Here is a 165,307-nt window from a genome sequence, read left to right on the forward strand (position 1 = left end):
ATTCTGAGAAATGTCTAGAAAAAGAATATCGTTCTGAAATAATAATAGATTTTAATGATGTTACTGTTGAAGATGATGAATATGCAGATTTCATACAGTTGTGGTATTACTATGGTGGTTATTTTAAAGGTACTGGGACTTTATATGATACATCAAGAAATAATTTAGAAACAGACATTGAAACAGCTTTACAAACATTAATTGAATAATTAATGTATACTAGTCTCTCGTTTAATTAACGAGTTATGTAGTTGAACAAGAAATACAAATAATAATTAATCCTTTGTTAAAACGCTCTTTCTTTTTGTTCATTTATTAAGTTTATCTATATTAATTTATCAAACTTTATGTTCCCGTTACAAAATACGCTATTCATTCTGTAAAATCACAGGAAAGGATGGCGTTTTTGTATGTCTATTTCTGTATCCAATGAATTACAATTATTTGCTTGAGAAATTCAAAGCTTTTTATTTCCAAATATCTTACGAGAGATGTTGGTTTCGTGCAACGAACCAGCAAATACTAAACAAAAGGTTTAGTCGATCTATGTGTATGGATAAGTGAAATAAAATGGGGGTTACATTTTGATTTGAAAAAATTTTTCTTCTTGTAACTTGATTTATGAAAAAATATTTTATATACTAATTCATGTAAACGGTTTACTAGATCGTATTTTGCTAGAAACGAAGGGAAGATTCGCATGGAAACAAGGGGGAGAGTAATCGGGGTTGACATCGGTACCACAAGTACGAAAACGGTTGTATTCACTGAGAAAGGAAAAGTCGTTGCTTCACATGCAATTGATTATCCAATTATTCAACCGAACGTCGGATGGGCTGAGCAAGATCCTGATGTAATATGTGCTGCTGTATATAAAACTGTAAGCGTTGCCATTGAAAAGGGTAATGTGTCACCGGAAGATATTTCTTCAATCGGGATTAGTACAGCGATGCATGCCTTAATTGCTGTAGATGAAAACGGTGCGCCGTTAACGCGCTCTATTATTTGGGCAGATAATAGAAGCACAAAGCAATCAGAAAAACTATTACAACAAATGAATGGTCATGACATTTATAGAAGAACTGGTACACCGATTCATCCGATGTCACCACTTTCTAAATTATTGTGGATGAAAGAAGAAGAAACGGAGTTATTCAGAACTGCTCATAAATTTATTTCCATTAAAGAGTATGTCATTTATCAATTATTTTCACGCTATGTAGTTGATTATTCTATTGCATCTGCTACAGGGTTATTTAATTTAAAAACATTAAACTGGGATGAAGATGTTTTAACTATGTTAAATATGTCACCAGAACAATTATCAACACCTGTACCAACTACATATATTTTATCGGGAATGAAGCCGGAATTAGCACAAAAGATGGGTATTAGTGAGGATACTCCGGTTGTTATTGGTGCAAGTGATGGTGTTCTTGCAAATGTAGGTGTCGGTGCAATATCACCTGGCTCAGCTGCAATTACGATCGGGACAAGTGGTGCGGTTCGAACAATTTCATCGAGTGTTAATACAGATGAAAAAGGAAGAACTTTTTGTTACGCATTAACAGATGAGCACTGGGTGATCGGCGGACCAACGAATAACGGTGGAATATTACTTAGATGGTTACGTGATGAATTTGGTAGCCCAGAGCAAGAGGTAGCAAGAAAGCTTGGAATTGATCCTTATGATTTATTAATTAAGTATGCAGAAAGTGTACCAGCTGGAGCAGATGGATTACTATTTTTACCGTTTCTATCTGGAGAACGTGCACCCTACTGGAATGCAAATGCTCGAGGTACATTCTTCGGGATAAACCTTCAGCATAAACGTAAACATTTCATACGAGCAGTTATGGAAGGTGTTTGTATGAGTGTGTATTCAGTAGCACTTGCCATTCGAGATTGTACAGGGCCACTTACTGAAATACGTGTTTCAGGAGGCTTTGCGAAATCTGCATTTTGGAGACAAATGTTATCTGACATGATGGGGAAAGAATTGCTTGTTCCAGAAAGTCATGAAGCATCTGCGCTTGGGGCAGCAGCACTTGCTTTGTATGCAATTGGGAAAATTGATTCTCTTGAAGAGGTGAAGGATTGGATTGATATTGTCCATCACCATGTACCGAATAAAGAAAATACGGCTTTATATTTAGAGATGTTTTATATGTATGAACGACTTTACAATCGTTTGAAAGAAGAATTTGATTGTATAGCTGCTTTCCAACGTAAACAATAGGGGGATTGGGAGAAATGGTAGTTGGGATCGTACTAGCGGCTGTTGTTATATTACTTTTACTAATTACGGTAGTAAAATGGCATCCATTTGTCGCGTTAATTTTAACAGCAATCGGAGTTGGGCTAGCAATGGGGATGCCCTTAATTGGAATTTCACCACAACATCCGGGGATTATCGATTCTATTAAATTAGGTCTCGGTAATACGTTAGGGTTTTTAGCGATTGTTTTAGCTTTAGGAACAATGCTTGGAAAAATGATGGCTGAGTCTGGCGGTGCTGAACGAATTGCTAACACATTAATTGGACGTTTTGGGAAAAAGCGTGTTCACTGGGCAATGATGTTCGTTGCATTTATAGTAGGGATTCCGGTATTTTTCCAAGTTGGATTTGTACTATTAATTCCGTTAGTATTTACAATTGCGTTAGAAACAGGGGTATCACTTATTACAATCGGTATTCCGCTAGTAGCGGGTCTTTCGGTTGTACACGGACTTGTTCCACCGCATCCAGCAGCAATGGCAGCGGTAGGTATATTTAAAGCAGATGTAGGGAAGACAATTTTATATGCATTAATTGTCGGACTTCCAACTGCAATAATTGCAGGTCCGCTTTACGGGAAATGGATTGGTGCTCGTATACATAAAGAAGTACCGTTAGATATAGCGGAGCAATTTATTGAAAGAGATAAGAAGAAGGAACTTCCTAGCTTCGGAAATACATTGTTTACTATTTTACTTCCAGTATTTCTTATGCTAGGTGCATCGATAGCGGAAGTAGCATTAAATAAAACAAGCCAACTTGCACAAGTATTGCATTTTATTGGAGATCCAATAGTCGCATTATTAATTGCAACGATATATTCTTTCTTTAGTCTTGGCTATGCAAAAGGGTTTTCTAAAGACAAAGTCTTACAAGTTACAAATGATTGTTTAGGCCCAATTGCAAACATACTGTTAGTTATCGGTGCAGGTGGTGCATTTAATAAAGTGTTATTAGATTCTGGGATCGGAACTACAATTGCGGAGATGGCGAAAGAATCACATATTTCACCGATATTATTAGGTTGGGGAATTGCTGCACTTATCCGAGTTGCAACGGGATCGGCTACTGTTTCTATGATGACAGCAGCTGGAATTGTAGCACCGATTGCAGCAAGTACACCAGGAGTAAATGTAGAGTTACTGGCACTTGCAACAGGAGCAGGGTCATTAATATTATCGCATGTAAATGATTCTGGATTTTGGATGATTAAAGAGTATTTCGGAATGACTGTGAAAGAAACATTATTAACATGGACCGCAATGGAGACAATATTATCTGTTGTAGCACTTGGATTAATTTCGTTATTAAATATATTTGTATAGAATGGGAGATTGATTAATATGAAACTAGGTTTAATTGGATTAGGAAAAATGGGATTCCCATTAGCTGAACACTTACATGAAGACAAGCATGAAGTAGTTGTATACGATGTAAATAATGAGCTTGTTGAAAAGGCAGGGGAATTAGGGATTACTGCTCGTCATACATTAAAAGAAATGATCTCTGAATTAGAAGCACCTCGTACACTTTGGGTAATGGTACCTGCAGGAGAAGTTGTTGAGTCAGTACTAAAAGATGTATATCCATTATTAGAGGAAGGCGATATCGTTATTGAAGGTGGAAATTCATTCTATAAGGATACGTTACGCCGTGCTGAAGAAGCGAAAAGCTTTGGCTTACATTATGTAGATATCGGTACATCAGGCGGTGTAGAAGGAGCTAGATACGGCGCTTGCTTAATGGTTGGTGGAGAAAAAGAAATTTATGATCAACTAGAACCTTTATTTAAAGATTTAGCAGTAGAAAATGGTTATTCATATGCAGGCCGTGTTGGTAGTGGGCATTTCTTAAAAATGGTTCACAACGGTATTGAATACGGAATGATGCAAGCAATCGCTGAAGGATTTGAAGTACTAGATAAAAGTGATTTTGATTTCAATTATGAAGATGTTGCAAAAGTATGGGCAAACGGATCGGTTATCCGTGGTTGGTTAATGGACTTAACTGAAAAAGCATTTGCAGAAGATCCGAAACTTGATGGCATTAAAGGTGTTATGAACTCTTCAGGAGAAGGGAAATGGACTGTTGAAACAGCGCTTGAATTACAAGCAGCGGCACCAGTTATCGCTATGTCATTATTTATGCGCTACCGTTCACAAGAAGATGATACATTCCATGGGAAAGTTGTCTCAGCTCTTCGTAATCAATTCGGTGGACATGAGGTTGTGAAAAATTAGTTTTGTGAAACTCATACGAAAGTATGAGTTTTTTTATTTCTCATACTATTTAATGAAAGTTTTTCCCTCTTTTTACTGTGTTTTGTATAGAAATTTCTGATAATATATAAATATAACTTGAAAACAAAGGGGAGAAATAATTATGAAACTAGTCGTTATTAACGGTACACCAAGAAAATTCGGTAGAACTCGCGTTGTGGCAAAATATATTGCAGAGCAATTTGAAGGGGAGTTATACGATTTAGCAGTAGCGGAATTGCCTTTATATAATGGAGAAGAATCACAACGTGAATTAGAGGCAGTAAAAAAATTAAAAGCTTTAGTGAAAGCTGCGGATGGAGTAGTACTATGTACACCAGAATATCATAATGCGATGAGCGGAGCGTTGAAAAATTCGTTAGATTACTTAAGTAGCAGTGAATTCATCCATAAGCCTGTCGCATTACTAGCAGTTGCTGGAGGAGGTAAAGGGGGAATAAACGCATTAAATAGTATGCGCACTGTCGCTAGAGGCGTTTACGCAAATGCAATTCCAAAACAAGTCGTGCTTGATGGATTACATGTGCAAGATAGTGAACTTGGAGAAGATGCAAAACCATTAATTCATGATTTAGTTAAAGAATTAAAAGCATATATGAGCGTATATAAAGAGGTGAAAAAACAATTAGGAGTTGAGTGATATGTCCTCTCTTTATCATGATTCTCGCTTGTATTACATTCTAGGAGCCAATAGTTTATCCGCTATTGGTTCCGGGATTGTTATGATAACGATTCCGTGGTTGTTAATTAAGGAAAGTGGAGGAGAGACAACATTTGGTTATGTTTCTATCGTTGCAACTCTCATCATGTTTTTACTAACACCATTCATTGGGCAAAGCATAGATCGTTTTTCAAGAAAATCTTTATTGTTATGTAACGAAGGTATCGGGATAGCCATTATAGGAATGATGGCCATTTGGGGATTTGCTGGGCAATCATACAATTCTATTCATTACATTATTATTTATATAGCAGGTTCTTTCTATTATCTATTATTCTATCCCACAATATTTGCATTTAACCAAGAAATATTTCAATCAGAGCATTATAAAAGTTTAAGTGGCACAATGGAAATACAAGGACAATTAACGCAAGTTATTTCAGGCGCAGCTGCTAGCTTTTTAATTGAGATTATTTCTTTGAAATGGATCTTGTTAGTGGATATGTTAACTTTTGCAGGAGCATTTTTTCTTTTCTTATGTATACCGTATGTAAAGAAAAAAGAAGTAAAACGGAAAGCAACATTTAAGAAGCAATTGTTCGAAGGAATTCACTTTATGAAAAAGCGCCCTAAGTTATTTTGGTTTTTACTAGCGACTTATATGCCGTTTATCGGTGTCATGATGGCAAATTATTTAATCCCAGTATATATTTCAGATATACTCACAGCTAGTGCCTCTGTATACGCAATTGAAGGTATGATGTACGGTGTCGGAGCGGTTCTTGCAGGAATAAGTATTCCAATCATGATGAAATATGTCAAAATAGAAATTTCAATCGTTATGACGATGGTTATTTATGTAATTTCAATTACCGCAATGATTATTGAGCCTTCCATTATGTTATTATATGGACTAGCGATTTTCCATGCGATTGGAAATGCTGGAACACGAGTGGCGAGAAATGTATTGATGATGGAAGAAATCCCAAACGAAGTAATGGGACGTGTGGACAGCTTATTTCGATTAATTGGCACAGGAATTCGAATTGTATTATTAATGTTGTTTACGGCAGGCGTATCTAAAGCAGGGGTAATGATCCCGTTTTACGTACTGAGCTGTATATTGATCCTATCATTAGGGATTGCTTTTTATTATGTAATTTCAAAACGTAAAACGGAAGCGAATGTGTCTAATAAATCAATTGTTTAAAAAATACTTCTGCCTCCTTTTCTTTTTCTATATAATAAAAAGAAAGGGAGTGTTAACTTATTTATGAACAAATGGATATTGCTTATAATCTTATTACTACCTCCGCTATACATCATTTATATGACGTTTCGAATGAATAAAGTTGCTCGTGAAACATTGAGTAATCACTCTCCATACGTTCTTATATTAGGTGCAAAGTTATTTGGAGATAGACCGTCTTTATCTCTTCAAAATCGTTTGGATATAGCGTTGGAATATTTACATGCTCACCCTGAGGTGAAAGTAATTGTTTCAGGTGGTCAAGGGGAAGATGAAGATATACCGGAAGCTCACAGTATGAGAAACTATTTAATGGTACATGGTATAGATGAGAATCGTATTTTAATTGAAGACTGCTCTACAAATACGTATGAAAATTTAAAGTTTAGTATGGATTTATATGATGTAAAGCATGCGGTAGTTGTAAGTAATACGTATCATTTATATCGAACGAAAATAATTGCAAAGCGTTTAGGGATAAAGATGGAAGCTTTGGCTGCTGAAACACCGAGACGCTCTAAGAAAAAAGCGTATGTGCGTGAATATGCTGCAATTATGAAAACAATATTGTTCGACCGTTAGAGCTCAAATGAGAGCTCTTTTTTTGTATAATAAAGCGTATCATTTGAAATGAATGCTATATTCCATCAAAATAAAGGAAACAACATGAAAGGAGTTGTGTCTGTGATTCAATTTAATCATGTGTCAAAAGCGTATGAAGATGGCACAAAAGCAGTGGATTCACTACATTTAGAAATTAAAAAAGGAGAATTTTTTGTTCTCATTGGTCCGAGTGGTTGCGGGAAAACAACGACAATGAAGATGATTAACCGTTTAATTGAAACGACGGAAGGATCAATTTTAATCGATGGAAAAGATATTCAACAATATAACATAAACGAACTACGTTGGAATATAGGGTACGTGTTGCAGCAGATTGCGCTGTTTCCACATATGACAATTGCTGAAAATATTGCAGTTGTCCCTGAAATGAGAAAATGGACCAAAAAGGAAATAAAAGCACGTGTCGATGACTTGCTACAGATGGTTGGGCTCGATCCAGATGTATATCGTGATCGTATGCCAGATGAATTGTCGGGAGGGCAGAAACAACGTGTTGGTGTCGTACGGGCATTAGCCGCAAACCCGAAAATTGTACTTATGGACGAACCATTTAGTGCGTTAGATCCGTTAAGTAGGGAGCAGCTCCAGAAGGATATCGTACAACTGCAAAAAAAGATTCAAAAAACAATCGTGTTCGTAACGCACGATATGCAAGAGGCTTTATCACTTGGTGATCGTATTTGTGTAATGAAAGAAGGAAAAGTTGTTCAATTAGATACACCAGAAGGAATTATACATAACCCGAAAAATGAGTTTGTAGAGGAGTTCATTGGAAATCGTGGACGACCTTGGTATGAGGGGAAGAGTATAGAAGAGGTATTGCCGCTAGACGAGGGTATACGAATTGAAGGGAATGCTTTATCTTTACATTCGTCATTACAAGAAGCACTAGTCCGCTTACAAACTGAAGAGTCAGTGCCGGTTGAAGAGCATGGTCAATATGTTGGAGCGTTAACAAGTCGTCATATTGTCAATTACATTGTTGAACAAATGAAGGAAAGAGGCTAAACAGTGACTGATTTTATTCAAACGTTCCAAGAACGAAAAGTAGAATTGCTAAGTGCATTAAGTGAGCATTTACAAATATCGCTTATTTCACTATTTTTTGCAGTAATTATTGCAGTGCCGCTCGGCATTATATTAACGAGAAAAGAACGAATGGCTGAATTTATTATAGGGACTTCTGCTGTTATGCAGACAGTGCCCTCACTTGCTTTACTTGGACTATTAATTCCGTTAGTAGGAATTGGAAAACTGCCAGCTATAATCGCATTAGTTGTGTATGCACTATTACCTATTTTACGAAATACATATACAGGAATACGGGAATTAGATGAATCACTTATAGAAGCGGCGAGAGCTATGGGGATGAATAGCTGGAAAAGATTATGGAAGGTAGAGCTTCCACTCGCATTGCCAATTATTATGGCTGGTATTCGTACAGCGATGGTATTAATTGTTGGAACGGCTACATTAGCTGCTTTAATAGGCGCTGGTGGGCTCGGTAAGCTCATATTATTAGGCATAGATCGAAATGACCATGCGCTTATCATTTTAGGGGCCGTACCAGCTGCGTTACTCGCTTTATTCTTTGATATAGTACTTCGCATACTTGAGAGCCCGAAACGCTCTTCTAAGCGCGTTATATTGACGATATGTATAGTTGTAGTAATGATAGCTGCTCCATTTCTTTGGAATAACGAAAAGAAAGACATAGTTATTGCTGGTAAACTTGGATCTGAACCAGAAATATTAATTCAAATGTACAAGCAACTTATTGAACAGGATACAGATTTACAAGTGGAATTAAAGCCAGGCCTTGGAAAAACAGCATTTGTATTCGAAGCGTTAAAATCAGGTGAAGTAGATATATACCCAGAATTTTCAGGTACAGCTTTATCTACTTTCGTGAAAGAAGAACCGAAAAGTACAAATCGTGATGAAGTATATGAACAAGCTCGTATTGGAATGGAAAAGAAATATAATATGGTTATGTTAAAGCCAATGGAGTATAACAATACATACGCACTAGCCATGCCGAAAAAAATAGCAGATCAAAATAACATAAATACAATTTCTGATTTAGGAAAAATTGCACAGGAAGCTAAAGTAGGATTTACATTAGAATTTGCTGATCGTGAAGATGGTTATAAAGGAATGCGAAAATTATATAACTATAAGTTTTCAAATGTTAAAACGATGGAACCGAAACTGCGCTATAGTGCAATACAATCGGGAGATGTTAACGTAATCGATGCATATTCAACAGATAGTGAATTGGAGCAATATGGGCTTAAAGTGCTAAAAGATGATAAAGGACTATTCCCGCCTTATCAAGGAGCACCATTATTAAGAAAAGAGACGTTACAGAAATATCCTGAACTCGAAAAAGTATTAAATAAATTATCTGGAAAGATTACAGATGAAGAAATGAGAAAAATGAATTATGAAGTAAATGTGAATGGGAAAAGTAGCGAAGAAGTCGCAAAACAATTTTTACAAAAGAGAAGTTACTTCGTTAATTTTACAATAAATATACAATTTTATATGTATGAAATGACCGTTCATTACAAAATGAACGGTTTTTTTGTGCATACTTATACATTTTTTCAAAAAAGTATTCCATTTTTCTTCATTTTCTTTTAGAATAAGTAATGTTTTCCTGAAAAAATATAAGAGAAACGTCTATTAGAGAAAAAGGTGACTTTAATAGTTGAACGAACATAACACCTAGAATGACAGATGGGGTGGTACAAATAGAAAAGAAGTTAGGGTTTTTTCCGTTAATCGCATTAGTAGTTGGAACAATGGTTGGTGGCGGTGTTTTTAGTTTACCGCATGATTTAGCAGTAGGAGCAAATAGTGGTGCAACGATAATTGGTTGGTGTATTACAGCAATGGGAATGATTCCACTTGCGCTCGTATATCAAACGTTAGCAAGACAAAAACCGGAGCTTGAGGGCGGAATCTATAGTTATGCACGAGCTGGATTCGGTGAATATATTGGTTTTAACAGTGCTTGGGGATACTGGCTAGCAGGGATTTTAGGAAATGTTGCAACAATTATGTTACTGTTTAGTACATTAGGTTACTTCTTCCCAATTTTTAAAGGCGGAAATAATGTTGCGTCAATCGTAGGTGCATCACTTTTATTATGGACATTGCATTTTCTAATTTTATTTGGAATTCGTGAAGCCTCCATTATGAATGTTATCGCAACGATTGGGAAATTAGTTCCGATCTTATTATTTATTGTCGTGATGGTAACAGCGTTTCGCTGGGATACATTTACACATGACTTTTGGGGCGAAGGAACTATCTCAGTTTCCTCTGTACTAGGTCAAGTGAAAAATACAATGCTCGTAACCCTTTGGGTGTTCATTGGGGTTGAAGGAGCAGTTGTATTATCAGGAAGAGCTAAAAATAGTAGAGACGTTGGAAAAGCGACAGTACTTGGACTTATTTTAGTAATGTCTATTTATATTTTAATTTCTGTTCTGTCAATGGGAGCCATGACAAGAAAAGAACTTTCAGTATTAGAGACTCCTTCAATGGGACATGTATTAGAACATGTTGTTGGGCCATGGGGTGCAATGGCAATTAATATTGGATTAGTTGCGTCACTTGTAGGTACATTAATTGGCTGGTTTTTACTTGTTTCTGAAATTTCTCACGTAGCAGGAAAAGACGGCGTGTTTCCGAAAGTCTTTACGAAAACAAATAAGAAACAAACGCCGCATATGGCATTGTGGATTTCAAATATCGTTGCCCAAACTATATTTATAATCGTTTTGTTTTCACAATCGACATATCAAATTATGTATTTTATTGCGTCAACATCTATATTACTGCCGTACTTATTATCAGCGCTATTTCAATTGAAATTAGTCATCACGAAAGAGCTGAAAGTTGCGAGAGTAAAAAATGGATTGTTAGCATTAATTGCTTCCCTATACTCTGTATGGTTAATTTATGCAGCTGGTTTAAAGAATTTATTGCTTGTTTCAATCGTATATGGTATTGGGATTCTCGTGTATATGTTTGCAAGAAAAGAAAAAGGGAATCGTTGTTTTGCAGGCAAAGAGCGATATGTGATGTTGGCAATTGTTATTGCAGCTATTACATCACTTTATATGTTACTGACAGGAACTATAAAAATGTAAAAGTCCTTTTAATTTAAAGGGCTTTTTTCCTTGTCTAGAGAATATTTAATACATAAGATATTCAGGAGGGATGAAAATGGAAGAAAAAGAACAGTTGTCTAGAATTATGGATTTAGCTAGTGATTTAAGGAAAGTATTAGTACAAGAATCTTTTTTTAATCATCATCCTGAACTTCGAGGCGTGATTGAAAATTTAGCGAGTTCTGTAGAGAATTTGGCGAGTTTGCAGCAAAATAAAGATGAAAATGCCGAAGATCGATTACGGTACGTACTTGCTAAAATGAAAATCGCTCATAATGCCATTTTACAAGAAAAAAAGCATTTCCTTCTCATTAATATACGTTTTAATTTTGAACCTGACGGATGACGTCAGGTTTTTTATTTCTAGTTTTAGATTGTAGTTCATACAATAAGGATAGTATGAAAAAAAGAAGGTGACTACGTTGAAATTACATAAAGCTCTTCATCCAAGTTTTATAAAGCGAATGTATTATATGAGGTTTATTGGGAAGTTTGCAAAAGCTGAGGGAGAGAAGAATGGAGAAAATTTCTTTGTACAATGTCTTTCTTCAATACCTTTAACTTTACAAGAGTTATTTCCGACTGGAAAATATTTGTTTGAAGGATTATGCAGTAATAAAAAGAATGAAAAAATCTTTACTGATTTAAAGAAGCATAAATTAGAAAAGCAACTGGTTATGTTTCGTCTTTATTATGATCGTGGAAATTTATTTCTGGAATTAATATGCACAGAAGAGCCTCGGGAAATAGCATCTTCATATAAAGTGATTCCTTCACCAAAGGTCTCAAATTATAAAAAGAGAGCGTCATTGGAACGGAAGTTAAGCAACGGTTATTTATCATTTCTTATGCCTAAATTACCAAAAGACTTTGAGCCTCCAGAATTATTGTGGCATGAGGGAAGGCTATATGGAAATTTATCGTTAAAATCATCAATAAGTTCAATTTCATATTTTGAGCAAAGAAAAGAATGCAAATATATTGAAATAAACGATTGGATGAAACATGTAGAAATAGCAGTAGATGATCATTTATATTTTGTAAGTGAAAATGTGTATGACCAACTAAATAAACGAATTGCTGAAGAAGGTAAGTTAGTTGAAGTAGAAGATATTAAAATGCAAAAGGATGACTGGGAATGGGATGAGCGTGAATCCTCTTTTTTGCAGTATGTACAAAGTATGGTTCGTAATAAAGGGTTATATTTGGATGATACAGATATATATAATTTTCACATTAGTATTAAAACCAATATGTTAACAATTGTTGGTGGTATACCAGGTGTTGGGAAATCACGCTTTGTGCAAGCTTATGCAGAATCACTTGGGTTACGTTATGGGGAAGAATTAATTTGGATTCCGATTTCACCATCGTATCAAGAACCACATGATATTCTCGGTTACCTTCATCCGAATGGTAATTTTATTGAAAGTGAAACGAAGTTAGTTCGGACATTGTTAAAGGCTAAAGAAAATCCAAATCAATTGTACATAATTGTGTTCGATGAAATGAACATGTCACATATTGAGCATTGGTTTACTCCGTTTCTATCCGTTCTTCAACTTGAAAAGAAAAATCGTATTTTGAGTTTGTATGAGAAAGTACAAGAAATAGAAAATCAAATTCCACCTTCAGTGGAAATTGGTGAGAATATTATTTTCGTAGGCACTGTAAATTTTGATGAAACGACGAAAGAGCTTTCCGATCGATTATTAGATCGAACAAATTTGATTACATTACAAAAAATTCCGTTTTGCGAGATGAGTATAGAACATGAGAAAGTTGTTCAGCAACCCCCGCTGAAAGTAACAACGGGAGAATTTCGACTCAATTGGTTTAGGAATAAAGAGATGATCGAAGTGTATACTGAAGAGGAATTAGAGTTATTGGATAAGTTACATGATGTATTATCATCACACGATATATCAAAAGGAATTTCTTTCCGATGTGCAAGCGCAATCGCTACGTATTTGCAAAATATACCGTTCCAAAATAATCAGTCCTATATGATTAGCAGGGAAGAAGGTTTTGATTTGCAAATAAAGCAGCGTGTATTAACGAAATTAAGGGGGACAGAAATGACAGTGGGCCCTCTACTTTCTGAAGAAGCAAAAAGGGGAGCGACATTGATACCACTTTTACAGTCTCCGCTTGCAAATCGTGTATCTACATTTGAACATTCTTTAGCTTATATAAGACAAAAGCGTAGAGAACTGGAGCTGTATGGCTATGCAAAATGAGGAGCGTTATGAAACAGCAATCGTCGATACGAAAGAAACGCTCCCGTTTGTATTGAAGCTAATTATTGGTACTGAGGGGAAAGGCGATTTTATCCTTTTAAACCGGCTTTGTACGTCTACTACAGCATTAGTTCAATGTATTTATAAAGTACAGGAATTAAAACCACTGAAATTACATTTCCATTATCAAAATCCAATGGATATTACATTCATATGGAATAAAGTATATGAGGGACAAAAGAATATAAAAGAGTCACAATATGAATTAAATGAAAAAAAACAAAGAGTATTAGTGTATGAACATGGAAAAACTGAATTTTTTTATCCGTGGCGCTGTGGCTTATACCATTTTGAAGTGCGTATAGAAGATAAAACTTATTATGGTGCGTTTCAAGTTGTTCCTAAAAACTTTTTTGATGACCAATTTGAAATGATTCAAGATTATGTGAAGTCAATTTTAAACGAGTTAATTTTAGATAGAGGTTATTACAAGAAAACTTTCTCAGCACTTAGCGATATTGAAGATTCTTCTTATTTGGTATTGTTAAGAAAGTTGCCACAAAAAATGAAAAGAATAAAACAAATTTTTAAGAAAGTAGAATCGAATGCGGAATTTGTACACGAATATGAATGGGAAACGAAAGCGCGGAAGGCAACGAGAAAAACTGCCATTATGACAGAAAGAAAGCTTTATGCGAAATATTACAACCGTAAATTTAAGGAGCAAAAAAATAGTATTGAAAATGCATTTCTTAAATTTAAAACGATGCAATTCTATTATTATTTACTTGAAGCAGAAATTTTTGTACGTAAAACTATTGAAATACTAGAAGGAGAAAAGAAGAAAAAGTCAGATGAATTTCAAGCTGTTAAAACAATTATGAAAACGATTGAACGAAATGGATCCGTGACGGATAGGGAAAAACAAAAATATAGAAATCTACATTTACTGAAAGAAGCAGATTTACGGAAAAGTTCTGTGAAAATACAAGAATATAAAATATTAGCTCATATCGTATATGAAAGTGTGCAATACTTTCGAAATTTATTGTATTCTCCATTTTGGAGGGAAGTTTCTGAAACAGCTACCATTAATTCGAACATTTTATCTATACCGCATCAACAATTAATCCACCATTTAGAATTGTTACCGCAACATACGGAGCAACCCCCATCTTTATTATTCGTATATAAACCAACGTTTTTAGTGTATGAGTATTACGCTTTTTTATCGTTATTTCTATATTAGAACAAATCGGATTTGAAGATAAGAATCCTATTCGTGAACAAATACAAGAACATTTTTATTTAGACGGATTACAAGATGGAACGACAGTGATTTTACATCGAGATGATATAAAAGTGCACGTCGCGTTTAATGATTTAATTGAAACACACCCTCTTATTGCACTAAGCAAAGGAAGTAATTTTTATAACGGAGAGGACACAAAGAAGCCGGATATTCGTTTAGATTGTTATGTAAAGGAAGAAGAGAAGTATGTATATAAATCTTCTATTATTATCGAAGTGAAATACAGCCCTATGTACAATATTTTTCAGCCTGTCGGTAATACGAAAGCAACGGAGCAAATGTATAAATACTGGTCTATTAAGTATGTAGAAGAACAGGATGGTAAACGAATTTTTAAGCGAAGAGCGATTTATGAAGTGATTTGTGTATATCCAGGTAGCCATATGCATAGTAAAAAAATTGAATCTGGATGTGGAGTGTTTTTACAACTATATCCATATAAAACGAAACAAGGAGAAGAGAAGTTGGCTGGGAAGCATGGGATGATTCAAATTTTTGAGAAATGGTTAAAAAGTAATAAAATGTAAAAGAAATCCTTTTTAATGAAGGATTTCTTTAGGTTAAGAAGAATTATATGCAGTACGGAAAGACACATTATACGGTTCGAACTTGATAGTGATTATTATTTTTTATTAGAGTAATTGAATCTTTTTATGTTTGTAATAGTATGGGGAATTAAGGGTTTTTACATGTGCATGAATGACTAATAAGTAGGAATTTAATTCATTTTGCAGAATATAATAAGACATAAATATTTTTAGTTGCATACGAAGATTTGTTCTTATATGATAGTAAGTGAAAGCGTTATCAAAAACAGAGCGGCGATGGGAAAGGCGGTTAAATATGTTCCAGCGTGTTCAAACAAAGGAAGAGCATTTTTGGTTCGAGCAACTGTGGGGAGACTTTTGTGAAGAAAGAAACTTAATGTTTGTAGAACGTAATTTAAATCCATCACGATTTTTATTAATAGAAGATGAACATCATATTGGTACAGTAGAATGTATTAAGTTTACAGTACCTGAACAATCAAATTCTGAGTTTTTCTATCCGTTTTCTAAAAATGATTTAGTGAAAGATTTGAAAAATGTGTATGAAATAGGAAAGTTAAGTATTGCGAAAACGTCTCGGGGGAGAGGACATTTCAAAAGGCTGGCAGCTATTTTATTTATGCATGCGTTAGAGACGAAAGCGGAATGGTATATTGCAGCAGTTACAAAAAGAATGTATATGTATTTACTTACACTCGGTTTTCCAATCGAACCGATAGATAGTCCATTCCAGTTTCATGATACTTTACAAGGTGTACCAGTGCGAATTCATGCTCGAAAAGGGGCTACACATCTGTATTCTTTGAAAGAATTCCGTGATATTATTCAAGGGAATGCTCATGCGCAGGCACTTATTGCAGAATACAGTAAAAATATTATGTTAACAAAATGAAAATATATGAATATGTATAGTATGAAGAAGAGTTACTTATTAAAGGCATCTGTTTTCATACAAAAAGTAGACCCTTATTCTCAGAATAAGGGTCTAAAATATTATAGTCCAAATATACTAAAAATCATTTTACGACGCTTCGGTTTCTTTTCTCTTTCATATGTTGGTTTTGCATCAGGAGTAATGTATATTGGTTCTTCTTTTTTTAGGGCAGCTTCTAGTTTTTGAATTCGTTCTAACATTTCCTCTATTTCGCGGCGATGTTGTAAAAGTTGGTATGTAACGACATCATTTGCTTTATCTTGCATTTGTTCTTCCATTCGATCTAGTCTTCTCGTAATTGTGGTAAATTGAGCTGTTAATTGCTCAAAATCATTCGATGATGTGTTTTGAACAATTGTGTTTACTTGAGTTTTTAATTTTTCTACATCATTTGAAGATGGTTTTTGAGTAGTTTGAGAGTTTTGAGGCTGGTCCATTTGAGAGCGATGGTATTCTAACATTAGATCTAAATCACCTTGTGTGAAAATAAAATGACCATATTTATTTTTTTTAATCGTAAGATTTAATTGTTGTGCAATCCGGACAACAGCCTTTGGGCTAACACCTAATTTCTTTGCGATAAATGGTGTTTTATATTCCAAAATAATCCCTCCTATATATATCCTGTTGAATGATTTCTAGTTATGTAGCAAGTTCCCTTCAGGTGTGACAAAAGAAGTGTGGAATCGGCAAAGAAAGTGTTTTTTCACGAAGTTCAGCTGTTTAGCACATACTATTTATATAAATCATTTTTAGTTATCGGAAAATTGGGCTTATTATAGTTTGACGATAATAAGCTAATTAGATTATCATAATTATAAATATCTTTTTTATGTATGCATATAATATATAAAAAGGTGGTTACTAATGTAGAATTTTATTAGAGTATAAGAATGCTTACTTCACTTGAATAAATTTAAGTAGGAGGTGGCTTCCTTGCTTACACTGTAAGTAAGGAAAAGTATTTGGACATATATAGTATAAGTATAGTGATTGTTTTAATTGCCTTAACGGCATTTTTCGTTGCAGCAGAATTTGCAATTGTTAAAGTGAGGAGTTCACGAATTGACTATTTAATTGCAAAAGGAAATAATCGTGCAATATCTGTCAAAACAATCATTACAAACTTAGACGAATATTTATCAGCTTGTCAATTAGGAATAACTGTTACAGCTCTTGGGATTGGGTGGTCTGGTAAACCTGCGCTAAAGCACATGTTTGATGTGTTGTTTGCAAATTGGAACGTCCCTACTCAACTCGCAGACATTTTAGCTATAATTTTAGTATTTTTGTTTATCACATTTTTCCATGTGGTAGTAGGAGAGTTAGCTCCAAAAACATTTGCGATTCAAAAAGCAGAACAAGTGAGTTTCTTTGTTGCTAAGCCACTCATTTTGTTTTATCGTATTGCATTCCCATTCATTTGGATTTTAAATGGATCAGCTCGGTTAATTACAAAGTTTCTTGGGTTGAAACCACCAAAAGGGCATGATGAAGTGCATTCAGAAGAAGAATTGCGGTTGTTAGTTTCAGAAAGTTATAAAAATGGTGAGATTAATCAATCTGAATATAAGTATGTGAATAAAATATTTGAATTTGATGATCGTATTGCGAAAGAAATAATGGTACCACGAACAGAGATGAATATTTTAAATAAAGAAATGCCTGCTGAAGAGGCTTTACAAAAAATGTCTCATGAAAAATATACGAGGTATCCGGTTGTTGATGGTGATAAGGACCATGTAATAGGCTTTGTGAATTTTAAAGATATATTTACAGATTTTGTGAAGCACCGAGTTGTTAGTGAAAAGACAGTGGAGCAATATATTAGGCCAATTATTTTAGTTATTGAATCTATCCCAATTCATGATCTATTTTTAAAAATGCAAAGAGAAAGAACACATATCGCTATATTAATTGATGAATATGGTGGTACATCAGGTCTTGTAACCGTTGAAGATATTTTAGAAGAAATTGTAGGGGATATTCAAGATGAGTTCGATACTGATGAACAACCGGAAATCCAACAAGTTAGTGAGACGAAAACGATTTTAGAGGGAAAAGTACTTGTTAGTGAAGTGAACGCATTATTAGGTTTGACTATTGACGACGATGATGTCGATACGATTGGCGGTTGGATCCTAACAAAAAATATTGAGATTTCCGAGGGTGATACCATTGAGATTGAAAATTATAAATTTTGCGTGAAAAAATTAGATGGACACTATATTAAGAGATTAGAAGTAACGAAACCTTCAGAATCGATTGTTATTGTAGGAGATGAAAAAAAGATTTCGCTCCAAGAACAAATTAGTTCGTAAACTCTGCTTTGTAGCAGAGTTTTTTTGAGCAAAATGTTTTTTTGATGTATTAGGGCTATGATACAATTACACAAGTCAGACCTTTCACTAGGTGAAATAAATGAAATGTATTATTGTATACATATATTCGGAAGGAGAACCACTATGAAAAAACATTTATATATAAATGGGGTATGGAAATCAGTGGAGACGTATAAACCATTGTATGCACCATATTCTGAAGAAACATTAGCGGAGATTGCGCAAGGTACAGAAGATGACGTTAAGGAAGCAATAGTTTCGGCCAAAAATGCAATGAAAGAAATGAAAAAATTATCCGCATACGACCGTGCAACTATTTTAGAAAAGGTTGCACAAAAAATGGATGAGAGAAGAGAAGAGTTTGCAGAGATTATCGCAAAAGAAGCTGCAAAACCAATTCGTGCTGCACGTGGAGAAGTAGATCGCACTGTTCAAACATATAAGTTTGCAGCTGAAGAAGCGAAGCGAATATATGGTGAGACGTTACCATTAGATGCTGCACCAGGAGCAGGTGGCCGTATAGCGTATACAATTCGACAACCAATCGGGGTTATTGGTGCTATTACACCATTTAATTTTCCACTTAATTTAGTAGCACATAAGGTAGGCCCAGCAATTGCGGCTGGAAATACTATTGTGCTAAAGCCTGCCGACCAAACGCCACTTTCTTCGTATGCATTGGTAGAATTATTTGAAGAAGCTGGTTTACCAAAGGGAGCTTTCAATATAATTTCTGGACCTGGATCTGTTGTAGGTGAGGCATTAGTAAAAGATGAGAACGTTGCTAGTATTACTTTTACAGGAAGTCCGAAAGTAGGTATTGGAATTAAGGCAAAAGCCGGGTTGAAACGAGTGACGTTAGAATTAGGATCGAACGCTGCAGTAATTATTGATGAAGATGTTGAATTGACAGACGAAATAATTGAACGTGTAAAATGGGGCGCGTTTGTGAATAATGGACAAGTTTGTATTTCAGTACAACGTGTTTTTGTGCATGAACGCAAAATGGAAGAGTTTATTACAAAATTAACGAAAGCAATGGAAAACGTTGTAGTAGGAGATCCGCTTCATGAAGAAACAGATGTATCAGCACTTATTTCAAAAAAAGATGTAGAACGTATAAATTCATGGGTGGAAGAGGCTGTTAAGGAAGGAGCTAATGTTGTATACGGTGGTAACAAACGTGATGCAAGGATTTTTGAACCAACTGTATTAACAAATGTTCCAGATTATGTATCTGTTCAGTGCCAAGAAGTATTTGGTCCACTTATGACTGTAAATACATTTAAAGAATTTGATGAGGCTTTAGAACAAGTAAATAATTCACGCTATGGATTACAAGCAGGTGTATTTACAAACAATCTATGTAAGGCAATGCGTGCAATTGATGAATTAGAAGTCGGTGGTGTCATGATTAATGATATTCCAACGTTCAGAGTAGATCATATGCCTTATGGCGGTGTGAAAGAGAGTGGAACAGGCCGTGAAGGGATTAAATATGCAATAGAAGAAATGACAGAAATGAAATTAGTGTGTATTAAAAAATAAAGTAGATCGAGCTTAAACACCGCAATAAAAAACGAGCAGGAAATGTTTACGATTCCATACTCGTTTTTTATTGTTTGTTTTACGTTTCTCGGAACGATTACATTTAATCAAGTGTACCTTTTACTTCATTTCTTGTTTGAAAATATCATCTTCGACATAAATATGTTCTTTATCTACAGCAGTGCTATGAGAGAGTACTAAACCTATTGGTGTTTCAGTACCTTTATTTTGAACAATTGTAAAATGAATATTTTTTTCAGTTGCTAATTTAATGTATTTTGATAAATGTGGGTAAGCAATGCTTCCATTTAGGAATAGTTGTAATGATTGAGAAGAACGTATGTTACCCGTTACTTCTGTATACACATTACTTTGCATTACTTGACCGATTGTTAAAGCGATTTCTACACGCTCACGTAATGTAGTTAAGTACATATTACGTTCTTCTGGTTTGTTTTGCTTTTGGCCATATATGCCTTCTTGGAGATAGTCTTCCACATTTTTATTTACCATATTTTTCACACCTTTCACTTCTTATTGTACGCAAGAATTAAAAAGGATGCAAAAAAAAAAGTAGTTTTGAACAGGAAAATAATTTAAAAAATGAGAAGGGAATGGGATATAGGAATACAACTTATTTAAATAAGAAAGGAAAAATAAATTTTATCAACAGAAATTAACAAAATGTGACAAAAATCTATTAACGAAATGTATTTTTTGTGTTAATATTCAAAATATAAAGGGTATTCGTCGTATGGAAATGGAGGAATGGAGGTTTTTCCAATCGATAAGGATATTAAAGAAGTATTTTGTTCGCACTTGAAAAACAACAGGCACCAATTCGTAGAGAACTGGAAAAACAAAATGATAATTTCCGAAAAAGATCCATTTAAACAAGAGGTAGTTCAAAATGGAGCGAATTTATTAGAGTTAATTATCGAACTTATTATGGAAGATAAAGACATTAATTATCTTCAGCCATTATGTGAGAAAATTGCCATTGAGCGTGCAGGGGCAGATGCGAATATTGGAGATTTTGTTTACAATGCAAATGTGGGAAGAAATGAACTTTTTGAAGCGATGTGCGAATTGGATGTAAGCGCTCGAGAACTGAAACCGATTATGGCCAAAATACATACTTGTTTTGACAAATTAATTTATTATACCGTTTTAAAATACTCAGAAATTATATCGAGGAATTTAGAAGAAAAACAGCAATATATAAATGAAACACATAAAGAAAGGCTTACGATTCTAGGGCAAATGTCGGCTAGTTTTGTACATGAATTTCGTAATCCGCTAACTTCGATTATGGGATTTGTAAAGTTATTGAAGACAGATCACCCTAATCTATCGTATTTAGATATTATTTCACATGAATTAGATCAATTAAATTTTAGGATTTCGCAATTTTTACTTGTATCGAAAAAAGAAATGTGGAATGAATCTGAACGTTTTTTGGTAAATGACTTATTTCAAGATATTATACAATTCTTATATCCAAGTTTAGTTAATGCAAATGTTTTGATTGAAAAGAATTTGCCGTATCCTATTCCACTCGTTGGTTACCGGAGTGAAGTGAAGCAAGTAGTTTTAAATATTTTAATGAATTCGATTGATGCTCTTGAATCGGTGAAAGAAGAGCGGAAAATTATCATTGATGTATTTGAAGAGGATCAAGCTGTTCGCATTGTTATAAAAAATAATGGACCTATGATTCCAGCAGACAATGTAGAGACTATTTTTGAGCCATTTGTAACTACTAAAAAGCTAGGAACTGGTATTGGACTATTTGTATGTAAACAAATTGTAGAAAAACATAAAGGATCCATATTGTGTCGTTCGGATAACGATTGGACAGAATTTCAAATTACGTTTCAAAAGTAAACAGTCTACACCATGCGAATGGTGTAGACTGTTTTAATTTGTAAGTATAACGGTTTCTAATTTTGGATCCTCAGTTGAATAACCAACTATTGAAATTGTGTAAATTGTATTTGGTTCAACGTTGAATTTTGGAATGGTTAATAGAACTTTTTTTGTATCAGCAAGTGAAACTTCAATATCTGCTGTACCAGGGCTAACTTGTAAAAAATCTGTTATTTGCTTAAAGAGTACATTTTCAAATAAATGATCCCCATCTTTTAAATTTACATTTACAACTGGAGTGTCTGGTGAAAAATGTGCAAATCGTATTTTTGCTTGACCAGATGGTAAATGAGTATTATCAAGAATGGGTTGTAATTGGAGATGATTATCGCTATTGACCGCTGCAAGGGTATAAGTGTGATTCCCCATTATTGGTACTAATGCTGAAAATATTGGAGTTTCGTTTCCGACAGGGACAATATCAATACGGTATTTACCTTGCACTAATGATAAATACGGACTGAATTGTTTAAAAGAAATATTTTTAATAACCTTTTGTCCGTTTATTATAATATCAACTGCTGGTGTATGGGGAGCTGTGTGGAAGATTCTCATATGTGACGGTAAAGTCGCTTCTTGTGAATCTCTCTTTTCATATGCTTGTACAAGTTTTGTAATTGCATCATAGTATTTCATATAGAGTTCTACATATCTTTTAGGATTGCTATATTGATAGTAACGAGCGAGCTGTTCGTAACGTGCAGCTTCTTGGCCGTATTTTTCAATTTCGGATTGAGTCATGAACATTCCTCCTTTATCATCATTACAAATATATGCGAAGCTAGAAAGAGGTTATGCAAAAAACTTGCCTTTCTAGAAGGAAAAGTTTAAATGGGGATTTTTTTATTTATAGGCAAACACACATACAAATCGATAATTGTCCTACATAAATTATAAAGGAAAGGTAGTTTGACTTTGATGGAAGGAGTGGAACCATTGGGATGGGGAAATCCCCATAGTTATTGGGAATGAAGTTATGGAGGATTTGGTGCTATAGGCTGTGGGACGAATTATGGATTTGTATTATGAGTATTTCTATTAATTTTAGTGATGCGTTGGATAAGGTAATACCGATAAAAGAGCGTCGTGCCGAACTGATTAATGTGGTTAATCGGTTCTTTTTTTATTGTTCTAAACAGGTGGTACTATTTGTTAAGAAATAGTTATGATAAATGAGGCGAAGTAAAATGTCGAATTTTGTTTGAAAATATGCAATATAAAGTAGGATAATAGGAAGGAGAATAACGGGAGTTTCGTCGAAGTTTACACAATGTCAGCAATTGAGGAAAGTTGATATTATATTAAAAAAATATTCAATTTGCTGTTATCTTAAATCAGGAAGGGGTATTTAAGCGTACAGGTAAGGTTGGTCTTCATTTTCAGTTCTGAATTTTCTGTTTTTAAAATAATATTTAGCAGTCATTTGTATATTTTATAATAGTTTTTTGATAAATTCACTGCTTTTGCAGAGGATTCTTTTTTATGAAAGAAACGTCAATTTTCTTCATATACATATACAAATTGGAGAAATGGGGGAGCGCTATGCGCGATTACTTAATTAAACCACTTGTTGGTCAGCCGTATCCGATGATTTCACATGGAAAAGGTGTGTATTTGTATGATCAAAACGGAAATAAATATTTTGATGGTTCGTCTGGAGCGATTACGGCAGGTATTGGACATGGCGTAGCAGAGATAGCAGAAGTTATAAAAAAACAGGCAGAGGAGATCGCTTTCGTTTATAGATCACAGTTTACGAGTGAACCAGCTGAAAAATTAGCGAAGAAGTTAAGTGATTTATGTGTAGGAGATTTGAACTGGAGCTTTTTTGTGAATAGTGGTACGGAAGCAAATGAAACAGCTATGAAAATCGCAATTCAGCATTTTCAGGAGCGTGGCATTCAAGGGAAACATAAAATTTTGTCACGGTGGATGAGCTATCACGGGATTACAATGGGAGCTTTATCTATGTCTGGGCATCCACTGCGCAGACAACGTTTCGTTTCTATTTTGGAAGATTATCCGACTATTCCAGCTCCATACTGTTTTAGATGTCCTGTACAAAAGGTATATCCAACATGTCAACTTTCTTGTGCGACTGAACTAGAAAGAGCGATTGATCGAATTGGTGCAGAACATATTGCAGCTTTTATTGCTGAACCGATTATCGGAGCTGCTGGAGGAGCGGTTGTCCCACCGAAAGAATACTATAAAGTAATTAAAGATATTTGTAGTCATTACGATATATTATTTATTGCGGATGAAGTAATGACTGGACTTGGTCGTACTGGTGCATGGTTTGCGATGGAGCACTGGGGTGTAGAACCGGATATTATGACCCTTGGTAAGGGGCTAGGAGCAGGTTATACACCAATGGCAGCAACAGTTGTAAGTGACCGTGTTATGGAGCCGATTTTACGTGGATCACGTTCTGTAATGAGCGGGCATACGCTTAGTGCAAATCCATTGTCTGCAGCAACGGCTTTAGCTGTTATTGAATATATGGAGAAACATAATTTACCTGAAAAAACAGCAGAAAAGGGAGAGTATTTATTAAAAGGCTTGCAGAAAGTTCAGCAACAATCGACAATCATTGCCGATGTGCGTGGAAAAGGATTGCTAATTGGAATAGAATTGCAACCGTTTACAAAAGCGTCGGAGCTTATTTCAGTTGCTGCTAAAAATGGACTGCTCTTATACCAAGCTGTTTCAGGGCAAGCAGGAAAAGAGGATAGTGCACTGCTTGTTGCACCACCAATGACAACTACATATTCCGAGTTAGATGAATTACTTTCAATTTTTGTAAAGAGCGTGGAAGAGATGATGCAAAAAGGAGGGCATAGTATCGCATGACAACTATTACAAATACATTCGGTAAATTAAAAGAAATAGAGGAAGTAATTTCTTTGTTCCATGATGATATGACATTAATGTTTGGGGGATTTGGAGGAATCGGATCCCCTCCATCTTTAATTCAAGCTGTTTTAGATAAAGGCATTACAAATTTAAATTTAATAGGAAATGATACTGGATTTCCTGATGTAGGAATCGGTCGTCTTGTTACGAATGAAAGGGTTAAATCTTTAGTTACTTCTCATATTGGGTCAAATCCAAATGCGGGAAGACAATTAAATGAAGGAAGATTGCAAATTGAATTCTCTCCGCAAGGAACACTCGCAGAGCGTATTCGCGCTGGTGGTGTAGGGCTTGGTGGTATTTTAGTTGACGTTGGTGTTGATACGATTGTAGAAGAAGGAAAGCGTACAGTTGAAATGAATGGAAAGACATATTTAGTTGAAACAGCTTTAACGGCTGAAGTCGCAATTGTATATGCGAAAAAAGCGGATCCGTTTGGCAATCTTGTATTTGATAAAAGTGCTCGTAATATGAATCCACACGTAGCTATGGCTGGTGACATAACGATAGTAGAAGCAGAAGAAATTGTTCCACTTGGAAGTTTAGATCCAGAAGAAATTGTCGTCCCAGGTGTATTTGTAAATTATATCGTGCCATCGGAAGGAGTGAATTGGAAATGGGTATGGGCGTAGAAGTAAGAGATAAGATTGCAAGACGTGCAGCGAAAGAAATTCAGAATGGTATGCTTGTAAATTTAGGTATTGGAATTCCATCGCTTGTACCGAATCATTTGCCAGAAGATATGAATGTTATGTTTCATGCGGAAAACGGTATTGTTGGTATGGGACCAACGCCAAGTAAAGGGAATGAAGATGAGAATTTATGTAACGCAGCTGGTTTACCAACATCTCTTATTACAGGAGCAAGTTATTTTGATAGTTGCATGGCGTTTGGCATGATTCGAAAAGGATTACTTGATGTTACGATACTTGGTTCGTTACAAGTAAGTGAAAATGGTGATTTAGCGAACTGGATTGTACCAGGAAAACGCGTTCCAGGTATTGGAGGAGCGATGGATTTAGCGCAAAAAGCGAAGCGGGTCGTTGTTGTGATGAATCATGTTGATAAATACGGAAATGCAAAGATTGTTTCGGAATGTACATTGCCATTAACTTCGAAAAAATGTGTAGATTTAATTATTACAGACATGGCTGTCATGGAAGTGACCCAAAGAGGACTTGTCTTACAAGAATTAATGAGTCCATATACTGTAGAAGATGTAAAACGACATACGACAGCTGATTTTCATATAAGCTCAAATTTACTAGTAATTGAATGAGGGGAGTTGTAATATATGGAGCAATTAAAAAAACAAGTTTGTGATTATATTGAGGGTCATGAAGAAGAGAGTGTAAAATTTTTAACACGATTAATTCAAGAAAAGAGCGTATCTGGTGATGAAAGTGGTGCGCAGGCAATTGTTATTGAAAAGTTGCGTGAGTTAGGTCTAGATCTTGATATTTGGGAGCCTGCTTTTAATGAAATGAAAGATCACCCTTATTTCGTATCACCTCGTACAAGTTTTACAGATAGCCCGAATATTGTAGCGACTTTAAAAGGAAGTGGCGAAGGGAAATCTATGATTTTAAACGGGCATATTGATGTCGTGCCAGAAGGGGATGTAAATCAGTGGGACCATCATCCATATAGTGGAGAGAAAATAGGAAACCGCATATATGGACGTGGAACAACAGATATGAAAGGCGGCAATGTTTCACTTATGCTTGCGATGGAAGCGATTATTGAATCTGGTATTGAACTAAAAGGTGATATACATTTTCAAAGTGTAATAGAAGAAGAGAGCGGTGGGGCAGGAACATTAGCTGCTATTTTACGAGGATATAAGGCAGATGGCGTTATTATTCCTGAGCCGACGAATATGAAGTTTTTTCCGAAACAACAAGGATCAATGTGGTTTCGTCTACATATAAAAGGAAAAGCAGCACATGGTGGTACACGTTATGAAGGAGTAAGTGCAATTGAAAAAAGTATGTTTGTTGTAGAGCATTTGAGAAAATTAGAAGAGAAGAGAAATGGTCGAATTACAGATCCGTTATTTAAGGGGATTCCGATTCCAATTCCAATTAACGTTGGGAAAATTGAAGGGGGAAGCTGGCCAAGTTCTGTTCCCGATTCATTAATTTTAGAAGGAAGATGTGGTATTGCGCCGAATGAGACTATAGAGGCAGCAAAAGAAGAGTTTGAGGGCTGGATTGGTGAATTAAAAGATGTGGATAGTTGGTTTGTAAAAAATCCTGTAGAAGTAGAATGGTTTGGGGCTAGATGGGTTCCTGGTGAACTAGAAGAAAATCATCCACTTATTACAACGCTTCAACATAACTTTGTTGAAATCGAAGGGAACGAGCCGATTATAGAAGCTTCGCCATGGGGAACAGATGGAGGTTTGTTCACACAAATAGCTAACGTACCCACGATAGTATTTGGTCCAGGAGAGACGAAAGTAGCACACTATCCAAACGAATATATAGAAGTTGATAAAATGATTGCTGCCGCAAAAATAATTGCATGTACATTACTAGATTGGTGTGAGGTGAAAAAATGAAATACTATGAATCTTTTAGTGAACAGACAAAGCATTATACAGTAGAAGGGGTTTTAGATTATTTTAATAAACGTATTAGAGTTGATCACTATACAGGAAATGTTGAAAGCATCATACAAACAATCGATGAATTAGCAAAGAAACATTCTTTCACTAAATGTATTATTAAAGGAAAGGGAGAGCATGTTTCAACATGGCTCTCTTTCGGTTTCTTACTGGAAGCAACGATACCTCATTATTTTCAAGGGCACGATGCGCACTTCTTCGTGAAATATCATAATGATGAAAGACGAAATAGTATTCATTGGACTGAGGAAGATACTATTTTAAGTGGTGTAAAAGAAAAAGAAGTGAAAGAAAAAATAGTCCCAGAGGAATTTGTGTTAAGAAAAGCGACAGAAGAGGATGCGGAAGAATTAGCAATTGTCTTTGGAAAAGTATTTGAAGTTTATCCGACACCTTTAAATGATGGGAATTATGTAAAGCAGACGATGAAGGAAGACGATACAATTTACTATGTTTATGAATTCGAGGGAAAAATTATTAGTACAGCATCTGCTGAAATGAACGTGAAAGAAGGTAATGCAGAATTAACGAATTGTGCTACATTACCTGAATATCGAAAACATGGTTTCATGAAAAGTCTGTTAATTAAATTGGAGGAAGAGCTCCAAGAAAAATCTATTTTTTGTTCTTATACAATTGCTCGCTCGCTATCTTTCGGTATGAATGCAGCCTTTCATCAATTAGGCTATACATATACGGGAAGGCTTGCGAATAATTGCTACATTTTTGATAAGTTGGAAGATATGAATATATGGGTGAAAGATTTATCAAGCTATTCGAAAGCAGTAAGACTCCCGCCTCAAAATTCGGCTGTAAAGCAAAGAAGTTAAGTGGGAGTCGGGTTAATAATAAAGCCCCACTGATTAAAGTTTCACTTAACCATAAATAAGCAATAAAAATATATATACATTTCATCAAAATAATAGAACGGAATCGTCATGCTTATAATCGCACAGAGGGTGCCGGAAATTCGGCGTTGAATTTGCTGGATTTTCGGCAAAAGGGAGGATGACATTGCTAGCAGTTTCGACACAGGAAGTCATTGAAGCGATTTTGGGCAGTATAGATGAGGCCATACATGCAGTAGATGAAAATGGGATTACAATATTTTATAATACAGTTGCTGCAAAACATGATGGATCTAAAATTGAAAATGTGCTAGGAAAGCATTTATTAGAAGCATTCCCGTCATTATCCAGAGAAACAAGTACGTTGATGAAAGTATTAGATACAAAAAAACCAATCGTACACCAAGTTCAACATTACCAAAATTTAAATGGGGAAGACGTTTGTACGGTCAATACAACGTTACCTATTTTAATAGATGGAAATATTGCTGGTGCTGTAGAAATTGCGAAAGATTATTCTACTATTCAAAAGCTTACTGATACGATTGTAGATCTACAATCGAAAATAAAACGATCGACTAGCAAAAAAACGGTGAAAAAGCATGTTGCATTCGAGACAATTGTAACTGATGATTCCCGCTTTAAACAGACGAAAGAGTTAGCACAAAAAGTAGCGCCAACCGATGCGAATGTTTTAATATATGGTGAAACCGGAACGGGGAAAGAGCTATTTGTGCAAGCGATTCATGAAGCTTCTAAACGAAAAAACAAGCCGTTTATTGCACAAAACTGTGCAGCTTTGCCAGAGTCGCTATTAGAAAGTTTGCTGTTTGGCACGACAAAAGGTAGTTATACAGGGGCAATCGAACGAGCAGGATTATTTGAACTTGTAGATGGAGGGACATTATTTTTAGATGAACTGAATTCAATGCCGCTTGATTTACAAGCAAAAATGCTACGTGTATTAGAAGATGGAGTTATTCGTCGCATTGGTGATAATAAGACGAGAAAAGTAGATGTTCGCGTTATTACTGCAATGAATCAGCCTCCAGAAGTATGTTTAAGAGAAAATAAAATTCGCACTGATTTATACTATCGATTAAATGTGTTTTCATTATATATCCCGCCGCTTCGCGAAAGAACTGAGGATGTACTGTTATTAGCGTCTTACTTTTTGAAAGAATATAATAAAAGTTATAAAAAAGGTGTACTTCAAATTGATAAGGAAGCGAAAGAAAGATTACAAGCTTATCAATGGCCTGGAAATGTTCGTGAGTTAAAGCATACGATTGAACATGCTGTCATTATTACAGAAGGGAATTCGTTAACAGCAAATTGCTTGCCACGAACATTTCGGAAAGAGAAACTTCCGAAGAAGAAAAGTATATTACCGCTTAGGGAAGCTCTTCATCAAATGGAAAAGGAATTAATAGATCAAGCGTTAATTGAAACGGAAGGGAATATTTTGCAAGCAGCAAAAATGTTAGGTATTCCGCGTCAAACGCTTCAATATAAACTGAGCAAGTATGACAAAACCGCCGAATAACCGGCGGTTTTTGTGTGTTTGCACCAATAAAAGAGCGTTTACATATATAACAAGTAATGAATATGATAGTAAATATCGTTTTAGTACAGCACTTAAAAATATTTATTCTCTTATATAATAGGGTATTTCTCGCATTTACTTATCAAGAATATGAAGTTGGCATAATTATTGCTTATATAAAGGATGAGCGTATAAAAAGGGGGAATAGCAATGTTACATGATGTATACAAACCAAATCGTCACTGGAAGGATATTGAATTATGGAAAGATGTTACAGAAGAACAATGGAATGATTGGGTTTGGCAATTAACGAATACGATCAAAACTTTAGATGATTTAAAGAAAGTAATTAACTTAACACCTGACGAAGAAGAAGGCGTTAAAATTTCAACGAAAACGATCCCGTTAAACATTACACCGTACTATGCTTGGCTAATGAATCCTGATGACCCACGCTGTCCGATTCGGATGCAATCAGTACCGATTTCGGAAGAGTTATATAAAACAAAATATGATTTAGAAGATCCTCTTCATGAAGATGAAGATTCACCAGTTCCAGGATTAACTCATCGTTATCCAGACCGTGTACTATTTTTAGTAACGAATCAATGTTCTATGTATTGTCGTTACTGTACACGTCGTCGTTTTAGTGGACAAATTGGAATGGGCGTACCGAAAAAGCAATTAGATGATGCGATTGCTTATATTAGTGAAACACCACAAGTACGTGACGTTTTAATTTCTGGCGGTGATGGACTTCTAATTAATGATAAAATTTTAGAATATGTATTAAAGAATTTACGAGCAATCCCGCATGTTGAGATTATTCGTATCGGAACGAGAGCACCAGTTGTATTCCCACAGCGTATTACAGAAAACCTGTGTAACATAATTAAAAAATACCATCCAGTATGGTTAAATACTCATTTTAACACTTCTATTGAGATTACAGAAGAATCGAAACTAGCATGTGAAATGCTTGCAAATGCAGGTGTTCCAATTGGAAACCAAGCTGTAATTTTAGCTGGAATTAATGACAGCGTTCCAATTATGAAAAAACTTATGCATGATTTAGTGAAAATTCGTGTTCGTCCATATTACATTTATCAATGTGATTTATCAGAAGGTATCGGTCATTTCCGTGCACCAGTTTCGAAAGGTCTTGAAATTATTGAAGGCTTACGTGGACATACGTCTGGTTATGCAGTACCAACTTTCGTTGTCGATGCACCGGGTGGAGGCGGAAAAATTGCGCTTCAGCCAAACTATTTAATTTCACAAAGTGCGGATAAAGTTGTTCTTCGTAACTTTGAAGGGGTTATTACAACGTATCCAGAACCAGAAAACTATATCCCAGGAAGAGCAGAAGGCTACTTTAAAGAAATTTATCCGACTTATGAAGAGAAACGTTCTGATATCGGCGTTGCAGGATTGATGAGTGATAAGAAATTTAATCTTGTTCCAGATGATTTACAACGTATGAATCGCCGCAAAGATTATGAAGTCAATGAAACGCATGCTTCTTTAAAAGATAAACGTGATAAGCGTGATCAATTAAAAGATAAAAAATATCAAGCACAAATAGCAAAGTTAGATGATGACAAAAAAAATGAGGGTGACGTAGTATGAATTGTATGTGGTGTGACAGTACAGAAGCGAAAGAAAGCTTGAATACTGTATATTGGGAATTACCAGATGGTACGAAAGCCATTGAAATCCAAGAGACACCATGTATTACTTGTTCCTCATGTGGAATGGACTATCAAGCAGACCATACTGTAAAAGAAATTGAAGATCAGTTGTTTTTAATTTATACGAAAGATTTGCCAAAACAACTAACATACGAAGAGTTGATGGGAAGACCACGTTTATTAAAAAGGAATTATTTCGACTTCTAACCAGCTTTTATGCTGGTTTTTTTCTTTTTTGCCTTGTATAATGTACCCAAGTTAGAAAGGTAGGGAATATTTTTGAAAAAGACATTTTACCATTATATGATGAAGCACCGTGCAGCTTTATTTAAAAATGAAATATCAGATTTAGCAGAGGCGATGTATGATGATTTAAGTTTTCCGAAGCAATCTGAAGACTATGATGTAATTAGTTCATACTTAGAGTTAAGTGGAATGCTAGAAAGTATGTCTATATTTGATGATGCATGGGATTTATATATACAAGAGAGATAACGATATGGAGTTTTAGGGAAATGAAAGCATAATGAATACATTACTTTGAAAGAAGTGAAGTATTCATTATGCTTTTTTATTTACAATACGTCTTGCTGTTAGAACATAAATGAAAAGTGAAAGCTAGTTTAAATACTAGCTTTTTTAAGTTATATACAAATTCTACTTTTTTATTGAAAAAATTTATGAATATAAGCTTATGTGATAAGCGTTTTTATGTAGGTTGCATATACTGTTATCAAAATCACGACGTTTAAAAAAGGAGAGATATTGATGGCAAGGAAAAAACAACCTAAATATAACGTAGGAGACATAGTCGTGATTACGCTATATGGAACCGTTGGGAAAGTTACAAATATGAAAGTTTTAGATGGAGTTTACGTATACGAAGTAAATAATCACGATGGATTTTATGTAGAACAAACTTTGCAGCATGTTACAGAGCAAGAAATGAAAAAGGGCGACACAGAGTGGATTGAATTAAATTATAACTTTACGTTTGGTGATCTCGTGCAAGTAACTGGATATGATAAAGATGTTTTTCGTATTGTTGGTTTTCGTACAGAAGTATGGAGATATAAAAATGATGCATGGGAAGATACTATATATGAATTGTCACGAATTACTGATGGTGAATGGTTAGAAGCTGATGAATCGGATTTAACATTACTTGCCAATGCACAAACGGCAAATGCAATTTTGAAGAAAATGAAACAAGATAAAGCTGGTATGAATAAATTGGATTTAGGAAAATTGAAGTCGATTAACAATTCGAAAAAGTAAGTGTAAAGACGAATCGCCAAGAAATTATTGATGGGTTATTAGATATTTATAATGATTATCATTTATTATTCGATACATTTAAAGATGAAGAATATAAAATTGTTATGGATGTTGTTCAAAATTATTTAGTTAAATTGACAGAGAAAAAATAGTTAACTAGAAAGAGAGAATAAATTGAACAACAACATATGCAGTATAAGGTATGCCTACAATTATTAAAAAATAAAAAGCCATTTAATAAGAGAGTCTGCCCATTGATCTTCATGCATGAACTCTTCTTTTGTTTGCCCTACTTCTTGATCTACTTCATATTGGTATTCCATTATTATTTCCCCCTTTGGATAGCTTGTACTAACATCGTATGCCCTTTACCTACATGATATGACTTATAAAAAAGAAAAACTATTTTTCTAATCTCATATACATAATTTTGAGATTTTTTTCATAAAACAGAAATAAAGGAGTGATGCTCATGAAGGAAATTGAAGTCGTAATTGACACGGAAGAGATTGCGGAGTTTTTTTATGAGCGACTAATTGAAAGAGGGTACGTTCCAAAAAGAGAAGAAATTGAGGACCTGGCAGATATTACATTTGAGTATTTATTAGAGAAATGCATGATTGATGAAGTTTTTGATGAAGAGGAAGATTGAAAGTAACGGCGGGCTTAACTCGTCGTTTTTTACTCTTTACAAACTTGTCACAAATATAGACAAGAATTGTTGGTATAATTAAAAGAAAATTTTATACAAGAGGTGAAGGGATGTTCAAAAAAATTATTGATTCTTTATTAGGAAAGAAAAAACATCGTTCGTATTCAAGTAGTGATTATCGTCATAGAGGGCGCTCATATTCAAGTAGCGATAATAAACGACGTTCATCTGGTTATGGGCATCAGCATTATAAAAGAAAACGTAAAAGCCGTAGTTTCTTTTCAAGTAGCTGATGAAATGGCGTCGTATACTAGCTTTATTTGATAGACCACTGCGAAAAAATACAATCGTTGCAGAGCGTTATAAGATTGAATCAGTAATTGGAATGGGCAGTTATGGGGTTACATATGTCGTTAATGATTTACAAATAAATAAATATAAAGTCTTAAAACAATTAAGGCAAAGTAAACAAAGATATGAGTCTGGTAGAAAATCATTTGAGCAAGAGAAAGTGATTTTACAAACATTAAATCATGCGTCAATTCCTAAGCTACATGACCATTTCATATGGGAGAAAAAGAACTTTTTTGTGATGGAGTATATGCCGGGGGAAAATTTCGAAGATCATATTTTCTTAGATGGGCAAGTATATGATGAACGTGAAGTTTTTGAAATTTTATATGAAGTACTAGGAATTGTTTCGTATTTTCATAGTAAAGGTATCATTCACCGAGATTTACGTATTCCAAACATATTAATGAAAGAAAATCAGATTAGTATTATTGATTTTGGATTGGCTAAATTGAAAGGTGAGGGTGATGAGCGAGCTATAACTTATGAAGGTGAACAAGCTTTGATGCGAGAAGTTCACTTTCGTAGCGACTTTTATGCGCTCGGTCATTTCGTATTATTTTTATTGTATGCTAGTTATCAATCGACTGAAAAAAAGGAAAAACCTTGGTATGAAGAGTTAGTGCTGGAAGAATATAATCGCGACATGCTGATGCGAATGTTACAAATGAAAGCACCATACTATGAAAATGTACAAGATTTGAAAAAAGATGTAGCTTACGCTTTAGAAAGGATGGAGACCCCATGTTTCAAAAGTTTTTAGCAAGCGTTGGAATTGGAAGTGCAAAAGTAGATACTGTTCTTGAAAGAGATGAGTATACAGTTGGAGAAGAGATAGTAGGGAAGGTTCATATAACTGGAGGTTCAGTTAGCCAAGAAATTGAAAGCATTTACTTAACGTTGTCGACGTCATATGTAAGAGAAGTGGATGATAAAAAAGTAACTGCATCGTATGATTTAGAGCGAGTTCGTTTAACAGATCCATTTTCTGTAGAGCCAAATGAAAAAGTGGAAATTCCATTTTCGTTTTTAATGCCAATTGAAGCACCACTAACACTTGGAATGAAAACGGTTTGGGTTCATACAGGTCTTGATATTAAACGTAGTATTGATCCAAGTGACCGTGATTATATTCAAGTATTGCCGAATGCGCTATTGAACAGTGTATTAAATAGTGTAAATCAATTAGGTTTTAAAGCGCGTCATGTAGAATGCGAAGAATTACCGTATCGATTACGTAAGCAAGTTCCATTCGCGCAAGAATTTGAGTTTATTCCAGTTTCCGGAGAGTATTATGGGAAATTAGATGAATTAGAATTATTAATTTTGCCAAGTGCCCACGACCGATTAGAAATTATTATGGAAGTAGATAGAAAATCACGTGGATTGGCTGGTTTATTCGCAGAAGCACTTGATCTTGATGAGAAGGTTATTCGCTTTACAGTAACAAACGAAGATATTCCAACGATGCAGCAAAAAATTAACAATAATATTTTTTAATAAACTATGCATAAAAAAGAAATGGAGAGGAAAACTAAAACAACCGCTCCATTTTTTTGCATAGTGAGGTTATGTATGTGAAACGATACCGACATTTATACTTTTTAAGTTGTACACTACTCATTTGTTTTGTCGCACTATCACTTTCGTATCATACCGCTTGTATTGAAAAATTTGATAATGTAGTCGCACACTTTATTCAAAGTTTCCGAAACGAGTATTTGACAACCTATTTTACTTGGGTGTCCTTTATCGGTTCAAAAAGAATATATTTCCCGTTACTCATTATACTTGTAATGTATTTTCTTCTTAGAAAAAAATATTAAGTGCATTACTTCTAACAATTAATTATTACGGATCACGTTATTTGAACAGTATGCTCAAACTATGGTATGAACGAGCACGACCTGATGTGACGCAGCTTGTTACAGCAACTGGATATAGCTTTCCGAGCGGTCATACGATGAATGCTACTGCTTTTTTAGGATTTATTGCATACGTCACAATTACAGAAGATCGTATTTCATTGCATAAAAAGTTGCTGATTATTTTTATAGCAAGCTTCGTTGTATTATCTATTTCAGTTAGCCGAATTTATCTTGGCGTGCACTATCCATCTGACATATTAGCCGGATGGGCAGCGGGCGGTAGCTGGCTCGTTTTATGTATTATATTTCATAAGGCGTTCATTAAAAAAGAACCTATGTCATAATAGGTTCTTTTTGCATGGGCTCCACATGAATATGAGCATGGTAAATTCCGAATTTTTTTCGAAGCATATCTTCAATATTGTCAGTAATACAATGGCTTTCGCTAACATCCATTCGAGCATCTACTTCAATTGTAATATCCACATACGTTTGGTTCCCATACATACGAGCACGAATATCTACAATATGTTCTACACCTGAAATATGCCCTATAGCATCAGCGTATTCATCCATTTTTTCAGGATCAATTCCATCCGTTAGCATATGAGAAGCTTCTACGAAAATTTCCCACGCGGTCTTACAAATAATAAGACCGACAAGTAAAGCTGCAATAGGGTCTAAAATAGGCATTTGGAACTGTGCTCCGACTATACCTACTACTGTACCAATACTTACAAGAGCATCTGATAAATTATCTTTTGCAGCAGCCTCTAATGATTTACTTTTTGTTCGCATTGCAATCTTTTTCGTATACTTGTATACACCGTACATAACGACAGCAGAAAATAAAGCTACCCATGCAGCAAGTACATTAGGTGCTGCTTGTTTCGGATTGAAAAACGATTGAATTGCACTAATAACAACTTCTAATCCGACCGTTGCCATAATAAAGGAAGCAACAAGTGATGCGATTTGTTCTGCACGCGAATGCCCATATGGATGATCTGGGTCACGAGGCTTACGAGAAATTTTCAGGCCAATTAATATTGCTAAAGAAGCACCAATATCCGTTAAGTTATTCAAACCGTCAGCACGTAATGCGCTAGAGAGGGTAATATAACTGATGATGATTTTCATAGAGGATAAAAATATGTAGGCTATAATGCTGACAATAGCACCTTTATCAGCTTCTTTATGAGAAAGAGAATCCATTTTAATCACTCGCCTTTCTACAAGGAATTTCTTTCTATACATAGAGTATCAAACGAAACTCGTGTGGGTCTATACAAACATTGTTGACGTTTTATAGCTTTTTAAGAAGGGGATAACAAAGTTTCGTTAAGGAAAAAAATGTTGAAAAGTACAAAGCGGAAAATTGTTTAAACCATTAACGATGATTATGGTATAGGAGAAGGTGGCGTGAATAATGATTCGCATAATTCCATTCATATATATATTTCACAAAATAACTCTTCGTAATTCCTCGTGGGAGTAATATATAAGAAATGATAAAAAATTAGTGGATAAGAAGAGGAGAATAATATAAAAATGTTCATTTTCTATAAAGAGAAAAATACAAATAGCATACTAAGAAACGAAAAAACCTCTGAAAATATTTTCAGAGGTTTTTCGTTTCTTAGTATGCTTCTAAAAACTCAGTAACTTGCTCTTCAGTTTTTGCGTTAGCACTATGTAAGTGGCCAAGCTTCTCGCCATTTTGATAAACAAGCAGGCTTGGAATACCCATTACTTGATACTCTTCCGCGATACTTGGGAATTCATCTTTATTAATAGAATACCATTCAAACTTATTGAATTCTTCCATTACATCTCCGATAAAGTTGTCCATACGCACGCAATCCGGGCACCATGTTGTAAAGAACTTAACAACTACTGGCTCCTCGCTTGCGATGATGTCTTTGAATTCTTGTTCAGATTTGATTTCTTTCATGTTTTTGACTCCTCTCAATGTCACACGGATAAGCTAGTATTTTTTATGCAAAATCCGTAACTGCAAAATCTTCGACTGCTTTTTCTTGTAGGTCTGGTATACATATGAGTAGGTGTCTAATGTGATCCCTACTCTTTTATGTCCTAATCGTTTACTTACGATTTTCGGATTTACGCCTTATATCCTGCAAACGAATATTAGGAACCTCACTTTTCTTTATAAGCTTTTTCAGGAGCTGTGTCAAACTTCTGAAATTGCACGGGTTACCATTATAGGTTGGGCAAACTAAATCATAATTATTATTTCCATCGCCATACCGTTCTTTTTCTTCATTGATTTTTTGAAGATGTCCTTGAAGAGCCAGCAGAGTAATTTCAGGTAAAACAATTAATCTCTTTCCTGAAGATGTTTTAGGCTCATGAAACTCTTTGGTAATATGCGAGAGGGAATGATTAACAGATAAGGTACGTCTGTCAAAATCAATATCCTTCCATACAAGAACGTTGGGGAGCTTGGTTACAAAGGTTTGCAGAATGGGAAAAGGGGAGCAGCGTGAGCAATGTTGTTCGAGGCTACCCAAAAGGAAAGTACGCAGTATAAGTAAAAAAGGACAAGCAGTCGTACCTGCTGTCCTTTATAGGAGAAAAATTATTCTGGATTAAAACTACGAATAACCAGAAAACGCGCTTTTAACCAGTGTTTTCAAAGATGTAATAATCTATGCAATAAAAAAGCTTAGTCGGAATTCAAAATACCAAAATGGCTTGCATTGGTAAACAGGCCCAAGAGTAGTATATGTATAATGAAAAATCTCATACAAAAAGCAGACAACAATTTTGGTTGTCTGCCAGCGAGTCGAATGAGCTAGTCAATTGTGATAAATTGCTTTCCCATTACAAGAAGAGTGAAGCTGCTAGTTCAAACAGCTTGTAGGTAGTCTTTTAGATATTTAAAAAAATATACAGAGAAAGCAGATAAGTGACGAATCTACCTGCTTCTGTTGTAACAAAAGAAAGAAGTATTAGCCGTGAATATGACGGCTTGAAAATAGTATGTATTGATTTGGAAAAATTATTCAAGGGGTGAAGAGAAGAATGGCATCGATAGTGAATAGTGTATGTGAAATAATTCAGTTAATGAGTAAAACGAAAGTAGAACGCATCCAAATCACATACGAAATTGGCGATATTATTGAGGAGAAATGCAGAAGGTGTTATTACAATCGTTCGGAAAAAGAGTGTTTCAGTATTAGTGTCTGTCAAAATTGCCCGACTGGCCAAGAATTACGTCAGTTGGGTAGATATTTTGATACACAACCGATAGAGCACGGTGGAAAACGAAAAGACAAACCCATCGGACTTACTCCGGAGCGTGTGCGCGAATTGAATCAACAAGGCATTCCAGATAAAGATATTAGCATTATGTATGATCGTAGTCCTTCTTATGTCGGGAAAATGAAAAAGGAATGGAAGCAAGCTGGTATATGGAGAGGACCAACAATAATGCGGGAAATCAACCGGTGTCGCCAGTAGGTCCAGTAATACCAGTAGGTCCGGTGTTCCCTGTCAATCCCGTATTCCCAGTTGGCCCGATTGATCCGGTCGGTCCAGTAGTACCTGTTGAACCAGTGGGACCTGTAGGGAATTGAAAGGGTTGCATAGGTGGAAGTGTCGGCCCAATCGAACACGGATTTAATGCAGTAGAAGATAAAAACTCGTCCAATATAATTCACCTCTAAAAGTTCGTATTACTAATAGTAAATGCAATGATAGAGCAAAGTGTAATGAACAAGCGGTTGTATTTAGGAAATTTAATAAAAACGCTATTTTAATAGCAAGAAGGGAGGGGTGGCTTTGATTAAAATACTTGAATTATTCGGAGGAATCGGAGCGCCAAGAAAGGCACTTGTTAATTTAGGGATAGATCATAAAGCAATTGATTATGTAGAATGGCAAACGTGAAATATGACTTTGTATGGATTCCGCGTTATGGTGGAAATAAACCAGCGTATCCATGCGATATTTGGCAATACACGGAAACAGGAAATGTACCTGGTGTCGGTAAATGTGATTTGAATTATCTTGTGGGTAGCAAGTCATTAGCTTGGTTTACGAACCAATCACAAACTACTGAAAAGGTAAAAGAACAACCGCAACAAGATAATGAGAAAGTTGGAGGGATCGGAATCGCAACTTCAAAATACGCAGATGGTTATGGCGTGAATTTATATGAGAATCCTGCTGATCCGCAATACACAGGAAATATCACGAAAAAAATCCCGTATCTTATTTTTAAGGGATATTGGGGTGGCGGTGATAAGGATATGATTTGTTTAGGTAGCGAGAAGCAGTGGGCGAAATTAGAGCATTTTGATGTGCAATGGTTCTGCGCATACTCTAAATATCCTCCAGGATACGGAATTGCGGTTCATAGCGAACCTGAGTGTACGAATCATATTGATAACATCGATGGTACGGTTCCTTATCGTGTTTGGGGTAAACACTTAGATGCTATTGATATAGGTGGTAATCGATGGATTAAAGCGGAGCATGTAACGATTAAGTAATGTAAAAAAAGCCGTCCTGTTGGGCGGCTTTTTTCTTATTTATTCTCCAAATGTTTCTTTATTCATATTTAATTCACCGTTTTTTATCATTTCTTCTCCATAGATATTTTCCATTAGCTTTTGATGATCTTCTTGCTTCTTACGTTCTCCATCTTCTGGAGTCTCCTTAGTTTTCTCTATGGCGTTTTGTTCCGCCTGTTTTCTATAGTACTCATTTATTTCATCATATTTCATCGGTAAACCTTTTTCAAAAAGTGTACGGTGCACTTTTTATAATTTTATCGAATCATACTTTGCGGTCTATGACAACAACTCTGTCACTACCCCCATACACTGGAATCTAAAACATTTGTAAAAAATAGCATAGTTGTTACAAAACCTATATCGTTACCAATAAAAAACCTTGAAAGGCAAGCCAATCAAGGTCTCTAAATTTTTTAAATGTCTAATAAAGTATTCACACCTACATTATTTTCTAATAATTCGGTTAGCGATGTTGCAATTTTCACTGCCTCCTCAATATCCAAATCTGCGAATCTGTTATAGTATATTCCAAAACCATCTTTACCCTGTAGATAGATTAATGCACCGCCTCTTTCATCATCACCAATTGCGAGTGAATTCGGGAGATATTTCTGCACTTCATAAGCTTCATTCATTTCAATGCACCCCGAAGCTCCCCAAATTCGAATATAAATTTGGTCGTTAACATTAAGTTCAATGTCTGAAGTTAGCTGAATTATTTCTATATATTCTGTAGGTACATCTATTGTTGAAAAATCCTGAAGCGCTTTAATTTCTTCTTCTTTCGAAGGAGATTTTTTGGCATCAATTCTATACACACTACTGATATTATCTAATCTGTTCATTAATAATCAATCCTTTCATATTTAACTCCTAGTTTATCTAGCATCTTGTATTGTTGTTCAAGAACTTGGCTAGTAGTATCACGTGAAAAACCAGCTTTAGTTAAATCACCCACCATGAATTGCATTTCTTCTTGTAAAGTAGTACTCCATTTCCCTACCCCTGAAGCCACCCGTTCATTTCGTCTCGCAGTTTGAGCATTAGTAATGATTGTATGTGGTAGTCCTTTTCCAGTCTCGACAGTTATTGTTGGAGCAAGTTTCGAATCATACCCATACTGACTGAAATTATTTTTTGCCCATTCTTGTTGTAATCCATGATGAGATTGTAATCGCCCACCATTTGGCCCATCTCCTTTTGGCTTAGGTAAGGAATCTTTATGTGTTTTATTAAAATGAACATAATTAATTTCACCTTTACGCATTCCACATGTAATAGCAAGAAGATAAGCGATATAATAACGTTTTTTTTTGCATGTTCTAAAAAACGAAGAACTTCTTCATCAATTAAAAATCAGGGGGATAACGCTGATTTAGTGGAGAGAGCTCATTATATCACTCTTTCGGAGGAGGTGAGTTAGGATGCGGAAATGGTGAAAGAAACTATTTTCGAAAAAACGCCCACCCTGCATTGTTCGTGAGGAACAATGCAGGGTGGGCTAAACTGATAGGATCTGTGAAAATTGTGCCCAAATTATGCATGGAAAAGGTATTGAAAGAGATGAATAGTACTCTTTACATCTTATTCCATATATAACAAAGCTGGTTAGCTTCTGATTCAAGCGCTATTAAATGATCATTATTAATAGAGTTATTCGTATACATTCTGTTCTTTTGGATGTTAAGAACCGTATAATTCACATCGTTATGTTCATTTGAAAATGTCGATTCGTTTAATAATGTCAGCGTTGAGTTGATGTTGTATTTATCAATTCGCTCTTTTTTTCCTTTGAAAAACAGTTTGATAAGATGCGGCTCATCATTAATGAGCAAACCGAGTTCAGGTGATGAGCGGACGATTAAATCATCTGATATCCAATGTGATTTACCTGGATCGAACCAAGAGACGTCTTTGTTTTTAATAAATTTTTTGTACTGTTTTATGACATCAATGTAGTTTTGCTTTTTCTTCTGATCAACCGTTTGCACTAATGTTTCGAAACATTCAAAAGGTAGTTCGTTTTGATGAAATTTAATAACAGTGTCTCGTAATTGTTTCCAGTAATCAAAAGCTGGTTGGTATTCCGGTTGAGATTTTAGATTTTTCGCAAAGTTTGTTTTAGCTGCACTACTTTTCAGTGTGAAATCTAAAAATTGTGTAAGTCCTACTTTAATTTCTGCCATATTACACCCCCTTTTCAAACATTACTAATTCGATAATGGAAAGGAAAATCCTGCATTTTTTAAGGGGGTGAGCTAGATGCTAGAAAACCCGATGTCCATGCACAATGGCTATGGTAAAGCTGATTCGCAAGAACAAGAGGGAATTATTACAACTTCTATCGATATCGAAAAGTTACAAGATGTTATAAGTCGAGCGGTAGTGATTTTGCAGGAGTGTCCAGAAGATGCTGAACTTGATGATTTAAATGGGAGCATTAATGAAGCGTTGGAATTGTTACAAAAGTATTTGGGGCAATAAAAAAGGACGAGCGGTCGTACCTGCTGTCCTTTATAGGAGGAAAATTATTCTGGACTAGAACTACGAATAACCAGAAAACGCGCTTTTAACCAGTGTTGTCAAAGATGTAATAATCTGTGCAACATAAAAGCTTAGTCGGAATTCAAAACACCAAAATGGCTTGCGTTGGTAAACAGGCTCAAAAGTAGTATATGCAAAATGAAAAATTCCATACAAAAAGCAGACAACAATTTTGGTTGTCTGCCTGTGAGTTGAATGAGTTAGCTAATTGTGATAAATTGCTTTCCCATTACAAGAAGAGTGAAGCTGCTAGTTCAAACAGCTTGTAGGTAGTGTTTTCGATATCTAAAAAAATATACAGAGAAAGCAGATAGGTGAAGAACCTGCCTGCTTACTACTGTAACAAAAGAAAGAAGTACTAGCCGTGGATACGACGACTTGAAAGTAGTATGTATTTTTATTTAAAAAATATTCAAGAGGTGAAGAAACATGGAGTGTTTGATAAATGGTGTCTATGAAATAGATAATGATTTTTTTGGTCCAATAAACTTTGCTAATGTTGTAGCTGTTTCATCCATAATTCAATTGAGTGCAGGGGATTTAGTCGAGATTTTTGCACAAAGTAGCGTAGCTGGAGTTATTAGTAATGTAGAAGATAGTACGCATTTTGAAGCTGCAAGATTCCCGTCTCCAAAAGTATAAGTGGTATGAAACCTTGTAAGTAATTTAATATCAGGACATTCCAAAATTTATACTCATCCTGTACAAGAACGGATAATTTATTTGTAGTGCATGAAGTATTTTAACGGTGTACAAGTTGTTTTGAAAGTGCTGGATAAATGAACTATGTACTGTTAAATAGTGTCTGATGATTGTAAACGAAACAGTCGAAGAAGAGTAGCGGTGTATGCAAAAAGAAATGCATGATGTTTAGGTAAAGAAAGCTTACTAGTTAGGGGATCTTACCGATTTAGTTTATGAAAAAAGGCAAAGAGTAACTCTTACCTTACTCCTTGTCCATAGAATACACAAAAATTATACGTTTGTACAGGTCGATAATTTACAATAATAATATTTGAATATAATGCTTACAGGTAATTCTAAAGGATGGAAAAGTATTTGTTATAGAGTAAGTGCTGATTTTAAAGTGTTTTAAAGAGAATGTTTACAACTCAACGATAATAAAGGAATATTGAAATAATAAAATATGAAATATTGCATATCTCACTTAACAATATAATCTATTCAATAATAATAAAATCGTACAGAGGAGTTTTTTCTGAAAATCCGAGTTGATGAAACTAGATAATTTGTATTACTGATTTAACCAGAATATTACATGAGTGCTTTGTTTTTAAAAGTTATACTTTCTCTTCGCTCTGCCTTATGGTGGAGCATTTTTATTTTTGTAATCGCAATAACCTGTCCAAACTTTTCAAGTCTAGCATACATATTATGCAGTAGTAGATTAGAAAGGAGCACTATATATGTCTTGTTATTACTACTGTAAGAATTGTGAGAGTTACCAAAAGAAAAATCATGATTGCTGTAAAAAAAGAAGTGATTATTATAATAAGTGCGGTAAAAGATGTGATGACTGTTCTTGCGATCATAAGGAGAATAACCTTGTAAGAGCATCTGCTTTTAGAGCTGTAAATACAGTTAATCAAAACCTTCCAGCTAATACTTTTGTTAAAGTATTATTTCAAAATGAACAATTTGATTTAGCGAACGAATATAACCCAGCAACATCAGATTTTACTCCGAAGACTAGAGGAGTTTATTCCGTAATTGGGACGATTGGTTTCTTTCCGAACGATACAAATTTAAATTATAGAGCGCGTGTAGAAGTTCGAGTGAATGGAAATGCGTCAATTGCTATAGATAACGACTTTTTTGGTCCGATAAATTTCGGTAATGTCGTAAGTGTTTCAACAATACTTCAATTACATGCAGGTGATATTGTCGAGATTTTTGCACAAAGTAGTATAGATGGGGTTATTAGTAGTACAGAAGACGGTTCTCATTTTGAGGCTGCAAGATTCCCATCTCCAATTGTATAAATATTAAAAAGGAAAAAAATTTATTAACTCTGCTTTTCGGTGGAGTTTTTTAATTTTATAATAGCAATAGCTCGTCCAAACTTTTTAAATTTATTTTGCATAGTATACAACAATAGATTTAGAAAGGGGATATAAATATGTCTTATTATTATTGTAAGCATTGCAATGGCTATAAAAAGACAAAGCATACTTGTTGTAAGAAGAGTACAGATTATTACGATAAGTGTTGTGATAATGAGAAAGATAAACTTGTAAGGGCATCTGCTTTTAGAGCGGTTAGTACAGTAGATCAAAATGTCACTGCAAATACTTTTGTTAAAGTATTATTCCAAAATGAACAGTTTGATTTAGCGAATGAATATAATCCAGTAACATCAGATTTTATTCCGAAGACTAGAGGGGTTTATTCTATTATTGGTACAATCAGCTTTGCACCTAATGATAGTAATACGAATTATAGAGCGCGTGTAGAAATTCGGGTAAATGATAATCCAGCTATAGCGATAGATAATGACTTTTTTGGTCCACCCAATTTTGCAAATGTCGTAGCTGTTTCAACAATACTTCAATTACATGCAGGAGATGTAGTTGAAATTTTTGCTGAGAGTGATGTAGATGGACTGATTATACAAAATGATCCAGGATTTATTAGTACGCATTTTGAAGCTGCAAGATTCCCATCTCCAATAAAATAAAAGACATGTTTGTGATTTATGGACTATTTTTTAAAAAAGGCCCTACCTTATGGTAGGGCCTTTTAGTTAAAGGTGTTAAATTGGTAATATATTAAAATAAGTTCATAAACACTTGATAAGCAACACCTAGAGTTAATATGATAGCTAACAGTTTTGCTACCCATCTCGGTGCATTTAAATTTAGTAAAAGGGAATGACATATACTAAATGTAATGCCGAGTGTTAAAAGAATTGCGATAAGATATAAAATTAATAGGAATAAAGGTTGCTCTATGGAGCCGAAGTCAATTTTGGATGGATTCATGTAATATGTACCTCGTTTTTTATTAATATATTAATGAAATAATGAAGAATATAAGGAATTGGAAGAGTAATGTAATAAATACTATAAAAGTAAATTTGAAGTTATGGATGGAGTAGATAAAATAATCTTTGAAAGACTATTCAAAGCCAACATTTGTTTAAGTTTAATATACAAGAACGAACGTTCTTGGTATACTGGAAAATAAAAAAGGTGCGTTTACATGACAAATTTTAGTAATATAATTGAAAAACTAGATGAAATGATTTACAAACCTAATAATCTATTAATTACTAAACGAAAAGAAGAAAAGCAAAATTCAGAATATGCAGGAGGGGTATTCCAGCTAAATAATAGAAGCATCCGATTTAGGGTATCAAAAATTACGCCTAATAAGATTGGACAATTTGTTTCTTTTTGGGAGAAGAATGCCTCCATGAGCAATCAGGCATTTTCTTATGATTCAGCTCCTAACCTTTTAGTTATCACTTGTATAGCGGATAATAACCTAGGACAATTTATTTTTCCAAAAGAGATTCTTCTAAAAGAAAAAATATTAAAAACTCAAAATCAAAAAGGGAAAATGGCTATGAGGGTTTACCCTATTTGGGATAAACCTATTAGTAATCAAGCTAAGAAGAGTCAATTGTGGCAACTTCATTATTTTGTCGATTTAAGTGATACTGAAAATGTAGCTACAGATAAATTATTAAACTTATATTCATAGCACATAATAAGAAAAGATTGAAATATTCAATGTTCGTTCAGATGATATTTGGAAATATTAACAGGGTAAGCCGTTAAGTAAAGAATAAAAAAGGAGCATACAAATAAAGTATGCTCAAAAAAAGATAGGTTTTATGAGTGGAGAATCTCCATACGATAATATATGCGCATTTCATTAATATGTGTAAAATATCAATAAAATATCAACAGAATATCAATTAATGAGTTATTTTAGTTTTTTAATGAAGTCATGTTTTGTGAAATGAAAAAGAGCCGTTTCTTTTGAAAGATGCGGCTCTTTTTATTATTTTGTTATCGTACTGTTCGAAATGATAAATCATAAAATTATACGATTAACAATTTGATAATGATCGGACTTCAGTTATATATTTCTTGAAGTCTGGATATTGAGATACAGTTTGGCAGGTAGTGGTGAGTAGTTGATTAATTAAAGATACATTTGTAATTACTTCGTTACAAGGACCATAGAATGTAACTTTTAGCTTTGAATCCGGGGGAACTTTGAATACGATAGGGATTTTTTTCATTAAATAAACTCCTTACATAACAGAGGTTATATGTTTATTTCCTTTTAATTAGGAAGACATATTAATATAATATGTAATTTTTATTGTAGTTGATTATTACATATACTGTATGAGTTGATGTAATTTCTATTACGTATCAAAATAGTGTTGTGAAAAATATATATCATGTTTATAAAAAGCTTAAAAACAGACTAATATGAGGGAATAAGCGTTAATTAACTTGTCTCTATATAATAAATTGTAAAAAGGCAGCTTTTTTTAGCTGCCTTTTACAGGGAGATTGAAAAATCTTGGAGGTCATTCATGAGTATAAGCAAAAATTGCTTATATGTAGTATGTACATTATTTATAGTTTTATTCCAATATTTAGTATGAAATAAACGCAAGTTTATCGTTTACAAATGCAAAAAAAGAAGGACTTATTTATTATGGATAAAAAGAAATTATTTAGTTTTAAAAAATGATGAAAATATATTTATTTGTCTTATAGAAGCTTGCTATTAGGCGTATGGGTCTAGCAATAAAACAAGCTTTGAATAAGATAATAAAAAGGAGTTGATTAGTAATGGGTTATATTGTAGATATTTCGAAATGGAATGGAAATATTAATTGGGATATTGCAGCGTCTCAGCTAGATTTAGTTATTGCTAGAGTTCAAGATGGTTCGAATACGATCGATTTTATGTATCAAGGTTATGTGAAAGAAATGAAGAAACGTAGTATCCCATTTGGGAATTATGCATTTTGCCGTTTTATATCTATTTCAGATGCAAAAAAAGAAGCACAAGATTTTTGGAATCGTGGCGATAAAAACGCTAAATTTTGGGTGGCAGATGTAGAAGTTCAAACAATGGTAGATATGCAAGGCGGGACTCAAGCATTTATTGATGAATTACGCCGATTAGGTGCAAAAAAAATTGGTTTATATGTAGGACATCACACGTATGTATCATTTGGAGCTCGCAATATTGATGCTGATTTTATTTGGATTCCTCGTTATGGAGGGAATAAACCAGCATATCCTTGTGATATTTGGCAATATACTGATTCAGGAAATGTTCCTGGTATTGGAAAATGTGATTTGAATCAATTAATTGGGAATAAAAATCTTTCTTGGTTTATAGGTTCAAATCAAACAAATCAATCTAGTATTGGAGACAGTAAGCGACCAAATGGAATTGGTATTGCAGTTTCAAAATATGATGATGGATACGGAATTAATTTATATGAAAATCCTGCGAATCCGCAATTTATAGGAAGACTTACGAAAAAAATCCCATATTTAATCTATAAAGGTTATTGGGGAGGTGGCGAAAAAGATATGATTTGTTTAGGTGGTGAACAACAGTGGGCTAAGTTAGAACATTTTAATGTACAATGGTTTTATGCATATTCAAAGTATACACCTGGATATGAAATTAGAACGTACGATGGGCCAAACGGGAATGATACAGGTGCGGTCGATGGGAGGGTTCCTTATCGTATTTGGAATCGTCAAGATGGATATATAGATATAGGTGGGAACAAATGGATCAAAGAAGAACATGTGCAGATTAAATGATGTTAAAAGTCGGATTTATGCCGGCTTTTTTATTTAATAAAGCTTGTCTCTGGCATGAAGAGAAATACTTGCAGAAAACACATTGATTTCACAATAGCGCTGTATAGTTCCTAATATACATTTATCAAAGTGAGGTATTTGAATTGAAAAAGAAAAAGCTATTTATGGGAACTATTATTGCATGTGTGGCGCTAACATTGTCTGCGTGTGGTTCCTCAGAAAATGTTGCAACATCAAAAGTAGGAAACGTGACAGAGAAAGAGTTAAGTAAAGAATTAAGGCAAACATATGGAAAAAGTACTTTATCTCAAATGATGTTAAATAAGGCATTGCTAGATAAATATAAAGTTTCAGATGAAGAAGCTAAAAAACAAGTAGAAGCAGCGAAGGAACAAATGGGTGACAAGTTTAAAGTGGCTTTAGAGCAAGTGGGATTAAAGAATGAAGATGAATTAAAAGAGAGAATGAAGCCAGAAATTGCACTTGAGAAAGCGATTAGAGCGACTGTCACAGATAAAGATGTGAAAGATAACCATAAACCTGAAATGAAGGTAAGTCACATTTTAGTGAAAGATGAAAAAACTGCGAAAGAAGTAAAAGAGAAAATAAATAATGGTGAAGATTTTACTGCTTTAGCGAAACAGTATTCGGAAGATACTGGTTCAAAGGAACAGGGCGGAGAAATAGCTGGTTTTGCTCCTGGTCAAACTGTGAAAGAGTTTGAGGAAGCTGCGTATAAATTAGATGCAGGACAAGTAAGTGAGCCAATAAAAACATCTTATGGTTATCATATAATAAAAGTGACGGATAAAAAAGAATTGAAACCATTTGATGAAGTAAAAGATACGATTCGAAAAGATTTAGAACAACAAAGACTGCAAGATGCGACAGGTAAATGGAAACAACAAGTAATCAATGATCTATTGAAAGAAGCAGATATTAAAGTAACAGATAAAGAATTTAAAGATACATTTAAATTCTTAGATGAGAAATAAGGTTTAGAAGAAAAACAGAGATTTAGCATAATGCTATATTTCTGTTTTTTTGTTTTCAATAGAAAAGGGAACTCATATAGAGTTCCCTTTTCGCGTTAGTGTGTGAGTTATAAATAGATAGTAAGACAATACAATATTACATTTAAATATTAAGAATTACAATAGGAAAATTTGGATGTAGATAAAAGGAATAAGCAATTAAATTCGCAAAATGTTGAAATGATAATGTTTTAGTTAATTAATTTTGTTAAATATAAACTAAATATATTTTCTTGGAGAGTGAATTGAGGACATAATTTAAAGAATGGTACATATCATATTTATTGGAGTATAAATTAACTTTATAGGAAGTGACATGTTGAACATTTAGTACAAAAAGATGTTCTTAATGATGATAAGAATTATTTATCCCGCTATTTGTGGGAGTCTTACTGCTCGTAAAACCCCCACTGATTATTAGCCTTCACTTTATTAAAATAGGATGAATATTTTTATATTTACTAGATTATTAAATTAATTTGGGGGAGAATATATGAAAGTTATTTTTAAGAGAGAAGGCGGAGGGAAAGTTTTTGAATCATCTAATGAAAATATAAGCGTTCTATTAGCTGTATTAAAAGAAACAAAAGGGATAAAGATTGGGATGGTTGAGTATGAAGTATTAGAATATAAACTGGAATATTATCGGAATCCGAAAAAAACAGAAACAGAGAGAGAATTACATATTATAATGCAACCCAAGCATATTCAATAAAGAAAGTGAAAAATTGATGAGTGTGAATCTTACTGCCTGCAAATAGCAGCATAAATGGTAGTAATTGTCGATATGTATGAAACTTATGAGGAATGAATTGTTTTACATCATAAGTTTCTAAAGCTTTGTGAGTTCGTTCATAATAAAAGTGTATGCTTTTGTTGAAGGATGGTTAATGAGATGTAGCTGAAATTTGTATTACAGAAAGAACGTTAGTTAGGATAGAAAAGTAAAATTAGAAATATAATTAGTTCAATAAAAGCGACTTCACATTAGGTGGAGTCGCTTTTATTGTTGCTACACGTATTCTATGATGCGATAGGAAGTGCAAAGAAATTTGATTAATAAAAGGGACTAATAAATGAGTATGAATAAACTTCATATATTAAAGTTGCATTTTGTTTGAAAAATTTACATGTTGCACTTCCGTAAGAACGTTCGTTCGTGTATAGTTAGAACGAATGTTCTTTCGAAGTGGAGATGTCTACAAATTCATAAATAGTTTTGAATTGGAAAGCTACGCTACGTATAAATAAGAGATGGATAAAGAATGAAGCGATAAGGCTTCTAACCGCAAGGGCTGCGGAGATAGCCTAATAAATTAGAGTTCGATAGAACTCTTTACTTAGGAATCCCCCACTTCTAAACGAAGTGAAAGTGGGGTAGTTCAAGAATGGATAGATATAGAAAATTGAGGAGTAAAGAAAATGAATTATGTAAAGATACAGGAAAAAGGAAGAGAGTGGGTTCCGTTTACAGTAATGTCGGAACAATTATTAAGTATGAAAAAAATTATTGGAGAGAAATTAAAAGTCCAAAGACCGCTAATAACAAATGAAGCGAAAGACAGCATTTCAGACAAATTATTAACTTCATTATTGTCTGAAGAAGAGATGTTAGTGACATATTTTGAAGAAGGATACATACTTACGAGTTATATGACAGTGGTTCATATAAATCCAATTCAACAAATTGTAAAATGTACAGATGCATTTTATAAAACATATATATTTTCTGCAATGGACATAATTGATGTAACCTAAAAGAAGCTGAATTTTGAAGTTTAGCTTCTTTAATTTATCTAGCTATTTACGGACAGGCAGATTCACACCTCAAAATTCGGCTGTGAGTCAGGCTACCTGTTAAAACCTAATTTTTTGAAGAGGTGAAGAACTAAATGAAAAAGCAGCTAGCTGCAAGCTAGCTGCTTAGTCCCAGGGAAAGGGAGAAAAAGATTGGCACTCAAAAAATCAATGATAGCTGTGTATCAGCCTGAGTATAGTATAGACAAATTTTAAAATGTTATACAAAAATGATTACAGATCTGGTTAGGCCGTACCAACTTGGTTTTGATCTGCTAGATCAGAATCAAATGTATTAGTCGCGCTAACCCCACTAAAAGTGTTCACTACGAAACCAACGTTAGATGCGCCAGAGCCGTTATAAGCTTTCGTATTCTCTTTTGGAGAAACATTGTAGAAATCACCTAAGTTGAAAGATCCGTTACTATTTTGTACAACTAAATTCCCAACAACTGAGGGCATAATTTTCACCTGCTTTATAAGTAATTGTTTGCATTACTATATGAAGGTATAGTCTAATTGGTTCATTTGACAAATATTCCGGAATAGAAAAATGTTTGAAGCTTTGTTTAATCAATCGAGCAAAAAGTATGTTAAAATTAATGAAGAGCTGAATTTTAAAAAGAATAAATTTGAATAATTAATATATATGGAATTAAAGGAGGCAAAATGTAATGGATAATGTTATAAAAACAGTCGATTTAACAGATGCAGAATCAAGTAAACTTATTGCTTATATTTATAGTAATGATGTCACATTGATCGAAAAAGCATTTTGTCCTAATGAAATAAAATTAAAGTTTAATGAAATAGCAATTTTATCGGCAATTAAAACCGCATATATTACGAAAGTATCTATAAGGAAAGAACTTGAAGCAATTTTTCACGATACAGGCGTTTTATTAGTAAAGCAAAATGTTGAAAGGAATAGTATTCAATCTATAACAATGCATTTTGAGCAATTTAAAAAGTTACAAAATGAGATTGAGAATTTAAATAAAAGTATGTTATAAGACTAGGTGGAAATTTATTGATAGAGGTGGGCTCTGTTAAGTTGAAAAAGTGGATTGAAAAGTATTTGGATAAATCGAACCGTAAACATAAATATACTTTCATTAAGGTGTAACCTATATTTATCGATGTGAGAAATGTAGGGAATAGAAGATACAATTTAAAAATAATAACGATACAAACAAAAAGAGTAACTATGATGGTTACTCTTTTTGTTTGTAATATGTAATATCAAAAATACTTCTAAAGTATGAAATGAATTGATACTTAAGTGAGAAGTTGAATAAGAATAAAAAGAGTAATATTAATGGAAAGGAGGAGATGAAGTTGGAGCGAAACGACATTGGGAAACTTGTAATTATTACTGGAGTAACGCAAGGGTTAGGACGTGCAATGGTTGATAGGTTTCATGAATTGGGGTGGAACATAGCAGGGTGTGGACGCTCAAAAAATAAAATTGAAGAACTTAATAAATATTACGGTGCTTCACATGATTTTCAAATAATTGATGTTTCAAATCATCACCAAGTTAGTAAATGGGCAAGTCGTATTCTTAATAAGTATAGGGCTCCCGATATGTTAATAAATAATGCATCGATTGTTAATCAAAATGCACCTCTATGGAAAGTTACCGCACAAGAATTTGAAAGTGTAATGAGTGTAAATGTGAACGGGGTAGTAAATGTCATTAGGGCGTTCGTCCCGGCGATGATAGCTAGGAAAGAAGGAATTATTATTAACATGAGCTCTAGTTGGGGAAGAGAAGGCGAGGCTGAACTTGCGCCATATTGTGCCTCGAAGTTTGCTGTTGAAGGTATCACGCAGTCAATGGCAATGGAACTGCCAAATGGTATGGCAGTAGTTGCTTTAGATCCAGGTGGCAGTATTAGCACTCCAATGCTTCACTTATGTGCACCTCAATATGTAAAAGAATCTCCTACACCTGAAATGTGGTCACATAAAGCAATTCATTATATATTAAATATATCAATAGATAAAAACGGTGAGTCATTGACATGTCCGGCATACATTCATTGAGAAACTCCTTGTCAAAAAGAGCGCCTGAAAGGTGCTCTTTTGTATTATTAGTACATTATGTGATGCACAAAATTACATATGAAAAATAGAATAATGAATTAAAGGTGATATTTGTTTGTTTTGAATGTACTAGAAAATTTAAATATAGGTGATGGGAAATGAACCTACGCGATTTAGAATTGACAGGTGCCTGGTTTCAAGTAGGAGGAAATCTTATAGCAGCAATTGGAACAACTAGAGGGTTTGCAGGGGAAGAAAAGATTGAGTCGGATCTCGTTATTGTAGGGAGTTCATTACAAGCTCTCGGATATATATTACAAATTATAGCAACTAATGATGCGAAAGATGAAGATAAATGTGAGAAGCAAGAGGTAACTATAGATAATAAAAATAAAGCGCTAGCGAAAACGGGGATTGAGTTATTAGCTTTAGGTAATATTTCAAATGTAATAGGAACGTATTTTAATCTCAATGAACAAATGAAAGAAAATGATTTCCTTATAATTACTGGAAATAGTTTGCAATCAATTGGCGCTTTTTTAGGAGTAGAAGTAGCATTGAATGAGATAAATGGAATACAGTGGATTATCGTATTAGGGAATTCAATGCAAAGTTTAGGTGCGGGATTACAAGCATATGAAGGTATTAAAAATATACCAAAAGAAGAAAAGGGAAAAGAAGACAGTAATATAGATAAAGAAGATCAACGTATAATAGGGCTAATAGGTATTTGGATACAGGCAATAGGTACTGTAATTTCAGCAATTGGATTAACCGAAATAGTAGAGGAACAACGATTGGAATCTAAGAAAAGGTGATGAAATACTCATTTCAATGAAGTTTGGAGTATTTCAATTTTAGAAGTAGGACAAGATGGATGTGTTAATTGTTTTTGTAGGCTTTTTCATATAGGCGTAGAATATACATATAAACGAACAGGTGAAAATAACTTGTTAACGTTAGTGAGAGGCTTCTCATTTAGTTATACTATTATATGTGATTTTTGTAATGATGAGTTCTTATATACGCTTTTAGAAATAACATGATTTCATAGGTTTGATAGTGTAGGAGATGGATGGGGAAGAAGCGAAAAATAAACATTAAGGAGTTTTTCAGACATGATGTACTTATTAGCAATTTTACTTCCGCCGGTAGCTGTTTTATTTTGCGGAAAGCCGTTTCAAGCGATTATTAATTTCATTTTAACCTTAATTTTTGGGTTCCAGGAGCGATACACGCAGTTCTTGTCGTACATGATAAAAAAGCCGACAGGCGACTTAAAAAACAAGTTCAAGCGTATGATGAAATTAATAAAAGAAATAGAAGGTAAATTGCGATTGACATACAAAAAAGAAAGGGGATTTGATTCGCCTTTCTTTTTTGTATGCCAATCAAGTTTAAATTTTAGTATAGCGGTAAGAATTTTTAATATAAGTATTATGATAATAACTTTTAGAGTGTGCGTTTAATAAACCGGTGTAAATGCTTTCTGGCACATTAAAGAAATCATACATACCATTCTTTAGTTGAATACGTAAAATCATAGAAAAAGGATTATAGCCAACAGCAACTAATTTTTTTGAAATAACGGGAGATAGCTTCATCATTACGCAACTCCTTATTTTTCATTTTAGATGGTTTCTTGTAGAGAAGGGGATTGTCGTGTTGAAATCCTAATAATTAAAGGAGTATTATACTTATATGCAATATATTAAATGTTTGTTATACGTAATTATAAGGAAGTTCACACGAAGTACATATCGTTGTGCTATTTTTATTTCACCTTTGATTTATAAATAAGAAAATATTGACCATTTGAAAAAAAGGTATATTATTTATACGAGGTATTAAAAATTCACTTCTTACATTCTATGCTTTAAGGGGCAGTATTATTAGAAAAAATAGAAGTGAAAATAGTTTGTATAAGAAGTATTCTAAAATGTATAATCTGTGAATTGGGAAAATATTGAATGCTCCAGGTCAATATACTTTCTTGATTAAATGTATTTGGGAAAGTGACCTCAATATTTTCAAGTAAATCAACGGGAGAATTGAAAGGCAGGAGAAAGTAACATGTCAGAAAATTATCGTTCTCGAGAGGAGCGACGACAAGTTCAAAAGAAAAAACAGCCAGCTTCTAAAAAAACAAAACCAAAAGGTAAAACATCGTTTTTTCGTAAATTTTTAATCAGTTGTTTACTACTGGGTATTGTAGGTTTAGTGGCAGGGGTTGCTACCTTTTTCGTAATGATTAAGGATGCACCAAAACTTGAGAAAGCAAAACTTGTTAATCCGTTATCCTCAAAAATTTATGATAAAGACGGGAATTTGGTATATGAATATGGGAAAGAAAAGCGGACGAATGTTACGTATGATCAAATCCCAAAATTAGTAGAAAATGCATTTTTAGCAACAGAAGATTCGCGTTTTTATGAGCATAGCGGAGTAGATTTTAAAGGTACTGCTCGTGCAGTTTTAGTTAGTCTTAAGGGAGATTATGGCTCTCAAGGTGGTAGTACGATAACGCAGCAAGTTATTAAAAACTACTTCTTATCGATGGAAAAAACGTCAAAACGTAAGGTTCAGGAAATATATTTAGCGTATAAGCTAGAACAACAATATTCAAAACATGAAATATTAGAGATGTATTTAAATAAAATTAATTTAGGAAACCGTTCATATGGAATCGCAACAGCAGCACAAAACTACTACGGTAAAGAATTGAAAGATTTAACATTACCAGAAGTTGCGATGCTAGCTGGCTTACCAAAAGCACCGAATAACTATGACCCAACGAAAAAAGAAAATGTTCAAAGGGCAACAGAAAGAAGAAATACTGTACTAAACTTAATGAATAGACATGGTTATATTACAAAGGCAGAAATGGAAGAAGCATCGAAAGTACCAGTGGATAAAAATATTAAGAGTGCAGCTGAACTACAAGCGATGCCATATACTGCATTTATGGATGCAGTAGTTAAAGAAGTAGAAAAGGAAATACCAGATGTTAATATTGGATCTGATGGTTTAGAAATTTATACAACATTGGATCCAAAAGCACAGAAATTAGCTGATAATATTTTGAATACAAATATTATTAATTATCCAAATGATAAATTCCAAGGTGCTTTCACATTTATGGATACGAAAACTGGAGAAGTTCGCGCTATAGGTAGTGGGCGCGGTGAAAATAAAGCAGTATTTAAAGGGCATAATATGGCGATTGAATTAGATCGTGCAGCTGGTTCAACTATGAAGCCAATCTTTGATTATGCACCGGCTATTGAATATTTAAAATGGGCTACGTATCATCAAATCGATGACTCTCCATTTAAATATTCAACTGGACAAGAACTTCGAAATGCGGACAGAAGTCATTTAGGCCCAATTACTATGCGTGAAGCGTTAAAAATGTCACGTAACGTTCCAGCAGTTAAAACAGCTAAAGAGGTAGGTATTAGTAAATCGAAAGAGTTCTCTGAGAAATTAGGTATTACATTTAATGTAGCACCGACAGAATCAACAGCGATCGGTACAAATGAAGCGTCACCAACTGAAATTGCAGGTGCTTATGCGGCATTTGGGAATGACGGTAAGTATACGAAGCCGCATTTTGTTAAGAAAGTAGTTTATCCAGACGGCAAGTCACAAAGTTTTGGACAAAAACCAAAATCAGTTATGGCGGATTCTACAGCATATATGATTACTGATATGCTTCGTTCCGTAGTTACATCAGGTACTGGTACATCGGCAAATGTGGCCTCTTTAGATGTAGCTGGTAAAACAGGTACAACTAACTATTCTTCAAAACAACTAGCACAATATGGAATTCCAGAAAGTGCAACTCGTGATAGTTGGTTTGCAGGATATACACCGCAATATACGATGGCAGTATGGACTGGATATACGAAAGATGGTAAAGACGAGTATATTAGTAGTAAAAATACGAAAATTGCACAGTTGATCTTTAAAGAAATGATGAGCGAGATGGCTACAGATAAATCACGCTTTAAAATGCCAAGTAGTGTTATTCAAGAAGGTAGTGAATTGCGTATAAAAGGTGAAAAACGTGATTCATCTCCAAATACTAGCGTACCGGATACAACGGAACAACCAAAACAAGATCAACAGCAAAAAACTGAAGAAGAGAAAAATCAAGAGGAATTAAAGAAACAGGAAGAACTTAAGAAACAAGAAGAGCAAAAGAAACAAGATGAACTTAAGAAGCAAGAAGAGCAAAAGAAGCAAGAAGAGCAAAAGAAACAAGATGAACAGAATAAGCAAAATGAACAAAACAATGGAAATGGTCAAGGAACTCCAAATCCACCAACTAATGGAGGTGACCAAGGAACTCCAAATCCACCAACCACTGGAGGTGGCCAAGGAACTCCAAATCCACCAACCACTGGAGGTGGTCAAGGAACTCCAAATCCGCCAACCACTGGAGGTGGCCAAGGAACTCCAAATCCACCAACCACTGGAGGTGGTCAAGGAACTCCAAATCCACCAACCACTGGAGGTGGCCAAGAAACTCCAACCCCACCAACTACTGGCGGGAACACAGGAGAGGCTCCTTCCAATAATGGACAATAAATAATGCATTTTAAAAGCACCGAAGGTACCGGGAAAAACGGTTTCTTTGGTGCTTTTTGTATTATAAAGAGTAATATTATTTTTAAATATTAAAAGTACCATAGAAATTTTGAAAGTAAATTGATGGGAAATGATAAAAAATTTGAGTTGGCGGTATTGGATAACTAGGGCCATAAAAAGTAGTACTACTCGGGTGTGTACCATGATGCCAAAATGAAGGGGTGACTTGGTCAGTCGATTGATATTGTTGCCAAGCGGCAGGAAGTTCGATACCAACATCAGAACTAGCTGTATGAACGACAGGAACATGTATTGAGGGAGCTGATGGGACAACGGCGGTTATTCTTGGTGATACCCACATGAAAACGATCACTCCTAAGTTTAATAATAAAATAGTATATTCTTCTAAAACCTATAAAGGTACATATATAGGTTTTTTGCTTAAAACATAGGCATAAAGTCGTAAGACCAACTTAAATTGATGGTAGACCATCTATTATGAAAAGATACGTCTATTAGCGGAGGGCAAGGGAACATGAAAAATATACAATTGATGTGTTGATTGTAATATTTTACGTGTTTATGGAGGGATTTTAATGGAACGATTATGGACGAAATCATTTATACAAATGACTATCGCGATGTTATTTTTATTTACGGGGTTTTATTTACTTGTTCCAACGCTCCCGCTCTTTATTAAAGAGATTGGTGGAAATGAATCGCAAGTTGGACTGATGATGGGAATGTTTACAATAGCGGCAGTTGTAATACGACCGATTATTGGAGGTATGTTAGATCAATATGGTAGAAGATCTTTTATTATTTTCGGACTCATATTTTTTGGGATAACGATGTATTCGTATAATTTAGCATCGACTATTGTCCTTTTAGCTGTTTTACGCGTTATTCACGGAGTGACGTGGGCTGTTTCTACAACAGCAGTTGGAACAGCGATAACTGATATTATTCCAGATTCACGTCGTGGTGAAGGGATGGGCTGGTATGACAATCGCGATGGCAATTGGCCCGATGATTGGATTATGGGTTGTACAAAATTATTCATTTCATGGTCTATTCTTGTTAGCAACTCTTTTATCCTTTATGGCAGTCGTATTATCGTTAATAACGAAAATACCATTCACGCCACAAAAACAAAAAGGGAAAATTCAGCTGTTTGAAAAATCCGTTTTATCAATAACGGTTGTTGTTTTCTTTTTATCATTTGCATATGGAGGAATAACAACATTTTTACCGTTATTCGCGTCATCAATTGATGTGAATCCTGGGACATTCTTTCTTGTATATGCAATTGCTTTAACAATTGTACGACCTATTTCAGGAAAACTATTAGATAAGTATGGAGAAGTTTTTATCATACTTCCGGCACTATGTATTACTATTTTAGCGATAGTTGTACTAACGATTTCAAATGGTTTGATAGGTGTAATGATTGCAGCGGCATTATATGGTGTTGGATTCGGTTCAGCACAGCCCGCTTTACAAGCAGCGATGCTGACAATTGTTGATCCTAGTAAAAGAGGAGTTGCTAACGCTTCATTCTTTACCGCTTTTGATTTAGGGATTGGATTAGGTGCGATTTTACTTGGAGTAGTTTCACAAATGTTTGGTTACCGTATTTTATTTGCAGGTAGTACAATTTCAGGATTAATAGCTTTAATTATATTTGTCATTTTTGTAAAACAACGATTAGGCAAAAAAGATTTTGCGTATAAAGCATGAATGAATCTATTTGATGTATTGTAAGGTACGGAGGAAATAGCTCAATTCAGCCCGGATATTCTTTAGGGATTGTTTCTGAGAAATCAGTTCGGGAAATAGTGTCAGTTGAGAAAGACGGTAGTTTATTTTTATAGATTTTGATGATCTTTCGTACTTTCAAAACTATGAATTAGTTGTAAGCTATCGTAAAGAAACGGAAGAAATTTAATTTAATTATGTAAAATAATAATTTTATTAAAAATAAATAAATTTTATATAAGAATTATATTTATGGGAATATGAAATAAATATTATAAAAAACCGAGCTGTGCATGAGTGCAGCTCGGTTTTTTATGTTTGTTGAAGAAAAAGGGATTAAAGGTATATTTAGTGGGATTATATGGATAATTGTTATATTTCGTTTTAAAACATTGTAAAAGGATGTCTGTCCTTTCTTTATAAAAGATGAAAGTTATTTTTGAAAAATTGTATTATTACATCGGTAAAAGTATAGGAAACTTATCATTATAAAATAAATTGAAATCTTCTAAAAACTCTGATACATTGAAATAGAAATGTAGTTTCATATTATTGTAAAGGCTTACAGTTATGTGCACGAAGATCTATTAGGATTGGAGGAAATAATGATGAAAGCTGAAGAAAAATTTTCCCCGGGATTAGATGGTGTAGTAGCAGCGGAAACGAAAATTTCGTTTCTTGACACAGTAAAAGGTGAAATTGTAATTCAAGGGTATGATTTAATCGAACTCTCAAAAACAAAAGAGTATTTAGACATTGTGCACCTTTTATTAGAAGAACGTTTACCGAATGAGGATGAGAAAGCAACAATTGAAAAGAAATTAAAAGAAGAATATGCAGTGCCAGAAGGTGTATTCAATGTTCTAAAGGCATTGCCTAAGGAAACGCATCCTATGGATGGGCTACGTACAGGTGTGTCTGCATTAGCTGGTTACGATAGTGATATCGAAAACCGCTCGTTAGAAGTGAATAAAAGTCGAGGATACAAGCTTTTAAGTAAAGTGCCAAATATTGTAGCGAATAGCTACCATATTTTAAATAATGAGGAACCAATTGAGCCTCTTCAAGAATTGTCATATAGTGCGAATTTCTTCTATATGTTAACTGGAAAGAAACCAACTGAACTTGAAGAGAAAATCTTTGATCGTTCCCTTGTTTTATATAGTGAACATGAAATGCCAAACTCTACTTTTACAGCACGCGTTATTGCATCAACGCAATCCGACTTATACGGCGCTTTAACAGGAGCAGTTGCATCCTTAAAAGGAAGTCTTCATGGCGGTGCGAATGAAGCGGTTATGTACATGCTTTTAGAAGCTGGTAATGTTGAGAAATTTGAAGAGTTATTACAGAAGAAACTATATAACAAAGAAAAAATTATGGGCTTTGGACACCGTGTTTATATGAAAAAGATGGATCCAAGAGCACTTATGATGAAGGAAGCATTAAAGCAGTTATGTGATGTGAAAGGCGATTATACACTATATGAAATGTGTGAAGCTGGAGAAAAAATTATGGAGAAGGAAAAAGGAATTTATCCGAATCTTGATTATTATGCTGCTCCAGTATATTGGATGCTTGGTATTCCAATTCAACTTTACACACCAATCTTCTTTAGTTCTAGAACAGTAGGGCTATGTGCACACGTAATTGAGCAACATGCGAACAATCGTTTGTTCCGTCCACGTGTAAATTATATTGGCGAGCGACATGCATTTAGTAAATAAAAACAACTGGGGAGTTGTTAGCGCCGCCCGCCAGATGGGTGTTTGACCGACACCCATCATTAATAATAACGAATTTTCGACAGAAAGGGAAGAATAGCATGATTAAAACAAATGAAATTAAACAAAAAGATGCATTATTAGAAGAAATTACAGACTATGTATTAAATAAAGAGGTTACAAGTGCAGAGGCATTCAGTACGGCTCGCTACGTATTACTTGATACACTTGGATGTGGAATTTTAGCACTACAATACCCAGAGTGTACGAAATTATTAGGACCAGTTGTACCAGGAACAATCGTGCCAAATGGTACACGTGTACCAGGAACATCTTATGTGCTAGATCCAGTAAAAGGCGCATTTAATATCGGATGTATGATCCGTTGGTTAGACTATAACGATACTTGGCTTGCAGCAGAGTGGGGACATCCATCTGATAACTTAGGCGGAATTTTAGCAGTTGCAGATTATATTAGCCGCGTTCGTATTTCAGAAGGAAAAGAACCATTAAAAGTACGTGAAGTACTAGAAATGATGATTAAAGCACATGAAATTCAAGGTGTACTTGCTTTAGAAAACAGTTTAAACCGTGTTGGTCTTGATCACGTATTATATGTAAAAGTAGCGACGACTGCAGTAGTTGCAAAAATGCTTGGCGGAACGCGTGAGGAAATCTTTAATGCATTATCACATGCGTGGATTGATAATTCTAGTCTTCGTACATATCGTCATGCTCCAAATACAGGTTCACGTAAATCATGGGCAGCAGGTGATGCGACGAGCCGCGGTGTTCATCTTGCAATGACTGCATTAAAAGGTGAAATGGGTTACCCAACGGCATTATCTGCACCAGGATGGGGATTCCAAGATGTGTTATTTAACAAGCAAGAATTAAAATTAGCAAGACCGCTAGAATCTTATGTAATGGAAAATGTATTATTCAAAGTGTCATTCCCAGCAGAATTCCATGCACAAACAGCTGCAGAATGTGCAGTGAAATTACATCCGGAACTTAAAGAAAGATTAGATGAAATTGATCGTATTACAATTACAACTCATGAGTCAGCAATTCGTATTATCGATAAAGAAGGTCCATTAAATAACCCAGCTGATCGCGATCACTGCCTACAATACATTACGGCAATAGGTTTATTAAAAGGAGATATCGTTGCGGATGATTATGAGGATGTAGTAGCGAATGATCCACGTGTAGATGAATTGCGTAATAAGATGGTTGTTGTTGAAAACAAACAGTACAGTTTAGATTACCTTGACCCGAACAAGCGCTCAATCGCCAACGCTGTTCAAGTTCATTTTAAAGATGGTACTGTAACAGAAAATGTGGAATGTGAATACCCACTTGGCCACCGTTTCCGTAGAGACGAAGCAATTCCAAAAGTTGTTCGAAAATTCACTGCAAATATGGCAGGTCATTATTCTAGTAAGCAACAAGAAAAAATCCATGAAGCTTGTCTAAATGAAGAAAAACTAGAAAATATGAATGTAAACGAATTTGTAGATCTATTCTTAATTTAATAATAGGGGGAATTTAGAATGGCTTGGGTTGTGAATAAACAGTCAACACAAGAGGAGCTTGCGAATCGCTTCCGAGCTTTAGTAGAAGCAAATGAAATTTTGCAAATTCCAGGTGCTCATGATGCAATGGCGGCTCTTGTTGCGAAAAACACAGGTTTTTCAGCTCTATATTTATCGGGAGCTGCTTACACTGCAAGTAAAGGACTACCAGATTTAGGAATCGTGACGTCTACTGAAGTAGCAGAGAGAGCAAGGGATCTAGTTAGAGCTACAGATTTACCAGTTCTTGTTGATATTGATACAGGATTTGGTGGAGTACTAAACGTAGCGAGGACAGCTGTAGAAATGGTGGAAGCGAAAGTTGCGGCTGTTCAGATTGAAGATCAACAATTACCAAAGAAATGTGGACATTTAAATGGTAAGAAACTTGTTACTACAGAAGAATTAGTTCAAAAAATTAAAGCGATTAAAGAAGTTGCGCCAAGTTTATATATTGTAGCACGCACAGATGCTCGCGGCGTGGAAGGATTAGATGCAGCGATTGAAAGAGCGAATGCATATGTAAAAGCAGGGGCAGATGCAATATTCCCAGAAGCGCTTCAATCGGAAGAAGAATTCCGTTTATTTACTAGCAAAGTGAATGCACCTTTACTAGCAAATATGACTGAGTTCGGAAAAACACCATATTATAGTGCAGAGGAATTTGCGAATATGGGCTTCCAAATGGTAATTTATCCTGTAACTTCACTTCGTGTTGCTGCAAAAGCATATGAGAATGTGTTTACGCTAATTAAGGAAACGGGTTCTCAAAAAGATGCACTTTCTAATATGCAAACGAGAAGTGAATTATATGAAACAATTTCATATCATGACTTTGAAGAGTTAGATACTGGAATTGCAAAAACAGTATTATCTGAAGATCAATAGGTAGAAGGATTTAGGCGATGAAAATACATCTTTGGCAAAACGAACTGCTTGATGTGAAAAATCATCGCCTTCTGTTTTCAATAATAAGATATTCCACTCATCGTAGACGAGCATATGCAAAAATCAACGAAGGCCGAAATGATAGGGGGATTCAGATGGAGAAAACGAAGTTACCATGGGATGAATTTTTTTCACTCAATAAAGATGTGAATAATACTTTCTTTACACCAGAAGATTTTTCAGGGGATGAAGATTTAATTGCAAAAACGACAGAACAATTCGTTAGACAAGAAATTGTCCCGCAAATTGAGAATATTGAACAACATAACTATAAAGTTTCTCGTCAATTATTTGAGAAAGCTGGGGAACTTGGATTATTAGGCATTGAGGTACCAGAAGATTATGGCGGATTCGAGTTAGGAAAGGCTGTCTCAGGTCTTGTAGCAGAGAAAATGGGTTACGCTGGTGCATTTAGCGTTTCTTTTAATATACACGCCGGTGTAGGTACGTTGCCTTACATATATTATGGAACGAAAGAACAGAAAGAAAAATATTTGCCGAAAATTGCGTCTGGAGAATGGATTGGGGCTTATGCTTTAACTGAGCCAAATGCTGGTTCTGATGCATTAAGTGCAAAAACGAGTGCAGTATTGAATGAAGATGGAACTGCTTGGAAGTTAAATGGTGAGAAGCAGTGGATTACAAATGCTCATATGGCAGATGTATACGTTGTTTTTGCGAAGACAAATAAAGGAATGACAGCGTTTATTGTCGAAAGAACATGTGAAGGTGTATCCATTGGACTAGAAGAAAAGAAAATGGGGATTAAAGGTTCTTCAACAGCGACGCTTATTTTAGAAGATGTTGTCATCCCTGCTGAAAATGTTTTAGGGGAAGTTGGGAAAGGGCATCACGTAGCTCTTAATATCCTTAACTTTGCTAGACTAAAACTGGCTTTTGGAAATATTGGAACAGCAAAACAAACAATTGGTTTATCGGTTCAATATGGAAAAGAGCGAAAACAGTTCCAAACGGAATTAGTAGATTTTACGATGATTCAAGAGAAAATTGCCAATATGATTATTTCTACATATGGAGCAGAAAGTGCAGCTTACCGTACAGCGGGTGTAATTGATGAAGCAATTCATGAGAGTGATGAAGATCTTATGAAAAAAATGTCCCAATTTGCAATTGAATGTGCACTGAATAAAGTAAACGCTTCTGAAACACTTGCTTATATCGTAGATGAAGCTGTACAAATTCATGGTGGTTACGGTTATATGCAAGAATACGAAGTAGAACGATTATATCGTGATGCTAGAATTAGTCGTATTTTTGAAGGAACGAATGAAATTAATAGATTAACAGTTGCAAAAATGTTAATGAAGCAAATCGAGCAAATAGAAGATGCTGAAGTAGAAATTGATGTGGCAAATGTAGAAAGAAACCATCGTTACATTTTATTAGCGAAAAAATTGTTGAAACAATCTTTGAAAACGCTCTCTAAAACTCCAGGTTTAAAAATTGAGCAAGAGCAAGAATATTCACGCGTATTATCAAATATGTTGACGGACGTGTACGTCATGGAATCAGCATTTTTACGTACGAGGAAAGCAGTTAGTAAAAATGGTGAGGAAAAAGAGCGTACGAAACAAATGATAACAGATGTTATTTGTGAAGAAGGATATCGTAAAGTAGAAGAATCCGCGATTTCCATTCTTTCAGCAGCTGTCACAGAAGAACAAAATAGACAAGAAATATTAGCTGAAATCCGTCAATTATTAGTGCCTTTATACTCAAACTTATTTACGAAAAAGAGAGATATTGCGAAAGTTATTATAAATCGCGGGAAATATATTGTGTAAATAGGAGGAAAGCGATATGAAAAAGATTGGTTTTATCGGTTTAGGTAACATGGGTCTTCCAATGTCTAAAAATTTAGTTAAATCTAGCTACACAGTATATGGAGTGGACTTGAATAAAGAGGCGGAAGCTTCCTTTGAAAAAGAAGGAGGAATTATCGGCCTATCAATCTCAAAACTAGCAGAGACATGCGATGTGATTTTTACAAGCTTACCATCACCTCGTGCTGTTGAAGCGGTATATTTTGGGGAAGAAGGATTATTTGAAAATAGCCACTCGAATGTAGCTTTAATTGATACAAGTACAGTATCTCCACAATTAAACAAACAATTAGAGGAATCGGCGAAGGAAAAGAAAGTAGACTTTTTAGCAGCACCTGTTAGCGGTGGGGTAATTGGTGCAGAAAACCGTACATTAACGTTTATGGTTGGTGGATCGAAAGAAGTGTATGAGAAAACTGAATCTGTCATGGAAGTGCTTGGAGCGAATGTTTTCCATGTTAGTGAGCAGATTGATAGTGGTACAACTGTTAAATTAATTAATAATCTATTAATTGGTTTTTATACAGCTGGTGTGAGTGAAGCTTTAACATTAGCGAAAAAGAACAATATGGATTTAGATAAAATGTTTGATATTTTAAATGTAAGTTACGGTCAAAGTAGAATTTATGAGCGTAATTATAAAAGTTTCATTGCATCAGAAAATTATGAGCCAGGCTTTACTGTGAATTTATTAAAGAAAGATTTAGGATTTGCGGTAGATTTAGCGAAAGAAAGCGAACTTCACTTACCAGTAAGTGAGATGCTATTAAACGTATATGAAGAAGCGAGTGAGGCAGGATATGGTGAAAACGATATGGCTGCTTTATATAAGAAAGTTAGCGAACAATTAATTTCTAATCAAAAATAGTGCACTTATAAAAACCATGATAAAAAAGGAGAGAATATAATGATTACAACTGAAATTAAACGAGTGAAAAATCATATTAATGGCGAATGGGTAGAATCTACTGGTACGGAAGTAGAAGCGGTTCCGAACCCGGCAACCGGAAAAATCATCGCTTACGTTCCACTTTCTCCAAAAGAAGATGTTGAAAAAGCTGTTGAAGCGGCAAAAGCGGCATACAAAACATGGTCTAAAGTGCCAGTTCCAAATCGTTCAAGACAACTATACAAATATCTACAACTGTTACAAGAAAATAAAGAAGAGCTTGCAAAAATCATTACGCTAGAAAACGGTAAAACGCTAACGGATGCAACTGGTGAAGTACAGCGTGGTATTGAAGCGGTAGAACTTGCAACATCAGCACCAAATTTAATGATGGGACAAGCCCTTCCGAATATTGCTAGTGGAATTGATGGATCGATTTGGCGCTACCCAATCGGAGTTGTTGCTGGTATTACACCGTTTAACTTCCCGATGATGATTCCATTATGGATGTTCCCACTTGCAATTGCTTGCGGTAATACATTCGTATTAAAAACATCTGAAAGAACGCCACTTTTAGCTGAGCGACTTGTAGAGTTATTCTATGAAGCTGGTTTTCCAAAAGGGGTATTAAATTTAGTACAAGGCGGAAAAGATGTTGTAAATAGTATTTTAGAAAATAAAGATATTCAAGCAGTTTCGTTTGTTGGCTCTGAGCCAGTGGCACGCTACGTATATGAAACTGGTACAAAAAATGGTAAACGTGTACAAGCGTTAGCAGGTGCGAAAAACCATGCGGTTGTTATGCCAGATTGCAACCTTGAGAAAACAGTACAAGGTGTAATTGGGTCTGCGTTCGCAAGTAGTGGAGAGCGCTGCATGGCATGTTCAGTAGTAGCAGTAGTTGATGAAATTGCTGATGAATTCATTGATGTATTAGTAGTGGAAACGAAGAAGTTAAAAGTAGGTGACGGTTTCAACGAAGATAATTATGTTGGACCATTAATCCGTGAATCTCATAAAGAACGTGTTTTAGGCTATATTAATAGTGGTGTAGCAGATGGAGCAACTTTACTAGTAGATGGCCGTAAAATCAATGAAGAAGTTGGAGAAGGTTACTTTGTTGGTGCAACAATCTTTGATGGTGTAAATCAAGAAATGAAAATTTGGCAAGATGAAATTTTCGCTCCGGTATTAAGTATTGTAAGAGTAAAAGATTTAGAAGAAGGTATTAAGCTGACAAATCAATCGAAATTTGCGAATGGTGCTGTTATTTATACATCAAATGGAAAACATGCACAAACATTCCGAGACAATATTGATGCTGGTATGATTGGTGTAAACGTTAATGTTCCAGCACCAATGGCATTCTTCGCATTTGCAGGAAACAAAGCTTCATTCTTTGGAGATCTTGGTACAAATGGTACGGATGGCGTTCAATTTTATACACGTAAAAAAGTTGTAACTGAGCGCTGGTTTTAATAAAGTGAAATGATAATGAGTGGGGTGCATTCCCACTCATTATAAAAATAATACAAACGAAAATACACTACTCCATTATGAGTAGTGTATTTTCGTTTGTATTGTGTTAACTATTTCTTTCAAAGGCTAATTTAATACCAAACCCAATTAAGACGATTCCTGTAATCCCTTGAATATAACGCTGTGTCTTCGGTTTTTTCATAAAAGCACTAATTTTATCAATTAAAAATATATAAAAAGCAAACCAAATGACGGTTAAAATGAGATAAGTAAGTCCCATAACGAGAAGTTGTATAAATGTATTATGATTTGGATTTAAAAACTGTGGTAAAAAAGTTAAAAAGAAGACTGCAATCTTAGGGTTTAGTAAATTTGTAAGAAACCCTTGGCGAAAGCAAGAAGTATGTTTATTGTCATTATTTATTGGAACGTCATTTGTATTTAAGTCTTCTGTGTTTCTTACTGCTAAAAGGGCTTTAATACCAATATAGACTAAATATACAGCACCAACATATTTAAAAATAGAAAATAAAAGAGCAGACTTTACAATAAGTGCTGAAAGACCAATTACAGCAGCTAAAGTGTGAATTAAAAGCGCAACACAAGTACCAAAAACAGTTTTTACGCCGCCGATTTTGCCGGCAATCAATGTGTTTTTCGTAGCCATTGCTGTATCAGGACCGGGTAGAATAATAAGACATATAGACATAATAATAAACAGAAAAAAATTTTCCATAATGTTATCCGCCTTCCTTTTTTTGTTTTTAGAAAATTCGATTAACGTTAGTTTAACATACATTTTAGTTAAATAAAATTAAATTATATTTAAAATTATTTAACTAAAAAGAAGAGGCCATATAGAGTAGCTGAGAGTGTGCTACAATATATGGCCTCTTTGTTTAAGCGTTAAGTAAGTTAAAGAATCGATTTACATCTTCTTCTGAAACATCACTTAATTGTTTATATTTATAATTTGGATTTTGGTCTTTATCAACTACAACGGAGCGTACTCCTTCAAAGAAATCTTCATGTCGCATGAAGTTTTTAGCGAGTATAAGATCTGTCGCGAAACATTCTTCAACTGACTTTTCTTGGCCATCAATAAACTGTTTTAATGTTACCTTTAATGAAACAGGGGATTTGGATAATAGCTTTTCTTTCGTTGTTTGGGCAAATGGACTTTGATCTTTCTCTAACGATTGAATGATTCCCTCAATTGTATCGAATGCAAAATGCGAATTAATTTCTTCTACTGAGGAAGAAAGATTGCCATCTAAGTTTGGAGCAGTTGCAAATGTACGAATAACTTCTTTTAAATGAGTATGTACATCTTCTTTTTTCCAATTTACCTTTTCAAGTGCGGTAAGGAAATTTGGTAATGAATCTGATGTCATAAAGTAATCAGCAGCGTTAATATATAATACATCAGGAGCTTTTAAAATAGATGCTGTTAAAGCAACATATCGACCAGTATATCCAGGCGCTTTATTTAAGAAATAAGCAGCGCCGACATCAGGGAAGAAACCGATGTTCATTTCAGGCATTGCCCACTTCGTACGCTCTGTTACAATTCGATACGTCGCTCCATTTGTCAGACCGACACCACCGCCCATTACAATTCCATCTAAACAAGCGATAATTGGTTTTTTGTATTGATAAATAAATGTATCAATTTCATATTCTTCTTCAAAAAACTGCTCTGCATGTTGTAATGCAACTTCGTTAGAACGTGCTTCGTATAGCGTTTTAATATCACCACCTGCACAAAAACCTTTCGTCCCAGCTCCTTTTAAAACGATGAGTTCAATACGCTCATCTTGCTCCCATTCTTTAAGTTTTTGCCCAATTGGTTGTAACATGTCATAGGATAAAGAATTAAGTGCTTTTGGACGGTTTAAAGTAATAGATGCAACGCCGTTTTCGCTAACAGAAAATAAAACGTGTTCAGTCATTATAAATCCTCCCTTACTTATCTTTCTATTCTTATTTCTTGATACATGCTGAAATGTCCTCTATAATTTTTGTCTAAATTAGGTGCTTAGTGTTAGTATTTATCGCATATTTTGACGAGTTATATTTGCAGGATTTCAGAGAATGAAGAGGAATATTACAACATTACTGTAAGTGCTATTATTTGAAAATGTCGTGTTGAAGGCGCTATTATATGTATAACTTATATTGAGTTAGTATACGTGGCGTAAATTAAAGAGTTGATGTAGAAAAAGTTAAAAGGCTGAATTATCTAACTTTTAAAGAGCGCGGGGTTTGTATATAATTAGAAATAGAGAAAGGAGAGATCGGAATGCCAGGACCTTTACTATTGTCGGTTATTATTTTGTCATCTCTTATGGTAGGAATTACACAGTATTTTCATCATACAGATACGACAGAAGAAGTGAAGGCTAAGGTACGTCTCGTGTTTCCGATTTTTATAATATCTATTTCCATATGCTTTTTATTAAATAAAGATGGGTATGTTGTGGCCGTATTTGCGTTTTTTGTAGCGATTGTCTTAATAACTGTATTGTACTACGTTATGAAAGAGTACTTACAAAAATAAGGATGCCTGAAAGGGCATTTTTATTTTTGTAGATTAATAATTTCACATACCGTATTTCATATAAAAAAACATAAAATATTTATAATTAAAAAAGTATGTACATCGCGGTGTATTTACTTGTCAATCTTGCATGACCACTATACTATTAAAATGTAGAGATTAGAAAAAAGGGGTTGTATCTAGCATGAAATTTGAGATGCATACAAAAATTATTTCAAATGAAAAAGAAGTAAGATTACATATAGAAGATAATTTATTTCAATTAATTTTAGATGGTTATCATCTATTTACTATTCAAGAAATATTGCCTTTATATAAATCAAACGAAGAAAGAATCGGTAGTGCAATTGTCCAAAAGTTAGAATGGGAGAACGGAAAAACTACACTAAACTATCAGCTTGTGTCACTACAATCAGTAAACTAAAAGGAGAAGGGTAATATGAAGTTTTTTCATACAGCGGATTGGCATTTAGGTAAGCTTGTTCATGGTGTATATATGACTGAAGATCAAAAAATTGTGTTAGATCAGTTTGTACAAGCTGTTGAAGAGGAAAAACCGGATGCTGTAATTATTGCAGGAGATTTATATGACCGAGCAATTCCACCTACAGAAGCAGTAGACTTATTAAATGATGTATTACAAAAGATAGTTATTGATTTACAAACACCAATAATTGCAGTTGCAGGAAACCACGATAGTCCGGACCGCATACATTTTGGTAGTAATTTAATGAAAAAACAAGGATTACATATTGTTGGACAATTCCAGTTTCCATACAATCCTGTTGTTTTAAATGATGAATACGGAGAGGTTCATTTCCATCTCGTTCCGTATGCAGATCCAAGTATTGTTAGACACATATTGAAAAATGAAGATGTTCGTTCTCATGATGATGCGATGCGTATTTTTATGAACGAACTCTCTGAAACGATGGATAAAGAAGCGAGACACATATTTGTAGGACATGCATTTGTAACTTCTTCAGGAGAGGCAGAGGAAAATACGAGTGATGCGGAACGACCACTTTCAATTGGTGGTGCTGAATATGTAAATAGCCATTATTTTGATAAGTTTCATTACACGGCGCTTGGCCATTTACATCAAGCGCATTTTGTACGTAATGAGACAATTCGTTATTCAGGTTCACCACTTGCATATTCTATTTCTGAAGAAAAGCATAAAAAAGGATATTATATTGTGGAACTGGATGAAAAAGGTGAAACAACAATTGAAAAACGTTTACTTACACCACGTCGTAAAATGCGTACAGTAGAAGCGAAAATAGACGATTTATTGCTTCATCCAGTGAGTGAAGATTATGTATTTGTGAAATTATTAGATGAAAATCCTGTCTTGCAGCCAATGGAAAAAATACGTTCTGTATACCCAAATGCAATGCATGTTGAAAGATCTATTCAAAGACGAGAGTTCACAGATGAAAATGAAGTAACTGTTTCAAGACATAAAACGGATGATTTATCTCTTTTAAAAGCATTTTATAAAGAAATGAAAGGGCTAGATTTATCAGAAGAGAAAGAACGTCTATTTTTAGATGTTTTGCAAACAGTGCAAGAACGGGAAGGTGAGCGAGGATGAGACCGATTCAGCTTATAATGACCGCGTTTGGTCCATATAAACAGAAAGAAGTAATCGATTTTAAAGATCTTGGTGAGCATCGTATTTTCGCTATTTCTGGAAATACAGGAGCTGGAAAGACAACGATTTTTGATGCGATTTGTTATGTATTATATGGAGAGGCTAGTGGAGAAGAGCGCAGTGATACAAACATGCTTCGTAGCCAATTTGCTGATGATGATGTTTATACAAGTGTGGAATTAACTTTTCAATTAAAAGGAAAAAGTTATGAAATTAAACGACAACTGGGCCATAAAAAACAAGGAAATAAAACAATTACAGGACATGCAGTCGAATTATATGAAGTAATTGATGAGGAAAAAGTTCCATGTGTCGATCGTTTTCATGTAACGGATGTAAATAAAAAAGTTGAAGATTTAATTGGATTAAGTAAACATCAATTTAGCCAAATTGTCATGTTACCGCAAGGAGAGTTCCGAAAATTATTAACATCTGAAACGGAAAATAAAGAAGAAATACTACGCCGCATTTTTAAAACAGATCGTTATAAATTAATGCGTGAGATATTAGATCAAAAGCGTAAACAATGGAAAGACGTCTTACAAGAAAAACAAAAAGAACGTGAGCTATATTTCCGTAATGTATTTAAATTACCAATACGTGATGGAGCATTATTAGAGACATTAGTGAAGCAAGAGCATGTAAATACACATCAAGTAGTAGAGGCATTAGAACAAGAAACAATTTGGTACAATGCAGAGGTTGAGCAATTACACTTAGAACAAAATGACAAAACGAAACAATTAAAAGAAGCAGAGGCACGTTTTCATGCAGCAAAAGCTGTAAATGAGAAATTCAAAGATTTAGAACAAAAGAATGAGAAGTACAGTATTTTACAAGAAAACCGTGCCGTAATCGAAATGAAAGAAAAATCTTTTAAACATGCGGAACAGGCGAAGCGATTATTACCATTTGAGCAATGGTATGAGGAAGCGATGCAATATGAACAGCAGTCTGAAAGTTTGTTAAAACAGATAATCGCAAAAAAAGAGCATATAATGAACAGTTTTGCACTTGCTCAGGAGAAATATGAAGCATTAAAGAATAAGGCATCCGAGCGAGAAAATGCTAAAAAACAAGTTCAAAGACTAGAAGAGTTACAGACAATTATTGCATCATTAGCTGAGAAAAAGTTAAATTTGCAAAATGCTGAAATTCAAATAGGAAAATTAAAAGAAGGTATGCAAAAGTTAGATGAACAACTAGAAGCGCATAAAAATGAAAAACAAAGAATGTCTGGCGAATTACAGCAATTAGAAGCAGCGCTTGAACAATATGTAGCTAAAGTAGAAGAACTAACGAATATGCGAGAAGATGCAAAAGTATTAAAGCAGGCATATGATGTATGGCAAGAAAAACAAAAATACGAGCTAGAAAAAGAAAGTGCGTTTCATAAGATGCAACAGGCAGTTAGTACATATGAAAATATGGAACGCCGCTGGTTAAGTGAACAAGCTGGTATATTAGCTCTTCATTTACATGATGGTGAATCTTGTCCAGTATGTGGTAGTATGGACCACCCGAAAAAAGCTACAGAGCAAAGTAATGCAATTGATGAAAAAGAGTTAAATGAGCTAAGAGAAAAGAAAACTATTGCGGAAAAATTACATGTTCAATTAGAAGAAAAGTGGAATTTCTATCGAGTTCAATATGAACAAGTGATAGAAGAAGTGCTAAAGCGAGGCTATCGCTCAGAAGAATTAGTAGAAACATATAGTGCGCTCGTTCAAAAAGGAAAGCAATTAGCAGCAGAAGTTAATGCGTTAAAAGCAAGTGAAGAAACGCGTAAGCAAATTGCTGTGAATATAAAAAGCGTAGAAGAAAAAGTAGAAGAACTCCAGAAACAAAAGCGTGAAGTAGAAACTGTGCAGCACCGTACTGAAATGGAGTGTATGCAGCTTCGTACGTCATATGAACATGATAAGCAAAATATTCCGGAAAGCTTGCAAACGGTACAAGCTTGGAAAGTACAGTTTGACCAAGCTCTGCAAGAACTTAGGTTAATGGAAGATGAATGGGAGAAAGTACAAGAGGCGTATCAACATTGGCAAAATGAAAATATACGTATTCAAGCAGAACATGATAATGCTTCTAATCAATTTAATAGTGCAAAAGAGAAGAAAGAAGAGACGTTCACACGCTTTATGAAAGAGCTAGAACAAAGCGGATTTACAGATCAATTAACATATAAAGAATCCAAATTAAATGATGCTGAGATGGATAAGTTACAACAAGAAATCCAAAGTTATTACTCATCTCTAGAAGTACTTACAAAACAAATTGAAGAATTAAAAGCAGACTTAAAAGATAAAGAGTATATGGACATTTCTTCATTAGATGAGCAAGTGAAAGAATTGGAAATTAGCCTTGATATTATTAAAGAAAAACGACAACGTGCTCAAAACGCCGTATCATATATTACGGATTTACATGAAAATATTAAACGAATTGATGAACAAATTCATGAGGAAGAAAAAGCATTCCAAGAACTTGTTGATTTATATGAAGTAATGAAAGGGGATAACGATAGTCGTATATCCTTTGAACGTTACATCTTAATTGAGTATTTAGAACAAATTGTTCAAATTGCGAACGAACGACTACGTAAATTATCAAATGGACAATTTTATTTAAAACGAAGCGAACGAGTTGAAAAGAGGAATCGACAAAGTGGATTAGGATTAGATGTATATGATGCATATACAGGTCAAACCCGAGATGTAAAAACATTATCTGGCGGTGAGAAATTTAACGCATCACTTTGCTTAGCACTTGGAATGGCAGATGTAATTCAAGCGTATGAGGGTGGTATTTCCATCGAAACGATGTTTATCGATGAAGGATTCGGCTCATTAGATGAAGAGTCATTAACGAAAGCAGTTGACGCCCTAATCGACTTGCAAAAATCAGGTCGCTTTATCGGTGTAATTTCACACGTTCAAGAACTGAAAAATGCAATGCCAGCTGTATTAGAAGTAACGAAGCAGAAGGATGGGTGTAGTCAGACGAGGTTTGTGGTGAAATAAGCTTGTCAAATTGAAAGTATCTATCCTTACTTTGAACATTGTACCAAATTGTTATAACGTTTTTTCAATTAAGTTCAAATGAATTTAATAATGTTTTTATATAAAGCCGTCTCTATAGTAGAGGCGGCATCTTTATTATTTAAAGGAATGAATGATGCAATTATGAATCATTTGAAGAAGGTGGCGTATTTGCCAAACGATTATAACTTTTAAAGGCTGAAATTGCAGATATAACACCACCTGTTAAAAATAAAGCTGAACCACCAACTAAAATAATACGACTGACATATGTTTCACGAGCTTCTTCAACTTGTTCTTGTGACGGTGTTGGCATATAAAGTCCCCCTCAATAAGAATGTGTTTTGCAATAGTATATACAAATGCCTAAAATATGTTAAAATCACTGGATAGTATTATGAGGAAGTATATAGTTAGATGTGAATTGTTTGAAAAATCTTCATTATAAATTTATGCTAACTTCACATAGAGCACAAATTGAAATTGTATTATGTATATGTACCAAATAGATGAAATTGTATAGTATTGCTGTTTTTAAATAATCGAAATCCTATTATTTCTATATAAGGGTCTTAATTGTATATTAGAGATAATATTTTATTTAGAAGCAGATTTTAATAAAAAGGAATTCAAATAAAAGGGGAATGTCTTATGACAACATATACGAGCGAGATAAAAAAAGTTTAGTAACTGAAGAAGATGTGGATATTTTAAAAATAATGGCACATCCAATACGATTACAAATTGTAAATGAATTAAGTGCACGCAAAACTTGTAATGTAACACAATTAACAGAAATATTAAATATTCCTCAATCGACTGTTTCGCAGCATTTATCAAAAATGAAAGGTAAAGTGCTAAGAGCTGAGAGACGAGGGTTAGAAATTTATTATTATATTAATAATTTAAAAGCAAGCAAGATTGTTAGTGTTTTAGGATATGTAAATTAATGAATTGTTATTATACAAAATAGCCTCCGCTGTTAAGCAGGGGCTATTTTGTATTGTATTGTTTTATTTATTTGCATTTAAAATTTTATAGTTTTTATGATTTACAATTGTTCGGTCAAATTCAAAAGTACCACCGCTTACATCTGTGACTTCAACTAAGACCGATTCAGTGTATAGTTTTAGTACAGATGCTGTGATCTTTAAGTTATTTCGTTGAAATAGTATAGTATCGCCTACGTTTGCTTTCATAGTACCTCCTTATAAAAGTCAGAAATGTTTGTTTATTATATATATTAAACCACGTATAGATATATTAGTGAATGTTTAGTTTTATTTATCAATAAAATATTTGTTGTTTAATAAAAATTAAAGTGCAAAATTATGTAAATGAATTATATATTTTCTGTTTTTATGTAGAAAATTGTAAAAAACGTTGTACTTTTGTATGTTTCGTTAGAAAAACAAGATATACGGAAGTGGAAATGGTGGGATTTTTGATTACAAGCATTGTAACGAGAAGCCAGATTACAAGACTATTAAATGATTTGTATTAAGAAATATAGACGCAACATGTTATAAAGCTGGGGAGTTAAAAAGAATATGGTGTTTTTTTGTTTATATAGGATAATCAAAATTTTGAAGTCCAGCCATGGTGTAACAGGGCGCATAACTTTGTATAAAAGAGGATATGAAAACACACATAAGTCGTATTGATGTAAAACATTATAAAAACTACTACGTATTTAACAAGTAGTTTTTTGTATTTCACCCTTCGTTTTCTGTAACTGATTCCATATTTTTGACGCTCCATCTTGTAAGTGCTTACATAAGCGAAAACATCCTATACAATGAAGTTGTTAAGTCGAATGAGGTGGCGAAAATAAAAATAAAAAAAGCATATTTAGCGAATAGCATTGAAATAGAAAGAGGAGGAGAGATGGTATGAAAAAATCATCGGTTAATCCATGGCTTGTTGTCCTTGGAACAGTCATAGTACAAATGGGGCTTGGTACGATATATACATGGAGTTTATTCAATCAGCCCTTAGTGAGTAAATACGGTTGGAGTCTTAACGCTGTTGCTATAACTTTCTCAATTACTAGCCTGTCTTTAGCGTTTTCAACTTTGTTTGCGAGTAAATTGCAAGAAAAATGGGGACTTCGTAAACTGATTATGATAGCTGGACTAGCATTAGGAATTGGATTAATACTTAGTTCACAAGCTTCCTCATTAATATTGCTTTATGTACTAGCAGGGGTTGTTGTAGGTTATGCAGATGGTACAGCATATATCACTTCATTATCCAATTTAATAAAGTGGTTTCCAAAGCGTAAAGGTTTAATTGCTGGTATTTCTGTCTCTGCATATGGTTCGGGTAGCTTAATTTTTAAATATATTAACGCACAGTTAATTGAATCAGTTGGTGTATCACAAGCGTTTATATACTGGGGTTTAATTGTTACAGCTATGATTGTCCTTGGCGCTTGTTTAATCCATCAAGCTGCAGATCAAGGAGCAGTTCATGAAACAAAAACTCAGGAATATACAACGAAAGAAATGTTAGGCACAAAACAAGTATACTTATTATTTATTATGTTATTTACATCATGTATGAGTGGCTTATACTTAATTGGTATGGTAAAAGACATTGGTGTTCAACTTGTAGGGCTTAGCGCAGCGACAGCAGCTAATGCGGTGGCTATGGTTGCAATCTTCAATACATTAGGTCGTATTATTTTAGGACCGTTATCAGATAAAATCGGCCGTTTAAAAATCGTTACTGGTACATTTGTTGTTATGGCAGCTTCAGTCTTGGTTTTAAGTTTCGTAGATTTAAATTATGGTATCTACTTCGTATGTGTAGCAAGTGTAGCGTTTTGCTTTGGTGGAAATATCACTATTTTCCCAGCTATCGTTGGTGATTTCTACGGTATGAAAAACCATAGTAAGAACTACGGAATTGTGTATCAAGGATTTGGATTTGGAGCGCTCGCTGGTTCCTTTATCGGTGCAGTTCTAGGTGGATTCAAACCAACTTTCATGGTGATCGGCGTATTATGTGTCGTATCATTTATTATCGCACTTTTAATCCAAGTGCCTAAGCAGAAAAAAGAAAAAGAAGAAGAGTATCGCAGTGTAGCGTAAGTATATAAATCTTCTTTAACACTATGTTTACTAAAAAGCACCCTATTTAATAGGGTGCTTTTTTATGAATTACAACATGTGGAATTTTCTAGAGGCAAAAAAATGAGTAAAGTATCCGTTTGGATTATATTGGAATATCATAAATTGATATATTATATTCGAAATACTTATTAAATCTTAAATTATAAACACGACATGCATCGGTAATTGCAAGATATACTTTCTCGATATTTTCAGAAAAATGTTGAGAAAATATATACTTGAGTTTTTGGTAAGGCTTTGTAAATGAAGGTATCTACAGTTTATCTTCTTCAATTTTAAAAAGAGGAGTACGAATTAAATTTTTTAATGTAAGTACTTATTAATGCTTTTAGATGTAATTGTATTGAGAAGTACTAAAATATTTTATCTGAAAAATAAAAATAGGTTGACAAGTTTATTGAGAAAGATTATCATTTCAATGTAAGAATATTAAATGAAAAACATTATCAATGAATAATATTTTGATGAAAAGTACACTTGACCAATTAGTTTAGTAAGTGTATTATTTTTTACATTGATAGTGATAATCGTTATCATTATTACTATTTGTTTAATTAGATCAATTTTCAAATGAAAGGATAGAGGAAATGAACTTAGGGGAATTTGATGGAAAAACGGTTTTAGTAACAGGTGCAGCTCAAGGTATAGGCAGTGTTGTTGCCAAAATGTTTTTAGAAAGAGGAGCTACAGTTATTGCGGTTGATCAAAATGAAGAGGGGTTAAACGTACTCTTAAATGAAAATGAATTAAATGAAACACGTATGAAAACATTTCATTTAGATGTGAGTGATAGTACCGCTGTTGAAGATATGGTAAACGGTATTGAAAATGATATAGCACCAATAGATATATTAATAAATGTTGCAGGGGTATTACGTATGGGACCAATTCACTCTTTAAGTGATGAAGATTGGAATAAAACCTTCTCTGTAAATTCTACAGGAGTTTTCTATATGTCTCGAGCAGTAAGTAAACATATGATGCAAAGAAGGTCAGGGGCAATTGTTACAGTTGGTTCAAATGCGGCAAATACTCCGAGAATGGAAATGGCTGCGTACGCTGCATCAAAAGCTGCAACGACAATGTTTATGAAGTGTTTAGGATTAGAGCTTGCAGCATACAATATTCGCTGCAACTTAGTTTCTCCTGGTTCTACTGAAACTGAAATGCAAAGATTACTATGGGCTGATGAGAATGGAGCTGAAAATATAATTGCTGGTTCTCAAAATACATATAGACTCGGTATTCCGTTACAAAAAATTGCACAACCTTCAGAAATTGCTGAAGCAGTATTGTTTTTAGCTTCTGATAAAGCGAGTCATATTACAATGCACAATTTATGTGTCGATGGCGGAGCTACATTAGGAGTTTAATAAAAAATTCAGGAGGTTTTAATACTATGAATGAACTTATAGCCGTAAAGGAACTGTCAGAAAAATTATTAGAAGATTATAAAACTGAATCTTCGTTCTTTTTCGCTTCACCAACTCGAACGATATTGACAGAAGGAGAGTTTACTACAGTAAAACATCATGAAATTGAAAGTTTTCCAGAACTTGTACAAGCGGTATTAAGTAATGCAAAACAAGCCGGAAATCCGAATCCTATCGTTGTTGGTGCTTTGCCTTTTGATCGTAGAAAAGAAGTTCAACTTATCGTACCAGAACATAGTAGAATTACTGAGCGTTTACAGTTAGAGACAACAAATGAGATAAAACGAAATGAGAAACTGACATTTGAAATGACACCGGTTCCAGCTCCTGAAGTTTATATGGATGGTGTGAAGCAAGGAATAGCAAAAATTCAGGACGGAGATTTAAGAAAAATCGTTCTATCCAGATCATTGAATGTTAAGTCTTCCGAGAAAATTGATCAACAAAAACTACTCCGTGAATTAGCGGAACATAATAAGCACGGCTACACATTTGCTGTTAATTTGCCGAAAGATGAAAACGAGTACAGTAAGACGTTAATTGGAGCAAGTCCTGAATTACTTGTTTCACGTCATGGTATGCAAGTAATTTCTAATCCGTTGGCTGGCTCAAGACCACGAAGTGAGGATCCAGTAGAAGATAAAAGAAGGGCAGAAGAATTACTTTCTTCTCCAAAAGATTTACATGAACATGCGGTAGTAGTTGAATCGGTTGCCGCTGCGCTTCGCCCTTACTGTCATATATTACATGTTCCAGAAAAACCCTCAGTTATTCATAGTGAAGCAATGTGGCATTTGTCTACGGAAGTGAAAGGTGAACTAAAGGACCCAAATACGTCTTCTTTAGAATTAGCAATTGCCCTTCATCCAACGCCAGCAGTTTGCGGAACTCCAATGGAAGAAGCGAGAGAGGCTATTCAAAAAATTGAGCCATTTGACCGTGAATTCTTTACAGGAATGTTAGGGTGGAGCGATTTAAATGGAGATGGCGAATGGATTGTTACAATTCGTTGTGCTGAAGTGCAAGAGAATACACTTCGCTTATATGCAGGTGCTGGAGTTGTTGCTGAATCAAAGCCAGAAGATGAGTTAGCAGAAACATCAGCTAAGTTCCAAACAATGTTGAAGGCTTTAGGGTTAAGAGATAATTCGCTGAATGAAAAATAGGGGGAAGAAAGAATGTTAATAGGTTATACGGAATGGCCAAAAGAATTTGCAAATCGCTATCGAGAAGAAGGGTGTTGGCTTGGAGAAACATTTGGTTCGATGTTAAAAGAGCGCGCTGAAAAATATGGGGATCAAATTGCGGTTGTAAGTAGTAATACGCATATAACGTATAGTGAACTTGATAAAAAGGTAGATCGCTTAGCTTCAGGTTTACTGAATTTAGGAATAAAGAAAGAAGACCGAGTTGTAATCCAGTTACCTAATATTATAGAGTTTTTCGAAATATGCTTTGCGCTATTTCGCATTGGAGCACTCCCTGTTTTTGCACTACCTTCTCATCGCAGTAGTGAAATTAGTTATTTTTGCGAGTTTGGTGAAGCGAGTGCTTACGTTATTTCAGATAAGGCTCTCGGCTTTGATTATCGAAAACTAGCAAGAGAAGTGAAAGAGAAAGTTCCCGCTTTACAACATGTAATCGTAGTGGGGGAAGAAGAAGAATTCGTGAACATAACTGATCTTTATATGGATCCGATTCCGTTACCAGAAGTTCAGCCAAGTGATGTTGCGTTTCTCCAATTATCAGGAGGGACGACAGGACTTTCTAAATTAATTCCTAGAACACATGATGACTATATTTATAGTTTACGTGTTAGCGCTGACATTTGTAATTTAAATGCAGAAAGTGTCTATATGGCAGTTCTTCCAGTAGCACACAATTACCCGATGAGTTCTCCAGGGACATTTGGAACTTTCTATGCGGGTGGAAAAGTAGTATTGGCAACTGGAGGTAGTCCAGATGAGGCATTTGCTCTTATAGAAAAAGAAAAAGTTACGATTACAGCGCTCGTTCCACCATTAGCAATGATTTGGCTTGATGCGGTATCTTCCCGTAATAACGATTTATCAAGCCTGCAAGTTATTCAAGTAGGCGGTGCGAAATTTAGTGCCGAAGTTGCGAAGCGTATACGCCCTACATTCGGATGTACGTTACAGCAAGTGTTTGGTATGGCGGAAGGGTTAGTAAATTACACAAGACTAGATGATCCAGAAGAAATCATTATTCATACACAAGGTAGACCGATGTCTACATTTGATGAAGTTCGAGTTGTTGATGAACATGATAATGATGCTAAGCCTGGTGAAGTAGGTAGTTTATTAACAAGAGGGCCATATACAATTCGTGGCTATTATAAAGCGGAAGAGCATAATGTAAGATCATTTACAGAAGATGGTTTTTATCGCACAGGTGATCTTGTAAAAGTAAATGAACAAGGTTACATCATTGTAGAAGGAAGAGATAAAGATCAAATTAACCGTGGTGGTGAGAAGGTTGCTGCGGAAGAAGTTGAAAATCATCTATTAGCACATGATGCAGTACATGATGTAGCAATTGTATCTATGCCTGACGATTATTTAGGAGAACGCACTTGCGCTTTTGTTATCGCTCGTGGACAAGTCCTAACTGCAAACGAATTAAAAATGTTCTTAAGAGAACGTGGTATAGCAGCTTATAAGATTCCAGATCGAATTGAATTTATTGAATCATTCCCACAAACAGGTGTTGGAAAAGTAAGCAAAAAAGAATTACGTAAAGTCATTGCTGAAAAACTTATTACAGTAAAACAATAATAAAAATCGGAAGGAAGTGATTAGATGGCTATCCCATCTATTTCAGTATATAAAATGCCAATTGAATCAGAACTACCAAAAAATAAAGTGAATTGGACGCCAGATCCGAAACGTGCGGTTCTTCTAATCCATGACATGCAAGAATATTTTCTTGATGCATATAGCGATAAAGAATCGCCAAAAGTAGAACTAATTTCAAATATTAAGGTGATAAGAGAAAGATGCAAGGAACTTGGTATACCAGTTGTTTATACAGCACAACCTGGTGGACAAACGTTAGAACAACGAGGGTTATTACAAGACTTTTGGGGTGACGGTATTCCTGCTGGACCAGATAAAAAGAAAATTGTCGATGAGCTTACTCCAGATGAGGATGATATATTCCTAACAAAATGGAGATATAGTGCATTTAAAAAGACGAATCTATTAGAAATTTTAAATGAGCAGGGAAGAGATCAACTTATTATTTGCGGTATTTATGCGCATATTGGCTGCCTTTTAACAGCTTGTGAAGCATTTATGGATGGTATAGAGCCATTTTTTGTAGCAGATGCAGTTGCTGATTTTTCACTAGAGCATCATAAACAAGCATTGCAGTATGCATCAAATAGATGTGCAGTAACGACATCAACAAACTTACTATTAAAAGATTTACAAAGTGTAAAAAGCGATGAGAGTGAAGGAATCACTTTACAGAAAGTACATGAACTAGTTGCACAACTACTCCGTGAGCCAGTAGAGAGTATTGAAGTTGATGAAGACTTATTAAATAGAGGACTTGATTCGGTCAGAATTATGAGTTTAGTAGAGAAATGGCGTCGCGAAGGGAAAGAAATCACTTTTGCAGATTTAGCAGAACGTCCAACTGTTGATGATTGGTACCGTTTACTATCTTCACAAGCAGCACAAGTGCTGTAACAAATAGACTACATAATAAAGGGGTAGTAAAGAATGCCTAATAGTCAAAAGATTCGTCATTCGTTATCATCTGCGCAGTCTGGTATGTGGTTTGCGCAACAATTAGATCCGCTTAATCCGATTTATAATACTGGGGAATATATAGAAATAAACGGAAATATTAATCATGAAATTTTCGAGTTAGCTGTACGTAAAGTGGTAAAAGAAGCAGAAGCACTTCATGTTCGTTTCGAAGAGGATGAAATTGGCCCATGGCAAGTTATTGAGGGATCGTCAACGTTTCATATGCATTTTATTGACGTTCGTAAAGAAGAAAATCCTGAAGAAGCTGCTAAAGTATGGATGAAAAATGATTTATCTGTACCGATAGATTTAAAAGAAGATAAATTATTTACTGAAGCACTTATTCAAGTTGAAAATAATCGTTTCTTTTGGTATCAGCGCATCCATCACATTGTGATGGATGGCTATGGATTTTCACTTCTTAGCCAAAAGGTAGCGAATGAGTATACATCACTTATAGAAGAAACAAATAAGAATGAAAAGCCATTTGGTTCTCTTGCAAAAATTGTACAAGAAGATAATGAGTATCGTGAATCTAAACAATTTCAGGAAGATCGTACTTTTTGGCTAGAAAAGTTTGCAGATGAACCGGAAGTTATAAGTTTAGCAGAACGAGCGCCGAGAACATCAAATGGATTTTTACGAGAAACTGCTTATCTATCAAATGCTAGTACAAAAACTTTACTAGAAGATATTAATATTTCGTTAACGAGTTGGCCCGAATTTGTTGTAGCCGTAACGAGTATTTACATGCATAAATTAACAGGTGCAAATGATATTGTTTTAGGTTTACCGATGATGGGGCGTCTTGGTTCTGTATCTATTCATACACCAAGCATGGTAATGAATTTAGTTCCACTTCGTCTAAAGTTAACTCCAAATATAACTTTTGCAGAATTAATACAGCAAGTTTCTAAAGAAATTCGAGACGTACGTCGTCATCATAAATATCGTCATGAGGAATTAAGAAGAGACTTAAAGTTACTAGGTGAAAATCAAAGGTTGTTTGGGCCGTTAGTGAATGTTATGCCTTTTGATTATGGGCTTAACTTTGCTGGGAATCGTGGTATTACACATAATTTATCAGCAGGACCTGTTGATGATTTATCGATAAATGTATATAAACGTTTCGATGAAAATGAGTTAATGATTCATTTTGATGCGAATCCGGAAGTATATAACGGCGCGAAACTAGCATTGCATAAAGAAAGATTTATGAGTCTATTAGAATTAGTGATAAATAATTATCATAAAGACGAGCCAATTGGAAAAATAAACATTACTCTTCCTGAAGAAAATCATAAAGTTTTATTGGAATGGAATGAAACGAAGAAAGCTGAAGAGCTAATTAATCTACCTATATTATTTGAAAAACAAGTACAAAAAAATCCAAATAAAATAGCAGTTACTTGTAACGGGATAAAACTTACGTATAAAGAGCTAAATGAACGAGCGAATGAGCTAGCACACTATTTATTAGAAGAAGGAATAGAAGTAAATCAGTTTGTAGCCTTAGTATTTCCAAGATCAATAGAAATGGTAGTTAGTATGCTAGCAGTTCTAAAGGCTGGTGCAGCGTATTTACCGATAGATCCAGAATACCCAGCCGAGCGAATTCATTATATAGTAAATGATGCAAATCCAGTTTGTATCATAACACATTCATCTGTTTCATCTACTTTAGTTATAGAAAATGATATTAAAGAAATCATATTAGATAGCGAAGAAACGAAAATAGCGTTAAAAACATATTCTCATATGAATCTACCATTTAAAAATGATGAATCACTTTTAAACCAAGCTTATACAATTTACACTTCAGGATCAACCGGAAATCCAAAAGGTGTAATTGTTACTATGAAAGGTTTAAGTAACTTCTTATTAGCTATGAAAGATATGTTTTCATTAAATGAAAACGATCATTTATTAGCAGTTACAACGTTTGCGTTTGATATTTCTGCTCTAGAAATTTATTTACCTCTTATTAGTGGTGCAAGTTTAACAATTGCACAAAAAGAGGTAATCCAAGAGCCTTCTGCATTAACGACATTGTTACAAGAAGAAAGAGCGACAATTATGCAAGCTACACCGACGCTCTGGCAGGCGTTAATAACTGAATATCCAGAGAGGTTACAAAGGCTAAACGTACTCGTTGGCGGTGAAGCTCTTCCGGCACATTTAGCAAATAAATTAAAAGAATTAGGTTGCTCTATAACTAACTTATATGGACCAACTGAAACGACTATTTGGTCTACTTTCATGAATATTGATGACAGTGAAAATGGTATACCTCCTATTGGAAGACCAATTTGGAATACAGAAGTGTACGTTTTGGATGCAGGGTTACAGCCTGTTCCACCTGGAGTTATCGGTGAATTATATATTGCAGGAGAAGGACTTGCGAACGGATATTTAGGAAAACCAGCGTTAACGGCTGAACGGTTTGTTGCAAACCCTTATGGAAAAGCTGGAGCACGTATGTACCGCACAGGTGATCTTGTGAAATGGCGTAAGGATGGTGTGTTAGAGTACATTAGTCGCGCAGATCATCAAATTAAAATTCGCGGTTTCCGAATTGAATTAGCTGAAATTGAAACGGTATTACAACGACATGAAAATATACAACAAGCAGTGGTAATGGTACGAGAAGATCGTCCAAATGATAAACGAATTATTGCGTATATCGTTGCCGAAGAGAAGGAAATGATTCATCTTTCAGAAATTCGCTCTTATGTTTCAGAAAGTTTAGCGAATTATATGGTACCATCAGCATTTGTTGTGCTAGAAGAATTACCATTAACACCAAATGGTAAAGTTGATAGAAAGAAATTACCTGCTCCTGATTTTAATGGAATGAACAATGAGAGAGTTGCTAGAAATCCGAAAGAAGAAATATTATGTGATTTATTTGCTGAAGTACTTGGTGTTTCGCGAATTAGTATAGATGATAATTTCTTTGAAATGGGTGGCCATTCGCTTCTTGCATCTCGTTTAATGGCAAGAATTCGTGAAACGTTAAGTGTAGAATTAGGAATCGGAAAGCTATTTGAATCACCAACTGTTGCTGAATTAGCGAACCAGTTGGATCGTGCAAAAAGCGCAAGGCCAGCTATTAAGAAAGTAAGTAGGCCAAATGAAGTTCCACTTTCATTTGCACAGCGCAGGTTATGGTTCTTAAATTGTTTAGAAGGTCCAAGTCCTACTTATAATATTCCGTTAGTCATTCGTATGTCTGGAAAATTGAATGAGGAAGCACTGCAAGGTGCCTTTTATGATGTAGTTGAGAAACATGAAACACTTAGAACGATTTTCCCGAATTCACTTGGCAGTTCATATCAAAGAATTCTAGAAATGGATAAATTGAATTTAAAAATGATTATAACAAATACATGTAAGGATGAATTAGAAAGTACACTGTCTGAAGCTGTAAGATATAGCTTTAATCTTGATATCGAACCAGCAATTCGTTTGCAACTTTTTAAAGTGAGTGAAAACGAACATGTTTTACTAATTCTTTTGCATCATATTGTAGGAGATGGATGGTCATTACAAGCGTTAACGAGAGACTTTACAGCGGCTTATAAAGCACGATGTCAAGGTGATAGTGTTCAACTAGAAACCCTTCCAGTTCAATACGCAGATTATTCACTATGGCAACAACAGCTATTAGGTGATGAAACAAAACCAGACAGTATTATTTCAACACAATTAGATTTTTGGAAAGAAGAGTTAAAAGGTTTACCAGATCAAATGGAGTTACCTACAGATTACCAGCGCCCAATTGAAACTAGTTATCGCGGGGAAACAATTCATTTTCATTTAGATGAAGGTATGCATAGTAGGTTAGTGGAGCTCGCTCGTAAAAATGGAGTTAGTTTGTTTATGGTGTTGCAAGCAGGACTAAGTGCCTTATTTACAAGATTAGGTGCTGGAACTGATATACCATTAGGTAGTCCGATTGCTGGAAGAAACGACGATGTACTCACGGATATAGTTGGTTTATTTGTAAATACATTAGTGTTACGCACAAATACATCAGGAGATCCAAGTTTTAAAGAATTATTAAATAGAGTGAAACAGGTAAACCTTGCAGCTTATGAAAATCAAGATGTTCCATTTGAACGACTTGTTGAAGTGTTAAACCCAGTACGAACTCGAAATAGTCATCCGCTGTTTCAAGTTATGTTAGCTTTCCAAAATACGCCAGAAGCAACGTTTAATGTACCGGATTTAGAAGCGGACCTTGAAATTCAAAGTGTTGGTTCTGCAAAATTTGATTTAACATTTGAAATTAGCGAGAGTAACAGAGTTGATGGTACTCCAAATGGCTTACACGGATTGTTAGAGTTTAGTACCGATTTATATAAACGTGAAACGGTTCAAAAACTAATAGAACGATTCATTCTATTATTAGATGATGCAGAGAAACATCCGGATCAATCAATTGGTAGATTAGAAATATTAACTTTAGCAGAGCGAAATACAGTTTTAGAAAAGTGGAATGGTGGTTTTCAAATTGTACCTGAAATGACATTGCCACAATTATTTGAAAAGCAGGCTCATGTAAATCAAAATTCTATTGCTGTTGTCTTTGAAGATGAAAAGCTAACTTATGAAGAGTTAAATAGAAAAGCGAATAAAATAGCTCGTTTGTTAATAGCGAAAGGAATCGGTCCTGATCAACTTGTTGCTTTAGCGATGCCGAGATCTTTAAATATGGTTGTAAGCTTACTTGCTGTTCTTAAAGCTGGTGCGGGATACCTTCCGTTAGATCCGGATTATCCGTCAGATCGTATCTCATTTATGCTAGACGATGCGAAACCATCATGTGTTTTAACAAATTCAGATGTGGAAATTGAATGTGATGAGGCACTAAAGATTTTAGTTGATGATGTGAACGTAATAGAAGAAATTGAGAAATATAGTGAAGACAATATAGATGAAATGGAGCGCATGAAGCCGTTATCTCCTTCACATATTGCTTATGTTATTTATACGTCAGGCTCAACAGGTAGACCGAAAGGCGTTATGATACCTCATCAAAATGTAGTAAGACTTTTAGGAGCAACTGATCATTGGTTCCAATTTGACGCAGACGATGTGTGGACGATGTTCCATTCATACGCTTTTGATTTCTCGGTTTGGGAAATTTGGGGACCTTTATTATATGGAGGGCGTTTAGTTGTAGTACCACATACTGTAAGTCGCTCGCCGAAAGAATTTTTACAGCTTCTTGTTAAGGAAAAGGTTACTGTTTTAAACCAAACTCCATCAGCGTTCTATCAATTGATGCAAGCAGATCGTGAAAATAAAGAGGTTGGTCAAAAATTATCTTTACGATATGTTGTTTTTGGCGGAGAAGCACTTGAACTAAGTCGATTAGAAGATTGGTATAGTCGTCATCCTTATAACGCACCGAAGCTTATTAATATGTACGGAATAACGGAGACGACGGTACATGTTAGTTATATTGAATTAGATGAAAGTATCGTATCTTTACGAGCAAATAGTTTAATCGGGTGCAGTATACCGGATCTTAAAGTATACGTATTAGATAACTATTTACAACCGATGCCACCTGGAGTAGTTGGAGAAATATATGTTGCAGGTGCAGGGCTCGCTCGTGGATATTTAGGAAGAGCAGGATTAACTGCTGAACGTTTTATCGCAGATCCATTTGGTAAACCAGGTACAAGAATGTATCGTACAGGAGACCTAGCGCGCTGGCGTCAAGATGGGACGTTAGACTATATAGGACGTGCAGATCATCAAATTAAAATTCGTGGATTCCGAATTGAATTAGGGGAAATAGAAGCGGTAATAATGAAACATCCTAAAGTTGAACAAGTAGCTGTTATTGTACGGGAAGATCAACCAGGGGATAAACGATTAGTTTCTTATATCGTCGCATCAAATAATGAAACGATCGATACGAATGAAATGCGTCAGTATGCTGGAGGTAGTTTGCCAGATTATATGGTTCCATACGCTTTTGTAGTAGTAAATGAGTTACCTTTAACTCCAAACGGTAAATTAGATAGAAAGGCATTGCCAGCTCCAGAATTTATTGCATCATCTTCTAGCCGCGGACCGAGAACACCGCAAGAAGAAATGTTATGTGACTTGTTTACAGAAGTTTTAAGTGTGTCTCAAATTGGAATTGATGATGGATTCTTTGATCTTGGTGGTCATTCACTTCTTGCAGTGCAGCTGATGAGTCGCATTAAAGAGGCACTTGGAGTTGAACTAAATATCGGAACTTTATTTGCAGCACCTACTGTTGCAGGGCTTGCTGAAAGACTTGAAATGGGGAATGGTCAAAGTGCACTTGATGTGTTGCTTCCATTACGAGCAAGCGGAGATCAATTACCATTATTTTGCGTACATCCAGCAGGTGGATTAAGTTGGTGCTATGCAGGACTTATGAAATCTTTAGGAACAGATTATCCAATCTATGGTGTACAAGCACGTGGTATCGCTGAAAATGAAGAACTTCCAAAAAGCTTAGAGGAGATGGCGGCGGATTATTTAAAACACGTTCGTGGAATACAGCCTCACGGACCATATCGTTTACTCGGATGGTCGCTTGGAGGAAATGTTGTTCATGCAATGGCGGCGCAACTTCAAAATGAAGGGGAAGAAGTAGAATTACTCGTTATGCTTGATTCGTATCCTGGTCACTTCTTACCGAATACGGAAGCACCTACTGAAGAAGAAGCGTTAATCGCATTACTTGCTTTAGGTGGATATGATCCAGATAACATGGATGGTAAACCACTTACTATGGAAAGTGCGGTTGCAATACTTCGCAAAGATGGAAGTGCATTAGCAAGTCTTGAGGAAGAAACTATTTTAAACTTGAAAGAAACATATGTAAATTCAGTAGGGTTGTTAGGGAAATACGTGCCAAAAGTTTATAACGGGGATATTTTATTCTTCAGATCTACTGTTATACCAGACTGGTTTGATCCTATTTCTCCAAATACGTGGCTAAATTATTTAGACGGGGAAATCGTGCAGCATGACATTGATTGTAGACATAAAGATTTATGTCAGCCAGGTCCACTTACAGAAATTGGACAAGTGCTAGCGAAATATTTGCAGAATAAGAAAGGGGTAAGTAAAGTATGACGAATCCATTTGAAAATGATAATTACACATATAAAGTATTAATGAATGAGGAGGGCCAGTATTCTCTCTGGCCTGCCTTTCTCGATGTACCAATTGGATGGAATGTCGTACATGAAGAAGCTAGCAGACAAGTTTGCTTAGAATACGTTGAAGTTAACTGGAATGATTTAGAGCCGAAAAAAATCAAATTAGCGAAAAAATATTAGTAGGAAAACAATAATGAAAGTAAAAATTAATCCAAAAGTAGTTGTAAGCATCGTTTATATAACAGCGATGTTTATGGCTGCGATGGATGCAACGATTGTGAATGTAGCACTGCAAACGATAAGCAAAGAACTGCAAGTGCCCCCATCTGCAATGGGGACTGTAAATGTTGGGTATTTAGTTAGCTTAGCTATTTTCCTTCCGATTTCTGGTTGGTTAGGAGATCGCTTTGGTACGAAAAAAGTATTTTTAACTGCCCTTTTCGTTTTTACAATTGCATCTGCACTATGTGGAATTGCTAATGATATTACTTCATTAAACATTTTTCGTATCATTCAAGGTGCTGGTGGCGGACTTTTAACACCAGTCGGGATGGCGATGTTATTCCGAACATTTTCACCAGAGGAAAGACCAAAAATTTCTCGATTTATTGTACTTCCAATTGCTGTAGCACCAGCGATCGGACCAATTATTGGTGGTTTCTTTGTAGATCAAATGTCTTGGCGCTGGGCATTTTATATTAATCTGCCGTTTGGCATCATTGCGTTGCTATTTGGACTTCTATTTTTAGCAGAGCATATTGAAAAATCGGCTGGTCGTTTTGATTCTCTCGGTTTTGTTCTTTCAGCACCAGGTTTTGCGATGCTCATCTATGCACTCAGTCAAGGCCCGTCAAAAGGTTGGGTTTCTCCAGAAATAATTAGTATTGGGATAGCTGGGATTGTATTACTTACATTGTTTATTATTGTAGAACTTAAAGTAAAGCAACCGATGTTAGATTTACGCTTATTAAAAGAAACGGTCTTTAGAAAAATGAGTCTTATTTCGTTGTTTTCATCAGCTGGTTTACTAGGAATGTTATTTATTTTTCCGCTTATGTATCAAAATGTAATAGGAGTTTCCGCGCTGGAGTCGGGTCTTACTACATTCCCAGAGGCGATTGGATTAATGATTTCTTCGCAGATTGTACCATGGTCATATAAGAAATTAGGAGCTCGAAAGGTAATCTCTATTGGATTAGTAAGTACGGCGGTTATCTTTATTTTATTAAGTTTTGTAAATCATGATACGAATCCATGGCAAATTCGGGCACTATTGTTTGGCATTGGTATTTTCTTAGGCCAATCTGTCGGTGCGGTTCAATTTTCTGCTTTTAACAATATTGCACCACCTTCTATGGGTAGAGCAACTACTATATTCAATGTGCAAAACCGATTAGGATCAGCAATAGGAGTTGCTGTTTTAGCTAGTATACTATCTGGTTTTGGAAGTAATAACGTACAGAATAATGCACAGTCAGATTTCTTACCATATCAAGCAGCATTAATTGGATCAGCAATATTTTTACTCATAGCATTACTATTTTCTTTACGTATTTCTGATAAAGAGGTAATGTCAAAGAAGAATAAAAAGCCGTTATCTGTATTACAAAAAGAGAAAGAAGTTGTAAATGAATGAGTTGCAGCATGCTAATACTCTTTTGAAATAAAGTAATATTGGCATTTAAAAGGAGAGAGTTTACATGATAGAGAGTAAAGTTGTAGATTCTGTACCAACTCTTAATGAGAATAGTTGTCAAATATGGTGGGCAAGAATTTCAGATTTACAATCATGGCATTACAATTTACTAAATGATGTAGAGCGAGAGAAAGCAAATTCATATCATCATTCGGCAGACCGTGCGCGTTTTATAATAGGTTGTGTAATTAGTAGATTAGTACTTGGAAAGGTACTTTCTATGTCGCCAGTTCAAGTGCCAATTGATCGAATGTGCCCAGTATGTAAATTACAACATGGCAGACCACAGTTACCAGAAGGTATGCCGCAAATATCAGTCTCACATTCGGGTGAGTGGGTTGTTGTTGCATTTACTAAATCTGCACCTGTTGGTGTTGATGTTGAACAAATGAATCCAAATGTAGATGTTATGAAAATGGCAGAGGGCGTATTAACAGACATTGAAATAGCACAAGTTATGAAGTTATCTGATGAGCAGCGACTAGAAGGATTTTTAACATATTGGACTCGAAAAGAAGCAGTGCTGAAAGCGACAGGTGAAGGACTATTGATCCCACCAGTAGAAATTACAGTATCAGCTCCAAATGACCCTCCAAAATTGTTGATTTTTAAAGATAGACAAGAGTTAGCAGAAAATACAATGATGGAAGATGTAAGACCTAGTTTAGATTATATGGCTTCCATTGCAATATTTAGTAAAGAAGTAACTGAAATTATGCAGTTAGACGCGGGATTGCTATTAAATCATCGTTAATTTTTAATAAAATTTCTTATAGAAGAGGTGTTCCTCATGTTAGTAGCGGAAAATAGAAAAACTGAATTAACTTATAATGTACAGGCAATTAAAGATATGTTGTTTTCTAGAAATACGTCATCTATTCTAGCATTAGAAAAACTTGTAAAAGATACAGTTCAGTTTGATGTACTTGAACAGGAAGTGCTTGATAGACAATACATTCCGAAAGAAGCAAAGAATTTCTTTGATAAAAACGGAACATTTCTTTATCGCGTATCTAATGTTAGTTATAAAGGTAAGGTGTTATCTGAAAATCTAATTTTTGCAGACACTTCGTTTTTACCGGATACAATAAAGAGTGAATTAGAGAGTGGAAATATTCCTGTTGAAAACCTTATAGAAAAGATGGAAGTAAGAAGAAACGTATTATATGAAGGATATCAGCCATCTGGAAATATTATCGAATTGTTTGATGGATGTTCTGTTGCGGCGAATGTTTATCCAACTAGAAAATATCAAATTGTAAGTAACTGCAAATGTGTATTTTATATTTGTGAAGTGTATCATGCAGAGAATATAAAGGAACTGCTTAAATAAGAAATAAACAATAAACAATAAACAAGAAACCAGCCTATAAAATGGCTGGTTTCTTGTTTATTTAACAGCTTCTTTTAATTCTTTTCCTGCTTTAAATGCTGGAACTTTACCAGCAGCAATCTGAATTTCTTCTCCAGTTTGCGGATTACGCCCTGTACGAGCAGATCTTTCACGCACTTCAAAAGTTCCAAAACCGATTAGTTGCACTTTATCGCCAGATTGTAATGCATTAGCAATTGTGTCAAATACGGATTGTACAGCTGCAGAAGCATCCTTTTGAGAAATATCAGCTGATTGTGCTACATTTTTAACTAATTCTGTTTTGTTCATGTTTTCACCTCATAAAAAATTTTTTAGAATGAATGTTTTAGTATAATGGTTAGTAAAGATAAAGCTAACTTTGTGATTAGAAAGAATGCTGTATATTTATGTTAATTTCGTTGAAAGAAACTGAATCCCTGCTAATATTTAGGGATTAATTAAGAATTGATGCATACAACAAGCTGTAATATGAGGATGAGGGGGAATATACGGATGATTTTTCGTGAAAAGAATGAGAAAGAAAGTATATTAATTCGTCAACATGATCATGGTTTTTTAGCTGGTGAAATTGCAAGACATATAATAGAAGATTTTTTTGAAGATAAAATATACTTAAAAGAGACAATTGATGCTATATATGAGCATGATAGAGGATGGATAGAGCTTGATAAAGTACCAATTTTGAATGATACTAAAAATATTCCATATACATTTATGGATTGTCCAAGTTCATTACGCTTTGTTTTTTATACGATTGGTTTGAATGCAATTGAAGAGTCAAATCCATACGGGGCGCTACTTTGTAGTAAGCACTTTTTATCATTTTCATTAAATGAGGAAGATGAAGAGATGATGTCTTTTTATAAAAATGAATTGGAACGACAAAAAAGAATTTTGAAAACGTTAACAAAAGAACAATATGCGATGTTTGATAAACATTATAGATTATTAAAGTTTTGTGATGAACTTTCTTTATATGTATGTATGAATAAACCTGGTGTAAAAAAGAAAGATGAAATTGATTTATTTAAAGAGGGTTTTGAAGGAACAGAAATGTTTAATAGTAAGGGGGAGAAGCCTATTCAAGCTGAATGGGTGGATGAAGAAACAATTCAAATTACATCGTTTCCATTTAAAACGGAATTTTATACATATGTAAAATATAAAACTATAAATAAACATGAAGTTAAAGAAAAAGGGATTGTAAAAGCTGATAGAGAATCGGAAATGAAGAAGCAAAACATTCGTTTCATACAATAAGGAGGAGATTTAGATTGAAAGATTACATGTTAAAACAGTTTGATTACCATGCTTGGGCTAATACACGATTATTCAACCGACTAAAAGAGTTACCAAACTATGAGACAATTTTTAATGAACAGATACAGAGTGTATTCCCATCAATTAAGGATACTTTTGTACATATTTATATTACAGATCAAGTGTGGTTACACATATTGCATGGTAAAAGTATGAGTGAAGTAATACAAGACCGAGAAAAATTACGAAAACAAATCGAAACTAAATCGTTACATGAATTAGAAAAAATGTTTGAAAACATGGCAAATCAATATAAAGAATTTTTAAGTAGAATACAAGACGTAAATACTGTATTTGTTATTGAGAACCCATATGCAGGTGCATTAGACACTTCCATTTTAGAGTTAGTGCAACACGTCGTAAATCATGGTACATATCATAGAGGGAATATAACAGCAATGATCCGTCAACTTGGTTATTCATCTACAATGATGGATTTTGTACTTTATTTACATATGGTTCAGGAGGGAAAGGAATTGAAATAGAGAAAAAAGGAATGGCTTATTATAAATGAGCCATTCCTTTTTTTAGTGATTAACTTGCCTGTTTTTTATGACTTTCTTTCAATTTCTCTGCTTGTAAAAAGCGATTCGTTTCAGCGACAACAATACCACTTAATCCGATTAGACCAATTAAGTTTGGAATCGCCATAAGTCCATTTGCAATATCGGCAAATGTCCATACGACACCTAGCTTTAAATTAGCACCTATTGCAATCATAACGATAAAGATTGCTTTATAATATCGTACAGCACCTTGTCCGAATAAATAAGCTACACACTTCTCTCCGTAATACGACCAACCTAAAATAGTAGAGTAGGCGAATAATATAATGGCGATACCGAGAATCATACTACCAGCAGTACCGAATACGGATTGGAATGCTAATGTTGTAGCTTCAACACCAGTTTTACCTGATTTCCATGCGCCTGTAGTAATTAATACTAGCCCCGTAATTGTACATACAATAAATGTATCTAGAAAAGTACCAGTCATAGAAACTAAAGCTTGTTTTGCAGGTGAATCTGTTTTGGCAGCAGCCGCAGCAATAGGAGCACTTCCTAAACCAGCCTCGTTAGCAAATACACCACGTGCCATTCCTATTTGAATTGCAGATGCAACTGTTGCTCCGATAAAACCACCAGCGGCTGCAGTACCTTGAAATGCACCAGAAAAAATAAGTGAAAATGCTTCTGGAATTTGATCAAAGTGATAGAAAATAATAATAAGGCCAGCGATTATATAAAAGAATGCTTTAATAGGAACGATATATCCAGTAACTCTACCAATCTTTTTTACACCGCCCAAAATAACGATAGCGATTAAGAATGACATGAGTATACCAGTTAATGCAGGAGGGAAAGAAAAATTGATTCGCATTGCCTCTGCAACCGAATTAGATTGAACCATATTACCGATACCGAAAGAAGCAGCTGTGCCGAATATAGCGAATAAAACAGCCAGCCATTTTTTCCCTAAACCACGTTCTAAATAATACATTGGTCCACCGGAGTATTCACCATTTTCATTACTAACACGGTATTTCACCGCAAGGATTGCTTCGGCATACTTTGTTGCCATTCCAAATAAAGCAGTAATCCACATCCAAAAGATTGCGCCGGGTCCACCGATTGTCACAGCAGTTGCGACACCTGCTATATTTCCCATACCAATCGTTGCAGCCATAGCTGTCATCAGTGCTTGGAAGTGACTAATATCTCCAGAAGATGATGTATCTTCTGATTTTTTAAAAGCTAGTTTGTGAGCGTATATTAGTTTACTAAACTGTAAACCTTTTAAGCGCACTGTGAGAATGATACCAGTTCCAACGAGTAGCAACAAAGTTGGTAACCCCCACACATACTGATTAATTTGTTCTAATACTTTACTTACTGTCTCCATCTGTATTCTCCTTTTTTAGAAAAAATAAAAACCACTTCAAGGAAATGAAATGGTCTCTGGAGAAACAAGGGATAGAAAAATAAACCGATACAAATCGGCATTTTCTTTCGCTTGTCTCTGTCCTTTTACCTGAGAGATTATCCGCTAGATTAGCGAATTTGCTCCTTCGGTGCTCGTTTTCCTCCGCGCTATATTAAGCGAGAGGGAGTCTCTCCAGAGATTCGTCCCCATGCAGTTCTACTTGTAAACAAGACCTGAGAGTTTCAAAGTTGGTTCAGCAACTTTTTGCCCCGTCGGTAGATCAATAGACCTTCTCCTGAATGGTTCATCCGAATTATAAAATTAAAAACTTAAACGCATTGATTCTGTATAGAATCAATAAAAACATTATAGATATACAATTAGTGAAATGCAATCATTTTTTATTTTGAAATAGTAAATAAACTTATTTTTTTGGTATTCCTAATTTATCTTCTATTTTATGATCTCAGGAGAGATTACTTATTATATATTCGAAAAATGAATGGTGATAAAAGAGATAGGACGTAACAATGTAGGATTATTTATGTCTTACTTTCAAATTTTCAATTCTGAATTATTTGAATTATAATTGTTGTATGTGTGGAATAAACCAATATTTTATAGGGAAATGAGTTGATAAATTGCCAAGAATAAAAAAAATAGGGCGTTTTTGTCCTGTGGATGATGAAGGATTTATTATAAACGATGCACATTTTAATAAAATTCAGCCTGTGTTTTTGGAGGTAATACAAGAAATAAAGGATACTTGTTGTCAATTTTTGCGGGATGATTTGCACAGTGTTTATATAAGGGGTTCTATTCCAAGAGGGATTGGGATAGAAGGGGTTGCAGATGTAAATATGATTATATTAGTTCGAAAGAATCCTCAAGTAATTGACTTAAGCTGGAGAAAGGAGCTAGAAGTCCAAATTACACAGCAGTTTAATTGTATATCAGGAGTGGAGTTAAGTTTTTATAGTGAAAAAGAAGTAATAAACTCAGAGGATTTTTCTTTTATAGGATTTATGATTCAGACACATAGTGTATGTATATTAGGTGAAGACGTAAAATTATATTTACCTAAATATAAAGTAAGTCAGGAGATAGTGTATGAACATCTCATTCATTTGCGGAAACAAATTGAACAAACACACGAAGAGTTAATTCATAATAAGGACGTAGATGATATAGAGGATTGTTGTCGTTGGATCATGAAGATTGTAGTCAGGGCAGGTCTAGCATTAACAATTGATAGAGAAGGGCTGTATTCCAGGGACTTATATCCAGCATATGAGTTATTTAGTAAGCATTTTCCCGAACAAGAAAAAAATATGAGGAAAGCACTACAATATGTAATTGAACCGATAAAAGACATAGAAGAAATCTTATCATTTTTAGATACGTTTGGTGATTGGTTGATAGAAAAAGCAGAGGATTCTTTGAAAAATATACAAATTTAATAAACTATAATTTCATTATGTAAACAGGTTGTATTGAAGAATAGAATAGAAGAGAGGAGAGATATTGGGATTTTTACATTGTGGATGTATTCTCGCAAGGCAAGTATTCAGGTAATCACCTTGCGTTATTTATGGAAAATTAGGGATTTTATAGTTAGGGAATCAATGATCTTAATGTCCGTGATTTTGCAGATTATTATGGAATCACAGAGGATATGGCAACAGGAAGCTCAAATGGATGTTTAGCGGCGTATCTTATAAAATATCGTTATCTTGGAACGGAAAAGATAAATATGCATGTTGAACAAGGGTATGAGATAAATCGCCATTCTCTAATACACATACAAGCAGAGGTGATTGAGAGTAAAATTAATGTTTGCATTGGTGGAAAAATAGAAAGTATTGCAAGTGGGAAATGGACCGTATCATAAGGGGGATTAGAAATGCTATTAAAAACAATATTTTGCAAGGTGGAAGAAGAGAAAATGGAATTGTTTTCTGATGCGCAAGAAAAATGGCGTGATTTACAGTATTTAGACGGATTCTATGGACAATTTGGTGGGTGGAATGAAGGGGAAGCGTGTGTATATACTTTATGGGAAGATAGAAATGCATATCAATCATTCATGAATGATGCTCATGATACAATTTTTTTAAATAGTAATCAAGAAGGCACATATATTTCCTGTAATATTGAAATGTTTCAAACGTTGTATGATATAACAGAAACTCCTTTGAAAGACGTAACTGCACAAGGGTCATTTGTAAGAGTTGCAATTTGCGATGTGAAAGAAGGAAAAGAAAAGTATTTTTTACATACGCAAGAAACAATTTGGAATAAAGGAATGGAAAATGCAAAAGGAATGTTAGGTGGAGTTGTTGGGAAGTCTTTAAAGACTGAAAATCGTTACATAGTATTAACGTATTGGCAAGATGAAATAGCACACGAACTCTATATGAAAGAAATTTTCCCAGAGTTATATCAGTCAGCAAATGTAAATGAGTATGTTGAAAATATAAATGGGAAGAGAGTTATTCGGAAGGAAGAATGGTCTGTTGCCGCTTCTAAATAAAGTTAGAACTTATTAAAGTAGCTAGTTTCGAAAAATTTGATACAGAACATTAGTTCTTTTATAATTACTTTGTACAAGAATAAGAGGGGAGATATTTAAATGAGTAGAGTTTTAAGATTTGAATTGCAAGTCCCAAACCCTGCAGAAGCTATTCAATTTTATACAAATAGTTTTGGATGGAAGTTTGAAAAAATGCCTGGGCCACATGACTATTGGTTCATAATTACAGGTGAGAGTGATAGACCTGGTATCGATGGTGGATTAATGAAATCACCTGATGGTGCTACTAGGACAACTAATTCGATTGAAGTACCTTCAGTTGATGAGTACATAAATAAAGTTATTGAAAATGGTGGACAAGTAGTTGTACCTAAAACTGCTATTCCTAATATGGGTTACTTTGCTTATTGTATAGATAATCAAGGGCTTCTTTTTGGAGTATGTGAAGAAAATAGTGAAGCGTAAAAAATTAGGGAGTTCGAGATTATTTTGTTTGTTGAACGATGTTTTCTATCAAAGATTATAATTATTGAACACTTTTGTATAAAAACTAGTATTCGTTTAGTTGAAGAAGGATCCATTTTGATTATTTTCAAAAGGGTTCTTTTTTATTTTTCACATATTGTGAGTTATTTAGGCATGATTAATCAAACTTATATCGGTATATTATCTATGAAAAAAGTAAATAAATGATGTTATATTCAAGGGTTGATCTATTGACTGCTAAACAGTTTGAGGTGAAAAGGAAAAGAGGACCAATTATTTTCGTGTAAACATGTAATTAAGTGAAGACGTCATATACCCTTTCATGTTAATATATTTAAGTTATAATAGGAGGCTTACCCTTTTGTATTGTACGGTAGAAGCAGTGTGAGCTTGAAATTTTTTATGAAAAGGATGTGCCTAACTTGCGTATCAATAAATTTATTAGTGAAGCTGGAAAAGCGTCTCGACGTGGAGCAGATAAGTTAATTAACGAGAGAAAAGTAATTATTAACGGTAAGGTTGCAAAAATTGGTGACCAAGTAAATCCAGGTGATGACGTACGAGTAAATGGAGAGCAACTTCGTATTGCTCGAGACCATGTGTATATCGCTTTAAATAAACCAGTAGGTATTACATGTACAAGTGAAAAAGCAGTAAAAGGTAATATTATCGATTTAGTGAATCATCCTTTACGAATTAATCACATCGGACGTCTCGACAAAGACTCAGACGGTTTAATTTTGTTAACGAATGATGGCGATATCGTTAATGAGATTTTACGTGCTGAAAACAAACATGAGAAAGAATATATCGTTTCAGTAGATAAGCCGATTACACCGGAGTTTTTAGAAAAAATGGCAGCAGGTGTTAAAATTTTAGATACAAAAACACTTCCTTGTGAAGTAACACAGTTATCAAAATATGAGTTCCAAATTATTTTAACACAGGGGCTAAATCGTCAAATTCGCCGTATGTGTGAAGCTTTGGGTTATCAAGTATACACGTTAAAACGTACGAGAATTATGAATATTGAGTTGAATAATTTACCAGTCGGACAGTGGAGAGATTTATCGAAAAAAGAGAAAAAACGCCTATTTTCAGACTTAAATTACGAACCACAAGATTGGTAAAAAAGAGAAGGGGAGACCAAAAAATGTTTTTGGTTTCTTTTTTTGAATAAAAAATATATTTTTAACACTTGTAAAAATAAAATGAATAGGATATATTAAATAACAATAAATGTAATTGTTACAAAAGCAAAGAAAAGGACACGAGTTATTTTAAACGGTTATACAGAGAAGGAAGGAAAGCTGAGAACTTCCTAACGCAGTAAAATAACTTACCACCTTAGAGCTGCACTGGGGAAATCAAGTATCTAGTGCCGTGTAAGCGACGTTACCCGCAAAAGAAGCCATTATGTTTTTTGTGATGGGAATCTGGGTGGAACCACGAATATAAGCATATTCGTCCCTATTTACTAGGGATGAATATGCTTTTTTATATTTTATTTCATAATAAGCGAAGAAAAGGACACGAGTTATTTTAAACGGTTATACAGAGAAGGAAGAAAAGCTGAGAACTTCCTAACGCAGTAAAATAACTTACCACCTTAGAGCTGCACTGGGGAAATCAAGTATCTAGTGCCGTGTAAACGACGTTACCGTAAAAGAAGCCATTGTATATTTGCGATGGGAATCTGGGTGGAACCACGGGTAAAAGCACACTCGTCCCTATTTTAGGGATGAGTGTGCTTTTTATTATGAAATGGAGAGATGAAAAATGAAAGAACAGATGATCGAAATTAAATTTCCAGATGGTAGCGTTAAAGAATTTGTGAAAGGCATTACTTTAGAAGAAATTGCTGGGGCAATTAGTAGTAGCTTGAAAAAGAAAGCAGTCGCAGGAAAAGTTAATGATCAGTCTTTTGATTTACGACGAAACATTGAAGAAAGTGCGAAAGTTGAAATCATTACTATGGATTCAGATGAAGGGGTAAAAATTGCAAGACACTCTGCGGCACATATATTAGCGCAAGCTGTAAAAAGAATTTATGGTGATGTAAACCTTGGTGTAGGACCAGTCATTGAAAATGGATTTTATTATGACATGGATCTTCAAAGTAGTGTAAACGTAGAAGATTTACCGAAAATAGAAAAAGAAATGAAAAATATTATAAATGAAAATGTAAAGATAGAGCGAGTTGAGGTTTCTCGAGAAGAAGCAAAAGAATTGTTTCAAGAAATGAATGATAGTTTGAAATTAGAGCTTTTAGAAGCAATTCCTAATGGGGAAAGTGTAACACTGTATAAACAAGGTGAATTTGTAGATTTATGTAGAGGACCACATTTGCCATCTACTGGTTATTTGAAAGCATTTCAATTAACTCATGTTTCTGGTGCATATTGGCGAGGCGATAGTAACAATCAAGTGCTTCAGCGTATATATGGTGTTGCTTTCTCTTCTCAACAAAAATTAGAAGAGTATTTACATTTTGTTGAGGAGGCCGCAAAGAGAAATCATCGGAAATTAGGTAGTGAACTTGAATTGTTTATGTTTTCGGAAGAGGCTCCGGGAATGCCCTTTTACTTGCCAAAAGGACAGATTATTCGCAATGAATTAGAAGCATTTTTAAGAGAAATTCAAAATGAGTACAATTATCAAGAAGTGCGTACTCCATTTATGATGAATCAAGAATTATGGGAGAAGTCAGGACACTGGGGACATTACAAAGACAATATGTATTTCTCAGAAGTAGATCATAAAAGTTTTGCGTTAAAACCGATGAATTGCCCAGGCCATATGCTTATGTTTAAAAATAAATTACATTCTTATCGTGAATTACCGATTCGTATGTGTGAGTTCGGTCAAGTGCATCGACATGAATTTAGTGGCGCTTTAAACGGATTATTAAGAGTTCGTACTTTCTGCCAAGATGATGCTCATTTATTTGTAACACCAGAACAAATTGAAGATGAAATCAAATCAGTGTTGGCGCAAATTGACTATGTGTATAAAACTTTTGGTTTCGAGTATGAAGTAGAGCTTTCTACTCGTCCAGAAGATTCAATGGGTGATGATAAATTATGGGAGCAAGCAGAATTGGCATTAGAAAATGTATTACAGTCATTAGATTATAAATATAGATTAAATGAAGGTGACGGTGCATTTTACGGTCCGAAAATTGATTTCCATATTAAAGATGCTTTAAATAGAAGTCATCAGTGCGGAACAGTCCAACTTGATTTCCAAATGCCAGAAAAATTTGATTTAAATTATATAGATGAAAATAATGAAAAAAGAAGACCGGTTGTAATCCACCGCGCTGTATTAGGATCCTTAGATCGCTTTTTAGCGATATTAATTGAACACTTTGGAGGCGCGTTCCCAGCGTGGGTGGCACCGGTTCAAGTGAAAGTAATTCCAGTTTCAAATGCAGTGCATGAAAAATATGCAAATAGGATTGCAGATAAATTAGCACAAGCCGGAATTCGTGTCGAACGAGATATACGAGATGAAAAGTTAGGATATAAAATTAGAGAAGCGCAAATGCAAAAAGTTCCGTATGTTCTTGTTATTGGGGATAAGGAAATGGAAAGCGAAGCTGTAAATGTACGGAAATATGGTGAAGAGAAGTCAGAAGTTGTTGAACTAGATGCGTTTGTGGAAAGTATGAAAGAGGAAATTAAAAATAGGAAATAGAGATTGATAATAAAACACACCATTAATATGTAATACTGAATTTAAAGTAATTAAAGATATATTAAATAACAATAACAAACGCAGAGAAGGGATAGCTTAATTGCTATCCCTTCATTTTAATTTCACTATTTAATCCCATTGGTTGAAGAAAGTTGTTGTCTGTATTTATTGAGTGAATTCGTCGCTTTTGTACTCCAAAATATCACCTGGTTGACAATCTAAAGTCTTACATATCGCTTCTAATGTTGAAAAACGAACCGCTTTTGCTTTCCCATTTTTCAGAATGGAAAGATTCGCCATCGTAATCCCAACCCTCTCCGAAAGCTCCGTTACGCTCATTTTTCGTTTTGCTAACATCACATCAATATTAATAATAATTGCCATATTCTCCACCTCAGACCGTTAAATCATTTTCTGATTTTATATTAATAGCTTCTTGTAAAAGCCTTTGGAGAACAGCAGCAAAAACGGCGATCACCATAGAGGCGAAAATGATGGTCAATCCGATTGGTATGAAACTTGGAGGATCAATTTTTTTTGCCATGAGATAGTAGAGTGGCATACCTAGCAAGTACAAGGTACTGATCGTGATGGCACAGTATTTTATATTCTTTAAAGCCTTTACCGATAATTCCGAGAACGCTTGGTTCTTATCAATATAGCTTAAAAGTTTAAAAGCTTGATACAGAGCAAAGTAAAAAGGTATCACTGCCGCGTACATATCGATTAAAACGAGAGATTTCATATAAGTAATATCTGGATACAATTCTCCAGCAAAATTCCCAATCTTAGGCACCAAAAATATGCACAATGCAAGAACTGGGAATCCTATAAAAGTAATAGCTAGCTTTAAAAAGAGTGTCGTAACTTGTTTCATAAAAAGCACCTCACTTATGTAATAACAACATGATTTTATCATGTTATTTATCGTTTAGCAATAAAAATATATTGTTTTTTATTTCATTATTATTGTTATTGAAATATCTTTTAAATTTTGATAACAATAAAAAGCATTTCTCATTCCAAAGAAATGCTCTTATGAAGTGGTTTGTTTTTTTAAACCTTACAAAAATGTAAGGTAAATGTAAGGGAAATCGAATGAAAGGATTTTAGAAAAGTGAGAATATTAAGCAGAGAAATCGTTTGTATTTCTTATGTATCTCAATCTGCATTTGGAAAATTTAAAAATTCTTAAGAATTTTTATGAGAAAAATATAAGAAATATATGGGAAATTTATACTATACAAAAGGGATGGAGTGAAAGAGATGTCAACAAATGTAGTTACTGTAGAAAGTGTAGAAAAAACGTATGGGAAAAGAAATGAGAATCAGTCAAAAGCATTAAGGGGTGTTTCATTAAGTATTAAAGAAGGAGAGTTTGTAGGGATTATGGGTCCATCTGGATCTGGTAAAACGACATTACTAAATGTGATCAGTACACTTGATCAAGCGACAGGTGGTAGTGTAACAATAGCTGGCACAAATATTACTTCTATGAAGGGGAATGCATTATCAGATTTTCGTTCTCAAAAACTAGGATTTATTTTTCAAGACTTTAATCTACTAGAAAATTTATCAATTTATGAAAATATCGCTTTACCACTTTCCTTGCAAGGCGTACCGTCAAGTGAGATTACTGGAAAAGTAAATGGGGTTGCGACGAAATTAGGGATCACTGAAATTTTAACTAAATATCCGACTGCTGTTTCTGGTGGACAAAAACAAAGAACAGCGGCAGCACGAGCTTTAGTACATAATCCGGCAATCGTATTAGCAGATGAACCGACAGGAGCACTTGATAGTAAAAATGCAAAAAGTTTATTAGAAGCGATGCAAGATTTACATGAAAATCACAATGTAAGTATTTTAATGGTAACACACGATGCATTTAGTGCGAGCTATTGTGAACGTATTTTATTTATACAGGATGGACTTCTTTATAAAGAGTTAAAACGTCAAGGAACACGAGAAAATTTCTATCAAGATATTTTAGGTGTGCTTGCCCAAATGGGCTCAGCAACTGAGTTGAAGTAAGGGGGGCGAGACTATGTTATTCAAATTATCACGTCATAGTATGAAAAAAATGTTAAAGGATTATATGGTTTTACTTATTGGTCTAGTCATTAGTATTAGTATTTTTTACATGTTCCAAACGATGGCGATGAATAGTGAATTTACAAAAGATAATAGTCTCATTGGTAGTATTAGGCTCGTCTTTTGGGTTGGTGCAATATTGCTTTCTTTCATTACAGTTTTTTACATCATATATGCCAATTCTTTTTTACTTACATTAAGAAGAAAAGAACTCGGTATGTACATGATGCTTGGAGCGAAAAAGAAAAAAGTAGCGCAATTATTATTTATTGAGACTTTTGGTATGGGGATTGTCAGTATTATTATCGGTATTTTAGTAGGAATAGTACTTGCTAGTGTAGCAGGAAATTTTTTAATGAATGGAATGGAAATTTCAGCAAAAGGTAATTACGCATCTGTGTACACACCAGCTATATTAGTTACATCTATTTTCTTCTTAATATTATTTTTCATTACTGGTTTAATGAATAGTTTCCGATTATTACGTAAAACAGAATTAGAGTTAATACGTGAAGATGAAACGCAAGATGAGGTGAAGAAAAGTAAGACTCGCACTGTTATTATGACAGTACTAGGTGTATTGCTAGTAAGTACAGGATATTATTTTATGGTGAATATAAAAATGTTTGCTGAACTAGGATTTATAATAGCGACAATTGTTACGACAGTAGGAACGTATTTCATTTTTAGCTCGTTGCTCCCACTTTTTGTAATGAAAATTAAGGGAAATAAAAAACGAAATGAAACGGGATTAAATAGTTTTACTTATGCACAGTTACGTTTCCGAGTAACTAGTTTATCGAGGGTACTAGGCACTGTAGCGATGTTAATTGCATTAGGTGCAGGTGCAATGACAGCAGGTATGGCGTTTCAAAAGAATGTAGGCATTATGACAGACTTCTCACGTGTATATGATGTCGTAATTCATGATCCAAATGAACAAGATAAAGCGGCATTAAAAGAAATGGAAATTGTTGAAGAAAGCAAGTATAAGTATAAAGTAGATGGAGAAGCGGTTTATTATTTACGTAACGACTTAACTGAAAAACCACCACTTATTTCAGATCATTTTGATACAAAGACTTTAAAAGAACCTGCTCGTAAACGTGTGGCTACACCTTTAACTGAACCTGTCTATTCTGCTTTGGAAGCTCCTGAAGTAGCGAATAAGCTTCCTCGTATGCCAAAAGATTGGGAAGATGCGGTTGTAAGAGAGATACAAATTACACATAATCAGTTTAACGGAAAACCGGTAAGAATTGCAGATGAAGAGCATTACAAAGGAATTCAAGGAACAGAACATACTGTAACATTAGCAAAAGTAGATGATATGAAAAAATATAAACCGTTATTGACAGAAATTGATAAGAGGCAAAAAGAACAAATTGAAAAAACAACAGGTACAAAAGTAGAATTATATACGAAAATGACAATTTATCAGTTCGTGAACAGTTTCATGAGCGGAACAATGTTTATGGGATTTTTCCTTGGAATTGCATTTTTAGCAATGATGGCGAGTTCTCTTATGTTCAAAATATTAACAGGCGCTTCTCGTGATGTACGCCGTTATGAAATGTTACGAAAAATCGGTGTGAGACGTAGTATGTTAACAAAAAGTATATATAAAGAGATTTCATATTTATTTATCTTCCCAGCAATTATTGGAATCTCCCACGTTTTAGTAGGGCTTAACTTATTCAGTTTCATATTAGTTGACCCATTTGTAAAAGTGTGGATGCCAATAGGAATCTTTTTAGTCATTTATTTCATCTATTACTGGATAACTGTTCAATTGTATAAAGGTATGGTAATGCCGAAAGAGGAAGTAGCGAAATAAAATAGTTTAATGGAAAAGTCCTTGTATGAAAACAAGGGCTTTTTCAATAGGATGTTCTTTATAAAGAAGGAAAAGATTGGATAATGGTCGAAAAAAATATAATAAGACTTCCGAGAAATGACTGAAATAATAATATTTTGTCGAGAGAAAGGATATTACGTATGAAAGAAATGCTACAGTTATTTCGAAACAAAGTTTATGCACGCTTTTTTCTAGCGAATATTTTAGAACGCCTTGGTTCTATGATTGCTGGAATTTCTTTAATGTTTTACTTGTTAGATCAATACGGAAAACAACCAGTTTACGCAACGATGACGCAAATTATGATTGCATTACCTGCACTAATCTTTTTTTATTAGTAGGGACAGTAGTGGATCGATTTGATAGACAACGTATTTGTACGGTAAGTAATATATGTTGTTCAATTTGTAATATCGGAATTCTAATTTCGCTTTATTACGGGATGATCATACTAGTCTTTATATTTTTATTTTTGGAAAATGCATGTATCCAATTTTTCTCTCCATCAGAACAGGCAATGATACAGGGAGTAGTAGAATCAGACCAATACGGTGCAGCGGCAGGTATTAATCAAATGGTAAATAGTTTATATGCTTTATTTGGTGTAGGAATTGCAACGATGGTGTATTGGACTTTTGGAATTTACGGGAGCATTTTAGTAAATACGCTCACCTTTATTGCGAGTGGTATTTTGATACAAACGATCTCGATTCCAGAAAAAGTTCGTTTGCCAAATGGTAGAACAAAATGGAAAGAAGTTAATTTGAAGATGTTAATAACAGAGTTTAAAGGAGGGATTAAGTATATATACCAAAATGAAACTTTAAAAAAATTACTTTTAGGATTTATCGTATTTGGATTATTAAATGGTATTTTAAGCGTATCCACTACTTACATATTAAAATACAAATTAGCGCCAGCAACATATGAAAGCTTAGCAATGGTTGGTGGAGTAGTTGGAGGAATCTCATTACTAATTGGAAGTATAGTAGCAACGAGTATAGGTAAGAAATATGCACCAAAATCTATTATTGTATTTGGGATGGCGGGCTCTGGGGTCTTCTTCGGTATGTGTTACTTTGTAAATCACGTATGGTCTTTTTATCTATGTATCGCTTTTGCGACTTTCTTTTTACCATTTATTAATGTTGCAATATCGGGCTGGATGTATGAAATTGTAGAAGAGTCATTCATGGGACGTGTTCAAAGTTTACTTAGTCCATTAACGACAGGATTCCAGCTGTTATCTCTCGGTGCGATAGCGATGTTATTCCCAAAATGGATTGGTGCAGATACCTTGTATATTATTTTATTTGGTTTATTATTTTTAGTTACGTGTTTATATCAAGCTATTTTACCTAGTGGGAAGAAGCAAGTGCAATGTATAGCTGAAGAGATGTAACATATGTAGGTTTTTGGTTTCTGAATATTCTATCGAATGACAAGGGGGATAGAGTGATGTTGATGCGAGTTGCTAAATGGTGTGGGGTTACTTGTTTACAATTATTTGCGGCGCTTATTTGTATTCTATTTTTAGGGGCACTACCGCGTTTATTTAAGGGATTACAAATTGATTTAATCGGTTTTTGGAACACAGTTGTGTTTCTTGGAGAGAAGTTACTTCAACCAGGTGAAATTACGTATGGATTTCGGAATTCAAGAAAGTTATTTCCACAAATATGGATTCATTATGTAGAAACAATGTTTGTATTTATTTCGGCATTTATACTATCTTTACTCATTGCGTATCTTATCGTTGTGTGGGTATTACAGCGCTCTCAATCAAAGCAACGTATGTGGAATGGGATTTTCGTCGCACTTGAAAGTATTCCGGACATTTTATTAATTTTATTATCTCAACTTCTAGTAGTAATAATCTTTCAAAAGACAGGTTTTATGCCAGTGAAATTTGCAGGACTTGGAGAGGAAAGGGCTCGCCTGTTACCAATAATATGTCTTACTTTACCTACAACATTATTATTTATTAAGTTACTACTATTACGTTTCAGAGAAGAATTAGAGAAAGATTATAGTATATTTGCTAAGAGTAAAGGGCTAAGTTTAAGACATATTTTGACGCACCATATTTCAAGAAATGTCCTGTTAACAACAGTCTATTATGCAAAAACGAATATTTTATTTATGTTATCAAACTTATATATTATTGAATGGCTGTTTAATACGTACGGTATGTTCGTTTTCGTGAAAGAAAATTCGAAATTAGAAATATTTACAGTGAGTTTAGTTTTATTATACGTACCGCTTTTTATACTATTTCGTTTATTACATACGCTTTTACAAAATGTTATAAAGGAGCGTGTGTAACATGTGGCAAGTTGTAAAAAGAGATGTGAGATTTTGGCTAGGTGTTACTTTTTTGAGTGTACTAATGATTGTTAGTATTGGAAATACGCTGTTTTTCGATGGGAATATTCGTGAACTAACGATGATGTATAACGAAAAAGGAGAATTAGAGGCTGCTCCGTTTTCACCGTCGAGTAAATTTTGGTTTGGAACTGATGAGAAAGGCCGTGACCTGTTCCAGTTAATAATAGAAGGAGCGAAATGGACAGTTGGTGCAAGTGTCGTTATCGCAGTTTTACGTGTAGTAATTGGAGGAGCTATTGGTTTATTACTTGGTATGTACAGTAAACGTTCATTTCCAGTAATCTCATCTTTTTTTGATCCGTTTAGTATTGTACCAATGATTATGATTTCCTATTTTATGTTAAATGCAGTTTTAATGTTCGAAAGTGGAGAGGCTGCTGCTCCGTTTCATTTACGGGTTGCGTTTCAAATTATAGTTCTTGCGTGCCTTGCTGTACCGACTGTTATGTTGTACGTGGCGCAAGAAGTAAAACGTATTAAGAATGAAGAATTTATGTTGGCGGCCACTGTGCTCGGCGGAAGTAAGTGGCAGAGGTTGAGACGCCATGTATGGCCGCATATGTTACCATCATTTCTTTTATTAGTAGCCCAGCAATTTGTAAGTACTTTATTACTCCTCTTGCATCTTGGTTTGTTGCGATTATTTTTTGGCGGAACAATAATTTTTGGCGGTATAGATGCAGATAGTGTCACAAAAGAGTGGACAGGGTTAATTGGTCAAAACTTCCGTCACTTAACTACTCATACATGGATTGTACTTATACCAATCGCTTTCTATAGTATGACAATTTTGTCAGGAAATCTTATTAGTAATAGTATGCAAGATGCGATTAAATTAGGAAATGTTAGAAGAGCGAAACAGAAGAAGGAAGAGGTGAAAGTAGAGAAACAAATACAGCCTACCGTGAATGATTTTTCATTTCATAGAGAGGTACAAAAATAAAGAAAGATAGCTGAAGACAAATTGTTTTCAGCTATCTTTTTTGTTTAAAGTGGTGGTAAATCAATCTTACCTTCTTCAAATAATTCCTTTATCATATGTTTCGTATAACCAGCTGCTTGACCAAATGTGATTTTTGCTGGCATTGGTGCTTCATTTACATCTACTACTACATCAATAATACATGGTTTATTTTGTTTTACTGCGTTTTCAAAAGCGGGGAGTAGTTCATCTGAATTTTCAACTCGATATCCAATACCACCGCAAGCCTCTGCGTATTTTGCAAAATCAGGATTCGTTAAGTCTGTACCAAATTCGATATTACCCATAACCTCTTGTTCGAATTTAATCATGGCGATTTTATTATTATTTAATACGACGACAACGATTGGCAGTTTATATTTAACAGCTGTTACGAAGTCATTCATTGTCATTCCAAACCCGCCGTCACCACAAACTGCAAACACTTGTTTATCCGGGAAAGCAATTTGTCCAGCAAGTGCACCAGGTAAACCACAGCCAAGTGTTGCAAGCCAGCTAGAAATGATAAATTTCTGGTTTGTCATACGGAAGTGCCTTGCTGTCCACACTGTTACATTTCCGACATCTACTGAAAGAATTGCATCATCTTCGGCTACTTGTTGCAGTGCGTGCATAACTCGTTGTGGTTTAATTGGAGTAGAAGAATCTTCTTCTTGAGTGTGTAATTTTTCTTCCCACTTTTTCATCATTTCTTGATGATGCTCTAAGAAGGAATGATCCTCGTGTTTTTCTACATTTTCAATTAACCATTTTAATGTTTTATCAGCATCACCAGCTAAGCCGATATCTGTCGTATAACGTTTCCCGATTTGTGCAGGGTCTGTATCAATATGAAGTGTTTTTGCTTTTTCGGGTAAGAAACCAGTGAACGGATAAGAAGTACCAACCATAATTAAAGTATCTGCATGCTTCATTGCTTCATAAGAAGGTTTCGTCCCGATTAATCCTAATCCACCGATACAAAGAGGGTGTTCATCAGGAACAATCCCTTTAGCTGGTAATGTAAGTACGATTGGAGCACCGATATGTTCTGCAAATGCAAGTAAAGACTCTCTCGCATGTTTAGCTCCTTTCCCGGCTAAAATAACAGGTTTTTTCGCTTCATTAAGTGCGAGTTTCGCTACAGCTAAATCTTCTTCTTGCGGAAATATTTCTGGTAATGTAAAGGAAGAGTTTGTAATGCGCGCACCATTTTTTACTTCAAATTTTGGAACATCATCTGGAATTGTAAGAACAGAGACACCTTTTTTTGTATATGCCATTCGAATCGCTTGATTCACTACAGCAGGTAACTGTTCAGCTGACATTATTCGTTGGTTATAAACCGCAACATCATCAAACATTCTTTCTAAGTTTACTTCTTGGAAAAAATCCGTTCCGAGTAAATCGCTTTCTACTTGTCCTGAAATTGCTAGTACGGGAGCTTGATCGAGTTTTGCATCGTATAAACCATTTAATAAATGAATCGCTCCAGGTCCTGCAATAGCCATACAAACACCAAGTTTTCCTGTTAATTTCGCATAGGCTGCCGCTGCTAACGCACCAGCTTCTTCATGGCGAACTTGAATAAATTTAATTTTATCTTGTTTTTTTCTTAAAGCTTCAATAATAGAATTAATGGAATCTCCAGGCATACCATATATGTGTTCTACACCCCAGTCAATTAAAAGGTCCACTAATGCTTCACCGGCTGTTTTTCCAAACATAATCGTTCCTCCTTATAATAGGTAGATACTATTATGTTTTGGAGAAAAAGGAAAAATATACAAATGATATAACTTATTTGTTTTAATGATGTCCAGTGAAAAGAGTGAAGACTGTTATTAGTAAAAATCCACTAATAGACCACGATAGAAACGGAAGGAGAGATAGCTGTTTTTTTGCTTTCCAAAGCATTTCGTGAATTGTGACATAGCCAAGAGAACCAATTGCGCTTCCCATAATAAGTCCTTGTAAATGGAGAGCTTTCCCGTCCATCATAATGCCAAAAACAGTACCGGTCCCTAGGATAAGAGAAAGTAATAAAGTTGTTAATAAAAATGAAATGTATTTATGTTTTGTAAAAAGAAATGGAATAATTAAAGCTAACCCTTCTGGAATATGGTGAATGACAATCGCAAGTAAGAAAGGAATGGCAGAGTCATTATGATTTATAAACGCTGTTCCTAACGCAAATCCACTCGGCATATTATGAATGAATATAGCGAAAGAAAGAAAAAGGAAGGTTTGCCATGCTTGTTGATCTTTCTTATGTATAATCGGATGGTGACAATAGTTATCTAATAAGCTCATAACTAAAATACCGATAGCTATACCGAGCATAGGCCCAATTATTTCATAGCTTGAAAATGTTTCAGGAATAATTTCAAGTGATAAAAGCCCAAGCAAAATCCCACCACATAATGCGTATAAGCGATGCATCTTTTCTTCAATTAGTTGGCGTGTTGCTACTCCAACAGCACCTCCTAATAGTAATCCACCGAACGAAAAAAACGTAACGATTATAGGAATCCATAAACGTTCCATAACATCACACTCCAATTCTATCCCCTTATTTTCAGCTTACTAATGGGGGAGGGAGATTAGTCCAAATTATTATGACTAATTATAGAGAAAAAACTGTAAATTCATTATAATTTATATATTAAAATGAAATGGGGAATGTAAGTGCAAACAAAATGGAACTTATCTGAATATAAAAATCCAAAACGATAGGATATAGAAAATAAAAGTTTTTCAGATTTTCCGTTTTTACTATCATGGGCGCAAAAACTAAATATACAAAATGAATGGATTTTAGATATTGCATGTGGAACAGGGAGAGTCACTATTCCTTTTATCGAAAAAGGGTATCAAATGATTGGTATAGATATACATGAAGGAATGCTTGCTGAAGCGAAGAGTAAATCTGCGAGTTTAAAGAATATAAAGTGGTTACAGCAAGACTGCTTGCAATTGAGCGTCGAAGAAACAATTCCTTTAGCATTTATGGTAGGACATGGATTCCAACATTTTCTTACTAATACACATCAAAATCAATTATTAGCATCGATTCATAATGTAATAACTGATAATGGTATATTCATATTTGATACACGTTTTCCGTCAAAGGAAGAATTAATACAACCATCTACAGAAGAATATTGGACAACTATTACAGATGAACAGGGAAGAAGATGTGATTTATATACTGAGATGAATTATGATTCAATTCAACAAATACAGTACTACATAACAACAAGAAGGTTTTATGAGGATAATGCGCTAGTAGAGGAACTGAAAACAACAATAGATCTTCGGTATACGTATCCACAAGAATTAGAAAGATTACTAGTAGCGAATGGGTTTGAATTGTTACATATATATAATGATTGGGATGGGAATGAGTTGCAGGAGGATTGTTATTCTATGGTGGTAGTTTGCCAGAAGAAAAGATAGGGATGCTGATTGTTATATAGTAAGTTATTAGAAAAAATGATCAAACTGTATTTCACATTAACAATAGACTATGTGTCTTTGTTTTAATTGTAAGGAAGAATAAGAGGAGCTGCAGTGGAGTGCTATGGTGGGGACTGTGTATAAAGAAAATGAAGGGTAAGGTCATAATCAAATGTTGTTTACTGAGCCATTAGAGTTTTATATAATATACAAATAAACAAAACTGGATGGTTGCCAGTTTAGAGGGACATAAAAAAATGTCCTGGTATTTAGATAATGTTTATGAGTTAAATAAAGAAAAACGAATGTAATAAAAATTTACTATACTAACTTTATGGAGAGTAATGTTATGAAAGCAGAAAAAACACTTGAAACACTAGATAGGTACGCGGAGGAGTTTGATTTTCCAGTACTTGATAACTATAATTTTGACTTAGCACAATCCAGAATATCTGTTTTTCGAGAGGAAGACAAGTGGCTCATTGTATTTGAGGTTGTAGGCGTTGATGCAAACCTTGAGATATCGAATAACTTCTATGTGTATAGTAATAGCATGAGACAGCAAGGATTCTTTTCATGTTTCGATGAAATCTTAACGCTTGTAAATGAAGAATATTGGTACGATGATGAAGATCATTTCCTTGTAGATCCTTTTCATATGGAGTTACTTTTGAAAGGAGAACGTATCACTTTAACACCAACTGTAGAAGAGTATAAGCGTTTAGGAATTGAAACTGATTCATTTCATCCTACCAAACTTATTCGTTTTTTAACTTCTAAATATAAGGAGAAATTCTGGGTAAATCCCTCGGACATATTAGATGAAACCAATGCAGAATTTAAACCAAATCTATTTTATCAAACAGAAGAATGGGAACATCCTGATATAAGTGAGGATCAAAAACCGAGTGAGAGCATATTCTTTCAAAGTTTAGCTAAAGCGATTGAATTAAATAATGTGAATTTGATAACTGTAGGGAAAGTAAATAATGTTTGGACCAATTGGACATGGAGTGATTTTGAAAAACAAGAAGAGGATGACATTTAAATAAGAAACTGTTTTTCCCCACCTATGATACATTGAAGCATTTGTAACATTATTTTATCGGTAAAGCCATGTATGAACTTCGCTTTCACATCTAAATCATTTGAGTTGAACAATCGTATTAGTTATTACTAATATGTGTGTCAAAATATTTTAAAAAAGATTGATAAATGTTTCTTCGCTTTATTTTTAATGTGAGAAGGAATGTAAATAATGAACAAAAAAATAATATAGTTAGTGGCAGCGAAGGAAATGTTATAGTGTTTGATGCACACATTATGCAGTTTTATGTCACAGGAAAGAGAAGCTTTTTGTTTGAATTTCAGGGTATACAAAATGTAAACGTTGACTGGGATTTATTTCTCATGCTAACATATAGATAATTTAATCAAGGCGGTGGAAATGTATTGGACTCAGATGTTGACTCGGATAGGTGGCTAAATGACCTCGATTTTCTCAGAGTACCCCTCATCATTTTGAGAATGTAGATTTTATACAATCTCATGTCAATGTGTATGAAGTAGGTCTGGAAAGAGAAAATATATCAGGAGGTGAATCCTTTAGTTTCAAGGAAGCTAAGGGAATTAGTTGGACATATTTAATTTAATCATGGTAGTGGTTTTAATCGCATGTACTGCATTTTTCGTAGCAATTGAGTTTGCTATTGTAAAAGTAAGAGGATCAAAGATTGATCAATTTGTATTAGAAGGAAAGAAAGGTGCGCTGGCAGCTAAGAAAGTGACATCAAACTTGGATGAGTATTTGTCAGCTTGTCAATTAGGGATTACAGTTACAGCAATGGGACTCGGGGCACTAGGTGAACCAACGATTGAGAGACTTTTACATCCTTTATTTGATAAGTGGAACATCAATCCTTCCATTGCAGGTGTATTATCTTTAGGAATTGCTTTTACTATTATGACGTACTTACATGTTGTAGTTGGTGAATTAGCACCAAAAACATTCGCGATTCAAAAGGCTGAGAAGGTTACTTTATTACTTTCGGCTCCGCTTATCTGGTTCTACAAAATCATGTATCCGTTTATTCGCTTGTTAAATGGCTCTGCAAGGATGATAACAGGAATGTTCGGCTTAAAACCTGCATCAGAGCATGATGTAGCACATACAGAAGAAGAATTACGATTGATTCTTTCTGAAAGTTATGAACGTGGAGAAATTAATCAAGCTGAATACAAATATGTAAATAATATTTTTGAATTTGATAATCGTATTGCGAAAGAAATCATGGTCCCTCGTACAGAAATTATAGGGCTACATGTAGATAATTCTTTAGCAGACCATATGAAAATAATCCGTGATGAAAAGTATACACGTTACCCAGTATTTGGGGAAGATAAAGATGAAATCATTGGCATGGTGAATGTGAAAGACTTCTTTATTCGTTATATGAATAAGGAAACAAAAGAATTCAATTCTATTCAATCGTATACGCGTCCAGTAATTGAAGTAATTGAGACCATACCAATACATAATCTTTTACTACAAATGCAAAAGAAACGTATTCCGTTGGCTGTGTTATATGATGAATACGGCGGTACGGCTGGTATTGTAACCATTGAGGATATTCTGGAAGAGATTGTAGGAGAAATCCGTGATGAATATGATGAAGATGAGCGTCCGCCCATCCAGCAAATGAATGAAGGGCATCTTGTCGTAGAAGGTAAAGTATTAATTAGCGAATTAAATGATTTACTAGGATTACATATGAATGATAGTGATGTTGACACGATTGGTGGTTGGATTCTGATGCAGAATTATGATATCCAGGAAGGGCAAACAGTAAATAGCGAAGGATATGCATTTAAAATTCTTTCTAAAGACCCTCACCAAATCAAACGTGTTGAAATACAAAAAGAAATGTTGGAAGCAGCAACTGTATAGTTGCTGCTTTTTATTCAGTTGATAACATGGTAGCCATCCTCATTAAATTCATTGATTGATCAACTCTTTACCTGTTAACACATTACCGAAATAGGGAATGATTGTTTCCTTTGCATTCCAGGTTCAACACCCCTTCGATATTGTAAAATGTATCTCATTTATACAAATTGTAATATAATTTACATGTAAATTCGTAGCGTAAAATAGATTAAAAGCAACAAATGTTGAGAAAGGATGCCCTTGTCAAAATTAGTATTTGTATTTCACTAGATAATAAAAAATGTAGAATGATTTTATTTCTGACATTGTTATTTAATAGTAATCAAAATACAAAATAAAGAATTTTCTCGGCTGGAAATTGTTACACAGTCATAAAATGGAGGCAATAGTTATGCAGCAAATTAAAAAAATAGGAAACTCATTTTGGTATATGACACCTGTTTCCGAGACTGATAGACCTATCTTAGGAATGGTAGTTGGAAAAGAAAAGACTTTGATGATAGATGCAGGTAATTCAGAAGCACATGCACAATTGTTTTTAGAAATGCTAAAAGAGCAAAATATCTCAAATCCTGATTTTGTAGCATTAACGCATTGGCACTGGGATCATATTTTTGGATTGCCTGTATTACAAAATGCATTGTCTATCGCACATTTTGAAACAAAAAAAGAGATGAACACACTTGTTTCTTATGAGTGGTCGGATGAGGCATTGGACGCACGAGTGAAAGAAGGTACAGAAATTGAATTTTGTGCGGACTGTATAAAAAAAGAGTTCAGTGAAAAACCAAGAAATATTCAAATTCTTCCGCCGACCTTAACCTTTCAGAAGCAACTTGAATTAGACCTTGGTGATGTGACATGTGTGTTAAAGCATGTGGGCGGAGACCATTCACATGACTCTGTTGTCATTTATATTAAAGAAGAAAAGATATTGTTTTTAGGAGATTGTATTTATGCAAATATTTTTTCTTCTAAGTGGAACTATACGACGAAACGAACGTTTAAACTGATACAAGAATTAGAGAAATTTGATGCCGAGACCTATATTCTTTCACATGGGGAAGCTATAGATCGAAATGAATTTTTGCGAGAGATTCGTTTATTAAAAACAGTAGGAACTTATACGGAAACTCATAAAGGCGATGAAGAGAAGATAAAGGCAGCATATAAACAAGAACTAGATAGAGAATTAAATGAAGATGAGCTAGAAACAATAACGTACTTTGTAAATGGTTATGAAATGGTTAATCTGTAAAACCTAGCTCTAAATCAATTGATGCTTGTTCTGACCAAATACAATGTAACTGCACAAAAAGAGTATTGAAAATTAATTCAATACTCTTTTTAATAATTAAATATCCAGCCCCAACCAATTTCTAAATCTTTTTGCTGGCTCATCAACTGGGTTTATACGGATTTCAACACTGGTTGTGATTAGCAGCTTTTTTAGCTAATTCAGTAATATATTTAAAGAATGCATCACGTTTTACATCATAAATGACATTTACTGGTCTTCCGTTAGCAGTTTCCACTGTACGTCCTTGGCTGGGTCCGTATGTATGAACGATACTAGTAATCGTTTTTGTTTTTGCAAGATCAGCTTTCCCAACAAACGCAGCAGTTAATACATCCCACAAATAGTAGGTAGAGTTAGTTGAAAAGTGAACGAGAGGGGGGACCATTGCATAGCATTGACCAAGGAAATCAACACCAATATACTTACGCTCTTTTGCCCACTGTTCACGTATGTCTATAGTTAGCGGAACCTGGTTTGTACTTTCTAGAGTTACTAAATCAATGATTATATTAGCATTCCAAACACGAGCTACTGCTTCGGGATCCCAAAATGAATTCCACTCGGCTGTTCCGTCATGTTCTGGCTCATGTACATTGCCTGCAGTACGAAATGTACCGCCCATCCAAACGAGACGTTCAATTTTATCTTCGATTATTGGAGATTCATATAGTGCACGAGCAAGGTCAGTCAGGGGCCCTGTAAATAATAAAGTTGTTTTTCCATCAGTTTGTAGAAGAGTCTCTATTATATGATGATGTGCAGGTTTTTTTGATGCAGGTGTAACAACTTTCCCAAACTCATTTAAAATTGGTAAAGCATCTACATAAAATGCATGCATCCGCCATTCTTTTGGAAATGGGTTTTTTCCACGAGAGTTGGACGCTGCTACCTCAATATTATTTTTGCCGAAGCGATCTATAATTTTACGACTGGCAGACATTGCTGGTTCTAAATAACAATCTGCAGGAATAACTGAAACACCTGTAAGTTCTACATTTTCCATCTGGAGTAGTAAAAATAGTGATATTAAATCATCTACACCACCATCATGATTGAAGTACACTTTTTTCATCATTTTAATCTCCATTCTTTAAAATTTAACCAGGAATTAAATTTTAATTGATGAAAAATCATCAATAATTTCCACCACTTCAATTCTCCCATTAATCAGTAACTCAGGAAGTTCATTTCTAACGTTTCCTTTCCAATACTCTCTAGCTTGTTCCATTTTTTGAGCGAAAGGAATACCATCTTCTTTCGGCAAAAGGTTTCCATCACCTTCAAAAGAACTTCCGATTACTCGTAGTTTAACAATCTGCAAAACTTCTCGATTATAAGAATCAAATAGCGCTTTCCATTTCAAAGCATTCTCATAGCTTTTGGAAGCATATAAGCAAGACAATCTTGAGGGATATTCAGGAAATTCTTGCAGTCTAACCATTTCTACAATCGTTTCTCTAACCGCTCTAATTGTTTGATCTATATAATTCAGAACTACTTTAGCATTTTCATTATTTATATGTAATTCCTCATTGATATAATGCCTTTTTAAAATTTGAATGGAGTCTTCATCATTAGAATTTAATTGTTCTCTTTCAAAAAAGAAGTGATAGAGGGTATTAGTTTGATTTTTGTCAAAGTGAATGATTTTTCCGATACTCATTGTTTTCCTTGTAACGATGTGATATGCGTAAAATTCTGCTTTATTCATGGTTATCCTCCTAGTAGTAATTATCATATAATTCAATATTAAATTTAATAATTCAACATCAAAATATATAAAACCTTTGTAAGTAAAAAGTTATAAAGTGGGAGGATTGGAGTGAAGAGTGGAAGAAATGCACGTAAACGCTTTAAAAATGTTCACAAAATGTTCACTTACGAAGGAGTTTCCAATATCGATATAATGACAAAGACTCAAAGAGAAGGGATGATGAAAATTGCCAACAACAAGAAAGGAAAACCTCCAATTTGGTATGATGATGTGCCTCGGGATGGTTATCGTTATGACGTTTTACAATTTATTAATGAATGGAGCAGGAGGACCAATTCATATTAAGGAAATCGCATTAGAACTAATAATTGGATTTATTATTGCGCTATTAATTGAAATATGTATCGTTGGACCGTGTGCGAAAAAGATTGTATTTGCATTACCATTTGATAAATCAAAAAAAGTAAACATGATTATTGCGATGGCAACAACAATGGTAATCGGAATGGTATTCTTTATGTCATTTTACGGAATGGCTATGATGTATTTACATAATGGGTTACATGGTGACTCATTCGCTTCAATTTATTTCTCGATTTTCATTAAAAATTTCATTATGGCGTACCCACTTCAATTAATAATAATGGGACCTCTTGTACGTTTCTTATTTGGAAAGTTTGTTTTGAAGAATAAAGCTGTTAATGTAGCGTAGTTTTAATTACTAAAATATTATATATGGATTAAATATTTCAAACACATCTCACATATTTTGAGATGTGTTTTTTCGTGTACATTACTAATTATTTTCATATCGATGTGACATTTGTCCTTTTGTCGTTGTAGTATTGTAGGTTTTAATTAAATCATAGATAGAAGATTAGGAGATGATTTTTTTGAAAGGTATTTTACTTTCAGTTTTTGGAGGAGTATTCATTACACTTCAAGGTACGTTTAATGCGAAACTTAGTTCAGATATCGGTATATGGTCGACGAGTATTATGACGCATTTAATTGGGTTTCTTATTGCAACAACTATATTTTTGTTAAAGAAAGAAGAGAAAGTAACGGATTTAAAGGGTGTAAAAAAAGTATATTTAGTAGCTGGCGCACTTGGTGGGTTGATTATTTGTGCGGAAACAATGGCGATATATTCAATGGGAGTTACATTAACAGCTGGAACACTTATGGTTGCTCAATTATTAACAGCTACTGTTATTGAAATGAAAGGATTATTTCATATAAAAAGATACAAATGGAGAGATACCATATTGTGGGGACAATAGTAATGATTTTAGGTATTTTTGTGTTTAATATGTAAGGAAAGAAGGGACTGTAAGTGGATAATAAATCAGACTTAATTATTCAATATTTGAAAGCTTATAATATACTTGAAATTTTTTCAGGAATAAGTACTGACAATTTTCAAGTAAATCATTTTGAAAAAGGCAAGCTTATTTGCGATAAAGATGATGAAATTCATCGTTTATATTTTGTTATTAAAGGAAAAGTAAAAGTTTACACGATTACACCAGAAGGAAAGAAACTAATCCTTCGCTTTATCAATCCATTAGCAATTGTTGGTGATATTGAATTAATACAAAATAGCAAAGCACATAATGTTGTTGAAGCTTGTTCAGATGTTGTAGCAATCTCCATTTCTAATACAGTTATTAGAAATAAGTTATTACATGATCCTATATTTATGAAGTTCTTGCTTGAAAACATTGCGAACACATTAAAAATATCGACTCGTTTTACAGCTCTAAATTTACTTTATCCGGTAGAAGTACGTGTAGCTAGTTATTTACTTTCGATTTCAACGGATAGTAATGGGAATATGTATAAAGAGGATTTAGATTCAACTTCTGTATCAAGTATTGCAGATTTTATAGGTGTAAGTTATAGGCATGTAATTCGAGTTTTACAAAAATTTTATAGTGAAAAATTAATTAAAAAGAAAAATGGAGTTATTGTAATTAAAGATTTTTCTAGAATGAAGGAAGTTGCTAAAGATAATATATATGAGTAATGAAAGGGAGAGAAGGGTTATGATTGGATTTAGTTTAGCTATATTAGCTGGAATATTAATTAGCTTACAATCTGTTTTTAATACGAAAGTGAATGAAATTGTAGGACAGTGGTTAACAACTGCATGTGTTCTTGGAATAGGTCTCATAAGTTCTGTTTTATTTCATATCATTACAGAGAAAAGTATAAGCGTTAACTTTTATACTGCAAATTATTTATTTTATATAAGTGGATTGTTTGGTATCGGATTAATTATTTGTATAATGGGTGCAATAAAGAGTTTAGGTCCAGCTTATACGGTGCTCATTAGCCTTATTACTCAATTAGTTGTTGCATTATGTGTTGATACATTTGGATTGTTTGGAATGGAGAGAGTACCTATACAAATAAATAAATTAATTGGTATAGGTCTATTAATTGTAGGGGTAGGAATTTTTAAAAATCTTTTTTCGAATAAGAAAGCTATTACTATAAATGAGGATAGGGTCTAAAGAATTTAAAGGAAAAAGGTGTTAATAATTAGAACATATACATTTAGGTGGTAGTAAATGAGCGATAAGGAGAGAAAATAAGTGATTCAGTACATGTTGGAAGATGGTGTACATTATATTATGAGTGCAGTGACATAACTAGGAGGTTTCCACTATGACAGCTTTATTTAAAGCTATGGAGTTCCAGCTGAAAACTGAACGACTTGATCTGAGTATGTGGGAGGAATCCGATTCAGTCTGGATGAGAAAATTAATTGGCGAACGTGGTGTGGATATGCCAACCCTTGACGCCGTTCGTAGCATGCTTATAGAGATGCGTAAGAGATCAGGCGAAAATGGCATTTCCCTTCTCACTATTCGCCGACGAGACGAAGGTGATTTCATCGGATACTGTGGCTTGATTATCGGTCGTTCCACACTGGAAGAGCCGGAGATCGCATACGAGTTGTTCCGCAGTGCTCATGGCAAAGGCTATGCGACTGAGGCAGCATCTGTTGTGCTGGACGCTGCGATTGCTACGGGGCGCCACAGACTTTGGTCGACTGTAGGCGCTTGGAATGTTGCGTCCTTCCGGGTGTTAGAAAAGATAGGATTTAAGAGGCATCACAGTACGTGGGACGAGCGCGGTGAGATTGTTTGGAACGTACGCGACCTTTAGAAATCCCGGACCTAACTCGAAACTATTGAAAAGGAGAAGAGGTCATTAGTTTGGGCAAGAATCCAGATAAAGATAAAATAACTGATTTATAATTCAAATAGTGACAAACTATAACTGAAGCATGTCCTCGAAAGAGGAGTGTTGCCTTCGCACCGAGGCTATGCCCTCCCCCAAAAACCAATCGAACGTTTCAAGTTATATATCTTTATTATACTGATTAAATTAAATATTTATTGTTTACTTATTTCATTCATTATGTAAATAAAAAAGGATAGTTAGCCCTCATAATGGACTAACTATCCTATAGATTATTATATGAATTTAATAAAATCGAGGTCTTCTTTTATATATGATTAATATATAAGCTATAGATTTATCATTTTTCAAACCGTATATGAACGAACTTCAACATCTTTATTAAATTTACAATCCGCATCATAATTCGTGTACTTCCATCCCAATCTTTATTTGTAGGTATATGTTTAAAGAAAGGGGAGTAGCTTAATATTTTTATGTTAGAAGACCACTTTTCTATTGTCTTTGGATTATTTACGTAAAAATACGTCATAGCGCCGTTATTACCAGATTTTTTTACAGTAGCATTCGAAAGTGTCAGTGCGAACTTTGATTCGGCATCAAAATATAACTCTCCTCCAGGAAAACGTTTTGCCATAGCGACAAATATCTCCTTCAGTTCTTCTTCTTTAAAGTAATAAAACACACCTGCTGATATAAAAAGAATACCGTCTTTTGGATCATATTTTATATCGTTGAACCAAGAAGTGTCAAAAAATGATTTGGCAATGCTTATATTTCGTGGTGTATCTTCAATTAATGTTTTGCGGAAAGCGATCGCATCAGGCAAATCAAGGTTATACCACTGTATAGTACCGTTATCAATTCTTGAAAAAGTAGTGTCTAGTCCAGAACCGATATTTACTATAGTAGCATTCGGATGTTTTCTAATAAATTGTTTAATAGTATCGTCTATTTTTCTTGCACGGGTAATATAAGTGATACATCCATATTCGCCAAATGTATCTGCTATTTTAGAGAAATCAAAGTCGCATTCTTTAATAATCCGAATAGCTTCCGTATCATCTAAAATATCCTTGTTTTTCTCACTACCATATGCTCGTCCCCATAGTGGAATAAGCATAGTACCTTGAACTGATTGTAAATCTATTTCTTTAACCATGAAACGTCCTCCATTTAATAATAAAAAAATATCATATATATATGATTAGTCGTTATTTAGCATTTTTGATAGCATTTTATTTGTTTTATACAGTCCGTAAGCTAAATCACGTTGATCTTCTTCACTGAGTTTTTCAAGATTACTAGTGAAATTATTATAAATTTGTTTCCATCTTTCATAATGTACTTTTTCAGCTTTATCTGTTAAGGAAATTAAAACAGCTCGTTTATCTACTGTATCTTGTTTTTTTACAATGTATCCGTTTTGCTCTAAATTACGAACGGTTACACTTAATTGTTGTTTAGGTATGTTTAAATAACTAGCAATCATTTTTAAATTTACAGCGACTTTTTGCTGGGCAATATACTCAACTATGTGTTGCTCTAAATGTGTAAATTCAGTGGATTTCTCTGATAATAATTTGAAAGTACCTGACATATTTAATAATAAATTCATGTATTCGTTTATTAATTCTTTATTAGTCATTATTTTTCGTGTCCTTTATCAATTTAGTAATTATTTTATTACTATTTTTACTTAAAATCAAATAATAACATTGATATTAGTAATTGTTTATTTACTAATATCGATGTTATTTAAATCGTGAGCGATGCATTAGAGGAAAAGTTAAAGTTTTTTATGAGCGGTGAGTAGAAAGATTATAAAATATTACTTTATACATAAAAAACTAATGAAGCCAATGTCTTTTTCAGTCATTATACTATTAATAATTTTATGGTAAAATCTTTTACATAATGAAATAAAGGGGTAGTATTCTATGGGTTATTTCTCAAATAGTTTATTAGTTTTGTTTGTTCTTATCGTATGTAGCTGTATGATTTTTGGTTGATAATATAATGATGGATTGATATAAAAGAAGGTATCTCACAAAGATGAGATACCTTCTTTTTCTTATAATTGTAATTTAGATTCAGTATTTGGTGATGGTTGAAATGTATATATTTTATACTCACCATTAGTTGATATATTAAACAAATATTAAATAGAGAAATATATATGGTACCAATCTTATTAAGTTCCTTATGTTTTTAAAGAGAAGGAGTTTCATTTTTTCTTATTGAAGTATTGTTCTAGTCAGTTTAACGACGGTCAAAAATTTTTTGACATAAAAACAAAAAGGATAATAGGGAGTATTTACATGAAAACTATTTTAAAGTACACAATTGAATCTCCTAAAGATTTCAATGAATTATTAACTATGTATGAATCTTTAGGATGGAATTCTCTTAAATTATCGGTTAACGAGTTAGAGCAAATGTGTAAGCAAAGTTGGTATACAATATATGTTTTTGATGACCAAAAGTTAGTAGGGATGGGACGTGTTATATCAGATGGTGTAATTACTGGCATTATTTGCGGAGTGTGTGTATTACCGGAATATCAGTCCAAAGGCATTGGAAAGGAAATAGTGGAACGATTAATCCGGCACTGTGAACAAAAACGAGTTATTCCACAACTTATGTGTGTTGAAGATTTAAAATATTACTATGAATCAATTGGATTTGAGGAATTTTCGATTGGTATGACGAAACATATTAAACGATAGCGAGGCTTTGTAATTTAGAATTACTTGTTTATCAGGCCAATTTTTAGATTTCAAAAATTTCATTATAAAGGAGAATAATGTTATGGAGATTGCTAAAGGGGTAGAGATGTTACATCTTGAATTTCAAGAGTATATTATTCACCCAATTCTTTTATGGGATGATGAAATGGCAGTTTTAATAGATACTGGATTTCCTGGACAAATTGAAGATATACGAATAGAAATGGGTAAGGTTGGAGTATCGTTTGATAAACTAAAAGCCGTGATTTTGACGCATCAAGATATAGATCATATAGGTAGTCTTCCTGAACTATTACAAAACTGTGGAAGTAATATAAAAGTCTATGCTCACGATCTAGATAAGCCATATATCGAGGGGGAGTTACCTTTGTTGAAGGATGCACAAGTACAGAATCCACCAAAAGGAAAAGTGGATGATACTTTGGTTGAAGGCCAAGAACTTCCATATTGCGGTGGTATTCTTATTATTCATACCCCAGGGCACACTCCTGGTCATATTAGTTTATATTTGAGACAAAGTAAAACTCTTATCGCTGGGGATTCAATGTATAGTGTAAACGGAATTTTAGGGGGAATTCATGCCCCAACTACTTTGGATATAAAAGAAGCGCAAAATTCTTTGAAGAAGTATTTAAATCTAGAAATTGATTCTGTAGTTTGTTACCATGGTGGATTAAGTAAGGGGAATATAAATGCACAAATTCAAGAGCTATAGATAAGAATTTTTTGTTAATCGGTGCTAAAGTATAATTTAATTGCTAGTATATAAATAAAACCCTTAAATTAATAAAGAGCATGTTTGAAGGAATTTCAAATGTGCTCTTTATTAAATATAATCAATTTAATTTTGATGACTTAATCCATTCCAATAAAACGAAACGATTTCTTTTGCTAATTCATCTATATTTGCAAGAGTAGGATTGTGATTCTCATCTTTAAAATTCCCGATTGATAATAAAGCTACGAAAGCATGGGCAGCAAATTTAGGATTTCCTTTAGGAATTTCTCCAAGGAGAATTGCGTTATCTAGCGCTTTTTCCAACACTTCATACATGTTATCCTCGGCATTTTTTAATTCCTTTAATTGCTCTTCAGATAAAGAAAGTTTTGCATCTTTCATAAAATTATTCATATCAATATCCATCGTTGCGTGTAAGTATACTGTAGCAAAGTTCAATAATCTTTCTTCCAAAGTTTTATTCGTAGAGAGTATTTGATCCATATTTTCTCTTATGCGCACCATCATTTGAATCATAGTAGCGGTAAATAGATCAGCTTTTGTTGAATAGTAATAGTAGACAGTTGCTTTTGTAACTCCACATTCTTTCGCGACCTCATCCATTGAAACAACTTGATAATTTTGAGTGAGAAATAACCTAGTTGCAACTTCTAAAATGATTTCTTTTGTAGACTTTGTATTTTTATTTTGACGAGGCCTTCCGAGAGGACGTTGTTTTTGATCCAAATACATTCGCTCCTGACATTTATTATTGAGATAATTATAACATAATTTTTTAATCATTCTTGATTAATTAACCGACCAGTATATATAATTAATGTTGGAGGAAAAAAAGGAAGGTGGGGTTTTATGAAAAAGCACCCGTTACATATGTTAGGGAGGCTTGTAGCAGGGAAGAATACGCAATGGATAACTTTATCGGTATGGATTCTTATTACATTAGTACTTTCATTTACGTTACCACAAGTAAACAGTACGAAAGAACCGAATCCGAAAAATTTACCTGAAACAGCTATGTCACAGCAAGCTGAAGCACTTATGAAAAAAGAATTTCCTAATAATGCAGGAAACCCGTTGTTAGTTGTATGGCATCGGGATGGTGGATTAGAGTCAAAAGACTACAAATTAATACAGGACGTTTATAAAGAGTTAAAAACGGACCCTTTAAAAGAACAATCATTGTTAACACCATTTGATACAATTCCAGAGCAAGTATTATCAAAAAGTGCATCAAAAGATGGTACATCATTTGTCACACCAATATTTTTTAATAAATCTGCTGGAACGGATATATTAAAAGGTAATTTAGAAGAGTTACGAAAAATAGTGAATAGTAAAGTGGATGAAGATCCGTTCAAACAAAAAATTACCGACTCTGGTTTACATGTTCGATTATCTGGACCTGTGGGTATTCAAACGGATGCGGTAAGTTTATTTAGTCAAGCTGATGTGAAATTATTAGTTGCTACTGTACTACTAGTATTGGTTTTATTAATTTTACTGTACCGTTCACCAATTTTAGCAATTTTACCTTTACTCGTTGTTGGTTTTGCATACGGAATTATCAGTCCGACACTGGGCTTTTTAGCAGACAATGGATGGATTAAAGTAGATGCACAGGCTATATCGATTATGACTGTCTTACTGTTTGGAGCAGGAACGGACTATTGTTTATTTCTTATTTCAAGATATAAAGAGTACTTGCTAGAAGAAGAAAGTAAGTATAAAGCATTGCAACTTGCGATAAAAGCATCAGGTGGAGCAATTATAATGAGTGCACTTACTGTAGTATTAGGGTTAGGAACGTTATTACTTGCTCATTATGGAGCTTTTCATCGATTCGCAGTTCCATTTAGTGTGGCTGTTTTCATTATGGGAATCGCTGCTTTAACGATTCTTCCAGCATTATTATTAATTTTCGGTAGAGTTGCATTTTTCCCGTTCATACCGAGAACAGCTGAAATGAATGAAGAGTTTGCAAGAAAGAAGAAGAAAGTAGTAAAAGTAAAAAATACTAAAGGATTCTTTAGTAAAAAACTTGGGGATATCGTTGTACGTAAACCGTGGACAATTATTATGCTAACCGTATTTTTATTAGGAGGCTTGGCTTCATTTGTACCGCGTATTCAATACACGTACGACTTATTAGAATCATTCCCGAAAGATATGCCATCACGCGAAGGATTTACATTAATTACGGATCATTTTTCAGCTGGAGAATTAGCGCTAGTAAAGATTGTAGTTGATTCAAAGGGAAAAGATTTACCTATTAAACAAGAAATAGAGAAATTATCTTTTGTTAATAAAGTGAAAGAGCCAATGAAGGGAAAAGAAAATAATCAATTGCAAATGTATGAAGTTTCTTTAGTGGAAAACCCATACTCAATTGAAGCATTAGATCAAATCCCTAAATTGAAAAATAGTGTAGAAAAGGTATTAAAAGATGAAGGAATTAGTCAAGCTGAGAATCATTTATGGATTGGCGGAGAAACAGCTTCCTTATATGATACAAAGCAAATTACTGAACGGGATGAAGCGGTTATTATTCCGGTTATGATTAGTATCATCGCTTTACTTTTACTCGTGTATTTACGTTCAATCGTTGCGATGATTTACTTAATTGTAACTGTCGTTTTATCTTTCTTCTCTGCATTAGGAGCAGGCTGGATTTTACTGCATTTCGGTATGGGAGCTCCCGCGATACAAGGTGCGATACCGTTATATGCATTCGTATTTTTAGTTGCCTTAGGGGAAGATTATAATATCTTTATGGTTTCAGAAATATGGAAGAATAAAAAGAAACAAAATCATTTAGAATCAGTTAAAAATGGTGTTATACAAACAGGTAGTGTAATTACATCCGCAGGTTTAATTTTAGCAGGGACTTTTGCAGTGTTAGGCACACTTCCAATTCAAGTTCTTGTCCAATTTGGTATTGTAACTGCAATTGGTGTATTACTAGATACATTTATTGTAAGACCATTACTTGTACCAGCAATCACAGTCGTTTTAGGCCGCTTTGCTTTTTGGCCAGGGAAACTTTCTAAAAGAGAGAAGAAGTAAAAAAATTGGATATATAATAGAGAAGAGCCAAGGATATTTTCCTTGGCTCTTTTCTATGTAGTTCATTAATTTTTTGAAGTCAAATCATCAGTTACAACGTGATCAGCATCTTCAATGGTTGTTTCGGGCATTCCATATAAGCCGTTCATTGCTTGTTCTTCGATATTAAGATTTGCAGTATTATTATTTTGAATAGATGTAGTGTTTTCGATAACATTTTCTTTTTTATTTACATTTTTGTCATTCATGTTTGAATCCTCCAAACGTCATTTGATTTATTAATAGTATGTGGATGGATTTCCAGAAATATGTGAACGAATTTCTGCAGATGTTATATAGTTAAATAAAAAGCTTAGTATTAAATTTAAACTGTAAGGAGTGAACAAGTGTGGTGAAAACAAGAAAGTTAGCCTTCTAAAATAAAAATAAAATTTTAGGAGGCTATTAAAATGAAGTTTCATGTAATTGACAGAGAAAATTGGAATAGAGAGCAGTATTTTGAACATTATTTAAAATTAAAGTGTTCGTTTAGTATGACAGCGAATGTTGATATTACGATGATGCTAGAGGAAATACATCAAAAGGAAATTAAATTTTATCCGACTTTTATTTATGTAATTTCTAGAGTGATAAATAAACATACAGAATTTCGAACATGTTTTAATGATGAAGGAGTTTTAGGGTATTGGGAGGAAATGATACCTAGTTATACAATCTTTCATAAAGATGATAAATCTTTTTCAAGTATATGGACGGATTATTCTAGCGATTTCCACATTTTCTATAAAAACTATGAAGAGGATATGAGATGTTATGCTAATGTTCATGGTTTCTTCACGAAAGAAAATATTCCGCCAAATATTTTTCCGATTTCTGGTATACCTTGGACTAGTTTTACAGGATTTAATTTAAATATTAATAATGATGGTGATTCTTTATTACCAATTATTACTTGTGGGAAATATTTCAATGATGGAAGCAGGGTTATGCTACCTGTTTCATTGCAAGTACATCATGCGGTTTGTGATGGATATCATGCGAGTCGATTTATAGAGGATTTACAGGAGCTAGCTAATACTTGTAACGAGTGGCTTAAGTAATATCTAATTATTAATTATATAAAATTGAAAATGAATAAGCGTTAAAATAAAAAGAAGAGAACATATGTATATTACATGTTCTCTTCTTTTTATTCATTCATACTAAGTAACAGTGGAAAATATAGGTTGATTTGTAGTTTAATAGTAAAAAGAGTGATTAATTTTAAATTTCTTTATTTTATAATTATTTAAGGGTTCAAATGTTTTAATAGGGGGAAGGTAAAGTGAAATTCATACGTATTGAAAAAGATGAAATCCTAATTAATAATATGGCAAAATTGTATTGTAAAGCATTTGAGAAAACAAATTTTACTGAAATGATTGAGAGAATGAAAAGACATATAGAATATACAGATTTTAAAGGTATAGTAGCAATAAATGATGAAAATGAGGTAGTTGGTTTTACTTATGGTTATCTCTCATTAGAAGGGCAGTACTATAATCAATTAATGAGAGAAGCGTTAAATCTAGAACAAGCAGACGAATGGTTACAAGATTGTTTTGAATTTGTAGAGTTAGCAGTTCACCCACAATATCGAAATGAAGGTCTTGGAATGAAATTACATAATGAATTATTAGAAGGGATTTCAAATAGAACGAGTATTTTAACAACACAAATAAACAATGAAAAAGCGCGTTCTTTATATAAAAGATTGGATTGGGTGGATGTATTAGAGCCATTTCACCCAAGTAAAAGTGATGCCCCATATGTAATAATGGGAAAAATATTAAAGACAAAAGTAAATTAATAACTATATCGTTCACAAAAGTTATCGGTTTATAACAATGAAGGGGAAAACAAAAATGACAATAATATCTATAGAAAAAGCTACAATTTTAGATGCTGAAAAGTTAACAGAAATAATGAAAAGAACATTTGATGAAGAAGCAAAGCGATGGTTATACGGCCAAGGTGATGTAATTGATTATAACATTCAACCGCCAGGATATTCTTCAGTTGAAATGATGAAATATTCAATTGAAGAATTGGATACTTACAAAGTGATAATGGATGAAAAAGTAATCGGGGGAATTATAGTTACGATCTCTGGTAAATCGTACGGAAGAATCGATCGTATTTTTGTAGAGCCTTTTCTTCAAGGAAAAGGAATTGGATCGCGGGTTATTAAGTTAATAGAAGAAAAATTTCCGAACATAAGGATTTGGGATCTTGAAACATCTAGTAGACAAATTAATAATCATCATTTTTATAAAAAAATGGGCTATGAAATAATTTTTAAATCTGAAGATGAGTATTGCTATGTAAAAAGAAAAAATGTAGATGCAGTTGGAGAGAACCTAATTAAAAATAAAGATATGAAAAATGGTCAATACGAAAACTGTAATTTGGTTAATACAGAATATTATCAAGTAAATTTAAAAAATAGTGCATTTGTTGGTAGTAATATAATGCATATGAATATGAGTAATTGTAATGTAAGTCAATCAAAGTTTAGAAATATAAATTTTAGAAATTCCTCATATGCAGATTTAAATATTTCTGGCAGTAAATTTAATTTTGTGACTTTAGGTGGAGTTCAATTTAGAGATACAAGCCTTGGAGAGGATAAATATCCTATTTCATTTGATAGATGTGATTTGGAAAGTACTACAATACGTAGTAGTAATCTGAAAAATATTGAAATAGAAAATTGTGATATTACCGGTATGAAAATAAATGGTATTTCAGTAGAAGAACTGCTTGAGTTGTATAATAGGGTGAAAAATTAAATAAAAAATCACTTAGCATATTCTAAGTGATTTTTTCATTTTGAACGAGAGGGGAATATAAGAGATGATGTTCAAAAAGTGAATGTTATATCGAAATAATTATATAAAAATAACACAAAGAAATAAGGGTTGGCAGGATTTTAATATGGGATATTAGAATATGAATATTTGAATGGAGGGGAGAGAAAGATGGAGATTAACGTTAGAGCAGTAGAAATACAAGATGCTAGAGCAATTCATCGTATATGCATACAAGATGATGTTTTACCTTATATGGTTTTCTTACCTAGTATGCGTGTAGATGCAATGGAGAATAGAATTCGAAATTTAGCACAGAATCAATTTGAATTTGTAGCAGAATATGATGGAGAAGTTGTTGGATTTGTCGGTTTAACCCAAAGTCCAGGGCGAAGATCTCACTCGGGTGATTTATTCATCGGAGTAGATAGTGAATATCACAATAAAGGAATTGGAAAATCACTTCTTACAAAAATGCTTGATTTAGCTGATAATTGGCTAATGTTAGAACGAGTGGAACTGGGTGTATTAGAAACGAATCCTAGAGCCAAAGTATTATATGAAAAATTCGGATTTATCGAAGAGGGTGTAAAGGTTGGGAATTTGAAGGCTCATGGGCATTTTGTTAACGAAATCATGATGAGTCGTTTTAGACCAAATGGTTTGATTGTACATAATAAATAGGGGTGTAAATTGAACAGAAATATCGATTTGTTTTGAAAAAAGTATGGCAAAAGGACGCCATGCTTTTTTCAGTTTATTAAAAATAAAGAACAATTTTTATTTAAAGGATGTTTTAACGGATGAAGCATTAGGAATCATCTCAATCCGGAAGCATATGACTTAATAGAATCTATTTCTATGTGCAAGGGGAATGCATATGTGGAAATTTCAAAAACCTTGAAAAAACGATTGCATAAGTATATTTAAATTTTATTTATTTTCATACATAGTATAATTGAGCATTCAAGGAACAAGGAGTGATTGTAATGTCGACAGACCAACCTATTCCTGGACATTTTATTATGGACCCACAGCGAGCTATGCTGTTGCCACCGGAATTGAAAGCAGCTCCATCTGAATCATTAACAGAACAATTATTTATTGAACGATCTATAACTGAAAATAGATTTTGGTTACGTATTATGAAAGAGCATGCTTTGTTTCTTGGTGAGGGGTTTAATCGTAACGATAAAAATTTAATTCAGCAAGTAGAACAGTTTTATAATCAGTTTGATAGGCAGCTGCAAAAAGCATTTACTATTCCACAAACTGTTCAAGTGGTAAGGCAATTAAATGAAGAGAGCATTCAGTTAGTGTATGCTTTTCGTAATTATAAAAGAAACTTACTAATTTTAATCATCAATTGTAAAGTGAAAGGGTTTAATTTCCCACTTTTAGTGGATCATGTTGCACGAGAAGCAGAATATTTTATGCGGACACTTCAAAAGTTTAACGAAGGGAAAATGGATCCTATTCAAGATGCGATTATTAGTGAGAATGTTTTCTGGCTGCGTATTATGATGGAACACTCACGTTTTATTGGATCATTACTGGATCAATCGGAAAGAAATCTTGTTCATACAGCGTTGAAATTCGGTGATGATTTCGAAATTTTGCTTAACCAAGCTAGAGATGTTGAATCGATGTTATATCAAAAAGAACCGACATACCCGATTATAGGAAAAATGAATAAAGATAGTGAAAATGCCACTGTTGAGTTAAGGGATTTCAAAAAAGCAGGATTAGAGTTAATTCAAACATGTCAAATCCGAAATGTCATAAATCCATTGCTTGCTGATCATGTTACAAGAGAGGCAGAGCATTTCCTCTTCATGATTCATGTATTGGAGCAAAGGCTAAAGCAAAAGCAAGTGGAACAATCTCCACAATAATAAATAAACAAGAAAAGCATGGCAAACTAATGTCATGCTTTTCTTGTTTATCCCGCTATTTGTGGGCAGTAAAACTCCCACCTCAAAATTTGGCTGGAGCAAAGAAGTTATGTGGGAGTCGGGCTGCCCGTAAACGCCCGATTGGTGAAGGCTAATAATCAGTGGGGGATGAATAAAATCCCCACTGATTAAAGTTTCACTTTATAAATTGTGATTCAATTGTTTCGGTTGTAATAAAAATATTGCTAATCCAATGAAAATAAGTAGAATTCCTAGTCCTTGCTGTAAAGAAATTGTTTCATCTAAAATGAAATAGGCTAAAATACAAGTTCCAATTGTCTCTCCTAAAATACTCATCGAGATAACAGTAGCGCTCATCCATTTTAATAACCAATTGAAAATTGTTTGTCCTAAAATCGTTGCAATGAATGCAAGACCTATAAAGGACCACCATGTTTGTGCATTGTAATTGAAGAAAGATGACTGCTGTGTGTAAGCAAATATACCGAGAAAAAGTGAACTACTGCCATAACTAATTACCGAGTACGGTATTAGGGATAGGTCTTTACGAACATATTGACTGATGAAAAAGTAAGCTGTTATGACGCCAGCAGCAATAAAAGCTAAAATATCGCCGTATAAAGCCTCACCACTAATTTGAAAATCTTGCCACCCAATCACGATACTTCCTGAAATTGCAATAAGGCAGCCTATAATCGCACCTTTCGTAAACCGTTCCTTAAATAAAAAATAACCACCGACCATTGAAAATAAAGGTTGCAACGTTACGATAACTGTAGAACTTGCTATGGAAGTATACTGTAATGATTCAAACCATAGTACATAATGAGCTGCTAGAAATAATCCAGATAAGAGTCCAAATCCCCATTGCTTTTTTGATAATGAGCGAAGTTCGCTTCGATTGTTTGTATTAAATATTAGAAACGGTAAAAGAATTACCGTAGCAAACAATAATCGATAAAAAGCAGTGATTGCTGCAGGGGCATCGGCTATTTTTACGAAGATAGCTGAAGTAGATAAGGCGAACACGCCAAAAAATAAGATGAAATATGAAAGAATAGGTGATTTCAAAGTTTGTCCCTCCGATTGGTTGTTTATTATAATGAACTGTATATAATATAATGTACAAAAGCTAGTATATAAGCCTAAGATGAAATAAGGAAGGATTAATTGCCACTGTTTAGTATGTCAGCACAAAAGGGACAAAAGATGTATTATGATGGACGAAAGGAAGTTGTAACAATGATTCATTATCGGCTAGGTCAAACTGTTTTAAGTTATCGTAAGAAAAATAATATGACAATTCGTGAATTTGCTGATTATGCAGGAATCAGTACTTCACTTATTAGTCAAATTGAAAGAGGACATGCCAATCCTTCTTTAAATGTATTGGAATTAATAGCGAAGGCATTAAATGTACCGCTGTTTACTCTTTTTATTAATGATATTGATACAGACTCACTTATTTCTAAGAAGAAAGATCGGAAAAAAGTATATCGAGAAAATAATGATCATATTGTTTATGATGTGTTAACACCAGATTTTATGAAAGCTCGCATTGAAATGTTAATGATGGATTTAAACGGATATGCAAATACAACAGAAAGTCACTATTCCCACGAAGATAAGGAAGAAATTGCAGTTGTAATGAAAGGGGAAGTGTATGTGGAATTGGAAGGGAATGAATATTTTTTAGAAGAAGGAGATGTTGTGCGTATTCCACCGAACGTGAAACATAGATTTTTGAATAAAAGTGATGAAATGAATCACATCTTATTTGTATTAACACCTTCGTTAAGCTAAGGAAGTAGCTTAAGGATACATACTAAGTGGTAACATAATAGAAAGTATCAATTACATAAAGATTCGCGTGTATAATAAAACAACTATCTATAAATACATACACATTTGATTTTCACATTGTATGTTTAAGAAGATGAGAGATTTGACAAAAAAATAAGATAGTTCCATGACTATCAAACCAAATAATTCAGGTGAAAAAAGAGTGGGAATTTTTAAGGCTTTGGCAGGAGTAAAACGTGAGATTGTTCGTTATTTATTTCATAATCAAAACAAATACAATTGTGGAAGATTGAGACTGCATTAGGGATGAATAAGTATCATCTCAAAATATTATTAGAAGCAAATTTAATTCTTGTTGAGCGACAGGGGCAATTTTAATTTATAACTGTAAAGGAGGAAACCTTTCAAGAGTTTTCACCTGGCTTTTTGCCGACTTTGTAGATGCTAAAAAACCATTTTTATTAGGGTTTAGAGGGGATAAGAGAGATGGAAAATATAAGTGTATTAAAAGATGGGCTTTCAATTATATCTCAATGTAAAAAAGAAACAAATGATATTTGGCATGCACATTTCGGAGCAGCTGCCATTGCTAGTTATTTTTTTACGAAAAACAATAACATTGATGAAAAAACTGCCTGTAACATTTATTCTCAAGCGAAAATGATGCTCCATAAGCAAAGGTTAGGCGAAACAATTGATAATAAACAAGGTGTCGATTATCAAAGTGCTGAAGAAACGATAATTAAATCTTTGGAACAAACGATTGATGAACTCCATTGGGTTGGTCATAATGTAATTTACGCTTCTTTAAGTTTACTAGCCATTAAGGAGTTAAGTCATTGGGGGAGTGAGCAAGATATTAATAATATAGCAAACCTTATATTATCGTTTCAAAAAACAATTCCCGGTAGATCTTGGATTGGTTTTACAACTAAAGAAGTAAAGCAACTCATTATAAATAATGAGGAGATTCAAAGCGAAATTAAAAACCCGAAGCAATTATCTGATTTTATTTTAAGTGAATTATCTGAATTTAACGTTATATATAAGGCAGAATCACATCACGATTTAATTGGTCATATGCTTACCTTCTCACATGCGATTAATATATTATATGACTTAGGGCATATAGAATTATTTCAACGAGGAATAAAACCACTATTAAAGCTAGTTTATGTACTTAGAAAAAGTCGCAATTTAATGCCGAATGCCCAAATAATATTGAATTCTCCTGTAGATCGTTTACCTCTTACAAAAGCAAAAAAAGTTGATACACTTCCGCTAGATAATGCATTCTGGCTTAAAGACTACAGCGAATTTAATTGGGATTTTGGACACATATTTAAATTTTCATATAGTTATTTTGATCACTTAACAAGGGTTCCAGAATATAAAGATAAAACATTTGAGAAATTCTGTTGTATTATTAATGAGTAAAAGTGTCTAACTTTAAATTAATAGTAAATGGTACACATTCATAAACTAACATATTTATAAAAAATGGTAGAAAATTATAATGACCTGTAATAATAGGCTTAGTTTAAGTCTCTTTTTTTGTTAGTAGTATATTGTTTTTTCAAATATGTAAGATTTTACATTAGCATGAGACTTTTACTTATTATGTAAGTAGGCTATACTAAAATACATATATTTTGAAATTGGAGCGAATAAAGACGACATGGAATTAGTGAAGTTAGAAAAAATAATTGAATTGAAAAAGAAGAATTATTGAATCTAGTCTCAAATTATGGACTTCAACATGAAAAAGTAATAGCACTCAGCCAAGAAATTGACAAATTAATAAACTGGTTTATGTTTTTAAAATAGAAAGAACTATGACGTGAGTTGAATATGTTATAGTTCTTTTTTATTTGGTAATTTAGAAATATATTCGATATACTACCAATAAATAGAATGTTCAGTTTTAAAGGAGGGGGATAAATGATACTACATACGCATATTTCAGGTGAAGGGGAACCAATTGTGCTTTTACATTCTGGTGGTATGACAGGTTTAGTAGAGTTTGAAGAACAGGTAGAATTTTTTACAGAAAAACAATATAAAGTAATTCGTCCTGATTTGAGGGGACATGGAGAATCAGGAGGTACATTAGATAATTATTTTCTTTGCTCTGCTGATGATTTGAATGATACACTAGAACATTTGCAAATTAATAGTTGTCATATAGCGGGTGTTTCACTAGGGGGGATAGCCGCTTTATTATTTGCAAAAAAATATCCAGATAAAGTGAGGACATTAACTTTTTCAGGTATCTTTCCTATTGAGCGAGATAATTGGGAAGAGTCTCAGGAGTATGAAGTAAAGTGTCATCAACAGTTGATGGAAAATGAAGAAGTTGTAACTTATATGAATCAAATTCATGTAAAAAGTGATTGGAAAGGGTTGCTGAAATCGTGGCAAGTTAAGGAGTGGTACCCATTTCATGAAACAGGTGATGTAGCTAATCTTCAAGTACCTACAATGTGTATTGTTGGGGGAGATTCAGCAGATGAAGTTACAGCCTCTACAACGTTTAAACAATTAAACAACAATATACATATTGCTGTTATTCCGTTTGCAGGTCATTTAGTGCATAATGATCAGCCTAAAATATATTCATATATATTGTCTAATTTCTTACAGAATGCGCAAGCTGCTAGTCGACTATGATAATTTTTGGTTATAATAATAAAGGAATTATTAATTGTATCGGTTAGGGGCGCAGCAAATATGAAAACAGTCGTTGTCATCGGTGGAGGTATTACTGGACTTTCTACTATGTTTTATTTAGAAAAATTAAAGAAGGATTATAATATAGATTTAAATTTAATCCTTATTGAGAAAGAAGAGTATTTAGGTGGTAAAATCCACAGTGTGGAAGAAAATGATTTTATTATGGAATCTGGAGCAGATTCTATTGTAGCTCGTAATGAACATGTTTTGCCGCTTGTAAAAGATTTAAATTTAGAAAATGAAATGGTATATAACGAAACAGGTATTTCTTACATATACTCTGATAACATATTACATCCAATTCCTGCTGACACTATATTTGGGATTCCTATGAGTGTTGAATCATTATTTAGCAGTACGCTAGTCTCAAAAAAGGGAAAATCGTTGCTTTAAAAGATTTTATTACGAAAAATAAGGAGTTTACAAAGGATACATCACTTGCTGTATTTTTAGAAAGCTTTTTAGGGAAAGAATTAGTGGAAAGACAAATTGCACCTGTGCTGTCAGGTGTATATTCTGGTAAATTGAATGAGCTTACAATGGCATCTACGTTACCATATTTACTTGAGTATAAAAATAAATATGGAAGTATTATTAAAGGTTTTGAAGAGAATAAAAAACAATTTCAGTCAGCAGGAAATAAAAAGTTTGTATCATTTAAAAGTGGACTATCTACGATTATTAATCGCTTAGAAGAAGTGCTGACGGAGACTGTCATTAATAAAGGTGCTGTAACAACAGTGATAAGTAAAAAAGGGGATCGGTATGAGGTTTCTTTTGCAAATCATGAGACAATACAAGCTGATTATGTCGTTTTAGCAGCTCCACATGATATCGCACAAACGTTATTACAGTCTAATGAGTTAAATGAGCATTTTAATAAATTTAAAAATTCATCGCTTATAAGTATTTACTTAGGTTTTGACATACTAGATGAACAACTACCGGCTGACGGCACAGGTTTTATCGTAACGGAAAACAGTGATTTACATTGTGATGCTTGCACATGGACAAGCAGGAAGTGGAAACATACATCTGGTAAACAAAAGCTATTAGTAAGAATGTTTTATAAGAGCACTAATCCAGTATATGAAACGATCAAAAGTTATAGTGAAGAAGAATTAGTACGAGTTGCTTTATATGATATTGAAAAGAGCCTCGGAATTAAAGGCGAACCGGAAGTAATTGAAGTTACAAATTGGAAAGATTTAATGCCGAAATATCATTTAGAACATAATCAAGCTGTTCAATCATTACAAGAAAAATTGGCCGTGCTTTATCCTAATGTATACTTAGCTGGTGCTTCATATTACGGTGTAGGAATTGGTGCTTGTATTGGAAACGGAAAGAATACTGCCAATGAAATAATTACGACATTGAATGAACAGTCAAAATAATAATATTGAATACATATGTAAATAAAATGTCCCTCCAACATAATGGAGGGACATTTTATTTATGATTATTTAACATTAATTACAATCTTTTTATGATTGGCTTTATTCTCTTTAATAGTTAATGTTGTTTTTCCAGATTCTTCAAATGAATACGGTGAGAGCCGATAAAGTTCTTTAATACTATGTTTTTCTTTTAATTTATTTGTAGGAATTAATGTTATATTAGGCTTCCATGTTTCCTGTTTGCCTGAAGGGTAGTCTACTATTATTTCTGGATTATTTAATTGTATTGTTTCCCAAGAGACAAAATACAGTTCAACTTCTGCATCTTTTTTTAGTAATTCTTCTGAGAAATAACCAAACTCACCAACATTACCAAAAACAGTGAAATTTTGATTTTGCAATTTAATATCTAAATATCTAGGTTGATATGTTGCTGCGTGATACATTCCGTATGAAAGAGAGAGTGTAGCAGCGATTAATATGCCAACTGAAAATGTCTTAAAGCTATTTCCTTTAAAACTTGTCATCATAAATGAGTTTGGTGTGAATTTTTTTGCGAATAAAAAAATGAGTAAAATGAGCAAGAGGGATAAGCCAATGAAAATATACATAAAGTTTAAGCACCTCCGTAAGAAATATTTACTATTTTTCTATATTTTAACATGAGAAGGTATAAATTAGGGGTGGTTTTTAGAGGGGAATTAATAAATACAACGAAGTTATATATTATTAAGAGGATAAACATCGCTAGAAATATTTGATTTGTGGGACATTAAGGACTTTCCTAATTATAAATACTTTTTCTGCTATAATAAATGAGTAGAGAGAAAGGAGTGATCCTATGGTATTTCCTATGTTAGAAACAGAACGCTTGCGCTTAGTTGAAATAGAACAATCTTATTGTCAAAAAATATATGAAATATTCTCATTAGATGAGGTAACGTGTTATTACGGTATGAATTCTTTTACTGAGTTTGGACAAGCTTCACGTATGATTGAATCTTTTTCAAAAAATTACTTTGAGAAAAAGGCAATGCGTTGGGGGATTGTATTAAAAGACACAAATAATTTAGTAGGAACAATTGGATTAAATAATTTACAACTTTGGAGTAAACGCTCAGAGATTGGATATGATTTGCATCCTCGTTATTGGGGGAATGGTTATGCTTCTGAAGCTGCTCGAGAAATTATTACTTATGGATTTCGAGATTTAGGCTTATTTAGAATTGGAGCTATTACATATCCTGAAAATATAACTTCGTGTAATATGTTATCTAAATTAGGTTTTCAACAAGAAGGGCTGTTACGTGGATACATTCATCAAGGAAATAAACAACACGATGCATTAATGTATTCTATTGTACGAACAGATGTAGAGGATATTCATTATTAATAAAAAAGCCCCTCTTATTTAAAATAAGAGGGGCTTGTAAAAATCAACCTATTTTAGGTAATAAACGTTCTCCGCTTTTCATACTACTTTTACATAAAGGGCATTTAGGCTCTTCTTCAAATGAAAAGTTCTTTCTCATCCATCCTAAACAATCCTCTGATTCACATTCCCAAACAGGGGTTTGTTCTGGTGGTACTTCTGCTACATCGTTCTTTCGATTGCGATACATGTAACCACTCCTTTTATGTAAAAATTTTTAGTTATATATTAAAAAGGTTGTTAACCGAGCTGGTAACAACCTTTTTATTGATTGAATTATAGCTTTACAACGTTTTTAGCTTGAGGTCCACGGTTACCGTCTTCAACTTCGAAGCTAACTTCTTGACCTTCGTCAAGAGATTTGAAGCCGTCGCCAGTGATAGCTGAGAAGTGAACGAATACGTCGCTACCGTCTGCAACTTCGATGAAACCGAAACCTTTTTCGCTGTTAAACCATTTTACTTTACCTGTTAATGTCATGGTAATGCCTCCTAAAATTTAAAAAGATTACAATATGATCGGCCTTATTCGATTGAAAATAAAAGTTCACATATTATCAAAAATCCATAAGGAGTACAAAACATTCCTGATTGATACTTGATAATATGCAAAGAAAATATAGTGCTAAATTGACCTTAATTACTATCCTACAACAAATGGTGGGAAATAGCAAGTGCTGGTAATATCAGTGAATGAATTGGGCGATACTGGTAAAAGGCACGAAGACATCTCTTTTATTTATATATTATTCCTAATCTGAATTTATTCCAAACAGAAATCATTTATTTTAAAAAATATGTTTAAGGGAAACGATATATATTTTAAGAATACAGATGATTACAATAATAAGGAGGATAGAATATTGCTAAATAAACAATTTAAAATAATTGAAGCAGCAAAAGAAGGAAGAAGAAAAGTTCAACCTATTTTCGCTGTTATACTTGCAATTGTATTTTTAACTTTAGGTGAATTTTTCATGTTGTTTATGCTGTTTTTACCGAAAGCGGATACATCATTTGTAAAGGCAATTTATAATAATATTGAGATGATATTAACGTTTGGTGGGGCTATATTTTTTATTTTTTTATGGATTAGGTTTGTAGAGAAAAGGTCATTTTCATCCATTGGTTTTTGGAAAGTGCAATGGATGAGAAAGTATTTGAGAGGTGCGTTAATAGGATTTGTCTTCATTTCAATACCAGTAATTGTGCTTATATTAACAGGGATTGTAAAACTACAAATGCAACAAATTACGGCAACCGCCATATTTGGTATTGTAGGATCTTTAATTGCTTTTTTAATACAAGGCGCAACGGAAGAAATTATTGTACGAGGCTGGTTATTTCCAGTTATTTCTGTTAGAAGTCGTATATGGGTTGGGATTATAGTGACGTCCTTTTTATTTGGTTTTCTGCATTTACTTAATCCTGGTATTACAATCCTTTCAATATCGAATATAATATTAGTTGGTGTATTTGCAGCTTTTTACGTATTAAAGGACAGTAGTCTTTGGGGGATTTGTGCATGGCATTCCATTTGGAATTGGGCACAATATAATGTCTATGGTTTTGCAGTTAGTGGCATGACGATATATTCAACACCACTATTTAAACCTGTAACAAATGGCAATGAAGTCCTTCATGGAGGCTCATTTGGTATTGAAGGTAGTATCATTACAACAATAATGCTTTCTATCGCTTCAATCGTTTTATGGAGACAGTTATGGGGGAGAAGAGCGAAACAACGAGATTTTAGTTAATGAAAGTGGGAGAAACTATGGGGATTATAGCGTTTGAGGGAGCGAGTGCTGTTGGTAAGAGTAGCACATGCCGTGAACTAGAAAACAATTATGGAGCATTCATTATACCTGAAGTGAATTTTTTATTTGAAAGACCAAAAAATGAACATAGAACATGGTATTTTGAAAAACAAGTAGAGCGCTGGAATATAGCAGTGCAGAAGTCGCAGCAATATGAATTAGTAATACTCGATGGAGATATATATCAGCCACTTAGTTATAATTGGTGTTTTCATTTTGATATATTTAATCAGCCGTTATCTTTAATAGAAAACTTTTATAAAGAAAAGATGATAAATAGAGAAATTGGTTTTCCAGATCAATATTTTTATTTATATACAAGTGATGAAGAGCTTAGAAAACGGAAAGAGTCTGATGGGACGAAAAAAAGAAGAAACTTTGAAAAACATTTACATATATCTAAAGCATTTCAGCGTTATTATGAAAATCTCAATACCGTCACAGACGGGTACTGTAAATTGATTGAAGCAAAAAGTATAAAGTCGAATGAATTAGAAATTGTGAAAAGTTTAAACAGCTTAAAAGTATGTGAAGAAAGACGTTTTGATGTTTCGAGGTTAGATGTTATTACGAAGTGGTTAAAAGAAAATCGTGCATAAAGTAAAAACAACGAGTGTTTTAGAAGGCGCTCGTTGTTTTTTTGTTTCCATATAAATATAAAGGGAAATTTTGTAGAATATCTTTATTTTTTAACAGAATAATCTTTCAATTTCACGAAAAAAGAAATACAATATAAGGAAATATATATAAATAATATGATAGGGGATGGGATGAACTATTTTGAATGAAGGAACTGTTTTATATAAGAAATAATGAGGTAGTAAGAACAGAGATATTTGGGAGGAAACAAGCAAGATGAAAACATTATTTAAAATCATAGGAATTATAGCTGGTATGGCGGTAATCGGGGTAGGTGTAACGTATGGTATGCTGTATTATCTGAATAATAGTAAACCAGCTGCGAAAAAGGCATCACCAGCCGCTCCGGCAGTAGAAGTGCTAGCTGATAGTAATGTAAAAGCTGAAGATGCAAAGCTTTTAGAAAATGGCAATCATTCATTACCGAATAGTAGTTTTAATAAAAATTTTAAGTGGACAGATGAGAACATACAGACAGCCCTACATGAAATGGCACATCAAAAAACGAAAGCTGATCAAAAATGGGGCTATATTTTTATTACACAAGAACGTATTGAAAGTTTACTCGAAATTATAAATAGTAATGATGTTGCACAAAAAAGTACATATGTGGATATTTTAGAACGATGGAAACAAGGAAAATATGAAAAGGTTGATGTAGACCACAACAAGATTTGGAAATTACAAAGTGGGAATTTAGGAGAAGGGAAAGGAGTAATGTCAGAAAAGGAGCAAAAAGAATTAATTAATCAAGTTTTTATACAAAAAGGTACATATTCAGGTAGTAAATTAATTGCAGGTGAGGTACAAGCTAATAAATAATATACATATTGATTTTGAAACACCTGTATTGTTATGAACACAAATGTTTTAATAAAAATGAGTAATTGCTTTTTAGAGCAGTTACTCATTTTTGTTATTACTCGCTTACTTTTCTATTCTATTCTCTCTAATAATGTAAGAAACGATTGTAAAACTGGTGATATCCATCTAGATTTATGATAGATTACGTGGCTTTGAATGACTGCTGGAGTTTCGATGGGCTGAAAACAGAGTTGCTCTTTTTGACAACTTTCTTGTACAACGATGTAAGGGAGAATTGAAATTCCTAACTCACACATCACAGATTGTTTAATGACTTCAACATTGGAAGTTTCGAATGTTTTAGCGGGAATATTCCCGCTTTGACGTAAAAAACGATCTACCATCGGTCTATAGCCGCAGCTTTGTTCAGTAAATATAAATTGAGTATCTTGTAATAAAAGGAGTGGATCAGTGTTTGAAGGGAAATGAGCAGGGAAAATCCATCCAAATGTTTCATTACATAAATTACACGTAATAAAATCATTATGCTCTATACTTTCTCCAATTATGAAGATAACATCGGTTTCTCCTTCATGTAGTTTTTTCAATGCTTGCCCATTGGTATTTGTCTCAAGTACGATATTTACTTTCGGATTTTCCTGTTTGTAAGTACGTAATAATTGTGGTAATCGATACACTGCCAATGATTCATTAGATGTAATAGTTAATGTTCCTTCTAAATGGTCACTGTTTTGAGGGATTTCTTGCGCTTTATCATAAATAGTAAGTAATTCTAATGCATACGGATGAAATTGATGACCTGCTTTTGTAAGAAGTATTTTTTTTCCTAATCGATCGAATAGAGGAATGTTTAAATCGTTCTCTAATGCTTTAATATGGGCTGTCACAGTAGATTGCGCATAACCTAATGCATGAGCAGCTTTAGAAAAGCTACCATATTTAACAATGGCACAAAATGTTTTAACATGTCTCATTTCCATAAATGATACCTCTTTTATTATCATGATTTGTGAATGATTATATCATGTATTTCAATTTTTCAAATCATTAAATTTCTTTTAAAATTAAGTTGTGGAGAAATTCATTCAATTGAAATTGGAGGAGAAAAAATGAGTGAAAAGAGCTATCATGTAGCTGTAGTTGGAGCTACAGGCGCAGTAGGGCAAAAAATCATTGCATTGTTAGAGAGAGTAACGAAATTTAATATAGAAGAAATTACATTACTCTCGTCAAAACGATCTGCTGGTAAGATAGTACAATTTAAAGGACGAGAGATTAAAATACAAGAGGCAAAATCAACTAGTTTTGAAGGTGTAGACATTGCCTTTTTTAGCGCTGGGGGAGAAGTTTCTAGACAATATGTAAATCATGCAGTTTCTAGTGGTGCAATCGTAATTGATAACACAAGTGAATACCGAATGGCACACGATGTACCACTCGTCGTTCCACTCGTCGTTCCAGAAGTAAATGCACATACTTTAAGGGAACATAAAAGGATCATTGCAGTTCCGAATTGCTCAGCACTACAGATGGTAACAGCTCTTCAGCCAATTCGAAAATCATTTGGTTTAGAACGAATTATTGTTTCAACGTATCAAGCCGTATCAGGCTCAGGAATTCATGCGATTCATGAATTAAAAGAACAAGCTAAGTCAATGCTTACAGGTGAAGAAGTGAAGAGCACTATATTACCAGTGAAAAAAGATAAAAAACATTATCCAATTGCATTTAATGTATTGCCGCAAGTGGATATATTTACAGACAATGATTTCACATTCGAAGAAGTAAAGATGATTCAAGAGACGAAGAAAATTTTAGAAGATCCAAATCTGAAAATGGCAGCTACTTGCGTCAGAGTTCCAGTTGTATCGGGGCATTCTGAATCAGTTTATATTGAACTTGAAAAAGAAGCGACCGTTGCAGAAATTAAAGAAGTACTACTGAATGCACCAGGTGTTATTTTACAAGATAATCCTAGTGAACAAATTTATCCAACGCCATTATATGCAGAGGGTAAAAGAGATACATTTGTAGGTAGAATACGCAAAGATCCGGATACGCCAAAAGGATTCCATCTTTGGATTGTTTCTGATAATTTATTAAAAGGTGCGGCTTGGAACTCAGTTCAAATCGCAGAGACATTGGTGGAAAAGGGGATTATTTAGTATAAATTTATATAAACATTGAAAATAGGAGGATATATGGGAAACCATTAATTATAATGGTTTCCCATTTTTTACTTAATGAGTATTCTCCTAACTTCAATTTGAATTTAATTTAAGTTAGTTTTTATAGTGTTTTTATAAATATCAATTTTATTTGCAGAGAATTTTAAAAATCTAGGCTCTCCATTAATTGTGAGATAAATATTAATTGAGATTGGCATCTCAACCTTTTTCACTACATCTTCTATAGCAAAATAATCATTTTCTTTTTCGTTATAAAAAACAATGGGACTAATTAATACCTCGTTATTTTCAATATCAATACTACACATCATAGGGAATTTCTCATCATTATGTATTATTAATTCGCCCAGTACTATTGAACCGTTTAATTCTTCTGTGAAATTTATAGTTTCCACTGGTTTTACCCACGTTTCATCGCACTCTTCATTTTCCTCTTCATCTATTTCCCATTCCCATATCGGGTTTTGTTTCAAGTCTTCAATAGTCAATTCATCAACTGGTTTGCTATTACACATTAATATATACTCCTTTTTCCATGAAAATGGATGAGTAAAAAATTTATTCATTAATTGTAAAATGTGGCTATTTGCAATCCTATAAATACAAGTTTGCTCGTTTCAATAAATAGTTGATCGCAAATAAGAAGTTTCGATGTAGAGTATTATCCATTTGATATTATTAAATCTAGTTTTGTAATGTTGAACTTATTTTTACAACCTATTAAAAGTCTATTCTTACGGTAATCTTAACAAGGTTTTAACTAGACAGTAAATAATGCCTTTTGAAAAGGAAAACCGTGGTTGTGATGGGGGAAATAGCAAAAAACATCAAGAATGAACAAAAGTGTTTTGGTATGATATGGAATATATTCAATGTGAGGGGGAGATTATGGTGTATCAAGTAAAGGGGTACTTTTCATCGCTAAAAGGAAGTCATTATGAAGTTGGAAAACAGCAAGGGGAGTTTGTGAAAAATCATCCGTATCTCATTCCACAATTTATGCAGCAAGAAAATTTAATATCAGATAGCCATTGGACAGAATCTAGAAATGTACTAAAACAATATTGTCCAGGAATTAATGAAGAAATTGAAGGCTTTTGCGAAGTATTGAAAATTCCTTCAAGGAATATGATGTATTATTATCAGACATTATTAAAAGCAGGTTGTAGTCATTGTGCAGTATTACCTAAAAAAACTGATTTAAAGCATACATATGTATTAAGAAATTTTGATTTATCACCCAAAATAGATGATATGCGTTTTTGTTCGACGCATGTTGAAGGTGCATATGCACATAGTGGCTTTTCTACTCAATATTTTGGCCGAACAGAAGGAGTTAATGAGCATGGGTTATCTATTACATTTTCAGCATGTGGTCAACCTGTAGGGAATATTGAAGGTTTAAGAAAACCGATGGTAAATGGTTTGCAATGTTTTGCGGTAATTCGAGTAATATTGGAGAAATGTAGAAATACGCATGAAGCTACATCTTTAATAAAAGAAATGCCTATAGCAAGTAATATTAATATAATTGTAGCTGATCCTTTAAACGCAGCGCATATTGAAATATTTGACGGGCATAAATCAATAACAACAATTAATGAGGAAAGTCAAGCTTTTACCGTATCAACAAACCATGCAGTCAGTTCACCTATTCAGAAATTAAATAATAGGAAATTAGAACAATCTACAAAAAGATATCGCATTTTACATGAGCATTTAAATCGAAATGAACAGGTGAGCATGGAATCTTTAAAAGGATTGGTAGAAGAAGAATATCCTATCGGGGTGACGGTGCATAATTATGAAGAATGGTTTGGGACTTTGCATTCTGTATTAATTGATTTACAGGATCGTACATTGAATATTTGCTTCGGATCGCCACTTTTAAACGAGTGGTACTCATTGAAAGTTGGAGAAAGCCTTCCGTTTTCCGAAGTGAATGTGAACTTTAAAAATAAAACTTATGCTGACTTTTGGAGAGAAGAGAAAAATGAAATGACTCCTAAAGATTAAAAAGGAATAAGATGGTAAAATGAAGGAGCGGAAATAGACAGGAGGGATTGCCATTGCTACAAGCTATGTTACCAATTGTTCTAATCCTTTTTCTAGTCGTTTCGATGTATATAACTTATCAAAAAGAAAAAAATCAGGGATAAAAGGATTAAAAAGTGCATTAACTTCTATTTGTTGCTTTTTAATTGCAATCTTAAATTTGTTTGCATATTGGTTTCATTTTGGTGGTATTTTTACTTGGTTATTTTCAATCGTATTATTGCTAGTTGGAGCATATTTTACAAAATATATTCCAATCTCAAAAAAGGTGCACTAAAATTATATGAGTTTAATATGTAATGTTTTATTTCAATGTGCTATAGATGCCTTTAAATCAATGCTTTTGAGCATTTTGATATGTGTTTGCAAACACATATCAAAATATACTCTTCGCGAATGTTTTCACTGCATCTTCTTGCATATTGGGTAAGACATGAGAATATACCCTTAAAGTTAAAGAGATATCAAATGCCAATGACAGAATTCATGAAGTTTGTAAAGTGCGAGAACGAAGGTGTTTTTGACATCAAGCAGATGTACAACGCGGAAAAAGCTTTCAAGAAAGTGCAGAACCACCGAAATCTACATTTTGCTTACATGGGTATGCGAGTAAATGTAGCTGGCAAGTGGGGTACAATCGTTGGAAACTGGAAAACTAATTTGTTCGTTTTGTTCGATGGGGAAATAGAAGCGTACAACTGCCACCCTTATTGGGAAATTGCTTACTTCGATGAAGAGGGCAATGTGGTTCATAGCTATCAAAAGGGAGAGTATGCGATATAAGTAAAAAAGGACGAGCAGTCTTACCTACTGTCCTTTATAGGAGAAAAATTATTCTGGACTAGAACTACGAATAACCAGAAAACGCGCTTTTAGCCAGTGCTGTCAAAGATGTAATAATTTATGCAACAAAAAAGCTTAGTCGGAATTCAAAACACCAAAATGGCTTGCATTGGTAAACAGGCTCAAAAGTAGTATATGCAAAATGAAAAATTCCATACAAAAAGCAGACAACAATTTTGGTTGTCTGCCAGTGAGTCGAATGAGTTAGCTAATTGTGATAAATTGCTTTCCCATTACAAGAAGAGTGAAGCTGCTAGTTCAAACAGCTTGTAGGTAGTCTTTTCGATATTTTAAAAAATATACAGAGAAAGCAGATAAGTGACGAATCTACCTGCTTCTGCTGTAACAAAAGAAAGAAGTATTAGCCGTGGATACGGCGGCTTGAAAATAGTATGTATTGGTTTTGAAAAAATATTCAAGGAGTGAAGGGAAATGGGATGGGGACAAATTTGAGGGCTATTCACTCGAACAGCTTCGTACCCGTCACAGTCGTTATCCTATTGTGACGGGTATCTGACTTATATTATTGAGGGAACGGGACGGAAGGATGCCACGGTATTGTTACAGGAATCCAGACGGACCTGCGCGCTTACCCCAGCATTCGCGAGCTGCGTCACGGCATTCAAGATAGCAGATCTTCTGCCAGATTTGACGGCTACGTTATAGTTCACGACTAGGGGACGAACTGGGTCCTGAGGGGGAAATCGATTGAGAATTGCTTGATGATAGGTTGTTCTTAACGTGACGTTCGCTGTCAGCGTGATACCTTCTATAGTAATACCAGTCAGCGTTGTCCCGTTAAATGAGGTGAGTTTGACTGTAAGCATGTAACGGTTTTGCATATTTATTTTTCCTTTATTATTAGACTTAATTTATTTTATGCTTGTCTAACAATTTAGTGTAGACACTTGCATCATAATAAGTTGAAAGAAATATAAGATTATATTTTGATAAGGCGTGGAGATTAAAAAAAGGCAGTTGAACAAAAACGTTATTTGAATAAAAGCTAGTTGACTAGTTTTTAACACTCACTGAAATTAATACTCATAATATACTTTGTAATAAATTATATGGAAGTGAGTTGAATACTAATGTTTTATTCATATTTTGATACCCGAGATAGAATGCGTCCGTATGGTACCGCGGGTATTACGTATAGCGGAGCACAAAGTACAATTCAAGCTGTTCAACAAGCGTTACAAGCACAGCAGCAAATGCAACAAATACAGCAAGGTATACAACCGTACTATTCATCTATGGAGTATTATTATCCAATGCATCATATTACACCATACGGAATTTCTGTTTCAACAATTCCATATGGAACTGTATACAACTTATAAAAATATGCGGGGAATAAATTTGAATATTTATATAACGGCGCAAGTACAGAGCGCCCTTATAAGAAATGATTTGTATCTGATGAATTAATATTCAATTAAATGTGTAATTAAGGTTAATATAAAAATTTTATTTTGTATGTATTTGAAACACGAAAAGAGCACTTAATAAAGTGCTCTCATGACGAGATCATTCACTCAAAAGAAAGGAATACACCATATCATACGAAAATCTTTTGAAATGCTCTTGGGTAAATTAATTATTATTTGTAAAAAAAGCAGTTAGCAAAAGCTGACTGCTCATCTCCAAGGGGAATTCGGAGTTTGGTATTTAAATGACGGAATTTTAGATTTTATTCAGAGGGGAAAATAAAAGCTAGGATTTCTCCTAGCACTCAAACATAAGTCATAGGGAAGGGTTTAATGTAGAACGTATGTCGCACTTTTAATATATAACAACTTCGGGATATTTTGAACAACAACGCTAATTTAAACAAAAAAGAACACTGTTTAACAGTGTTCAGTTACTGATATAAATTGTTATATGATACGTGTAATCCATCTTACTCGCTCTGCCTTGTGGCAGGGCTTTTTTATATAATAATATAAATTAAGTAGTTAAAGAGGTGTGTTTAAATGAGCTGGGAAGAATCATATAGAAGAGAGCAACCATGTCCATGTGATAAGGGAAAATATATTGAAATTATGAAGGTGTATGCAATAGAAGAAATATAAGAAAGTGCTAACACGTATGCGGAATAGACATAAAACATCGCTGATTTGCCATTCATAAAAATAGACTTTTCTTAGCAGAAATCACTAATTATAAATACTTATAAAATTAGCTCTGATATAGCAGATATTGAAGCGAAGAAAAATAAAGATGGGAGTGCATATTGGAAATACGAAGATGACCAAACAAAATTATGGAATATACGACTATAGAACTAGAAAATGATGACATAAATCTAAATATTATTGTTTAAATTCATATTTTATAATGTCCATTTAGCCCGCATTAACTGCTCGTAAACCCCCTCTGATTAAAGTTTCACTTTATAAAAATGAGCCCATAGTAAAAATAACCTAAAAATAGGCATATGAACAAGGTGCATCATCTAGTGATAGGTCATATTTTGTTGGTGTACGTATTGAACTTAGTTTAGCCCGCTATTTGTGGGCAGTAAAACTCCCACCTCAAAATTCAACTGGAGCAAAGAAGTTAGGTGGGAGCCCTGCTGCCCGTAAACGCCCGATTGGTGCGGGCTAATAATCAGTGGGGGATGAACAAAACCCCTACTGATTAAAGTTTCACTTTATAGCGCTATTTCTACTTAGATTTAACGAACAGAAATATAGGAAAGTATCGATGGGGTTTTAGTTTATAAACGGAGGTCATGAAGATGAATAATTTTCAACAAGAACTACAAGCGTTAAGCCTTAATGATTATCAGCCTGGAAATATTGTGTATTGGGACCAGCAAAGCCAATATCCATATTACTATATTACAGATGATGCTCGTCGCTGTGGCGGCTGTGGCGGTGGTCGTTGTGGTGGTTGTGGCGGCGGTGGTCGTTGTGGCGGTGGTCGTTGTGGTGGTTGTGGCGGCGGTGGTCGTTGTGGCGGTGGTCGTTGTGGTGGATTCCGTTGTTTTGGTTGCTTCGGTTGCTTTAGTTGTTTTGGTTGTGGTGGTTGCTCTAATTGCTCTAATTGCTCTAATTGCTCTAATTGTTTTGATGGTTTTAATGGTACTACTGTAACATTTGAATATTGATAAGAGACAAAAAGGAATCCATTTTGAAAAAAGATTGATCGAAACGGATTCCTACTTTGTGAAGCATTATATAATTTTTATAAAAATGTGCTAACAAGTTTGCAAACGGACTTGCTAACACCTATACGAAATAGACATAAAATATCGCTGATGTGTAGCTTAATAATACGATAATAATTTAGCACTTATAATGAATAATAGGTTATTAGAAAAGAAACCATAAAATGTAATGTTTTATATCATTATAAAAAGAGATTATTCTAATAGGTCGTTGTGTAACGGCTGCATAGGATAATCTCTTTTTATGCTTATTTTTGTAAAGAATGTACTGTTATTTTGAGTTGCTCAATAAATTTCCGGGTAGCAGCGCACATATATTTATCTCTTCTATAAATAAGTCCTAGATCTATTGTTGGAGTGGGGTTTTCAATTTTAATAGCTTGTATGTGCTCATTTTGCAAAAAGTCTATATACGGTTTTGGTAACACGGTAATCCCCATACCTTGTGCGACCATTTGAATTAAAGATTCCATTGTACTAATTTCTAAAATTGGCCTTGGTTTAAAGTTAAAGTTTTGGCAATGAGATGTAATTAGTTCTGTTAAATAGAAATTTTTAGGTAGAAGAATTAAAGGATAGTCCTGTAATTCTTCAATAGATACATACTTACGTTCAGTTAAAGAATGGCTGGTTGGCACAACTAATGTAAGTTCACTTTTATATAGTGGGATAGAAACAATCTCTTTATCTTGCACCGGGAGAAATGTAATACCAATATCTAATTCATTTTGTAATAATTTTTCACGAATTTCTCCTGTACGAAGCCCCAACACAGAGAGTTCGATATTTGGATATTGCTTATTGAAATCTAATATAGCTGGTGGTAGTAAATAATTTACTACGGTTAACAAAGATCCTATTGTTAAGGAACCATGATGTAATCCATTTAAATCTTGAATGGCAGAACGAGCTTGTTCGACTTCGTGAAAGATTGTTTTACTGTGCGATAATAAAACTCTTCCTGCTTCAGTTAAAGATATTTTTTTACCAATTCGATCGAAAAGGGGCATGCCTACTTCATGTTCTAATGCACGTATTTGTTGGCTTAGTGAAGGTTGTGAAATATTTAATTTCTCGGCTGCTCTTGTGAAATGTAATTCTTTCGAAACAGCTAAAAAGTATTCTAATTGTCGTAATTCGATTGAAATCACCTCAAGTTTAATCATAGGATATACCTATCATTATTATATAAATAATTGAATTGAACAATGGTTTTGTGGGATATATAATCACTTTATCAGAAATGGATTGATTAAAAAATTAGATGAGGTGAAGAAGAATTGTTGAAATCTAGTGTATTACCGGGCAGTTATTCACAAGTACTTCAAAAAAGGTATGAGGAGGCTGTACCGACAGGAATATATCATTTAACGCCTTTATATGTAAAAGAAGCAAGGGGAGCGATAATAACAGATGTAGATGGAAATCAGTTTATTGATTTTGCTGGTGGAATTGGTATGCAAAATGTTGGACATTGTCATCCGAAAGTTGTAAGAGCGGTACAAAAACAAGCAGAATCATTTATACATCCTTGTTTTCATGTAACTCCATATGAAAATTATATTACTTTAGCGGAGAAAATTAATGAGAAAGTGCCAGGTACAAGTAAGAAAAAAACGATGTTTGCCAATAGTGGTGCGGAAGCGATTGAAAATGCTGTAAAGATCGCACGTAAAGTAACAGGGAGGAGTAAAGTAATTTCGTTTGAACGAGGATTTCATGGGAGAACATTAATGACAATGTCTCTATCGACCAAAGAAACTCCATATAAAGCAGGATTTGGTCCGTTCGTTTCAGACATGCATATATTGCCGTATCCGTACTATTACAGAGCTGAAGAAGGAGTTTCTCCTGAAGAAGTGGATTCTCAAGTCATCTATCAGTTTGAAAAGTTTTTAGAAGAAGTATCACCTGAAAAAGTAGCAGCGATCGTAATGGAACCAGTACAAGGAGAGGGTGGGTTTATTGTTCCTTCCATTTCATTTGTAAAACGATTACGAGAAATTTGTAATCAATACGGTATTTTAATGATAATGGATGAAGTGCAAACTGGATTTGGCCGAACAGGGAAATGGTTTGCAACGGAACATTTTCATATAGAACCTGACATAATGACTTTGTCAAAATCAATTGCTGGCGGTTTACCATTAAGTGCTATTGTCGGTCGTGCGGAGTTGATGGACATTCCTGGGAGAGGACAAATTGGTGGAACTTTTGCCGGGAGTCCGTTATCATGTGCAGCCGGTCTTGCTGTATTTGAAATAATGGAAGAAGAAAATCTAGTTGAAAGGGCTCAGCAAATTGGAAATAGAATAATGTCACATCTACATCAAATGCAATTAAAGTACGAAATGATTGGTGATGTTCGTGGAATCGGTGCGATGGTTGCAATGGAACTTGTAACGAATCGCATAACGAAAGAACCTGCAAAAGAACTAACAGTAAAGCTAATTGAAGATTTTTGGAAGAATGGGCTTATAAGTATTGGAGCGGGGATATTTGATAATGTACTACGCTTTTTACCACCTCTAGTTATCTCAAACGAAGAAATAGATAGAGGATTTGAAATAATAAATGAGTCTTTTGAAAAGTTTTGCCGCAAGTAAGAGGAGGGATTTGAATGACTAAAGTATATGAAATCCTATCTTTAAATCTAGGATTGCCAAAAGAGGTTATGTATGGTGGGAAGTTAATTCAAACAGGGATAAATAAAAAGCAAGTAAAGGAACCTGTTTTTTTATCATTTTCAAAGTTTAATGGAGATGGACAGGCGGATTTAGTTCATCATGGAGGGGTAGATAAAGCGGTTTGTGTTTATACTGGTGACCACTATCCTTACTGGGAAAAAGAGTTGAATCAGGAACTTGTATATGGGGCTTTCGGTGAAAATATAACAGTAAGCGGAATGCGTGAAGAAGATGTTTGTATTGGTGACACGTTTCAACTCGGAGAAGCGATTGTACAAGTAACGCAGCCAAGACAACCTTGTTTTAAATTAGCCAAGAAATATAATATTCCAAAGTTGCCATTATATTTTCAAGATACAGGATACACAGGTTTTTATTTTCGAGTATTAAAAGAAGGGTGGATATTACCGGTAGATACTTTAAAATTGTTGAAGCTTGATCCAAAAGGTGTGTCAGTTTCGTTTGCGAATCGCATAATGCATAAAGAAAAACAAAACTCTGAAGGATTAAAAAGGATTTTAGAAGTAAATGCACTGTCTACTAGTTGGAGAAAGACGTTTGAAAAGCGAGTGAAGGGAGAAGAAATTAGTACGAAGGAGCGACTTGAGGGAACCGAAGAATAGGTGAATTATATTTGCATAAAATGGTGTATTTCTATTATCGGAAAGATAAGTAGGAAGCACCATTTGTTATATAATAAACATGATATTATTCAAAAATCTTAATACTAGTTTATTCGACTTGTTTTTTAATAATCAAAACATAAAATAAATTAAACCATTTTTAAAAGTTTTATGATACTATATTGATTTGAAAGGCCTATTTTTTGAGAGTAGGTCATATAAGTATATCTAAATTAATGGAATCGACGTATGGAGGGACAACATGGGCAATGTTGAAAAAATGGCAAACTTTCTATTAGAAGAACCGAGAAGAGAACAGTTATTTCCTTTATTTGAAGAAGTGTTTGGGATTACGAGCCAAACATTGCAGGATTTTTCAGAGAAAGGGTATTGGGATTATACATATAAAGCATTATCATTTTTACAAGATGATAATGCGATTGCAAATGTTGCGGCATTTTCACTTCCGCTTTTAATTAATGGTGAAAAAATAAATGCAACGGGTATTCAATCAGTAATGACACATCCGAATTATCGTAGACGAGGATTAATGAAGCAATTGTTTAGTAAGATGATAGAGGAAATTGATGAGCAATGCGAGTGTGCGGTCTTGTTTACTGAAAATCCGGAACTATATAAACCATTTGGTTTTCAAATTGTGCAAGAATATTTGATGACAGTATCATACGAAAATAAAGGCTACAAAGATTCTCAACTTAAAAAGTTAGATTTTTATAATGAAGAGGATAGACAATTAATACATGAGATTATTGAAAATGGCCAAAGGCTTTCTAATAAATTTTCAACGTTAAATTACCGCTCTTCGTTTTATTTAAATATGTATGATTCAACATGGAATGAAAACCTTTATTATTCAGAGAAATTAGATGCGCTGATTGTTTTTACAGTAGAAAATCAAAAACTAAAATTATTTGGAGTATTTGCGCCGGTAATTCCGATTTTAGATGAATTATGTGAGGAAATCTCTGGGGAATTTACGGAGATTGAATTTTATTTCTACCCAGATCAATTAGGAATTGATGATGTACAATATACAGAATTACAGACTAGTAAGTATTTAATGGTTCGAAGTAATAAAGAATTAGATTTTAAAGGTTATAAATTCCCGGTATTAACTGAGTTTTAAATATTAATTTAAATGCTTTTTTATGGAGGAATTATGAAAACATCATATATACCAAATCATATTGAGCAACTTACTGTAATGAACGCACCTAAATTTTACAAACTTGAAGACAATGATACATTCATTGTCCATTCGAAAGAAGAAACAGATTTTTGGCTGAAAACCCATTATGGTTTTGAAGTAATGAATGGCCATGTATTTTATGATGAGATAATGACAGATTTTCAGGCTGAGGTTCAATTGCGCATGAATCCAAATGCGACATACGATCAAGCGGGTTTATTTGTTATGATTTCTGAGAAGTGTTGGTTAAAAACATCTTTAGAATATATTCCTGAGGGCCCATCACATTTAGGTGCTGTCGTAACGAATAATGGCTATTCTGATTGGTCAACGCAAGACTATCCAAATGAGTTTGCTAAGCAACAATTAAGTTTTCGAATTATTCGAAAACTTGGCGATTATACAATATATGTGAAAACGAGTCAGCGATGGGAACAAATAAGAATCGCTCATTTGATGGAGGACATAGGTAATGAGCCTGTTAAAATTGGTTTTTATACGTGTAGTCCTTCTGAAAATAATGGATTCGAGACCGAGGTTTTTGATTTTAAAATTGAACAAATATAGATGGGAAAACCGCATTCTTACTAAATGAGAATGCGGTTTTTATTAAGTTAAAGAGTATTCACATCAACTGGCAGTGAAAATGCCTGGTAGATTAAAGTTCCATTTTATTGACTAAAAATGATTTAAAACTTATCATTTAATAATGTTAAATATTAATTTGCCTAATATAATAGGACTAATGGAGAAATTACAGACTATATCGCTCAAATAAGGAGGACTATAAATTATTCGATGGTAATTTCATGAAAAAAGGAGATTGTGTATGAAATCATTTCGCAAGTTGTTACAGTATTTAAAACCATACATGTTCTTCGCTATTATTGGACCGCTATTTATGGTACTTGAGGTTGCGATGGACTTAATTCAACCGACAATAATGCAACATATTATTGATGTTGGAATTGCAAACCGGGATTTGAATTATGTAATAAAAATGGGGCTTCTTATGATAGGAGCAGCAGCAATCGGTTTAGTTGGAGGACTTGGTTGTATGATGTATTCTACAAAAGCTGCTGTTAATTTCGCTACAGACATACGAAAAGATGTGTTTGCGAAAATAGAAACATTTTCTAGCAAAAATCGTGATTCATTTGGAACAGGTAAATTATTAACAATCGTGACAAATGATATTACATCTATTCAATCGGCAATGACGATGACGTTACGTGTACTTGTCCGTGGACCGTTATTATTTATTGGAAGTATCATTATAGTCTTTGTAACAGCGAGAGACCTATTTCCAATTTTACTTGTTGTGGTACCCGTATTATTAGTTGCAATTGTATTGATTGCAGGTCAATCGAGCGGTTCATTTAAGCGAGTACAAGAAGCATTAGATAAAGTAAACACAAAGCTACAAGAAAATTTATCCGGTGTACGTGTTATAAAAGCATATGTAAGACAAAAATATGAAATCGCACAGTTTGAGAAAGTTAATACAAGTTTAACTGAAATAAATATTCGTGCAATACAAATTATTTCATTGATGATGCCAATTATTATGCTAGTTGTAAATAGCGGAATTGTAGCAACTTTATGGATTGGTGGCGAGAAAGTTTTTAACGGTACACTCCAAGTAGGGGCCATTTTAGCTTTTATTAACTATTTAAATATCATTTTAATGTCACTTATGTCTATTAGTATGGTATTTATTCAAATTGCCCGTGCTTTTCCATCAGCTGATCGTGTACAACAAGTCTTACATACTGAAGTTGATATTACAACTGAAGGCGACGTATATGAACCAAAACAAGTGGGTGGTAATGTAGAGTTTAAAAATGTTAGCTATAGTTATACGAAAAATAATGAATATGTTTTAAAAGATATTTCCTTTACTGTACGTAAAGGTGGAAAAATAGGGATTATTGGATCGACCGGAAGTGGTAAATCTACATTGGCGAAACTATTGCCACGACTTTACGATGTTGATCAAGGTGAAATATGTATAGATGATGTTAATGTGAAAGCATACGATTTGCAAAAACTTCGTGCTTCCATTGGCTTCGTTCCACAAAAGGCACTTCTTTTTTCAGGCAGTATAGAAGAGAATTTACGCTATGGCAAAGAAGATGCAACTTATGATGAATTGGAATTAGCATCTTCATCTGCTTGTGCGACTGAGTTTATCAATAAGCTGGAAGACTCTTATGAATATAACTTAACACAAGGTGCAACCAATCTATCTGGTGGTCAAAAACAACGTATATCTATTGCAAGAGCCCTAGTGAGAAAGCCATCTATTCTTGTATTAGACGATTCTACATCGGCAGTTGATGCGAAGTCAGAAGCTGTAATACAGGAAGCGTTAAGGACAAGATATAGTGGCACAACGACATTTTTAATTGCATCAAAAATATCTTCTATTATAGATGCTGATAAAATCCTCGTTTTGAATAACGGTGAATTAGTTGGAAATGGTACGCATGAGGCTTTATTGGCAACTTGTGAAGTGTATCAGGAAATTTATCTTTCCCAAGGTGGTAGCCTGCAGCAAGAAGGAGGGGAAGAGCGTGCGTAATTTTCAAGGACAATTTGGAAATAAAGGTGGACGTAACAATCTGAAAACGGGAAAAACTAAGAATACTAAAGGAACTATAATGCGAGTATGGAACTATATGGGGTATCAAAAAGCATCTCTTATGTTCGTTATTATTCTTGTATTTATCACGACATTACTAGGTTTACTTGGACCATATTATATGGGGGGCATCATTGATGAATACATTGTACCGAAGGATTTAAGCGGGACAGCCAGAATGTGCATGCTACTCATTGCGATATATGGGATAACCGTATTATTAACATGGTTACAAACATTTGTAATGATTAATGTTGCATTAAAGACTATACAAAAAATACGACAAGATATTTTTGAAAAAATCCAAACACTTTCTCTACGATTCTTTGATGTACGTTCTCAAGGTGATTTAATGAGCCGTGTGACAAATGATATTGATAACTTAAATCAAGCTTTGACACAAAGTGTTGTGCAAATCATTTCATCAGCGTTAACGTTTATAGGTGTAACAATTGCGATGTTTTCATTAGATTGGATTTTAGCGATTGTAACTTTAATTACAGTACCTATTATGTTTTTCGTTACGAAAAAACTAGTTGCTTATAGTGGGAAAAACTTTGCGAAGCGTCAAAAGGATTTAGGAGAATTAAATGGATTTATTGAGGAAGCTATTACAGGCGCAGACGTAACTACGTTATACGGAAAAGAAAAAGAAACCGTACATAACTTTAATGAAATTAACGAACAGCTAAGAATTTCAGCAACGAAGGCTGAAACGTTTTCAGCATTTATTTTTCCAAGTATGAACTTTATTAATAACTTAGGAATGGGGCTTGTAATTGGAACTGGATCGGTAATGGTATTAAACGGAATGACAACAGTAGGTGTCATTGCAGCTTTTATTAATTATTCTCGACAATTTTCAAGACCACTTAGTCAATTTGCAACTTTAATGAATACGATTCAAGCGGCAGTTGCTGGAGGAGAACGTGTCTTTGAAATTATGGATGAAGTACCAGAAATTCAAAATAAAAAAGATGCAGTACTTGTACAAAATTTACAAGGACATGTTAGGCTTGAGAAAGTTTCATTTGGATACGCACAGGACAACATGATTTTAAAAGATGTGAGTCTCGAGGCGAATCCTGGGGAGACAATCGCTTTAGTCGGTCCAACTGGATCAGGAAAAACAACAATTATTAATTTGTTAACTCGCTTTTATGACATTCAAAAAGGGCAAATTAGCATTGATGAAAAAGATATAAAGGATTATGATATTAATTCTTTGCGGAGTAAAATAGGGGTTGTTTTACAGGATACGTATTTATTTGCAGGAACGATTATGGAAAATATTCGATATGGACGTTTAGATGCAAGTGATGAAGAAGTAGTTGCAGCAGCAAAAGCAGCATCAGCACATTCTTTTATAAAACATCTACCGAATCAATATGAAACGGAAATTGCTTCAGAAGGTTCGAATTTAAGTCAAGGACAAAAACAACTCCTTGCGATTGCACGAGCGATTTTAGCAGATGCAGATATATTAATTCTCGACGAAGCAACATCTAATATTGATACGAGAACAGAATTACAAATTCAATCTGGATTAAATAATTTAATGAGAGGGCGAACAAGTTTTGTAATCGCTCATCGGCTGAAAACGATTGAAAAAGCAGATCAAATACTTGTAATAAAAGATGGAAGTATTTTAGAGAGAGGAAATCATGAAACTCTCATGGAAGATGGTGGGTTTTACTTTGATTTGTATACGAGTCAGTTTAAAATTTAACAAAAACATTGATGTGGTGAGGTTTCTCTAGAAAAGAGAAACCTCATTTTTTATATTTGCAAACATTACCATCCGAATAGTCTTTCACTAAATGTTTTAACAGCGTCCTTTTGCAGACTAGGTGAAAAATGTGAATAGCGATTTAAGGTTATGAAAACGTCCTTATGATCCAATCGTTCGCTTACAATCTTTGGATGTACTCCTTGTTTTAAAAGAAGCGTTGCATGAGTATGGCGTAAATCATGGAATCTAATGTTTTTTAATTCGGATTTTTTCAAATAGGCTTTAAATGTATCACGAAAACCACTTTTGTCTTCTTTTTCCTGTCTCTGAATCAGCTCCAATATCGACAATAATACACCACTTTGTTCCTCTTTTTCGAATATGTCCTTTCACTTAAAACATTCCTTCAGTGATTTTTGAATCATGTTGTAAAAGTATATTTGTAATTTTGCTGCTATGAAAATTACATGTTTGGACATATCGGCGATGGATATATTTTATCATATATAAATTAAAACATTTTGGAGTCGTCTATTTAGTAAAGAAATTAAAATTATAAGAAATATGATTTTTAGTATATTTTCATCAGTTGGTGTATATATGTCGTATTTATTATTTTTGGATTTCAAATGAAATTTCTTTAGCTGCTTCTAAAGCTATTTTTTTAGCTTCTGTTTTAAAATAGGCTGCAGCTAAAACGTATCCACATCGATGTCCCATTGATGTAGGTGGTTTTAAGATAGTTCCTTTTTTAGGTTTTATATAAACTTTCTCTACACCAGGATATTTAGAACTACGGTTTTTCCCTGTAACTCGAATTAGTTTTCCTTTAGATTTAACTGTTAGGTAATGAGCGTACACATATTTATAATGTTTTTTATTTAGTGAAGGTTTATTTCCTAACATTAACTGAATAGTCTCTTGCACTAAGTTGATTCCATGTCCAATTTCAATTATGTCATTCATTGCTCCACCTGATATTCTGGGATTTAGCTCAATTAATTTCCAAACATCTTTTATTCTCCGGAGTTCTAGATGACACGCTCCATTTTTCATATTAAAGGCCTGAATAACAGAATTAACTGCATTGAAAAGACTATTATATAGTCTTTTGTCTACCTGTCCTAGTAAAGAATAACCAGTAACAATAAAACGTTCAAAAAGTGTAATTTCTTGTTCAATTACTGCTATAATATGGACTTTTCCATCTTGAACTAAAATTTCAACTAAGTACTGAGGTCCATCTATATATTCTTCAAGTAGAATTTCTTCATTAGGTAGTTTTTTTAAAAGACTTTGTATAGATAAGATTAATTGATCTTTATTTTTTACTAATAATACATCTTTGGATCCTGTTGATTTAGGGGATTTTACAATAAGAGGGAAATTTATCTCTTTAGTTTTTTCAAGAAAAGATGATAATGATTCTGTTGGTTTGTAAATTAAATAGTTGAGTGAGATTGGTAATTCTTTAAGTACATTACGAGTTAATATTTTGTTTTCCATATGATGGATAGCTTTAGTAGATACAATATTTGAGCAAAATCTTTCTGATAAACGTGCAGCCACATAAACAAAAGGGTCAATAAAACTAAAGATCCCCTTTATGTTTTTTCCTGATGTATTTAATTTTTCAATTGTTGTAATTAAATTATCATAATCATTTATATCAGTGAAAATCATCTGATGTACATCAGGGAATATAGTGCGTTCATTAATAAATTTTGTTTTTTTAGTTAATAAAACAGTAAAGAAATTAAGTTTTTCAGCTGCTTTGATTGCTTCCCTACTTGATCCAGATTTATTTGTTTCAATGAAAACGATAGTATCCATTTTATGTCACCTTAACCTTTATCATTTTATAAAATCTCAGGTTTATTATTTCTATAGGTAGAATATTAAAATGAGGTTAAGCTTGTTCTGGATTTTT

General features: G+C 34.0%; 147 protein-coding genes, 21 pseudogenes, 1 riboswitch and 2 other annotated features (1 of these 171 only partly in view). Of the genes and pseudogenes, 124 read left to right on the plus strand and 44 right to left on the minus strand.

Annotated elements, in window-relative coordinates; all coding sequences use genetic code 11:
- From JFU54_RS27090 to JFU54_RS27155, 14 genes and pseudogenes are all read left to right on the plus strand, one after another.
- On the plus strand, positions 1 to 209 hold the end of the coding sequence (locus JFU54_RS27090) for a hypothetical protein (protein WP_002189504.1). It extends 253 nt beyond the left edge of the window; 209 of the gene's 462 nt are visible here — the last part of the coding sequence; the start codon falls outside the window, past its left edge; the stop codon is at positions 207 to 209.
- A 491-nt stretch (positions 210 to 700) separates the two neighbouring features.
- Positions 701 to 2,239, plus strand: coding sequence for a gluconokinase (gene gntK / locus JFU54_RS27095; RefSeq protein WP_201067171.1), 1,539 nt, complete (start codon positions 701 to 703; stop codon positions 2,237 to 2,239).
- 14 nt (positions 2,240 to 2,253) lie between these two features.
- Positions 2,254 to 3,603 (plus strand): GntP family permease, encoded by a 1,350-nt coding sequence (locus JFU54_RS27100; protein WP_201067173.1) that lies wholly within the window; start codon positions 2,254 to 2,256, stop codon positions 3,601 to 3,603.
- 18 nt (positions 3,604 to 3,621) lie between these two features.
- Positions 3,622 to 4,518 carry a phosphogluconate dehydrogenase (NAD(+)-dependent, decarboxylating) gene (gnd, locus tag JFU54_RS27105; RefSeq protein WP_201067181.1) on the plus strand — a complete coding sequence of 299 codons (897 nt, stop codon included), beginning with the start codon at positions 3,622 to 3,624 and terminating at the stop codon, positions 4,516 to 4,518.
- Positions 4,519 to 4,660: 142 nt separating this feature from the next.
- Positions 4,661 to 5,197, plus strand: a complete 537-nt coding sequence (locus JFU54_RS27110; RefSeq protein WP_002031805.1) for an NADPH-dependent FMN reductase — start codon at positions 4,661 to 4,663, stop codon at positions 5,195 to 5,197.
- A 1-nt stretch (position 5,198) separates the two neighbouring features.
- Entirely contained in the window at positions 5,199 to 6,428 is a 1,230-nt protein-coding gene (locus tag JFU54_RS27115) for an MFS transporter (protein WP_201067183.1), read from the plus strand.
- Between the two features lie 63 nt (positions 6,429 to 6,491).
- Positions 6,492 to 7,049, plus strand: a complete 558-nt coding sequence (locus JFU54_RS27120; protein ID WP_002165881.1) for a YdcF family protein — start codon at positions 6,492 to 6,494, stop codon at positions 7,047 to 7,049.
- Positions 7,050 to 7,151: 102 nt separating this feature from the next.
- Complete coding sequence (locus tag JFU54_RS27125) at positions 7,152 to 8,099, plus strand: ABC transporter ATP-binding protein (protein WP_033708324.1); 948 nt, start codon at positions 7,152 to 7,154, stop codon at positions 8,097 to 8,099.
- Positions 8,100 to 8,102: 3 nt separating this feature from the next.
- The gene (locus tag JFU54_RS27130) at positions 8,103 to 9,737 is read left to right on the plus strand and encodes an ABC transporter permease/substrate-binding protein (protein ID WP_201067185.1); all 1,635 of its coding nucleotides are present in this window, start codon (positions 8,103 to 8,105) and stop codon (positions 9,735 to 9,737) included.
- Positions 9,738 to 9,826: 89 nt separating this feature from the next.
- Positions 9,827 to 11,254, plus strand: a complete 1,428-nt coding sequence (locus JFU54_RS27135) for a basic amino acid/polyamine antiporter (RefSeq protein ID WP_002189509.1) — start codon at positions 9,827 to 9,829, stop codon at positions 11,252 to 11,254.
- 76 nt (positions 11,255 to 11,330) lie between these two features.
- A pseudogene (locus tag JFU54_RS27140) lies at positions 11,331 to 11,590 on the plus strand (LemA domain protein).
- 107 nt (positions 11,591 to 11,697) lie between these two features.
- Positions 11,698 to 13,515, plus strand: coding sequence for an AAA family ATPase (locus JFU54_RS27145; RefSeq protein ID WP_002012669.1), 1,818 nt, complete (start codon positions 11,698 to 11,700; stop codon positions 13,513 to 13,515).
- Positions 13,505 to 15,354 (plus strand): annotated as a pseudogene (locus JFU54_RS27150) (hypothetical protein). The gene JFU54_RS27145 and the pseudogene JFU54_RS27150 overlap by 11 nt, the downstream one beginning before the upstream one ends.
- A gap of 316 nt (positions 15,355 to 15,670) precedes the next feature.
- Positions 15,671 to 16,267: a hypothetical protein gene (locus JFU54_RS27155; protein WP_002085820.1), complete on the plus strand. Its 597-nt coding sequence runs from the start codon at positions 15,671 to 15,673 to the stop codon at positions 16,265 to 16,267.
- Positions 16,268 to 16,368: 101 nt separating this feature from the next.
- On the opposite strand, the gene racA is transcribed toward JFU54_RS27155, so the two are convergent.
- Positions 16,369 to 16,911, minus strand: coding sequence for a chromosome-anchoring protein RacA (racA, locus tag JFU54_RS27160; RefSeq protein ID WP_002012665.1), 543 nt, complete (start codon positions 16,909 to 16,911; stop codon positions 16,369 to 16,371).
- 363 nt (positions 16,912 to 17,274) lie between these two features.
- On the opposite strand from racA, the gene JFU54_RS27165 reads away from it, so the two are divergent.
- Both JFU54_RS27165 and JFU54_RS27170 read left to right on the plus strand, forming a co-directional pair.
- Complete coding sequence (locus JFU54_RS27165) at positions 17,275 to 18,630, plus strand: hemolysin family protein (RefSeq protein WP_002127238.1); 1,356 nt, start codon at positions 17,275 to 17,277, stop codon at positions 18,628 to 18,630.
- Positions 18,631 to 18,774: 144 nt separating this feature from the next.
- Positions 18,775 to 20,199, plus strand: a complete 1,425-nt coding sequence (locus JFU54_RS27170; RefSeq protein WP_002012663.1) for an aldehyde dehydrogenase family protein — start codon at positions 18,775 to 18,777, stop codon at positions 20,197 to 20,199.
- A 120-nt stretch (positions 20,200 to 20,319) separates the two neighbouring features.
- Here the strand turns inward: JFU54_RS27170 and JFU54_RS27175 are convergent, their stop codons facing one another.
- Positions 20,320 to 20,712, minus strand: a complete 393-nt coding sequence (locus JFU54_RS27175) for a YueI family protein (RefSeq protein ID WP_002141658.1) — start codon at positions 20,710 to 20,712, stop codon at positions 20,320 to 20,322.
- Between the two features lie 255 nt (positions 20,713 to 20,967).
- Here JFU54_RS27175 and JFU54_RS27180 point away from each other — a divergent pair, with 255 nt between their 5' ends.
- Positions 20,968 to 22,086, plus strand: coding sequence for a BA2291 family sporulation histidine kinase (locus JFU54_RS27180; protein ID WP_002065228.1), 1,119 nt, complete (start codon positions 20,968 to 20,970; stop codon positions 22,084 to 22,086).
- A gap of 33 nt (positions 22,087 to 22,119) precedes the next feature.
- On the opposite strand, the gene JFU54_RS27185 is transcribed toward JFU54_RS27180, so the two are convergent.
- Positions 22,120 to 22,869: a DUF4397 domain-containing protein gene (locus JFU54_RS27185; RefSeq protein WP_002012659.1), complete on the minus strand. Its 750-nt coding sequence runs from the start codon at positions 22,867 to 22,869 to the stop codon at positions 22,120 to 22,122.
- A gap of 801 nt (positions 22,870 to 23,670) precedes the next feature.
- On the opposite strand from JFU54_RS27185, the gene JFU54_RS27190 reads away from it, so the two are divergent.
- From JFU54_RS27190 to JFU54_RS27235, 10 genes and pseudogenes are all read left to right on the plus strand, one after another.
- A complete protein-coding gene (locus tag JFU54_RS27190) occupies positions 23,671 to 24,981 on the plus strand; it encodes an aspartate aminotransferase family protein (RefSeq protein WP_033708325.1) in 1,311 nt (436 codons plus the stop codon).
- Positions 24,978 to 25,676, plus strand: a complete 699-nt coding sequence (gene atoD, locus JFU54_RS27195; protein WP_002085805.1) for an acetate CoA-transferase subunit alpha — start codon at positions 24,978 to 24,980, stop codon at positions 25,674 to 25,676. The genes JFU54_RS27190 and atoD overlap by 4 nt, the downstream gene beginning before the upstream one ends.
- On the plus strand, positions 25,661 to 26,323 hold the full coding sequence (locus JFU54_RS27200) for a CoA transferase subunit B (RefSeq protein ID WP_002127246.1): 663 nt from the start codon (positions 25,661 to 25,663) through the stop codon (positions 26,321 to 26,323). Before atoD ends, JFU54_RS27200 begins: the two co-directional genes overlap by 16 nt.
- A 15-nt stretch (positions 26,324 to 26,338) precedes the next feature.
- Complete coding sequence (locus JFU54_RS27205) at positions 26,339 to 27,607, plus strand: peptidase (RefSeq protein ID WP_002012655.1); 1,269 nt, start codon at positions 26,339 to 26,341, stop codon at positions 27,605 to 27,607.
- Positions 27,604 to 28,503, plus strand: coding sequence for a putative beta-lysine N-acetyltransferase (gene ablB, locus JFU54_RS27210; RefSeq protein ID WP_002085802.1), 900 nt, complete (start codon positions 27,604 to 27,606; stop codon positions 28,501 to 28,503). Before JFU54_RS27205 ends, ablB begins: the two co-directional genes overlap by 4 nt.
- A 178-nt stretch (positions 28,504 to 28,681) precedes the next feature.
- Positions 28,682 to 30,067, plus strand: coding sequence for an arginine utilization transcriptional regulator RocR (rocR, locus tag JFU54_RS27215; RefSeq protein WP_002012652.1), 1,386 nt, complete (start codon positions 28,682 to 28,684; stop codon positions 30,065 to 30,067).
- Between the two features lie 210 nt (positions 30,068 to 30,277).
- Complete coding sequence (gene kamA, locus JFU54_RS27220) at positions 30,278 to 31,696, plus strand: lysine 2,3-aminomutase (RefSeq protein ID WP_002012651.1); 1,419 nt, start codon at positions 30,278 to 30,280, stop codon at positions 31,694 to 31,696.
- Positions 31,693 to 31,965 carry a YokU family protein gene (locus JFU54_RS27225; RefSeq protein WP_002085797.1) on the plus strand — a complete coding sequence of 91 codons (273 nt, stop codon included), beginning with the start codon at positions 31,693 to 31,695 and terminating at the stop codon, positions 31,963 to 31,965. Before kamA ends, JFU54_RS27225 begins: the two co-directional genes overlap by 4 nt.
- Positions 31,966 to 32,037: 72 nt before the next feature.
- The gene (locus tag JFU54_RS27230) at positions 32,038 to 32,253 is read left to right on the plus strand and encodes a YozE family protein (RefSeq protein WP_002085796.1); all 216 of its coding nucleotides are present in this window, start codon (positions 32,038 to 32,040) and stop codon (positions 32,251 to 32,253) included.
- Positions 32,254 to 32,526: 273 nt separating this feature from the next.
- A pseudogene (locus tag JFU54_RS27235) lies at positions 32,527 to 33,188 on the plus strand (hypothetical protein).
- 63 nt (positions 33,189 to 33,251) lie between these two features.
- Here JFU54_RS27235 and JFU54_RS30435 read toward each other — a convergent pair.
- On the minus strand, positions 33,252 to 33,359 hold the full coding sequence (locus JFU54_RS30435) for a DUF3930 family protein (RefSeq protein ID WP_374100994.1): 108 nt from the start codon (positions 33,357 to 33,359) through the stop codon (positions 33,252 to 33,254).
- Positions 33,360 to 33,508: 149 nt separating this feature from the next.
- Between JFU54_RS30435 and JFU54_RS27245 the strand changes: the two genes are divergently transcribed.
- The 5 genes and pseudogenes from JFU54_RS27245 to JFU54_RS27265 all read left to right on the plus strand — a co-directional run bounded on the left by JFU54_RS27245 (position 33,509) and on the right by JFU54_RS27265 (position 36,251).
- Positions 33,509 to 33,688 carry a YozD family protein gene (locus JFU54_RS27245; RefSeq protein WP_002012644.1) on the plus strand — a complete coding sequence of 60 codons (180 nt, stop codon included), beginning with the start codon at positions 33,509 to 33,511 and terminating at the stop codon, positions 33,686 to 33,688.
- Between the two features lie 110 nt (positions 33,689 to 33,798).
- Positions 33,799 to 33,981 carry a hypothetical protein gene (locus JFU54_RS27250; protein WP_002141661.1) on the plus strand — a complete coding sequence of 61 codons (183 nt, stop codon included), beginning with the start codon at positions 33,799 to 33,801 and terminating at the stop codon, positions 33,979 to 33,981.
- Positions 33,981 to 34,802: a serine/threonine protein kinase gene (locus JFU54_RS27255; protein ID WP_002031735.1), complete on the plus strand. Its 822-nt coding sequence runs from the start codon at positions 33,981 to 33,983 to the stop codon at positions 34,800 to 34,802. The genes JFU54_RS27250 and JFU54_RS27255 overlap by 1 nt, the downstream gene beginning before the upstream one ends.
- Complete coding sequence (locus JFU54_RS27260) at positions 34,784 to 35,539, plus strand: sporulation protein (RefSeq protein WP_002189520.1); 756 nt, start codon at positions 34,784 to 34,786, stop codon at positions 35,537 to 35,539. The genes JFU54_RS27255 and JFU54_RS27260 overlap by 19 nt, the downstream gene beginning before the upstream one ends.
- Positions 35,540 to 35,616: 77 nt before the next feature.
- Positions 35,617 to 36,251, plus strand: a pseudogene (locus tag JFU54_RS27265) (phosphatase PAP2 family protein).
- Here the strand turns inward: JFU54_RS27265 and JFU54_RS27270 are convergent.
- The 3 genes and pseudogenes from JFU54_RS27270 to JFU54_RS30280 form a co-directional block, all read right to left on the minus strand.
- The gene (locus JFU54_RS27270) at positions 36,241 to 37,122 is read right to left on the minus strand and encodes a cation diffusion facilitator family transporter (RefSeq protein WP_002085782.1); all 882 of its coding nucleotides are present in this window, start codon (positions 37,120 to 37,122) and stop codon (positions 36,241 to 36,243) included. The pseudogene JFU54_RS27265 and the gene JFU54_RS27270 overlap by 11 nt on opposite strands.
- Positions 37,123 to 37,546: 424 nt before the next feature.
- The gene (locus JFU54_RS27275) at positions 37,547 to 37,861 is read right to left on the minus strand and encodes a thioredoxin family protein (protein ID WP_000658777.1); all 315 of its coding nucleotides are present in this window, start codon (positions 37,859 to 37,861) and stop codon (positions 37,547 to 37,549) included.
- 43 nt (positions 37,862 to 37,904) lie between these two features.
- Positions 37,905 to 38,228: pseudogene (locus JFU54_RS30280) on the minus strand (site-specific integrase).
- Positions 38,229 to 38,955: 727 nt separating this feature from the next.
- Here JFU54_RS30280 and JFU54_RS27285 point away from each other — a divergent pair.
- Positions 38,956 to 39,393 (plus strand): hypothetical protein, encoded by a 438-nt coding sequence (locus JFU54_RS27285; protein ID WP_242489454.1) that lies wholly within the window; start codon positions 38,956 to 38,958, stop codon positions 39,391 to 39,393.
- Here the strand turns inward: JFU54_RS27285 and JFU54_RS27290 are convergent.
- Positions 39,377 to 39,583, minus strand: a pseudogene (locus tag JFU54_RS27290) (exosporium leader peptide-containing protein); the annotation flags it as partial. The gene JFU54_RS27285 and the pseudogene JFU54_RS27290 overlap by 17 nt on opposite strands.
- 131 nt (positions 39,584 to 39,714) lie before the next feature.
- Between JFU54_RS27290 and JFU54_RS27295 the strand changes: the two are divergent.
- Both JFU54_RS27295 and JFU54_RS27300 read left to right on the plus strand, forming a co-directional pair.
- Positions 39,715 to 39,810 (plus strand): annotated as a pseudogene (locus JFU54_RS27295) (DNA (cytosine-5-)-methyltransferase); the annotation flags it as partial.
- A 5-nt stretch (positions 39,811 to 39,815) separates the two neighbouring features.
- A pseudogene (locus JFU54_RS27300) lies at positions 39,816 to 40,427 on the plus strand (N-acetylmuramoyl-L-alanine amidase); the annotation flags it as partial.
- Positions 40,428 to 40,466: 39 nt separating this feature from the next.
- Here the strand turns inward: JFU54_RS27300 and JFU54_RS27305 are convergent.
- From JFU54_RS27305 to JFU54_RS27325, 4 genes are all read right to left on the minus strand, one after another.
- Positions 40,467 to 40,661, minus strand: coding sequence for a hypothetical protein (locus JFU54_RS27305; protein ID WP_012260894.1), 195 nt, complete (start codon positions 40,659 to 40,661; stop codon positions 40,467 to 40,469).
- A gap of 203 nt (positions 40,662 to 40,864) precedes the next feature.
- Entirely contained in the window at positions 40,865 to 41,296 is a 432-nt protein-coding gene (locus tag JFU54_RS27310) for an SMI1/KNR4 family protein (protein ID WP_201067187.1), read from the minus strand.
- Positions 41,296 to 41,718 (minus strand): hypothetical protein, encoded by a 423-nt coding sequence (locus tag JFU54_RS27315; protein ID WP_201067189.1) that lies wholly within the window; start codon positions 41,716 to 41,718, stop codon positions 41,296 to 41,298. Before JFU54_RS27315 ends, JFU54_RS27310 begins: the two co-directional genes overlap by 1 nt.
- Positions 41,719 to 42,028: 310 nt before the next feature.
- On the minus strand, positions 42,029 to 42,637 hold the full coding sequence (locus tag JFU54_RS27325) for a hypothetical protein (RefSeq protein ID WP_201067191.1): 609 nt from the start codon (positions 42,635 to 42,637) through the stop codon (positions 42,029 to 42,031).
- Positions 42,638 to 42,713: 76 nt separating this feature from the next.
- Between JFU54_RS27325 and JFU54_RS27330 the strand changes: the two genes are divergently transcribed.
- The 4 genes and pseudogenes from JFU54_RS27330 to JFU54_RS27345 all read left to right on the plus strand — a co-directional run bounded on the left by JFU54_RS27330 (position 42,714) and on the right by JFU54_RS27345 (position 45,693).
- The gene (locus JFU54_RS27330) at positions 42,714 to 42,935 is read left to right on the plus strand and encodes a hypothetical protein (protein WP_040963065.1); all 222 of its coding nucleotides are present in this window, start codon (positions 42,714 to 42,716) and stop codon (positions 42,933 to 42,935) included.
- Positions 42,936 to 43,451: 516 nt separating this feature from the next.
- Positions 43,452 to 43,637 (plus strand): annotated as a pseudogene (locus JFU54_RS27335) (hypothetical protein); the annotation flags it as partial.
- A gap of 785 nt (positions 43,638 to 44,422) precedes the next feature.
- Positions 44,423 to 44,998, plus strand: a complete 576-nt coding sequence (locus JFU54_RS27340) for a C1q-like domain-containing protein (protein ID WP_201067193.1) — start codon at positions 44,423 to 44,425, stop codon at positions 44,996 to 44,998.
- A 137-nt stretch (positions 44,999 to 45,135) separates the two neighbouring features.
- Positions 45,136 to 45,693: a hypothetical protein gene (locus JFU54_RS27345; protein ID WP_002065254.1), complete on the plus strand. Its 558-nt coding sequence runs from the start codon at positions 45,136 to 45,138 to the stop codon at positions 45,691 to 45,693.
- Positions 45,694 to 45,784: 91 nt separating this feature from the next.
- On the opposite strand, the gene JFU54_RS27350 is transcribed toward JFU54_RS27345, so the two are convergent.
- Positions 45,785 to 45,997: a hypothetical protein gene (locus JFU54_RS27350; protein ID WP_002031831.1), complete on the minus strand. Its 213-nt coding sequence runs from the start codon at positions 45,995 to 45,997 to the stop codon at positions 45,785 to 45,787.
- 220 nt (positions 45,998 to 46,217) lie between these two features.
- Here JFU54_RS27350 and JFU54_RS27355 point away from each other — a divergent pair, with 220 nt between their 5' ends.
- On the plus strand, positions 46,218 to 46,721 hold the full coding sequence (locus JFU54_RS27355) for a MepB family protein (protein WP_002141670.1): 504 nt from the start codon (positions 46,218 to 46,220) through the stop codon (positions 46,719 to 46,721).
- A gap of 352 nt (positions 46,722 to 47,073) precedes the next feature.
- On the opposite strand, the gene JFU54_RS27360 is transcribed toward JFU54_RS27355, so the two are convergent.
- Positions 47,074 to 47,268: a hypothetical protein gene (locus JFU54_RS27360; RefSeq protein WP_201067195.1), complete on the minus strand. Its 195-nt coding sequence runs from the start codon at positions 47,266 to 47,268 to the stop codon at positions 47,074 to 47,076.
- 565 nt (positions 47,269 to 47,833) lie between these two features.
- Between JFU54_RS27360 and JFU54_RS27365 the strand changes: the two genes are divergently transcribed.
- From JFU54_RS27365 to JFU54_RS27380, 4 genes are all read left to right on the plus strand, one after another.
- Positions 47,834 to 48,829 carry a glycoside hydrolase family 25 protein gene (locus JFU54_RS27365; RefSeq protein ID WP_012260898.1) on the plus strand — a complete coding sequence of 332 codons (996 nt, stop codon included), beginning with the start codon at positions 47,834 to 47,836 and terminating at the stop codon, positions 48,827 to 48,829.
- A 143-nt stretch (positions 48,830 to 48,972) separates the two neighbouring features.
- On the plus strand, positions 48,973 to 49,824 hold the full coding sequence (locus JFU54_RS27370) for a peptidylprolyl isomerase PrsA (RefSeq protein WP_002031835.1): 852 nt from the start codon (positions 48,973 to 48,975) through the stop codon (positions 49,822 to 49,824).
- A gap of 532 nt (positions 49,825 to 50,356) precedes the next feature.
- Positions 50,357 to 50,578 (plus strand): hypothetical protein, encoded by a 222-nt coding sequence (locus JFU54_RS27375; RefSeq protein ID WP_201067197.1) that lies wholly within the window; start codon positions 50,357 to 50,359, stop codon positions 50,576 to 50,578.
- A 707-nt stretch (positions 50,579 to 51,285) separates the two neighbouring features.
- Positions 51,286 to 51,621, plus strand: a complete 336-nt coding sequence (locus JFU54_RS27380) for a YolD-like family protein (RefSeq protein ID WP_002085766.1) — start codon at positions 51,286 to 51,288, stop codon at positions 51,619 to 51,621.
- A gap of 285 nt (positions 51,622 to 51,906) precedes the next feature.
- Here JFU54_RS27380 and gerPF read toward each other — a convergent pair whose 3' ends face one another.
- Positions 51,907 to 52,122: a spore germination protein GerPF gene (gerPF, locus tag JFU54_RS27385; protein WP_001141569.1), complete on the minus strand. Its 216-nt coding sequence runs from the start codon at positions 52,120 to 52,122 to the stop codon at positions 51,907 to 51,909.
- Between the two features lie 212 nt (positions 52,123 to 52,334).
- Here gerPF and JFU54_RS27390 point away from each other — a divergent pair, with 212 nt between their 5' ends.
- The 4 genes and pseudogenes from JFU54_RS27390 to JFU54_RS27405 all read left to right on the plus strand — a co-directional run bounded on the left by JFU54_RS27390 (position 52,335) and on the right by JFU54_RS27405 (position 55,039).
- Positions 52,335 to 52,673, plus strand: coding sequence for a hypothetical protein (locus JFU54_RS27390; RefSeq protein WP_002031841.1), 339 nt, complete (start codon positions 52,335 to 52,337; stop codon positions 52,671 to 52,673).
- A gap of 325 nt (positions 52,674 to 52,998) precedes the next feature.
- Entirely contained in the window at positions 52,999 to 53,709 is a 711-nt protein-coding gene (locus JFU54_RS27395) for an SDR family oxidoreductase (RefSeq protein WP_002085764.1), read from the plus strand.
- Between the two features lie 158 nt (positions 53,710 to 53,867).
- On the plus strand, positions 53,868 to 54,527 hold the full coding sequence (locus JFU54_RS27400; RefSeq protein WP_002035373.1) for a DUF6944 family repetitive protein: 660 nt from the start codon (positions 53,868 to 53,870) through the stop codon (positions 54,525 to 54,527).
- A 300-nt stretch (positions 54,528 to 54,827) separates the two neighbouring features.
- Positions 54,828 to 55,039: pseudogene (locus tag JFU54_RS27405) on the plus strand (YqaE/Pmp3 family membrane protein).
- 67 nt (positions 55,040 to 55,106) lie between these two features.
- On the opposite strand, the gene JFU54_RS27410 reads toward JFU54_RS27405, so the two are convergent.
- On the minus strand, positions 55,107 to 55,316 hold the full coding sequence (locus JFU54_RS27410) for a KTSC domain-containing protein (RefSeq protein WP_002085762.1): 210 nt from the start codon (positions 55,314 to 55,316) through the stop codon (positions 55,107 to 55,109).
- 466 nt (positions 55,317 to 55,782) lie between these two features.
- On the opposite strand from JFU54_RS27410, the gene JFU54_RS27415 reads away from it, so the two are divergent.
- On the plus strand, positions 55,783 to 58,302 hold the full coding sequence (locus JFU54_RS27415; protein ID WP_201067199.1) for a PBP1A family penicillin-binding protein: 2,520 nt from the start codon (positions 55,783 to 55,785) through the stop codon (positions 58,300 to 58,302).
- A gap of 82 nt (positions 58,303 to 58,384) precedes the next feature.
- Here JFU54_RS27415 and JFU54_RS27420 read toward each other — a convergent pair whose 3' ends face one another.
- Entirely contained in the window at positions 58,385 to 58,663 is a 279-nt protein-coding gene (locus JFU54_RS27420; RefSeq protein ID WP_002085760.1) for a hypothetical protein, read from the minus strand.
- A gap of 235 nt (positions 58,664 to 58,898) precedes the next feature.
- Between JFU54_RS27420 and JFU54_RS27425 the strand changes: the two are divergent.
- From JFU54_RS27425 to JFU54_RS27460, 8 genes and pseudogenes are all read left to right on the plus strand, one after another.
- Positions 58,899 to 60,042 (plus strand): annotated as a pseudogene (locus JFU54_RS27425) (MFS transporter).
- A 20-nt stretch (positions 60,043 to 60,062) separates the two neighbouring features.
- Positions 60,063 to 60,250 (plus strand): annotated as a pseudogene (locus JFU54_RS27430) (HesB/YadR/YfhF family protein); the annotation flags it as partial.
- Positions 60,251 to 60,665: 415 nt separating this feature from the next.
- Entirely contained in the window at positions 60,666 to 61,787 is a 1,122-nt protein-coding gene (mmgD, locus tag JFU54_RS27435; RefSeq protein ID WP_002127276.1) for a citrate synthase, read from the plus strand.
- Positions 61,788 to 61,885: 98 nt separating this feature from the next.
- Entirely contained in the window at positions 61,886 to 63,322 is a 1,437-nt protein-coding gene (prpD, locus tag JFU54_RS27440; protein WP_002085755.1) for a 2-methylcitrate dehydratase, read from the plus strand.
- Positions 63,323 to 63,340: 18 nt separating this feature from the next.
- On the plus strand, positions 63,341 to 64,249 hold the full coding sequence (gene prpB / locus JFU54_RS27445; RefSeq protein ID WP_002031847.1) for a methylisocitrate lyase: 909 nt from the start codon (positions 63,341 to 63,343) through the stop codon (positions 64,247 to 64,249).
- Positions 64,250 to 64,404: 155 nt separating this feature from the next.
- The gene (locus JFU54_RS27450; protein ID WP_201067206.1) at positions 64,405 to 66,114 is read left to right on the plus strand and encodes an acyl-CoA dehydrogenase family protein; all 1,710 of its coding nucleotides are present in this window, start codon (positions 64,405 to 64,407) and stop codon (positions 66,112 to 66,114) included.
- Positions 66,115 to 66,130: 16 nt separating this feature from the next.
- Positions 66,131 to 67,021 (plus strand): NAD(P)-dependent oxidoreductase, encoded by an 891-nt coding sequence (locus JFU54_RS27455; RefSeq protein WP_002031851.1) that lies wholly within the window; start codon positions 66,131 to 66,133, stop codon positions 67,019 to 67,021.
- Between the two features lie 39 nt (positions 67,022 to 67,060).
- Positions 67,061 to 68,521: a CoA-acylating methylmalonate-semialdehyde dehydrogenase gene (locus JFU54_RS27460; RefSeq protein ID WP_201067208.1), complete on the plus strand. Its 1,461-nt coding sequence runs from the start codon at positions 67,061 to 67,063 to the stop codon at positions 68,519 to 68,521.
- A gap of 106 nt (positions 68,522 to 68,627) precedes the next feature.
- Here the strand turns inward: JFU54_RS27460 and JFU54_RS27465 are convergent, their stop codons facing one another.
- On the minus strand, positions 68,628 to 69,260 hold the full coding sequence (locus JFU54_RS27465) for a LysE family translocator (RefSeq protein ID WP_085960726.1): 633 nt from the start codon (positions 69,258 to 69,260) through the stop codon (positions 68,628 to 68,630).
- Positions 69,261 to 69,420: 160 nt separating this feature from the next.
- Complete coding sequence (locus JFU54_RS27470; protein WP_201038351.1) at positions 69,421 to 70,473, minus strand: enoyl-CoA hydratase/isomerase family protein; 1,053 nt, start codon at positions 70,471 to 70,473, stop codon at positions 69,421 to 69,423.
- A 350-nt stretch (positions 70,474 to 70,823) separates the two neighbouring features.
- Here JFU54_RS27470 and JFU54_RS27475 point away from each other — a divergent pair, with 350 nt between their 5' ends.
- The 4 genes from JFU54_RS27475 (at position 70,824) to JFU54_RS27490 (ending at position 75,764) form a co-directional block, all read left to right on the plus strand.
- The gene (locus JFU54_RS27475; RefSeq protein ID WP_002012747.1) at positions 70,824 to 71,081 is read left to right on the plus strand and encodes a hypothetical protein; all 258 of its coding nucleotides are present in this window, start codon (positions 70,824 to 70,826) and stop codon (positions 71,079 to 71,081) included.
- A gap of 184 nt (positions 71,082 to 71,265) precedes the next feature.
- Positions 71,266 to 71,505 carry a DUF2584 family protein gene (locus JFU54_RS27480; RefSeq protein ID WP_002085739.1) on the plus strand — a complete coding sequence of 80 codons (240 nt, stop codon included), beginning with the start codon at positions 71,266 to 71,268 and terminating at the stop codon, positions 71,503 to 71,505.
- A 15-nt stretch (positions 71,506 to 71,520) separates the two neighbouring features.
- Positions 71,521 to 72,678, plus strand: coding sequence for an exonuclease SbcCD subunit D (locus JFU54_RS27485; protein ID WP_002012752.1), 1,158 nt, complete (start codon positions 71,521 to 71,523; stop codon positions 72,676 to 72,678).
- On the plus strand, positions 72,675 to 75,764 hold the full coding sequence (locus JFU54_RS27490) for an AAA family ATPase (RefSeq protein ID WP_201067210.1): 3,090 nt from the start codon (positions 72,675 to 72,677) through the stop codon (positions 75,762 to 75,764). Before JFU54_RS27485 ends, JFU54_RS27490 begins: the two co-directional genes overlap by 4 nt.
- 160 nt (positions 75,765 to 75,924) lie before the next feature.
- Here the strand turns inward: JFU54_RS27490 and JFU54_RS27495 are convergent, their stop codons facing one another.
- Positions 75,925 to 76,098: a hypothetical protein gene (locus tag JFU54_RS27495; RefSeq protein ID WP_002157923.1), complete on the minus strand. Its 174-nt coding sequence runs from the start codon at positions 76,096 to 76,098 to the stop codon at positions 75,925 to 75,927.
- A gap of 335 nt (positions 76,099 to 76,433) precedes the next feature.
- Here JFU54_RS27495 and JFU54_RS27500 point away from each other — a divergent pair.
- Positions 76,434 to 76,732: pseudogene (locus JFU54_RS27500) on the plus strand (ArsR/SmtB family transcription factor).
- Between the two features lie 63 nt (positions 76,733 to 76,795).
- On the opposite strand, the gene JFU54_RS27505 reads toward JFU54_RS27500, so the two are convergent.
- On the minus strand, positions 76,796 to 76,981 hold the full coding sequence (locus JFU54_RS27505; RefSeq protein ID WP_002012762.1) for a YkvS family protein: 186 nt from the start codon (positions 76,979 to 76,981) through the stop codon (positions 76,796 to 76,798).
- 693 nt (positions 76,982 to 77,674) lie between these two features.
- Here JFU54_RS27505 and JFU54_RS27510 point away from each other — a divergent pair.
- The 10 genes and pseudogenes from JFU54_RS27510 (at position 77,675) to JFU54_RS27555 (ending at position 94,314) form a co-directional block, all read left to right on the plus strand.
- The gene (locus JFU54_RS27510) at positions 77,675 to 78,877 is read left to right on the plus strand and encodes an L-lactate MFS transporter (protein WP_002085734.1); all 1,203 of its coding nucleotides are present in this window, start codon (positions 77,675 to 77,677) and stop codon (positions 78,875 to 78,877) included.
- A 629-nt stretch (positions 78,878 to 79,506) separates the two neighbouring features.
- Entirely contained in the window at positions 79,507 to 80,292 is a 786-nt protein-coding gene (gene dhbA, locus JFU54_RS27515) for a 2,3-dihydro-2,3-dihydroxybenzoate dehydrogenase (protein WP_002012767.1), read from the plus strand.
- A 26-nt stretch (positions 80,293 to 80,318) separates the two neighbouring features.
- The gene (gene dhbC, locus JFU54_RS27520; RefSeq protein WP_201067212.1) at positions 80,319 to 81,518 is read left to right on the plus strand and encodes an isochorismate synthase DhbC; all 1,200 of its coding nucleotides are present in this window, start codon (positions 80,319 to 80,321) and stop codon (positions 81,516 to 81,518) included.
- A 12-nt stretch (positions 81,519 to 81,530) separates the two neighbouring features.
- Positions 81,531 to 83,147: a (2,3-dihydroxybenzoyl)adenylate synthase gene (locus tag JFU54_RS27525; protein WP_201067214.1), complete on the plus strand. Its 1,617-nt coding sequence runs from the start codon at positions 81,531 to 81,533 to the stop codon at positions 83,145 to 83,147.
- Positions 83,148 to 83,171: 24 nt separating this feature from the next.
- Positions 83,172 to 84,065, plus strand: coding sequence for an isochorismatase family protein (locus tag JFU54_RS27530; RefSeq protein WP_002012770.1), 894 nt, complete (start codon positions 83,172 to 83,174; stop codon positions 84,063 to 84,065).
- Positions 84,066 to 84,098: 33 nt separating this feature from the next.
- Positions 84,099 to 91,259, plus strand: a complete 7,161-nt coding sequence (locus JFU54_RS27535; protein WP_201067216.1) for an amino acid adenylation domain-containing protein — start codon at positions 84,099 to 84,101, stop codon at positions 91,257 to 91,259.
- Positions 91,256 to 91,479, plus strand: a pseudogene (locus JFU54_RS27540) (MbtH family protein). Before JFU54_RS27535 ends, JFU54_RS27540 begins: the two are co-directional and overlap by 4 nt.
- The gene (locus tag JFU54_RS27545) at positions 91,479 to 92,921 is read left to right on the plus strand and encodes an MDR family MFS transporter (protein ID WP_201067218.1); all 1,443 of its coding nucleotides are present in this window, start codon (positions 91,479 to 91,481) and stop codon (positions 92,919 to 92,921) included. Before JFU54_RS27540 ends, JFU54_RS27545 begins: the two are co-directional and overlap by 1 nt.
- A 64-nt stretch (positions 92,922 to 92,985) precedes the next feature.
- A complete protein-coding gene (gene sfp / locus JFU54_RS27550; RefSeq protein WP_201067230.1) occupies positions 92,986 to 93,735 on the plus strand; it encodes a 4'-phosphopantetheinyl transferase Sfp in 750 nt (249 codons plus the stop codon).
- Positions 93,736 to 93,771: 36 nt separating this feature from the next.
- On the plus strand, positions 93,772 to 94,314 hold the full coding sequence (locus tag JFU54_RS27555; protein ID WP_088292243.1) for a cold-shock protein: 543 nt from the start codon (positions 93,772 to 93,774) through the stop codon (positions 94,312 to 94,314).
- A gap of 57 nt (positions 94,315 to 94,371) precedes the next feature.
- Here the strand turns inward: JFU54_RS27555 and JFU54_RS27560 are convergent, their stop codons facing one another.
- Positions 94,372 to 94,644 carry an HU family DNA-binding protein gene (locus tag JFU54_RS27560; protein WP_002012780.1) on the minus strand — a complete coding sequence of 91 codons (273 nt, stop codon included), beginning with the start codon at positions 94,642 to 94,644 and terminating at the stop codon, positions 94,372 to 94,374.
- A gap of 204 nt (positions 94,645 to 94,848) precedes the next feature.
- On the opposite strand from JFU54_RS27560, the gene JFU54_RS27565 reads away from it, so the two are divergent.
- Together JFU54_RS27565 and JFU54_RS27570 are read left to right on the plus strand one after the other, a co-directional pair.
- Positions 94,849 to 95,616, plus strand: coding sequence for a DUF3891 family protein (locus JFU54_RS27565; protein WP_002085720.1), 768 nt, complete (start codon positions 94,849 to 94,851; stop codon positions 95,614 to 95,616).
- 14 nt (positions 95,617 to 95,630) lie between these two features.
- Complete coding sequence (locus JFU54_RS27570; RefSeq protein WP_002085719.1) at positions 95,631 to 96,161, plus strand: DinB family protein; 531 nt, start codon at positions 95,631 to 95,633, stop codon at positions 96,159 to 96,161.
- Between the two features lie 49 nt (positions 96,162 to 96,210).
- Here the strand turns inward: JFU54_RS27570 and JFU54_RS27575 are convergent, their stop codons facing one another.
- The gene (locus tag JFU54_RS27575; RefSeq protein WP_002012784.1) at positions 96,211 to 97,578 is read right to left on the minus strand and encodes an alanine/glycine:cation symporter family protein; all 1,368 of its coding nucleotides are present in this window, start codon (positions 97,576 to 97,578) and stop codon (positions 96,211 to 96,213) included.
- A 107-nt stretch (positions 97,579 to 97,685) separates the two neighbouring features.
- Positions 97,686 to 97,805, minus strand: a riboswitch (glycine riboswitch).
- Between the two features lie 435 nt (positions 97,806 to 98,240).
- Here JFU54_RS27575 and JFU54_RS27580 point away from each other — a divergent pair.
- From JFU54_RS27580 to thrS, 6 genes are all read left to right on the plus strand, one after another.
- On the plus strand, positions 98,241 to 99,059 hold the full coding sequence (locus tag JFU54_RS27580; protein ID WP_201067232.1) for a nucleotidyltransferase: 819 nt from the start codon (positions 98,241 to 98,243) through the stop codon (positions 99,057 to 99,059).
- A 161-nt stretch (positions 99,060 to 99,220) separates the two neighbouring features.
- Positions 99,221 to 99,490 carry a PhzF family phenazine biosynthesis protein gene (locus JFU54_RS27585; RefSeq protein WP_078176586.1) on the plus strand — a complete coding sequence of 90 codons (270 nt, stop codon included), beginning with the start codon at positions 99,221 to 99,223 and terminating at the stop codon, positions 99,488 to 99,490.
- Between the two features lie 12 nt (positions 99,491 to 99,502).
- The gene (locus JFU54_RS27590) at positions 99,503 to 100,132 is read left to right on the plus strand and encodes a YdbC family protein (RefSeq protein ID WP_201067234.1); all 630 of its coding nucleotides are present in this window, start codon (positions 99,503 to 99,505) and stop codon (positions 100,130 to 100,132) included.
- 99 nt (positions 100,133 to 100,231) lie between these two features.
- Positions 100,232 to 100,597 (plus strand): VOC family protein, encoded by a 366-nt coding sequence (locus tag JFU54_RS27595; protein WP_201067235.1) that lies wholly within the window; start codon positions 100,232 to 100,234, stop codon positions 100,595 to 100,597.
- A gap of 443 nt (positions 100,598 to 101,040) precedes the next feature.
- Positions 101,041 to 101,748, plus strand: coding sequence for a pseudouridine synthase (locus JFU54_RS27600; protein WP_002085707.1), 708 nt, complete (start codon positions 101,041 to 101,043; stop codon positions 101,746 to 101,748).
- Between the two features lie 120 nt (positions 101,749 to 101,868).
- Positions 101,869 to 102,093: a binding site (T-box leader), on the plus strand.
- 37 nt (positions 102,094 to 102,130) lie between these two features.
- Positions 102,131 to 102,353, plus strand: a binding site (T-box leader).
- A gap of 44 nt (positions 102,354 to 102,397) precedes the next feature.
- Entirely contained in the window at positions 102,398 to 104,317 is a 1,920-nt protein-coding gene (thrS, locus tag JFU54_RS27605; RefSeq protein WP_201067242.1) for a threonine--tRNA ligase, read from the plus strand.
- A 165-nt stretch (positions 104,318 to 104,482) separates the two neighbouring features.
- Here thrS and JFU54_RS27610 read toward each other — a convergent pair whose 3' ends face one another.
- Both JFU54_RS27610 and JFU54_RS27615 read right to left on the minus strand, forming a co-directional pair.
- Complete coding sequence (locus JFU54_RS27610) at positions 104,483 to 104,701, minus strand: helix-turn-helix domain-containing protein (RefSeq protein ID WP_002141696.1); 219 nt, start codon at positions 104,699 to 104,701, stop codon at positions 104,483 to 104,485.
- Positions 104,702 to 104,711: 10 nt separating this feature from the next.
- The gene (locus JFU54_RS27615) at positions 104,712 to 105,194 is read right to left on the minus strand and encodes a DUF2975 domain-containing protein (protein WP_201067244.1); all 483 of its coding nucleotides are present in this window, start codon (positions 105,192 to 105,194) and stop codon (positions 104,712 to 104,714) included.
- A gap of 389 nt (positions 105,195 to 105,583) precedes the next feature.
- Between JFU54_RS27615 and JFU54_RS27620 the strand changes: the two genes are divergently transcribed.
- The 5 genes and pseudogenes from JFU54_RS27620 to JFU54_RS27640 all read left to right on the plus strand — a co-directional run bounded on the left by JFU54_RS27620 (position 105,584) and on the right by JFU54_RS27640 (position 111,600).
- Positions 105,584 to 106,351, plus strand: a complete 768-nt coding sequence (locus tag JFU54_RS27620) for an ABC transporter ATP-binding protein (RefSeq protein ID WP_016102055.1) — start codon at positions 105,584 to 105,586, stop codon at positions 106,349 to 106,351.
- A gap of 13 nt (positions 106,352 to 106,364) precedes the next feature.
- On the plus strand, positions 106,365 to 108,248 hold the full coding sequence (locus tag JFU54_RS27625; protein ID WP_016102054.1) for an ABC transporter permease: 1,884 nt from the start codon (positions 106,365 to 106,367) through the stop codon (positions 108,246 to 108,248).
- Between the two features lie 161 nt (positions 108,249 to 108,409).
- Positions 108,410 to 109,671, plus strand: a pseudogene (locus JFU54_RS27630) (MFS transporter).
- Between the two features lie 56 nt (positions 109,672 to 109,727).
- Positions 109,728 to 110,594: an ABC transporter permease subunit gene (locus JFU54_RS27635; RefSeq protein WP_016102052.1), complete on the plus strand. Its 867-nt coding sequence runs from the start codon at positions 109,728 to 109,730 to the stop codon at positions 110,592 to 110,594.
- Position 110,595: 1 nt separating this feature from the next.
- Entirely contained in the window at positions 110,596 to 111,600 is a 1,005-nt protein-coding gene (locus tag JFU54_RS27640) for an ABC transporter permease (protein ID WP_061688774.1), read from the plus strand.
- A gap of 44 nt (positions 111,601 to 111,644) precedes the next feature.
- Here JFU54_RS27640 and JFU54_RS27645 read toward each other — a convergent pair whose 3' ends face one another.
- A complete protein-coding gene (locus JFU54_RS27645) occupies positions 111,645 to 113,345 on the minus strand; it encodes a pyruvate oxidase (protein ID WP_016102050.1) in 1,701 nt (566 codons plus the stop codon).
- An 82-nt stretch (positions 113,346 to 113,427) separates the two neighbouring features.
- Positions 113,428 to 114,165, minus strand: a complete 738-nt coding sequence (locus tag JFU54_RS27650; protein WP_016102049.1) for a ZIP family metal transporter — start codon at positions 114,163 to 114,165, stop codon at positions 113,428 to 113,430.
- A 192-nt stretch (positions 114,166 to 114,357) separates the two neighbouring features.
- Between JFU54_RS27650 and JFU54_RS27655 the strand changes: the two genes are divergently transcribed.
- Positions 114,358 to 115,077, plus strand: coding sequence for a class I SAM-dependent methyltransferase (locus JFU54_RS27655; protein ID WP_201067333.1), 720 nt, complete (start codon positions 114,358 to 114,360; stop codon positions 115,075 to 115,077).
- A 349-nt stretch (positions 115,078 to 115,426) separates the two neighbouring features.
- The gene (locus tag JFU54_RS29960; protein WP_016102047.1) at positions 115,427 to 116,125 is read left to right on the plus strand and encodes a DUF7003 family protein; all 699 of its coding nucleotides are present in this window, start codon (positions 115,427 to 115,429) and stop codon (positions 116,123 to 116,125) included.
- A gap of 11 nt (positions 116,126 to 116,136) precedes the next feature.
- Here JFU54_RS29960 and JFU54_RS29965 read toward each other — a convergent pair.
- Positions 116,137 to 116,238 (minus strand): annotated as a pseudogene (locus JFU54_RS29965) (ArsR/SmtB family transcription factor); the annotation flags it as partial.
- Between the two features lie 472 nt (positions 116,239 to 116,710).
- Here JFU54_RS29965 and JFU54_RS27665 point away from each other — a divergent pair.
- Positions 116,711 to 118,024: a hemolysin family protein gene (locus tag JFU54_RS27665; protein ID WP_016092639.1), complete on the plus strand. Its 1,314-nt coding sequence runs from the start codon at positions 116,711 to 116,713 to the stop codon at positions 118,022 to 118,024.
- 391 nt (positions 118,025 to 118,415) lie between these two features.
- A complete protein-coding gene (locus JFU54_RS27670; RefSeq protein ID WP_159146600.1) occupies positions 118,416 to 119,282 on the plus strand; it encodes an MBL fold metallo-hydrolase in 867 nt (288 codons plus the stop codon).
- A 163-nt stretch (positions 119,283 to 119,445) separates the two neighbouring features.
- On the opposite strand, the gene JFU54_RS27675 is transcribed toward JFU54_RS27670, so the two are convergent.
- Both JFU54_RS27675 and JFU54_RS27680 read right to left on the minus strand, forming a co-directional pair.
- Positions 119,446 to 120,399: a nucleoside hydrolase gene (locus JFU54_RS27675; protein WP_016102045.1), complete on the minus strand. Its 954-nt coding sequence runs from the start codon at positions 120,397 to 120,399 to the stop codon at positions 119,446 to 119,448.
- A 33-nt stretch (positions 120,400 to 120,432) separates the two neighbouring features.
- Entirely contained in the window at positions 120,433 to 121,035 is a 603-nt protein-coding gene (locus tag JFU54_RS27680) for a DUF2441 domain-containing protein (RefSeq protein WP_201067246.1), read from the minus strand.
- Between the two features lie 111 nt (positions 121,036 to 121,146).
- Between JFU54_RS27680 and JFU54_RS30285 the strand changes: the two genes are divergently transcribed.
- The 6 genes and pseudogenes from JFU54_RS30285 to JFU54_RS27705 all read left to right on the plus strand — a co-directional run bounded on the left by JFU54_RS30285 (position 121,147) and on the right by JFU54_RS27705 (position 124,215).
- Positions 121,147 to 121,383: a hypothetical protein gene (locus JFU54_RS30285; RefSeq protein WP_229193939.1), complete on the plus strand. Its 237-nt coding sequence runs from the start codon at positions 121,147 to 121,149 to the stop codon at positions 121,381 to 121,383.
- Positions 121,301 to 121,750 carry a DUF2798 domain-containing protein gene (locus tag JFU54_RS27685; protein ID WP_229180808.1) on the plus strand — a complete coding sequence of 150 codons (450 nt, stop codon included), beginning with the start codon at positions 121,301 to 121,303 and terminating at the stop codon, positions 121,748 to 121,750. The genes JFU54_RS30285 and JFU54_RS27685 overlap by 83 nt, the downstream gene beginning before the upstream one ends.
- Before the next feature lie 181 nt (positions 121,751 to 121,931).
- Positions 121,932 to 122,356: pseudogene (locus tag JFU54_RS27690) on the plus strand (DMT family transporter).
- Between the two features lie 18 nt (positions 122,357 to 122,374).
- Positions 122,375 to 123,067 carry a Crp/Fnr family transcriptional regulator gene (locus JFU54_RS27695; protein ID WP_016102042.1) on the plus strand — a complete coding sequence of 231 codons (693 nt, stop codon included), beginning with the start codon at positions 122,375 to 122,377 and terminating at the stop codon, positions 123,065 to 123,067.
- 19 nt (positions 123,068 to 123,086) lie between these two features.
- A complete protein-coding gene (locus JFU54_RS27700; RefSeq protein ID WP_012260918.1) occupies positions 123,087 to 123,557 on the plus strand; it encodes a DMT family transporter in 471 nt (156 codons plus the stop codon).
- A gap of 154 nt (positions 123,558 to 123,711) precedes the next feature.
- Positions 123,712 to 124,215: a GNAT family N-acetyltransferase gene (locus JFU54_RS27705; RefSeq protein WP_016102041.1), complete on the plus strand. Its 504-nt coding sequence runs from the start codon at positions 123,712 to 123,714 to the stop codon at positions 124,213 to 124,215.
- A 376-nt stretch (positions 124,216 to 124,591) separates the two neighbouring features.
- On the opposite strand, the gene JFU54_RS27710 is transcribed toward JFU54_RS27705, so the two are convergent.
- Both JFU54_RS27710 and JFU54_RS27715 read right to left on the minus strand, forming a co-directional pair.
- Entirely contained in the window at positions 124,592 to 125,413 is an 822-nt protein-coding gene (locus tag JFU54_RS27710; protein WP_201067248.1) for a class I SAM-dependent methyltransferase, read from the minus strand.
- 45 nt (positions 125,414 to 125,458) lie between these two features.
- Entirely contained in the window at positions 125,459 to 125,899 is a 441-nt protein-coding gene (locus JFU54_RS27715) for a MarR family winged helix-turn-helix transcriptional regulator (RefSeq protein ID WP_002141720.1), read from the minus strand.
- Positions 125,900 to 126,572: 673 nt separating this feature from the next.
- On the opposite strand from JFU54_RS27715, the gene JFU54_RS27720 reads away from it, so the two are divergent.
- Together JFU54_RS27720 and JFU54_RS27725 are read left to right on the plus strand one after the other, a co-directional pair.
- Entirely contained in the window at positions 126,573 to 126,980 is a 408-nt protein-coding gene (locus tag JFU54_RS27720) for a GNAT family N-acetyltransferase (RefSeq protein WP_201067255.1), read from the plus strand.
- A gap of 82 nt (positions 126,981 to 127,062) precedes the next feature.
- On the plus strand, positions 127,063 to 127,716 hold the full coding sequence (locus JFU54_RS27725) for an MBL fold metallo-hydrolase (RefSeq protein ID WP_002031870.1): 654 nt from the start codon (positions 127,063 to 127,065) through the stop codon (positions 127,714 to 127,716).
- Positions 127,717 to 127,842: 126 nt separating this feature from the next.
- On the opposite strand, the gene JFU54_RS27730 is transcribed toward JFU54_RS27725, so the two are convergent.
- Complete coding sequence (locus JFU54_RS27730; protein WP_002085667.1) at positions 127,843 to 128,466, minus strand: TetR/AcrR family transcriptional regulator; 624 nt, start codon at positions 128,464 to 128,466, stop codon at positions 127,843 to 127,845.
- Positions 128,467 to 128,589: 123 nt separating this feature from the next.
- On the opposite strand from JFU54_RS27730, the gene JFU54_RS27735 reads away from it, so the two are divergent.
- Positions 128,590 to 130,803, plus strand: a complete 2,214-nt coding sequence (locus tag JFU54_RS27735; RefSeq protein WP_201067257.1) for an MMPL family transporter — start codon at positions 128,590 to 128,592, stop codon at positions 130,801 to 130,803.
- A 65-nt stretch (positions 130,804 to 130,868) separates the two neighbouring features.
- Here the strand turns inward: JFU54_RS27735 and JFU54_RS27740 are convergent, their stop codons facing one another.
- Complete coding sequence (locus JFU54_RS27740; RefSeq protein WP_002012828.1) at positions 130,869 to 131,051, minus strand: DUF4021 domain-containing protein; 183 nt, start codon at positions 131,049 to 131,051, stop codon at positions 130,869 to 130,871.
- A 201-nt stretch (positions 131,052 to 131,252) separates the two neighbouring features.
- Here JFU54_RS27740 and catA point away from each other — a divergent pair, with 201 nt between their 5' ends.
- The 5 genes from catA to JFU54_RS27765 all read left to right on the plus strand — a co-directional run bounded on the left by catA (position 131,253) and on the right by JFU54_RS27765 (position 135,547).
- On the plus strand, positions 131,253 to 131,903 hold the full coding sequence (catA, locus tag JFU54_RS27745; RefSeq protein ID WP_033715754.1) for a type A chloramphenicol O-acetyltransferase: 651 nt from the start codon (positions 131,253 to 131,255) through the stop codon (positions 131,901 to 131,903).
- A 224-nt stretch (positions 131,904 to 132,127) separates the two neighbouring features.
- Complete coding sequence (locus tag JFU54_RS27750) at positions 132,128 to 132,652, plus strand: GNAT family N-acetyltransferase (RefSeq protein WP_002012832.1); 525 nt, start codon at positions 132,128 to 132,130, stop codon at positions 132,650 to 132,652.
- A gap of 55 nt (positions 132,653 to 132,707) precedes the next feature.
- Positions 132,708 to 133,634, plus strand: coding sequence for a GNAT family N-acetyltransferase (locus JFU54_RS27755; RefSeq protein WP_002165844.1), 927 nt, complete (start codon positions 132,708 to 132,710; stop codon positions 133,632 to 133,634).
- Positions 133,635 to 133,823: 189 nt separating this feature from the next.
- Positions 133,824 to 134,336: a GNAT family N-acetyltransferase gene (locus JFU54_RS27760; protein ID WP_033715755.1), complete on the plus strand. Its 513-nt coding sequence runs from the start codon at positions 133,824 to 133,826 to the stop codon at positions 134,334 to 134,336.
- Between the two features lie 305 nt (positions 134,337 to 134,641).
- A complete protein-coding gene (locus JFU54_RS27765; protein WP_201067259.1) occupies positions 134,642 to 135,547 on the plus strand; it encodes a DUF2935 domain-containing protein in 906 nt (301 codons plus the stop codon).
- Between the two features lie 201 nt (positions 135,548 to 135,748).
- On the opposite strand, the gene JFU54_RS27770 is transcribed toward JFU54_RS27765, so the two are convergent.
- Entirely contained in the window at positions 135,749 to 136,639 is an 891-nt protein-coding gene (locus JFU54_RS27770) for a DMT family transporter (protein WP_201067261.1), read from the minus strand.
- 114 nt (positions 136,640 to 136,753) lie between these two features.
- On the opposite strand from JFU54_RS27770, the gene JFU54_RS27775 reads away from it, so the two are divergent.
- The 5 genes and pseudogenes from JFU54_RS27775 to JFU54_RS27795 all read left to right on the plus strand — a co-directional run bounded on the left by JFU54_RS27775 (position 136,754) and on the right by JFU54_RS27795 (position 141,501).
- Positions 136,754 to 137,371: a helix-turn-helix domain-containing protein gene (locus JFU54_RS27775; protein WP_002031957.1), complete on the plus strand. Its 618-nt coding sequence runs from the start codon at positions 136,754 to 136,756 to the stop codon at positions 137,369 to 137,371.
- A gap of 486 nt (positions 137,372 to 137,857) precedes the next feature.
- The gene (locus tag JFU54_RS27780) at positions 137,858 to 138,808 is read left to right on the plus strand and encodes a hypothetical protein (protein ID WP_002031955.1); all 951 of its coding nucleotides are present in this window, start codon (positions 137,858 to 137,860) and stop codon (positions 138,806 to 138,808) included.
- Positions 138,809 to 139,049: 241 nt separating this feature from the next.
- Positions 139,050 to 139,198 (plus strand): annotated as a pseudogene (locus tag JFU54_RS27785) (Spo0E family sporulation regulatory protein-aspartic acid phosphatase).
- A gap of 114 nt (positions 139,199 to 139,312) precedes the next feature.
- A complete protein-coding gene (locus JFU54_RS27790) occupies positions 139,313 to 140,041 on the plus strand; it encodes an alpha/beta fold hydrolase (protein ID WP_201067264.1) in 729 nt (242 codons plus the stop codon).
- Between the two features lie 60 nt (positions 140,042 to 140,101).
- Positions 140,102 to 141,501 (plus strand): annotated as a pseudogene (locus tag JFU54_RS27795) (protoporphyrinogen oxidase).
- A 65-nt stretch (positions 141,502 to 141,566) separates the two neighbouring features.
- Here JFU54_RS27795 and JFU54_RS27800 read toward each other — a convergent pair.
- The gene (locus tag JFU54_RS27800; RefSeq protein WP_016102030.1) at positions 141,567 to 142,115 is read right to left on the minus strand and encodes a hypothetical protein; all 549 of its coding nucleotides are present in this window, start codon (positions 142,113 to 142,115) and stop codon (positions 141,567 to 141,569) included.
- A 230-nt stretch (positions 142,116 to 142,345) separates the two neighbouring features.
- On the opposite strand from JFU54_RS27800, the gene JFU54_RS27805 reads away from it, so the two are divergent.
- Positions 142,346 to 142,897 carry a GNAT family N-acetyltransferase gene (locus JFU54_RS27805; protein WP_002031946.1) on the plus strand — a complete coding sequence of 184 codons (552 nt, stop codon included), beginning with the start codon at positions 142,346 to 142,348 and terminating at the stop codon, positions 142,895 to 142,897.
- 43 nt (positions 142,898 to 142,940) lie between these two features.
- Here the strand turns inward: JFU54_RS27805 and JFU54_RS27810 are convergent, their stop codons facing one another.
- Both JFU54_RS27810 and cspD read right to left on the minus strand, forming a co-directional pair.
- Positions 142,941 to 143,126 carry a cold-shock protein gene (locus tag JFU54_RS27810; protein ID WP_000286202.1) on the minus strand — a complete coding sequence of 62 codons (186 nt, stop codon included), beginning with the start codon at positions 143,124 to 143,126 and terminating at the stop codon, positions 142,941 to 142,943.
- Positions 143,127 to 143,212: 86 nt separating this feature from the next.
- Entirely contained in the window at positions 143,213 to 143,416 is a 204-nt protein-coding gene (gene cspD / locus JFU54_RS27815; RefSeq protein ID WP_002012849.1) for a cold-shock protein CspD, read from the minus strand.
- 382 nt (positions 143,417 to 143,798) lie between these two features.
- On the opposite strand from cspD, the gene JFU54_RS27820 reads away from it, so the two are divergent.
- The 3 genes from JFU54_RS27820 (at position 143,799) to JFU54_RS27830 (ending at position 146,216) form a co-directional block, all read left to right on the plus strand.
- Complete coding sequence (locus tag JFU54_RS27820; RefSeq protein WP_098634991.1) at positions 143,799 to 144,695, plus strand: CPBP family intramembrane glutamic endopeptidase; 897 nt, start codon at positions 143,799 to 143,801, stop codon at positions 144,693 to 144,695.
- A 17-nt stretch (positions 144,696 to 144,712) separates the two neighbouring features.
- Complete coding sequence (locus tag JFU54_RS27825; protein ID WP_061688797.1) at positions 144,713 to 145,354, plus strand: AAA family ATPase; 642 nt, start codon at positions 144,713 to 144,715, stop codon at positions 145,352 to 145,354.
- A gap of 256 nt (positions 145,355 to 145,610) precedes the next feature.
- Entirely contained in the window at positions 145,611 to 146,216 is a 606-nt protein-coding gene (locus JFU54_RS27830) for a PRK06770 family protein (RefSeq protein ID WP_201067266.1), read from the plus strand.
- Between the two features lie 113 nt (positions 146,217 to 146,329).
- Here JFU54_RS27830 and JFU54_RS27835 read toward each other — a convergent pair whose 3' ends face one another.
- Complete coding sequence (locus tag JFU54_RS27835; protein ID WP_061675808.1) at positions 146,330 to 147,199, minus strand: LysR family transcriptional regulator; 870 nt, start codon at positions 147,197 to 147,199, stop codon at positions 146,330 to 146,332.
- A gap of 129 nt (positions 147,200 to 147,328) precedes the next feature.
- Here JFU54_RS27835 and JFU54_RS27840 point away from each other — a divergent pair, with 129 nt between their 5' ends.
- Positions 147,329 to 148,384, plus strand: coding sequence for an aspartate-semialdehyde dehydrogenase (locus JFU54_RS27840; protein WP_201067268.1), 1,056 nt, complete (start codon positions 147,329 to 147,331; stop codon positions 148,382 to 148,384).
- Positions 148,385 to 148,491: 107 nt separating this feature from the next.
- Here the strand turns inward: JFU54_RS27840 and JFU54_RS27845 are convergent, their stop codons facing one another.
- Entirely contained in the window at positions 148,492 to 148,923 is a 432-nt protein-coding gene (locus JFU54_RS27845) for a hypothetical protein (RefSeq protein ID WP_201067270.1), read from the minus strand.
- A 376-nt stretch (positions 148,924 to 149,299) separates the two neighbouring features.
- Here JFU54_RS27845 and JFU54_RS27850 point away from each other — a divergent pair, with 376 nt between their 5' ends.
- Both JFU54_RS27850 and JFU54_RS27855 read left to right on the plus strand, forming a co-directional pair.
- The gene (locus tag JFU54_RS27850; protein WP_201067272.1) at positions 149,300 to 150,424 is read left to right on the plus strand and encodes a C45 family autoproteolytic acyltransferase/hydrolase; all 1,125 of its coding nucleotides are present in this window, start codon (positions 149,300 to 149,302) and stop codon (positions 150,422 to 150,424) included.
- 53 nt (positions 150,425 to 150,477) lie between these two features.
- Positions 150,478 to 150,740 (plus strand): annotated as a pseudogene (locus JFU54_RS27855) (hypothetical protein).
- A gap of 99 nt (positions 150,741 to 150,839) precedes the next feature.
- Here the strand turns inward: JFU54_RS27855 and JFU54_RS30440 are convergent.
- Positions 150,840 to 150,929: pseudogene (locus tag JFU54_RS30440) on the minus strand (tyrosine-type recombinase/integrase); the annotation flags it as partial.
- Positions 150,930 to 150,931: 2 nt separating this feature from the next.
- Here JFU54_RS30440 and JFU54_RS27860 point away from each other — a divergent pair.
- The 3 genes from JFU54_RS27860 (at position 150,932) to JFU54_RS27870 (ending at position 154,421) form a co-directional block, all read left to right on the plus strand.
- Entirely contained in the window at positions 150,932 to 151,246 is a 315-nt protein-coding gene (locus tag JFU54_RS27860) for a hypothetical protein (protein WP_088039365.1), read from the plus strand.
- A gap of 1,151 nt (positions 151,247 to 152,397) precedes the next feature.
- Positions 152,398 to 152,649: a DUF3947 family protein gene (locus JFU54_RS27865; RefSeq protein WP_002136277.1), complete on the plus strand. Its 252-nt coding sequence runs from the start codon at positions 152,398 to 152,400 to the stop codon at positions 152,647 to 152,649.
- A 1,400-nt stretch (positions 152,650 to 154,049) separates the two neighbouring features.
- Positions 154,050 to 154,421 (plus strand): heterocycloanthracin/sonorensin family bacteriocin, encoded by a 372-nt coding sequence (locus tag JFU54_RS27870; RefSeq protein ID WP_201067274.1) that lies wholly within the window; start codon positions 154,050 to 154,052, stop codon positions 154,419 to 154,421.
- 308 nt (positions 154,422 to 154,729) lie between these two features.
- On the opposite strand, the gene JFU54_RS27875 is transcribed toward JFU54_RS27870, so the two are convergent.
- Positions 154,730 to 155,632 (minus strand): LysR family transcriptional regulator, encoded by a 903-nt coding sequence (locus tag JFU54_RS27875; protein ID WP_201067334.1) that lies wholly within the window; start codon positions 155,630 to 155,632, stop codon positions 154,730 to 154,732.
- 129 nt (positions 155,633 to 155,761) lie between these two features.
- Here JFU54_RS27875 and gabT point away from each other — a divergent pair, with 129 nt between their 5' ends.
- The 6 genes from gabT to JFU54_RS27905 all read left to right on the plus strand — a co-directional run bounded on the left by gabT (position 155,762) and on the right by JFU54_RS27905 (position 163,374).
- A complete protein-coding gene (gabT, locus tag JFU54_RS27880; RefSeq protein ID WP_201067276.1) occupies positions 155,762 to 157,087 on the plus strand; it encodes a 4-aminobutyrate--2-oxoglutarate transaminase in 1,326 nt (441 codons plus the stop codon).
- Between the two features lie 14 nt (positions 157,088 to 157,101).
- Complete coding sequence (locus tag JFU54_RS27885) at positions 157,102 to 157,791, plus strand: MOSC domain-containing protein (RefSeq protein WP_201067278.1); 690 nt, start codon at positions 157,102 to 157,104, stop codon at positions 157,789 to 157,791.
- Positions 157,792 to 158,053: 262 nt separating this feature from the next.
- Entirely contained in the window at positions 158,054 to 158,938 is an 885-nt protein-coding gene (locus JFU54_RS27890; protein WP_002031966.1) for a GNAT family N-acetyltransferase, read from the plus strand.
- A gap of 33 nt (positions 158,939 to 158,971) precedes the next feature.
- Positions 158,972 to 159,568 (plus strand): DUF1349 domain-containing protein, encoded by a 597-nt coding sequence (locus JFU54_RS27895; protein WP_002085622.1) that lies wholly within the window; start codon positions 158,972 to 158,974, stop codon positions 159,566 to 159,568.
- A gap of 262 nt (positions 159,569 to 159,830) precedes the next feature.
- Positions 159,831 to 161,585 (plus strand): ABC transporter ATP-binding protein, encoded by a 1,755-nt coding sequence (locus JFU54_RS27900; RefSeq protein WP_201067280.1) that lies wholly within the window; start codon positions 159,831 to 159,833, stop codon positions 161,583 to 161,585.
- A complete protein-coding gene (locus JFU54_RS27905) occupies positions 161,578 to 163,374 on the plus strand; it encodes an ABC transporter ATP-binding protein (protein WP_201067282.1) in 1,797 nt (598 codons plus the stop codon). The genes JFU54_RS27900 and JFU54_RS27905 overlap by 8 nt, the downstream gene beginning before the upstream one ends.
- A gap of 65 nt (positions 163,375 to 163,439) precedes the next feature.
- Here JFU54_RS27905 and JFU54_RS27910 read toward each other — a convergent pair whose 3' ends face one another.
- Positions 163,440 to 163,718, minus strand: coding sequence for a tyrosine-type recombinase/integrase (locus JFU54_RS27910; protein ID WP_002012874.1), 279 nt, complete (start codon positions 163,716 to 163,718; stop codon positions 163,440 to 163,442).
- Between the two features lie 271 nt (positions 163,719 to 163,989).
- Positions 163,990 to 165,210, minus strand: coding sequence for an ATP-grasp domain-containing protein (locus tag JFU54_RS27915; RefSeq protein ID WP_201067284.1), 1,221 nt, complete (start codon positions 165,208 to 165,210; stop codon positions 163,990 to 163,992).
- Between the last annotated feature and the right edge of the window lie 97 nt (positions 165,211 to 165,307).

The organism is Bacillus sp. TH19, assembly GCF_016651075.1.
GTDB classification, from domain to species: Bacteria; Bacillota; Bacilli; order Bacillales; family Bacillaceae_G; genus Bacillus_A; species Bacillus_A mycoides.

Coding starts and splice junctions, on each gene's coding strand:
- gntK (WP_201067171.1), top strand. CDS start 701: ATGGAAACAAGGGGGAGAGTAATCGGGGTTGACATCGGTACCACAAGT.
- ablB (WP_002085802.1), top strand. CDS start 27,604: ATGAAATACTATGAATCTTTTAGTGAACAGACAAAGCATTATACAGTA.
- JFU54_RS27830 (WP_201067266.1), top strand. CDS start 145,611: ATGAAAACATTATTTAAAATCATAGGAATTATAGCTGGTATGGCGGTA.
- JFU54_RS27495 (WP_002157923.1), bottom strand. CDS start 76,098: ATGCCAACACCGTCACAAGAACAAGTTGAAGAAGCTCGTGAAACATAT.
- JFU54_RS27845 (WP_201067270.1), bottom strand. CDS start 148,923: ATGTGTAATAGCAAACCAGTTGATGAATTGACTATTGAAGACTTGAAA.
- JFU54_RS27545 (WP_201067218.1), top strand. CDS start 91,479: ATGAAAGTAAAAATTAATCCAAAAGTAGTTGTAAGCATCGTTTATATA.
- JFU54_RS27720 (WP_201067255.1), top strand. CDS start 126,573: ATGAAAACTATTTTAAAGTACACAATTGAATCTCCTAAAGATTTCAAT.
- JFU54_RS27455 (WP_002031851.1), top strand. CDS start 66,131: ATGAAAAAGATTGGTTTTATCGGTTTAGGTAACATGGGTCTTCCAATG.
- JFU54_RS27250 (WP_002141661.1), top strand. CDS start 33,799: ATGTTCAAAAAAATTATTGATTCTTTATTAGGAAAGAAAAAACATCGT.
- JFU54_RS27725 (WP_002031870.1), top strand. CDS start 127,063: ATGGAGATTGCTAAAGGGGTAGAGATGTTACATCTTGAATTTCAAGAG.
- gerPF (WP_001141569.1), bottom strand. CDS start 52,122: ATGCCCTCAGTTGTTGGGAATTTAGTTGTACAAAATAGTAACGGATCT.
- dhbC (WP_201067212.1), top strand. CDS start 80,319: ATGAATGAACTTATAGCCGTAAAGGAACTGTCAGAAAAATTATTAGAA.
- JFU54_RS27615 (WP_201067244.1), bottom strand. CDS start 105,194: ATGAAACAAGTTACGACACTCTTTTTAAAGCTAGCTATTACTTTTATA.
- JFU54_RS27680 (WP_201067246.1), bottom strand. CDS start 121,035: ATGAATAAAGCAGAATTTTACGCATATCACATCGTTACAAGGAAAACA.
- JFU54_RS27285 (WP_242489454.1), top strand. CDS start 38,956: ATGGCATCGATAGTGAATAGTGTATGTGAAATAATTCAGTTAATGAGT.
- JFU54_RS27185 (WP_002012659.1), bottom strand. CDS start 22,869: ATGACTCAATCCGAAATTGAAAAATACGGCCAAGAAGCTGCACGTTAC.
- JFU54_RS27380 (WP_002085766.1), top strand. CDS start 51,286: ATGAATTATGTAAAGATACAGGAAAAAGGAAGAGAGTGGGTTCCGTTT.
- JFU54_RS27505 (WP_002012762.1), bottom strand. CDS start 76,981: ATGAAAGCAAACGTAGGCGATACTATACTATTTCAACGAAATAACTTA.
- JFU54_RS27650 (WP_016102049.1), bottom strand. CDS start 114,165: ATGGAACGTTTATGGATTCCTATAATCGTTACGTTTTTTTCGTTCGGT.
- JFU54_RS27800 (WP_016102030.1), bottom strand. CDS start 142,115: ATGTATATTTTCATTGGCTTATCCCTCTTGCTCATTTTACTCATTTTT.
- JFU54_RS27575 (WP_002012784.1), bottom strand. CDS start 97,578: ATGGAGACAGTAAGTAAAGTATTAGAACAAATTAATCAGTATGTGTGG.
- JFU54_RS27115 (WP_201067183.1), top strand. CDS start 5,199: ATGTCCTCTCTTTATCATGATTCTCGCTTGTATTACATTCTAGGAGCC.
- JFU54_RS27170 (WP_002012663.1), top strand. CDS start 18,775: ATGAAAAAACATTTATATATAAATGGGGTATGGAAATCAGTGGAGACG.
- JFU54_RS27755 (WP_002165844.1), top strand. CDS start 132,708: ATGACAATAATATCTATAGAAAAAGCTACAATTTTAGATGCTGAAAAG.
- JFU54_RS27375 (WP_201067197.1), top strand. CDS start 50,357: ATGAAAGTTATTTTTAAGAGAGAAGGCGGAGGGAAAGTTTTTGAATCA.
- JFU54_RS27340 (WP_201067193.1), top strand. CDS start 44,423: ATGTCTTGTTATTACTACTGTAAGAATTGTGAGAGTTACCAAAAGAAA.
- JFU54_RS27710 (WP_201067248.1), bottom strand. CDS start 125,413: ATGGTTAAAGAAATAGATTTACAATCAGTTCAAGGTACTATGCTTATT.
- JFU54_RS27900 (WP_201067280.1), top strand. CDS start 159,831: ATGAAATCATTTCGCAAGTTGTTACAGTATTTAAAACCATACATGTTC.
- JFU54_RS27700 (WP_012260918.1), top strand. CDS start 123,087: ATGATTGGATTTAGTTTAGCTATATTAGCTGGAATATTAATTAGCTTA.
- JFU54_RS27260 (WP_002189520.1), top strand. CDS start 34,784: ATGTTTCAAAAGTTTTTAGCAAGCGTTGGAATTGGAAGTGCAAAAGTA.
- JFU54_RS27180 (WP_002065228.1), top strand. CDS start 20,968: ATGGAGGTTTTTCCAATCGATAAGGATATTAAAGAAGTATTTTGTTCG.
- JFU54_RS27415 (WP_201067199.1), top strand. CDS start 55,783: ATGTCAGAAAATTATCGTTCTCGAGAGGAGCGACGACAAGTTCAAAAG.
- JFU54_RS27390 (WP_002031841.1), top strand. CDS start 52,335: ATGGATAATGTTATAAAAACAGTCGATTTAACAGATGCAGAATCAAGT.
- JFU54_RS27175 (WP_002141658.1), bottom strand. CDS start 20,712: ATGGTAAATAAAAATGTGGAAGACTATCTCCAAGAAGGCATATATGGC.
- JFU54_RS27620 (WP_016102055.1), top strand. CDS start 105,584: ATGTCAACAAATGTAGTTACTGTAGAAAGTGTAGAAAAAACGTATGGG.
- JFU54_RS27225 (WP_002085797.1), top strand. CDS start 31,693: ATGAATTGTATGTGGTGTGACAGTACAGAAGCGAAAGAAAGCTTGAAT.
- JFU54_RS27810 (WP_000286202.1), bottom strand. CDS start 143,126: ATGTATCGCAATCGAAAGAACGATGTAGCAGAAGTACCACCAGAACAA.
- JFU54_RS27895 (WP_002085622.1), top strand. CDS start 158,972: ATGAAAACATCATATATACCAAATCATATTGAGCAACTTACTGTAATG.
- JFU54_RS27640 (WP_061688774.1), top strand. CDS start 110,596: ATGTGGCAAGTTGTAAAAAGAGATGTGAGATTTTGGCTAGGTGTTACT.
- JFU54_RS27350 (WP_002031831.1), bottom strand. CDS start 45,997: ATGAATCCATCCAAAATTGACTTCGGCTCCATAGAGCAACCTTTATTC.
- JFU54_RS27565 (WP_002085720.1), top strand. CDS start 94,849: ATGATTTTTCGTGAAAAGAATGAGAAAGAAAGTATATTAATTCGTCAA.
- catA (WP_033715754.1), top strand. CDS start 131,253: ATGAAGTTTCATGTAATTGACAGAGAAAATTGGAATAGAGAGCAGTAT.
- JFU54_RS27735 (WP_201067257.1), top strand. CDS start 128,590: ATGAAAAAGCACCCGTTACATATGTTAGGGAGGCTTGTAGCAGGGAAG.
- thrS (WP_201067242.1), top strand. CDS start 102,398: ATGAAAGAACAGATGATCGAAATTAAATTTCCAGATGGTAGCGTTAAA.
- JFU54_RS27705 (WP_016102041.1), top strand. CDS start 123,712: ATGACAGCTTTATTTAAAGCTATGGAGTTCCAGCTGAAAACTGAACGA.
- JFU54_RS27245 (WP_002012644.1), top strand. CDS start 33,509: ATGAAGGAAATTGAAGTCGTAATTGACACGGAAGAGATTGCGGAGTTT.
- JFU54_RS27315 (WP_201067189.1), bottom strand. CDS start 41,718: ATGCGTAAAGGTGAAATTAATTATGTTCATTTTAATAAAACACATAAA.
- JFU54_RS27685 (WP_229180808.1), top strand. CDS start 121,301: ATGATGATGTGCCTCGGGATGGTTATCGTTATGACGTTTTACAATTTA.
- JFU54_RS27190 (WP_033708325.1), top strand. CDS start 23,671: ATGCGCGATTACTTAATTAAACCACTTGTTGGTCAGCCGTATCCGATG.
- JFU54_RS27255 (WP_002031735.1), top strand. CDS start 33,981: ATGAAATGGCGTCGTATACTAGCTTTATTTGATAGACCACTGCGAAAA.
- JFU54_RS27775 (WP_002031957.1), top strand. CDS start 136,754: ATGTCAGCACAAAAGGGACAAAAGATGTATTATGATGGACGAAAGGAA.
- JFU54_RS27275 (WP_000658777.1), bottom strand. CDS start 37,861: ATGAAAGAAATCAAATCTGAACAAGAATTCAAAGACATCATCGCAAGC.
- JFU54_RS27765 (WP_201067259.1), top strand. CDS start 134,642: ATGTCGACAGACCAACCTATTCCTGGACATTTTATTATGGACCCACAG.
- JFU54_RS27780 (WP_002031955.1), top strand. CDS start 137,858: ATGGAAAATATAAGTGTATTAAAAGATGGGCTTTCAATTATATCTCAA.
- cspD (WP_002012849.1), bottom strand. CDS start 143,416: ATGACATTAACAGGTAAAGTAAAATGGTTTAACAGCGAAAAAGGTTTC.
- JFU54_RS27345 (WP_002065254.1), top strand. CDS start 45,136: ATGTCTTATTATTATTGTAAGCATTGCAATGGCTATAAAAAGACAAAG.
- JFU54_RS27410 (WP_002085762.1), bottom strand. CDS start 55,316: ATGATGAAGCTATCTCCCGTTATTTCAAAAAAATTAGTTGCTGTTGGC.
- JFU54_RS27200 (WP_002127246.1), top strand. CDS start 25,661: ATGGGTATGGGCGTAGAAGTAAGAGATAAGATTGCAAGACGTGCAGCG.
- gnd (WP_201067181.1), top strand. CDS start 3,622: ATGAAACTAGGTTTAATTGGATTAGGAAAAATGGGATTCCCATTAGCT.
- JFU54_RS27510 (WP_002085734.1), top strand. CDS start 77,675: ATGAAAAAATCATCGGTTAATCCATGGCTTGTTGTCCTTGGAACAGTC.
- JFU54_RS27475 (WP_002012747.1), top strand. CDS start 70,824: ATGCCAGGACCTTTACTATTGTCGGTTATTATTTTGTCATCTCTTATG.
- JFU54_RS27525 (WP_201067214.1), top strand. CDS start 81,531: ATGTTAATAGGTTATACGGAATGGCCAAAAGAATTTGCAAATCGCTAT.
- JFU54_RS27675 (WP_016102045.1), bottom strand. CDS start 120,399: ATGATGAAAAAAGTGTACTTCAATCATGATGGTGGTGTAGATGATTTA.
- JFU54_RS27715 (WP_002141720.1), bottom strand. CDS start 125,899: ATGACTAATAAAGAATTAATAAACGAATACATGAATTTATTATTAAAT.
- JFU54_RS27470 (WP_201038351.1), bottom strand. CDS start 70,473: ATGACTGAACACGTTTTATTTTCTGTTAGCGAAAACGGCGTTGCATCT.
- JFU54_RS27305 (WP_012260894.1), bottom strand. CDS start 40,661: ATGAAATATGATGAAATAAATGAGTACTATAGAAAACAGGCGGAACAA.
- JFU54_RS27485 (WP_002012752.1), top strand. CDS start 71,521: ATGAAGTTTTTTCATACAGCGGATTGGCATTTAGGTAAGCTTGTTCAT.
- JFU54_RS27120 (WP_002165881.1), top strand. CDS start 6,492: ATGAACAAATGGATATTGCTTATAATCTTATTACTACCTCCGCTATAC.
- JFU54_RS27610 (WP_002141696.1), bottom strand. CDS start 104,701: ATGGCAATTATTATTAATATTGATGTGATGTTAGCAAAACGAAAAATG.
- JFU54_RS29960 (WP_016102047.1), top strand. CDS start 115,427: ATGAAAGCAGAAAAAACACTTGAAACACTAGATAGGTACGCGGAGGAG.
- JFU54_RS27595 (WP_201067235.1), top strand. CDS start 100,232: ATGAGTAGAGTTTTAAGATTTGAATTGCAAGTCCCAAACCCTGCAGAA.
- JFU54_RS27330 (WP_040963065.1), top strand. CDS start 42,714: ATGCTAGAAAACCCGATGTCCATGCACAATGGCTATGGTAAAGCTGAT.
- JFU54_RS30435 (WP_374100994.1), bottom strand. CDS start 33,359: ATGGAATACCAATATGAAGTAGATCAAGAAGTAGGGCAAACAAAAGAA.
- JFU54_RS27420 (WP_002085760.1), bottom strand. CDS start 58,663: ATGTGGGTATCACCAAGAATAACCGCCGTTGTCCCATCAGCTCCCTCA.
- JFU54_RS27270 (WP_002085782.1), bottom strand. CDS start 37,122: ATGGATTCTCTTTCTCATAAAGAAGCTGATAAAGGTGCTATTGTCAGC.
- JFU54_RS27865 (WP_002136277.1), top strand. CDS start 152,398: ATGTTTTATTCATATTTTGATACCCGAGATAGAATGCGTCCGTATGGT.
- JFU54_RS27325 (WP_201067191.1), bottom strand. CDS start 42,637: ATGGCAGAAATTAAAGTAGGACTTACACAATTTTTAGATTTCACACTG.
- JFU54_RS27870 (WP_201067274.1), top strand. CDS start 154,050: ATGAATAATTTTCAACAAGAACTACAAGCGTTAAGCCTTAATGATTAT.
- JFU54_RS27625 (WP_016102054.1), top strand. CDS start 106,365: ATGTTATTCAAATTATCACGTCATAGTATGAAAAAAATGTTAAAGGAT.
- JFU54_RS27155 (WP_002085820.1), top strand. CDS start 15,671: ATGTTCCAGCGTGTTCAAACAAAGGAAGAGCATTTTTGGTTCGAGCAA.
- JFU54_RS27825 (WP_061688797.1), top strand. CDS start 144,713: ATGGGGATTATAGCGTTTGAGGGAGCGAGTGCTGTTGGTAAGAGTAGC.
- atoD (WP_002085805.1), top strand. CDS start 24,978: ATGACAACTATTACAAATACATTCGGTAAATTAAAAGAAATAGAGGAA.
- JFU54_RS27885 (WP_201067278.1), top strand. CDS start 157,102: ATGACTAAAGTATATGAAATCCTATCTTTAAATCTAGGATTGCCAAAA.
- JFU54_RS27530 (WP_002012770.1), top strand. CDS start 83,172: ATGGCTATCCCATCTATTTCAGTATATAAAATGCCAATTGAATCAGAA.
- JFU54_RS27460 (WP_201067208.1), top strand. CDS start 67,061: ATGATTACAACTGAAATTAAACGAGTGAAAAATCATATTAATGGCGAA.
- JFU54_RS27480 (WP_002085739.1), top strand. CDS start 71,266: ATGAAATTTGAGATGCATACAAAAATTATTTCAAATGAAAAAGAAGTA.
- JFU54_RS27645 (WP_016102050.1), bottom strand. CDS start 113,345: ATGTTTGGAAAAACAGCCGGTGAAGCATTAGTGGACCTTTTAATTGAC.
- JFU54_RS27740 (WP_002012828.1), bottom strand. CDS start 131,051: ATGAATGACAAAAATGTAAATAAAAAAGAAAATGTTATCGAAAACACT.
- dhbA (WP_002012767.1), top strand. CDS start 79,507: ATGAACTTAGGGGAATTTGATGGAAAAACGGTTTTAGTAACAGGTGCA.
- JFU54_RS27450 (WP_201067206.1), top strand. CDS start 64,405: ATGGAGAAAACGAAGTTACCATGGGATGAATTTTTTTCACTCAATAAA.
- JFU54_RS27560 (WP_002012780.1), bottom strand. CDS start 94,644: ATGAACAAAACAGAATTAGTTAAAAATGTAGCACAATCAGCTGATATT.
- JFU54_RS27365 (WP_012260898.1), top strand. CDS start 47,834: ATGGGTTATATTGTAGATATTTCGAAATGGAATGGAAATATTAATTGG.
- prpD (WP_002085755.1), top strand. CDS start 61,886: ATGATTAAAACAAATGAAATTAAACAAAAAGATGCATTATTAGAAGAA.
- JFU54_RS27310 (WP_201067187.1), bottom strand. CDS start 41,296: ATGAACAGATTAGATAATATCAGTAGTGTGTATAGAATTGATGCCAAA.
- JFU54_RS27490 (WP_201067210.1), top strand. CDS start 72,675: ATGAGACCGATTCAGCTTATAATGACCGCGTTTGGTCCATATAAACAG.
- JFU54_RS27535 (WP_201067216.1), top strand. CDS start 84,099: ATGCCTAATAGTCAAAAGATTCGTCATTCGTTATCATCTGCGCAGTCT.
- JFU54_RS27100 (WP_201067173.1), top strand. CDS start 2,254: ATGGTAGTTGGGATCGTACTAGCGGCTGTTGTTATATTACTTTTACTA.
- JFU54_RS27205 (WP_002012655.1), top strand. CDS start 26,339: ATGGAGCAATTAAAAAAACAAGTTTGTGATTATATTGAGGGTCATGAA.
- JFU54_RS27135 (WP_002189509.1), top strand. CDS start 9,827: ATGACAGATGGGGTGGTACAAATAGAAAAGAAGTTAGGGTTTTTTCCG.
- JFU54_RS27400 (WP_002035373.1), top strand. CDS start 53,868: ATGAACCTACGCGATTTAGAATTGACAGGTGCCTGGTTTCAAGTAGGA.
- JFU54_RS27890 (WP_002031966.1), top strand. CDS start 158,054: ATGGGCAATGTTGAAAAAATGGCAAACTTTCTATTAGAAGAACCGAGA.
- JFU54_RS27790 (WP_201067264.1), top strand. CDS start 139,313: ATGATACTACATACGCATATTTCAGGTGAAGGGGAACCAATTGTGCTT.
- JFU54_RS27860 (WP_088039365.1), top strand. CDS start 150,932: ATGCCAATGACAGAATTCATGAAGTTTGTAAAGTGCGAGAACGAAGGT.
- JFU54_RS27670 (WP_159146600.1), top strand. CDS start 118,416: ATGCAGCAAATTAAAAAAATAGGAAACTCATTTTGGTATATGACACCT.
- sfp (WP_201067230.1), top strand. CDS start 92,986: ATGATAGAGAGTAAAGTTGTAGATTCTGTACCAACTCTTAATGAGAAT.
- JFU54_RS27555 (WP_088292243.1), top strand. CDS start 93,772: ATGTTAGTAGCGGAAAATAGAAAAACTGAATTAACTTATAATGTACAG.
- mmgD (WP_002127276.1), top strand. CDS start 60,666: ATGATGAAAGCTGAAGAAAAATTTTCCCCGGGATTAGATGGTGTAGTA.
- kamA (WP_002012651.1), top strand. CDS start 30,278: ATGTTACATGATGTATACAAACCAAATCGTCACTGGAAGGATATTGAA.
- JFU54_RS27840 (WP_201067268.1), top strand. CDS start 147,329: ATGAGTGAAAAGAGCTATCATGTAGCTGTAGTTGGAGCTACAGGCGCA.
- rocR (WP_002012652.1), top strand. CDS start 28,682: ATGACATTGCTAGCAGTTTCGACACAGGAAGTCATTGAAGCGATTTTG.
- JFU54_RS27355 (WP_002141670.1), top strand. CDS start 46,218: ATGACAAATTTTAGTAATATAATTGAAAAACTAGATGAAATGATTTAC.
- JFU54_RS27760 (WP_033715755.1), top strand. CDS start 133,824: ATGGAGATTAACGTTAGAGCAGTAGAAATACAAGATGCTAGAGCAATT.
- JFU54_RS27835 (WP_061675808.1), bottom strand. CDS start 147,199: ATGGAAATGAGACATGTTAAAACATTTTGTGCCATTGTTAAATATGGT.
- JFU54_RS27110 (WP_002031805.1), top strand. CDS start 4,661: ATGAAACTAGTCGTTATTAACGGTACACCAAGAAAATTCGGTAGAACT.
- prpB (WP_002031847.1), top strand. CDS start 63,341: ATGGCTTGGGTTGTGAATAAACAGTCAACACAAGAGGAGCTTGCGAAT.
- JFU54_RS27805 (WP_002031946.1), top strand. CDS start 142,346: ATGGTATTTCCTATGTTAGAAACAGAACGCTTGCGCTTAGTTGAAATA.
- JFU54_RS27915 (WP_201067284.1), bottom strand. CDS start 165,210: ATGGATACTATCGTTTTCATTGAAACAAATAAATCTGGATCAAGTAGG.
- JFU54_RS27590 (WP_201067234.1), top strand. CDS start 99,503: ATGCTATTAAAAACAATATTTTGCAAGGTGGAAGAAGAGAAAATGGAA.
- JFU54_RS27360 (WP_201067195.1), bottom strand. CDS start 47,268: ATGAAAAAAATCCCTATCGTATTCAAAGTTCCCCCGGATTCAAAGCTA.
- JFU54_RS27635 (WP_016102052.1), top strand. CDS start 109,728: ATGTTGATGCGAGTTGCTAAATGGTGTGGGGTTACTTGTTTACAATTA.